Below are 225,654 nucleotides of genomic sequence, written 5' to 3'. Positions count from 1 at the left end.
TAGGTGCGCAGCTTGGCGTAGTCGGCCTCCGAGGGGAACATGAGCGAGCTGTCCACCATGTCCTCCAGGGCCTTCTTGTCCTCGCCCTTGGCCGTCGTGGCCTTCTCGCGCAGGAGGTCCTGCACGGCCGGGACCGGGGTGACGAACTGGATGAACTCATCCAGTTCGGCGGCCACCGCGGGCTGGTACAGGTAGTCCATGAGGGTGAGCGCGTCCACGGGGTTGGCCGCGCCCTTGGGGATGAGCATGTTGTCGGTCCAGATCGTGCCGCCCTCCGCCGGCACCACGAACTTGACCGGCTCGCCGGCGAGCTGCCGCTGGAAGATGTCGCCCGACCAGGCCATGGTCAGCCAGACGTCGCCCTTGGAGACCGCGTCGATGTAGCTCTGGTCGTAATATTTCCGGACGATTCCCGCGTCGCGCTGCTGCTTGAGCTTCTCCCCGGCCTTCTTCCAGTCGGCCTCGGTCGACTTCTCCGGATCGACGCCCAGCGCGAACATCCCGAAGTTGCCGATCTCCTGCGCGTCGGCCATCATCCCGACCCGGCCCTTGTACTTGGGGTCGAACAGGGCCTCGATGCTGGTGATGTCGTCCTTGACGTACTTGGTGTTGTACGCGATGCCGGTCACGCCCGAGGAGTAGGGCATCGTGTACTGGTTGCCCGGGTCGTAGGCGCGTTCCTTGTACTTGTCACCGGCGTTGGCCAGGAAGTTCGGCATCCGGCTGTGGTCGAGCGGCACGATGTAGCCGAGCTCGACCATGTGCTGGAGCTGCACGCCGTTGGTCATCACGATGATGTCGTAGCCGAGCGACTGGCCGGCGCGGAGCACGGGGTCGGCCTTGCCGAAGAACTCCGCGTTCTCCTGGATGACCTCCTTGTACTCCACGGAGATCCCGGTCGTCTGGGTGAACTTCTTCAGCGGGGCCTGGTCCTCGGGCATGTACTCGGGCCAGTTGGCGAAGACGAGCTTGCCGTGCTTGCTCTGCTTGGACCAGTAGTCCTGGACGGCGTCGGCCTTCGGAGGGGCGGCCTTCTGGCCCTGCACGCCACAGGCGGCGAGCGCGAGGCCGGCGGCGGACAGGCCGGTGACACGGAAGAAGTCGCGGCGGGTGCGGGGCTGGGTCATGCCCCTCAGGAGGGCGGGGGTGATCTGGCGGGGGTTCATGGGGTGCTATCAACTTCCAATCACATAAGAGTGCTGCGCCTCCCACGACAGCCACACGGAGTCGCCCCGCTCCGCGGTCGCCGTCGCGTCGTGCGCGTTCTGCTCGAAAACGGTCATCTCGGCCCCGTCGGCGAGCTGCACCGCGTAGCTGTTGGAGGTGCCCAGGTAGACCATCTCCGTGACGGTCCCGGGGACGGCGCTCAGCCCGGGTCCCGGCTCGTCCGCGCAGATCGTGATCTTCTCGGGGCGGACGGTCACCGTCACGTCGCCCTCGTGGCCCGGCACCAGCACCCGGCCGCCGCCGATCGCCAGCACCCCGCCGGTCACCGTCCCGGTGATCAGGTTGGAGGTGCCGATGAACCCCGCCACGAACGCGGTGGCCGGCCGTTCGTAGATCTCCCGCGGGCTCGCCAGCTGCTCGACCAGCCCGTCGTTCATCACGGCGATCCTGTCGCTCATGGTCAGAGCCTCGTTCTGGTCGTGCGTCACGTACACGAACGTGATGCCGACCTCGCGCTGGATGCGCTTGAGCTCGATCTGCATGGCCTGGCGCAGCTTGAGGTCGAGCGCGCCGAGGGGCTCGTCGAGCAGCAGCGCCCGCGGCCGGTTGACCAGCGCGCGGGCCAGCGCCACGCGCTGCTGCTGGCCGCCGGACATCTCGCGCGGCCGGCGCTTCTCCCGGCCGGTCAGGTCGACGATCTCCAGCATCTCGCCGACCCGCCGCCGGATCTCCTCCGGCGGCGTCTTGCGCTGCTTCAGGCCGAACGCCACGTTGTCCCACACGCTCATGTGCGGGAACAGGGCGTAGGACTGGAAGACCATGTTGACGTCGCGCTTGTTCGGCGGGACGTCGGTGACGTCCTTGCCGTGCAGCCTCACGAGCCCCTTGGTGGGCTCCTCGAAGCCGGCGATCATCCTCATGGTCGTGGTCTTGCCGCATCCGGACGGGCCGAGGAGGGAGAAGAACTCCCCCTCGGCGATGTCCAGCGACACACCCTTGACCGCCTGGACGACCTCGCCGTGCGAGAGGTACTCCTTGACGACGTCCTCAAGCTGAATCGCGGATAGCTCGGTCATGTCCAGGGCTCGTCCTTATTCGCCGATGTAGTGCATGACGTGCTTGACCCTGGTGTAGTCGTGCAGACCGAACACCGACAGGTCCTTGCCGTACCCGGAGTGCTTGAAGCCGCCGTGCGGCATCTCCGAGACGAACGGGATGTGCGTGTTGACCCAGACCACGCCGAAGTCGAGGCGGTTCGACATGCGCATGGCGCGGCCGTGGTCGGAGGTCCACACCGAGCTGGACAGGCCGTACTTGACGTCGTTGGCCTTGGCCAGCGCGTCGGCCTCGTCGGTGAACGTCTGGACGGTGATGACGGGGCCGAAGACCTCGTTCTGCACCATCTCGTCGTCCTGACGCAGGCCGTCCACGACGGTCGGGGCGAAGAAATAGCCCTTGTCGCCGACGCGGTTGCCGCCGGTGAGCACCTTGGCGTGGCCGGGGACCCGGTCGATGAAGCCCTGGACCCTGGCGAGCTGGTTCTCGTTGTTGAGCGGGCCGTAGAGCGCTTCCTCGTTGCCCAGGTCGCCGGTCACGGTCGCGGCGGCGGCCTCGGTCAGCGCGGCCACGAACTCGTCGTGCACGCTCTCCTGGACGAGCACGCGGCAGGCCGCGGTGCAGTCCTGGCCGGCGTTGTAGAGACCGGCGGCGGCGATGTCGGCGGCGGCCTTGGCGAGGTCCTTGACGTCCTCGAAGACCACGACCGGCGCCTTGCCGCCGAGCTCCAGGTGCACCCGCTTGAGGTCGTCGGCGGCGCTCTTGGCGACCGCCATGCCCGCGCCGACGGAGCCGGTGATCGCCACCATGGCGGCGGTCGGGTGGCCCACGACGAGCGCGCCGGTCTCGCGGTCGCCGGTGACGACGTTGAAGACGCCGGGCGGCAGCACCGAGCCGACGATCTCGGCCAGCTTGAGCGTGGAGGCCGGGGTGGTGTCCGACGGCTTGAGGACGATCGTGTTCCCGGCGGCCAGCGCCGGGGCGATCTTCCACACGGCCATCATCATCGGGTAGTTCCAGGGGGTGACCTGGCCGACGACGCCGATGGGCTCGTGCCTGATGACGCTGGTGTGCTCGGCGAGGAACTCCCCGGCCGTGGGCCCCTCCAGGGTGCGCGCGGCGCCGGCGAAGAAGCGGAAGTGGTCGGCCGCTACCGGTGTCTCGTCCTCGGCCATGCGGGCGCGGGGCTTGCCGGTGTTGAGGCACTCGGCCTCGTTGATCTCGTCGGCCCGGGCGTCGATCGCGTCGGCGACCTTGAGCAGCAGGTTCGCCCGCTCCCCGGGGGTGGTCCGACCCCACGACTCGAACGCGGCGGCCGCCGCGGCGTAGGCCGCGTCGACGTCCTCGACGCCGGAGATCGGGGCCTGAAGGTAGGCCTCGCCCGTGCAAGGGTCGATGATGTCGGAGAACCGGCCGCTCTGGGCGTCCACGAACTCACCGTTGATGAAGTTCTGCAGACGGGTGGTCAATGCACGACCTCCTCGTTGAGGTGGCTGAGATGCCGCGACTCTTACAGAGCAGATGCATCTGGACAAGGGATTTCGTGGTGAAGATATCAAATTGCTACGAATTCGCTTGACACACCGCCAAGAACTGACAACATGTCGCACCAGGACGGCAATCGAGCGGGAACGCCCCCGTAACGCCGGACCGCTAGGAGGATTCCTCTGACATGACGACGCCGCCCCGCGTACGACGAAACAACGCCAGTTCCGGGCCCGTCGTGCTCGACGATCTCTCCAAGCAGATCATCGAGCAGCTCCAGTCAGACGGGCGCATGCCCTACGCGGCGATCGGCAAGGCCGTCGGGCTCTCCGAGGCCGCGGTCCGCCAGCGCGTCCAGCGGTTGCAGGACGCCGGGGTGATGCAGATCGTCGCGGTCACCGACCCCCTCACCCTCGGCTTCCCCCGCCAGGCGATGATCGGGGTCAACTGCGAGGGCGACCTGGAGTCGGTGGCCGACGAGCTGTCGGCCATCGAGGAGATCGACTACGTGGTGCTCACGGCGGGCTCCTTCGATGTGATCGTCGAGGTGGTCTGCGAGGGCGACGGGCATCTGCTGGAGATCCTCAGCAAGATCCGCGCCATCCCCGCCGTCCGGGCCACGGAGTCGTTCGTGTACCTGAAGCTGCGCAAGCAGTCGTACTCCTGGGGCACGCGCTAACCGATCCGCGCCACGGCCCGCACGGGCGCGCCGTCGGCGCCGTCCAGCCGCAGCGGCATCATCCAGACCTCGATCGGCCGCCCCCTGGCCTGGGCGTCCAGCAGCCGGTCGAGGCCGGTGAGGTTCTCGGCGATCACGGCGTGCGCCCCGCACAGGACGCGGTGGGCAGGGAAGTCGTCGGCCGGCGTCGGATCGACGCTCAGCGCGTCGATGCCGACCGTGCGCACGCCCCGCTCGACCAGCAGCGTGGCGGCCTCCTCGGTGAGGAAGGGATGGGCCTGGTAGGACTCGCCGCCCCAGTGGGCCGACCAGCCGGTCGCGACCAGCACGATCGGCGCGTCGCCGCCGGACGGCCAGGCCGGGCCGTCGAGCAGCCCGGCCCCGATCGGCGACCGGGGCGCGAGCCCCCGGGCGTCGGCCACCACGGCCGGCCCGGCGAAGCGGGACAGCGGCAGGTCGCCGAGCGCCGGCAGCGCGTCGTCGATGTGGAAGGGGGCGTCGACGTGGGTGCCCGACTGCGAGCCGAGGTGCAGGCCCAGCACGTTGACGCCGTCGCGGGCGACGGTGAGCGCGGGGGCGACCGAGACCTCGGGATCGCCCGGGTAGACCGGCATCCCGGTCTCGACGGGCACCGACAGGTCGACGAGTTCCATCACGCCATCGATTCTGCCGCGTCCACGATGGGCAGGATCGGCGTGTCGGCCGAGCGCACCAGGCGCGGGCCCTGCGGGCCGTACACCTCGCGCGGTTCGGGGAAGAGCGCGAGCAGCGTCAGGTAGAGCACGGCCGCGACCGCGAGGCCCAGCGGCAGCGAGACGTCCACGCCGCCGGCCAGGTCGCCCAGCGGCCCGACGAACTGGCCCGGCAGGTTCACGAACATCAGCGCCACGGCGGCCGCGAGCAGCCACGCGGTGAGGCCGCGCCAGTTCCAGCCGTGGGTGAACCAGTACCGCCCGCCGCGCTGCCGCCGGTTGAAGACCTGCAAAGCGTCGGGGTCGTACCAGCCCCTGCGGGTCACGTAGCCGAGCATCATGATCACCATCCAGGGCGCGGTGCAGGTGATGATCAGCGTGGCGAACGTGGAGATGCTGGCCGTCAGGTTCGCCGCGAAGCGCCCGACGAAGATGAACACGATCGACAGGGTGCCGATGAAGACGGTCGCCTGCACCCGGGAGAAGCGCGGGAACACGCTGGAGAAGTCGAGCCCGGTCCCGTACAGGGAGGTGGTACCGGTGGACATGCCGCCGATCAGCGCGATCAGGCAGACCGGGACGAAGTACCAGGCCGGCGAGATCGCCAGCAGCCCGCCCACGTAGTTGGGCGCGGCCGGGTCGACGTACTCGGCGGCCTGGGCGGCGATGATCGAGGCGGTGGCCAGCCCGAAGAAGAACGGCAGGATGGTGGCGAGCTGCGACAGGAAGGCCGCCGCCATCACGCGGGAGCGCGGGGTCGAGGCCGGGATGTAGCGGGACCAGTCGCCCAGGAAGGCGCCGAAGGACACGGGGTTCGACAACACGATCAGCGCCGCGCCGATGAACGACGGCCAGAACAGCGGGTCGCCGGCCGCCAGCGTCCCGGGGTAGGACGGGTCGAAGTCCCCGGCGAAGGCGAACAGCCCGAGCACGAACAGCAACGACGCCGCCGCGACCGCGATCTTGTTGACGAACAGCATGAAGCGGAAGCCGTACACGCAGACCACGAGGACGAGCAGCGCGAAGACGGCGTAGGCCACCCCGTAGGACAGGTCGGTGTCAGGCAGGCCGACGAGCCGGTGCGCGCCGCCCACCAGCGCGTCGCCCGACGACCACACCGAGATCGAGAAGAACGCGATGGCGGTCAGCAGCGACAGGAACGAGCCGACCACCCGGCCGTGCACGCCCAGGTGGGCCGAGGAGGAGACGGCGTTGTTGGTGCCGTTGAGCGGCCCGAACAGCGACAGCGGGGCCAGGATCAGCGCCCCGACCACCAGGCCGAGCACGGTGGCCGCGAGCCCCTGCCAGAACGACAGGCCGAACAGGATGGGGAAGGCGCCCAGCACGCAGGTGGCGAACGTGTTCGCGCCCCCGAAGGCGACCCGGAACAGGTCGAACGGCCCGGCGGTGCGGTCGGCGTCGGGGATGCGCTCGACGCCGTAGGTCTCGATCTCGGTGATGCTCATGTCTTCTCCTGCATCGCCAGCAGGCTGACGAGGTCGTAGGCCACGTGGGAGGCGGCGACCGAGGTGATCTCGGCGTGGTCGTAGGCGGGGGCCACCTCGACCACGTCGGCCCCGATCAGGCGGCAGCCGGCCAGACCGCGGAGGATCTCCAGCAGCTCCCGGCTGGTGAGCCCGCCGGCCTCCGGCGTGCCGGTGCCGGGGGCGTGGGCGGGGTCGAGCACGTCGATGTCGACGGAGACGTAGAGCGGGCGGTCGCCGACGCGCTGCCGAAGCACGTCGATGACCTCGTCCAGGCCGCGGCGGAGCACGTCGGCGGCGGTCAGGATGCCGAAGCCGAGCCGCCGGTCGTCCTCCAGGTCCTTCTTGCCGTACAGCGGGCCCCGGATGCCGACGTGGCTGAGCGCCTCGGTGTCGAGGATGCCCTCCTCGACCGCCCGGCGGAAGGGGGTGCCGTGGGTGTACTCGGCGCCGAAGTAGGTGTCCCAGGTGTCGAGGTGCGCGTCGAAGTGCAGCAGCGCCACGGGGCCGTGCTTCCTGGCCGCCGAGCGCAGCAGCGGCAGCGCGATCGTGTGGTCGCCGCCGATGGTGACCAGCCGGGCGTCCAGCTCGTCGGCCGCGGCCTCGATGGTCTCGACGGCCTCGCCGATGTCGAACGGGTTCGCCGCGATGTCACCGGCGTCGGCGACCTGGACGCGCTCGAACGGCGAGACGTCCAGCCCCGGATGGTAGGGCCGCAGCAACCGGCTGGCCTCCCGTACGGCGGCGGGGCCGAACCGGGCGCCCGGACGGTAGGACACGCCCGCGTCGAAGGGCACGCCCACGACGGCCACGTCCGCCCGCTCGACCTGGTCGAGCCGGGGCAGCCGGGCGAAGGTGGCGGGCCCGGCGAAACGCGGGACCCGAGAGGAGTCGACGGGACCGATGTGCATGTTCGTCAGTGTTCGTCACGCTTCTGACCTGCGGCAATTGTTACTCCCACAAAGTAATACGGTGTGTGTTGTGGCTGACCACAAGCTGACGGTCGAAGACCTTCTCCGCTCCCCCGCTCTCCAGCTCCGCGTGCTCGCCGGCGAGGCCGGGCTGTCCCGCTCGGTCTCGTGGGCGCACGTCAGCGAGCTGGCCGACCCGACGCCCTGGCTGCTCGGCGCCGAGGTCATCATGACGACCGGTCTCGGCCTGCCGCGCTCGGCCGCCCGGCAGCGCGCCTACCTCGAACGGCTCGACGACGCGGGGGTCTCGGCGCTCGCCCTGTCGGCCCAGTTGCACGTCCCGCCGCTGCACCGGGCGTTCTTCGAGGCCGCCGAGGAGCGCGGCATGCCGGTGCTGGAGGTGCCGCTCGCGGTGCCGTTCATCGCCGTCTCGCAGGAGGTGGCGGCGGCGCTGCAGGAGGACGCCAGCCACCGGCTGGGCGCCCAGCTCCAGGTGTTCGGCGCGCTGCGCTGGCTGGCCGCCGAAGACCTCGACACCGTCACCCTGTTCAAACGCCTGGAACGGCTGTCCGGCTACGACGTCTACCTGTGCACCCCGCAGGGCCGGCCGCTGCTGCCCGGCGTGCCGGTGCCCTCGCTCGACGTCCTGCCCGCCGAGCCCGACGCGCCGCCCACGATCCCGGGCGGCTTCGCGCTGCCGGTGCCGGCGCCCGGCGGCCCCGCCGGGTTCCTGGTGGCCTTCGAGCGGGAGGGCGCGCGGCCCGCCGGGCTGGCCGTGGTCCAGCACATCGCCACCGTGGCCGCCCTCCAGGTCGCCATGGCCAGGCACGAGCGCGAGACCCTGCGCAGAGAGGGCGCCGAGACGCTGGCCGAGCTGCTCCAGGACGTGCTCGACCCGCCCGCGGCCCGGCGCCGGCTGGCCAGGATGGGCCTGCCCCTGGAGACCGGGTCGGTGCTGCTCGTCGTGCGGCACGCGCCCGACGACGCGCTGCGCCGGGCGGTGGGCGAGCTGCCGCACCTGCTGTTGCGCCGCGGCGACGACCACTACCTGCTGGGGCCGCCCGAGCTGGGGCCGGCGGTGGCCGCCGTGCCCGGGGTCAGCGCGGGCGTGAGCCGGCCGTTCCCGCCGGGCGAGTCGTTGCGGGTCGCCCAGCGCGAGGCCGTGTGGGCGGCCGCGCACGCCGCCGAGTCGGGCAAGGCGCTGGTCCACTACGGCGACGACACCACCGGCCGCTGGCTGCCCGACGACCCCTCGACGCTGTCGGCCCTGGTCGGCCACGTGCTGGGCGAGGTGCTGGCCTACGACGAGGCCCACGACTCGCGGCTGCTGCTGTCGGTGCGCACGTGGATGGAGCGCAACCGCCACGTCGAGGACGCGGCGGCGGCGCTGCACGTCCACCCCAACACGCTGGCCTACCGGCTGCGCCGGTTCGCCGCGCTGAGCGGGCGCGACCTGTCGTCCAGCGCGGCGTTCGCGGAGGTCTGGCTGGCCGTGCGCGCGGCCCGCCAGCTCGGCCTCTGCTAGGGCTGCGGGGTCAGCGGAGCTGGACGGTGGCGATCTCCCACGGCCTCAGCGGCAGCCTGAGCGTGCCGTCCGCCGTCTCCAGCGGCTCGCCGGGGCCGCCGGTCAGGCCGGCCCGCCGGGCCCGGGTGAAGGCGCCCCGCACCACGGCCTCGGTGCCGGACGCGGTGAGCGCCACCAGGCGCAGCTCCTGCCAGTCGTCGCGGCGGCGCAGCGAGCTCATCGTCACGCCCTGACCGGACACCGACAACCCGTGCGCCGCCGGCGGCTGGGTCAGCTCCCGATCGCCGCTGCCCGGCACCACCAGCAGCTCGTGCCGGTACAGCTCCGCCTGCGGCGGCACGTCCCGCCAGTCCAGGTACGGCATCAGCGCCAGCGACACGGTGTGCGGCCCGCGTGACTGCGCGGCGGGGGTGGGCAGTTGCGGACCGGCGGGCTCGGGGCGCAGCCTGTTGTGGTTGCGCGACAGGTAGCCGACCGAGCGCAGCAGCGTGAGCGCCAGCTCGTACCCGTCGTCCAGCAGCTCGTACTCGGTGACGTGCTCCAGCAGCGCGGCGACGCCGCCGGCGGCCACCCAGCCGGAGGCGGGGAAGGTGGGCAGCGGGGTCTCGCCACAGCCGCCCTCGGCTTCGAGCTCCCGCCGCACGATCGCGAACTGCCCCTCGGCCAGCGAATGGTCGGCCCGCCTCGGCAGCGGCACGTGGAACCGCACCCGGTGGTCCGCGCACCGGTTGTCGAACGACACCCGCAGCCGGACGAACGGCTCGCCCGCCCGCAGCTCGACCCGCATGGTGACCACGACGTCCTCGGTCGCGCCGGTACGCGCGGGCGGCGGCAGCTCCGGCGTGTTCGGGACGGGCTCGCCCGCCGCCGGCCACAGGTAGACCCGGGTGATCTCCGCGGCGGCGACGAGCGGGCCGCCTTCGATGATCTCCGTGTCGATCGAGATGGGCTCGGACACGACCAGGTCGTCGGCGGGGGGCGCGTGGTTGTAGGTGTCGCCGGAGTCGCCGCCGTCCTCGATGCGGCCCACGCCGGTGATCGTCCGGCCGTCCTCGCCGAACAGGCCGAGGGTGCCGTCGGGCTCGATCTCGACCCGCAGCAGCCCGTTGTCCAGCACCGTGGAGCTGGCCTTGATGGGCAGGACGCCTGTGTCGGAGGAGAGCCAGCAGTCCTGGTGGTGGCCGTTGTTGCGGACCTCCGCCCGCGGAGCGGGGTACGTGGGCTCGGGCGGGCCGGGGCGCAGGCTCGTGTGGCCGAGCGCGGGCACCTCGACGAAGGCGGCGACCGTGGACCGGGGCTCGGCCTCGACCCGGACCCAGGTCACGCCGTCGAGCGCGCGGCGCAGCTCGGCCTGGTCGAACGGCCCGCGCGGCTCCCTGCCCACGGTGATGAGGAGGATGTCGTCGAACACCTGCCAGTCGATGATGTGCTGGCCGTACAGCTCGGTGCCGTGCACGAAGCCGAGCACGGTGAGGGGGTCGATGCGCTCGTCCAGCAGCAGCACGGGCGCGCAGTCCAGGGGCTGGGTGGGCACCGGCGCGCCGGAGGGATCCACCAGGGGCCCGCTGCCGCCGGCCACGTCGGCGATCACCACGCCGCTGCGCACGGCCGGCGTCGGGTTGACGACGAGCACGCCGTCGGCCGGCACCGCCGCCGCCAGCCGCGTGGTCACCATGTCGCGGACGGCCTGCCCGAGCTGCTCGGCCTCGGCGATGCGGGCGGCGACCTGCTGGGCGGTCTCGTCCACGCCGCAGCCGGTGACCGAGTCATGGCCGCCGGCCTCCACCAGCCGCCGCCAGGCCATGTCGAGGAACCGGCCGGGCCACGGGCCGCCCCAGAGCGTGGCCAGGGGCTCGGCGTAGCGCTCGACCATGCGCTCGGCCCGGCCCATGGCCTGCTTGACGGCGACGCGGGCGGAGATGACGCCGGGCAGGAGGTTGGCACGGGCGTGCGAGCGCAGCTCGCCGACGACCTGCGGCAGCCCCGCGGTATCACCCGAAAATTTCTCGATATATCCAGACAAGGTGTCCATGCGGGCGCCGACGGCCGCCACCATCTCCGGCAACCCGCGCACGGGGGCCGAGTGGTCGGCGCCGTACATGGCCAGCAGCTCGCCCTGGGGACCGTGCCAGGCGCGCATGGCGGCGACGAACTCCGCCGCCCGCTCCTCCAGCCCCTTGACGTCGGAGAACAGATGGGCGCCGTTGCCGTAGCCGCCCTCGGGCAGGTACTGGGTGCGGATCGCGGTGCCGTCGGGGGCCACCCAGGCGAAGGCGTCGGTCGTCACCGACGACGGCACCCCGCGGTAGACGCAGGCGTGCTCAAGCCCGGCCTGCCGCAGGATCTGCGGCATCTGGGCGGTGTGACCGAACATGTCCGGCAGGTAGCCCACCCGCATCGCGCCGCCGAGCGCGTCCGCGCCGGCCAGGCCGAGTTCGAGGTTGCGCACGATGTTCTCGCCCGAGCACAGGAACTCGTCGAGCAGGATCTGCCACGGCCCCACCGCCAGCCGCCCGGACTCGACGAGCGCCGCGACGCGGTGCCGGTTCTCCGGGCGCACCTCCAGGTAGTCGTCCACGCAGGCGAGCTGGCCGTCGAGGGTGAAGTGGTAGGCGGGCTCGCGTTCCATGGTGTCGAGCACCTCGTCGAGGAGGTCCACCAGCCGCAGCCTGAAGCGCTGGAAGGGCTCGTACCACTCCCTGTCCCAATGCGTGTGCGGTACGACCACTATGTCCATGCCGCCGCCTCCCCTCCGATGGGCAGCCGATGCTGGACGGCGTAGCGGGCGGCGATCCGCTGAGCCGTCACGATGTCCTCCAGTGCGCCGGCCGCGTCGGTGAGCGGCGGGCTGCCATCGTTCACATAAGCATGGAAGGCCGTCAGTTGTACCTCGAACGCCTCGGTCACCTGGCGGTGTTCGGCGCGGGTCTCGGCCCCGGAGACCACGGTGAGGGTGGTGGGCGCGTTCATCAGGTAGGGCGTGGGGAAGACCAGCTCCAGCGTGCCCCCGTCGTGGTGGATCGCGACGGTCTCGCGGTAGGCGGGGTAGCCGTCCAGGTAGTGCCAGCGGATGTGGAACCGGCCCGCCACGGGCAGCGGCCCGGAGATCTCCACGGAACCGGGCGCCGGCCCCCAGCTGTCCACGTACGTGATCTCCCGCGGCGCTCCGGTGAAGCGCCGCAGCAGCGACAGGTCGTGGCAGATCGAGCCCAGGGAGACCGCGTACACGTTGCGCAGCGACTCCGGGGCGGCCTGGCCCAGCGCCCGGGAGACGAGCGCGTCCTCGGCCTCGCGCAACGAGCCGAGCACGCCGGGATCGACGTCGCCGGACCGCGCCAGATTCGCGAACGCGAGCTGCGACTCCCCGCTGGGATGCAGCACGGTCACCTCGACCGACCGGACGGCCGCCGGGCCGCCCAGCTCCTCCAGCAGCGCGACGGCCCGCCGCACGGCCGGGTCGTACTGCTTCATGTAGCCGACCATCAGCCGCCCCTCGGGCAGCGCGGCCACCTCCGCCCTGGTCAGCGCGAGCGGCTTCTCGCACAGCACGGCGTACCCGGCGGCCAGCGCCCGGCGCACGGTCTCGCCGTGGGAGCCCGAGGCCAGCACCACCACGGCCTCGAAACCGCCGTCGGCCAGCATCTTCGCCAGGGAGGTGTAGCGCCGGGGCGCGCCCAGCCGGTCGCCGACGACGTCGGCCAGCGTGCGCGACAGGTCGCAGACGGCGCTCACCTCGAACAGGTCCCGCCGCCTGGACAGCAGCGGCACGTAGACCGCCTGGGTGACGGCCCCGCACCCGACCAGCGCGATCCTCACAGGCCCAGCTCCCTCAGCCGCTCGCGGTTGGCGGCCTGGTCGGCGATGTTCCGCCCGACCGGGCGGCGGCCCGGCATCGTGTCCTGCTCGACCACGATCCAGCCCTCGTAGCCGATGGCGTCGAGCGCCGCCACGACCGCGGGCAGGTCGAGCTCGCCGTCGCCCAGGCGGGTGAAGCCGCCCCTGGCCATCAGCTCGCGCAGGTCGGCGCCGTCGTCCAGGGCGGCGGCCAGGATCCTGGTGTCGCCGTCCTTGACGTGCACGTGCCCGACGCGGCCGGCCCACGCGCGCAGCGCCGCGACCGGGTCCCCGCCGGCCAGCAGCAGGTGACCGGTGTCCAGGCAGAGCTGGACGTCGGTCAGCTCCAGGAGGCGCTCGACGTCGTCGGGGGTCTCGACGTAGGTGCCGAGGTGGTGGTGGAAGGCGGGTTCCAGGCCGCGTTCGCGGCAGCGGTCGGCGGCCTCCTGGACGCGGGCGGCGTACCCGGGCCAGTCGGCGGCGGGCAGCCCGGGGACGCTGCCGCCGGGCCTGGCGAACCTCTCGGGCGAGCCCGAGCAGGCCAGCGTGGGCCGGGGCGCGAGGAGGGCGGGCACCTGCGGCGCGGCGGCGAACACGTCGAGCGCGGCCTCCAGCGCGGGCAGCCCCCGCCGGTACGCCTCGGCGTCGCCGTAACGCAGGTCGACCCAGCCGCCGGCGAGCAGCAGGCCGTGCGCCGACAGCCGGGCGGCCAGGTCGGCGCCGGTGCCGAGGTAGCCGATGGGCCCGGAGTCGATGCCCGCGTAACCGGCCTCGGCCAGCGCGCGGACCATCTCGTCGGGGCCCAGGGGCGGCGGCGCGTCGCTGAGCTCGAACACGCCGAAGCTCACCGGCGCGTTCGCGACTCTCCTCACTCGCATAGGGCGATCACCTCGTTCTCGTAGGTCTCCAGGCGGTGGCGTCCCTCGGCCGCGGGAAGCAGCGCCCGCTCGCCGCGCACGACCTGGCGGGCGCCGCCGGGGCGGACCAGCACCAGGCCGTCGGCGTCGAGCGCGAGCAGCTCGTCGCCCAGCCGGAGCAGCAGCGGCGCGTCCGGCCCCGCCGAGACCGCGGTGCGCCCGGCGCGCACGCCGTCGAGCACCGCGCCCGGCTCCTCGGCCAGCACCCACGTGGTCGGCGCGCCCGGCAGGCCGTCGCTGCCGTGCCGGTGGAAGTCGCTGCCGCCGATCGCCACCACGTCGTCGCGCCAGGCGTCGGCCCAGGCCAGCGGCGCGCCCCAGCGGCGGTCCCACCACCCGGAGCTCCACACCTCGGCCACCCTCGGGCGTTCACCGACCGGCAGCAGCCAGGCGCAGTCGCCGCCCAGCGGGTGGTTGATCGAGATCAGGCCGCCGGCGCGCCCGGCGTGCTCGGTCCAGGAGCCCGCGGGCCGCCGGAAGTCCACCCAGCCGACCTCGCCGAACACGTTGGCGTGGCCGCGGTCGGTGGTGACCTCCTGGCCGGGGATGAGCGTGACGCCGCGGTCGGTCGCGCGCAGCCAGGGGTGGTGGCTGACGGTGTTGTGGTCGGTGACCGCCAGGAAGTCCAGGCCCCGGCCGCGGGCCAGCTCGGCCAGCTCGGCCACGGTGAGCGCGCCGTCGCTGTGGACGGTGTGCGCGTGGAAGTCGCCGGCGAACCAGCGCAGCCCGCCGACGTCGGGCACGTCCCGGCGCGGCGGCCGCTCGCCGGGCGGCGGCTCGGAGGTGACCGGCTCCGGCGGGGCCGTGCGGGCGGCCGAGATCTCCAGGGTGAAGTCGAGGCCCTGCGGCGGCACGCGGTGGAGCCCGAGCCACACGTGCCAGGTGCCGGGCTCGGGGACGCCGGGCAGGTAGCCGGGGGTGGCCCAGTCGCGGGCGATCGTGAACTCCGAGCGCGCCCCTCCCGACCAGCCGCGGAAGCCGCCGGGCGAGCCGCAGCCGAGGTCGAGCACGCCCTGCGACCGGTCGTAGTCGAGCCGCACGGTGACGGACTCCGACCCGGCGGGCACCTCGAAGGGGACCTCGCGCAACGACCGCTCCAGCCGGTCGTCGAGGCTCCAGTGGCCTTTCACGCCGGTCCGCCCTTGCCTGAGGCGGGGCGGAAGGAGAGCTTGGTGGTGTGCTGTTCGTGATGGACGCCGTTGGGGACGAACATGAGCGAACCTCCTCACCGCCCGACACTACAGAAGTGAGGTGACGGGGGCCCGTCCTGAAGGATCATCAACAACATAGCGGACATCCTTATGTCATGACAATATGCCATAGTGTCGAGGTAGGGTGCGTCCTCTGGAGGTGCGTTGTACGACCTGATCACGATCGGCCGCTGCGGCGTCGACGTCTATCCGCTGCAGACCGGCGTCGGGCTGGCCGACGTCGAGACCTTCGGCAAGTTCCTCGGCGGCAGCCCGACCAACGTCGCCGTCGCGGCGGCACGTCACGGGCTGCGCTCGGCGGTGATCACCGCGGTGGGCGCCGACCCCTTCGGCGCGTACGTACGGCGGGCCATCCGCGACTTCGGCGTGGACGACGCCTACGTGAGCGTCATCGACGGCCCGGCCACCCCGGTCACGTTCTGCGAGATCTTCCCGCCCGACCACTTCCCCATCTGGTTCTACCGCGGCGAGCACCCGCCCGACCTGCGCCTCACCCCCGGCCACCTCGACCTCGACGCCATCCGCGCGACCGGTCTGTTCTGGTTCTCCCTCACCGGCCTGAGCAAGGAGCCGAGCCGCGCGGCGCACGCCGCCGCCCTGTCGGCCCGCACCTCCGGCTGGACCGTGTTCGATCTCGACCACCGTCCGGCGCTGTGGGAGTCACGTGCGGCCGCCCGCGCGGCGGCGCGCGAGGCGCTGCCGCACGCGAACGTGGCCGTCGGCAACCTGGACGAGGTGGAGACCGCCGTGGGCGTGCGCGAGCCGGAGGCGGCGGCGCAGGCGCTGCTCGACGCCGGGGTCGAGGTGGCGATCGTCAAGATGGGCCCGGCGGGGGTGCTCGCCCGCACCGCCACCGAGACCGTCGTGGCCGAGCCGGTCGAGGTGAAGGTGGTCAACGGCATCGGGGCCGGCGACGCGTTCGGCGGCGCCGTCTGCCTCGGGCTGCTGCGCAGCTGGCCGCTGGAGCGCACGATCCGCTTCGCGGGCGCCGCCGGCGCGTTCGTGGCCGCCCGGCTGGCCTGCGCCGACGCCATGCCCACCACCGACGAGGTGCACGAGCTGCTGAACGAGGTGCCCACGTGAGCGACCTCACGCTGCCCAGGACCGCCCGCTACGAGTGGCTCACGCGGATCCGCGCGACCCGCCCCGAGGAGATCGCCGCGGCCGCCGCGCGCCGGCAGCGCCGCCGGATGCCGGGGCCGGACGAGCGGCTGCTGATCATCGCCGCCGACCATCCGGCCAGGGGAGCCTTGTCCGTACGCGACCGCCCACTGGCCATGGGCAGCCGCCACGACCTGCTCGACCGCCTCCAGGCGGCCCTGGCCCGGCCCGGCGTGGACGGCATCCTCGCCTCCCCCGACGTCCTGGAGGACCTGCTGCTGCTCGGCGCGCTGGAGGGCAAGCTGGCCTTCGGCTCGATGAACCGGGGCGGCCTGCAGGGCTCGGTGTTCGAGCTGGACGACCGGTTCACCGGCTTCGACCCCGAGGCCATCGACACGATGCGCCTCGACGGCGGCAAGATGTTGTGCCGCATCGACCCCGGCGACCACGCGACGGCCGCCACCCTGGAGTCGTGCGCGCACGCGGTGACCGGGCTGGCCCGCAGGCGGCTGGTGGCCATGGTGGAGCCGTTCTGGGCGGCGCGCTCGGAGTCCGGCGTGCTGCGCAACGACCTGTCCCCCGACGCCGTGATCCGCTCGATCAGCGTCGCCCAGGCGCTCGGCGCCACCTCGGCCCACACCTGGCTGAAGATCCCCGTGGTGGCCGAGATGGACCGGGTGATGGCCGCGACCACGCTGCCCACCCTGCTCCTCGGCGGCGACCCGCCCGACATCGGCACGGCCTACGCCGACTGGCACCGCGCGCTGGCCCTGCCCGGCGTGCTCGGCCTGGTCGTCGGCCGCGCCCTGCTCTACCCATCCGACGACGACGTGGCGACGGCGGTGGACGGCGCCGCCGCCCTGGTACGAGAGGCACACGCATGACCTACCTGCCCTACGGCAAGGCCGCCAACGGCCCCTGGTCGGTGGAGATCACCCCCTCGCTGGCCGGCTGGACCTACTCCGGGCTGCGCGTGGCGGATTTGACCGGCACGCCGCTGTCGTTCGGCACCGGAGAGGAGGAGATGATCGTCCTTCCGCTGTCGGGGTCGTGCACGGTCGAGGTCGGCGGTGAGACGTTCGTGCTGGCCGGGCGCGGGTCGGTGTTCGACGGGCCGAGCGACTTCGCGTACCTGCCGATCGGCGTGCAGGTCACGTTGAGGGGCGGCGGACGCGTCGCGCTGCCGTCGGCCCGCGCGACCCGGTCGCTGCCGCCGCGGCACGTGCCCGCCTCCCGGGTGCCGGTGGAGATCAGGGGCGCGGGGCAGGCCAGCCGGCAGGTGAACAACTTCTGCGCCCCCGGCGTCTTCGACTGCGACAAGCTCATGGCCGTCGAGGTGCTGACCCCGGGCGGCAACTGGTCGTCCTACCCGCCGCACAAGCACGACACCCCCAACCCGGGCGAGGCCGTGCTGGAGGAGGTCTACTACTTCGAGGTCGCCGGCGACGGGCCCGGCTACCAGCGCGTCTACTCCTCCGAGCGGGGGCAGGTCGACACGCTGGCCGAGGTCTCCTCCGGCGACGTCGTCCTGGTGCCCTACGGCTACCACGGGCCGTCCATGGCCGCCCCGGGCTACGACCTGTACTACCTCAACGTGCTGGCGGGGCCGGCGGAGGAGCGTTCGATGGCGTTCTGCGACGATCCCCGTCACGCCTGGATCCGCTCGTCCTGGTCGGGCCAGGACGTCGACCCGAGACTGCCGTTCGGAGGGCACGCATGACCCGGTTGACCGTCGCGCAGGCCGTCGTGCGCTTCCTGGCCGCCCAGTGGAGCGAGCGCGACGGCGAGGAACGCCGCTTCTTCGGCGGCTGCTTCGGCATCTTCGGCCACGGCAACGTCGCCGGGCTCGGCCAGGCCCTGGCCACCGCGGGCGACGACCTGCCCTACTACCTGGCCCGCAACGAGCAGGCCATGGTGCACACGGCCGCCGCCTACGCCCGCGCCGCCGACCGGCTGGCCACGCTGGCCTGCACGACGTCGATCGGCCCCGGCGCGACCAACATGATCACCGGCGCGGCCGGCGCGACGATCAACCGGCTGCCCGTGCTGCTGCTGCCCGGCGACGTCTTCTCCACCCGGGCCGCCAACCCGGTGCTCCAGGAGCTGGAGGACCCGCGTTCGTACGACATCTCGGTCAACGACTGCTTCAAGCCGGTCTCGCGGTACTGGGACCGGATCAACCGGCCGGAACAGCTCCCGTCCGCGCTGACGGCGGCCATGCGGGTGCTCACCGACCCGGTCGAGACCGGCGCGGTGACGCTGGCGCTGCCGCAGGACGTGCAGGCCGAGGCGTACGACTGGCCCGAGGAGCTGTTCGCCCGCCGGGTGTGGCACGTGCCGCGCCCGCGCCCCGAACGCGCCGCGCTGGCCAGGGCGGCGCAGGTGATCGAGTCGGCGGCCCGCCCGCTGATCGTCTCGGGCGGCGGGACGATCTACAGCCGGGCCACCGCCGAACTGGCCGCCTTCGCCGAGGCGCATGGCATCCCGGTCGCCGAGACCCAGGCCGGCAAGGGGTCGCTGCCGCACGGCCATCCGCTGGCGGTGGGCGCGGTGGGCGCGACCGGCACCACCGCCGCCAACACGCTGGCCCGCGAGGCCGACGTGATCATCGGGATCGGCACCCGCTACAGCGACTTCACCACGGCGTCGAGGTCGCTCTTCGCCGCGGACGCCAGGTTCGTCAACGTCAACGTCGCCGCCTTCGACGCCGCCAAGCTGTCGGGGCTGCACCTGGTCGCCGACGCCCGCGAATGCCTGACCGACCTGATGGCCGCCGTCGCCGGCCGGCGCTCCGACGACGCCTGGACGGCCAAAGCCGCCGCGCTCTCCCGGGACTGGGACGCGCAGGTGGACCGGGCGTACGCGCTCGACGGCTCCCCGCTGTCGCAGGCGGCGATCATCGGCGCCGTGAACGCGGCCGCGGGCCCGGACGGCGTCGTGGTGTGCGCGGCCGGTTCCATGCCGGGCGACCTGCACAAGCTGTGGCGGCCGAGCGGCCCCGGCGGCTACCACGTCGAGTACGGCAACTCCTGCATGGGCTACGAGATCGCGGGCGGCGTCGGCGTCAAGCTGGCCGCGCCGGAGCGCGAGGTGTTCGTCCTGGTGGGCGACGGGTCGTACCTGATGATGGCGCAGGAGCTGGTCACCGCGGTCGCCGAGGGCGTCAAGCTGGTCGTCGTCCTGGTGGACAACTCGGGCTTCGCCTCCATCGGGCGGCTGTCGGAGAGCGTGGGCGCGCGCCGCCTGGGCACGTCCTACCGCTCCCGCACGGGGGGCCCGCTGCCGGTCGACCTGGCCGCCAACGCCGCCAGCCTGGGCGCGGCCGTGCTGCGTCCGGAGTCGCTCGCCGACCTGCGCAAGGCCCTGGAGGAGGCGCGCTCGTCCGGCGAGACGACCGTCGTGCACGTGCGCACCGACCCCATGGCCGACGACGTCCCCTCCTCGCAGGCGTGGTGGGACGTGCCCGTGGCCGAGGTGGGCGCGCCGGCCGAGCGGGCGGCGTACGAGGAGGCCAAGCGGTCGCAGCGCGCGCACCTGAGCCCGCCGTCCTGACCAGGGTCGCCCTCGATCGCCTGAGCCCGCCGTGCTGACCAAGGTCGCCCTCGATCGCCTGAGCCCGCCGTCCTGACCAGGGTTGCCCTCGATCACCGCCGGGAAGGCCACTGACCAGGCACGATCGGGGGTTGGGCATGAGGCCGTGGCGGGTGCTGGGGTGGATCGCGATCATCGCGGTCGCCTTCTTCTGCCTCTATCACCTGCGCACGGTCGTCATGTCCGTGATCATCGGCGTCTTCCTCACGGCGCTGCTGCACCCGCCTTCCCGCTGGCTCACCTCCCGCGGGCTCGGCCCGGCGCTGGCCACCACGATCGTCTTCGTCGGCGGCCTGCTGCTGGCCGGCGCGCTGATCGCGCTGCTGGTGCCGCCCACGGTGGACAGCCTGAGCGAGATGCGCACCAGCCTGGGCAAGGCGCTCGGCGACCTGCACGGCCTGGCCGCCCGGTTCGGGCTCGACGACCAGCGGCTGCTCGCCCAGGCCAGGGACTACGTCTCCAAGCAGGGCAGACAGATCACCAGCGGCGCCATCGCCGGGGTCAGGACGGCCGGCGAGATCGTCGTCGGCGCGGTGCTCGCGGTCATCCTGTCGGTGTACTTCGTGCACGGCGGCGAGCGGCTGTTCGCCTGGATCGTCGATCTGATGCCCGACGCGGCGAGAACGCGCTGCCACGACACCGGCGTGCTGATCTTCGGGGTGATCGGGCGCTACATCCGCGGCGTGGCGATCGTGGGCGTGGTCGACGGCTTCTTCATCGGGCTCGCCCTGTGGATCCTCGGCGTGCCGATCGCGCTGCCGCTGGCCGTGCTGACGTTCGTGGGGGCGTTCCTGCCGGTGGTGGGGGCGTTCATGGCCGGGCTGCTGGCGGCGGTGGTGGCGCTCGTGGCCAAGGGGTGGCTGGTGGCGCTGATCGTGGTCGCGGTGACGGTGGCGGTGCAGCAGCTCGAAGGGCACGTGCTGGCGCCGCAGGTCTACGGCAAGGCGCTCGACCTGCCGGGAGCGGTCATCCTGATCGCGATCACGGTGGGCAGCGTGATCGCGGGCATCACCGGGGCGTTCCTGGCCGCGCCGGTGACCTCGGTGCTCGTCGCGCTGCTGCGGCGGCCGCGCCCGCACCTGATCACTCCCGGGCCGAGCTGACTGCCTCCAGCTGCTCGCGCGACCACTGGATGCGGCCTTCCCGCAGGTCGGCGATGACGGCGCGGAGCCAGCGGGCCTCGGCCGCCGTCACCTCGCGCAGGTACTCGGACTCCAGCATCGTGATGCGCGGCAGATCCTGCTCGGCCGACAGGCTCGACTCCAGCTCGGCCAGCGTCTGCTCCACGGCCGCCGCCCGCCGCTCCAGCGCGTCGGCCAGCACGCCGGGCGGGAGCAGCATCGCGTTGGACAGCGCGGCGGGGAACTGCGGGAACTCCTGTTTGGGACGGCTGAGCATGTCGTCGAGCCACACGTCGAGCCGCTCGCGCCCGGCGTCGGTGAGCTCGTAGACCGTGCGCTCCGGGTACTGCTGGTCGCGGCCGGTCTCCCTGACCCTGAGCAGCCCGGCCTCTCCCAGCCGCTCGATCGTGCGGTAGAGCCCGGCCCGCTGGCCGACGTTGACGACCTGGTCCTTGCCCCACTGCTTGAGCAGGCGCTGCATGCCGTACGCGTGCAGAGGCCGGGACCGTAGCAGGGCCAGCACGGTGAGGGCGAGCGGCGAGCCGCGGTCGAGAGCCATGGCCCTCATCGTAGCCGCACGGCAACTAGTTGACTTGAGACTAGTTGCAATGCAACTATTTCCCCATGACCACAGCAGACCGCCCTGAGGGCGTCATGACCGAGATTCCCGTGCTGATCATCGGCGGCGGCTACGCCGGGCTCACCTCCGCCCTGTTCCTGTCGCACCACGGGGTGCCCTGCGTGCTCGTCGACCGCCACCCCGGCGTGTCGCTCCTGGGCAGGGCGCGCGGCATCACCCCGCGCACGATGGAGATCTACCGGCCGCTCGGCCTGGAGCAGGCCGTCAAGGAGGCCGGGCGGCCCTTCGACGAGGAAGGGGGCGTAGCCCGCTGCGAGACGCTGGCCGGCGAATGGCAGTGGCTCTTCGAGGGCGGCTCCTCCCGGGCGCTGCCCGAGCTGACCGCGGGCGAGTACGGCATGGCCGACCAGAGCACGGTCGAGCCGATCCTCGCCGAGGCCGCCCGCGCCCGGGGCGCCGACCTGCGCTTCGACACCATATGCAGGTCGATCGAGCCCGACGCGGACGGCGTCACGGTGGTGACCGAGGACGCCCGCACCGGCGAGCGCCAGACCCTGCGCGCCCGCTACCTGATCGCCGCCGACGGCTACCGCGGCACGATCAGGGAGCGGCTGGGCATCGCCCGCGAAGGGCTCGGCGTCCTGCGCGCCTACCAGTCCTTCGTCTTCAGGGCCGACCTGTCGGAGCTGGTCACCAAGCGGGCGCTGTTCTGGATCCTCGGCGCGCCCGGCGGGACGGCCTCGGGCGCGATGGTCTCCCACGCGCTGCCGGGCCATTGGGGCATGGCCCTGACGTACGACCCCGCCGCCGAGTCGCCGGACGACTTCACCGACGAGCGGCTGATCGCCTCGGCCAAGGAGCTGATCGGCCGCGACCTGCCCGTGGAGATCGTCAGCAGGGCCGCATGGGAGGAGGCGGTGGGCGTCGCCACGCGCTACCGCGAGGGACGGGTCTTCCTGGTCGGCGACGCGGCGCACGTCTGGCCGCCGGCCGGCGGGCTGGGCGCCAACTCGGCCGTCCAGGACACCCACAACCTGGCCTGGAAGCTGGCCGCCGTGCTGGCCGGCCGGGCCTCCGACGCGCTGCTCGACACCTACGAGGCCGAGCGCCGCCCGGTGGCCCTGGAGCTGGCCGACCTGACCGTACGCAGCCAGGCGGCCAGGTTCGGCCCCAACCCCGAGGACGACCCGCTGGACCACGTCGCGGCGATCCTGGGACAGCGTTACCGCTCGTCGGCCGTGGTCGGCGCCACCCACGAGACGGTGCTCGGCGACCCGGCGGCCCAGGGCGCCCGTCCCGGCACCCGCGCCCCGCACCTCTGGCTCGACCGGGACGGCGAGCGCATCGGCGTCCACGACCTGTTCCACGACGCCTTCGTCCTGCTGTGCGGCCCCGGCGGCGCGGACTGGGCGCGGGCCGCCGGGCCCGGCGTGCGGGTGCACCGGGTGGGCGGTGACGTGCTCGACGTCGAGAACGCCTGGGCCGAACGCTACGGCGACGCCACCGCCGTCCTGGTCCGCCCCGACGGCTACGTGGCCTGGCGGGCCGAAGGACCGGCGGTCGAGGGCGAGGTCGGCCGGGCGCTCGACCAGGTGCTCGGAAGGGTCATCATGTGACCTATGCGATGGATCACGTTCGACTGTTTCGGCACCCTCGTCGACTGGCGGCACGGCATCGGCACCAGCCTTGAGCTGATCGCGCCCGGCAGGGGGGACGAGTTGCTGACGGCGTACCTGCGGCACGAGAGCGCGGTCGAGGCCGAGACGCCACGGGCCCGCTACCGGGACGTCATGGCCGAGGCGCTGCGCCGCGCCTGCGCCGAGACCGCAGTCCCGCTGAACGACGACGACGCCTCGGTGCTGGCCGCCACACTGCCCTACTGGCCGGTGTACGCCGAGGTCGGGGCCGAGCTGTCGGCCCTGCGCGCGGCGGGCCGGCGGCTGGCGCTGCTGACCAACTGCGACCGCGACCTGATCGCCCAGACGCTGCGGCGGCTGCCCGTGCCGTTCGACGCGGTGGTGACCGCCGAGGACGCCGGGGCCTACAAGCCGGACGAGGCGCACTTCGAGCACTTCAGCAGGGCCTACGAGCCGGCCGAGTGGGTGCACGTGGCGCAGAGCCACTTCCACGACATGATCCCGGCCGAGCGGCTGGGCGTGCGCCGGGTGTGGATCAACCGGCACGGCGAGCGGCCCGCCGGGCCCGAGGTCGTCCGGGTGGTACTGCCCGACCTCCGCGGCCTGCTCGCGGCCGTCGAACGGGCCTGACGGCGGCGCCGGGGCCGCACCGCGGCGGGCCTAGCGGGGTTTCTCCAGGATCTCGGCGACGCCTTCGAGGAAGGAGTCGACGTCGGCGATCAGGTAGCCGGCGCGCAGCAGCACGGTCGAGAAGCGGGCCTCGCGCACCTCCTGGGCGGTCACCGCGAACTCGGTCGTGCCGCGCAGGGTGGCCACGATGCGGTCGAGGAAGGCGTCGACCTCGTCCTCGTTGTAGCCGGTGCCCATGCGGCCGGGGCGGAAGGCCACCCGTTCGACGCGGGCCGCCTGGGTCTCGAACCACTCCTCGCGCAGCAGCTCCCCGGTGGGCTCGGCCATGGCCAGCCGTACCGGGCGCTTGGCCTGGGTCTCCAGGGCCACGACGAACGCCTCCAGCGCGAAGTCCACCGCGGTCTCGTGGTAGCCGCCGCGTTTGGCGCGGAAGGTCGCGGTGCGGACCTCGTCGGCGGTGACGGGCTCGACCGTGTGCGGCCCTCTGCCCAGGGTCGACTCGATGCGCGCGATCAGGGCGTCGACTTCCACGGGGTCATAGCCTGAACGCATACCCATGACGCGCGGAAAGCGGTTCAAGCCGACTCCTCCTGAGGTGTGCCGGGGGCTTCTCCATTGTGAGGCCCTTCATCACGGTGAGGCCCGTTATAGCGGTGAGGTCCTTTATCACGGCCCTGCGCCCTGACATATACCGTTACAGCACCATGCGACTGTTACAGGTCTCTTTTCGCTACCGAAGACGTCAGCCCTTCGTCCTCGAAGAGGCCGACGCGCAGCTCGCACCGGGCGACGCGATCGAGCTGACCGGGGCCAACGGGGCGGGGAAGTCCACGCTGCTGCGGCTCCTCGCGGGGCTCGCGCGGCCGACGCGGGGCCACATCACCGACCGTCCCGGCGTCGTGGGCTTCGCCCCCGACCGCTTCCCGACGGCCCAGCCGTTCACGGTGACGTCCTACCTGACGCACATGGCGTCCGTACGGGGCGGCGCCCGGTGGCGGCCCTGGGCCGAACGCCTGAACATGGGCCACCTTCTCAGCCTGCCGCTCGGCGAGCTGTCCAAGGGCAGCGCGCACAAGGTCGGCCTGGTCCAGGCCCTGATGTCCGACCCCGGCCTGCTGATCCTGGACGAGCCCTTCGCCGGCCTGGACGCCGACGCCCGCGAGACGCTGCCCGCCATCGTCACCGAGGTCGCCGGGCGCGGGGGCATCGTCGTCGCCAGCGACCACCAGGGCGGTTTGCGCGGCCTCCCCGGGCTGCGCTCATGGTCGCTCGTGGACGGCCACCTCAAAGAGGCCACCCCCACAGCTTCTGTGACCGTCGCGGCCCCGGTGACCGCCGCGGCCCCGACCCCCGCCGCCGCTGTGGCTCAGGCCGCCCCGGCGGCCTCTGTGGCCCCCGCGACTCACGCTCCGGAACGCCCGCTGACCACCGTGGCGGTCACCCTGCCCGCCGACGAGCTCCCGCTCTTCCTGACCAGGATGCGCGACCAGGGCTACCGAACCTCCGCCCTCGACCACCCCCACACCCCCGAGGAGCCCGGATGATCGCCCTGGCCGTCTTCCGGTTGGCCGCCTATGTGCGGTCGCATCGCGTGCATCAGGCGCTTCTGCTCACCCTCGCCATGCTCGCGATCGTCTACGGCAGCCGCGCGCCCAAGGGCACGGAGGCCGCCGTGCTGGCCGACGGCGCCGTCCTGATCATCCCCATCCTCGCCTGGGCCACGCGGAGCCTTCTGGACACCGAGCCCGACCGGCAGCGCGAGCTGTCGGCGGTCACCGCGGGCGGGCGCGGCAAGGAGGTGGCCGCGGGGCTCGTGGCGAGCCTGGTCGCCTGCGCCGCGCTGGCCGCCGTCAGCCTCGCGTGGGCCGTCCTGCTCGGCCTGAGCGAGCGCCCCGGCCGGGACGTGCTCGGCGCGGCCCTCGTCCTGCACGCGCTGGCCGTGCTCGCCGGGACGGCGCTCGGCGCGCTCACCAGCCGGGCCGTGCTGCGCTCCCCCGCGGTCTCGATCATGTCGCTGGTGCTCGGCTACCTGGTGATGCTGCTGCTCAGCGCGTCCCCCGCGTACTGGCTGACGGTTCCGCTGGTGGTCTGGATGCGTACGGCCGGCGCCGGCGAGCTGCTCGACCAGCTGCCCCAACTGTCCGCGATCTCCCTGGTGTGGTGCCTGGCGGGACTCGCCCTGTATGCCTGGAGGCGCCGTAGGGTAGGTTAGTAAGCGTTCACTCACCCCTGAGGAGGCAACGGTGAAGGTGATCTGCCTGGGTGACAGCATCACCCGCGGACAGGTGAGCGTCGACTATGTGGCCATGCTGCGCGACCGGCTGCCCGGCGAGACGGTGATCAACGCGGGCGTCAACTACGAGCCGTCGTCCGAGCTGCTCAAGCGTCTCGACGACGTCGTACGGCAGGATCCGGACGTGGTCACCGTGCTCATCGGCACCAACGACGCCAACGCCACGTTGAGCGAGAAACGGGCCAGGGCCCTGCGCAAGCGCTGGAAGCTCGCCGAGACCCCCACGCCCGCCGCGTACGCCGCCAACCTGACGGCCATCGCCGCCCGCCTGCAGAACGAGACCATGGCCCGCGTGGCGCTGCTGTCCCCGCCGGTCATCGGCGAGGACCTGGACTCGGTCCCGGTGCGCCGCACCCAGGAGTTCGCCGAGATCGTCAGGACGGTCGCCGCCGAGCAGGGCGTGACCTACCTGCCGCTCAACGAGCGCATGACCGCCGACCTGGAGGGCACCTCGCCCCGCACCCACTACCGTCCCGAGAGCAACCAGGCGCAGACCGCCGCGATGCAGCACTTCCTGCTCGGCCGCAGCCTGGACGCCATCTCCAGCAGCCGCGGCCTGCGGCTCACCACCGACACCGTGCACCTCAACAGCCGGGGCGCGGCCATGATCGCGAACCTGATCGAGACCTTCGCCGCCCGCTCGACCGCCACAAGATAGGCCGGCCGCCCTGCTCGGCGGCCACCGGTCGGGGCCGGTCGCTTGCTCGAAGAGGGCCGGCTGCTACCCGCTCGGGCCGGGGCCGGTTACTCGGCCGCGGCGAGCTGACCGCAGGCGCCGTCGATCTCGCGGCCCCGGGTGTCGCGCACGGTCACCGGCACCCCGTGGAACTCCAGCCGGCGCACGAACGCCCGCTCGTCCTCCGGCCGGGAGGCCGTCCACTTGGAGCCGGGCGTGGGGTTGAGCGGGATCAGGTTGACGTGCACGAGCTTGTTCCTGACCAGCTTGCCGAGCAGGTCGGCCCGCCACTCCTGGTCGTTGACGTCCTTGATCAGGGCGTACTCGATGGAGATGCGGCGCTTGGTCTTGGCCGCGTACGACCAGGCCGCGTCGAGGACCTCGGCCACCTTCCAGCGCGTGTTGATCGGAACGAGCGTGTCGCGCAGCTCGTCGTCGGGCGCGTGCAGCGACAGCGCGAGCGTGACCGGCAGCCCCTCGTCGGCGAGCTTGCCGATGGCGGGCACCAGCCCCACGGTGGAGACCGTGACCCCGCGCGCGGAGATGCCGAGACCGTGCGGCGCGGGCTCGACCATGCGGCGCACGGCGCCGATCACCTGCTTGTAGTTGGCCAGCGGCTCGCCCATGCCCATGAAGACGATGTTGCTCACCCGGCCGGGACCGCCCGGCACCTCGCCCGCCGCCAGCGCACGGGCGCCGGAGACCACCTGCTCGACGATCTCGGCGGTGGACATGTTCCGGGTCAGGCCCGCCTGTCCGGTGGCGCAGAACGGGCAGTTCATGCCACAACCGGCCTGCGACGACACGCACATCGTGACCCTCTCGGGATAGCGCATGAGCACCGACTCGACCAGCGCGCCGTCGAACAGCCGCCACAGGGTCTTGCGGGTCGTGCCGCCGTCGGTGGTCAGCTCCTTGACCGGCGTGAGCAGCGTCGGCAGCAGCGCCGACAGCTTGTCGCGGGCCGCCGCGGACAGATCGGTCATCTCGGCGACGTCGGCGGTGTGGCGCTCGAAGTAGTGGCGCGAGAGCTGGTCGGCGCGGAACGCCTTCTCCCCCAGCTCGGTGACCGCGGCCCGGCGCTCGGCCATGGACAGGTCCGCCAGGTGCCGCGCGGGCTTGGCCCGTCGCGGTGCGACGAAGGTGAGCTGGCCTGGCTGCTGGGACACGTTCCTGCCTTTGCTTGGGGGACTTCCGGGACTCTGCTTGGGACTTCCGGGATTTCTCACCGGCCAGGTTAGTGAACGCCGGCCGCGGAGGAGGCATTCCTGATCACGGTACGGCTCGCGTCAGGGTCACCGCCCGATCTACAGTCATCTCGTATGGCGATTTTCCGGTCGGCATCTGGCGAGGGTGGCACCGAGGTCGTCCTCGCCGCCGGTAACCCCTACGGCAGCCGCACGCTCGTGGTCGAGCGGGACGAGGACTCCTCGGTAGCTTACCTGTGCTCGCCGGAGGGCGCCGTCCACGGAGCGGTCTGGCTGGCCAACCACCGGCCGGCCCCGGCCGTGGTCGACCTGGCCCGGATCAACTCCGGCCTGCCCCCGCTGATGCCGAGGGGCAACACGACGCACCCCGAGGGGCGCAGGCCGCTCGGCCAGTTGTCCGCCCTGTGGTTCGAGGAGGGCGACGGCGTCGCCCTCTACGAGGACGACGACCTGCTCGCGGTCATCCCCGGCTGGGCCGACATGAGCAGGGGCATGCCCGGCTACGCCCGTGACGCCGTGGGCGAGTCGCCGTTCGCGTGGGCGCTGTCGGAGGCGCTGGAGGGGCTGCGGCCGCGTATCTCCAATGCCACGTCCTACTGGCGCTGGCGGCACGGCGAGGGGTCGTGGCCGTCGTTCCAGCAGTTCGTCATGGGCCATCTGGACCGGGTGCTCGGCCCGGCCGGCCGCTACTGGGACGCCAGCGGCGAGCGCCTGCCGACCGTCGGCATCACCGAACGGCCGCCCTACGCGGGCCGCGAGCCGACCGTGCTGTCCACGGTGGGGATGAGCTGCCAGCGCATGCCGACGGTCGAGCAGTGGATCGACCGCCCCGACGCCTACGCCCGGATCGAGCTGGCCGTGGCCACCCACGACGACCCCAGGGACGCGGCGCTGCTGCTGGTGTGGCTGGCCCAGTATCCGTGGCACTCGGTGACCTGGCTCGGCCACGGGCACACGGCCAAGTGGTACCACGAGCCCTCGACGTTCCCGCTGGGGCCGCAGTACTCGGGGGTGCTCATGCGGGCCGACCCACCCGACATGCCTGACATGTCGGGGTTCGCGTTCGGCGGGGAGGCCGTACGGTGGTTGTGGCTCACGCCCGTCACGACGGAGGCGTTAGAGGAACAGCGTCAGTAGCAACCAGACCGGCACCAGCGTGGTCACCAGCGAGTCGAGGCGGTCCATCAGGCCGCCGTGCCCCGGCAGGATCGTGCCGAGGTCCTTGATGCCGAGGTCCCGCTTGATCATCGACTCGATGAGGTCGCCCACGGTCGCCAGCAGCGCCGCCAGCGCCCCGATCAGCGCGCCCAGCCAGAGCGGGCCGTCCAGCAGCCAGGTCACCAGCCAGCCGCCGACCAGCGTGCAGGCGATCACCGACCCGGCGAAACCCTCCCAGGTCTTCTTCGGGCTGATGACCGTCATCTTGTGCCTGCCGAACAGCACACCCGCGACGTATCCGCCGATGTCGCTGGCCACGGTCACCGCGATGAAGATCAGCACCCGGTCGCGGCCGTCGTGCGGCGCCAGCAGCAACGCCGCGAACGCCGCCAGCATCGCCGGGTAGAACAACGTGAACACCGAGGCGGTGCCGTCGCGCACGTAGCCGTCGGTGCCGTCGCTGAACATCCGCCAGACCAGCAGCACGAACGCGAACACCGCGAACGTCCCCAGCAGCCAGAACGGCCCGCCCCAGTACGCCCCGGCCTGCATCGCCACCAGCCCCGCGAGCACGGGCACGGCCGGGACCTTGATCCCGCGCGTGGCGAACGCCTTGGTCAGCTCCAGCACGCCCACGCCGACGCACACCACGATCACCAGGAGGAAGAGCTCCTTGATCGTGTAGAGGGTACCGAGGACCAGCGCACCCAGCCCCACACCCACCGCGATCGCGGCCGGCAGGTTCCTTCCGGTACGGCTGCCGCCGTCCGGGCCGGTGCCGGCCGTACGTTCTTCCACAGACACTCTCCATAGCCACGGCCCCCGCCTTCCGGCGAGGGCCGCGAGGCGTGCCGCTCAGACTTCGAGCAGCTCGGCTTCCTTGTGCTTGAGCAGCTCGTCGATCTTGGCGACGTGCTTCTGGGTGAGGTCGTCGAGTTCCTTCTCCGCGCGACGGACCTCGTCCTCGCCCGCCTCGCCGTCCTTGATCATCTTGTCGAGGGCCTCCTTGGCCGTACGACGGATGTTCCGGATCGACACCTTGGCGTGCTCGCCCTTGTTCTTGGCGACCTTGATGTACTCCTTGCGGCGCTCCTCGGACAGCTCCGGGAAGGTCACGCGGATCACGTCGCCGGTGTTGGTCGGGTTGACGCCGAGGTCGGAGTCGCGGATGGCCTTCTCGATCGCGCCCATCGCGCTCTTGTCGAAGGGCTGGATGATGACCATGCGCGCCTCGGGCAGGTGGAACGAGGCCAACTGCTGCACCGGAGTCGGAGTGCCGTAGTACTCCGCATTGATCTTGTTGAACATCGCGGGGGTGACCCGGCCGGTCCGGATGGTCGCGAAGTCTTCCTTCGCGACCGAGACGGCCTTGTCCATCTTTTCCTCGGCTTCGAGGAGGGTTTCGTCGATCACAGCGGCTCCCTGTCTACTAGCTGGCGGTGTCGGGCTAGCTCCCTCATTTGCCTGCGGGACTCACCAGCGTGCCGATTTTCTCACCGCGTACCGCTCGCAGGATGTTGCCCTCGCCCATCAGGTCGAAGACCACGATCGGCAGATCGTTGTCCTTGCACAGGCTGATCGCGGTCGCGTCCATGACCGCGAGGTCGCGCAGCAGCACCTCGCCGTAGTCAAGATGGTCGAACCGGACCGCGTCGGGGTTCTTGCGCGGGTCGGAGTCGTAGATCCCGTCGACCTGCGTGCCCTTGAGCAGCGCCTCGGCGCCGATCTCCAGGGCCCGCTGCGACGCCGCGGTGTCGGTGGAGAAGTACGGCGAGCCGAGACCCGCCCCGAAGATGACCACGCGGCCCTTCTCCAGGTGCCTGATCGCGCGGCGCGGCAGGAAGGGCTCGGCGACCTGCTGCATGGTGATGGCGGTCTGGACGCGGGTCTCGACGCCGCGCCGCTCCAGGAAGTCCTGGAGCGCCAGACAGTTGATCACCGTGCCGAGCATGCCCATGTAGTCGGCCCTGGCGCGGTCGATGCCGCCCTGGGACAGGGTGGCGCCGCGGAACATGTTCCCCCCGCCGACCACGACCGCGACCTGCACGCCCTCGCGCACGGCCTCGGTGATCGAGTCGGCCAGGTGGTCGACGACGCCCGGGTCGATGCCCAGCGGGTCGTCTCCGGCGAACGCCTCGCCTGACAGCTTCAACATCACCCGCTTCCACCTCAGTGGACCCTGCGGGCTGGGTGATGAGGAAGCCGCCGTCCGTGTGGATTCGTGGGCTGACTCCCGGTGGTCCTGCACGGCGGCGGCCTCCTTCATTGGGTGGAACTCTGGGCTGGCAGTTCGCTCAAGCCTAAGCCTGGCCGACCTTGAATCGGACGAAGGCGAGCACCTCGACGCCGTTCTCCTCGGCGTACTTGCCCACGCTCTTCTTGTTGTCCTTCACGAAGGCCTGCTGGACCAGGGTGAAGTCCTTGTACCAGCCGTTGACGCGACCCTCGACGATCTTGCCGATGGCGGCCTCGGGCTTGCCCTCCTCGCGGGTCATCTCCTCGAAGAGCTTGCGCTCCTTCTCGACGACCTCGGCGGGGACGGACTCGGCCTTGAGGTACTGCGGGGCCATCGCCGCGGCGTGCTGGGCGATGTCCTTGGCGACCTCGGCGTTCGGCTTGTCGAGCTGCACGAGCACGCCGACCGCCGGCGGCAGCGCCGGGTCCGTCTTGTGCATGTACGAGCCGATGTAGCCGCCCTCAAGCACGGCGAAGCGGCGGATCTCGATCTTCTCACCGAGCGCGGCGTTGGCCTCGTCCAGGTGCTCCTTGACGGTCTTGCCGTCGAAGGAGGAGTCGAGCAGCGTCGCCACGTCGGCGGGCTTGCTCGCCAGGATGTGGGCGACCACACCGGCGGCCAGCTCCTGGAAGCGCTCGCCCTTGGCCACGAAGTCGGTCTCGCAGTTGAGCTCGAGAAGAGCGGCGGAGGAGTCGCTGTCCTGCTGGAGCGCGACGAGGCCGTTGGAGGCCGTACGGGCCTCGCGCTTGCCCACGTCCTTGGCGCCCTTGAGGCGCAGGAGCTCGATGGCGCGGTCGAAGTCGCCTTCGGACTCCTCAAGCGCCTTCTTGCAGTCCATCATGCCGGCAGCGGTGATCTCGCGAAGCCGCTTGACGTCGGCCATGTTCACGGAAGCCATTGCTCTTATTCCTTGTGGGATTTCGTCGTCGTCGTGGATCGGAGTGGACGCCCTGGGCGCCCGCCCCTGGTCGGTGCGGCAGGCGCGCGCCGCACCAGGGCCTTGTCGTGCGCGGGTCGTGCGTTCTGCCTCGGTCGTGCGCGGTCTTGCCCGGGTCTTGCACGGTCTCAAGCGGTGGCGCCGGGTCGTGCCGGCTGGGCTTCCGCCCGGCCCTTTTGGCCTTCACCTGACTGGCCCGGCTTTCGCCTGGCCCGTCCGGCTGCCTCCGGAACCTTCGCTCGTACCTGGGCTTGGTCTGGGCTCGGGCCTCGTCCGGCCGGGGCGCGGACTCCGCTCGGGCCCGGGCTTTCGCCCAGGTCTCCGCTCAGCAGGACGGGCTCCGCCGGTGGAGCTCCGCTCCGCCTCGCTCGGCATACTGCCCAGCCAGGCTCGGCTTATCGCTCCGGCCCGATGGTCATCCACCTCGGCTCATCGCCTCGGCTTCCGACGCCCGGCCCCGACTTACCGCCCGAACCTGATCGCCACCCTGCCTAGGCTCTCGCCTCAGCCAGATCGCCACCCTGCCTTGACTTATCGCCTCGGCAGGGTGCCGTCCTGTCCGGCTTGCCGTCCCGGCTCGGCCGTTTGCCCAGTCGAGACGCGTACCTTGCCCTACCAAGCCTCAGCCCGCACAGGACCTCGGCCTTGCCCTTCACAACCTCGGCCCGCGCAGGACCTCGGTTCCGCTCACCCTCTATCGGCCGGCTGCCCGCCCCGCACCGCGGTCGATGACGACCTGCGGCGCGGAGCCGGCGCCTGTACCGTGCCCGGCCTCACGAACCGGGCGCGGCGGCCGTGTCTCAGGCCTGCGGCTCGGACTCGGGGGTCGCGTCGGCAGCCGGAGCGGCCTCGGCGGCGGGCGCCTCCTCGGCCGGAGCCTCGGCAGCGGGGGCCTCGGCAGCGGGGGCCTCCTCGGCGGCGGCCTCCGGAGCAGCCTCAGGGGCGCCCTCGGCGGCCTGACCCTGGCCCTGCTCGATGAGCTCGCGCTCCCACTCGGCCAGCGGCTCGGCGGCGGCCGGCTTCTCGTCACCGCGGGCGGCGCCGGAGCGAGCCATCAGACCGGCGGCGACACCGTCGGCGACGACCCTGGTGAGCAGGCCGACGGCGCGGATGGCGTCGTCGTTGCCCGGGATCGGGTAGTCGACCTCGTCGGGGTCGCAGTTGGTGTCGAGGATCGCGACGACCGGGATGCCAAGCTTCTTGGCCTCGCTGATCGCGATGTGCTCCTTCTTCGTGTCCACGACCCACACCGCGCTGGGCACGCGGCCCATGTCACGGATGCCGCCGAGCGTGCGCTCGAGCTTGTCCTTCTCGCGACGGCGCATGAGGAGCTCCTTCTTGGTGAGCCCCGAGCCGGCGACGTTGTCGAAGTCGAGCTCCTCGAGCTCCTTCAGACGCTGAAGCCTCTTGTGCACGGTGGAGAAGTTGGTGAGCATGCCGCCCAGCCAGCGCTGGTTCACGTACGGCATGCCGACCCGCGCGGCCTGCTCGGAGATGGCCTCCTGAGCCTGCTTCTTGGTGCCGATGAACAGGATCGTGCCGCCGTGGGCGACGGTCTCCTTGACGAAGTCGTAGGCACGGTCGATGTACGACAGCGACTTCTGCAGGTCGATGATGTAGATGCCGTTGCGCTCGGTGAAGATGAAGCGCTTCATCTTCGGGTTCCACCGGCGGGTCTGGTGGCCGAAGTGAACGCCGCTCTCGAGCAGCTGTCGCATGGTGACGACGGGGGCCATGTGATGGTCCTCCAGGTCTGGGCGCCCTGCGGATGGGCGCAGTTCTCGGTTGTGCCGCGGCAGCGCGTTGTCTACCGCCCTGATGCCCCAAAACCGCTCCAGCCGGGCCGGGGCCCGGACCGAGGGTGCGGTCCGCAACGGGGCATGCGAAGTCGGCCTGTTGCCACAGGCCATCGAAAAGTCTACCTCCCACACCGCCCCAGGCTGACCGTCGGAGGTCAAACCGACATACCGGGTACGGCTCACCCCACATCGTGGTCCTCCGTGGGCAACCCGGGCGACGTCCTGGGGGCGACCGGGAAGAGGTTGATCTGCGCCTCCGCGATCCTGGCGCCGCTCGGCGCGTCCTCCTGGCTGCGCTGGTGGGCGATGTACGGCTCCAGGAGCTTCTCGATCTCCACGCTCAGCCGTCCCAGCTCGCTCGCGTCGACCCTGATCCGGGTGCGGCTGAAGCGCGTCGCGTCGCGCCATTCGTCAGTGTCGTGCTCGGTCCTGGCCAGGGCCCGGTCGGCCTCGTCGCCGGCCTCCTTGCGGAACGCCTTGATCAACAGGGTTTTGGCGTCTCGGACCTCCGGCTGGTCGTCCGGAAGCACTCCCACGCTGAACGGCTTGTGCGTCGATCTCCACAGCCGTTCGCGTCCGTCACCTCTGGGCGGGGCGTCCTCGACGAAGCCGTACTTGGCCAGCATGCGCAGGTGATAGCTGGCGGCGCTGGGCGTGATCCCCGCGATCTCGGCCACCTCGGTCGCGGTGGCGCTGTCCTGCACGCCGAGCCGGTTGAGGATCAACAGCCTCGCCGGGTGAGCCAGCGCCCGCATCATCTTGGGATCGCTGAGCCCCTCCATGTCCTGCGTCATGTGCCAAAGGTACCCGGCGGGAGATGTGAAGCATTCCCTTTACAACTCTGAAGGGATCCCTTCATACTTATGAAGTCTTCCTTTCACATCTCTCCCCACCCGTCCGACCGGCCCCCCTTCAGCTCCCCCCGAACTCGCCACCGGAGACCCCAGCATGGACACGACGCCCCCACTCCCCCTCCGCAAACAGCGCGACTACCGCCTGCTGTGGAGCGCCCGCACGATCTCGATCACCGGCTCGGAGGTCTCCAAGCTGGCCGTCCCGCTGACCGCCATCACGCTGCTGACCGCCTCACCCGCCGAGATGGGGCTGCTGACCGCCGCCGCGCCGCTGCCCGCCCTGCTGTTCGGCCTCCAGTCGGGCGCCATCGCCGACCGTCTCACCCGGCACCGCCCGCTGATGATCGCCTGCGAACTCGTCTCCTGCGCCGCCGCCGCCACCGTCCCGCTGGCCTGGCTGCTCGGCGTCCTCACCGTGCCCTGGCTGATCATCGTGGCCCTGGTCATCGGTACGGCCGGCGTCATCTTCAAATCCGCCAACTTCCCCTACATAGCCGCGGTCGTGGACCCGTCGCAGCGCACCGAGGCCATGGCGGGCTTCCATGCCTCGTACTCGGTGGCCTCCGTGAGCGGCCCCGGCCTGGCCGGCATCCTGGTCCAGACGCTCACCGCGCCGTTCGCCGTACTGGCCGAGGCGCTGTCGTTCCTCGCCTCCGCCATCCTGCTCCGCTCGATCCGCACCCCGGAGCACAACGAGCCCACCCGCTCGTCCAGCATGTGGCACGACATCGTCGAGGGCCTGCGAACCAGCCTCACCCACCCCACGCTCCGAGCCGTCCTGGGCGCCGGCGTGACGATCAACTTCTTCGCCATGGCGTACATCGCCGTCTACATGCTCTACATGGTCAACACGCTCGACATCCCCAAGGGAATGATCGGCTTCCTCACGGCGCTGAGCGGCGCGGGCGGTCTCCTGGGCGCCTGGCTCACCTCCCGCCTGTCCAAGCGCTACGGCGAGAACCGCATCCTGCTCGTCTCGGTCCTGTTCTTCCCGCTGGACATCCTCGCCGTCGGCCTCCTGACCGGCCCCCTCTGGGTCAAGCTCACCGTCCTCGGCCTGACGGGCGTCATGACCGGCGTCATCGTGGTCGCCTTCGCCACCTGCATGGGCGTGATCACTCTCCGCGACGCCCCCGCCGCCCTCCGAGGCCGCGTGAACGCCACCATGACCTTCGCCGTACAGGGCGTCCTGGCCGTCGGCGGCCTGGTGGGCGGCGTACTGGCCGAGTTCATGGGCCTGCGCCCGGTCATCCTTCTCAGCGCGGCGGGCATCGCCCTGAGCAGCCTCTGGATTTGGCTCTCCCCCCTACGTCCCAACCGCCCTCAGAGCTCCCACACCCCACCCGCGCCCCCTCACAACCCCAGCCCCCAGACACTGAAGAACCTGATCGAATCCAAGCGCCACTCAGTCATCTAGCCACCTCCACTCCCCCAGATCCCCCACTTCGCCCGTACGGACCCCACTACGTCTCGCTCCCGCCGCCGCTGCTCCCTCTCCGCCCCTTGCCATCTCGCCAACCGCACGTACACCCACGGCGCCTGCACCGGTCGTACGGCACACAGCCAGAGCCCTCGCCCTCACGGCCTACAACGCCCCTCCCACGGTCAGTGCCTTCACCTCCCGGCGTCGGCGGTTACCGTCACTGAGGGCGGCCCGTTGCCTGGGCACAGCCTTTCTCCAGCTCTTGGCGCAACTTTGGATCGATCGCCACACCAGCCGCATGGTGGTGACGCAATGGTGTGACCCATGCTGACCAGGCAGAGACCGACCTGCCCTGCGCCAGCGCACTTCATCAACGTCCTGAAGCCACCTTGAGCCGTCACCGCCGGAAGCGGCCATCAATGGCCGCCCAGGAGCGCCGCGGCACTCGGCCCTCAAGCTCCGCCGAACAGCGACCTGAAGCCGGGACGGGACGGGCCTAATACGGCAGGTAGTAGCTGAGCAGATCCGCGGTGAGCGGCGGGAAGAGCGCCTGGAACAGCTCTTCCTCTCCGGTGTAGACGTCGGGCCGGATGCGGGTCAGCCTCTCGATCCCGTGCGGGCCGAACAACAGGGCGGGCAGGTGGTCGGGTGCCACTCCGACGCCCTTCACGGATCCAGGTCTCTGCATCGGGCCGCCTGTGACGACCTCGCCGAGGCCATCGGCGCCGACGGGGATCCGGTAATGGGCGCCGAAGGTGGAGATGACGATGTCATCGCCGGTGCGGTCCGTCCCCTCTGCGGTGAGGCGCTGCCAGAGCAGCGGCCGGAGCCGGTCGAGCAACACCGCGACGTCCGGAATGCGCACGTAGTACTGCTCCGCCTGCTTCCGCGGTTCGTGGTCGAGGAACTCCTGCCAGGCGGTGGCAGTCACGGATCCGGCCCGACGGACGACCTTCAGCTCACTCGCGGGGAACTGGGCGACGACGGCACTGAGCAGGTCGCGGGCCGCGGCCTCGTTGGCGGCGGCAGCCTCGGCCAGCAGCACCTCGTCGTCGTCGGGAGGCGTGGTGCGTCCAGTGGCGATGACGGTGCCGGCGCGCTCCAGGACCCAGGAGGTGCTCGCCTGGTGGTCCAGCAACCATCGCCAGCATGCCGCCGAGTGCGGCATGGCCACGTCGAACCGGTCCTGAGCCATGTCCTGCAGAGCTGCCATGGCGGGAATGTCGGCGGGCCGGGCGACGCGGAGTGCGGGCGTGCCCTCACCGGCCGGGAGCGTGTGCACGGTCAGCGCCGACGGTATGTCGATGGCGTACTCGTAGCCGAACAGCCGGTAGAAGTACGGGATCCCGATCATCACCTGAACGACGTGACCACGGGCGGCGGAGCGGTCGTGAGCCCATCGCATGAGCGCCCGTACGAGTCCGCGTCCTTCGTATTCGCGGTCGGTGGCGACCAGTTCGGCCTGGCCGGCGGGTAGGCGGATGCCGCCGACGCGCACTTCCTCGTCAAGGAGCGTCGCGGTGGACACGACCCGTTCTCCATCCACGACCACGGCGCAGGCGGACCAGCCGACCTCCGGGTCCGAGACGACCAGCCGGTGGTCGAGGGCGTCGGCCGAGTCGCCACGTTCGGTGAGCAGCGCGCTGATCTGGTCGAGGTCCGCCGGCCGTGCCTGCCGCAGAACGAGGCCGTCGGCCAGCGGGACGGGTGCGGGGGACGCTGCGGTCGGGCTCACGGTGGGACTCTTGCATCGCCCGGATGACCTCGCCCATTGGATTTCCACTCGGGCGGGCGGGCGGCGGGCTCGGCACAGGGCAGGTTGTCCACAGGAGGCTCCCCACCGCTTCCTGTATCCACAGAATCCCGCTCGCCTCGACCGCCACGGGCCGCTCCCGGCAAGACTCCCCGCCATGCCCCCTCGCCCACCCCTCCCCGCCCTGTCCCCTCGCTCAGCACCCCTCCCCGCCCTGTCCCCTTGCTCAGCACCGCCACCGCCGAGACCACGCACGCAGAACGTGGGCCGCCGTGCCGTGATCTCCCTGGTCGTGCTCACAACAGCGATCACGCTCACGACCATCGCCACCCCGGCTCCGCTGGCGAAGGCCGCCCCACCCGCCTGGCGCTGGCCACTCGACGGCAGCCCCCGCGTCCTGCGCCGCTTCGCCCCGCCCTTGGCTCCTTGGCTTGCCGGACACCGCGGCATCGACCTGGCCGCCTCCGCCGACACCCCCGTCCTGGCCGCGGGCTCAGGCACCGTCCGCTACGCAGGCCCAGTAGGCGGAAGGGGAGTCGTCACCATCGACCACCCAGGCGGCCTCCGAACGACGTACCTGCCGATCAGCGCATCGGTGAAGCAGGGTGAGCCGATCACGATGGGCAGCCGTCTGGGAGTCGTACAAGCCGAACACGGCCATTGCCAGGAGTCATGCCTGCACTGGGGCCTGATCCAAAGCGCCCGCTACCTGGACCCTCTTCTCCTCCTGGGCCACGCCCCCATCCGCCTCCTCCCCATCTGGCCCAAGGCCGCCCCACCGCAGACCACCCCACCCCTGCTCCCTCCAGCCCCCAAAACACCCTCCGAAGCACCCTTTATCTATCCCTCCAAGCCTTCCGAAGCGCCCGATGCCGTCCCCGTCGAGCCCTCCGACGCACCCCTTGCCGTCCCCCTTGAGCACTCCGAAGCCCCGCTTGACGTCTCATCCAACCCCTCGAAGGCGTTCGCAGGCAGCACCTCAACCCCACCCGCCCTCCCCCTGCTCACCAAGGTGTCCGCCGCTTTCCACCGCCCGAACCCGCCCCTGCTTCCGCACCTGAACCCGCCTGCTCCGCTCGCACGGAGCCTGCTCCCCAATGCCCCCGTGCCTCCTCCGCCCCTGCTCCTCGTCCCTCTCCCCCCGTCCCTGCTCACAGTTCTCGCACACCGCGACTCATCCGCGAACCAACACAACGCGCTCCCAGCCCCCTACTCCACCGTCCCGCAGGCACTTGGCCTCACCGCAGAGCCGACCCCCGAGACCCCGCTCATCACCCCTGCGGTCACCTCCTCACGCCCGGAGATGCGTTCCAGCGACCTCCCCCGCCGCAACCAATCAGCCAGAACTCCCGAGCAGCGGCATGACTCAACTCACGCCTCTTCCAGATCCCTTGCAACCGTCCTCCGCCTCCTGACACATGCGGCATCGCTGCCAGCAGCCCCAGCGATCGGACTGGGCACCCTCCTCGGCGCCGCCCTCCTGATCACGGCCCTACGCCGCCGCCGACGCCCCCACAAGAAGCACCACGGCTCAAGAAGCGGCCAACACCGCAAACCCCCAACAGAAGGGCTCCACAGACGCCCCACCCCACCCTCACGACGCTCCTCCTGACCCCCTCAAAGACTCACTCTTCAAGCCCTAAACCCGACACCTGCCAAGAACCTCCAAGCTCACAACGAGACCCCCACAACGGCCACCCGCATCAATCCAGAAATGCCTTCAAGGCAACCAAGATGCCCATCCATTCACCGCCGCTGGATGAACACGACCGTCAAATCTCATCGGGAAACGCGTGCGCCCTTGATCCGGACCAAACCCCAACTAATAAGAGCGCCTTGTTCGCCCTCCGGCCTCGCGGCCCAGCCGCCGTCCGCCGCCTCCGTAGCCATCGGCCGTAGCCATCGGCCGTCGCCATTCCCCCACCGCCGTCCGGCCACCGCCGTCCGCCCACCACCCACCGCCGACGCCCGACACCGACACCGACACCGACACCGACACCGACACCGACCAACCGTCTCTGAACTCTCCGCCCTTCGCGCTTCTTGCTCTTCGCGCCCTCTGCTCCTCTGCGCCCCTCACCGCCGAACCAGGCACCGAAGTACGGTGCACCAGGACCGCACTGCCAAGTTGCGGCCTACGTCGAGCGCACGGCACCTGCGCCGTGCGTGGTTGTGGTTGGTTGCCTGTAGCGGCACAGGCCACCAACGCCATGTGAATGGCGACCACTCATTTCTTGGCCGCCGTAGGTCAGCCCAGTCGCCACATGGCCGCCGCTCCCCTGTAGCAAGACGCTTCTATGCGCCGTAGGGGGAGCTCGTCAGCAGGGGACCGAACAAACCCGGGACTCACTTGGGCGAGGGCTGGCCCCACGCCGGAGCCCGTACCCCAGGGGGGCGGCGTTCACCCGGACGGTGACTAGACCCGCGCCGGAACCTGCGCCCCAGTGGGCGGCGTTCACCCGGACGGTAGCTAGACCCACGCCGGAGCCCTCCCTGGGGCGGGGACTCATCCAAGCGGCGGCTAGACCGACCCGCGCTGAAGCCCCCGCCCCCTGCTGGGGTGAGAGACTCCCAGGCTGTGGCTGGCCCCTGATGGGAGACCATGCCCGCGAATACTCCAACGCCGGAGTGGTTTCTTCCTCTACCGTCCGCGCCGCGTTCGTACGAGTCCTTCGTTCCCCGTTCCTCCTCGGAGGGGGCCAGGTACAGACGCGTCCTGCTGTGGGATGACGGCGCGTGATCTGGAACGTCCAGCAAGCCGGCGCCAGCCAGGAGTATCAGGTCCTCAACCAAGGCGCTGCACGTGACCCACACCTCCGCACCCACACCTCCGCGCGCTCGACTCCTGCGCGCCTATCCGGTAGAGCAACCGTCGTTAGATGGTCGCCACCGGTCTTTCGCTCCACCCCGTGAATCCAGCACTGCCTGCGCGGCAGGAACATGCTCCTCGCGTCATTGCCTCTCGCCCCTTCGCATCCCTCGCGCATTGACGGCACTGCCGTGTCGTCGCGCCGTCGGGTTCTCTGGCCGACGTCGCTACAGGTCTTGGGTCGTGGCGTCGGTGTGGGAACTGCGCAGCACGCCCGAACGCGTCGTGCTGCGCCGCCTGGCGGCGGGCTCGGCCGGGCCCGATGCCTGCGTGGACGCTTGGTTCGACGTCTCATGGCCCTTGCCGCTCAGCCGGGGAGCGAGGGGTGGGTGAGAGAGGCAATGGCGTGCCGGTGTCTGTGTCAGGCGCGGGGGTGGGCTTGGCGATATGCGGTGCGGAGGCGGTCGATCGAGACGTGGGTGTAGATCTGGGTTGTGTTGAGGGAGGCGTGACCGAGTAGTTCCTGGACGCTACGCAGGTCTGCGCCCCCTTCGAGCAGGTGGGTTGCGGCGGTGTGCCGCAGTCCGTGTGGGCCCATGTCGGGGGCGCCCTCGGTCTGGGCCAGCCGCGCGTGCACCACCCGTCGTACGGTGCCGGCGTCGATCCGGCCACCACGGACACCGAGGAAGAGGGCCGGCCCGGAGCGTTCCCGAACCCAGATGGGACGCCCGTTGATGCACCATCGGTCCAGAGCTCGAAGCGCTGGCAGCCCGAACGGCACGGAACGCTCCTTTCGTCCCTTGCCCAGGACCCTGATGACATGCCGGTCCCGGTCCACGTCATCGACGTCGAGCGCGCAGAGCTCACCCACCCGCACACCCGTGGCGTAGAGGAGTTCCAGGAGCGCCTGGTCTCGAAGGTCTTTGGGATCGCCGGTGGACTGGGGCGCGCTCAGGACGGTCTGGGCCTGCTCCTGGTCGAGCACGGCAGGCAAGGGACGGGGCGCCTTTGCGCTGCCCAACAACAGGCCGGGGTCGGCGGCCAGCCAACCCCGGCGGTGACAGTACGCGGTGAAGGTACGGACGCAGGCCGTTCTGCGGGCCAGCGTGGCTCTTGCCTTGCCTGCGCTGTGCTGGTCGGCCAGCCAGCCTCTCAGCTCGCTGATGTCCAGGCCGTCAAGCCGTCCATGGAGGTGGTCGAGGAGGGCGGTGATGTCGGAGAGATAAGCGCGCACTGTATGTGGGGAAAGGTCTCGCTCGAACCGCAAATACCTCTCGAACTCAGCAAGCACTTCGTCGGCATTCACGTCACGGTTCAAACCGGAGTTCAGGCCACGATCCAGGTCCGCGTTCACGTGGGGGTTCGGGTCCGCGTTCACATCGGGGTTCAGGCCGGCGTTCACGTCGGGGTTCAGGTCGGGATTTGGGGCGCGGTTCAGGCTGTCGTTCAGGTCGTTGTTCAAGGCTTCACCTATTGTCCGCACGAACATTCGCCACTTGTGTACTGCTGTGCCGCCCGATGCCTCGGGCTCGCCATGGGAGCGGTGTGCAGCTCAACCGCCCGAGCGTCCGTCCGAGCGGCCGAGCACGGCACGGCACGGCGCGGACGTCGGCTGCGGCTTGGTTGCGCATCGCATTGCCCACATGTCAGTCATTTTCGATCGCCTACATGCCCTCTTCCTTCACCATCTCACCCGATGCACTCGCCCCTTGGTTCATGGTGGCTGTCACATCGGCGGTGCTGCATGCCCCTACGTCGCAAAGGTTGGTCAGGTAAAGGGTGCGAGTTCGTCGGGGTGGGGCGGGGGTGGGGTGTCGTCTTCTGCAGGTGGCGGAGGGTCTGTGGCTGGGGCTTCGTTGGCCGGGGGTGGGGTCAGGGCCATGGTTTCGGGGGCTTTCGGGTAGCTGGATGTGGTTTTGCGGAGGCGCCAGCCGCCGCCCGCTCGTTCTATGTATCCGGCTGCGGCCAAACCGCCCAGGGCGCTCAGTGTGATGTCCATGCTGACGCCTGCTGAGACCGCTATCGAGGCTGGACCGGCGCCGCCGCGGGTGGGGATGGCGTCCAGGACTCTCTTGGTGGATTCGCTGAGACCGTCGCGGGGGACGATGGGCGTTCGGGTCTGCGGGGCCAGGTCGTCGCCCATGACGCCGACTAGTTCGATCATTTCCTCCGGAGTGGTGACACAGACCGCCTTGCGTTCGCGCAGGAGTTTGTGGCAGCCGGCCGACAACGCGGACGTGGTGGGCCCGGGCACTGCCCCCAGGTGACGGTTGAGAGTGAGCGCGTGGCCGGCGGTGTTCAGGGCACCGCTGCGGAGGGCTGCCTCCACGACGGCCGTGCCTCTGGTCAGGGCGGCGATGAGGCGGTTCCTGATCAGGAACCGGGCGCGGGTGGGATGGACGCCGGGCGGGCATTCGCTCATCACGACGCCCTGCTCGCGGACCTGGGCGAAGAGCTCCTGATGGCCGCTCGGGTAGCAGATGTCCACTCCGCAGGCGAGAACGACCACCGTGGGTGAGCCGGCCAGCAGGGCGCCCTTGTGGGCCGCGCCGTCCACCCCGTAGGCGCCGCCGGAGACGACGGACCAGCCCGCTTCGCTGAGGCCGATGCCGAAGTCGGCCGCGATGTGCAGGCCGTACTGGGTGGCGGCTCGGGCTCCTACGACGGCCACGGACTGCAGGCAGGCGAAGCGGAGATCGGCCGTGCCGTGCAACCAGAGGCCCAGGGGGCGGCTCGGGCCGAGATGGTCCAGTTGCGTGGGCCATTCGGGGTCGCCTGGGACGATCAGCCTGGCCCCGTACTTCTCGCCGGCCTCCAGATCGGCGGCGGGCTTCGACGCAGCCAGGCGGAGGAACCAGGCGTTCAGCCGACCCGACAGGTCACACGGACGTTCCTGCCGGGACTCCTGGGCGGTGAAGGCCGGTGGAAGTGCGCGCTCGCGGATCGCCTCCACCGCTCCGGAGGCACCGAGGTGCGCCACCAGGCGGCCCATGGCCGTGTCGCCCACGTCGGCGGCTCGCATGAGGGCCGCACGTGCCTCATGCTCTGGACTAATCACGGGGACCTCCTGGTGATCTTCATGGGCGGGTTCGTGTGCAGGCGGACGGCCGGGGTCACGGTTGTACTCCGAGCCAGAAGCCGAGGGCTGCGGTGGTCTCGTCTTCATCTGGGCGGTCCTTGCCGGCGAGGTCGGCGAGGGTCCAGGCGACGCGCAGCGTGCGGTCGAGGCCGCGGGCGGTGAGGGAGCCCGAGTCGAGGCAGGAGGTCATGGGCTTCATCGCCGCATCGGACGGACGCAAGTCGGAGTGGAGGACGGATGAGGGGATCTCGGCGTTCGTCCGCCAGGGGGTGCGGGCCAGGCGTTTGACGGCGCGCTCGCGGGCCAGCAGGACGCGTTCGGCCACTGTTTCGCTGGATTCGACGAAGTGGCGGTCGGCCAGGAGCTCGCGTCTGGACGAACGGGCGACCGTGACCTTCATGTCGATGCGGTCGAGGAGGGGCCCGGACAGCCGGCCCAGATATCGACGTCTTGTGGTGAGCGAGCAGCGGCAGGTCGCGCCGGCCTGGTCGTCGGCCTGGGCGCAGGGGCACGGGTTGGCGGCAAGCACCAGCATGAACCGGGCGGGGAACGTCACCGACGCCGCGGATCTGGACACCGTGACGCGCCCCGACTCCAGCGGTTGCCGCAACGAGTCGAGGACGTGACGAGGGAACTCGGGGGCCTCGTCCATGAACAGCAGGCCCCTGTGCGCGAGGGAGACCGCTCCCGGACGGACGACCGTGCTGCCACCACCGATGATGGCGGCCGCCGTCGCCGTGTGGTGGGGGCTGACGAACGGCGGACGGTTGATCATGGGACTGTCGGGCGGCAGCAACCCCGCGACGGAGTGGATGGCCGTGACCTCCAGGGCGTGGTCGAGCTCCAGGTCCGGCAGGAGGGTGGGAAGGCGTTCGGCCAGCAGGGTCTTGCCGGTGCCGGGCGGGCCCACCATCCACAGGTTGTGGCCGCCTGCGGCGCACACCTCCAACGCTCGGCGGGCCACGGGCTGGCCGACGACGTCCGCCAGGTCGACGGCGGGCTGGGCCACGGGCTTGGGCGTGTCGACGCGGCCAGCGACCTCGGGTTCGGGTGGCTTGTCGCCTTTGCGTAGCCACTCGACCAGCTGGCGCAGGTGAGCCACCGGGACCACGTTCACGTCGGGGACCAGGCCCGCTTCCCCCGAATTCTCCGACGGGACGATGATCGTGGCGTCTTCGTGCGCCGCAGCGGCGCCGAGGATGGACGGGAGCACTCCGCGCACGGGCCTGATGCGGCCGTCGAGGCCGAGCTCGCCCAGGAAGAAGGGCTCGGCGATGCGCTCCGCCGGGACGACTCCTGCGGCTCCCAGGATGGCCATGGCGATGGCGAGGTCGAACTGGGATCCGCGCTTGGGGAGGCTGGCGGGGAAGAGGCTGACGGTGATGCGGGCGTCCGGCCAGGGGTAACTGCTGTTGACCACAGCGGATCGCACCCGGTCGCGGGCCTCGCTGAGCGCCGTGTCGGGCAGACCGATGAGGTGAATGCCGGCCAGGCCGTTGCCCACGTCGGCCTCGACCTCGACGCTGCGGCCGCTCACACCGACCAGCGCGACGCTGCGGGTGCGGGCCACGGCCATCTAGATCGCCCCCCGTATGTGGCGCAGGGCGAAGTTGCCCGCGAAGCGCTCAAGGGCGATCACGTCTATGCGTACGGCTTCGAAGGACCGGGACTGCGCCGACAGCCATTTGGCGGCCAGCATGCGGAGCCGCGCCAGTTTGGTGTGGTTCACGGATTCCAGGGCTGTGCCATGGGATCTGCTCGATCTGGTCTTGACCTCGACGACCACCAGGACCTGACCGTCCAGGGCGATGATGTCGATCTCGCCGCGACGGCAGCGCCAGTTGCGTTCGAGGATCGTCATTCCCTTGGCTTCGAGGTAGATCGCGGCCAGGTGCTCGCCTTCTTTGCCGAGCTCGTCTTTCGGGGCCATGGGGGGCGTCCCTTCGTCCGTCGTCGGTGCTGTGTTCGGTCACCGACCTTGGCGGATGGCGGGGAGATCAGACGGAGGCGAACGGGATTCTGGGGATAGCGGGGAGAGCTGGGCGGCGGCTTGTGGATAACTCCACGCAACCGAGGCTCGTTGCCGGGCCATCGAGGGGCGTCATCTGTGCATCCATGCCGGGATGACGGAACAGGTCAGAGCGTTGTGTGATCAGGAGCGGTGTGACCGTCCTGCCCGAGGCGGCTCGCCCATGGCACGACAGTCGGCCACTGCACAGCGCAGGGGCGGCGGAGGCGCACCATGAGCCCTATGGCCTTACGGCCCTCCGCGGCCCCTGAAGCGATGCGGACGGCTGGCGGCGACGGTGTAGGTAGGACGCGGTACCCATCCCACGAGGCGGCACATGCCGGGCAGCACGTAGGAGGAGGCGGGTGAGCACTGGCAGAGGGCGGCAGCGCGTGGCCGGGAGGCGGGTGAGCACTGGCAGAGGGCGGCAGCGTGTAGCGGGAGGCGGGCAGACGCCCGCATCGTGGGCCAGATGGCGCTCATCTTGAGCCGGCTGCCAACGCTCATCGCAGGCCAGGCGTCGCTACCCTGAGCTGGCTGATGCTTCCGCCTGCCCGGCGACCCTCACCTTGCGCTCGGCGACGACCATCGCAAGCCGGATGACGCCCCAGCACGCGCTGATGGCATCCAGCGTGTGCCCGCAGCGCTCAGCGTGTGCCCGCAGCGCTCAGCGTGTGCCCGCAGCGCTCAGCGTGTCCCGGCAGGGAGCCCAACGTGTCCCGACAGGGCCCAGCAAGCACCCGGCGGGCGCCACAGCGCGGAGCAGGTCACCAGCATGCAGGATGCGGTACTCAGCATGCTTGCAGGCATGCGTCGTGCAAGGCATCGATCCGATGAGGTCAGCGTTGGTCAACCAGTAACGAGACTTCCTGGGACCAATAGCCGCCAGAGCGATGAGTGCCCCGATGAGGCGTGGCAGCAGCAGCGTCACGCGCAACACCAGAACCCTGGAACTCCCGGAGCGAGCACAAGCTCAACCGAGCCGACACGCCGCCGGACGCACCAGCAACACCCGCCGCCCCACCGGCCCCCGCCTCGACGGCGCCCCTTCGACCTACCCCGAGAACCCTTCCTTGGGCATCTCCAGGTCGGCCTTGGCCAGCTCTTCCACGTTCACATCCTTGAACGTGACCACCCGCACGTTCTTCACGAACCGCGCCGGCCGGTACATGTCCCACACCCAGGCGTCCTGCATCTTCACATCGAAGAAGACGTCGCCGTTCTCCGCCGTACGGACGTCGAGGTCGACCGAGTTGGTCAGGTAGAACCGACGCTCAGTCTCCACGACGTATGTGAACAAACCGACGACATCACGGTATTCGCGGTAAAGCTGCAGCTCCATCTCGGTTTCGTATTTTTCGAGATCCTCTGCGCTCATCGCGGTCCTCCTGTCGTACCGGTCCCCCGGTTCGCCTGCTCAGGCAACCCCGGCCCCCATCTCATTTTCACCCATCCCCCTGGCCACCGTGACGAAGGAGTAACGGTGTTCGGGGCACGGGCCATGTCTCTCCAGTGCCAAACGGTGTCCTGGCGTGACATACCCCTTGTGCTCGGCAAAACCGTACTGAGGGAACCTTCGATCCAGCTCGACCATGAGGCGGTCCCTCGTCACCTTGGCCACGATCGACGCGGCCGCCACGCAGGCGGCCACCTGATCCCCCTTCCACACCGCCAGGGACGGCGCGGGCATTCCGGGCACCGGGAAGCCGTCCGTGAGGATGTACTCCGGATCACATGGCAACTGCGCCACAGCCCGCCGCATTCCGGAGATGTTGCTCCTGTGCAGCCCCCGGGCGTCGATCTCGGCGGCCGGGATCACCACGACGCCCACGTGGGCGGTGGCGACGACGCGGTCGTACAGGCGCTCGCGCACCGGCGGGGACAGCACCTTGGAGTCACCGAGACCGTCGATCTCCCTGCGCAGGGCGACGGCCGCGACGACCAGCGGCCCGGCGCAGGCGCCGCGGCCCGCCTCGTCGACGCCCGCGATCGGGGTCAGCCCACGGCGGGCCAGCGCCCGCTCGTAGGCGTAGAGTCCGGAATCGCGCCGGACGACGCTCGGTCGAGGGCGGAACGCAACTGTCATGACACTCGAAGCGTACGCCCCATTCGCCGCAAACCGCGACCGAAAGCCCCTTACTTGACCTTGTCGAAAGTCTCGGGCGTGGAGAACAGGTAGCCGCGCGACAGCGGCCAGTAGCGGACGACCGCCTTGCCGATCACGTCGTCGACGGAGATGAAGCCGCCGCCGGGCTCGTCCATGTGGGCCCGCGAATCCGCCGAGGCGGTGCGGTGGTCGCCCATCAGCCACAGTTTGCCGGTCGGGACGGTGACGCTGAACTTGTCGCCGCCGCCGAAGTCGCCAGGGTAGAGGTAGGACTCCTCGTCGAGCGGCGTGCCGTTGACGCTGATGCGGTGCTTGGAGTCGCAGCACACCACCTTGTCGCCGCCGACGCCGATGACCCGCTTGATGGTGTCCTCGCCGGTGCGCCAGCCCTTGAAGACCACGATGTCGCCGCGCTCGGGATCGCCCGCCAGCTTGTTGACGAAGACCCGGTCGTTGATGAGCAGGGTGTTCTCCATCGACTCCGACGGGATGTAGAACGACCCGATCACGAACGCCTGGAGCAACAACGCGATGCCCACGCCGAGCACCAGCAGCAGGACGGTCTCCCGGAAGCCGCCCTTTTTCTTCTCTTTGGCCACGCCCTCCGCCTTCTTGGTGACGGCCATCAGCGCTTCCTCCCCAACCGGCGCCGACGAACCAGGACCAAGGGTACGGCCAGCCCGAACCCGGCCACCAGCGGTACGGCCCCTCCGAGTGCCTGGAGCGCGGGCTGCGCGAAGGTGTCGGGTATGGACAACACGCCCGCCCGGTTGAACGGCCAGACGATCACGAAGGCCCGGCCGATGACCTGACCTTCGGGGATCGAGCCGCCGCCCTGGTCGCCGGTGTGCGAGCGGGAGTCGAGCGAGACGGAACGGTGGTCGCCCATCACCCACAGCCGCCCAGGCGGCACGGTGATGTCGAAGAACCGGTCGGACGGCACATTGCCCGGATAGAGGTAGCTCTCCTCGTCGATGGCCGTGCCGTTGACCGTGATGCGCCCCTTGGAGTCGCAGCACTTGACGTGGTCGCCGCCCACGCCGATGACCCGCTTGATGTAGTCCTTCTCGCCGGGGACGACGCCGAAGGCCGTGCCGACCCAGCGGAAGAAGCCCGCGATCGGGTTGGACGGCTCCTCGACCTCGAACTCGCCGTCCCAGGAGTCGACGCCGGAGAAGACGACCACGTCGCCGCGCTCGATGTCACGGGTGTGGTAGACGAGCTTGTTGACCAGGACCCTGTCGTTCTTGAGCAGGGTGTTCTCCATGGACTCCGACGGAATGTAGAAGGCCTGGATCACGAACGTCTTGATGATCAGGGCCAGCACGAGGGCCACAACGACAAGTACGGGGAGTTCTTTCCAGAACGACCCCTTCTTCTCCTTGTCGCCCTTTGCCGGCTTCTGAGTCTCTTCGGCGACCACGTCCACCTCGTCCTCGACAGGGCGGCGCGAAGCGCCGTACTCCTGGTCTTCGCTTGTCATCGCTGACGAGCCTAGATGATGGAACGGCTCGACAAGCCTCGACCGACGTTACACCCACGCACGAGTCGCTCCACATAAAGGAAATGGCCCCGCAAAGCCGAAAGGCCCGTGCGGTGCACGGGCCTTTCGGAAAAGATTGGGGTTACTTGGCGGGCGTGGCCTCACGCTTCTCGCGGATACGGGCGGCCTTGCCGCGCAGGTCGCGCATGTAGTAAAGCTTGGCGCGACGCACGTCACCGCGGGTCACGAGCACGATCTTCTCGATGACCGGGCTGTGCACCGGGAAGGTGCGCTCGACGCCGACGCCGTAGCTGACCTTGCGGACCGTGAAGGTCTCGCGGGCGCCGCTGCCCTGCCGGCGCAGCACGAAACCCTTGAAGACCTGGATACGGGAGCGGTTGCCTTCGACGACTCGTACGTGGACCTCGAGCGTGTCACCGGGGCGGAACGCCGGGACGTCGCTCCGAAGGGTCGCCTTCTCGAGCTCCTGGATCTTCGTGTGCATGAGAGCTGTCCTCAAGTCCTCGCGAGCACGCGGAGGTCCACCCGGCCGGAGCTCGCGGCGGACACGCTTGCTGATTTGATGAACCCGGGACCGTTACCCGGGCATGACGGACCAACCGTGTGATGGTCGGCAGCGATTCAGTTTGCCACATCTTCCGGCCGGACGCGAAACGAGAGCTCGTCGAGCAGCTTTTTGTCGTGCTTGTCGAGCGTCTCGGGATCGAGCGCCGCGGCCAGTTCCGGCCGGTTACGCACCGTACGCCGAAGCGCCTCGTCCCGTCGCCATCGGGCGACTTTTCCGTGATGTCCGGACAGCAGCACCGAGGGAACCTCGTGCCCGCGCCAGACCGGCGGCTTGGTGTAGACCGGGCCTTCCACCAGGTTCTGCATCGAACCGGGCGCGAAGGAGTCGTCCACGGCCGACTGGGCGTTGCCCAGCACGCCGGGCAGCAGCCTGCCGACGGCCTCGACCATCACCAGCACCGCGACCTCGCCGCCGGCCAGCACGTAGTCGCCGATGCTGACCTCGTCGACCCGCAGCCGGGCGCCGTACTCGGCCATGACGCGCGAGTCGATGCCCTCGTAGCGCCCGCAGGCGAACAGCAGCCACGGCTCGGCGGCCAGCTCCTGGGCCATCTCCTGGGTGAACGGCCGCCCGCTCGGCGTCGGCACGATGACCCGCGGCGCGCCGTCGCCGATCACCGAGTCGATGGCCTCGCCCCAGACCTCGGGCTTCATCACCATGCCGGGACCGCCGCCGTACGGCGTGTCGTCGACCGTCCTGTGCACGTCGTGCGCCCAGTCGCGGAGCTGGTGGACGCGTACGTCGAGGGTGCCGCGCTCGCGCGCCTTGCCGATCAGCGAGACGTCGAGCGGGGCGAAGTACTCGGGGAAGATGGAGATGATGTCGAGGCGCATCACAGCAGGCCCTCTGGCGGGTCGACGACCAGGCGCCCGCCCGTCAGATCGACCTCGGGCACCAGGGCCTTCACGAACGGGATGAGCGCGTCGTCCTGCCCGCGCCGGCGTACGACCAGCAGGTCCTGGCCGTGGTGCAGCACGTCGGTGACCTCGCCGACGGGCTCGCCGGACACGGTCTCCACAGCCAGCCCGACGAGCTGGTGGTCGTGGAACTCGTCCGGGTCGTCCGACGACTCCACGTCGGCGGAGTCGATGACCAGCATGGTGCCCCGGAGCTCCTCGGCGGCGTCGCGGCCGTGAACCCCCTCGAACGCGATCAGCAGCACGCCCTTGTGCCAGCGGCGGCTCTCGACCACGAGCGGCCCCGCGCTCGCCGGGTCGGTCGCGACTGCCACGCCCTCGGCGAAGCGCAGCTCGGGATCGTCGGTGCGCACCTCCACGGTGACCTCGCCGCGTACACCGTGCGGACGGCCTATCCGGCCGACGACCAGCTGCACGTAAATCCACCTTCTCCTAACGCAAGCGCCCCCATCAGCCCTTTCGGGACCGATGAGGGCGCGAATTCCTGACGCTAACGGACTGCTTCGTCCAGGTCGAGCAGATCGACCCGTACGTACTTCCCGTCGGCCAGGGCGTTCACAACGGTGCGCAGCGCCTTGGCGGTGCGCCCGCCGCGTCCGATGACCTTGCCCAGGTCCTCGGGGTGCACCCGGACCTCCAGGACGCGCCCGCTGCGAATGCGGCGAGCACGGACCCGGACATCGTCGGGATGTTCGACGATGCCCTTAACGAGGTGCTCGAGAGCCTCCTCGAGCACGTCAGCCCTCGCCCTCGGTCGGGGTCTCGGCGGCGGGGGCGGCCTCAGCCTCTTCCTTCTTCTTGGCACGCTTGGGCGCCGTGGTGGCGGCCGTGCCGGTGTCGCCACCGGACAGCGCCTCCTTGGCCGCGGCCTCGTAGAGGGCGTGACGGTCGGGCGCGGGCTCGGCGACCAGCAGCGGCGCCGGGGCGGCCTCGCCCTTGAACTTCTGCCAGTCACCGGTGAGCTTGAGCAGCTTGAGCACCGGCTCGGTCGGCTGCGCGCCGACACCCAGCCAGTAGGCCGCACGCTCGGCGTTGACCTCGATGCGCGAAGGGTTTTCCTTCGGGTGGTACAGGCCGATCTCCTCGATCGCCCGGCCGTCACGCTTGGTGCGGCTGTCGGCGACGACGATTCGGTACTGAGCGTTGCGGATCATGCCGAGCCGCTTGAGCTTGATCTTGACTGCCACTGGTGTGGTCTCTCCTGCATTCGAGCGTGGGTGAACGGCACCTCATCGAGTGGGGCACGATGAGAGGACGTTCCAGGGACAGGCGTGGCCGGCAGGAGATGAGAGGGCACCCACCTGGTCACGATGTTCCAACATGTCATTCTGCCAGACCGCGGACAGTGCCTTCGACCTGTCCCGGCAGGCCGCGGCAAAGGCTAGGCAAGGGCCGCGTGTCACCTCGCCCGACTTGATCAACTTCCCTGCGGAATGGGTGGGTGACGACCACGACCAATCCGCTGTTCACGCGCGCGCGGCTGCTCACCGCCGGCACGTCCGTCCTGCTCACCGGCGCCTTGTTCGGGCTTACGGCCACCGCAGCGGCGGGCGAGTTCGCCAACGCCAACGGTATCGGCCTGACCATCACCGAGATCCCGGAACTGGGCCAGCCGGGCTTCTCCGGCACCTGGGGCACGGCGTCCGTCGGGCCCGACCCCGGCACCGACACCGGCGACTGGAGCGACCCCGACGGGGTCACCGACTTCGTCAGCCTGGCCAACGAGCAGATCCAGGCCGACGGCCTCGACGCGCCGGACGTCTGGGAGGCCAGCGCCCAACTGGTCGTCAACACCCTTCAACTCAACCCGGACGCGTCCGAGCCGCTGCTGGTCACGGGCAACGTGGAGACGCACGCGCGGTGCACGCCGCCGGCTCCGGCGATGGCGTCCGTGCAGGCGGCGCCGGGGACCATCACAGTGCTCGGCGTGCCCGTGGACCAGGGGACCACGGAGGTGCCCGCGACGGGCGCGCAGCTCGGGTACCCCGGCGTGTACGACGGGATCCTGACGGTGGTCAGGACCGACAACGCCACGACGAACGACGCGACCTCCGCCGAGGCGGACATGACGATCTCGATCTCGGCCAGCCTGCGTGACGCCGAGGGGAACGTCGTCTACGAAGGGCCGCTCACGGAGGTCACCATCGGCCGGGTGGAGGTCAACTGCGTCCCCAACCAGCCCACCCCGACACCCACGATAACCCCCACGGTGACCCCGACACCCACGCCCACCGTCACTCCTACGCCCACCGTGACACCCACCCCCACGGTCACCCCCACGGTCACCCCCACGGTCACCCCCACGGTCACCCCCACGGTGACGCCCACACCCACCGTGACGCACACACCCACCGTGACACCGACGCCTCCGGTCACGCCGACGCCGAACCCGACGCCCACCGTGACACCGACACCCACGGTGACGCCCACACCGACCGTGACACCCACACCCACGGTCACGCCGACGCCCACCGTGACGCCGACGCCGAACCCGACGCCCACTGTGACGCCGACGCCCACGCCGAGCCCAACGCCCACGCATGACTGCACTCACAAGCCGCACAAGACTCACAAGCCGTACGAGAAGAGCCACTGGCCCCCTTGCGAGTGGCCGTACAACCCGCATGAGCCGCACCACCACGGCGGCCCCGGCGGTCATCAATGGCCCGGCGACCACGGCGGCGACTTCGGCCCAGCGCACGAAGACGCCTGGGTGACCCAGAGGTCCCCGCTCACCGGCCTGCCGATGTGGATGCCCGTAACGGCCGCCTCAGGATGGCTCCTCATGGACCCCGCTCTGCAGTGGATGCTCCTCTGCCGTTAGAGCAGGCCGAACGGCCTCACGTCCGCGCGCCCGGTGACCGACCACGGTCCCGGGCGCGCACCCGTTCGGGCGAGCGCGAACACACCGGCGAACAGCGACACAGCCCCGACGCGCAAACCACCGTCATGAAGGCGGCGCGAGTAGGGGTAGTACGAGAAGAATCGGCGCGAAAGGGGCGCCGGGGCGAGAAAGACCGGCGCCAAAACCCGCCAGCACAGGACCGACGGCGCAAGGGCCACCAGCACAGGGGCCGCCACCGCAAGGGACGCCAGCACAGGGACCGCCAGCACAGAGGCCGCCACCGCAAGGGGCGCGGACGTAAGGGGCCGCCGCCGCAAGGGACGCAGGTGTAAGGGCGCGCCTGGATGCCCAGAGCTTCCGGTGCGGGGCGAGGCCCGCCATGGCACGCGTAAGAGACACGGCTCCGAGTCGGGCGCCAGACAGGCACGGCGAACAGACAGACGCGCCGGTCGGCCAGCCCAGGGTCGTGGTCAGGGACAGGCGCCCGCCCGGCAAGGATGCGCGCGACAGATGGCCACGCAATAGACAGCTACACGCCAGACAACACGTGAAAAGGACCTGCCCGACAAGCAGTCGCGGGAGGCGGACGCGGCAGGCCCAAGCAGACGCGCAGGCCGGGCAAACCCGCAGGACCGGTAAAGGTGCAGGCCCGGCAAAAGTGCAGGTCGGACAGACGTGCAGGCCGGGCAGGGGCGGGCGGAACGGGGGCCCGCCCCGGTCGGCGCGGCTACTGCCCGGGCAGCTTCAGCTTCGACGGGTCGAAGCCCGGCGGCAGTTCGAGCCCCGGCGGCAGCTTGCCGCCCAGGTTCCCCAGCACTCCCCCGGCCTTGGGCGCGCCGCCCTCGCCGTCGGGCGACGGGGACGCCGACTTCTCCAGGCCCGCCTTGCGCGGGTCGCCGCTGACGCGCCGCCCCTTCTTGGCCTTCTTCTGGGCCTTGGACGCCTTCCCGCGCCCCCCGGGCATGCCCGGCAGCCCCATGCCCCCGGCCACCCGCTTCATCATCTTCTGCGCCTCGAAGAAGCGCGTGACGAGGTTGCTCACGGCGCTGACCGTGACGCCGGAGCCGGCGGCGATGCGGGCGCGGCGGGAGCCGTTGATGATCTTCGGGTCCTGCCGCTCGCCGGGCGTCATCGAGCGGATGATGGCGGCGATGCGGTCGAGGTCGCGGTCGTCGATGGAGTTGAGCTGGTCGCGCATCTGCCCCATGCCGGGCATCATGCCGAGCAGGTTCTTGATGGGGCCCATCTTCTGGACCATCATCATCTGCTCGAGGAAGTCGTCGAGCGTGAAGTTCTCGCCCGAGGTGAGCTTGCCCGCCATCTTGGCGGCCTGCTCCTCGTCGAACGTCTTCTGCGCCTGCTCGATCAGGGTGAGGATGTCACCCATGTCGAGGATGCGGGAGGCCATCCGGTCGGGGTGGAAGGCGTCGAAGTCTTCCAGCTTCTCGCCGGTGGAGGCGAACATGATCGGGCGGCCGGTGATGTGCCGCACCGACAGCGCGGCGCCGCCGCGGGCGTCGCCGTCGAGCTTGGTCAGCACGACGCCGTCGAAGCCGACGCCGTCCATGAACGCCTGGGCCGTGGTGACGGCGTCCTGGCCGATCATGGCGTCGACCACGAACAGGACCTCGTCGGGGCGGACCGCGTCGCGGATGTCGGCGGCCTGCTTCATCATCTCCTGGTCGATGCCCAGGCGACCGGCGGTGTCGATGATGACGATGTCGTGGTTGAGCCGCCGGGCCTCGTCGATCGAGCGGCGGGCGACGTCGACCGGGTCGCCGACGCCGCTGCCCGGCTCGGGCGCGAAGACGGCGACCTGGGCGCGCTCGCCCACGACCTGGAGCTGCTGCACGGCGTTGGGCCGCTGGAGGTCGGCGGCGACCAGCAGGGGCGCGTGGCCCTGATCGCGCAGCCACCGGGCCAGCTTGCCGGCCAGGGTGGTCTTGCCGGCGCCCTGGAGACCCGCGAGCATGACGACGGTCGGCGCGGTCTTGGCGAAGCGGAGCCTGCGGGTCTCGCCGCCGAGGATCTCGATCAGCTCGTCATTGACGATCTTGACGACCTGCTGCGCCGGGTTGAGCGCCTGGGAGACCTCGGCACCGCGGGCGCGCTCCTTGACCTGGGCGACGAACGCCTTGACCACCGGGAGCGCGACATCGGCCTCGAGCAGGGCGATGCGGATCTCGCGGGTGGTGGCGTCGATGTCGGCGTCGGACAGCCGACCCTTGGATCGGAGGGAGGAGAAGACCGATGTCAGCCGGTCGGAAAGCGTCTCGAACACGTGGTTGGCCAGTCCTCGAAGCGAATGTACGTCTAAGACTTCAGCCTATCCGCTCTCTTAGCCGCTCCAGCCTGGCACGGCCATCCGGACGGTCAACGCGTGCTCGACGAGGTTGATCAGAGCGCTTTTGACCGAGTCCTTCTGGCGGGCGTCGAGACGCACCAGCGGGATGTGGGGGGCCAGCGTGAGGGCGTCGCGGACCTCGGCGTCGCTGTGGGCGTACGTGCCGTCCCAGCCGTTGATCCCCACGATGAAGGGGAGTTGCGCCTCCTCGAAATAGTCGATCGCGGGGAAGCTGTCGGCCAGGCGGCGGGTGTCGACCAGGACGACGGCGCCGATGGCGCCGCGCACGAGGTCGTCCCACATGAACCAGAACCGGTGCTGTCCGGGCGTGCCGAACAGGTACAGGATCAGGTCGCGGTCGAGCGAGACGCGGCCGAAGTCCATCGCGACGGTCGTGGTCGACTTCAGCGGCGTCATGCCCAGGTCGTCGATGCCCGCGGAGGCGTCCGTCATGACGGCCTCCGTCGTGAGCGGCATGATCTCCGAGACCGCGCCGACGAACGTCGTCTTGCCCACGCCGAAGCCGCCGGCCACCACGATCTTCGTCGAGGTCAGACCGGGGCTAGAGCCTGCGAAGTCCACTGAGCACCCTTTCCAGCAGGTTGACGTCCGGCCTACCTGCATCCAGCTGCGGCTGATGCACCCGTACCAGGCCCTCGGCCGCCATGTCAGCGATCAGAACACGCACCACACCGAGCGGGATCCGCAGCAGCGCCGACACCTCGGCGACCGACCGGACCTGACGGCAGAGCTGGCTGATCGCCTTGTACTCGGGGGTGATGTGGGAGAACTCCCGGTGTTCGGCCGTAGCCGACGAGACCAGGGCCTCCATGGCCAGCTTGACCTTGGGCGCGGTACGGCCGCCCGTCACCGCGTACGGGCGCACCGGCGAGGCCGGGTCCGAGCTGACCGGCGGCTGGGGCTCCCAACCACCGCTGTTCCAGGAATCCGTCACCTACATCACCTGGTCTGGCTGGCGCGCAGCTCCGCGCGCACCGCCGGGGTCAGCACCTGACCGGCGCGATCCACCATCAAGGTCATCTGGTACGCCACCAGCCCCATGTCACAGTCGGGAGCCGCCAGGACCGCCAGGCACGAGCCGTCGCTGATCGACATGATCAGCATCAGCCCGCGCTGCATCTCCACGATCGTCTGGTTGACCGCACCACCCTCGAAGACCCTGGCCGCGCCCTGCGTGAGACTCACCAGTCCCGACGCGATGGCGGCCAGCTGGTCGGCCCGGTCAGCCGGAAAACCCGACGAAGCCGCGAGCGGCAACCCGTCGGATGACACGACCACCGCGTGCGCGACCCCCGGGACGGTACTGACGAAGTCGGTGATCAACCAGTCGACTCCGCGCGCCGAGTGGCTCAGGTCATTCACGCGCCCTCCTCCCTACTGTCGTTCCTCGGGCCGGATTGGTATGTCCTGCCCTCGCTGATGTCGTCACGCGCTGCTCGGAAGCCCTGCTGGAAGCTCGACAACCTGCTGCGCACCCGGTCGGGCGAGACCGAGGGCATGGGAGCCACGCCCTTGGGCGCGGACGCCGTGTCCGCCGATCCGGGCACGAGGTTGGCCTTGGGCACCCGCTTGGGCAGCCCGGCCGCCGTCGAGCCGTCGCGTACGGGCTCCACCACGGACGCCGCCGCGTTCCAGCCGGCGTCGGCCTTGGCCGAGCCCCAGGTGGCGCTCGGCTCGCCCTGGTCGAACCAGGCCGACTCCACCGCGGCGAATATCGGCAGGTATTCGTCCCCGCCGGAGGCGGGCTTGACGACGGGGATCGGGCCGGTCGCCGCCGACTCGGTCTCGGGGTAGTCGTACTTGGACGCGGGCGACGTCTCCTGCGGCGGAGCCGACCAGGCGCGGGGCTCCTCGGGGGGCAGGCCGCGCTGCGGCGGCGCGTGCTCCCCGGTGACCGGCCCGCGCGAGGACACCCAGACGTCGGACGACGAGTCCGGCAGCCAGTCGGAGCCGGTGTTCGTCGACTCCGTCGAGGGCCACTGCGGCATCGCGGACGGCATGGACGACGACATCGAGGACGGCAGCGAGTTCGGCATCGACGGCCACGACCCGCCGGCCGGCTCGGACGGGTACGACGGGTAGGACGGGTGCCCGGGGGCGAGCCCGAAGCCCGAGGCGCTGGGCCACTGCTGGGCCCCGGCGGCGGGCTGGGAGGCGGCGAAGGCGTCCTCGCGGGCGGTCGTGGCGGCGGTGTTGCCGCCCGCGCCGGCGACCGCGGCGGGCTGCGCGCCGAGCAGCGTCTCGGGGATGAGGACCATGGCGGTCAGGCCGCCGGAGCCGTGCGGGCGCAGCTGCACCCTGATGCCGTGCCGGTGGGCCAGCCTGGCGACCACGAACAGGCCCATGCGGCGGGAGACCGACACGTCCACGGTGGGGGCGTCGGTCAGGCGCTCGTTGGCCTGGACCAGTTCCTCGCCGGTCATGCCGATGCCGGAGTCGCTGATGGAGAGCATGATCCCGCCGCCGTCGATCCTGCTGCCGGAGACGGGGACGCGGGTCTCGCGCGGGGAGAACGACAGCGCGTTCTCGATGAGCTCGGCCAGCAGGTGGATGACGTCGTTGACGGCCTGGCCGGCGATGGAGACGCCCTCGGGCACCTCCAGGACGACGCGCTCGTAGTTCTCGACCTCCGACAGGGAGGCGCGGGCGACGTCGACCAGCTTGACCGGCTGGCTCCAGCGCCGCGGCGGGTCCTGACCGGCCAGCACCAGCAGGTTCTCGCTGTTGCGCCGCATACGCGTGGCCAGGTGGTCCAGCTTGAACAGGTTGCCGAGCCGCTGCTCGTCCTGCTCACCCTGCTCCAGACCGTCGATCAGGGTGATCTGCCGCTCCACCAGCGTCTGACTGCGGCGCGAGAGGTTCACGAACATCGCGTTGACGTTCGAGCGCAGCCTGGACTCCTCGCCGGCCAGCCGGACCGCCTCGCGGTGGACCTCGTCGAAGGCGCGGGCGACTTCACCGATCTCGTCCTTGGAGTTGACCTCGATCGGCGGGACCTGGAGCTGTTCCGGGCTGACGTCGGTGTTACGCAGCTGCCGGACCAGGTCGGGCAGCGTCTGGCCGGCGATCTTCAGGGCGTCCGAGCGCAGGCGGCGCAGCGGGCGTACCAGCGAGCCGGCCATCAGGGCGGTGATCGCGAGGACCAGGACGAGCAGGCCCACCACGATGCCGATGTTGATCGCGGCGAGCTGCCGGTCGCTGCTGGCGATGTCGGCGCTTCGGGTGGCGATCTGCTCCGACAGCGACTTCTGCACGGTGTGCAGGCGCTCGACGGTCTCGGTGATGGACTGGAACCACTGGTCGGTGTCGTCCCTGGTCGAGGTGTCGAGCCGGCGCAGTGACTGGTTGGCGTTGTGCAGCAGCACCGCGCGGCTGGCGTAGAACTCGGCGCGGCCGATCTTCAGGCTGGCGACGGTGTTGTCGTAGAACTGGCGCTGCGCGGGCGTGGCGACGGCGCGGAAGGAGTCCCGCTCACTGTTGCGGCGGGAGCGGGCGTCGAGGAAGGCGTTGTACTCCGGCTCCTCGAACGAGCCTCTGATCAGGGCGCTGGTCAGCAGGCCGCGCTGCTTGGAGGCCTCCTCCTCGGCGCGGGCGACGGCGCGCAGGGCCGCGCTGGTGGCGATGATCTCCTCGTCCGTGGAGCCCTGGCCGAGCTCGTCGTAGAGCTGCAGCAGCTCGGCGATGACCTCGGAGTACTTCTCGCTGGTGGGCAGCGGGCCGAGCTTGGTCTCGGCGACGGCCTTGCGCATCGTGGGGATCTGGCCGAGCCGGATCCGAATGTGGTCGAGGGACTTCCTGCCGAGGTCGGACAGCGACGTTTCGGACTTCTTCCCCGCCTCAAGGGTGCCGGCGATGCGCTTGTCGACGATCTCGTGCTGGCTCTGCAACCGCTGCTCGTCGGAGGCTCCGCGGTTGGTGGCGACGTGGCGGGTGGCCAGGTCGCGTTCGAGCCCGAGGTCGCGGGAGAGCTCGCCGAGCTGTGCGACCAGGGTCCCCACGCTGCTGATGTCCTGGTACTGCTGGGCGCTGTTGATCGACGTCGTGACCCGCAGGGCGCCGAGGACGACGGCGACGAGCGTGGGAATGGCGATGAGGGCGATGAGGCGGGTACGCACGCGCCAGTTGCGCAGGGCGAACGGGCTGCCCGCCTTGGGCGGGTGGGCCTGCCGCACCTCGCCGTCCGCGGCCTTTTCCGGGGCGTCCGGAGCCCGGCCACGACCGGATCCGGTCGTTGTTGTCCTCACTGGTGGCAACCTCTCGCCATGGCCTGCTTCAGGGGGAATCAGCGGCTTCGTCACGCGGACGAGTGATCGCAGGCAAGTTCGAGGCCCAATTTGAGCACAAACCTCATACTTAGGCCAACGTTTCGGTGGTTTTCAACCGTTCCACATCGCACTCCCTTCACGTCGCATACCAGCGCACACGGAGCGCAACCACCGTCCCAATACGGACATATCACCACTAACATACTTAATCTTCAGATTTACATCTATAGCGCCGATTTGTCATATTTTCGCGATAAACCAACATATACGCGGCATAGCGCTGTAGATCCGAAGTCGGCTCCGGTACGCTTCACGCCCGGCATCCCGTGCCGATCTCCGGAACTTCCCCCTGGTAGGAGAACCCCCCATGACACGCACTATGCGCGGTCACGCCATTGTCGTCGGCGTGGCTCTGGCGCTCACCCTTGCCGGCTGCGGCGGAGGCAGCGGCGAGACCGCGAAGAGCTCGGCCAACAGCAAGGGCCTGGAGAAGACCACCATCAAGGTCGGCGCCCTCCCCGTGCCCGACGTTGTGTCGGTCTATCTTGCCAACGAAAAGGGCTTCTTCAAGGAAGAGGGACTGACCGTCGAGCCGGTCACCATCACCGGTGGCGCGGCGGCGCTGCCGCAGATCGAGAGCGGCGCGCTCGACATCTCGCAGACCAACTACGTCTCGACCTTCCTCGCGGTGAGCAAGGGCAAGAAGATCAAGCTGGTCGCGGACATGTACCAGGCCGCGCCGAACACGTTCAACATCATGGTGCCCAAGGACTCCCCCATCAAGACGGTGGCGGACCTGAAGGACAAGACGATCTACGTCAACAACCTCAGGAACATCGCCACCCTGGCCGTGGAGACGCAGCTCAAGGTCGCCGGCCTGACCGAGTCCGACGTCAAGTTCGTGGAGAAGCCGTTCCCGGAGCAGGGCAACGCGATCAACTCCGCGCAGGCGGACGCGGGCTGGATGACCGAGCCCTTCATCACCGCCAACCAGAGCGCCTTCGGCTTCCGCAAGCTCGCCGACACCATGACCGGCCAGACGGAGGACTTCCCCATCGCCGGCTGGATGGCCACCGAGGACTGGGTGCAGAAGTACCCGAAGACGCTGGCCGCCTTCCAGCGGGCCATCGCCAAGGCGCAGCAGCTCGCCTCCAGTGACCGCAAGGTCATCGAGGAGACGCTGCCGAAGTACACCAAGATCGACGCCAAGACGGCCTCGGTGATCACGCTCGGCACGTACCCGAGCGAGCTGAACGAGAACCGGCTGCAGAAGGTCGCCGACCTGATGCTGGAGTACAAGTACCTCACCAGCCCGGTCGACGTGAAGTCGGTCATCGCCGCCCCTGCAAGCTGATGAACACCGCGCGTCTGCTCCGCGGCGCCGCCGGCGCCGCGGGGTTCCTCATCGCCGGTGAGCTGGTCATCCGCTTCGCGCTGAGCGACGGCGTGATCTTCCCGGCGCCCTCCGTCATCCTGTACGAAGCCGTGCGCCTGCTCGCCGACCCGGTGTTCACGGAGGGCCTGGTCACCACCCTCACCAACTGGGCGCTCGGCCTGCTCGCCGCCATCGTCGTGGCCGTGCCGCTGGGCGTGCTGCTGGGGGCGGTGCCGCCGGTGGAGCGGGCGATCCGGCCGCTGCTGGAGTTCATGCGCCCGATCCCCTCGGTGGCGATCATCCCGCTGGCGATCCTGCTGATCCCGGTGGACGGCCTGATGAAGGTCTCGGTCATCGTGTACGCGTCCATGTGGCCGATCCTGATCAACACCCTGTACGGCATGCAGGACGTGGACCCGCTGGCCAAGGAGTCGCTGCGCAGCTTCGGCTTCGGCCGCCTGGCCGTGCTGGCCCGGGTCAGCCTGCCGAGCGCCGCCCCCTTCGTCGCGACCGGCATCAGGATCGCGGCCGGCATCGCGCTCGTGCTCGCGGTCAGCGCCGAGCTGCTGGCCGGCGGCACGGCCGGGATCGGCGTCTACACGATTCAGGCGGGCAGCGGCAACCGGATGGACCTGATCATGGCGGCGACGTTCTGGGCCGGGGCGTTCGGGGTGTTCGCGAACCTCGTCCTGCTGGCCGGCGAGCGGCGGCTGTTCCGCTGGCACCGCGTCCGGATGGGAGCGTCGGAGTCGTGAGGCGGCTGTCCAGGCTGTGGGTGGTGCCGGTCGTGCTGGTCGTCTGGGAGGTGCTCGGGCGGCTCATCGACGACAGCGACTTCCCGCCGCCGCTCACCATCGTCACCAGCATGTACCAGATGTGGTTCTCCGGGCCCGCCTCCCACCTGTTCCTCACCGAAGACGCGATCGGCAACATCCTGCCCAGCCTCGGCCGCATGTTCAGCGGCTGGATCCTGGCCTCGCTGCTCGGGGTGCTGCTCGGCGTGGCGCTCGGCCGTTCCAAGGCGGCCACCGACTACGTGGACGCGCTGTTCGAGTTCGGCCGGGCGATCCCGCCGCCGCTGCTGCTGCCGCTGTTCGTCGCGCTGTTCGCGCGCACCGAGTACGCGCAGCTCGGCATGCAGCTCGCCACGATCGTGTTCGGCGTGATCTGGCCGGTGCTGCTCAACACGATCGAGGGCGTCCGGGCCGTGGACCGCACCTACACCGAGACCGCCACCGTGTTCGGCCTGTCCAAGGCACAGCGCCTGCGCGTCGTCGTGCTCCCCGCCGCCTCGCCGAAGATCTTCGCCGGGCTGCGGCTGAGCCTGTCCCTGGCGCTGATCCTCATGGTGATCTCCGAGCTGTTCGGCAGCACGGACGGCATCGGCTACCAGCTCCTGCAGGCCCAGCGCAGCTTCGACGGGCCCGGCGTGTGGGCCGCGATCGCCCTGCTCGGCATCCTCGGCTACCTGGTGAACTCGCTGTTCGTGCTGGCCGAGCGCCGCCTGCTGGTGTGGCACCGGCAGGCCAACCGCAACGTCTGACTTCTGGAAGGACCCCATGCCCCACTCGGATGACCTCCTTTGGGGGGCCGTGGCCGACATCTCGCGCTTCGCCGCTCTGCTGACCATGGCGGAGCTCGGCCTGGCCGACCATCTCGCCCACGGTCCGCTCACCACCGCCGACCTGGCCGCCCGCTGCGAGGCCGACGCCCCCCGGCTGCGCCGCGTGCTGCGCGAGCTGGCCGGGATGGGCGTGGTCCGCGGCGCCGGGCCGGACACGTTCGACCTGACCGAGCGCGGCACGGCGCTGCGCTCGGACGTGCCCGACTCGGTGCGCTCGTCGATCAGGATGCTCGGCGAGGAGGGCTTCTGGCACGCCATGGGCAACCTGCCCGCGACCGTCCGCGACGGCGGCTCGGCCTTCGCCGCCCGCTACGGCCACCTGTACGACTACCTGGCGGCCAACCCCGGAGCGGGCAAGCTGTTCGACGACTACATGACCGCCCGCGCGATCCCCTTCACCGAGGGCCTGGCCAAGCGGTACGACTTCCCGGCCACCGCGACCATGGTGGACGTGGCCGGCGGCAAGGGCCACATCCTGGCCACGGTGCTGCACGCCAACCCGGACATGCGCGGCATCCTGTTCGACCTGGAGCACGTGGCCGACCGGGCCAGGGAGCTGCTGGCCGCCGAGGGGCTGGGCGAGCGGAGCGAGGTCGTCACCGGCGACTTCTTCACCGAGGTCCCGGCGGGCGGCGACGTCTACCTGCTGGCCAGCGTCCTGCACAACTGGGACGACGAGGACGCGGTCACGATCCTGCGCAACGTCCGCCGGGCGATGAACCCCGGCGGCCGCGTCCTGGTGCTGGAGGTGGTGCTGCCCGACGACGAGGCGCCGCACCTGGGCAAGGACATCGACATGCGGATGCTGGCGATCTTCGACGGCGGCGCCGAGCGCAGCCGGGAGCAGTACACGGCACTGCTCGACCGGGCGGACCTGCGCCTGGCCGAGGTCGTCGAGCTGGGCTCGGGAGCCAGCCTCATCGAGGCCCGGCCCCGCTGAGCGCGAGGGGCGGCGGCGGGCCGGATCAGCTGCCGCCGCTCCAGCCCGGCACCGCCATCCTGATCGACAGGGCGTGCTCGACCAGGTGGATCAGCGCGCTCTTGACGGCGTCCTTGGAGCGCGCGTCCAGCCGGACGAGCGGGATGTGGGGGGCCAGCGTGAGGGCGTCGCGGACCTCGGCGTCGCTGTGCGGGTACTGGCCGTCCCAGCCGTTGACGCCCACCACGAACGGCAACTGCGCCTCCTCGAAGTAGTCGATCGCGGGGAAGCTGTCGGCCAGCCGGCGGGTGTCCACCAGCACGACCGCGCCGATCGCGCCGCGCACCAGGTCGTCCCACATGAACCAGAACCGGTGCTGGCCCGGCGTGCCGAACAGATAGAGGATCAGGTCGCGGTCGAGCGAGACGCGGCCGAAGTCCATCGCGACGGTCGTGGTCGACTTCAGGGGCGTCATGCCCAGGTCGTCGATCCCCGCGGAGGCGTCGGTCATCACCGCCTCGGTGGTCAACGGCATGATCTCCGAGACCGCGCCGACGAACGTCGTCTTGCCCACCCCGAAACCGCCGGCCACCACGATCTTCGTTGAAGTCAAGCCGGGGCTAGAGCCTGCGAAGTCCACTGAGCACCCTTTCGAGCAGATTAACGTCCGGCCTGCCGGCGTCCAGCTGTGGCTGATGCACGCGGACCAGGCCCTCGGCCGCCATGTCGGCGATCAGAACACGCACCACGCCCAGCGGGATCCGCAGCAGCGCCGACACCTCGGCCACGGACCTGACCTGCCTGCACAGCTGGCTGATCGCCTGGTACTCCGGCGTGATGTGCGAGAACTCCCGGTGCTCGGCCGTCGCCGACGACACCAGGGCCTCCATCGCCAGTTTGACCCTGGGCGCCGTCCGCCCACCCGTCACCGCGTACGGGCGGACGGGCGAGGCGGGGTCGGGGTGCAGCTGCGACTGGGGCTGTGGCTTGGGCGGAGGCGCCCAGCCGCCGCTGTTCCATCTCTGGTCCGTCACCTACATCACCTGGTCTGGCTGGCGCGCAACTCGGCCCGCACAGCCGGGGTCAGCACCTGACCGGCGCGATCCACCATCAGAGTCATCTGGTACGCCACCAGCCCCATGTCACAGTCCGGAGCCGCCAGCACCGCCAGGCACGAGCCGTCGCTGATCGACATGATCAGCATCAGCCCGCGCTGCATCTCCACGATCGTCTGGTTGACCGCACCACCCTCGAACACCCTGGCCGCACCCTGCGTCAGGCTCACCAGCCCCGACGCGATGGCGGCCAGCTGGTCGGCCCGGTCAGCCGGAAAACCCGACGAGGCCGCAAGCGGCAACCCGTCGGACGAGACGACCACCGCATGTGCCACACCGGGGACCGTGCTGACGAAGTCGGTGATCAACCAGTCGACTCCGCGCGCCGCGTGGCTCAGGTCGTTCATGCGCCCTCCTCTCTTTCACTGTTGTGGGCTTCACCGTTGTAGGAGCCGCGAGGGCCCGGCTGGAACGCCTTGCCCCCGGTGATGTCGTCGCGGGCCGCCCGGAATCCCTGCTGGAAGCTGGACAACCTGTTCCGCACCCGGTCCGGCGAGACCGAGGGCATCGGGGACACGCCCTTGGGCGATGCGGAGGTGTCGGCCGAGCCGGGCACCAGGTTCGCCTTGGGCACCCGTTTGGGCAGGCCGGCCGCGGTCGTGCCGTCGCGGGCCGGCTCGGCCGCCGCCTCGGCGGCGCTCCAGCCGGCGTCGGCCTTCGTCGAGCCCCAGCCGCCCTCGTCGCGTCCGAACCAGGCCGACTCGACGGCGGCGAAGATCGGCAGGTAGTCGTCCCCGGCGGAGGCGGGCGGCACGGGCGGGATCGGGCCGGTGGCCGCCGACTCGGTCTCGGGGAAGTCGGGCCGCGGGCGCTGGAAGCCGTCCTGCTTCCAGGGGGGCGGCGGCTCGGCCGGGGGACGCTTGGGCAGCCCGCGATCGCCGTTGTTGCGCGGCGGCGACCAGATGTCGTGGCTGTCGAAGCCGCCGCCGTGCGGGTCGGAGGGCCAGCCGTCGGACGACGGCCACTGCGGCCAGTTGCCCCCCGCCTCCGGGTTCGACGGGTACGACGGGTGCGCGGGGCCCATCTGGTAGGTGGGCCGCGGCCAGTCCTGTCCGGCGGCCGGGGGCGCCTGCGGCCAGTCGGCCGCCGGTGTGAGCGGCGCCTGCGGCCAGTCGGCTCCCGGCGCGGGCGGCGCGGGCGGCCAGTCGGCCCCGGCGGCGGAGGCGGCCGCGGGCCAGTCGGCCTCGGGCGGAGCCGAGATCGGCGGCCAGTCGGTGGCCGGGGGCGCCGCGTGCGGCCCCACGTACGGCTCGCTCCCGGACGTGCTCTCGGCCGCCGCCGGCTGCATGCCCGCGAACCCGGGCGGCTGCGTGCCGAGCATGTTCTCCGGGACGAGCACCATGGCGGTCAGCCCGCCCGAGCTGTGCGGACGGAGCTGCACCCTGATCCCGTGCCGATGGGCGAGCCGGGCGACCACGAACAGGCCCATCCGCCGCGAGACCGACACGTCGACGCTGGGCGAGTCGGTGAGGCGGTCGTTGGCCTGGGCCAGCTCCTCGGGGGTCATGCCGATGCCGGAGTCGGTGATCGACAACATCACGCCGCCGCCGTCGATCCTGCTGCCCGACACCGCCACCCGGGTCTCGCGCGGCGAGAACGACAGCGCGTTCTCCACCAGCTCGGCCAGCAGGTGGATGACGTCGTTGACGGCCTGGCCGGCCACCGACACGCCGTCGGGCACCTGGAGCACGACGCGCTCGTAGCTCTCGACCTCCGACAGGGAGGCGCGGGCCACGTCGACCAGCTTGACCGGCTGGCTCCAGCGCCGCGGCGGGTCCTGACCGGCCAGCACCAGCAGGTTCTCGCTGTTGCGCCGCATACGCGTGGCCAGGTGGTCCAGCTTGAACAGGTTGCCGAGCCGCTGCTCGTCCTGCTCACCCTGCTCCAGACCGTCGATCAGGGTGATCTGCCGCTCCACCAGCGTCTGACTGCGGCGCGAGAGGTTCACGAACATCGCGTTGACGTTCGAGCGCAGCCGCGCCTCCTCGCCGGCCAGCCGGACCGCCTCGCGGTGGACCTCGTCGAAGGCGCGCGCCACCTCGCCGATCTCGTCGTGGGTGTCCACCCCGATCGGCGGGACGGGCCCGACCTTGCCGTCACCCGCCTCGCGGAGCGCCCGCACGGTCTCCGGCAGGCGTTTGCCGGCGATGTCCAGGGCCTCTCGACGCAGCCTGCGCAGCGGCCTGATGAGCGAGCGGGCGATGAAGGTGATGATGATCAGCACCACGATCAGCAGGATCATGATGAGCACGCCGGAGATCAGCGCCGACCGGTTGGCCGCCTCCTCCAGGGCGCGGGCCCGCAGGATGACCGAGGAGGCCAGCGACTTCTCCACGCTGCGCAGGGCGTCGATCTTGCCCGTGCTGACGTCGAACCAGGTGCCGACGTCCTTGTCCGGCCGTACGCCGATGCTCAGGGGCTTGGCCTCGACGGACTGGGCCATGGCCCGCAGGCGGAACAGGTCGGTCTGGTCGACGTCCCTGCCCACCACGGTGTCGCGGTAGAGCTCCAGCTGGTCGATGCTGGCGAGGGTGGCGAAGAGGGTCTCCTCGCTCTCCTCCCGCGCCTTGGCGTCGGAGAGCGCGTCGAGCTCGCCGCTGTCGAAGCTCTTCTTGTCCAGGGCGCTGGCCAGGATGCCGCGCTGCTTGGACGCCTGCTCCTTCGCGCGCGCGATGGCCGCCATGGAGCTGGCGCTGTGGGAGATGTCGTCGTCCACCGCGACCTGTCCCACCTGGTCGTGGAACTGCAGGAGGGTGGCGATGATCTGGGAGTACTTCTGGATCATCGGCAGCGGCTGGATCTTGCCCTTGACGGCGGTGTCGCGCAGGGTCTGGATCTCCTCCAGGCGGCGCAGCACCGGGCGTACGGAGTCGGCGTGGGTGTCGGTGAGGGCGCCGGCCCGCACCTTGGCCTCGTCGATGAGGTTGTCGACCCCGCTGTAGGTGGTGCGGAGCTGGGCCGCGCGGCTCTCCGGACGGCCTTGGGCGATGTAGAGAGCGGTCTCGTCCCGTTCGAAGGCCAGTTCGTGCGTGACGGCGCCGAGCTGCTCGCTGAGCTCGGCCACCTCTCTGAGTGTCTGGTAGGTGTCGGCGTCCCTGAGGGAGGTGATCACGTTCAGCCCGCCCAGGCCCACCGCGACAGCCGTGGGTACGACGATCAACGCCACGAGGCGCGATCGTACGTGCCAATTGCCCAATCCGAACCTGTTAGAAGCAGGTTTGGGCAGCCGTCGCTTCTGGTGCCCGTGCGGCTCGCGGTCAGCGGAAGCTTCAGCGCTCTGCGTTCTCACTTGCCTCGCAACCTCTCGCCCCGGAGGGGAATTCTCGAAGACCATGCAGGTAAATGCACGTGGGGCAATATGTACAATCGAGATGAGGGCCATTTGAGCACAGGTACCGGTCAGGACCAACCACCTATAGTGCCCTTCTGAGGCTTGTATCCCGGATTGTCCAAAAATTGTGACAAAATTGGTAGACCGCCGTTTACCTGCAAAAACGGGCAGCCGAAACGTGTTCCGCAAGCCCCCTTCCGCCCGCGGAACGATCCAGGTCAGCTAGTCCCACCAGTAACAGACGCCTCGGTCGCCACCCTCTTTCCCAAAACGGACAAAGACATCTCACGCCTCTATTTACGATAGAGCGGCAAACGGACATTGCAACCACAAGAGTCATTTTCTTGATAATGACTGCCAATGTGGTGCTACGGTCGATTCCTGCTTGTTCGTCAGGCACTCAGCCCCGGGGGCAGTTCAGCCACCCGGTCCCCCCGGCTCCACGTCTTGAAGGGAGTCCCTGACATGAGGCTTGGCCGCTCCGCCAAGGCCGCCATCATCGGGTTCGCTGTGACTTTAGGCGCCGTAGCGTGCAGCACCGGCGGCTCAACCACCGCCAGCGCACCACCCTCCGCCTCCGCGAACGGCGGCGGCGGCGCCTTGGAGAAGACGAAGCTCAAGATCGCCACCCTGCCCGCCATCGACAGTGCCGCCATCTACGTCGCCATCGACCAGAAGCTCTTCGAGCAGGAGGGTCTCGACGTCACCCCGCAGGTCGTCCAGGCCGCCCCCGAGGCGATCCCCATGCTGGTCAACGGCGAGATCGACGCCATGTTCGGCAACTACGTGTCGATGTTCCAGGCGCACGACAAGGGGGCGATCAAGATCCACGTGCTCGCCGAGGGCTCGCGGGCCGCCCCCGACTCGCTCAGCATCATGGCGCTGCCCAACTCCCCCATCAAGACGCCGAAGGACCTCGCGGGCAAGACGATCAACGTCAACGTCCTGCACAACTTCCAGGAGCTCGCGCTCACCCAGGTGCTCAAGGCCAACAACATCGACCCCGGCACGATCAAGTACGTCCCCGTGACGTTCCAGAACATCATGGCCTCGTGGAAGAGCGGCCAGATCGACGCCGCCTACCTGGGTGAGCCGCAGGTCACCGCGGCGACCTCGTCGATGGGCGCGCGCAAGATCCTCGACCCGGCCTCCGGGCCGGCGGCGGAGTTCCCGATCTCGGGATACATCAGCACCCAGGACTGGTACGACAAGAACCCGAGGACGGCGGCGGCCTTCCAGCGGGCCATCCACAACGCGGCCAAGCTGATGGAGAACAACCGTGAGGTGGTGGCCAAGGTGCTGCCGAACTTCACGCAGATCGACGCGTCCACGGCGGCGACGGTCACCTTCCCCTACTTCTCCAGCTCCGACAACCCGGTGCGGCTGCAGCGGGTGGCCGACTGGATGTGGGAGGCCAAGTGGCTGGGCAAGGAGATCGACGTCAAGACGTTGATGTCGCCGACGACGTCGGGGTGAGCAGCACCGCGACGGGCGTCGTCCGCCGTCCGGCCGGCGCCGCCACCCGGTGGTCGCGCCGGGCGGCGGGGGCGGCCGGCTTCGCCGTCCTCGTCGAGCTGCTGAGCCGGTCGGGGCTGGTGGACGCCGAGGTGCTGCCGCCGGCCACGCGGATCGTCGGGCGTGGCCTGGCGCTGCTCGCCGATCCGGCCTTCCTGACCCACGCCCGCACCAGCCTGCTGGCCTGGGCCTTCGGGCTCGGCCTCGCGGTGCTGGTGGCGGTGCCGCTCGGCCTGCTGCTCGGCAGCGTGCCGGTGATCGACGCCGCGACCCGCTCGGTGGTGGAGTTCCTGCGGCCGATCCCGTCGGTGGCGCTGATCCCGCTGGTCGCCCTCGTGATCGGCACCGGCCTGCAGCTCCGCGTCACGCTCGTGCTCTACGCCGCCATGTGGCCCATCCTCTACAACACCATGTACGGCCTGCGCGGCGTCGACCCCGTCGCCAAGGAGACCCTGCGCTCCTACGGCTTCGGCCCGCTGTCGGTGCTGCTGCGCGTCAGTCTGCCGTCGGCCGCGCCGTTCATCACCACGGGCGTGCGGCTGGCGGCGTCCGTGGCGCTCATCCTGACCGTCAGCACCGAGATCGTGGCCGGGCGCGGGGAGGGCATCGGCGTGTTCATCTTCTTCGCCGGGATCGCGGTCCCGGCCAGGATGACCGACATCCTGGCCGGGGTGTTCTGGGTGGGACTGTTCGGCGTGCTGGTCAACGCGCTGCTGGTGGCGGCCGAGCAGCGCGCCTTCCGCTGGCACCACGCCCGGCTGACGGAGGGGTCGTGACCGGGGCCCGGCGCGGACCGTCGGCGCGCGACCGCACGCGCGGCACGGCGTTCCGGGTGGCCGTGCTGGCCGTGCTGATCCTGGCCTGGGAGGCGGGCACGCGGCTGGCGGGCAGCTCGTTCTTCCCGCCGCCGACGACGATCGTGGCCCGGATGCACCAGATGTGGTTCTCCGGCCCGCCCGGCAGCCTGTTCCTGACCGGCGCGGCGATGGACGACGTCCTGCCGAGCCTGGGCCGGATGGCCGCCGGGTTCGCGGGCGGGGCGGCGGCCGGGGTGCTGCTCGGGCTGGCGTTCGGGCTGTCGGCGCGGGTCTACGACTATCTCGACGGCGTGCTGCAGTTCCTGCGCGCGATCCCGCCGCCCGCGCTGGTCACCGTGTTCCTGGTGGTGTTCGGCTTCGGGCTGCGCATGCAGCTGGCGTTCATCATGTTCAGCGTCGTGTGGCCGGTGCTGCTCAACACCGCCGACGGCGCGCGGGCGGTCGATCCGCTGCACCTGGACACCGGGCGGGTGTTCCGGCTGTCGGGGACCGAACGCCTGCTGCGGGTCGTCCTGCCGTCGGCGCTGCCGAAGATGTTCGCCGGGCTGCGGCTGTCGTTGTCGTTGTCGCTGATCGTCATGGTCTTCGCCGAGCTGCTGCCGGGGGCCTCCAACGGCATCGGGTTCCAGCTCACCACCGCGTACTCGACGTTCGACCTGCCCGCGATGTGGGCCGGGATCGTGCTGCTCGGCGTGCTGGGCTACCTGCTCAACGAGCTGTTCCTGGTGGCCGAGCGGCGGGTGCTGGCCTGGCATCTCGGCGCGCAGCGACTCACGGAGCAGTGAACGTGCGGGCGGCTCACGGAGCGGTGAACGTGCCGGCGGCGACCGGGCGGCTGCGCGGCGGCTCGTAGGCGCCCGAGTCGATGCCCCACGACGCGACGGCCAGCGGCATGATCTCCACCCATACGGGCTCGTACCCGGGTTTCAGCCGCTCGCCGCCCTTGGCGTGGACCCGCCCGACCCCCTGGACGAGGACGCCGCGCGGCCCGTCCTCGGTGAAGTCGTCCACGACGAGCGACACCTCGGGGTTGTCCCTGACGTCCCGGCGGTACCGCCGGGGACGCACGCCGCCGGGCAGCAGGCGGGAGCCGACCGCGATCATGCCGCGGTCCGGCTGGAGATGGATCCGCACGGGCACGACGTGCGGCGTTCCCCCGGCTCCCGCCGTGGCGAGCCGGGCCAGGTCCTGCTCAAGCAGGTAGGCGAACTCCCCGTCACTGAATCCGCGCATCACACACCTCACACCCAGATAGGAACGAGGTTAATGGGATAACTCTGGTCTTCGGCCTGCAAAGGGCGAGAAACTTATCGTCATGTTCCCCGTCAGGGACACGTGGGACCGGATCGAGACCACTGGGGGCGACGTGAGGACGATGGTCGTGGGCGCCGGGATCGGCGGGCTCACCACCGCGCTCAGCCTGGCGGCGGCCGGGCTGGAGTGCGTGGTCGTGGAGGCGGCCGCCACGCTGAGGCCGCTCGGCGTCGGGATCAACCTGCAACCGCACGCCGTACGGGAGCTGACCGAGCTGGGGCTGGCCGGCGAGCTGGCCGCGCTGGGCGTGGAGACGACCTTCATGACCTTCGCCGACCGGCACGGCAACGTGATTCTGGCGCTGCCGCGCGGGCGCTCGGCCGGCTACCGCTGGCCGCAGTACAGCATCCACCGGGGCGAGCTGCAGATGGCGCTGCTGGCCGCGGTCGAGGAACGGGCCGTCCCGGTGCGGACGGGCGTCCGCCTGGAGGGCTTCGAGCAGGACGGCGAGCAGGTCCTCGTCCGGCTCCGGCAGGGCGGCGAGCTCGTGGAGGAACGGGTGGACGTGCTCGTCGGCGCGGACGGCGTGCAGTCCACGGTGCGGGCGCTGCTGCACCCGTCGGACGACCCGCTGCTGTGGTCCGGCATCAGGATGTGGCGCGGGGTGGCCGAGGCCGACCGCGTCCTGGACGGCGCCACCGTGCTGGTGGGCGGCTCCAACCGGGCCGGGAAGTTCGTCACCTACCACATCTCGGCCCGCGACCCCCGGCTGGTCAACTGGGTGGCCGAGGTCAAGGTGGCCGAGCCCGGCGTCGCCGCGGAGGCCGACTGGTCGCGCGCGGGCCGGCTGGAGGAGGTGGCCGCGCACTTCGCCGACTGGCGGTACCGGCCGGTCGACGTCCAGGGGTTGCTCGCGGCCTCCCCGCGCATCCTGGAGTACCCGATGGTGGACCGGGACCCGCTGCCCGTCTGGGGAGAGGGCCGGGTGACGCTGCTGGGGGACGCCGCGCACCCGATGTACCCGATCGGCTCGAACGGCGGCTCGCAGGCGGTGCTCGACGCGCGGGTGCTGGCCCGGTGCCTGGCGACGTCCGGGGACCCGGTCACGGCGCTCAAGGCGTACGAGGAGGAACGGCGTCCGCCCACGTCGGCGCTGGTGATGGCGCATCGGGCGCTGCCCATCGAGGATACGATCGGCCTGGTGACCGAGCGCGCGCCCGACGGGTTCGCCGACATCGCCGACGTGCTGACGGAGGCCGAGCTGGCCGCCATGGCCGGGGCGCAGCGGCGCATCTCCGACGCCGACGTCCGGGCGCTCAACGAGCGGGAGTCGTGGAGCGTACGCATCCCATGACAGCCGCGAAGACTCAAGGGTAAGATCCGACACCGTAGAGCCATACCGACATTTCCGGCTTCCCGAGTCGGTCCTCCGCTCGCGGCCTCGCCCCCTAGGACATCCATGCTCGAGATAGAGAACCTCTCCCACGTGTACGGCGGCGGTGGCCCCAACGCTCACCACGCCATCGAAGGGCTCAACCTGAGCGTCGCCGCGGGCGAGCTGCTGTGCATCGTCGGGCCGTCGGGAGCCGGGAAGTCGACCCTGCTGCGCTCCATCGCCGGGCTGATCAGGCCGACCGGCGGCGAGGTCAGGGTCGAGGGCGAGCTGGTGCGGCAGACCCCCGACAACCTGGCGGTGGTCTTCCAGGACTACAGCCGCTCGCTGTTCCCGTGGATGTCGGTGGCCGACAACGTGGCCCTGCCGCTGCGCCGCCGGGGCATGGACAAGCAGCAGCGTCGCGAGGCCGCCCAGGAGGCGCTGGAGTCGGTCGGGCTCCAGGGCGCCGAGAAGAAGTACCCGTTCCAGCTCTCCGGCGGCATGCAGCAGCGGGTGGCGATCGCGCGGGCGCTGGCCTACCGACCCTCGCTCATGCTCATGGACGAGCCGTTCGGCTCGGTCGACGCCCAGACCCGCGAAGACCTGGAAGACCTCGTGCTGAAGGTGCGCGGCCACCACCAGATGACGATCGTGCTCATCACCCACGACATCGACGAGAGCGTCTACGTCGGCGACCGCGTCGTGGTGTTGTCGAAGGCCCCCGCGCACGTGGTCGGCGACCTCAAGGTCGATCTGCCCGAGCCGCGCGACCAGATCACCACCCGCGAGCACCCCGACTTCGTGCACCTCCGCGCCGAGGTCGGCCGCCTGGTGCGCGGCCACGCCACCACCGTCTGACGCGCGGTCGGGCGCCCGGCCTCAGCCGGGCGCCCGGGGCGCGTCGGGCTATACCGGCGTGTGGGAGTGGCGCGTGAGCGCGTGCTCCACCAGCGTGATCAGGGTGGATTTCACCGCGTCGCGCTGGCGGGCGTCGAGGCGGACGATCGGGATGTGCCCGCCGACGGACAGCGCCTCGCGGATCTCGTCCTCCGCGTGGGCGAACTGGCCGTCCCAGCCGTTGATGCCGATGACGAAGGGCAGCTTGGCCTCTTCGAAGTAGTCGATGGCGGGGAAGCTGTCCGCCAGACGGCGCGTGTCCACCAGGACGACGGCGCCGATCGCGCCGCGCACGAGGTCGTCCCACATGAACCAGAACCGGTGCTGTCCGGGGGTGCCGAACAGGTAGAGGATCAGGTCGCGATCCAGCGACACACGTCCGAAGTCCATCGCCACGGTCGTGGTCGTCTTGTTCGGCGTGAGCGAGACGTCGTCGACGTGGGCCGAGGCGTCCGTCATGACCGCTTCCGTGGTGAGCGGCAGGATCTCCGAGACCGCTCCCACGAACGTCGTCTTCCCCACGCCGAAGCCCCCGGCCACGACGATTTTCGTCGAGGTCAGACCGGGGCTAGAGCCTGCGAAGTCCACTGAGCACCCTTTCGAGCAAGTTGAGGTCCGGCTTTCCCGCGTCCAGCGCAGGCTGGTGCACGCGGATCAGGCCCTCCGACGCCATGTCGGCGATCAGCACCCGGACCACACCAAGGGGCTGGCGTAAAAGGGCGGAGATCTCGGCAACCGACCGGACGTTCCGGGTCAGCTGAATGATCGCCTGATACTCCGGACTCAGTAGGGAAATGTCTTGGTATTCCGACGTCACGGAGGACACCAAAGCCTCCATGGCGAACTTCATCCGCGGCGCGGTGCGCCCCCCGGTCACGGCATAGGGCCGTACCAGGGAACTCGGCTTCTGCGGACGAGGGGCCGCCGGATGCGGCGGAGTGCTATCACCAGCCCAACCCTGACCTGACACCATGATCTCCTGTCACCGCCCGCTAGCGGGGGCGGGCCGCTTGCAGCTCAGCGCGTACGGCCGGGGTGAGCACCTGACCGGCGCGCTCGACCAGCAGCGTCATCTGGTACGCCACGAGGCCCATGTCACAGTCGGGAGCCGCGAGGACGGCCAGACAGGACCCGTCGCTGATGGACATGATCATCAACAGCCCGCGCTGCATCTCGATGACGGTCTGGGTGACCATGCCGCCCTCGAAGACCCGCGCGGCGCCCTGCGTCAAACTGATCACGCCCGAGGCGACCGCGGCGAGCTGGTCGGCCCGGTCCTTGGGGAAACCCTCCGAGAAGGCCAGCGGCAGGCCGTCGGACGACACCACGACGGTGTGCGCGACGCCCGGCACGTTGTTCACGAAGTCGGTGATCAGCCAGCTGATGCCACGCGCTCCCTGGCTCATCTCTCTCATTTGTCCTCCTCATTCTCTTCTCCGCGGGTGAACGCGCGGCCTTGCCGCACTCCCTGCTGGAAGCTGGAGAGCCTGCTGCGCAACCGCTCGGGCGAGATCTGCGGCGGCGGTGACGTGGGCTGCGGCTCGGCGAGACTGGCCGTACCGGGCACGAGGTTGGCCTTGGGCACCCGGCGCGGCAGCCCCGAGGACGTCGTGCCGGCCTGGGCGGGCTGCGCGGCGGCCTGGGCCGCCTGGAAACCGGAGTCGGCGGGCGAGGACCACGACGCGCCGGCGCCCGACTGGCCGGGCCTGCGCTGCGGGAGCCCGGACCGGCCCACCGCCGGGGCGGCGGGCGGCGCGGCCACCGGAGGGTCGGCGGGCACGGCCGGATGCACGGCGGTGATCTCGGGCTCCTGCTCCTGCTCCTGCTGGCGCAGCTGCTCGGGGTCGGGCCTGCGGAACCAGTCCGAGCCGACGGACGAGAAGATCGGCAGGAACTCCTCGCTCTGCTCCTCCAGGGGCGAGGAGCGCACCACGGGAAGCGGGCCGGTCAGGTCCTGGGAGGAGTAGTCGCCCTGGCCGAACGGGCCGTAGGCGCCCGGACGGCTCTGCTCGTACTGGTCGGCGGGCTTGGGCTCCTCCGCGCCGAACCCCGGCAGGTCGCCGAACGCCGCCCGGTAGGGCTCCTCGCCGAACGCCGAGGGGCGCGGCGGGTCGACCGACTCGAACAGGGACCGCCGCGGCGGCTCCTCGTTGAAGGCCGACTGGCCGAGCGAGGTGTCGCCGAAGGACGGCGAGCCGAAGGAGGACCAGCGGGGCTCCTCCGTCCCGCTCTGCGGCGGCTCGGTCGCGAAGGACGGCCAGCGGGGCTCGTCGTCCTGCAGCGGCGGCGGCTGCTCGGCGAAGGAGGGCCAGCGCTGCTCGCCCCACGGGGACTGGGCCTGCGGCTGCGGCTGCGGCTGGGCCGCGGGCGGCTCGTCGGCGAAGAACGGCTTGGGCTCGTCACCGAAGAAGGGCTTGGGCTCATCCCCGAAGGACGGCTTCGGCTCATCGCTGAAGAACGGCTTGGGCTCGTCGGCGAAGAACGGCTTGGGCTCGTCACCGAAGGACGGCTTGGGCTCCTCGGAGAACGACGGCCAGCGCGGCTCGTCCCGGCCCGGCTCCTCGCCGAAGGATCCCCAGCGGGTCTCCTCCTGGGCCGACTCGTCGGCGAAGGACGGCCAGTTGCCGGTGCCCGGGGCGGGCAGCGAGCCCGGCCACTGCGTGTCCAGCACCCGGTCGGCCGCGTCGGACGCGGAGACGGGGGCGCCGTTCTGGCTCGCCTCGGCGGGCGCGGCGGCGACGCCGAACTGGCTCGGGTCGAACGTGGTGAACGCCTCGTACTGGCTGCCGGGCTGCTGCGGCATGCCGGCGCCGCCGCTGATGAGCATGTCGGGCATCATCACCAGCGCGCTCAGGCCGCCGGTCTCCCGCATGCTGAGCTGGACGCGGATGCCGTGGCGCAGGGCCAGGCGGCCGACCACGAACAGGCCCATGCGGCGGGAGACGCCGACGTCCACGACGGGCGGGTTGGCCAGGCGCCAGTTGGCCTCGGCGAGCTCCTCGGGGCTCATGCCGATGCCCAGGTCGTTGATGGAGATCATGACGCCGCCGTCGGCGGCCACGCTGGAGACCTCGACCTTGCTCTCGCGCGGCGAGAAGGAGATCGCGTTCTCGATGAGCTCGGCGAGCAGGTGGACGGCGTCGGTGACGGCCGGGCCGACGATCAGCGTGCCGGACGGGATCTTGATCTGGACCCGCTCGTAGTTCTCGACCTCCGACAGCGAGGCGCGGGCGATGTCGACCAGCGGCACCGGCTCGCTCCACTTGCGCGCGGCCTCCTGGCCGGCGAGGACCAGGAGGTTCTCGCTGTTGCGGCGCATGCGGGTGGCCAGGTGGTCGAGGCGGAAGAGGTTGGCGAGCCGCTGCTCGTCCTCCTCGCCCTGCTCCAGGCCCTCGATGAGCTGCAGCTGCCGTTCGACCAGCGTCTGGCTGCGGCGGGAGAGGTTGACGAACATGGCGTTGACGTTGGCGCGCAGCTTGGCCTCGTCGCCGGCCAGCCGGAGCGCCTCGCGGTGGACCTCGTCGAAGGCCCGCGCCACTTCACCGATCTCGTCACGGGTGTTGACGCCGACCGAGGGCACTTCGGGCATCTGCGCGCCGTCGCCGGACTCGCGCAGGATGCGGACGGTCTCGGGCAGCCGGGTGGTGGCCACCTGGAGCGCCTCGGCGCGCAGCCGGCGCAGCGGGCGGACCAGCGAACCGGCCACCCGGGTGGTGATGATCAGGACCAGCAGCAGCAGGACGAGGATGGTCGCGCCGCTGATGATGGCGTTGCGCTGCTCGGTGTCGCTCAGCTCGCGGGCCCTGGTCACGATCTTGGTGGCCAGGGAGTCCTCGACCTTGCGCATGGTGTTGCCGGCCAGCGTGGTGCTGTCGTACCAGCGGCTCAGGTCGCGGGCGGAGGTGACGTCGAGGTCGCGGATCCGGTTGTACTCGCGGACCTGGGCCAGGGCGCGCTGCCGCATGGCGTCGGCGCGGTCGATGTCCGGCCCGCGCATGCTCTTCTGGTAGGCGCGCAGGTCCGCCGGGTCGGCCTCCCGCTCGAAGGCGGTCAGCTCGGCCTGCTGGCGGCTCCACGAGCCGAGGAACTCCGACAGGTCGTCGTAGTCCAGCTCACGCTCGATGAGCGCGATCATGAGAATGGCCTGCTGCCTGGAGACTTCTTCCTTGACCCGCTGCAGCGAGCCGAGGGCGGCCACGTCACCCTGGAGGTCGTCGTCGTTCACGCCGTCGCCCAGGTCGCCCTGGATCGCGGAGAAGACGCCGATCATGGTGGTGTACGTGGTGATCGCGGCTCGCGGGGGCGTGCCCTCGGCCACCATCGACGTGCGGAGGCTGTCGAGGCCGGTGAGCCACCGGCGCATGTTCTCCACACCGTCGCGGATACGGGCCGAGTGCGCGGCGTCGATGGCGTTGGCCGAGGCCAGCACCTTCTTCTTGGCCGCGTCGACGGCCGCGCGCTGGGTCTTGAGCTGGACGAACCGCCCCGCCTTCGACTGGTCGGTCACGTACCACGCGGTGAGCGTGCGCTCCTTGGCCAGCTCGTGGTTGAGCCCGCCGATGCGCTGCACCAGCTCGGCGACCTGGGTCAGCCGGCGGTACTCGGAGCTCGTCCCGATGGCGTTGGCGAGCTGCACGCCCGCGAGGAGCACGCCCACGATGGTGGGGATGAGGATCAGCGCGATCAACCTCGAGCGCACACGCCAGTTCCCCAGCCGGAACCTTCCGCCTGTGTACTCCCCGGACCTCGTGTGCCTGGGGTTTTCCGTCCTCACTGACTCTCGCTACCTCTCGCCGGTACGTGCTCGAAAGAAATCAGACACGCGTGTGGCGCATGGGATTCTGTCCGGCTGGGTAATTGGAACACAGTCCGTACCAGACGGCCAACCGCACATTTCCCACTAAATGCACCCAAAGCGACACTTTGGGCGTCATATCGCCGTACACGTTTTCAGGCGGGCCGGAACGAATCCCGCTCCACGGGCGCCGCGTGCTTGACCATGAGGTGACGCGTCACCGAATACTCCTGCACCGCCTCCTGGCTCATGTCCTTGCCGAACCCGCTGCCCTTCACGCCGCCGTGCGGCGCCTCGCTGGCGATCGGCAGATGATCGTTCACCCAGGTCACGCCCACGTCGAGCCGATGGGACACGCGCATCGCCCGCGCGACGTCGCGCGACCACACCGACGAGGCCAGCCCGTAGGGGGTGTCGTTGGCCAGCCGGACGGCCTCGTCCTCGCCGTCGAACGGCAGCGCCACAAGGACCGGTCCGAAAAGTTCACCTTGGACGATCTCGCTGTCCTGTGCGACATCGGTCACAAGCGTCGGCGGGTAGAAGAACCCGGGCCCCTCGACGGGCGCGCCGCCGTGCACGACCCGTCCGCCCGACCGGGCGACGAAGCCGTGCACGCGCTCGCGGTGGGCGGCCGAGATGAGCGGGCCGATGTCCGTCGCCGGGTCCCAGGGGTCGCCCACGGTGATCTCGGCGAGGGTCGCCCGGATGGCCTCGACGGCGTCGTCGTAGATCTCCCGGGCGACGTAGACGCGGGTGGCCGCGGTGCAGTCCTGGCCGGTGTTGTACGTGGCGCCCATGGCCACGCCGCGGGCCATCTCGGCCAGGTCGGCGTCCTGGAAGACCAGGGCGGGCGCCTTGCCGCCGAGTTCGAGGTGCACCCGCTTGAGCGTGGCCGCCGCGCCGGTCATGACCGCCCGGCCGGTGCCGGTCGAGCCGGTGACGCTGACCATGTCCACGCCCGGGTCGGTGACCAGCGCCTGGCCGACCTCGGCGTCGCCGGTGACCGCCTGGACGAGCCCTTCGGGCGCGCCCGCCTTGGCGAACAGCTCGGCCAGGCGCAGCGTCGTGCGCGGCGTCTGCGGCGCCGGCTTGATGACCACGGCGTTCCCGGCGGCCACGGCCGGGCCGACCTTCCACACCGCCATGACGAACGGGAAGTTCCACGGCGCGATCGACCCCACCACCCCGACCGGACGGCGCAGCAGCACCGAGGTGTAACCGGCGCTGAACACCCCGGCCCCCGACCCTTCGAGCGAACGGGCGGCGCCGGCGAAGAAGCGCAGGTTGTCGACGGCGAAGGGCAGCTCGCCGTCCCTGAAGACGGCCGCCGGCTTGCCGGTCTCCTCCACCTCCAGCCGGGTCAGCTCCTCGGCGTCGGCCTCCACCAGGTCGGCCAGGCGCAGCAGCAGCCGCTGGCGCTCGGCGGGGGTGGTCTGGGCCCACTCCTCGAACGCGCCCCGGGCGGTCCGGACGGCCGCGGCCACGTCGGCCACCGGGGTGTCCGGGATCTCGGCGCACGGGAGGCCGGTGGCGGGGTTGATCAGTTCACGCATGGAAAGTCCTCGAAATCCCTACTGGCCGAGCTGTTCGATCAGGTCGGCGGCCTTGCGCAGGCCGTCGCGGCGGCGGATCTCCTCGCCCGCCGCGGCGAGCCTCGCGCGCATCTCGGTGTCGCCGAGCAGGCGCTCCACCGCGCCGGTCAGCTCCTCGTCGGTGAAGGTGTAGGTGGAGAGCCGGACACCGTAGCCCAGCTCGTCCACCCGCTGGGCGTTGTCGTACTGGTCCCAGAACAGCGGCAGCACGATCATCGGCTTGCCGAAGTGCGCCGCCTCGGTGGTGGTGTTGTTGCCGCCGTGCGTGATGACCAGGTCGCACAGGGGGATGATCTTCGTCTGCGGCAGGAACTCGGCGCCGTACATGTTGTCGGCGAGCTTGATCTCCTCGTGCAGCGGGCCCTTGGAGACGATGTACTGGTGCCGCGTGCCGGCCAGGATGTCGATCACGCGCTGCATCAGCTCGACGTCGGAGGAGCCGAGCGAGCCGAGCGAGAAGTAGATCAGCGAGCCGTCGTTGCGCTGGAAGGGCAGCGTGAAGTCCTCGTCGGTCTCGCGCACCGAGGAGTCGAGCCGGTGCCAGCTCGGGCCGAGCGGGCGGGCGTCGGTGTAGTCGAGGATCTCGGGGAAGACGTAGAGGTTCAGGTCGCCCTCGTGGATGAAGTCCAGGTCGGGCAGCGGGGCGGTGCCCTGCTCGACGCACCACTCGTTGAAGGCGGTCCAGATCTCGCGGTGAGTGCGGTCGTACTCGGCGCGGAAGGCGTCCCAGCCGGAGCGGTCGTCCGCGGGCAGGCCGGAGAAGACCGGCGCGACGTTCTCGCCGCGCACCTCCAGCGGGTTGCAGGAGACGATCCGGACGAACTTCTTGCCCGCCGTGAGCAGCGCCGGGAACGTGATCACGTTGTCCTCGACGATCACGTCCGGGTTCACCCGCTCGATGATGGCCTTGAGCTGCGGCTCGCAGTACTTGGCGCCGTCGATGAGGGAGTCCCAGATGGGCTTGATGACGGTGTCGAGCTGCTCCAGCGTGCTCTTGCGGTACTCCGGCGCGGTCTCGCGGATGAAGTCCTTCCAGAACTGGCCGGCGTCCTGCTCCTCGGCGTTCTCGGGCGGCGGGGCCAGGTCGACGAGGTCCTCCTCGAAGCCGAGCGCTTCGAGCTTGCCCTTCCAGGACGACTCCGCGGCGAAGACGACGCGGTGCCCGCGACGGCGGAGAATGTCGCCGACGCCGATGCAGTTGTTCGTGGGGCCGTACGCGCTCTCTGGCATGAACAGGATGGTGAGGGACATCGTGAACTCCGGGGGAACTCGTCAAATTGAAGAGGAATTCAAATACTCATCTAGCGTGAAGCGCAAGTTAAGTGCACTATGGTCACGGCCGATCTGAATGGTGACCAAACGCACGGGGGGTGGTGGTCGTGGCCCAGCGCAAAAGCCGTAGTGACCGGCGCATCGACTTGATCGAGGCCGCGCGCCGAGCCATCATCCGCCACGGCATCGACGGAGTACAGCTCTCGCACGTCGCCGAGGAGGCCGGTCTGACCTCCGGCGCCGTGCTCTACCACTACCCCGACCTGGGCGAACTTCTGGTCGAGGCGCAGCACGCGGGCATGGAGCGGTTCTACGAGCTGCGCATGCGCCGCCTGGCCGACTTCACCGACCCGGTCGAGAAGCTGGTCGTCACGATCCGGTCGGGGTTGCCGACCGGGCCGCTCGACCCCGACGTCCGCCTGCTCAACGAGCTGGGCGGCGCCGCGGGCCGCAACCGGGTCTACGGCGTGCTGCTCACCTCGCTGTACGACCGCCAGGTGTCGATGTACCAGGCGATCCTGGACACCGGGGCCGCGCTCGGGGTCTTCCGGCTGACGGCCGACTCCGTGACCGTCGCGCGCAACCTGGTGGCCCTGGAGGACGCCTACGGCTACCGCATCACCGCCAGGCATCCGCTGATCGGCCCCGACGAGGCGGCCGAGCTGATCCTGTCGTACGCGCGGGCGGCGACGGGCAACGACCTGGCTCATTGATCGACCGCCATGATGACGGCGTCCTGGGCCTCCCAGCGCACCTTCACCTTGGCGCCGGGCTGCACCGTGCTCGCCCCCTGCACCGCGGCGAGCACGGGCTTGGCCCGTCCCGGCACGTCCACGGAGATGTGCGAGACGCCGCCGTAGAAGCTCACGTCCAGGACGCTGCCCTTCAGGCCCCGCGCCGCGTTCTCGTCGGCCAGCTCGATCTTCTCGGGCCGCACCGCGAGCAGCGCCTTGGAGTCGGCGGCCAGATCTTCGAGCGGCGTGCCGGCCAGCATGCCGAACTCCTCGCTCTTGATCCCGTCCAGACCGGTGCAGACGCCCTCGAACAGGTTGTTCGCCCCGACGAAGTCGGCCACGAACGGCGAGCGCGGGCGCTCGTACAGGGCCACGGGAGCGTCCACCTGGCGCACGGTGCCGCTGTCGAAGACCGCGATGCGGTCGGCCAGCGACATGGCCTCCTCCTGGTCGTGCGTGACGACCACGAAGGTGATGCCGACCTCGCTCTGCAGCCGCTTGAGCTCCAGCTGCATGTCCGCGCGGACCTTCTTGTCCAGGGCCGACAGCGGCTCGTCGAGCAGCAGCAGCCGCGGCCGCTTGACGATGGAACGGGCCAGCGCGACCCGCTGCCGCTGGCCGCCGGACAGCTGCGCGGGCTTGCGCGAGGCGTGCGCCGACAGGCCCACGGTCTCCAGCACCTCGCCGACCCGCTGCTTGATCTCCTGCCGGGGCAGCTTCTCCCGCTCCAGGCCGTAGGCCACGTTCTTGGCCACGGTCATGTGCGGGAACAGCGCGTACGACTGGAACATGAGGCTGATCGGCCGCCGGTTGGGCTGCTTGGACAGCAGGTCCTCGCCGTCGAGCGTGACCGTGCCGGCGTCCGGCGTCTCGAAGCCGGCGATGATGCGCAGCAGGGTGGTCTTGCCGCAGCCGGAGGGCCCGAGCAGGGCGAAGAACTCGCCCTGCTCGATCTCCAGCGAGACGCCGTCGAGCGCGGTGACGTCACCGAACCTGCGGGTGACCCCGTCAATCCTGAGCACGTGATTTCCCGATCTTGGTCATCCGCTGCCCGGCGATCACCGCCGTGAAGCTCACGAGGAGCAGGATCGCGGCCAGCGCGTTGATCTTCGGGGTCACCCCGAAACGAACCATTGAGTAGATGACGATCGGCAGCGTCGGCTCGGCGTTGCCGATCGTGAAGAAGGCGATCACGAACTCGTCCAGCGACAGCGTGAACGCCAGCAGCGCCCCGGCGACGATCCCGGGCACCAGCTGCGGCAGCGTGACCTTCATGAACGTGACCACCGGCCCGGCCCCAAGGTCGCGCGAGGCCTCCTCCAGCGAGGTGTCGGCGTTGGTGAGCCGGGTGCGCACCACCGCCGCGACGAACGCCATCGAGAACACGGCGTGCGCGATGGTCACCGTGGGCAGGCCCAGCGCGAACTGGGCGTCCCACTGGGCCAGGAAGGTGTTGATCAGGGCGTACAGGACCAGCAGCCCGATCCCGAGCACCAGGTCGGGCAGCACGGCCGGCATGAGCGAGATCGCGTCGAGCAGCTTCGACCTGGTGTACCGGGCCAGGCCGACGGCCAGCAGCGTGCCGAGCACGGTGGCGATCGCCGTCGAGCCCAGGGCGACGATCAGGGTGTTGACCAGGCCCTCTCTGATCTTCTCGTCGGCGGCCAGCTCGCCGTACCACTTGAGGCTGAAGCCCTCGTAGGTGTAGGCCGACTTGCCGGAGTTGAACGACATGACGACCAGGACGATGATCGGCACGTACAGGAAGGCGTAGGTCGCCCAGAACGGCACGTACAGCAGCTTGGGTCTACGCACGGCGGGCCGCCCACGCCTGCACGAGCAGCAGCAGGATCAGCACCGCGATCAGCGCCAGCACCAGCGCCGAGCCGAACGGCCAGTCGCGCGCGACCAGGAACTGGTTGCGGATCAGGTTCCCCACCATGATGGACTTGTTGCCGCCGAGCATCTCGGGGATGACGAAGTTGCCGAAGCTCGGCACGAACACGAACATCGCCCCGGTCAGCGCGCCGGGCAGGGTGAGCGGCAGCGTCACCTTCCGGAACGTGGTGAACGCCGAGGCCCCGAGGTTCGCCGACGCCTCGCGCAACTGCGGGTCGAGCTTCTCGATCGAGGAGTACAACGGCAGCACCATGAGCGGCAGGTACGAGTAGAGCAGCCCGGTGACGATCGCGCCCTGGGTGTACAGCAGCTCCATCTCCTTGCCCAGCAGGGAGCTGAGCAGCCCCTGACTGCTGAGCATGATGATCCACGCGTAGACGCGGATGATGAAGTTCGTCCAGAAGGGCAGCACGACCGCCACCAGGGCGATCGTCTTCCACTTCGACGGGAGCTGGGCGATCAGGTACGCCGTCGGGTAGCCGAGCAGCAACGCGATCAGCGTGGCGATCGTCGCCATCTTCAGCGAGTCGCCGACGACGTTCAGGTAGAGGGAGTCGAACAGGCGCTGGAAGTTCTCCAGCGTGAACTCGTAGACGATGCCCCCGAAGCGCCCCCGCTGGAAGACGGTGTAGCTGAGCACCAGCGCCAGCGGCACGAGGAGGAGCACGACCAGGTACGTCAGACCTGGCGAAAGGAAAACGAACGCGCCCAGCCGGCGACCCCGCTTACGGGACACCGGCCGGGCCTTGACCTCGGATCTCACTGCACCAACGACTATCCGGCCGTGACTTCCTGCGACAGGCGGCTGAACTTGGTCGACGCCTGTCCCAGGTCGATGATCGACTCACCGTTGAGCAGTTCCGCCGGCTTGATGTCCAGCAGCGAGCCCTTGGGGATGGTCACCTTGTCCATGGCGGCCTTGTTGGGGACCTTGTAGTTGATGTTCTCGGCCGCCCAGCGGTGGATCTCCGGGTCGAGGATCATGTTGATGAAGGCGTGGGCCGCCTCCTTGTTCTTGGAGGACTTCATGATCACCATGGTGTCCACCCAGAGGTCGCTGCCCTCCTTCGGCACCACGAACTTGATGTTCTGCTTCTCGTCCGTGGTCGGGCACCAGCCGTCCCACGCCTCGACCATGATGGCCTCGCCGGACTTCAGCCGGTCGCCGAAGGTGGTGTCGTCGTAGCGCAGCAGGTGCGGCTTCTGCGAGACCAGGAGCTCCTTGGCCTTGGCGATCTCCTCGTCCTTCTCGGTGTTGACCGAGTAGCCGAGCGCCTTGAGCGCGGGCAGGACCAGCCAGCGCTCGGTGGTCATCATGGTGACCTTCTTCTCGGCCCAGGAGGCGGGCTTGAGGATGTCGTTCCAGCTCGTCGGCGGCGTCTTCACCAGGTCGCTGCGGTAGCAGATGCCGGTGGTGCCCCAGGTGTAGGGCACCGAGTACTTGTTGCCCTTGTCGTAGGAGAGCTGCGTGGCCTCGGGGTAGAGATTGGCCAGGTTGGGGATCAGCTCGGCGTGGATGGGCTCCAGCAGGCCCTGGGCGTTGAGCGCCTGGGCGTACTGGCCGGACACGAAGGCCACGTCGATGCCGCTGTCGCCGGAGGCGGTCAGCTTGGCCATCGCCAGCTCGTTCGTGTCGTGGTTGGTGATCCCCATCTCCTTGACCTTGAGCTGCTGCTTGACCTTCTCGGGCAGCTCCTCCGGGGTGTAGCCGGGCCAGACGGTCACCTGGAGCGACTGCTTGGTCAGGTCGGCGTTGGGCTGGAGCTGTTCGGCCTTGGCCGCGGTCGTGCCGTCTGAGCTGCTCGACGACCCACCGCCGCACGCCGCGACGGCTAGCGCGAGGCCGGCCACCGCCACGGCGGCCGGAAGACGACGGGTGAACCGGTTACGGGACACGGCCGCTACTCCTTCTGGTGCTGAGGATTGAGGGGTCGCGCGACCTTACTGGACACGGCAGACCAGAGCAGGAGTGTTGCAGCAGAAATCAACATGAGCAAGACTTTTCCCGACATTGCTACCAGGAAGTTTGATCAGAGTGTTGAATCGAGATTCAATAACGGAGTCGCCTCATCCCGGTCCGTGAGGGACCTCTCACCTCGCGTACGGACCGCCTTTGGGCCGCGCTCTTCGCGCCATCTCTCCCAGCCGTAATCTATCGGCTCGGGAGCGTGCGATCCCTGGCGGGTGCTCAGCGAACGGGCGAACGATCGGGATCCGCCCAGAGCGGGTTATCGGTCGCGGTGACACCGCGCGGACCCCGCTCGCGCACGGAGACAGGGGCGGCCCGGAGCGAGCACCGGGAACGGGACCGTACCCTCCTGACCGGCGCGGGCGCTTTTCCCCTAATGCGCGGACGAGCTCCGAAGAGGGCGAAGTTGCAGCGGATATCAACATGAGCGAGACTTCCTTCCACACGTCGATCGGGAACGATGGTCAATCTGTTGAACTGGGATTCAATTGCGCCCCGGCTCGCCGCCCTCGCGGCGGAGCCCGTCTCCGACCGGGATCACGGTCTGTCCGCGAGCCTGCTGCGGGCGCTGGCGCACGACCCGCCGCCCCCGTTCGCCGTCCGCCGGTTCCATGACCTTCCCGTCCTTTCGGAGACGGCCGCCGAGCGCGGCTTCGGGCCGCACGTCGACCAGACCAACCACTCGGTCGTGGTGGACGAGCGGATGGTCGTGAAGTGGCTGGCCCCGCCGGTCCCGCTGCCCCACCCGACGCCCGAGATCTTCGCCCACCTCGTCGAGGTCGGCTTCACCGGCACCGCGCCCCCGTACCTGGCGCTGACCCGCGCGTCGGACGCCGGCGAGGAGCTGCTCGCGCTGGTGACCGGCTACCTGCCCGAGGCGCGCGACGGCTGGGAGTGGTGCGTGGACGAGGCCGAGTCCGGCGGCACGCGCTTCGCCGGCGAGCTCGGCCGGCTGGCCGCCGACCTGCACGTCGCGCTGTCCACCCTGCCCGGCGGCTCGTCCGCGCGGCAGGCGGACCCGGCGGCGCGGGCCGCGGACGCGCTGGCCGAGGCGCTCGCCCTCACCGGCGGCGCCGACGGCGCGTGGCTGGCCACGCGGGCCGGCGCCCTGGCCGGCGAGCTGGAGCCGCTGCGCGCGGGCTTCGCGGGCCCGGTGATCAGGATCCACGGCGACCTGCACGTGGGCCAGATCCTGCGGTGGCGCGACGGCTACGCCGTGATCGACTTCGACGGCAACCCGACCGTGGCCGACACCGGCGTGCGCCAGCCGGCCGCCAGGGACGTCGCCCAGCTCACCACCAGCCTGGAGCACGTGGCCCAGGTCGCCGTCAAGCGCCGGGGCACCCCGCCCGCCCACGCCGCGGCCTGGGCGGCGCGGGCCCGGGCCGGCCTGCTGGACGCCTACCGCGACCGCCTGTCCGGCCTCGGCTGCTCCGACCTGCTGGACGAGACCCTGATCCGCCCGTTCGAGGTCGAGCAGGAGTGCCGTGAGCTGATCTACGCCGCCCGCCACCTGCCCCGCTGGCGCTACGCCCCCATGGGCGTGCTGCGCACCTGGTACCCCGAGGAGAACCTGCCGTGAATCCCGAGCTCTACCTGGCCGACCTGGAGGCCAAGCCCGCCGCCCTGGCCGCCCTCGCCGACGGGCTGCGCGCGGCCGATCCCTTCGCCGGGCTGCCCGAGGGCGTGCGCCGGGTGCTGTTCCTCGGCATGGGCAGCTCCCGGTACGCCGCCGGCGTGGCGGCCCTGCGCCTGCGCGCGGCCGGCGTGGACGCCTACGCCGACTACGCCTCGGCCGCGGCGACCTACCCGGCCGGGCCGGACACGCTGGTCGTGCCGATCTCGGCCACCGGCGGCAGCCGCGAGACCCTCGACGCCCTCGCCCGCTACGCCGGGGGCCCGTCGTACGTGGCCGCGATCACGAACGTGCCCGGCTCGCCCGTCACCGAGGCGGCCGACCTGGTCGTCCCCATGGACGCGGGCGAGGAGCGCGGCGGCGTGGCCTGCCGGACGTTCCAGCACACGCTGGCCCTGCTGCTGGCGCTCGAAGCCCGGCTCACCGGGACGGGCGGCGATCTGCCCGCGCTGCTCACCCGGGCCGCCGAGGCCACCCGCGACCTCCTGGACCGCCGGGACGAATGGCTCCCGCTGACCATGGAGCTCCTGGACGGGCCCGACGGCGTCTACACGATCGCCCCCGCCGAGCGGCTGTCGTCGGCCGAGCAGTCGGCGCTGATGTTCCGCGAGGGCCCGCGCCGCGCGGCCGACGCCTGCGAGGCGGGCGACTGGTCGCACGTCGACGTCTACCTCACCAAGACCCTCGACTACCGGGCGCTGCTCTTCCCCGGCTCCCGTTACGACGAGCAGGCCATGGACTGGGTGCGTGAGCGCGGCTCCACGGTGATCTCCGTGGGCGGCGAGGTGAAGGACGCCGCGGCGGCGATCCGCTACGCGCACGACGACGACCCCGGCGTGGCGCTGCTCACCGAGACGCTGGTGGCCGAGCTGGTGGCCGCGTACTGGTGGAACGCTCAGTAGGGACGGGCGCCGATCACGTGCTCGACCAGGGTGATCAGGGTGTTCTTGACCGACTGGCGGGCCCGCGCGTCCGTGCGCACGATGGGCACCTGCGGTGAGAGCGTGAGCGCCTCGCGCACCTCGCTCTCCACGTGCGGGAAGCGACCGTCCCAGCCGTTCAGGCCGACGACGAACGGCAGCCCGGCCTCCTCGAAGTAGTCCACGGCGGGGAAGCTGTCGGCCAGGCGGCGGGTGTCCACCAGCACGACCGCGCCGATCGCGCCGCGGACCAGGTCGTCCCACATGAACCAGAACCGGTGCTGGCCGGGCGTGCCGAACAGGTAGAGGATCAGGTCGCGTTCGAGGGAGACGCGGCCGAAGTCCATCGCGACCGTGGTGGTGGACTTGCCCGGTGTGTGCGCGAGGTCGTCGATGCCGGCCGAGGCGTCCGTCAGCACGGCCTCGGTGGTGAGCGGCACGATCTCCGACACCGCGCCGACGAAGGTGGTCTTCCCCACGCCGAACCCGCCCGCCACGACGATCTTCGTCGAGGTGAGCGCTGGGCTAGAGCCGGCGAAGTCCACTCAGGACCCTCTCCAGCAGCCTGCGGTCCGGCAGCCCGGCCTCCAGCTGCGGCTGGTAGACCTTGACCAGCCCGTCCGCCTCCATGTCGGCGACCAGCACCCGCGCCACGCCGAGCGGCACGGCCAGCAGCGCGGAGATCTCGGCCACCGAGCGCACCTGGCGGCACAGCTCGCTGATCGCGCGGTACTCGCGGGTGTAGGTCATGCCGAGCCGGGATGAGGTCGCCGACGAGACCAGCGCCTCCATGGCCAGGCCGGTGCGCGGCGCCGTCCTGCCGCCGGTGACGGCGTACATGCGCACCAGCGAGCTGCGCTGGGGCTCCGGCTCCCCGTCATGCCACGATGCCAACGTCCACTCCCATCACCAGGGGCGCGCGGATGACAACTCCGCCCGTACGGCAGGGGTCAGCACCTGCCCCGTGCGTTCGACCAGAATCGTCATCTGGTACGCCACCAGGCCCATGTCACAGTCGGGCGCGGCCAGCACCGCCAGGCACGACCCGTCGCTGATCGACATCACCAGCAGCAGCCCGCGTTCCATCTCCACCAGGGTCTGCGTCACGCCGCCGCCCTCGAACACCCGCGCCGACCCCTGCGTCAGGCTGACCAGCCCGGCCGCGATGGCGGCGAGCTGGTCGGCGCGGTCCTTGGGGAAGCCGCGGGAGAAGGCCATCGGCAGGCCGTCGGCGGAGACGACCACGGCGTGGGCCACGCCGGGCACCTCCTCGACGAACGCGCTCACCAGCCAGTTGATGTCCCTGGCCCCCTGGCTCAGTTCCTTCATCAGTCCTCCTCTAGCTCGGCTCGGCCCTTGCGCACGCCCTGCTGGTAGCTGGCCAGCCGGCTGCGCAGCCGGTCGGGGGACGGCGGAGGAACCGGCACGGGCGGCGGCTGGGGAACCGCGGCACCCGGTACCAGATTCGCTCGCGGCGTGCGCTTGGGCAGGCCGGAGTTCGTGGTGCCGCCTTGGGCGGGCTCGGCGGTCGTGTTCGCCGCCTGCCAGCCCTGGTCGGCGGGCGACGACCAGGCCGGGTCCCGCCGGTCGGCGGTCGGCGCGGCCTTGCTGAACCAGCTGCTCTCCTCGACGGAGGCGAAGATCGGCAGGAACTCGTTCCCGGCCGCCGGCTCGGCCCGCTCGGGCCCCGTGGCGAACGACGGGTACGACGCCCCGGACGCCGGCGGCTCCGGCTGCTCGACCGACTGCGAGGAGGACGAGGTGAACCACGACGACTCGGACGCCGACGGCATGGGGTCGAACGACGGGTGCCCGTAGGCGGGCATCGGGGCCGTGGGCGGCGCGTACGACTCGGCGCCCTGGAAGGACTCGGCGCTCTGGAACGGGTCGGCACTCTGGAAGGGCTCGGCGCTCTGGAACGGCTCGGCGCTACGGAACGGGTCGGCGCTGCGGAAAGGCTCAGCGCTGCGGAAAGGCTCGGCGCTCTGGAACGGGTCGGCAGTCTGGAAGGGCTCGGCGCGTCCCTGGTCCGGGCGGACCATGGCGGACATGGCCGGGGTGTGCGCGGCCGCGGCCATCGAGCCGTGCAGGTGCCCGGCCACCGTGCCGGGGACGGCGGCGAGCAGCATCTCCGGGATCAGCACCATCGCGGTCAGCCCGCCGATGTCCTGGCGGCGGAGCTGCACCTTGATGCTGTGCCGCAGCGCGAGCCGCCCGACCACGAACAGGCCCATCCGCCGCGACACGGACACGTCCACGACCGGCGGGTGGGCCAGCCGCCAGTTGGCCTCGGCCAGTTCCTCGGGGGTCATGCCGATGCCGTTGTCGGTCACCGAGACCATCAGCCCGCCGCCGTCGATGCGGCTGCTGGAGATGATCACCTTGGTGTCCTTGGAGGAGAACGAGACCGAGTTCTCGACCAGCTCGGCCAGCAGGTGCACCACGTCGGTGACGGCCTGCCCGGCGATGGCGACGTCCGACTGCGCCTGGACGCTGACCCGGTCGTAGCTCTCGACCTCGCCGAGCGCCGCGCGCACGATGTCCATGAGCTCGACCGGCTCGCTCCACTTGCGCGCGGCCTCCTGACCGGCCAGGACCAGCAGGTTCTCGCTGTTGCGGCGCATGCGGGTGGCCAGGTGGTCGAGCTTGAACAGGTCGCCGAGGCGCTCGTCGTCGCGCTCGCCGCGCTCCAGGCGCTCGATCAGGGTGAGCTGCCGTTCGACCAGGGTCTGGCTGCGCCGCGACAGGTTGACGAACATCGCGTTGACGTTGGAGCGCAGCCGCGCCTCGTCGCCCGCCAGCCGGACGGCCTCGCGGTGCACCTCGTCGAAGGCGCGGGCGACCTCGCCGACCTCGTCCTTGGAGAAGATGCCGATGGGCGGCACCTCGGCGTCGACCGCGCCGTCGCGCGACTCGCGCAGGTGCTGGACGAAGTCCGGCAGGCGGCGCCCGGCGATCTCCAGCGCCTCGCCGCGCAGCCTGCGCAGCGGCCGGACCAGCGACCTGGCCACTCCGGTGGTGATCAGCAGGACGGCGACCAGCAGCGCGAGCACCGCGCCCGCGATGACCAGCGCCCGCCGCTGCTCCTCGGCGCTGAGCGTGGCGCTGCGCGCCACGATCCCGGCGGCCTGGCGCTGCTCGACCTTGCGCATGGAGTCCACGACGACGTTGGAGGCGTCGAACCACTCCTTGGCGTCGTCGCGCTTGGCCAGGTCCAGCCCGCGCAGCGGCAGCGAGGCCGAGGCCCTGATGAGCACCAGCTCGCGCAGGAACAACATGCGGTCGGCGCTGCGGCCGTTGACGGTCTCGTCGAAGAAGCGGCGCTCGTCGGCGGTGGCCTCGGCGGCGAAGCCCCTGCGGTCGGCGGTCTCGGCGGACAGCTCGCCGAGGAAGCGCTTGAGCTGGTCCTGGCCGAAGGCGCCCTCGACGAGGACGGTGGTGAGCAGCGCCTGCTGGTAGGAGACGCTCTCCTTGGCCCTGGCCAGGCCGTCCAGCATGCGGGTCTGGCGGAACAGCTCGTCGTCGGAGCTGCCCTTGATCAGTTCGGTGTGGATGGAGAGGAGGTCGCCGATCACCGTCGTGTAGAGGTCGACGGCGGGGCCGGGCAGCAGGTCGGCGTCCATCGCCTGCTCGCGCAGCGAGGTCAGGTCGTCCAGGCGGGTGAGCATGTTCTCGATCTGGTCGGCGGTACGGCCCTCGACGTCGGCCAGGATCTGCTGGGCGGTGCCGCGTACCTCCCTGATGGCGACGTCCACCTGGTCCATCTGGGACCGGACGCCGCCGAGCCCGTTCACGGGCCGGTTCCTGGCGATGTACCAGGCGGTCTTGGCCCGCTCACCGGCGAGCTGGTGGGTCAGGTCGCCCACCTGCTCCGACAGCGCGGCTAATCGGTTCGTCCGGTCGTAGTCGGCGGCGGCGCCCGTCGAGGACAGCACCTGGACGCCGCCCAGCAGCACGGCGGCGGCGGTCGGCACCAGGATGAGGGCGACCAGGCGCGCACGTACGCGCCAATTGCGCAGGCGCCAGTTGCCTTCGACGGCCTGCCGCTCGCCCAGCTGTGTTGTCACCGAACGCACCTCGCCCGAATCGGCGTATTTGTCAGGGATGTGGCCCTTGGGAGAAATCAGCAAGTGCGGGTAATTGGAACACATCCTAAGCGGAGGTGGCCACCCGCACATATCGGTGCGAAATTCAACTTCTGTGTCCAGTGGGACGAAAGCTGGAGCCCCATCTCGCCGTCCGTCCAACCAGAAATAGCCCCCTATACATTCATATGTCCATCTATGGGCGTTTAGTGCGTTCCAAGCGCATAACACGGGAGGAGCAGCCAGGTCTCTCACAGGTCACAGCGTTGAGATTTGCGTTATTCACCGCATATGTTGAGCCCTCGGCAATCGAGGAGGCGAGGGTGCGGGATTCTCCCGACAGCGCGGCCATCAGCGTCGAAGGGCTTTGGAAGATCTTCGGATCCAGGGCGCAAAAGGTGCTGGACAGCGAGGACAGACACCTCGACCCCGCCGCTCTGCGAGAGAAGACCGGTTGCACCGCCGCCGTCCGCGACGTGAGCTTCGAGGTGCGCCCCGGCGAGGTCTTCGTTGTCATGGGCCTGTCGGGCAGCGGCAAGTCCACCCTCGTACGCTGCCTGACCAGGCTCGTCGAGCCCACCGCCGGCCGCATCAGCATCGGCGGCGAGGACGTCGGCCGCGCCTCCCCCGCCCGGCTGCGCGAGCTGCGCCGCCACCAGGTCAGCATGGTCTTCCAGCACTTCGGCCTGCTGCCGCACCGCAGGGTCATCGACAACGTCGCCTACGGCCTGGAGATCCAGGGCACCCCCAGGGCCGCCAGGCACGCGCGGGCCGCCGAGATCCTCACCCTCGTCGGCCTCGACGGGTACGCCGGCGCCTACCCCGACCAGCTCTCCGGCGGCATGCAGCAACGCGTCGGCCTGGCCCGCGCGCTGGCCGTCGATCCCCAGGTCATGCTGTTCGACGAGCCGTTCAGCGCGCTCGACCCGCTGATCCGGCGCGACATGCAGACCGAGGTGATCCGGCTCCACCGCGAGGTCGGCAAGACGATGGTGTTCATCACCCACGACCTGTCCGAGGCGCTCAAGCTGGGCGAGCGCATCGCCATCATGCGGGCCGGCTCGATCGTGCAGCTGGGCACGGCCGAGGAGCTGGTGGGCGCGCCGGCCGACGACTACGTGGCCGACTTCGTCCGCGACGTGCCGCGCAGCCACGTGCTGACGCTGCGCTGGATCTGCCGCGCCCCCGAGCCCGGGGAGCCGCTGGACGGCCCCCAGCTCCCCGCCACCACCCTGGTCAAGGACGCCATCGCCGCGGCCTCGGCCTCCTCCCGCCCGATCCGGGTGATGGACGGCGACGAGCTGACCGGCGTGGTGGACCGCGTGGACCTGCTGTCCTTCCTCGCCGGCGCGGACGCCGCGGTGAGGGCAGGCGCGTGAGCACCACCGCGGTCAGCGCCCCCACCAGGCTCAAGATCCCCAGATGGGCCGCTCCCGCCGGGGTCGCGGTCCTGTTCGCCGTGGCGTACCTGGTCTTCCGCGGCACCGGCACGCTGCCGCACGACAAGGAGGCGCCGCAGTTCCTGGCGGTCACCGAGCTGCGCGAATGGATCGACGACCACCGCAACGAGAGCCCGCTCTTCCTGTACTTCCTCAACTACATCCGGCTGTTCGTCGACGGCGTCTACACCTTCTTCCAGACCGTGCTCACCGCCCTGAACTGGCCGGGTCTCATCGGCGTCCTGGCCGCGCTGGCCTGGCTCGCGGGCGGCTGGCGCATCGCGCTGCTCGCGGCGGCGGGCGTGGGCGCGTTCGGGGTGCTCGGCCTGTGGCAGTCGAGCGTGGACACGCTGGCGCTGGTGGCGGCCTCGGTGCTGCTGTCGCTGGCGGTCGGCGTGCCGCTCGGCGTCTGGGCCGGGCTGTCGGCGCGGGTGCGGCGGGTGCTGACGCCGGTGCTGGACGTCATGCAGATCATGCCGACGTTCGCCTACCTGGCGCCGCTCGTGCTGTTCTTCCACATCGGCGCGCCGGCCGGGGCCATCGCGACGATGATCTACTCGATCCCGCCCGCGATCCGGATCACCGCGCTGGCCGTCGAGGGGGTCTCCGCCACGGCGGTCGAGGCGTCGGCGTCGCTCGGCGCGACCCGCCGTCAGACGTTGTTCAAGGTGCGGCTGCCGCTGGCCCGCCCGACGATGGCGCTGGCGGTGAACCAGACCATCATGATGGCGCTGTCGATGGTCGTGATCGCGAACCTGATCTCGGCCCCCGGCCTGGGCGGCGACATCATCCGCGGCCTGTCGCGGGCCCAGGTCGGCATCATGCTCCCGGCGGGCCTGGCCATCGTGGTCATGGCCGTCGTGCTCGACCGCATGCTCATGTCGGTGGCCCGCCGCGAGGCGCACGCGTCGCTCGGCCGGCCCGACCTGGCGGTCGCGGCGGCGCTGGCGGTCGCGGGCGTGGCGGCCGGGCTCGCGCTGCCCGCGGGCTGGCCCGACGGCCTGACGGTCTCCTTCGCCGGCGCGGTGAACGACGCCGTCCGCTGGGCGGAGACGACCTGGTACCCGGTCACGACGTTCGTCAAGGACCTGACCTCGGCCTTCCTGCTCAACCCGCTGGAGGGCCTGCTCACCTCCGCCCCCTGGTGGCTGGTCGCCCTCGCGGTGCTGGCCCTGGCCTGGCGGGTGAGCGGGGTACGCCCGGCGCTGACCGCGCTCGGCTGCCTGCTGGCGATCGCGCTGCTCGGCGTGTGGGAGCACGCCATGCAGACGATGACCACGGTCGCGGTGGCGGTGCTCGTCACCCTCGTCGTCGGCCTGCTGCTGGGGGTGGCCGCGGCCCGCTCGCCGCGCTGGTCGGCCGTCCAGCGCCCGCTGCTGGACGCCGCCCAGACCATGCCCGCGTTCGTCTACCTGCTGCCGGCGCTGGCCCTGTTCGAGACGACCCGGTTCACCGCGATCTTCGCCTCGGTGATCTACGCGGTGCCGCCCGTGGTGCGCCTGGTGGAGGACGGCATCAGAGGGGTGCCCGGCACGGTCGTCGAGGCGGCCGCGTCGGCCGGCTCGACCCCGGGCCAGCTGCTGTGGAAGGTGCAGCTGCCGATGGCGCGGCGGGCCATCCTGCTCGCCGCCAACCAGGGCATCGTGATGACGCTGGCCATGGTCGTCGTCGGCGGCCTGGTCGGGGCGGGCGCGCTCGGCTACGACGTGGTCGTCGGCTTCTCCCAGCGCACGGATTTCGGCATGGGCTTCGTGGCGGGCATCGCGACCGTCCTGCTCGGAGTCATGCTCGACCGCATCACGCAGGGCGCCGACAGGCGTCCTTCCCCCCGAAAGAGGAAGCGCACATGAAGATTCGCCTGCTCGCAGGCCTGCTCGTCGTCGGCCTCACCGCCGTGGGTTGCGGCGGTGGCGCCAAGGTGGAGACCTCCCCCAGCTCCGCCGCCCCGTCGGCCGCCGCCTCCGGCGCGGCGACGACCGGCACCGTCAAGATCGCGATCAACCCGTGGGTCGGTTACGAGGCCAGCGCGAACGTCGTCGCCTACCTGCTGAAGAACGAGCTCAAGTACGACGTGCAGCTGCCCGAGATCAAGGAGCAGGTCGCCTGGGAGGGCTTCGAGACGGGCGACGTGGACGTCATCATCGAGAACTGGGGCCATCCGGACCTGAAGAAGAAGTTCATCGACGAGAAGAAGGTCGCGCTCTCGGCGGGCTCCACCGGCAACAAGGGCGTCATCGGCTGGTACGTGCCCAAGTGGATGGCCGACAAGTACCCCGACATCACCGACTACAAGAACCTGAACAAGTACGCCGACCTGTTCAAGACGTCGGAGTCCGGCGGCAAGGGCCAGCTCCTCGACGGCGACCCGAGCTACGTCACCAACGACGAGGCCCTGGTCAAGAACCTCAAGCTGAACTACAAGGTGGTGACCGGCGGCAGCGAGGCGGCCCTGCTCAAGGCGGCCGAGCAGGCGCAGGCGCAGAAGAAGGCGCTGCTGTTCTACTTCTGGACGCCCCACTGGCTGTTCGACAAGGTCGCGCTGACCCGGGTGAACCTGCCCCCGTACACCGAGGGCTGCGACGCCGACGCCAAGAAGGTCGCCTGCGACTACGCCGAGCTGGACCTCGACAAGATCGTCAGCAAGAAGTTCGCCGACACCGGCGGCAAGGCGTACGAGCTGGTCAAGAACTTCAGCTGGACCAACGAGGACCAGAACGCGGTCGCCAACGACATGACCAACAACGGCCTGACCGGCGAGCAGGCCGCCAAGAAGTGGGTCGAGGCCAACACCGCCAAGTGGCAGGCCTGGCTCCCCAAGTGACCCCTCTTGACCGCGTCTGCGCCGGCCGCCCGCCGGCGGGGACGCGGTCGCGGAGACCTCTCATGCGAACCAAGAAGCTGGCCGGGCCGCTGCTCGCGGCCCTGCTCCTGACGTCCTGCTCCGGCGGCGCCCCCGAGACCGGGGTCGCCGCCAAGGGCACGGTCAACATCGACGTGCACGCCTGGGTCGGGTACGAGGCCCAGGCCGCCGTCCTGGCCTACCTGCTCGAACACGAGCTGGGTTACAAGGTCAACACGCGCAAGAACAACGAGAGCGATTCCTGGCGCGATTTCGAATCCGGCAAGGTCGACGTGATCGTCGAGAACTGGGGACACAACGACCTGAAGAAGGAGTACATCGAGCAGAAGAAGGTGGCGCTGTCGGCCGGGCTCACCGGCAACAAAGGCGTGATCGGTTGGTACGTCCCGGAGTGGATGACCAAGAAATATCCCGACATCACCGACTATCGGAACCTGAACAAGTACGCACACCTATTCCGGACCGCCAAAACCGGAAATTTGGGTCAGGTACTCGACGGGGACCCGACATTCGTCACCAACGACGAGGTTCTCATCAAGAACCTCGGCCTCGATTACAAGGTCGTCTACTCCGGCAGCGAGGACGCGCTGATCAAGGCCGCGCAGACGGCGGCGCGCACCCGCACGCCCCTGCTCATGTATTTCTACGAACCGCAATGGCTGTTCACCAAGGTCAAACTGGTCAAGGTCAACCTGCCCCCGTACGCGGTCGGCTGCGACGACGTGCCCGCCAGGGTCGCCTGCGACTACCCGCCGTACCTGCTGGACAAGATCGTCAGCAGGCGGTTCGCCGAGCGCGGCGGGAAGGCGTACGAGCTGGTGCGCAACTTCACCTGGACCAACGACAACCAGAACGCCGTGGCCGCCGAGATGATCAACGGCAAGAAGACCGCCGAGCAGGCCGCGCGGCAGTGGGTGGAGGAGAACAAGATCGTGTGGAAGGACTGGATCCCGCGTTGAGCTTCGACTTCGTCATCGTGGGCGGCGGCTCGGCCGGCTGCGCCCTGGCCAACCGGCTGAGCGCCGATCCGTCGGTGTCCGTGCTGGTGCTGGAGGCGGGCCGGCCGGACTACCTCTGGGACGTCTTCATCCACATGCCGGCCGCGCTGATGTTCCCCATCGGCAGCCGGTTCTACGACTGGAAGTACGAGTCCGAGCCAGAGCCGCACATGAACGACCGGCGCATCTACCACGCGCGCGGCAAGGTGCTGGGCGGCTCCAGCAGCATCAACGGGATGATCTTCCAGCGCGGCAACCCGCTGGACTACGAGCGCTGGGCCGCCGATCCCGGCATGGAGAACTGGGACTACGCCCACTGCCTGCCCTACTTCAGGCGCATGGAGAACTGCCTGGCCGACCCCGGCTCCCCCTTCCGGGGCGACGACGGCCCGCTGAAGCTGGAGCGCGGCCCGGCCCGCGGCCCGCTGTTCGAGGCGTTCTTCGAGGCCGTCCAGCAGGCCGGCCATCCGCTCACCGACGACGTGAACGGCTACCGCCAGGAGGGCTTCGCCGCCTTCGACCGCAACGTCCACCGGGGCCGCCGGCTCAGCGCGGCCCGCGCCTACCTGCATCCGGTGCGCCGCCGTCCCAACCTCACGGTCAGGACGCGGGCCCACGTGGAGAAGGTGCTCTTCGACGGGACGCGGGCGGTGGGCGTCCAGTGCGGCGGCGAGCGCATCGAGGCGCGCGAGGTCGTGCTGTGCGGCGGCGCGATCAACACCCCGCAGCTCCTCCAGCTGTCCGGGGTCGGGCCGAAGGCGCTCCTGGAGTCCGTGGGCGTCCGGGTGGTGCACGACCTGCCGGGCGTCGGCGAGAACCTCCAGGACCATCTGGAGGTCTACGTCCAGCACGCCTGCACGCAGCCGGTCTCGCAGCAGCCGTCGCTGGCGATGTGGCGGCGGCCGTTCATCGGCGCCGACTGGCTGTTCCTGCGGCGCGGCCCCGGCGCCACGAACCACTTCGAGGCGGGCGGGTTCATCCGCTCCAACGACGACGTCGCGTACCCGAACCTGATGTTCCACTTCCTGCCGATCGCCGTGCGCTACGACGGCTCGGCGCCGGCCGGCGGGCACGGCTACCAGGTGCACATCGGCCCGATGTACTCCGACGCCCGCGGCTCGGTGCGGATCCGGTCGGCCGACCCCCGCGCCAAGCCCGCGCTGCGCTTCAACTACCTCTCCACCGAGCAGGACCGCCGCGAGTGGGTGGAGGCGATCAGGCACGCCCGCGCCATCCTGTCCCAGCCCGCCTGGGCCGGCCTGGACGGCGGCGAGATCTCCCCCGGCCCGGCCGTCCGGACCGACGAGGAGATCCTGGCCTGGGTGGCCAAGGACGGCGAGACCGCCCTGCACCCGTCGTGCACCTGCAAGATGGGAGTGGACGACCTGGCCGTGGTCGACCCCGGCACCATGCGCGTGCACGGCCTGGACGGCCTGCGCGTCGTGGACGCCTCCGCCATGCCGTACGTCACCAACGGCAACATCTACGCCCCGGTCATGATGCTCGCCGAGAAGTCCGCCGACCTGATCCTCGGCAACACCCCCCTCGCCCCCGACACCACCGCCTTCCATCGCCACGCCTGACCCGGTCTAACGGTCCAGACGCTGGTACAGGCGGACGGACAGGACGAAGAAGACGACGGTGATCGCCGCCGGCCACAGCACCGCCATCGTCACGGCGTGCTGGGCCACCCACGAGTCGCCGCCCCAGCCCGGGTTGCCGAACAGCTGCCTGGCGGCGGCGACCGTGGAGGAGAGCGGGTTCCACTCCGAGATCGCCCCCAGCCAGCCGGGCATGGTGCCGGGCGCGACGAAGGCGTTGGACAGGAAGCCGATCGGGAACTCCAGCGTCTGGATCGCGACCACCGCGCCCGGCTCGCGGGTGAGCAGGCCGAGGTACATGCCCGCCCACAGCAGGGCGAAGCGCAGGAGCAGCAGCAGGCCGATCGCGCCCAGCGCGCCCCCGGCCGAGGCGGGCCGCCAGCCCACCGCCAGGCCGCACAGCAGCAGCCCGCCCAGGATCAGGACCGAGTTGAGCAGGTCGGCCACGGCCCGCCCGACCAGCACGGCCGAGGGCGCCATGGGCATCGACCGGAACCGGTCGGTGACGCCCTTGGAGACGTCGGAGGACACGGCGATCATGGTGGAGCTCAGGCCGAAGAGCATCGTCATGCCGTACATGCCGGGCATGAGGAAGGCGAAGTAGTCGGCCCCCGCGGGCACCTCGACCGCGCCGCCGAACAGGTAGCCGAAGGCCAGGGTGATCACCACGGGGAAGAACACCCCGAAGACCACCGTCATGGGCTGGTTGGCCCAGTGGATCAGGTCGCGGCGGGCGACGGTCCAGCCGTCGGCCAGCGCCCATCTGAGTGCGGTCATCGATCGCCTCCCGCGGTCGTCAGGTTCAGGAAGACCTCGTCGAGGGTCGGCCGGCGCAGCGCGACGTCGGCGGCCTCGATGCCGGCCGCCGCCAGCGCGGGCAGGACCCGGGTGAGCGCGCTCACGCGGTCGGCCACGGGGGCGCTGACGTGCCGGGTGTCCCGGTCGATCTCGGCGGGGCCCGCGGACGCCCCCGAGAGGATCGCTGCCGCCTCGTCGAGCCGCACCGGGTCGTTGATCACCACGTCGAGCCGGTCGCCGCCGAGCTTGGCCTTCAGCTCCTCCGGCGTGCCCTCGGCCGCCAGCCGGCCGGAGTCGATCACCGCGACGCGGTCCGCGAGCTGGTCGGCCTCCTCCAGGTACTGGGTGGTCAGCAGCACGGTCGTGCCGCCCGCGACCAGCTCGCGCACCGCGTTCCAGATCCCGGCGCGGCTGCGCGGGTCGAGACCGGTGGTGGGCTCGTCGAGGAAGAGCACGGGCGGCGCCAGGATCATGCTCGCGGCCAGGTCGAGCCGCCTGCGCAGGCCGCCGGACAGCTCCTTGGCCGGGCCGTCGTGCCCGGTCAGGCCGAAGCGCTCCAGCAGCTCGGCGGCCCGGGCGCGGGCGGCCGGCGCGCTCAGGTGGTAGAGGCGGCCGAACAGCTCCAGGTTCTGCCTTCCGGTCAGGATCTCGTCCACGGCCGTCTGCTGGCCGACCAGGCCGATGGCGGCGCGGACCCGGCGGGGCTCGGCCCTCACGTCGAACCCGGCCACCTCCGCCCGGCCGGCCGAGGGGCGAAGGAGCGTGGTGAGGATGCGGACGGCGGTGGTCTTCCCGGCGCCGTTGGGCCCGAGCAGGCCGTAGACGGTGCCGGCGGGCACGTCGAGATCGATGCCGTCGAGCGCCGTCTTCGAGCCGTAGGTCTTGCGCAGGCCCTGGGCGAGCACTGCGGACATGGCCACCTCCCTGTCGAATCGTACGGCGTACCGTACAGCATACGATCGACGCATGCAACCGTACGGTGTACCGTACGAGGGTGACTGTTGAGTACCCGGGCAAAGGCGACCCGGCCCGCAGCCTCGCGCTGCTGTGGCGGACGAGCGAACGGGCCAGCCGCAAGGGCAAGCCGGAGCTGAGCGTCGAGCGCATCGTCCGCGCCGCCATCGACGTGGCCGACGCCGAGGGGCTGGCGGCGCTGTCCATGCGCCGGGTGGCCGAGAAGCTGGGCGTGGGCACGATGTCGCTCTACACGTACGTGCCGGGCAAACCCGAGCTGCTCGACGTCATGCTCGACACCGTCTACGGCGAGACCGCCCGCCCCGAGGACGTGCCGGGCGGCTGGCGGGCCCGCCTGGAGCTGATCGCCCGCGAGAACTTCGCCCTCTACCTGCGTCACCCGTGGCTGCTCCAGGTGGCGGCCAGCCGCCCGGTCCTCGGCCCCAACGTCACCGCCAAGTACGACTACGAGCTGCGCGCCGTCGACGGCATCGGCCTGACCGACCTGGAGATGGACTCGGTGATCACGCTGGTCACCGGCTTCGTGCACGGCACCGCGAGAGGTGCGGTGGAGGCCGCCCAGGCCGAGAGCCAGACCGGCATGACGGACATGCAGTGGTGGGCCGCGCACGCGCCCTTCCTCAGCCGGATCTCCGATCCCGCCATGTTCCCCACGGCCTCGCGCGTCGGCCAGGCGGCCGGAGAGGCGCTGCAGGCCGCCTACAGCCCCGAGCACGCCTTCGAGTTCGGCCTCCAGCGCGTGCTCGACGGCGTCGAGGTGCTGGTCGACAGCCGGTCAGCGGGCTGACAACGCCTGCTCGTAGGCCAGCAGGGTACGCACGAACGTCTGCCGCTCCTGCGGCGTCAGCGGATCGAGGGCGGCCCGCCAGGCCGTGGCGCCGTAGCCGAGCCATTCGGTGATCGCCTCCTGGTGGGCCGGGGCGAGGCTGACGATCGTGCGACGCCGGTCTGCGTCGTCCTCGCGGCGCTCCAGCACGCCCTTCCTGCTCAGCTCGCCCACCATCAGGCTCACGGTGGCCGGCGCCACCTCCAGGCGCCCGGCCAGCTCGTTGACCGTGGTCGGGCCGTCGAACAGCAGGTAGGCCAGCAACGACAGGTGCCGGGGGGCCAGCGCCAACGACCGCAGCGCCTCGGGCACCTTGAGCCGCTTGGCCCGGCCCACCATGCGCGGCATCAGGAGCAGCAGCGTCCTGATGCCTTCGTCCACGCTCAAGCCGTCGGTTGACATCGCCAATACCTTGCTGTCTAAATTAGCTTTGTTCGCAAAGCTAATTTGTCGTCGTCTGAGCAAAGGATAGTGACATGGACGAGCGGGTGCGGGCCTTCGGGGACGAGCTGGTCAAGGTGCACGACTGGTTCAGGGGCGAGCTGGCGAAGCTGCGCGCGGGCGGAGCCGTCACCGACGACCTGCGGGCACACTGCCTGACCTTCTGCGACGCGCTGAGCTTCCACCACTCCGGCGAGGACCGGGTGGCGTTCCCCTACCTGGAGGGCACGCGTCCGGAGCTGAAGGAGGCGCTCGACCGGCTGCGCTGCGAGCACGAGGTGATCGCGGCGCTGGTCGAGGAGCTGCGCGCGGCGGGCGACCCGGCGGCGATCGACCGCGTCGCCGCCGAGCTGGAGAGCCACTTCGACTACGAGGAGCGGGCGCTGGTGCCCGTGCTCAACTCGCTGGAAAGCGTCCCGTGGGCGGTCGGCGGCTAGCGGACGGGGGCCGCGCGCAGCCGTACGACGTGCTCGACCAGCGAGATCAGCGTCGTCTTGACCGACTCGCGGTTGCGCGCGTCGGTGCGCACGATCGGCACGTGCGAGCCCAGCGCCAGCGCCTCGCGCACCTCGTCGTCGGTGTGCGGGAACTGCCCGTCCCAGCCGTTGATGCCCACCACGAACGGCAGCTTGGCCTCTTCGAAGTAGTCGATGGCGGGGAAGCTGTCGGCCAGGCGGCGGGTGTCGAGCAGCACGACCGCGCCGATGGCGCCGCGGACCAGGTCGTCCCACATGAACCAGAACCGGTGCTGTCCGGGCGTGCCGAACAGGTACAGGATCAGGTCGCGGTCGAGCGAGAGCCGGCCGAAGTCCATGGCGACGGTCGTGGTCTGCTTGTTCGGCGTCAACCCGAGGTCGTCGATGCCCGCGGACGCGTCGGTCATCACCGCTTCCGTGGTGAGCGGGAGGATCTCGGACACCGCCCCCACGAACGTCGTCTTGCCGACGCCGAACCCACCAGCGACGACGATCTTCGTCGAAGTGAGCCCGGGGCTAGAGCCTGCGAAGTCCACTGAGCACCCTTTCGAGCATGTTGAGGTCTGGCTGTCCCTGGCTGAGGCGTGGCTGGTGCAGGCGGACGAGACCTTCGTCTGACATGTCCGCCACTAGCACCCTCGCCACGCCCAGCGGGACGCGGAGCAGGGCCGAGATCTCGGCGACCGACCGGAACGTCCTGCAGAGCTGCATGATGGCCTCCTGCTCGGGGGTGAGCATGGCCATCTCGTCGTCCGGGATCGACATCGACGAGATCAGCGTCTCCATCGCGAGGTGATACCGCGGCTCGGAACGGCCGCCGGTCACCGCGTAAGGACGGAACAGGGGCTCGTCGTCCCCGGTCCCGTCACTGCCGTACACGGCCCTCTCCCATCAGTTCCATCACATCACCGGGTCCTGGCGGCCTGGAGTTCGGCGCGCAGGGCCGGCGTGAGCGCCTGTCCCGCTCTGTCTACCAGCAGCGTCATCTGGTACGCCACCAGCCCCATGTCACAATCAGGACCCGCCAGCACCGTCAGCACCGAGCCGTCGCTGATCGCCATGACCAGCAGCAGCCCGCGCTGCATCTCGACGACGGTCTGCGACACCGCGCCGCCCTCGAACACCCTGGACGCGCCCACCGTCAGGCTCAGCAGACCGGCGGAGACCGCCGCGAGCTGGTCGGCCCGGTCCGGCGGGAAACCCTCGGAGGCGGCCAGGCACAGGCCGTCCGCCGAGACGACCACGGCGTGCGCGACCCCCGGAGTGTTGCGCACGAAGTCGGTGATCAGCCAGTCGAAGCGGTTGGCTTCATGGCTCAGCGTTGTCACGCATCCTCCCCAGCGGGACGCTTACTCACTCTGTTCCTCCTGTCCACGTACTTCCTGGCGGCCCCGTCGCACACCCTTCTGGTAGCTGGCCATGCGGCTGCGCATCCGGTCGGCTGAGACCGGTGGCGCCGGCGGCGGCGACTGCTGAGCCTGCTGCTGAGCGGGCTGGCTGGCCGTGCCGGGGACCAGATTGGCCTTGGGGGTGCGCTTGGGGAGCCCCGCGGCGGTCACGCCGCCGAGGCTGGGCTCGCTGGCTTTGGCCGCCGCACGCCAACCGGCGTCCGCGGCCGTCTGCCACGCTTCCTCACCAGAGGGTACGGCTTGCGCGGGCCTCGCCTCACCGCCGTTCTCGCCGGACGAGGACGCCTCGGGCGCCGACTCCCCCGGCGGCCTGCGGAACCACGCGGACTCCACCGACGCGAAGATCGGCAGAAACTCCTCCTGCTCCGGCTCCATCGGCGAGACGTCCACCGAGGGCGCCGGATCGGGACGGCGTACGTCGTTCGTCCCGTAGTTCGTCGCGTACGGCGGCGGCGTCGGGAACGTCCCGCCGCTCGCCGGGTACGGCGGGAACGAGCCGGTGCCCGACGACAACGACGGGTAGGCCCCGGAGTCGAACGAGGACGGCTGCCGCCGGTAGGAACCGCCGTCGGTGTCGGCCGTGAAGCCGTTGACCGGACGGCCCGGGTCGGAGTTGAACGCCCCGAGCCCGTGCCTGGGCGCGGGCGGCGGCGGGTTGTCGAAGGACGGCGGCCCGGAGGGAGCGCTGTCGAAGGTCCCCGAGGGCGCCGGGGACGCCGGGGACGCCGACGGCCCGGTGCCGAACCTGGCCGGGTCGCCCGGAGCCGGCCTGGCCCCGTTCGCCTCGACCGAGTCGAAGCTGCCGAACGACCGGAACGAGCCGTTCGGCGCAGGCGGCGGCACGGTCCCGCCACCGAACGCGGGGCGCTGCGGCAGCGGCTGCTGCATGTTGTCGGCGATCAGCGTGGGCGGCAGCAGCACCATGGCGATCAACCCGGCGCCCTCGCCCTTGCGCAGTTGCACCCGGATGCCGTGGCGCAGCGCCAGCCGGCCGACCACGAACAGGCCCATGCGGCGGGAGACCGACACGTCCACGACGGGCGGCTCGGCCAGGCGGCGGTTGGCCTCGGCCAGCTCCTCCTCGGTCATGCTGATGCCGGAGTCGCTCACCGACAGCAGCGCGCCGCCGCCCTCGATGAGGCTGCTGGAGACCAGGACCTGGGAGTTGCTCGGGGAGAACTGGATCGCGTTCTCGACCAGCTCGGCCACCAGGTGGACGAGGTCGTTGGCGGCGCTGCCCTGCACGGACGTGGCCCGGTGGACCTTGACCTGGACCCGCTCGTAGCCCTCGACCTCCGACAGCGCGGCGCGCACGACGTCGACCAGCTTGGCCGGCTGGCTGCGCCGGCGGGTGGCCTCGTGGCCGGCGAGGACCAGCAGGTTCTCGGAGTTGCGGCGCATGCGGGTGGCCAGGTGGTCGAGCTTGAACAGGTCGGCCAGGCGGCCGCCGTCCTGCTCGCCCTTCTCCAGGCCGTCGATCAGCGAGATCTGCCGCTCGACCAGCGTCTGGGTGCGGCGCGAGAGGTTGACGAACATCGAGCTGATGTTGCTGCGGAGCTCGGCCTCCTCACCGGCCAGGCGCACGGCCTGGCGGTGGACCTGGTCGAAGGCCCGCGCGACCTCGCCGATCTCGTCCTGGCCCTCGACCTCGATCGGGCGGACCTCGGTGCTGGCCTCGCCCGAGACGCGCAGCTGGCGGACCACGTCCGGGAGCCGGAAACCGGCGATCTCCAGGGCCTCCGTGCGCAGCCGGCGCAGCGGGCCGACCATCGAACGGGCGATGGCCACGGTCAGCAGCAGCACGATCAGCAGCAGCGCCAGGATCAGCACACCGGCGATGATGGCGTTGCGGATCTCGGCCTCGCGCAGCTCCTGGCTGCGCAGGTTCACCTTGTCGGCGAGGTCCTTCTCGATCTCGTGCAGGACGCCGATCGCGACCTTGTTGTCGTTGAACCACTGCTCGCGGGCGTTGGACCGGGAGGAGATCAGGTTGTCGGCGATCCGCACGCCCGGGGCCCGGCCGCTGGCCAGGGTGACCGCGCGGGCCTTGGTGAGCTGGACGTTGACGTACTCGTTCTTGCCGGTCAGCAGCTTGGACAGCTGCAGGCCGATCTCGACGCCGGCCTCGGCGCCCACGGTGGCGATGTCGCTCTGCTCGCGGGCGTTGGAGGCGATGAACCGCTCGACCTCCTTGGCGTCGACGCGCTCGACGTTGTAGGAGTTCTTCAGCAGCTGCACGCGCTGGCGGGACATCTCCTCCTTGGCCTGCGCGAGCGCGCTCAGGGCGCGGAAGTGGCCGATGATCTGGGAGTCGTCCGACAGCAGCGCGAGCTCGTCGTGCAGCTTGAGCAGGGTGTCGGTCAGGAAGTCGTACCGGATGGTGTCGGCCTGGCCCTCGGCGCGGATCTTGGACAGCCGGTTGAGGTCGTACTTGGCCTGGCCGGCTGCCTTGACGACGCGTTCGCCGTAGGACTCGTCCATGGTGTCGAGGTCCGCGCGGACGCTGGTGACCAGCTTGTCGACCGCGGCCTTGTACTCGGCGAGTTCGCCGGCCTTCGACTTGCGCAACTTGGGATAGGCGCCGATCCAGCCCCCCGTGTCACGCTCCAGGCCGAGTGCCTGCACCAGGTCGCGGATCCGGCCGGACTGCTCGGCCGCGGTGGCCGTGCGGTCGTAGTCGCCGATGCTCTGGACCGAGCCGACCACACGTGCTCCCCCGAGCACGACGCCGGCGATGGTGGGCACGAGGATGAGCGCCGTCAGACGCCATCTCACGCGCCAGTTCCGCAGGCCGAGGCGAGGCAGCGACCGCTTCCCGCGGTCCCGCCTCGCGGCATGGCCGCTGTCGGAGTTCCCCGTGATCACTGCTTTCGCTACCCCTCAATCGTCCCGTTCAAACGACGGGTGTTCAAGCCGTCCACAAGGTATCCGCAGCATCCGACTTAACAGGCATTTCGGACACAATCGTTACATATGTGACCGACAGTTGTTCACTGTTGGTTATCGCAGTGCGGCCAGCACCTGATCGTGGACTTGAGCTCGCTGCGCGCTGTCGCTGAGGGGGCGACCGGCGCGGTCCACGACATAGAAGACGTCCACCGCCTCCGCGCCGAGAGTCTCCACGCGGGCGGCTCTCACGTCAAGACCGCACTCCCCGAACGCCCGTCCGATGCGCCACAGGAGCCCCGGCCTGTCATGGGCCCTGACTTCCACCACGGTGGCCGTCGCGGAGGCGTCGTCGACCAGTGTCACCCGAGGTGGAGCCACAGGTACCCGCGGCGGCCGCACGGACCTGGTCCGGCGGGCCAGCCGCTGCTCGATGTCAAGACGGCCGGCAAGGACGAGACGGAGGTCGGCCTCCAGGGTGGCGGGGTCGGGCGGCGAGCCGTACTCGGGCACGACGGCGAACTCGATCACCGCCGTGCCGCCCGCCGAGGCGGCCGACGCCGAGCGCACGACCATCCGGTGGGCGGCCAGCACCCCGGCGGCGCTCCACAACAGCCCGGCCCGGTCGGGCGCGACGACGGTGACCGCCCCGCCGTTGACGCGCACCGCGCCGCCGCCGTGCCGGGCCAGCGCCGCCTGCTCGGGCGGGATCGAGGGCGCCCTGGGCGGCGGCGAGCCCGACAACACGGACCTGACGCGGCGCACGAGGTCGGCGACCAGCCCGGCCTTCCAGGCGTTCCACGCGGCCGGCCCGGTCGCGTTGCCGTCGGCGACGGCCAGCGCGGCCAGCAGGTCGAGCACCTCGCGGGAGCCGACCGTGGCGGCGACCTTCTCGATCGTGACCGGGTCGTCGAGGTCCCGGCGGGTGGCGGTCTCGGGCAGCAGCAGGTGGTGGCGTACGACGGTGGCCAGCGTCTCGACGTCGCGGGCGGGCAGCCCCATGCGCCGGGCGATGTCGCGGACCACGACCTCGCCCGTCGCCGAATGGTCGCCCGGCCAGCCCTTGCCGATGTCGTGCAGGAGCGCCCCGATCAGCAGCAGGTCGGGACGGGAGACCTCGCGGGCGTGGCCGGCGGCGTTCGCGGCGGCCTCGATCAGGTGCCGGTCGACGGTGAAGCGGTGGATGGGGTTGCGCTGCGGACGGTGCCGTACGCGCTCCCAGTCAGGAAGCAGCTTGACAAGCACGCCCGCCTGGTCGAGCTCCTCCCACACCGGCACGGCGGCCCGTCCGGCGCCGAGGATCGACACCAGCGCGTCGCGCGCCTCCTCCGGCCACGGCACCGGCATCGGAGCCGACTGAGCAGCCAGGACGGACACCGTGGCGGGCGCCAGCGGCAGCCCCGAGCCGGCCGCCGCGGCGGCGGCCCGCAGCACCAGGACGGGGTCCTTGCGCGGGTCGGCGCCCCTGGCGAGCACCACCTCGCCGCCGTGCTCGACCACGCCGTCGGCCAGCGGGCGGCGCCCTCGCGGGACCGGCCCTGACAGCAGCCTGTCAACCGTGCGCCAGGTGGCGTCGAAGGCGTGGGAGACGGTCCGGCCCGCCTCTGCGAGCCGGCGCATGAGGGCCTCGGCGTCCAGCAGGCCGAGCAGCCCGGCCACCGCGTCCTGCTCCTGGAGCACCAGCCGGTCGGCGCCGCGCGCGGTGACGACGTGCAGCGCGTGCCGCACGTCGAGGATGAACTCGTGGGCCTCGCGCGCCCGCGGTCCCGGCGCCGAGGCGACCCACGCCGCCGCCACGGCCTGCATCGCCTGGACGTCGCGCAGCCCGCCGCGGCCGTCCTTGAGGTCGGGTTCGAGGAGGAAGGCCAGCTCGCCGCTGACCTGGGCCCGGCGGTCGGCCGACGCGCGCAGCTCGCCCAGCCTGCGCCGCGAGTCGGCCCGCCACTCGGCCAGCACCGCCTCCCTGGCCCTCCTGGTCAGCTCGGGGTCGCCGGCGACGTGCCTGGCCTGGATGAGGCCGAGCACGGCCTTGAGGTCCTGCCCGGCCACGGCCACGGCCTCCGCCACGGTCCGCACGGAGTGGTCGAGGCCGACGCCGGAGTCCCAGATCGGGTACCAGATGCGCTCGGCGATCCGCGCCACGTCGGCCCGCCCGTCGTGCAGCAGGACCAGGTCCAGGTCGCTGCCGGGGGCCGGCTCGCCGCGGCCGAGGCTGCCGACGGCGACCAGGGAGACCTGGTCGCCGTCGCTCGCCGTCCTGAAGAGGTCCTTGAGCCAGCGGTCGGTGTCCGCGGTCCGCTCCTTGCGGGCCGCGGCGTACGAGCGCGCCTCTCCTCTCACAGGGCCTCCGGCCCTCGCTCTCCGGTGCGTACGCGCACGGCCGTGTCGACGGGCACGGACCAGACCTTGCCGTCGCCGATCTTGCCGGTGTGCGCCGCCTTGACGATGACGTCGATGACGTCCTCGGCGTCGTCCTCCTCGGTCAGCACCTCCAGGCGCACCTTCGGCACCAGGTCCACCTGGTACTCGGCGCCGCGGTAGACCTCGGTGTGGCCGCGCTGGCGGCCGTAACCGCTGGCCTCGCTGACCGTCATGCCCTTGATGCCGAACTGCTCCAGCGCCGCCTTGACGTCGTCGAGCTTGAACGGCTTGATGATCGCGGTGATGAGCCTCATGCCTCCACCTTCTTGGGAGCCGGTGCCGGGGTGAGCGGACCGTTCGGGGTGGTCACGCCGGAGGCGTAGACCGTGCCGAGGTCGTACCCGGTCTCGGCGTGCGTGGTGACGTCGATGCCGGTGAGCTCGTCCTCGGCGGAGATGCGGAAGCCCATCGTCCTGTCGATGAGCTTGCCGACGATCCAGGTGGCGGCGAACGAGTAGCCGCCGATCGCGACCGGGCCGAGCACCTGCAGCCCGAGCTGGCCGAGGCCGCCGCCGTAGAACAGACCCTTGCTCTGCTGGTCAAGGAAGGGATAGGCGGCCAGGAAGCCGAGCGAGACGGCGCCGATGACGCCGCCGACCAGGTGCACGCCGACCACGTCGAGCGAGTCGTCGAAGCCCAGCCGGTACTTCAGGCCCACGGCGTAGGCGCAGACCGCCCCGGCGGCCAGGCCGATGACCATCGCGGCCCACGGGTCCACGAAGCCGCAGGCCGGCGTGATGGCGACCAGGCCGGCGACCGCGCCGGAGGCGACGCCGAGGCTGGTGGCGTGGCCGTCGCGCAGCTTCTCCACGACGAGCCAGGCCCCCGCGGCGACCGCCGTGGCGATCTGGGTGTTCATGAACGCCAGCCCGGCGGTGCCGTCCACGGCCAGCTCGGAGCCGGCGTTGAAGCCGAACCAGCCGAACCACAGCAGGCCCGCGCCGAGCAGGACCAGCGTCAGGTTGTGCGGCCGCATCGGCTCCTTGCGCCAGCCCTGGCGCTTGCCGATCACGAGGGCCAGGGCCAGCGCCGCGGCGCCGGCGTTGATGTGCACGACGGTTCCGCCGGCGAAGTCCTCGATGCCCATGGTGTTGAGCCAGCCGGTGCCCCACACCCAGTGGGCGACCGGGAAGTAGACCACGGTGGCCCAGATGACGCTGAACAGGATCCACGCGCCGAACTTCGCCCGGTCCGCGATCGCGCCGCTGATCAGGGCGACGGTGATGATGGCGAACGTCAGCTGGAAGGCCGAGAAGACCAGGCTCGGCATGCCGGTGCCGTCGTCCTTGGTGGCCGTCTCCACCAGGCTCTGCAGGCCCAGGGCGTCGAAACCGCCGACGACGTTGTTCAGCAGCGAGCTGCCGTTGTCGGTGAAGGCGAGCGAGTGCCCGAACAGCACCCAGGCCACGGTGACCGTGATGATGGCGCCGAAGGACATCATCATCATGTTCAGGACGCTCTTGGCCCTGGTCATGCCCCCGTAGAAGAACGCGAGACCCGGAGTCATCAGCAACACCAGCGCGGTGGCCGCGAGCATCCAGGCTGTGGTGCCGCTATCGATCTTCACGACGCGACCCTCCTTACATGTGACGTGTTGCCACAGCGTGTTCGGCCGGGGTTTCGTGGCTCGACCTGCAGTGTTTCGCGGCGGTGAATCTCACCGGCACGGTGTTTCGGGTAGGTTTCGGCCCCTTCACACGCGCCGATCCGGTCATGAGATACTTAGGATTGCCTAACCTAATAGATCAAGGAATCCCTCATGCGTCTCCGGCTTCTGGCCCTGCTCCCCGTCCTCGCCCTGGCCGCCTGCGGCACCTCGACCGGCACGGAGGACGCCGGCCCCACCCGGACCGTCAAGCACGCCATGGGCGAGACCAAGGTGCCGATGACCCCCAAGCGGGTCGTCGTGCTCGACACCGACAAGCTGGACACGATGGTCTCCCTCGGGATGGCCCCCGTCGGCGCGGCCCAGGCGGGCGAGAACCAGACCTGGCCGGAGTACCTCGGCTCGGCGCTGTCGGCCACCAAGCCGGTCGGCACGCTCCAGCAGCCCAACATCGAGGCCATCATGGCCCTCAAGCCGGACCTCATCCTCGGCTCGAAGTTCCGCCAGGCCGCCTTCTACGACAAGCTCAGCAAGATCGCGCCGACGGTGTTCACCGAGAAGGTGGGCGTCACCTGGAAGGAGAACTTCCTGCTGGACGCCGAGGCCCTGGGCAAGAAGGAGCAGGCGTCCGGGCTGCTGTCGGCCTACGAGCAGCGGGCCGAGGCGCTGGGCGGGAAGTTCGGCAAGCTGTCGGTGAGCATCGTGCGCTTCATGCCCACCGAGATCCGCATGTACGGCCCCGAGTCGTTCAGCGGCATCGTGGTCGGCGACGCGGGCGTCCAGCGGCCCGAGGCCCAGCGCCTGGCCGACCAGGACGACAAGCGCTTCGGCAAGCTGAGCCAGGAGAACATCGCCAAGGCCGACGGCGACGCCGTCTTCTACAGCGCCTACGGCGAGGCCGCCGCCAAGTCGCAGGCCACGGTGACCGGCGGCCCGCTGTGGCAGAACCTCGCCGCGGTGAAGGCCGGCCACGCCCACGACGTGGACGACGAGATCTGGATGACCGGCATCGGCGTCACCGCCGCCGGCAAGATCCTCGACGACCTGGAGAAGTACCTCAGCCCGCTGGCCTGACCCGGTCGCCCCGGACGATCCGGCCGGGCCGCAGCACCCGCGCGTAGACGCCCGCGCACGCCTGGAGCCCGGCCTCCAGCACCTGGATCCGGTTGTGCCGGGCCGGCACCCGCAGCGCCTCGGTGTCACGGCCGAGCGCGCCGTGGGCGAGCGTCGGCACCGCGCAGCGCGGGCTGGCCACGATGACCTGGAGCACGACCTCGTCCCCCACGTGCAGCTCGCGCCCCACCCAGTCGTTCTCCACGAAGCCCGCCGCGTCCGTCCTGATGATCAGGTTGGGCCGGTAGCGGAGGGCTTCGACGTGCCCGCGCGGGCTGAGCTCGCCGATGCGGTCGATCGTCGAGGTGGAGATCAGGTGCAGGGGCGCGAAGTCGAAGAAGGTGCCCGCCGGCGAGGCCCCGCCGAGCGTGCCTGCCGTGTACGGCACCTCCGCCTCGATGCCCTCGGCCAGCACCCGCTCGGGCACCGACCGCTCCAGCTCGGCCCCCTCCGGCGGCACGTCGGTCAGCCGCACCTCGCGGCCGAGCAGCTTCGACAGCTCCTCGTCCCCCGGCGCGCGGGCGCCTTCGACGGTCAGCAGGTCGCGCCAGAGCCGCGGGTTCTTGGCGCTGGCGATCTTGCCCGTGGCGACGTCGAGCACCGCCCGGGCCCGGTCGCCGGCCAGGCCGCGCTCGGTCACCTCGCTCTCGGCGACCTCCTCGCCCAGCATCGACTTCACCGGATAGCGGCGCAACGCCTCGACATGCATGATCGAGAGCTTAGGCCCGGCCCCAGAAGCGGCGCAGGTGGGGGACCAGCTCGGCGGCCCGCTCGTCGGGGAAGAACAGCCGCCCGCCGTCGATCTCGACGACCTCCCGCACGCCGGGGATCGTGTCGCGCAGCCAGCGGGCCCAGCTCACGTCGAAGAACACGTCGCCGGTGCCCCACACGACCAGCGTCGGCACGGTGAGCACGGTGAGCTGCGGCTCGATGGCGACCATGTCCGCGGCGTCGATCGAGGCCAGCAGGCGTTCGAAGGCGCGGCCGCCGTCCGGCTTGGCCAGGATCGGGCGCAGGTAGGCGTCCACCAGCGCGGCGGGGTCGTCGATGTGCTCGTAGCCGGCGCCCAGGGCGGTTCGGGCCAGCAGCTCGGGGTGGTCCAGCACGGCGGCCACCAGCCCGGCCAGCTCGCCCCTGGCGGCCAGCTCCACGGTGTCCTTGAACGCCTCCGGCGGGGTGTTGGTGTGCACGTCGCAGTTGGTGAGGGTGAGCGAGCGCAGGCGCCGGGGGTGGCGGACCGCGAAGACCTGGGCGACGGCGCCGCCGGTGTCGTTGGCCACGAGGTCCACCTCGTCCAGGCCGAGCCCGGCGCACAGCTCCTCCACGGCCTCGGCCAGCGCGGGGATGGACAGATCTTGGCGCGGCTCGCTGCCGCCGTGCGCGGGCAGGTCCAGGGCCACGCAGCGGCGCTCGTCGCGCAGCTCGGCGATGACGTTGCGCCACAGGTACGAGCTGGTGCCCACCCCGTGCACGAACAGGGTGACCGGGCCCCGGCCCACGTCCACGTAGTCGATGCCGTCCATGCCGGCTCCCTCTCGATTACAGACCGACTGTCGGTCTAGGAAATTACCGACCGTTGGTCGGTTTGTCTAGAGTGAGGGCATGAACCTCAAGGCGGAGCGCGGCGCGGCCACCCGCGACAAGGTCCTGGCCATCGCCACGCGGCTGTTCGCCGAACGGGGCTACGACGACACGTCGATCGAGGCCGTGCTCCAGGAGTCGGGGCTGAGCCGCGGGGCCCTCTACCACCACTACGCGGGCAAGGACGCGCTGTTCGAGGCGGTGCTGGAGGCCACGGAGTCGGCCATCGGCGTCAAGATCGCCAAGGCGGTGCGCGGCATCGCCGACCCGGCGGCGGCGCTCCTGGCGGGCGCGCTGGCCTGGGTCAGGCTGGCGGGCGATCCGGTGATCCGGCGCATCGTGCTCATCGACGCGCCCGCGGTGCTGGGCTGGGAGAGCTGGCGGGCGATGGAGGAGCGGTACTCCTTCGGCATGCTGAAGGCGGCCCTGCAGGCGACCGGCGCGGTCCCCGACGGCTTCGTCGACCTGCACGCCCACATGCTGCTGGCCGCCGTCAACGAGAGCGCCCTGCTGGTCGCCAGGGGCGGCGACACCGCGACGGCGGAGGCCGCCGTGGAGGAGTTCCTGCGCCGCGTCCTCAAGCCGTAGCAGGCGCTCAGGCACCGCGTCCTCAAGCCGTAGCAGGCGCTCAGGCGCTGCGGCACGGCCACGGAAACGGCGGCGCCGCCCGAAAGGCCGGGCGGCGGGGCCGAAACGCGGAGAAAGGTCAGGCGGCGGCGTTGGCCATGCGGCGCAGCCGGGCCAGGGCGTCGCGCTCGATGCGGCGGGCCCGGTCGCGGCCGATGCCGTAGCGCTCCCCCACCTCGGTCAGCGTGTGCTCGCGCCCGTCGAGCAGCCCGTAGCGCCAGCGCAGCATCTCGCTGGTGTCGCCCTCCAGGCCGGTGAGCCACTGGTCGAGCCGCTCGCGCTCAAGGATGTCGATGGCCTGCTGCTCGGGATCGGCCCACGTCTCGTCGGCGATCATGTCACCAAGCTCGGTCTCGTCCTCGTCACCCACGCCGAGCTGCAGCGACACCGGGTCGGACGCCCAGCGGCGCAGCTCGCGCACCCGCTCGATCGGCAGGTCGAGGATCTCGGCGAGGTCGCCGTCGGTCGGCTCGGCGTCGAACTCGGCCAGCATGTCGCGGCGCACCCGCATCAGCCGGGTCATCTGCTCGCCGGCGTGCGTCGGCAGCCGGACCGGACGGGCCTGCTCGTGGATGGCCCGTCCGACCGACTGCCTGATCCACCAGGTCGCGTAGGTGGAGAACTTGTACCCCCGGCGGTAGTCGAACTTCTCGACCGCTCGAACCAGGCCCAGGTTCCCCTCCTGGACCAGGTCGATGAGCGGCATCCCCCGGCCCGAGTACTTCCGGGCCACCGCCACCACCAGGCGCAGGTTGGCCTGGATGAACTCGTCCTTCGCGCGCTGGCCGGAGACGGCCAGGCGCTCCAGCTCCTCGTCCGCCGCGTCCCCGATGCGCGGCTCGGAGCCTCCGCTGTCAAGAAGCTGCTCGGCGAACAGGCCCGCCTCGATCCGTTTGGCGAGCTCCACCTCTTCCTCCGCCGTGAGCAGCGGGACCCGGCCGATCTCGGCCAGATACGTCCCCAGCAGGTCGCGGTCAGCGACGTGCTGCTCCTGCGTGCGACTCCCCGTAGGCCTTGCCATCCCCTGGCACCTCGTTCCGCAGCTGCGTCCTATATCCGGCCAACGTCCGGCCGGAAGCAAAGATTCCCTAAACAGCTACGCCAGAGGGAGGGTCTTGGACGTCCTCCTAAAGGAGGAGGCCGGCCTGAAACACCTGGTGGACAAGGGGAACACCGGGTCGGTACGCCAGATGGACATAGGAGGGGGCGTCGAGCACGACCAGGTCGGCGCGGGCTCCCTGACGCAGCCAACCTACGTCCGTGCGGCGCAGCGCGCGGGCCCCGCCGTACGTGGCCGCGCGCACCGCCTCCAGCGGCGTCATCCCCATCTCGCGCACCGCCAGCGCCACGCAGAACGGCATCGACGAGGTGAACGACGAGCCGGGGTTGCAGTCGGTGGCCAGCGCGACCGTGACGCCCGCGTCGATGAGCCGCCGCGCGTCGGGATAGGGCGAGCGGGTGGAGAACTCGGCCCCCGGCAGCAGCGTCGCCACCGTCCCGCTCGACGCGAGTGCGTCGACGTCGGCGGCCGACAGGTGGGTGCAGTGGTCGGCCGAGGCCGCGCCCAGCTCGCAGGCGATGCGCACGCCGGGCCCCTCGGTGAGCTGGTTGGCGTGCACCCGGGGCTGGAGCCCGGCCTTGATCCCGGCGTTCAGGATCTCCCTGGTCTGGTCGCCGTCGAACGCGCCGCGCTCGCAGAAGACGTCCACCCATTTGGCGTAGGGGGCGCAGGCGTCGAGCATCTCGCCCGTCACCAGCCGGACGTAGTCGTCGGCGTCGGCGCCCTCGGGGACGACGTGCGCGCCCAGGTAGGTCGTCTCGTCGGTGAGGGTGGTGGCGATCTCCAGCGAGCGGCGCTCGTGCTCGGCGGACAGGCCGTAGCCGCTCTTGATCTCCACGGTGGTGGTGCCCTGGGCGAGCATCTCCTCCACCAGGGCGCGGGCGTGCGTGGCCAGGTCGGCGTCGCTCGCCGCGCGGGTGGCGGCGACGGTCGTCCTGATGCCCCCGCCGGTGTACGGCTGCCCCGACATGCGGGCCTGGAACTCGGCCGTACGGTCGCCGGCGAACACCAGGTGGGCGTGGCTGTCCACGAACCCGGGCAGCACGGCCCGGCCGCCGGCGTGCAGGCGCTCGTCGGCGTCGGGCGCCTGGGCGGCGGGGCCGACCCAGGCCACCAGGCCGTCCTCGACGACCAGCGCCGCGTCGGTGATCTCCTCGCGCTCGGGGTCGCCGGTGTAGAGCAGCCCGATCCCGTCGATCAGCGTGGTGGTCATCGCACCTTTCCTATCGCCTCGGAGAGCATGTGCCCGACGTCGCCGAGCTCGTGGCGGCCCTGCGCGACCACCCTGCGGCCGCCGGAGACCACCGAGTGCACGTCGGAGGCCGTGGCCGCGAACACCACGGCCTCCAGGCCGCCGATGCCCGCCGTGCGCACCGAGTCGAGCCGGACCGACACCAGGTCGGCCCACGCCCCGGGGATGAGCCGGCCGGCGTCGGCGAAGCCGAGCGAGGTGTGCCCGGCGCCCGTGGCGGCGGTGAGCAGGTCGGCGGCGCTCCAGTGGCCGCGCCGCTCGCTGGTCAGCCGCTCGTCGAGCTCGACCGCGCGGGCCTCCTCGAACAGGTCGATCACGGCGTGGCCGTCGGAGCCGAGCGTGATCGGGGTGCCGCGGTCGGCCGCCGCCCTGGCCGGGCCGACGCCGTCGGCGAGGTCGCGCTCGGTGGTGGGGCACATGCAGATGTACGTGCCCGACTGGCCGAGCAGCTCCACGTCGGAATCGGTCAGATGGGTGGCGTGCACCGCGGTCGAACGCGGGCCCAGCACGCCGCGCTCGTGCAGGATCTGGACCGGCGTGGCGGCGTACGTCTCGGCGCAGGCCGCGTTCTCGGCGCGCTGCTCGGAGACGTGCGCGTGCAGCGGGGCGCCGTGCCGGTGGGAGAACTCGGCCACCACCGGCATCTGCTCGGGCGGCACCGCGCGCACGGAGTGGACGGCGGCCCCGATCTCCACGTCGTGCTGCCCCTCGTAGGCGGCGGCCAGCTCGTCGGCCCTGGCCGCCCAGCCGTCGGCGCTGCCGTCGCTGAAGCGCAACTGCGTGCCCGACAGCGGCACGCCGATGCCGCCGGACAGGTAGCAGGTGTCGAGCAGCGTGATGCGCAGCCCGGCCTCGCGCGCGGCCTGGACGAGCGCGTGGCTCATCACGTTCCTGTCCTCGTACGGGCGGCCGCCGGGGCCGTGGTGCAGGTAGTGGAACTCGCCCACGCAGGTCACCCCGGCCAGCGCCATCTCGGCGTAGACGGCCCTGGCGAGCTGGAAGTAGGTGTCGGGGTCGAGCTTGCCCGCGACCTCGTACATCTGGTCGCGCCAGGTCCAGAAGTCGCCCTTGCCGCGCTGGGTGGCGCCGCGCAGGGCCCGGTGGAAGGCGTGGGAATGGGCGTTGGCCAGGCCGGGGATGGTCAGGCCGGGCAGCCGCTCGGCCGAGCCGGGCTCACCCCCCCCGATCCGGGCGATCCGGGCGCCCTCGACCTCGATGAGGACGCCGTGGGCGACCCCGTCGGGCAACCAGGCCTGCTCGCACCAGTAGGTCAGCGACACAGATCCTCCAGCACGTCCGCGAGTGCCACCACTCCCGCATGGCAGTCTGCCTGGTCGGCGTGCTCCTCGGGGGAATGGGACACGCCGGTGGGGTTGCGTACGAACAACATCGCGCTCGGGACGCCCGCCGTGGCGAGGATTCCGGCGTCGTGGCCCGCTCCGGTCGGCAGGATCGGCGCGGGCGTGTCGCCGCCCGCCACGCGGGCCAGCCGGTCCCTCAGCGCCGCGCCGAAGGCGACCTCGGGGGTCCACGACTCCTCGCGCACGTCCGCGCCGGCCCCCGCGGACAGCTCCTCGACCAGGGCGCGGACCGCGGGCTCGGCCGGGCCTCGGGCGTCCAGCCAGGCCGTGACCAGGCCGGGGACGGCGTTGGCGTTGCCGGGCGAGACGCGGGTCTTGCCGACCGTGGCCACCACGTCGTGCCGCTCGGCCGCCTCGCGGGCGGCCAGCACCAGGCGGGCGAAGGGCAGCATCGGGTCGTCGCGGTCGGCCAGCCGGGTGGTGCCCGCGTGGTCGGCCCTGCCGTGGAAGTCGAACCGCCACCGACCGTGCGGCCAGATGGCGCTGGCCACGCCCACCGGGCGGCCCTCGTGCACCAGGCCGCGGCCCTGCTCGACGTGGAGCTCGACGAACGTGCCGACGGTGGCCAGGGTCTCGGCGTCGTGGCCCACGTCCGCCGGCTTGCGGCCGGCCCGCGTCATGACGTCGGCCAGCGTGTCGCCGTCGTCGTCGGTGAGCGCGAGCGCGCGTTCCGGCGTCAGCGCGCCGGTGAGCAGCCGGGAGCCCATGCACGGCACGCCGAACCTGGCGCCCTCCTCGTCGGTGAAGCAGGCGACGCCGATCGGCCGGCCCGGCGTGACCTGCCGTTCGCGCAGCAGGTCGAGGGCGGCGAAGGCGGACACCACGCCGAGCGGGCCGTCGTAGGCGCCGCCGTGGCGCACGGAGTCGAGGTGGCTGCCGGTGACCACGCCGGGCCGGCGCGACGGGTCGCCCCACCAGGCCCAGAGGTTGCCGTTGCGGTCTTCCCGCAGGTCGAGCCCGCGGCGCGCGGCCTCGCCCGCGAACCACCCGCGTAGCTCCATGTCGGCGGCCGACCAGGCGTCTCTCACGTATCCGCCGGAGCGGGGATCTCGTCCTATGTGCGCGAGTGGTTCAAGCATGGGTCCACTGTAGTGAATGGATCCATTCAGATGTCAGTTGGCCGGGCCCGCACTCGGTCTGATGGTCAGTTCGGTGAGGTGGGCGTCGGGTCCGGCGTTGATCGTGGCGAGCACGGCCCGCGCGACGCTCTCCGGGGTGAGGTACTTGTCCGGTTCGTACGCGCCGCCCTCCTGGGCGCGCACACCGCGCTGCATGTCGGTGGCCACCCGGCCCGGGTAGACGGTGGTGACCCGCAGCTCGGGCTCCTCCAGGCGCAGCGCGTCGGCGAAGGCGCGCAGGGCGAACTTGCTGGCCGCGTACGAGGCCCACTCGGGGTTGGCCCGCTGCCCCGCCCCGGAGTTCACGCAGACGACGTGCCCCCGGGCGCGGCGCAGCGCGGGCAGCAGCAGCCGGGTCAGCTCGGCGACCGCGACGACGTTGAGCTCCATGGTCGTGCGCCAGTTGCCGGCGGGCTGGTCGGCGATCCGGCCGAGCAGGGCGATCCCGGCGCTGTGCACGAGCACGTCGAGCCGCTCGACGCCGTCGACGTCGGCCTCGGTGAGCCGGGTCAGCTCGACGGGCCAGGGCCGGGCGTCCGGCAGCTCGGCCGCCAGCCTGGCGAGCGCGGACTCGTCCCTGCCGCCGAGGATGACGTGATGCGTGGGGCCCAGCGCCCGCGCCACGGCCTCGCCCACACCACGGGAGGCGCCGGTGACCAGCGCAGTCGGTCGTTCAGTCATGGGGCCGAGTTTATGACCTTGACGGCCATTCAAATTTGAGTACAAACTTGAGCACATGTCGGCGTCCACGCGCATCCTGATCCTCGGTTCCCTGCTCGACGGCCCCATGAACGGCTACGGCGTACGCCGCCGGCTGGAGATGATGGGCGCCGACACCTGGGCCAACGTCGCCTTCGGCTCGATCTACCACGGCCTGGGCAAGATGGCCGACGAGGGGCTGCTCGCGGTCGTCGAGGCCGGCAAGGGCGGCAAGGTCGTCTACGAGCTGACCGAGGCCGGCCGCTACGAGTTCCACCGGCTGCTCATGCACAGCTGGTCCGAGGTGAGACCCGTCGTCGACCCCTTCCAGGTCGCGCTGACGTTCATGCACCGGATGAAAAAGCAGGAGATTCTCGACGCCCTGCATGGCAGGATTCGGCAACTGCGACTGAACATCGAGACCATCGACCACGCGTACGGCACCAAGCAGCGCTACGGCGAGCCCCGCCACCTCGACGAGAACCTCCGCCTGACCCAAGCCATGCTCCAGGCCCAGCTCGACTGGGTCGAAGGCGCGATCGGCCGGGTCGAGAAGGACGAACTGCCCTGAGGAGAAAAATGATCATTGAGGCACGTGAGTTACGCAAGACGTTCACCACCAGGAGCCGCAAGGGCTCGCAGACCGTCGAGGCCGTGCGCGGCATCGACCTCGACGTCGAGAAGGGCGAGATCTTCGGCGTGCTCGGCCCCAACGGCGCCGGCAAGACCACGACGATCCGCATGCTGGCCACGCTGATCACGCCCGACTCCGGCACCGCCGTCGTCGCCGGCCACGACCTGCGCAAGGAGCCCGAGGCCGTGCGCCGCCGGCTCGGCTACGTCAGCCAGGCGGGCGGCGTGGAGGACACCACGAGCGCCCGCGCCCAGATCATGATGGCCGCGAAGATCCACGGCGTGGCCGACCCGAAGCAGGCCACGGCCGACGTGCTCGACCGCTTCGACCTCGCCGAGATGGCCGACCGGCCCGGCCGCACGCTCTCCGGCGGCCAGAAACGGCGGGTGGCCATCGCGCTGGGGCTGGTGCACGCCCCGCCGCTGCTCTTCCTCGACGAGCCCACCACCGGCCTCGACCCGCAGAACCGCGCCAATCTCTGGGACCGCATCAGGCAGCTCCGCGAGGCCGGCACGAGCGTGCTGCTCAGCACCCACTACCTCGACGAGGCCGACGCGCTCTGCGACCGGCTGGTGATCGTCGACCACGGGCGCATCGTGGCCGAGGGCACGCCCGGCGAGCTCAAGCGCGAGGTCTCCGGCGACGTCGTCACGCTGCGGCTGGCCGAGCCCGAGCGGGCCGCCGAGGCGCTGCGGCCCCTGGCCCGCGAGGTCCGCCTGGACGAGGACGCCCTGCGCGTCTACGTCGACGACGGCGAGCACACCCTGCCCGCGCTGCTGCGCGTCCTTGAGGAGCAGGGCATCGGCCTGCGCTCGATCGCGCTCGACCGCTCCACCCTCGACGACGTCTTCCTGGCCAAGACCGGCCGGTCCCTGCGCGACACCGGAGCCGCCGCATGATCCGCCACATCGCCCTGTTCACCGGCTACGAGCTGAAGAAGTCCTTCAGCAACCCCGTCTGGCCGCTGTTCGGCATCCTGCAGCCGGTGCTCTACCTGCTGATGTTCGCGCCGCTGCTCAAGGACCTGACGCCGGGCCGCAGCACGGTCGACGCCCTGCGCATGTTCACGCCCGCGTCGATGATGATGATCGCCGTGTTCGGCTCGCTGTTCTCCGGGTTCGGCCTGATCGCCGAGCTGCGCAACGGCTCGCTCGAACGGTACGCCGTCAGCCCCGCCTGGCGGCCGGCCATCGTGCTCGGGCGGGTGGCCAAGGACATGGTCGTGCTGGTGTGCCAGGCGGCCCTGGTGCTGGTCGTGGCCGTGGCCATGGGCGTGCGCATCGGCGGCGTCGAGCTGGTGCTGGTGCTGGCGCTCATGGCGGCCACCGGGCTGTTCGCCTCCGGGCTGTCGCAGGGGCTGGCGCTGACCGTGCGCGACGAGAACGGCATGTCGCAGACGCTCAACCTGTTCATGCTGCCGATCATGCTGCTGGCCGGGCTGTTCATCCCGATCGCGTTCGCGCCCGGCTGGATGCGGGCGATCGCGCCGGTCAACCCGCTCTACCACGCGGTCGAGGCCGGGCGGGCGCTGTTCGCCGGACGGCTGGACGACTCGTCGATCCCGATCGCCTTCGCGCTGTTCATCGTGCTCGCGGTGCTCACGACGCTCTGGTCGACGCGGTCGCTACGCAGGATCGCCGGGTAGGAACGTGCCGGCCTCGTCGGTCATCCGCTCGTACTCCTCCAGCCTGGCCCTGGTACGCAGCGGCGCGGCGTCGGCCATGGCCTCGACCAGGGCCATGGCCAGGGCCAGGGGGGCCGCGTGGGAGTCGAACACCAGGCGGTCCCCGACCGGGCCGTCGAGCACGACCTCGGCCGGGAAGTCCGCTTTGTCGGTGATGGCGGCGACGCGCAGGCCGAGCTTCCCGGCGTACTCCAGCGCCTGCACGACCTCGGCGGGATAACGCGGGAGCACCACCGCCACCACCCACTCCGCGCCCGCCCGCCGCGCCGCGTGCAGCCCCTCGACCAGCTCGGAGCCGCCGTGGGTGAGCAGGCGCACGTCGGGGTGGATGCGCCTGGCGTAGTAGGCGAAGGTGGTGGCCAGGCCGCAGGAGACCCGCAGGCCCAGCACCGGCAGCGGCTCGGTGGCGGCGAGCTGCTCGCCCAGCTCCTTGAGCGGGAGGGCGGCCAGCCGCTCGCGGACCGCGGCGAGGTTGCGGATCTCGCTGTCGATCGCGTTGCGCAGCAGGCTCTCCTGGGGCGCGACCACGCCGCCGCCGAGCACCAGCGGGCGCAGCGCCTGCCGCAGCTCGGGATAGCCGGCGAAGCCGAGCACCATGGCGAACCTGGTCACCGACGGCTGGCTGACCCCGGCCCGCTCGGCCAGCTCGACGCTGGACAGGAAGATCGCCTCGTCGAGGTGCTCGCCCAGGTAATGGGCGATCCTGCGCTGCACCGGCGACAACCTCCGGCCGTCGAGCAGCACGCCGAGCCCACCGTGATATCCGTCAGCCACGCCACCTCCAACACTCCTGCACCGGCATTCTCATCCCCCGCGCCGCGCGGGAGAGGGCGACGGCAGGATCAGGACTCGCGCATGGGGATGCGCACGCCACGGGCCTCGGCCACCTCGGCGGCCTCCTCGTACCCCGCGTCGACGTGGCGCATCACGCCCGTGCCGGGGTCGTTGGTCAGGACGCGGTTGAGCTTCTCCCCGGCCAGCGCGGTGCCGTCGGCGACCGTGACCTGCCCGGCGTGGATGGACCGGCCGATCCCCACGCCGCCGCCGTGGTGGATGGACACCCAGGCCGCGCCGGAGGCGGTGTTGAGCATGGCGTTGAGCAGCGGCCAGTCGGCGATGGCGTCCGAGCCGTCGGCCATGGCCTCGGTCTCCCGGTACGGCGAGGCCACCGATCCGCTGTCCAGGTGGTCGCGGCCGATCACGATCGGCGCCTGGAGCTCGCCGGAGGCCACCATGTCGTTGAACCGCTCGCCCGCGACGTTGCGCTCGCCGTAGCCGAGCCAGCAGATGCGCGCGGGCAGCCCCTGGAAGTGCACCTTCTCGCCGGCCTGCGCGATCCACCTGGCCAGCGGCTCGTTGTCGGGGAACAGCTCCAGGATCGCGCGGTCGGTCGCGGCGATGTCGGCCGGGTCGCCGCTCAGCGCGGCCCACCGGAACGGCCCCTTGCCCTCGCAGAACAGCGGCCTGATGTACGCCGGCACGAACCCGGGGAAGTCGAAGGCCCGCGTGTACCCGGCGAGCTGGGCCTCCCCGCGGATGGAGTTGCCGTAGTCGAACACCTCGGCGCCGGCGTCCTTGAAGCCGACCATGGCCTCGACGTGCCGGGCCATCGACGTGCGCGCCCGCTCGGTGAAGCCGGCCGGGTCCTTGTCGCGTTCGGCGCCCATGTCCTCGAAGGCGACGCCGACCGGCAGGTACATCAGCGGGTCGTGCGCGGAGGTCTGGTCGGTGACGATGTCGATCTCGGCGCCCCCGGCCAGCAGCTCGGGCAGGGCCTCGGCGGCGTTGGCCACGACGCCGATGGACAGCGGGCGGCGCGCGTCGCGGGCCTCGTAGGCCAGCCGCAGCGCCTCCTCCAGGGAGGCCGCCTGCACGTCGAGGTAGCGGTGCTCGATGCGGCGGGTGACCGAGCGGGGGTCGCAGTCGATGCAGATCGCGACGCCGCCGTTCATGGTGACGGCCAGCGGCTGGGCGCCGCCCATGCCGCCGAGGCCGGCCGTGAGGGTGATCGTGCCGGCCAGCGAGCCGCCGAACCGCTTCGCGGCGACCGCGGCGAACGTCTCGTACGTGCCCTGGAGGATGCCCTGGGTGCCGATGTAGATCCACGAACCGGCGGTCATCTGGCCGTACATGGTGAGGCCGGCCGCCTCCAGGCGGCGGAACTCCTCCCAGTTGGCCCAGTCGGGGACCAGGTTGGAGTTGGCGATGAGCACCCGGGGGGCCCATTCGTGGGTGCGGAAGACGCCCACCGGACGGCCCGACTGGACCAGCAGCGTCTCGTCGCCCTCCAGCGTGGTCAGGGTCCTGACCATGGCGTCGAAGGAGGGCCAGTCGCGGGCGGCCCGGCCGGAGCCGCCGTAGACGACCAGCTGCTCGGGGTGCTCGGCGACCTCGGGGTCCAGGTTGTTCTGGAGCATCCGGAGCGCCGCCTCCTGCGGCCACCCCTTCGCGGTGATCGTGGTGCCTCGCGGTGCGCGCACGCTGCGGCTCATGGTGACCCTCCTGAATGAACACATTCACCTTTGTCACCCGAAGACTACGGTGGACCGCGTCCAGCGGTCCACCGCAGGCAGCAGGCGAAGCCTGCGCCTACGGTCCCCGAAGCGTCCAGCGGTCCACTGTTTTTCCTCTAGCTCGTGAGGAACTGGGTGGCGGCGAGTTCGCGGTAGAGGTCGTCGTCCGCGACGAGTTCGGCGTGGGTGCCGACCGCCCGTACGCCGCCCGCCTCCATCACCACGATCCGGTCGGCGTTCGTCACGGTGGACAGCCGGTGGGCGATGACCAGCACGGTCGTCTCGGCCGCCACCTCGGCGATGACCTCGCGCAGCCGCAGCTCGTTGACCGCGTCGAGCTGGGACGTGGCCTCGTCGAGCAGCAGCAGCCTGGGCCTGCGCAGCAGGGCCCTGGCGATGGCGACGCGCTGCCGCTCGCCGCCGGACAGCAGCACGCCGCGGTGGCCCACCGCCGTGTCGAGCCCTTCGGGCAGCCGGGCGACCAGGTCGTCGAGCCGGGTGCGGGTGACGGCGCGGAGCAGCTCGTCCTCGGTGGCGTCCTGGGCGGCGAAGAGCAGGTTCTCGCGCAGCGTGCCGGCCAGGACGGGGGCGTCCTGCTCGACGTAGCCGAGCGCGGCCCGCAGCTCGCCGAGCGGCCAGTCGCGGATGTCCCGGCCGCCGATGGAGATCAGGCCGTCCTGGTGCTCGTAGAAGCGTTCGAGCAGGGCGAACACCGTGGACTTGCCCGCGCCCGACGGCCCGACCAGCGCCGTGAGCCCGCCCGCGGGCACCTCGAAGGTGACGCCGTCGTGCACGGCGGGACGGTCGTCGCCGTACCGGAAGACGACGTCCTGGAACCGCAGGCCCACCGGCGTGCCCGCGACCGGGACGGCGGTGCTGACCGGCTCGCCGGGCAGGTCCTCGATCTCCTTGATGCGCCGCATCGCGGCCAGCCCGTTCTGGAGCTGGACGGCGCCCTGGACGAGCTGCCCGATCGGCGGCACCAGGTAGAACAGGTAGAGCAGGAACGCGATCAGGGACGAGACCTCCAGCACGCCCGACGCCACCCGCGACCCGCCGACGGCCAGCACGCACAGGAAGGCGATCTGCACGGCCATCCAGGTCGCCACGCCGGCCAGCGACGTCCAGCCGGCCACCTGCAGCCCGCGGTCGCGGGCGCGCTCGGCCGCCTCCCCGACGACCGCGATCTCCCGCTCCTCCGCGCCGCTGGCCTTGACCGTCCGGTACGCCTGCAGCGCCCGGTCCAGCACGGCCCCCATCTCGCCGACGGCCTCCTGGGCCTGCGTCTGCGCCCGCTGGATGCGCGGCATGATGAGCGCGACCAGGCCGCCGATCACCACCACCACGAGCAGCGTGACCAGCAGCAGCACGCCGTCCATGGTGGCCATCATGACGATCGCGCCGATCAGCATGAAGACCGCGCTGACCGACTCCACGATCCCGTTGGTCAGCACCGCGCGCAGCAGCGTCGTGTCACTCGTCACCCGCGACATCAGGTCGCCGGGCTTGAGCCGGTCGACGTCGGCGACCCTGAGCCGGAGCATCCGGTCGACGAGCCTGCGCCGGGCGCCCAGCACGACGCCCTCGCCGGTGCGTTCCATCAGGTAGGTGCCCCCGGCCGAGACGACGGCTCCGACGAGCACCGCCACGGTCAGTCCTAACAGCGGCGCGGCCAGCGACTGGTCTTCTCCGAAGGCGTCCACGACGTACTTGGCCAGCAGGGGCATCGCCAGCCCCGCCACCGAGCCGATCAACCCGAGCAGACCGCCCGCGATCAGAACTTTCCGATGCGGCCTGAGGTAGGCCAGCAGCTCTTTGAGCACCCCAACTCCTCTCACGACATTTCTCGAAATTGCCCAACGAACGGCGCAACGCGATCCGCACCGCCACGCCAGGGTCAACTTAGATTGACGACCAAAGTATGTCAACTTTCGTTGACGCCTCCTCCTTGAGAAGGAGACGCACGGGCGATCGCCGCCCCCTGGCACCGGGATCGGCGGCGGCCCTATAGTCATGTCCATGAGTAGTCATGTTCTTGAGCGTCGCTGATGGCGTTGCGGCATGCCGTGCTGGCGGCGCTGCTCGACGGCGAGTACAGCGGCTACCAGCTCACCAAGATCTTCGACGTGGGCGTCTCCAACTTCTGGTACGCCGCCCCCCAGCAGCTCTACGCCGAGCTCACCAGGCTGGAGGCCGACGGCCTGGTCACCGGCCGGGAGGTGGTCCAGCGCGGCCGTCCGAACAAGCGCCTGTTCTCGGTCACCCCGGCCGGCCTGGACGAGCTGGCCGCCTTCGCCGCGGCCCCGGCCAAGCCGTTGCTGCTCCGCGACGACCTGGCCGTCAAGGTCCACGCGGCCGACCGGCTCGACCCGGCGCCGCTGATCGCCCAGCTCCTCGACCGCGCCGGGGAGGCCGCCGCCAAGCTCGCGTTCTTCGAGCAGACCCTGCTGCGCCTGCGCGGCGACCGCGACGAGGAGTCGTTCCTGCGCGAGGGCGAGCGGGTCGGCCCGTACCTGTCCTGCCTGGCGGGCTGCCGCCTGGAGCGGGAGATGCGCGACTGGTGCCTGAGCACCGCCCGGACGCTCGGCGAGCGCGCCGCCCGGACCTCGGAGGAGAACCCGTGACCTACACCCGTTACGTCGCGCTCGGCGACAGCCAGACCGAGGGCCTCGGCGACGGCGACGACGTCCTCGGCCACCGCGGCTGGGCCGACCGGCTCGCCGAGCACCTGGCCCGCGGCAATCCCGGCCTGCTCTACGCCAACCTCGCGGTGCGCGGCCGGGTGGCCGCCCAGATCCGCGCCGAGCAGCTGCCCGCCGCGCTGGAGCTCCGTCCCGACCTGGCCACGGTGATGGCGGGCATGAACGACGTCATCCGTCCCGGCTTCGACGCCGCCGCCGTCGCGGCCGACCTGGAGCACATGTTCGCGGCGCTGACCGGAGCGGGCGCGCGGGTGGTGACCGTGACCTTCCCCGACATCGGCCGGATCGCGCCGCTGGCCAGGCCGCTGCTGCCGCGCGTGCTCGACCTCAACGCCCGCGTGCGCGAGGCCGCCGCCCGGCACGGCGTGACGCTGGTGGACACCTTCCCCGACACGGCGGTGACCGACGCGCGGTTGTGGAGCCCCGACCGGCTGCACGCCAGCCCGGCCGGGCACGCCAGGTTCGCCGCGTCGGTGGCGTACGCGCTGGAGCTGCCCGGCAGCGACGACAGCTGGAACCTGCCGCTGCCCGTGCTGCCGCCGCCCGGCCGCCTGCGCACGGCGGCGGCCGAGGCCCGCTGGCTGGGCTCGTTCGCCGGGCCGTGGATCGCCCGGCGCCTGCGGGGCCGCTCGTCCGGCGACGGCCGGGTGTGCAAGCGCCCGGCGCTCGCGCCGGTGCTCCTGGGCCTGCCGGATCAGTCGACCTCGGGCAGGTCCGGGTCGTCGTAGTCGGCGTCGCCGTCGTCGGCCCTGCGCAGCTTGATGTCCTCGGCCCACTCCCGGGCGAAGGCGCGGATATCCACGATGTGCCGTTCGTCCAGGCCGTGGGCCTCGAAGCGTTCGTCGCTCATGAGCTCGACGAACTCCAGCCGCATGAGCAGCTCCTGCGGCGAGAAGTCGTCGAGGTGGACGGCGGCGAGGCGTTCGAGGTCGCGGAAGGAGAACACGTGCGCCGCCGAGGCCGCGTCCGCGACGTCGGCCGGCAGCCCCCTCTCGTGCAGGTCGCGCACCCGCAGCCCGATCACGTCCGCCGGGGCCGCCACCGGCAGGCCGTCGCACACCACCGGTGGCTCGCGCAGCGCCTCGCGGGTGAGGACGATCTCGGCGTCGCGCCCGATGGACGGGTCCGTGACGGTCAGGCGGGCCGCCCACGCGGCGCTCTCGGCGACCTGCGCGACCAGCCCGCCGGCGCGCAACGCGGCCACGACGTCGTCGGCGGCGGACGGCAGGGGCCCTTCCGCGGCGGTCACCAGGTCGAGGCCATCGACCAGGCGGTCGGTGAAGCCGTGGGCCCGCAGGGCGTGGCCGCCCGCCAGCAGCAGCCCGTGCCGCTCGCCGGCCGGGGACAGCGCCCGCAGCAGGCGCTCGGGGAACGGCGGTAAGCGCATCAGAGCGCGGCGGGGGGCGCGAGCGGTGTCATGGGTCAAGTATGCCGACGGCCGCGCCGGCTGGAGGGCAGGTCGTGCCGCCCCGACAGGAACTCCTGGAACGCGATCTTGGCCCTGATGACCGGCCGCCGCCAGCGTTCCTCACGGTGGACGGCGGTGGCCAGCTTGCGGGGCGAGCGTCCGCCGCGGAAGAACCAGCGGGCCCACGGCGAGCCGGGACGGGCCAGGCGCACGGCGCCCACCACGAGCAGCAAAGGCAGGAACAGCCCCGCCATCCCGGTCCAGATCTTGCCCTTGAGCAGCGTGATCACCGCCAGCGCGAGGTTGGCCACGACCAGCGCCGCCGGGTTGACCGGCGTGCCGTAGTCCCAGGTCAGGGGGCGCAGGCCGATGAGGAGCAGGCCGGTCACGGCGACGGCGATGAAGACCGCGTCCACCGAGGTGCGCCCCTCCTCCTCCCAGTAGACGTCGTGCAGGTGCAGGATCAGCGCGAACTCGTCCAGCACGAGGGCGGAGCCGACGCCGAACACGCAGGCGGCGACCACCTGCCCGGCCTGCGCGGCGCCGTTGACGATGAGCCCGGTCACGCCGCCGATGAGCATGAGCACGACGCCGAACACGACGTGGTGGATGTGCATCTCGCCCACGTTCACGTTGCGGAACCAGCCGACCTTGGCCCTGATCAGGCGGACGTTGATGCGGGTGGCGATGAACGCCACGATGAGCGTGACGAAGTAACAGAACAGCGGCAGCCGTCCCGTGGTGACGATGTTGCTCTGGAACCAGTTCCCCATGACCTTAGAAGTCGATGGTACGAGCCGGAACAGCCTTGTATGTCCGCTGCGGGAGGGCTCATGAGGCGGCTCTCGCCTGGAGGGCCCGTTCGTAGCCCTCGATGACGAGCTGCCGCCTGATGTTGTCGCGTACCTGGTCGAAAGGGGGCGCGCCGGGGGCCGCGGTGCGGGCGTACCGGTCGCGCAGGCGACGTTCGGACAGGTCGAGGGTGGCCGCGTGCAGCTTGCCGAGCGCCGAGTCCAGCTCGGCGGCCCGCACCTGCGCGTAGGTGTACTGGTCGTAGGAGGGCACGCCCGGGATCGGGCGGCCGGAGCGCGCGGCCTGCGCGCGGCGGGCGTTCTCGGCGGCCAGCTCGCGCTGGAACCCCTGCTCGCTGACGTCGGCGAGCAGGCCCGCCTCGCGGGCCCAGATCCGCCGCGCCTTGTCCAGCACGGCGGCCCGCACCGCCCGCTCCCTGAGCCGCCGCGCCGGGGTGACGCCGTCACGGGGACGGTCCCAGAAGCCAGGGCCGAGCCCCTGGGCGGCGAACTCGGAGATCACCTCGGCGCGCACGGTCTCGGCCGCCCTGAGCACCTCGGCCCCGCTCACCGGCTCCCCCTCGAACGTGACGACCGTGTCCCCGGGACGCATCCCGAGCACCTCCGCCACGCCCGCGGACGCCGCCCGCGCCGGAACCCCGCCCCCGGTCTCCTTCCCCGACACCGCGATGCCGACGACGAGCACCCCGGCCAGGGCGAGAGCCGCCCACAGGACCCGCCCGCGCGCCGGGAACCCCGGACGCGGGCCGGACGCCCGGCGCGGCCGGCCGGTGGCCGGGGTGCTCGTCACGGCGTCAGCTCGCGATCTTCATGTCGAAGACGTGGAACCCCGCGTTCGCCAGCGGGCTGCCCGCCGGGAAGGTCACCGTGGCGACCGTCCTGGACGCGTCGAGCGGCACCGCGTAGCCGAACACCGACACGCCCGACTCGCGCGTCTGCCCGGTGGCCGGGTTCTTGTAGCTGGTCTGCGTCATGTTGTGGTAGTCGGCGCGGGCCACGAGCACGCCACCGGCGGGCGCGGTCGCGTCCCACTGGTCGCCGAACCTGACGGTCTTGTCCTCGGTCGTCCCGTCGGTGTAGGTGACCTTGAACACGCCCTCGCGCGCCTTCAGGCCGCCGGCTCCGAGCAGGACCAGCCTGGCGCCCTGCCCCGGCAGCGCGACCGTCTGCCCGGCGGCCTTGACGTTGTCGGTCATGCCGTACGGGCGCGGGTGCCAGACGAAGTCGGCGCCGAGCACGTTCACGGTCCGGCCCGGCGTCAGGCCCGCCTTCTCCAGCGCCTGGCCGGAGTAGCTGCGGCCGCTGGTGGAGAAGCCGCCGACGTTGGGGTTGAGGTCGGAGCTGACCGCGACGTTGTTGTACGCCTCCTCGACCGAGCCCGCCACGACCGGCGCGGTGGCCGGTCCGTTGTAGGCCCCGCGCGAGACCGTGCCGGCGACCTGGTTGCCGAAGTAGTCGCGGTCGCCGAGACCGTCCACGACCGCGCCGGACGCGAGCGCGGGCGAGCCTTCGAGCAGCTTGTAGCCGTTCACGTCGGCGGCCCCGTCGGCGGTGCCGGGGGCGGCGAGTCCGGGGTCGGCGGTCACCGCGCGGGCGTCGGCCGCCGGCACGGCCACGCCGCCGTGGTAGACGTTGGAGTCGTAGCCGATGCCGGGGGCCGCGGGCAGCGTGCCGGACGGCGCGTAGAAGATGTTGTTGACGATCTTCGAGTTCCCGGTGGGCACGGCCACGTCGAGCTTCTGCGACGGGCAGAAGAACGTGTTGTTGTACAGCCACAGCGGGCTCGTGTTGTCGCCGGAGGCGTTGCCCGCGATGCGGCAGTCGTCCTGGGCGATGTTGAACCGCAGGATGGCGGTGGCCTTGTAGTTGGGGAACTCGGTGCAGCTCTGGCAGCCGAGGTAGAAGCCGCCGGCGTTGTCGTGCGAGTAGTTGTACTGGTAGACGCACGAGCCCTTGATGCCGCCGTCGCAGTCCCAGGCGGTGGAGTCGAAGATGGTGGGCCGCTGCCGGGTCACCTCGTTGAACTGAAATACCGGGTCAACAGAGTTGATCGGCCACATTCCAGCGAAATTTCCGTCTACGTAGGGGTATTTACCGGTGCCGCCCTCGTCGAACAGGTTCTGCTCCACCAGCGGCCGGTCCGAGGCGTGCACCACGATGCCGTCGCCGCCGACCGCGCGGATGGTGTTGCGGGCGATGAGCACGTTCCGGTGGTAGTCGGTGCCCTTGCGGCTGATCTTGATGCCGCCGCCGCCCGTGTCGTGCACGTAGTTGCCGGTGATCGTGATGCCGTCGAGGTAGCCGACCTTGCCCTCGGGCAGCGCCTGGATGCTGATGCCCGCCGAGTAGGCGAACCAGGAGCCGTTCGCCCCGGTCTTGTTGCCCCATCCGGCGACGTCGGAGATCTCCAGGTCCCGCAGGACCAGCCCGGCCTTCGGCTCGGGGGTGGTGGAGTTGTACTGCACGCCGGTCCGCTTGGCCGTGGTGGCCGCCGGGTTGGTGATGTGCAGCTTCTCCAGCGTCACGTGGCTGTTGTCCACCAGGTGGACGGCCCACTCGCCGCCGTCACCCTGGATGATCGGCTTGGGGCCCTCGCCGTAGGAGGTGAAGACGACGGGGTGCGCGGCCGTGCCGGAGCCGACCGGTTCGAGCCGGCCGGCGCAGACGGTCCCCGCCCTGAACTTGATCGTGTCCTTCTCGCGGAAGGTGATGGCGTTGACGGCGTCCAGGCTGTTCAGCGGCCCGGCGGCATTGCGCCCCGAGCCGCCGTCCGGCGCCTGACAGTCGACGAAGAAGTTCCGGGCGGCGGCCGCTTCCGCGGGGGTGGCGACCAGTCCGGCCGCCACGACCAGGGCCGCGACTAACTGAAGGCGCATGTTTCCTCTCCGGGGGTGTTTCAGGCGAACTCTGAGCAGTTCAGAGCAGTTCAGAGCGGTTCAGAGGGGGCTTCAGGCGGACCGGGACAGCGTGCCGGGCTCGACGCCGTGCTCGAAGGGCAGGCCCTGGGCGTGCCGGGCCAGCTCGTCGAGCGCGAGGTCGGCCATCCTGGCCAGCTCGCCGCCCAGCGAGCCGGCGACGTGCGGCGTGACGAGCACGTTCGGCAGGTCGTAGAGGGGCGAGTCGGCGGGCAGGAACTCCGGCTCGGTGTGGTCGAGCACCGCGTACAGCCGTCCGGAGGTCAGCTCGGCGATCAGCGCGTCCTGGTCGACCAGGGCGGCGCGGGCCGTGTTGATCAGCGTGGCGCCGTCGCGCATGGCGGCCAGCCGGCCCGCGTCGATCAGGTGGCGGGTCTCGGGCAGGTCGGGCGCGTGCAGGCTGACCACGTCGGAGCGGGCGACCAGCTCGTCCAGCCCGACCCGGCGCGCGCACAGGTCCTCCGCCAGGTACGGATCGCTGACCAGCACCTCGAAGTCGAACGGCCGCAGCAGCTCGATCACCCGCCGCCCGATCCTGGAGGCCCCGACGACGCCGACCACCCGCCGGTAGTTGCCGAAGCCGGGGAAGCGGGCGTCCCAGTCGTCGTTGGCCCGCCGCGCCCGGTAGGCGCGGGCGATGTCGATCACCCGCTTGTTCGCGAACAGGATCGCCGCGAGCGTGAACTCGGCCACCGGCTCGGCGTTGGCCGAGGCGGCCGAGGAGACCACGATGCCGCGCTCCCAGCAGGCGTCGGTGACGTGGTGCTTGACCGAGCCGGCCGCGTGCACGATCGCCCGCAGCCGGGGCGCGCGGGCCAGCACCTCGGCGGTCACCGGCGGGCAACCCCACGAGGTGAGCAGCACCTCGGCCTGCGACAGGTCGGCGCCGTCGAAGGCGGCGACCTCGGCCCGGACGTCGGCCACCCGGGCCAGCCGGGCGCGCACCTCGCCGGTGAGCATGCGCCCGGCGACCTCGGCGGCCATGGCGACGACCGTCACCGGCTTGTTCATGTTCTCCCCCGAGAGCTCGTTCACTTGACGCTGCCCGCCGTCATCCCGGCCTTCCAGAACCGCTGCAGGGACACGAACACCAGCAGCAGGGGCACCACGGACAGCAGCGACCCGGTGATCACGAGGCTGTGGAACTCGGGGAAGGCGTTGCCCTGCTTCTCCCAGCCGTACAGGCCGAGGCTGAGCGGGTAGAGCCGCTGGTCGCTCAGCATGACCAGGGGCAGGAAGAAGTTGTTCCAGATGGCGGTGAACTGGAACAGGAAGATCGTCACGTACGCGGGCAGCAGCATGGGCAGCGCCACGGACACGAACGTGCGCAGCTCGCCGGCCCCGTCGGACCTGGCCGCCTCCAGCACCTCGCCGGGCACGTACCCGGAGGAGAGCACCCGCGCCAGGTAGACGCCGAACGGATGGACCAGCACCGGCACGAACACCGACCAGAACGTGTTCACCACGCCGATCTTGGAGGCCAGCAGGTAGAGCGGCACGGCGGTGGCGGTGGTCGGCACCAGCACGCCGAGCAGCACCAGCCCGAACATCTTCTCCTTGGCGAACCAGGAGTACTTGTCGAAGGCGTAACCGCACATCACGGTGACGAACGAGCTGACCGCCGCGCCGACCCCGGCGTACAGGACGCTGTTGAGGTACCAGCGGAAGAAGACGCCGTCGCCCTCCTGCGCGACCGCCCTGATGTTCTCGAACAGGTTGAAGCCGGCGAAGGAGAAGCCGGGCGTCGAGTACAGGTCGGACAGCGACTTGGTGGAGGCGAACAGCAGCCACGTCAGCGGCAGCAGCGTGTAGAGCGCGGAGATGATCAGCAGCACGTTGACCGTGGCGCGGGACATCCACTTCACCGGCGGTTCCCCCACTTCGTGACGGCGTAGGACAGCACGGCGGCGAGCAGCGCGAGCAGGATGGAGGCCGCGCCGGCCTGGCCGTAGTCGTTGTTGCCGAACGCCTCGTTGTAGGCGTACATGTTGGGCGTCCAGGTGCTGACGACGCCGTCGCTGACGTTGTCGAGCACCATCGGCTCGGTGAACAGCTGCAGCGAGCCGATGATCGTGAACAGCACGGTGGTGACCACGGCGCCGCGGATCAGCGGCACCTTGACCTGGAGGGCGACGCGCAGCGGGCCCGCGCCGTCCATCCTGGCCGCCTCGACGACCTCGGCCGGGATGGCCTGGAGCGCCGCGAAGTAGATGATCATGTTGTAGCCCACCCACTCCCACAGCGCGATGTTGACCACCGAGCCGAGCACGTGGTCGCCGCCGAGGAAGTCGACGTCGCCGAGCAGGTCCACGATGGGGCTGATGCCGGGCAGGTACAGGTAGAGCCAGATCAGCCCGGCGATCACGCCCGGCACGATGTGCGGCATGAACAGCGCGAGCTGGAAGAACTTGCCCAGCCTGGCCAGCCCGGAGTCCAGCAGCAGCGCCAGCGTGAGCGCGCCGCCGATCATCAGCGGGATGTACAGCACGCAGTAGCCGAGGATGACCAGGAAACCGTCGGTGAAGGCGGAGTCCTTCAGCGTGTCCAGGTAGTTGCCGAGCCCGACGAACACGGTCTCCGCGCCGCCGAAGCCGAGCCCCGACGACTTCTCGCTGAACAGGCTGAGGTAGACCGCGTAGGCCAGCGGGGCCACGATCACGGCCGCGAACAGCGCGAAGAACGGCCCGACGAACAGCAGGATCGCCCCCCGCCGCCGCCACCCCTCGCCGCCGCGACCGCTTCCTAGGGGAGAAGTCACAAGCTGCCTTTCGGTGGGTCGCGGCGGAGCCGGCGCTCCGCCGCGCGCGTCGTGCTACTGCTGGGCGACGTTGAGGCCGCGGCTCTTGATCTCGCCGACGGTGGCCGTCTGAGCGGCGTCCAGCACGCCGGGGATGGTGGTGCCGCCGCTGGAGACCTTGCCGAGGGCGTCCTTGAAGGTGGTCAGCGTCTGGACCATGCTCGGACCCCACGTCCAGCCGGGCTGGACCGTCTTGTACGACTCCGCGAACAGCGCGTAGATGTCCTGGCCGCCGTAGAAGGAGGCGTCGAAGCTCTTGGCCGCGACCGGCACGAGGTCGGCGATGGCCGGGAAGCCGCTGGAGGTGCCCGAGGACAGGCGGGCGGTCCACGCCTCCTCCGAGCCGGTCAGCCACTTGACGACCTCGACGGCGGCCTTGGCGTTCTTCGACCCCTTGCTCACGCCGAACGTGGTGCCGCCGAGCATGCCGCTGGCCGGGGTGCCCCAGTTCGGGATCGGCGCGATGGCCCACTTGCCGGCCTGGCCGGCGTGGTTGCCCTTCATGACGCCCGCGCCCCAGTTGGCGCCGACGTAGCCCCAGAGGGTGTCGTCCTCGAAGGCGGCGTTCCACTCCTGGCTGAAGGACGGCTGGACCTTCAGCAGGTCGTCCTTGACCAGGCCCTGCCAGTACTCGGCGACCTTCTTGCTGGGCTCGTCGTTGATCGTCACCTTCCAGGCGTCGCCCTCGGTGCCGAACCACTTGCCGCCCGCCTGCCACGACAGCGCGGCCAGCACGCTCGGGTCGTCGGGGAAGAAGGTGGCGATGCGCGACTTGCCGTCGGCCTTCTTGACCTTCTCGGCGGCGGCGCGGAAGTCGTCCCAGGTCTTGGGGACCTCGATCTTGTTCTTCTCGAACAGGTCCTTGCGGTAGAAGAACACCTGCGGCGCGGCGTCCATGGGTAGCGCCCACGCCTTGCCGCCCAGCTCGACCAGGCCGAAGACCTCGGCCGGGTACTTGGACTTGACGTCGGCCACGTCGGCCGAGATGTCCTGGAGGGCGCCCTGGTTCACGAAGTCGGGCAGCTGCGGGTACTCCACGGACATGACGTCGGGGGCGTTGCCGGCCTTGACGGCGTTGGAGAACTTGGCGTAGCCGCCCGCGTTGCCCGAGGGGATCTCCTCGTACTTGATCTGGACGTCCTTGTGTGACTTGTTGAAGGCGTCCACGACCTGCTGGGTGCCCTTGGCCCAGCCCCAGAAGGTGACCTCGGCGGGCTTGCCCGCCTCGCCCGCGGGCTGCGCCGGCTCCGTGCTGCCGCACGCGGCGGCGAGCAGGCTCATACCGGCCAGCAGTCCGGCAATGCCGGCGCTCTTGCGTCCCATCGATGGCTCCTCATCGCTTTCGATCGATAAGGCATCATTCGCTCATACTCGATCGGTTGTCTAGAGAGAGGCCACAAATCGATCAATAACGAAATGGATGCGTAACGTCACGGACGTGGCGCGACCGTGGATTCCCGGACCCTCAGCTCGGGCAGCAGCGCCACGTGCTGGGCAGGGCGCCGCGGGCCCTCCTGGATCCGGCTCACCAGCAGGTCGACGGCACAGCGGCCGACCGCGGCCTTGGGGGGCGCGACGGCCGTGAGCGGGGGGTCGCTGAGCGCCGCCACCTCGTCATCGTAGGCGACCAGCGACACCTCTTCGGGAATGCGCACCCCGGCCGTCCGCAGGTGCTGGACCAGCAGCAACGTGTCCTCGTCGTTGTGCACCAGCATGGCGGTGACCCCGCCCCTGATCGCCGCGACCACGTCGGCCACCTGCTCGCGCGAGGGCCCCTCCTGTGCGACGTCGAGGTGGACGGGCTCGGCCAGCCCCAGGTCGCGGACGGCGGCGAGGAACCCGTGCCGCACCCGGGGGGCCGTCGGACTGTCCCGCGAGACCATCGCCAGGCGCCGGTGCCCGAGCTCGGCCAGGTGCCGCGTGCCGAGGAAGGCCCCGTGGGCGTGGTGGGAGGCCGCCGCGTCCAGCAGCGAGGCGGGCCCGCCCAGCTCGGCCCGCCGTTCGACGAGCACCGCCGGCACGCCCAGCTCGGCCAGCCAGTCCTCGTGCGAGGCGTCCGGCTGCCTGCTCGGGGTGAGCAGCAGGCCCTCGATGCCGCCGTCCACGAGCTGCCTGACCTGGGTGCGGTCCTCCTCGTCGTCGTAGCGCGAGACGCCGAGGACGAGCCGCGCGCCCAGCCGTTCGGCCTGCTCGCGGGCGCCCCTGATGACCGCGGGGTAGTAGTAGGTGGCCGAGGGCACCAGCATGCCGAGGGTCAGGGAGCGCTCCCTGGCCGGGGCGGGCACGGACTCGGGCCGGGTGATGCCGCCGTGCACGCGGTTGACCAGGCCCTGGCCGGCCAGGTGCTCGACGTCCCTGCGCAGGGTGACCATCGAGACGTTGAGCCGGTCGACCAGCTCGGCCAGGCGTACGGAACCGCGCTCGCGCACCTCGCGCAGGATCAGCTCATGACGTTGTTCGGCGAACACCGCGACTCCTTCTGACTCGACCCTACGATCCTAGCGGGAAGTGCTTTCGTTTTTGAACGGATGCTTTCGTTCGATCAGGATGCTAAGGTCCCGGCCGAGACCGGACGTCCCTTTGGAGTGCCGCATGTTCCCGCTTCCGCCGGAGGATCGAACGCTCAGCCCGTACACCGGCTGGACCCGCGCCCATTGGGAGGCGGTGGCCGACGGGCTGCTGGCCGCGGTGGAACCGTACCGCTCCGCGGACGGCGCCGTGATCACGTTGCCGGGACGCGAGAGCTGGTCGCGCTGCGACGGCCTGGAGGGGTACGCGCGCACCTTCCTGCTGGCCGCCTTCCGCGTGGCCGGCGGCGGCCCCGAGGAGCTGCTGGCCCCGTACGCGCGCGGCCTGGAGTCCGGCCCCGGCGTCTGGCAGCCGATCGAGGACCGCACCCAGCCCATGGTCGAGGCGGCCTCGATCGCCCTGTCGCTCTGGCTGACCCGCGAGCGCCTGTGGGACCGCCTGTCCCCCGCCACCCGTGAACGCGTCGCCGCCTACCTGGCCGGGGCCCTGCGCCACGAGCCGGTGGACAACAACTGGTGGCTGTTCCCCGCCGTGGTGGGCGGCTTCCTGTCGGCCGCCGGCCTGCTCGCCGAGGAGGCCGACGCGGCGGTGGAGCGCGGCCTGGCCCGCATCGAGCCCTGGTACGCCGGCGACGGCTGGTACGCCGACGGCGACAACCGCTCCTTCGACCACTACAACGGGTGGGCCATGCACCTCTACCCGGCCCTGCTGGCCCACCTGGCGGGCCAGGGCTCCCCCGGCCCCCGCCTGCGCCGCTTCCTGGAGAGCTACGCCCTCACCTTCGACCAGGACGGCCGCATGCTCTACCACGGCCGCTCCCTCACCTACCGCTTCGCCTCGGCGACCTCGCTCTTCGCCGGCGCCCTGCTGGAGGCCACCCCGCTCTCCCCCGGCCAGACCCGCCGCATCGCCTCCGGCGTCCTGCGCCGCTTCCTCGACGAGGGCGCGCTCTCCCCCGAGGGGCTGCTCACGCTGGGCTGGCACGGCCCCCACGAGCCCTCGCTGCAGTCCTACTCCGGCTCGGCGTCGCCGTACTGGGCGTCGAAGGCGTTCCTCGGGCTGCTGCTGCCGGCCGGCCATCCGGTGTGGACCGCGACCGAGGAGCCCGGACCCACCGGCCTGGCCGCGCTGCCCGGCCCAGGACTGGTCGTCCAGCACACCGGCGACGTCGCCCGCCTGCTCAACCACGGCAGCCAGCACCACCCCGGCGACCCCCTGTACGACCGCTACGCCTACTCCACCCGCACCGCGCCGACGACGGGCGTCCCCGACAACCACTTCGGCGTGGTCGGCCCGGACGGCACGGTCGCCGAGCGCGGCACGATCACCCCTCGGGGGACGGGCTCGGCGGGCGACCTGGCGTGGGCCGCGTCGGCGGGCGCCGGTGTGGAGAGCCTGAGCGTGATCAGGGGGGCCGTCGAGGTGCGCGTCCATCGGGTCGCGCCCGGCTCGGCGGTCCGGCAGAGCGGCTGGGCGCTCGTCGCGGCCGCCGACCCGGCCGACCAGGGCGACCAGGGCGACCAGGGCGACCAGGCCGGCGGGCCCGGCGTCCGGGTCGGGGTCCGGGACGGCGACGGGCTGGTCTCCGAGCTGGTCGCGATGCGCGGCTACAGCCGGGCCCACGTCGCCGACGACTCCGGGGGCAGCGCCTTCGGAGCCCCGGCGGCCGTGCCCGTGCTGGAGGGGGTGGCGGCGGACGGCTGGGCGGTCAGCGTGGCCGTCCTGGACGGCGACCCGGCCGGGACGCCGTCGGCGGCGGCCGACGACATCACGCTGACGGTGCCGTCGGCGGCGGTGACGGCTGACGAGATCACGCTGACCTGGCCCGACGGCACCCGCCACACCTTCCAGGTCCGCACCCCGGACACCGCCGCCTGACAGCCCCGGCCCAGGCTCAGGCCAGGAAGGCGCGCAGGAGGGCTGCCGTGCCCTCCAGGTGCTCGGCCATCGCCCGGCGCGCCGCGTCCGGGTCGCCGGCCAGGATGGCGTCCACGATGGCCCGGTGCTGGGCGGCCGCGTGCTCGATGTTCACCTGGAGCATCGGGATCGCGTTCAGCAGGTCGCTCACCCGGGAGCGGGCGTCGGCGCACGTCGCCGCGAGCAGCGTCGAGCCGGTCAGTTCGGCGATCGACAGGTGGAAGGCCGTGTCCAGGCGCCGGTAGTCCTCCAGGGGCGCCGCGTCCAGCTCGGCCAGCCGGCGCAGCAGCACCTCCCGCTGGGCGGGGGTGAGCTCGGCCGCGGCCAGCACCTGCGCCGCCCCGCACTCGACCGCCAGCCGGAACGTCAGCGCGTCCGACAGCTCCGCCATGCCCATGTCGGCCACCGCCTGCCGCAGGTCGCCCGCGTCGGGCCGCGGCGGGACATAGGTGACGAACGCGCCGCCGTACCGGCCGCGCCGCACGTCGAGGTAGCCCGCGTCCTGAAGGGCGCGGATGGCCTCGCGCAGGGTGACCCTGCTGATGCCCAGCCGCACGGCGAGCTCGCGCTCGGGCGGCAGCTTGTCGCCGTACGCCACCACGCCCAGTTTGATCGCCTGGAGCAGCCGTTCCACGGTCTCCTCGAAGGCGTTTCCCGCCTTCACCGGGCGCAGCACTGTCATCAAACGCGCCGAATCGTCCAAGGTGTCCTCAGGTCTTGACAAGCGATCCCGGCATGCACATCAATGGTCTGAGACTAGCCCAATCAACGGGAAAGCGCTTCAGAGCAGATCGGAGCGACCTAGGGTGAGCGAACCAGCGGGCAACGGATTCCTGTCCGTCGAGGAACTGCGGGGCGAGGTCGCCTCCGGCCGGATCGACACGGTGCTGCTCGCCGTCGCCGACATGCAGGGCAGGTTGCAGGGCAAACGGCTCTCCGCCCGCTACTTCCTGGACGAGGTGCTGCACCACGGCTCCGAGGGCTGCAACTACCTGCTCGCGGTCGACGTGGACATGAACACCGTCGCCGGCTACGACATGTCCTCCTGGGACCGGGGCTACGGCGACTTCGCGATGAAGCCCGACCTGTCCACCCTGCGCCGGGTCCCCTGGCAGGACGGCACCGCCCTGGTCATGGCCGACCTGGCCTGGGAGGAGGGCGGCGAGGTCACCGCCTCGCCGCGGCAGATCCTGCGCCGCCAGCTCGCCCGCCTGGCCGAGCGGGGCCTGGCCGCGTACGTGGGCACCGAGCTGGAGTTCGTCGTCTACGACGACAGTTACGAGGACGCCTGGCGGCGCGCCTACCGCGACCTGACCCCCGCCAACCTCTACAACGTCGACTACTCCCTCCTCGGCACCGCCCGCGTCGAGCCGCTGCTCCGGCGCATCAGGCGCGACATGGAGGGCGCCGGCATGTATGTCGAGTCGGCCAAGGGCGAGTGCAACCTCGGCCAGCACGAGATCGCCTTCCGCTACGACGAGGCCCTGCGCACCTGCGACAACCACTCGATCTACAAGAACGGCGCCAAGGAGATCGCCGCCCAGGAGGGCCGCTCGATCACCTTCATGGCCAAGCCGAACCAGCGCGAGGGCAACTCCTGCCACATCCACATCTCGCTGCGCGGCCTCGACGGCGGCCTGGCGATGGCGGGCGAGGGGCCGTACGGGCTCTCGCCGCTCGGCGCGCGGTTCATCGCCGGGCAGCTCGCCCGCCTGCGCGAGCTCACTTTGCTGTACGCGCCCAACGTCAACTCCTACAAGCGTTACGTGCCCGGCAGTTTCGCGCCCACCGCCGTCAAGTGGGGCGTGGACAACCGCACCTGCTCCCTGCGGCTGGTGGGCCACGGGCCGTCGCTGCGGGTGGAGAACCGGGTGCCGGGCGGGGACGTCAACCCCTACCTGGCGGTGTCGGCACTGATCGCGGCCGGGCTGGACGGCATCGACCGGGAGCTGCCGCTGGAGGACGCCTTCGGGGGCAACGCCTACGACTCCGGCGCCGAGACCGTGCCCCACACGCTGCGGGACGCGCTCGCCCTGTTCGAGGGGTCGAAGCTGGCCAGGGAGGCGTTCGGCGACGACGTGGTCGAGCACTACGCGAACAACGCGCGCGTGGAGCTGGCCGCCTTCGACGCGGCGGTGACGGACTGGGAGCTGTTCCGTGGTTTCGAGCGAATGTGACGGTAGGCATGAGGATCGTTAATCCGGCGACGGAAGAGGTCGTCGCCGAGGTCGAGATGGCCGACGCGGCCGAGGTCGACCGGGCGGTGGAGCGGGCCGCGAAGGCGTACCGGAGCTGGCGGGAGTTGGCTCCGGGCGACCGGGCGCGGCTGCTGCGCCGTTTCGCCGACCTGGTGGACGCCCACGGCGAGGAGCTGGCCCGGCTGGAGCTGGACAACGCCGGGCACCCGATCGGCAACGCGCGCTGGGCGGCCGGGGCCGTCCGCGACGTGCTGCACTTCTACGCCGCCGCCCCCGAGCGCAACCACGGCAAGCAGATCCCGGTGCCCGGCGGCGTGGACATCACGTTCCAGGAGCCGCTGGGCGTGGTGGGCGTCATCGTGCCGTGGAACTTCCCGATGCTGATCATGTCGTGGGGCGTCGCCCCGGCGCTGGCGGCGGGCAACACGGTGATCGTCAAGCCGGCGGAATGGACTCCGCTCACGGCGCTGCGGCTGGCCGAGCTGGCCCTGGCGGCGGGCCTCCCCGAGGGGGTGCTCCAGGTGCTGCCTGGGGCAGGGGAGGTCGCGGGGGCCCGGCTGGTCGAGCATCCCGGCGTGGCCAAGATCGTGTTCACCGGCTCGACGGAGGTGGGCAAGGAGATCGCCGCCAAGGCGGCGGCGCAGGTCAAGCGGGTGACGCTGGAGCTGGGCGGCAAGTCGGCGAACATCGTCTTCGCCGACTCCGATCTCGACAAGGCGGCGCGGACCGCTCCGTACGCGGTCTTCGACAACTCCGGCCAGGACTGCTGCGCCCGCTCGCGCATCCTCGTCCAGGCCGAGGTGTACGACGAGTTCCTGGAACGCCTGTCGGCGGCGGTGCGCGGCGTCAAGGTCGGCGACCCGCTCGACGAGTCCACCGAGATGGGCCCGCTGATCAGCGCCGAGCACCTGGACCGCGTCCGCGGCTTCGTCGAGGGCACGCCCTACCTCCAGGGCGACTGTCCTCAGGGCAAGGGCTTCTGGTTCCCGCCGACGGTGCTCACCTCCAAGGTCACCGATCGCGCCTTCACCGAGGAGATCTTCGGCCCGGTCGTGTCGGTGGTGCCGTTCACCGACGAGGCCGAGGCCGTGCGCATCGCCAACGACACCCCGTACGGGCTGAGCGGCTCCATCTGGACGCGCGACGTCGGGCGGGCGCTGCGGGTGGCCCGCGCGGTGGAGTCGGGCGCCCTGTCGGTGAACTCGCACTCCTCGGTGCGCTACTGGACCCCGTTCGGCGGCTTCAAGCAGTCCGGCCTCGGCCGTGAGCTCGGCCCCGACGCCTTGACGGCCTTCACCGAGACCAAGAACGTCTTCATTTCATGGGAGTGAACCTGACGCAGTGAGCGGAGTGAAGGGCTGAGGAACGAAGCCCTTCGCGAAGCGAATGAGGAAGGTGAACGACCAATCGGACAGGGAGTGACAGTGCAGCGATTGCAGGACCGGGTGGCCGTGATCACCGGCGCGGGCAGCGGCATCGGGCTGGCCACGGCGCGCAGGTTCGCGCAGGAGGGCGCGAAGGTCGTCTGCGTCGACATCGACGAGGAGGCAGGGGCCACGGCCGCGGGCGAGGTCGGTGGCCTCTTCGTCAAGGCCGACGTGACCAGCGAGGACGACGTCGTCCGGATGTTCGCCACGGCCCACGAGACCTACGGCAGCGTGGACGTCGCCTTCAACAACGCCGGCATCTCGCCGCCCGACGACGACTCGATCCTGGAGACCGGCCTGGACGCCTGGCGCCGCGTCCAGGAGGTGAACCTGACCAGCGTGTACCTGTGCTGCAAGCACGCCATCCCGTACATGCGGCGGCAGGGCAAGGGTTCGATCATCAACACCGCGTCGTTCGTGGCGGTGATGGGGTCGGCCACGTCGCAGATCTCGTACACGGCCTCCAAGGGCGGCGTGCTGGCGATGTCGCGCGAGCTGGGCGTGCAGTTCGCCCGCGAGGGCATCCGGGTCAACGCGCTGTGCCCGGGGCCGGTGAACACGCCGCTGCTGCAGGAGCTGTTCGCCAAGGACCCCGAGCGGGCCCAGCGGCGCCTGGTGCACATTCCGGTGGGCCGCTTCGCCGAGGCGTCGGAGATCGCCGCCGCCGTGGCGTTCCTGGCCAGCGACGACGCCTCCTTCATCACGGGGGCCGAGTTCCTGGTGGACGGCGGCATCTCCGGCGCGTACGTGACGCCGCTGTGACCCGTCCGGTCATCGGCGTCACGACGTACGTCGAGCCCGCCCGCTTCACCGTGTGGGACCTGCCCGTCGCGCTGCTGCCGTACATGTACGTCGAGAAGATCGTCCAGGCCGGCGGGCAGCCCGTGCTGCTGCCGCCGGCCGGCGATCCCGCCCAGGTCGTGGGCCGGCTCGACGGTCTCGTCCTGGCCGGCGGCGGCGACGTCGACCCGGCCAGGTACGGCCGGGCGGCGCACGAGCGCACCGGCTACGTCCGGGAGTTCCGGGACGAGGCCGAGTTCGCCCTCCTGGCGGCGGCCCTGGAGGCCGGGCTGCCGTTCCTGGGCATCTGCCGCGGCCTGCAGGTGCTCAACGTGCTGCTCGGCGGCACCCTGCACCAGCACCTGCCCGACGTGACCGGACACACCGGCCACTCCCCCGCGCCCGGCGAGTTCGGCCATCTGCCGGTCACGCCCGTCCCCGGCAGCCGCCTGGCGAAGGTGCTCGGCACGGACCCGGTGGCGGTCCCGCACTACCATCACCAGGCCATCGACCGGCTCGGCCGGGGCCTCACGGTCACCGCCACGGCCGGCGACGGGACGATCGAGGCGGTGGAGCTCGACTCCGGCGGGTTCGCGGTGGCGGTCCAGTGGCACCCGGAGGCGGGCGACGGACTGACGCTCTTCGAGGCGTTCACGGCGGCCTGCTGAGACCGTTACTGGAAAGCTTCTTTACCTTTTCTGCGCCCTGAAAACCCGCGAAATCCCAGCTCAAGGGGCCATACCACCGCGTTATAGGAAACTTGTTGGGTACCGGGTCGCGCCATCCCGGTGTCACCCTGTGTTCATCCCCAGCCGGCCGGGGCTCTTCCACTCCACACCCCCCTGAGGAGCCAGAGAGTGAACCCCAAACTCAGGTTGGGGGCTGCCGCAATGCTCGCGCTAGCCCTGACCACCAGCTCGCTGGTGGGCGCCACGAGCGCCACAGCCCAAGCGTCGCAGGTGGCCGATCCTCCCAGCCCCGACGAGCGCAGGAACGCGATCGCCACCGCACACAACGCGATCCTGGCCGACTCGGCGGCATTGCTGGCATCCGAGCAGGACACGTTCACGCTGACGTCGACCGTCGAAGGCGTCCGCGGCCTGCAGTACCTGACCTACGCCCGTAAGCACGCGGGCCTGCCCGTCTACGGCGGCGAAGTGGTCGTCGCCACGGACGCCTCCGGCGCGGTGGTCGACACGGTCGCCACCGGGCAGCGCACGAAGATCGGGATCGGCACGAGGGCGAAGGTCACCGCGGCCCAGGCCGCCGTGACGGCCAGGGCCAAGGTGGCCAGGGTCGAGACCGTCGCCACGCCCGTGCTGTCCGTGCACGCCACCACGACGACCCCGCGGCTGGCCTGGGAGGTGCTCGTCACCGGCGCCACCGCCGCCGGTCACGAGACCAAGCTCCACGTCTACGTGGACGCCCTGACCGGCAAGGTCATCGACGACTGGGACGAGGTGCGCGACGGCACCGGCAACAGCTACTACGTCGGCACCGTCACCATCGACACCAGCCCCTCGTACACGATGCGCGACCCCCGCAGGAGCGGCGTGGCGTGCGGCGGCCAGAACGGCTCGCCGTACACGAAGACCACCGACACCTGGGGCAACGGCTCGGGCACGAACCTGGAGACCGCCTGCGTCGACGCGCTCTACGCCGCGCAGCGGGAATGGGACATGCTGAGCGCCTGGCTCGGCCGCAACGGCATCAACGGCCAGGGCGGCGGCTACCCGGCCCGCGTCGGCCTGGCCGACGTCAACGCCTACTGGAACGGCCAGTACGGCTCCTTCGGCCACAACTCCGCCAACTCCCAGCAGCTCACGTCGATGGACGTGGTCGGCCACGAGTTCGGCCACGGCATCTTCCAGTTCACCAGCGGCGGCTCGGGCAGCGGCAACGAGACCGGCGGCATGAACGAGTCCACCGGCGACATCTTCGGCGCGCTCACCGAGGCGTACGCCAACAACCCGAACGACCCGCCGGACTACCTGGTCGGCGAGGAGGTCAACCTCTCCGGGGCCGGGCCGATCCGCAACATGTACAACCCGTCGGCCCTCAGCCACCCGAACTGCTACAGCGCCTCCATCCCCAACACCGAGGTGCACGCGGCGGCCGGCCCGCAGAACCACTGGTTCTACCTGGTGGCCGAGGGCACCAACCCCTCGGGCAAGCCCGCCAGCACCCGCTGCGACAACGGCGCCGCGATCACCGGCATCGGCATCCGCAAGGCCGGTGAGGTCTTCATGTCCGCGCTGAACATGAAGACCCAGCCGTGGACGCACGCCAAGGCCAGGGTCGCCACCCTCCAGGCCGCCAAGACCCTGTACCCGGGCAGCTGCACCGAGTTCAACGTGGTCAAGAACGCCTGGGACGGCGTCAGCGTACGGGCCCAGTCCGGCGAGCCGACCTGCACCCAGGGCAGCAACGACTTCTCGGTCAACCTGAACCCCGCCTCCGGCAGCGTGACTCCCGGCCAGAGCACCACGACCACGGTGAGCACCACCGTGACCGGCGGCTCGGCGCAGTCGATCACCCTACGGACCGGCACCCTGCCGGCCGGCGTGACCGCCTCGTTCAGCCCGGCCACCATCACCGCGGGGCAGAGCTCGACGCTGACTATCAACACCTCGGCGAGCAGCCCGCAGGGCAGCCACTCGATCGCCATCACGGCCGACGGCGCCGACGTGGACCGCCAGGCCACCTACAACCTGCAGATCGGGCAGAGCTCGCCGAACGACTACTCCTTCGGCGTGACGCCGTCGTCGGCCTCGGTGCAGGCCGGTCAGTCGGCCACCGCCACGGTCAGCACGCAGGTCACCGCCGGTCAGGCGCAGAGCATCGCCCTGGCGGCGAGCAACGTGCCCGCGGGCGTGACAGTCAGCTTCAACCCGTCCACGATCACCGCCGGGCAGTCGTCCACGGTGACGTTCGCGACCACGAGCGGCGTGACGCCCAGCACGTACACGATCAGCCTGAACGCCGACGGCGCGAGCGCCGACCACTCGGCCTCCTTCAGCCTGACGGTGGGCGGCGGCCAGGGCACCACGTGGCAGACGTACACGGCCTACACGGCCGGACAGACCGTCACCTACCAGGGCACCAGCTACCGCTGCCTCCAGGCGCACACCAGCCTGCCGGGCTGGGAGCCGCCCAACACCCCTGCCCTCTGGCAGCCGGTCTAAGTCGCACGACCTGGGCGGCCACGCCGGAGTGGCCGCCCAACCCCCTTGAGGAGCCACAGATCGTGAACGCCATGCTCAGGCTGGGCGCCGCGGCCACCGCCGCGTTGGCCCTGACCCTCACCACGCCGGCCGGACCGGCCGGCGCCGCCGCCGACCCCGCGCCCGACATCCCCGTCGCGAACGTGACGGCGCATCTGAGCCAGTTGCAGTCCATCGCCACGAGCAACGGCGGCAACCGCGCCTCGGGCAGGCCGGGCTTCACCGCCTCGATGAACTACATCAAGGGCAAGCTGGACGCGGCCGGCTTCACCACCCGCGTGCAGAACTTCAGCGGCGGCAGCAACCTGATCGCCGACTGGCCGGGCGGCCCGGCCAACCAGACCGTGATGCTCGGCGCCCACCTCGACAGCGTCGCGGCCGGCCCCGGGATCAACGACAACGGTTCCGGCTCGGCCGCGCTCCTGGAGAACGCCCTCACCCTGGCCGCCCGCAAGCCCACCCTCACCAAGCACGTGCGCTTCGGCTGGTGGGGCGCCGAAGAGGCGGGCATGGTCGGGTCCAGGTACTACGTGCAGAACGGCGGCGCGAGCGGCGTCGAGGTGTACCTGAACTTCGACATGATCGCCTCGACCAACGCCGGCTACTTCGTCTACGACGACGACGCGGCGATCCAGCGCACCTTCAACGACTACTTCGCCACCATCGGCCTGCAGACCGAGGGTGACAGGGAGGGCGACGGCCGCAGCGACCACGCCTCGTTCAAGAGCGCGGGCGTCCGGGTCGGCGGCCTGGCCACGGGGGCCGGGGCGGTCAAGAGCTCGGCCCAGGCCGCCAAGTGGGGCGGCTCGGCCGGGCAGGCGTTCGACCGCTGCTACCACAGCGCGTGCGACAGCTACCCGAGCGCCATCAACACCACGGCGCTCGACCGCAACTCCGACGCCATCGCGTACGCCATATGGAAGCTCGCCGTGGGCACCGGCACGCCCACGGAGAACGACTACTCGATCTCGGTGACCCCGTCGTCGGCATCGGTCCAGGCCGGTCAGTCGGCTACCGCGGCGGTCAGTACCCAGGTCACGTCCGGCCAGGCGCAGAGCGTCGCGCTCTCCGCCGGGAACGTGCCGAGCGGGGTCACCGTCTCCTTCAGCCCGTCCACGGTTCAGGCGGGCCAGTCGTCCACCGTCACGATCGCCACCGCCAGCGGCGTCGCGGCGGGGACGTACACCATAGGGATCAACGGCGACGGGACGACGGCGGACCACTCCGCGTCCTTCACCCTGACCGTCGGAGGGGACGGCCAGGGCACCACCTGGACGGCTTACAAGTCGTACACGGCCGGAGACGTCGTCACCTACCAGGGGGTCAGCTACCGCTGCCTCCAGGCGCACACCAGCCTGCCGGGCTGGGAGCCGCCGAACGTGCCCGCCCTCTGGGCGCGGGCCTGACCCTAGGACCTGATCTCCGGGTTCGATCCCGCGCGGGCCGGTCACCGCCGGCCCGCCCCGAGCTGCCGCGTGCGAGCTGACCTGCCATGACCGGCTCGCGCGCGGCCACCAACGCGGCCGCGACCCCGCCTCTCCGGGGCCGCGGCCGCTTTTCGCTGCGTGCGGGATGTCGCGGATGCCGCGGATGGCGGGGGGCGAAGCGCGACAACACCCCCATGACGGCACTAGGCTGACGGACATCACCGGCGAAACCGTGCGGGAGAGCACCCTGACAGCCGGTCAGGGTCCCTGAAGGAGCAAGCCCTCCCCGCGAACCTCTCAAGGCAAAGGACCGCGCGGCAGCCCTGTAAGGCGTTCTTACGGGGAGGTGACCTCTGGAAAGCAGGCCCTCGGGGCCTCGCCGAAGGTGAAAGTCCGGTAAAACTCGGGCGAAGCTCTCAGGCATCCATGACAGAGGGGGAGGATGCTGGCATCCAATCCTGTCCTGAGGTGCGACAAATGTCCCGACCTACGCCGCTACGAGACGTCCACGAGGCCCTAGGCGCCACGCTGACCGACTTCGCCGGCTGGCTCATGCCGCTCCGGTACGGCAGCGAGTCGGCGGAGCACAAAGCCGTCCGCGAGGCGGCCGGGCTGTTCGACCTCTCGCACATGGGCGAGATCTTCCTGACCGGTCCGCAGGCCGGAGAGGCCCTCGACTACGCGCTGGTCGGCCACCTGTCGGCGCTCGCGCCCGGCCGGGCCAGGTACACGATGATCGTGGACGAGCGCGGCGGGGTGCTCGACGACCTCATCGTCTACCGGCTGGCGGACGAGGAGTTCATGGTGGTGGCCAACGCCTCGAACTCCGACAAGGTCGCGGATGAGCTGAAAAATCGCACTAAGTCGTATGACGCGGCGGTCGATGACCGCTCCCAGCAGTACGCCCTCATCGCGATCCAGGGCCCGAAGGCCCAGGAGATCCTGGCCACGCTCACCGACGCCGACCTCGACGGTCTCAAGTACTACGCGGGCCTGCCCGGCGTGGTCGACGGCCGCCAGGCGCTCATCGCCCGTACCGGCTACACCGGCGAGGACGGCTTCGAGCTGTTCGTCGCCAACCAGGACGCCGTGCCGCTCTGGCGCGCCCTGGAGGCCGCGGGCGAGCCGCACGGGCTGCGCGCCGCCGGTCTGTCCAGCCGCGACACCCTCAGGCTGGAGGCCGGCATGCCGCTCTACGGCAACGAGCTGAGCTCCGACCTGACCCCGTTCGACGCGGGGCTGGGCAGAGTGGTGAAATTCGACAAGCCCGGTGACTTCGTCGGCAGGGCGGCACTGGAGGCGGTCAAGGACGACCAGCCCCGCCGCCGCCTCGTCGGCCTGGTCGCCCAGGGCCGCCGGGTGCCGCGTCACGGCTACCCGGTCACCCGCGACGGCGCCGTCGTCGGCGAGGTCACCAGCGGTGCGCCCTCCCAGACCCTGGGCAAGCCCATCGCGATGGCCTACGTGGACGCCGGGGCCGACACAGGTCTGGCCGTGGACATCCGGGGCAGCCATGAACCTATGGACCTGGTCGAGCTGCCCTTCTACAGGAGGAACAAGTGAGCAACATCCCTGACGACCTGAACTACACCAAGGAGCACGAGTGGGTGTCGGGCGTGGACGACGGCATCACCGTGACCGTCGGCATCACGGCCTTCGCCGCCGAGGCTCTTGGTGACGTCGTCTTCGTGCAGCTCCCCGAGGTCGGTTCGACCGTCGAGGCGGGTGACTCGGTCGGCGAGGTCGAGTCCACCAAGTCGGTGAGCGAGATCTACGCGCCCGTCGGCGGCGAGATCGTCGAGGTGAACTCGGCCGTGGCCGACGACCCGTCGCTGGCCAACAGCGACCCGTACGGCGACGGCTGGATGTTCCGCGTCCGCATGGAGGGCGACGCGGAGGACCTGCTGTCCGCCGAGGAGTACACGGCGCTCACCTCAGGCGAGTCCTGACACCAACGCCGGGGCCCGCCGCGGGCCCCGGCACTTCCTGAACTGAAGGGCGCCCATCAATGGCGATCAGCGTCTTCGACCTCTTCAAGATCGGCATCGGACCGTCCAGCTCCCACACGGGCGGCCCGATGGCCGCCGCGCACAAGTTCGCCCGCGGGCTGCACGACGACGGCCTGCTCCCCCGCGTGGCCCGCGTCGAGGTCATCCTGTACGGCTCGCTCGGCCTGACCGGCAAGGGCCACGGCAGCGACAAGGCGGTGCTGCTCGGCCTGTCCGGTGAGAAGCCGGAACTGGTCGACGTCGACTCCGTCGACGCCCGCCTGGCCGAGATGCGCGCCGCGGGCACGGTCAAGCTCTACGGCGAGCACGAGATCCCCTTCGTCGTGGGTCAGGACCTCGTCTTCGAGCGCAAGATCTCCCTGCCCGAGCACCCCAACGGCATGCGCTTCACCGCCCGCGACGAGCAGGGCGAGACCGTGCGCGAGAAGGTCTACTTCTCCGTCGGCGGCGGCTTCGTCGTGGACGAGAAGGCCACCGGCGCCGACCGCATCAAGCCCGACGACACCGTCCTGCCCTACCCGTTCGCCTCGGGCGAGGAGCTGCTCAAGCACTGCTCGAACACCGGCCTGTCGATCTCCGCCCTGATGCTGGAGAACGAGAAGGCGTTCGGGCGCACCGAGGAGGAGATCCGCGCGGGCATCCTCAACCTGTGGCGGGTGATGTCGGAGTGCGTGCGGCGCGGCATCGGCAAGGAGGGCGTGCTGCCCGGCGGCCTGAAGGTCAAGCGCCGGGCCAACCAGCTCCACCGGCGGCTGCAGGCCGAGTCGGCCGAGAAGGACCCGCTGCAGGCGATGGACTGGGTGGCGCTGTTCGCCCTGGCCGTCAACGAGGAGAACGCCGCCGGCGGCCGCATCGTCACCGCCCCCACCAACGGCGCCGCGGGCATCATCCCGGCCGTGCTGACGTACTACACCAAGTTCGTCCCGAGCGCCGACGACGACGGCGTGGTGCGCTTCCTGCTCACGGCGGCCGCGATCGGCGTGCTGTTCAAGGAGAACGCCTCGATCTCCGGCGCCGAGGTCGGCTGCCAGGGCGAGGTGGGCTCGGCCTGCTCGATGGCCTCGGCCGGGCTGACCGAGGTCATGGGCGGCACCCCCGAGCAGGTGGAGAACGCCGCCGAGATCGGCATCGAGCACAACCTCGGGCTGACCTGCGACCCGATCGGCGGCCTGGTGCAGATCCCGTGCATCGAGCGCAACGCGGTGGCCTCCAACAAGGCCATCACGGCCGCCAGGATCGCCCTGCGCGGCGACGGCCGCCACTACGTGGCGCTGGACAAGGCCATCAAGACCATGCGCGACACCGGCCGCGACATGCTCGACAAGTACAAGGAGACCTCCCGCGGCGGCCTGGCCGTCAACGTCATCGAGTGCTGATCCGCCTCCGAGTGGTACCGTGAAGTTGTACCACTCGGAGGAGGCGACCATGTCCATCACCGCCAGCGAGGCTCGCCGTCGTCTGTTCCCCCTCATCGAAGAGGTCAACAACGACCGCACCGCCGTGGAGATCGTGTCCAAGAGCGGCAGCGCCTACCTGGTGGCCGCAGAGGAGTACGAAGCCCTGCAGGAGACGGCCTACCTGCTACGTTCCCCGGCCAACGCCCGCCGGCTGATCGAGTCCTATCAGGAAGCGGTCCAAGGGCGTCATGAGCGGCACGAGCTGCTGGGCGACGAGGCTGCTCGGTGAAGGTGGCGTTCACCAGCCAGGGCTGGGAGGACCACGTCCACTGGCAGACGGCTGACCGGCAGGTGCTCAAGCGCATCAACCGGCTCGTCGAGGATGTCCTGCGCGATCCTTACGAGGGCATCGGCAAGCCCCAGTCCCTCAAGTACGCGTTGGCGGGCGCCTGGTCCCGGCGCATCACCGACGAGCATCGCCTGGTGTACCTGGTCGCACACGACGAGATCGTCGTCCTGCAGGCTCGTTACCACTACGAGTAGAGACGCGGCGGTCCGCCCGGACCCTCCGCGCAGGAGGGGCCGGGCGGGCCGGGGTTCAGGCGGATGAGCGGCAGATGACCGTGGTGGTGTGGCTGTCCACGCAGATCAGGCCGACCGCGGGGCTGAGCGCCTGGGCCAGCAGGCCGGGCAGGTGGTCCCCCACGCAGTGCATCTGGCCGTCTTCCCCGATCTTGCAGGGGATCAGCGGAAAGCCGTCGCCCGTCGCCGCGTGGGCGGCGGGCGCGGCGAGCGCGAGGGCGAGGGTTGCGGCGGCGAACGCGCCGATGATGCGGTGAATGACGACCTCCCGATGGGATTCGACGACGAAGGCGCCGAGTCGCGCCTTCTTCCTTCAGCTACGAGCAGCCGGTTGACTGGTCAGCGGCGCTCGGCCGGTTGGCGGCGGACGTGCACGCGGACGACCGCAGGCGTCTCGTCGTCGCGCACCTCACGGCGGATGCGGCCGACGATGTCCTGGTCGAGCTTGGTCACCACCGCGCCGACGTCCGCGTCGGAGGGGCAGGTCAGGGCGACGCGCAGGCCGTTGTCGGCGACCCGTACGGCCGCCCGGCCCAGGCCGTCCACGCCCTTGAGGCCCACGCACAGCATGGCCGTGCCGGTGCCGCTGGCCGCGCCCCGGCGGCCCCAGCCCAGGCTCAGCAGCAGCCAGCGCACGGCGAGCATGGCCAGGATCAGCATGGCGAAGGCCAGCAGCCACAACGTCCAGGGGTCGGCGGCCAGCGTGCGGGCGAACTCGGCGGGCAGCACCTTGGCGTTGCGCGGCAGGTCGAACAGCAGGCCCCGGCCGCGCAGCCAGCCGTAGCCGCCCACGGCGAGCAGGGCGAGGCCGACCAGGGCCAGGCCGACGCGGTTGCCCGTGTACTGCCGCATCACACGCCCTTCCTGCGCAGCCGGACGACGACCTCGCCGGTGCCGAGCGTGCCGACGCCGGCCAGCCGGTCGCCGACCGCCGTGCCGACCTGCCGGAGCATCGCGCCCGAGCTCTCCGGCCCGGTCACGACGGTGACCTCGATGGTGCGCCTGCGCAGCCGTACCCGGGCCCGCTCCACGCCGCTGACCTTCTGGGCGGCCGCGCGCAGGGTGCGCCGCAGCCCGGCGCGGGTGATGCCGATGACGATCAGCGGGTCGGACGTCTCGACCGGGACCGTCCTGGACCGTCCCGGCACGATCGCGAGCAGCAGCATCAGCAGCCCGGCCCCGGCGGTGAGCAGCGCGGCCGAGGAGACCTGCGGCCAGGTCCGCGCGCCGGCCAGCTCGACCGCCTCGTTCACCGGGACCCAGCCCAGCGGCTTGCCGAGCAGCGACGTCACCACCTCGGCGGTCGTCGCGCCGAGCACGGCGGCCAGGACGAGCGCGACGAGCGCGCCGGGCAGCGTGCGCGCCGGTCTGAGCGCCCGTCTCGCCCTGCGCAGCCCGGTGTGGTGCTGGGCGGTGATGGCTGCGGGCACCATCTGCTGAAGCGTGGTCATCACAACGACAGACGTACATGGGTGCGCGGGGGCCGCGACCGCGCCCTCGCCGCCCATTTGCCCGATCATTACGGCCGCACCAAGGAAAGTGAACCTCTCCCGCGCTCCAGAAAGGAATATGAACCCCACTCATATTCATTCGCCCGATATGCCGTTACCCTGCTGACATGGATGACCGCCGGCGCTACGACCGCGCCACCGCCGCGCTCGAACCGCCCTTCGCGATCGTCGACCTGGCGGCCATGCGGGCCAACGCGGCCGACCTGGTGCGCCGCGCCGCCGGCAAGCCGATCCGGGTGGCGAGCAAGTCCGTGCGCAGCCGCGCGGTCCTCGAACGCATCCTGGCCATGGACGGCTTCCGCGGCATCATGGCCTTCACCCTCCCCGAGGCCCTGTGGCTGGCCGGGCAGGGTTTCACCGACATCCTGGTCGCCTACCCCACGGCCGACCGGCACGCGCTCGCCGCCCTGGCCGCCGACCCACGGGCCGCCGCCGAGATCGCGATCACCGTCGACTCCCGCGAGCAGCTCGACTTCGTCGAGCAGGCCGTGTCGGACGTGCATCCGAGGGCCGAGCTGCGGCTCTCCCTCGACCTGGACGCCGGCTACGTCGCCCTCGGCGGCAAGTTCAGGGCCGGCGCGCTCCGCTCCCCCGTGCGCGAGCCCCACCAGGCCGCCGACCTGGCCACGGCCATCGCCAAGCGCCCGGGGCTGCGCCTGGTGGGGCTCATGGCCTACGAGGCGCAGATCGCCGGGGTGGGCGACGCCCCGCCGGGCAACGCCGCCTTCGCCCGCGTCGTCCGGGTCATGCAGGCCCGCTCGGCCCGCGAGCTGATCCTCCGCCGCGGCCGCGTCGTGAACGCCGTGCGTCAGGTCGCCGACCTGGAGTTCGTCAACGGCGGCGGCACGGGCTCGATCGAGACGACGGTCAGGGAGAAGGCGATCACGGAGGTCGCCGCCGGATCGGGCTTCTTCCACCCGCGGCTGTTCGACTTCTACCGGCGTTTCACCGGCCGTCCGGCGGCCCTGTTCGCGCTGCCGGTCGTCCGGCGGCCCGGACCGGACACGGTGACGGTGCTGGGCGGCGGCTACCTCGCCTCCGGCCCTCCCGGGCCGAGCCGGCTGCCGCAGCCGTACCTGCCCGCCGGCCTGCGGTACGCGCAGGACGAGGGCGCGGGCGAGGTGCAGACCCCGCTGCTGGGCCAGGCGGCCCAGGAGCTGCGGGTCGGGGACCGGGTGTGGTTCCGGCACGCCAAGGCGGGCGAGATGTGCGAGCGCTTCGACACCCTCCACCTCGTGGACGGCGACACCCTGGCCGAGTCGGTGCCGACGTACCGGGGCGAGGGCCGGACGTTCCTGTGACCCCGGCCCCGGCACGCGCGCTCAGCGCCGGCGGCGCCTGCGCCGGAACAGCACGATCGCGGCGCCGACGACCAGCACCGCGCCGACGCCGATGAGCACCGGCGCCAGGTTGGGCTGCTCGTCCTCCCACACCCCTTCGGGCTTGTCGCCGTAGTCGACCGGGCGGGCGGTCACCCCGAGGGCGTCCCCCACGGACGCCACGAAGTGGCCCGCCCGGCTCTTGACATCGGCGACCGTACGCTCGGCGACCCGCTTGGGGCTCACCCGGTCGGCGATGGCGTCGACCGTCTGCGCCAACTCCGCGCGCGTGCGCGCGATCCGCCGCTCCAACTCGTCGGGATCGGTGTCAGCCATGGCTCTCCTTTCGACCGTACGCGTGGTCGCGCCCGCTACGTTGTCCGTCGCGAGCTCCGTCCGTTCTGGTCGTGATCAGTCTGTCAGGTCGGCGTGCCGTACGGCACAGCGGCCGGGCCGGTAGGTTTGCCGGAGGAACTCAGGAGGGCCCATGACAGAGACCAAGCTCGCGCCCGGCGACGCCGCGCCCGAGTTCACGCTACCCACCGCCGACGGCGGCACCGTCTCCCTCGACAGCCTGCGCGGCAAGAGGGTGATCCTCTATTTCTACCCCGCCGCCATGACGCCCGGCTGCACCAAACAGGCCTGCGACTTCCGCGACAACCTCAGCCAGTTGACCGGCGAGGGTTTCGTCGTCCTCGGCGTGTCGAAGGACAAGCCGGAGAAGCTGGCCAAGTTCGTCGCCCGCGACGCCCTGACCTTCCCCTTGTTGTCGGACCCGGAGCTCGCCGTCCACCAGGCGTACGGCGCGTACGGCCCGAAGAAGCTCTACGGCAAGGAGATGATCGGCGTGATCCGCTCGACGTTCGTCATCGACGCCGACGGCAAGATCGAGCAGGCGCTCTACAACGTGAAGGCCACCGGCCACGTGGCCTCGCTCAAGAAGAAGCTCGGCCTGGCCTGACCCCGGCTCGCGGGCCCCGCCGACAGGGGGCCCGCGGTCGTCGCGGAAGGCTGCCCGGCCACGGCCGGAGCGCTAAGCTGTTCCCACCCCGCCTCGGCGGGATCGCGGGCGTGGCGAAATGGCATACGCGGCAGGTTTAGGTCCTGTTGGTGGAGACACTGTGGGGGTTCGAGTCCCCCCGCCCGCACACGCAGTGGCCGCGCGGGCCGCGCCGTCCGGGAGGCCGGGTCGCGCGGTGCTTCCTCTTCACCGCGCGACCCGCGTCTCGATCATGATCCGCCATCACGATCTCCCTTTACTCGCCCGCGAGGGGCGCTCCCAGGTACCACCATGCCTGGTCCCCCGTAAGACCCATGTAAGACCTGGGTCGTAGGCGGACTTCCCCCTCCAGGCGGACAAACCCGCGGCGTGGCTTACATATCGTGATGATGTGTTCGGCAGGGTACGGGCGTGGTCGAGGCGCCACGGCGGGCTGGTGAGCGTCCTGCGGGTCGCCCCCCTCGCCGTCTTCAGCTTGCTTCTGGCGATCCCCTACGCCTCGCTCACCCCGGCGGGGGGCAGCCGGTACCTGGGCGTGGCGGGCTACGTCGCGCTCTCGGTGCTGCTGATCGCGCCGCTGTTGTGGCGGCGCAGGCCGCTGGCGGCCTACGCGGTGATCTCGCTGGCCTCCTTCGGGCAGTGGCTGGCCCACGTCGACCCGCTGCCCGCCAACCTCGCGGTCATGGTGGCGCTGTGGACGGTCGCCTCCGAGTGCGCGTTCCGGTGGGCGCTGGCCGCCGGGCTGGTGGCCGAGCTGGGGATCTTCCTGGCGCTGGTGAACTGGTCCGTCGCCACCTTCGGCATGTTCTTCAGCGGCTCGATCTTCGTCGTCACCATCTGGCTGGCCGGCCTGTACGCCAACACCCGCCGGCGCTACCTCGAAGGGCTGGAGGAACGCGCCGAGCGGGCCGAGCGCGAACGCGACCAGCAGGCCAGGATGGCCGCGGCGGCCGAGCGCACGAGGATCGCCAGGGAGCTGCACGACGTGGTGGCGCACAATGTCAGCGTGATGGTGGTGCAGGCCGACGGCGCGGGCTTCGCCCTCGACAGCGACCCCGAGCAGGCCCGGCTGGCCGTACGGAACATCTCCAAGACCGGGCGGGCGGCCCTGGCCGAGATGCGCAGGATGGTCGGCGTGCTGCGCGAGAACGAGGACGACGGCACCGACTACACCCCGCAGCCCGGCCTGGGCCAGCTCGAAGAGCTGGTACGCGGCGCCGGCGTGCCCGCCAGCCTGCGGATCGGCGGCGTGCCCGGCGAGCTTCCCGAAGGGCAGCAGCTCGCCGTCTACCGCATCGTCCAGGAGGCGCTGACGAACGCGCTCAAGCATGGCGGCCCGCACGTCCAGGCGCGGGTCGAGATCGACTACGGCGGGCCGGAGCTCGTCGTCCGGGTGACCGACGACGGCCGGGGGGCCGCCGCGCCGCGCAGCCCGGACGGGCACGGCCTGATCGGCATGCGCGAACGCGTCGGCATGTACGGCGGCGCGGTCTCGGCCGGTCCCCTGACCGGTGGCGGCTTCGAGGTGCTGGCCCGCCTCCCGACGGCCAGGGCGGCGTGATGATCAGGGTGATGCTGGTCGACGACCAGGAGCTGCTGCGGGCCGGGTTCCGGATGGTGCTCGGCGCCCAGCCCGACATCGACGTGGTGGCCGAGGCCGCCGACGGCGTCACGGCCCTGGAGCTGCTGGACCGCGTCGAGGTGGACGTCGTGCTCATGGACGTCCGCATGCCGCGCATGGACGGCGTCGAGGCGACCAGGCGCATCGACGGGCCGAAGGTGCTGATCCTGACCACGTTCGACCTCGACGAGTACGCCCTGGCCGCGATCAAGGCGGGCGCGGCCGGGTTCCTGCTGAAGGACGTGCCGCCGGCCGACCTGGTCAACGCCATCAGGCAGGTGCACGCGGGCGACGCCGTGGTCTCGCCGCGCACGCTGCGCCGGATGCTGGACCGCTTCGCCGCCCAGTTGCCGGTGGAGGAGCTGCCGGCGGCGACCGAGCTGACCCCGCGCGAGCGGGAGGTGCTGCTCATGGTGGCCCGCGGCCTGTCGAACATGGAGATCGCGGGCCGCCTGGAGGTCGCCGAGGCCACCGTGAAGACGCATCTCGGCCGGGTGCTGGCCAAGCTGGGGCTGCGGGACCGGGCCCAGGTGGTCGTGTACGCCTATGAGGCAGGGCTCGTCGTGCCCTCGCATCGGCCGAAAGGCTGACGGGGGTCGTCTGAGGTTCTACACGAAGTCCCTCCTCAGGGCCCACAATTCCTGAAATTTCCACTCCTAACGTTGGTCGCGACCAGAAATTGCGACAAGGAGTGAAAGTGACCCTCACCGAGTCCTGGCGCGCGGCACCGCCCGCGGTGGTGGCCAAGGCCCTGACCAAGGTGTACGGCCAGGGCGACGCCCAGGTCCACGCCCTCCGCGGCGTGGACGTGGCCTTCGCCACCGGCGCCTTCACGGCGATCATGGGCCCGTCCGGCTCCGGGAAGTCGACGCTCATGCACTGCCTGGCCGGCCTGGACACCGCCACCTCGGGCACGGTGCACATCGGCGACGTCGAGCTGACCGGCCTGGCCGACCGGCAGCTCACGCTGCTGCGCCGGGAGCGGATCGGCTTCATCTTCCAGGCGTTCAACCTGCTGCCCACGCTGACCGCCGAGCAGAACATCAGGCTGCCCCTGGACATCGCCGCCCGGCAGGCGGACGAGGAGCTGTTCGCCCGGGTCATCGACACCGTCGGGCTGCGGAACCGGCTCGGGCACCGGCCGGCCGAGCTGTCCGGCGGCCAGCAGCAGCGCGTGGCCGTGGCCAGGGCGCTGATCAGCAAGCCGCAGGTGATCTTCGCCGACGAGCCCACGGGCAACCTGGACTCGCGCAGCGGCTCGGAGATCCTGTCCTTCCTGCGCACCTCGGTCCGCGAGCTCGGCCAGACCATCGTCATGGTCACCCACGACCCGGTCGCGGCGGCCTACGCCGACCGGGTGGTGTTCCTGCGCGACGGCGAGCTGGTCACCGAGATCACCTCGCCGTCGCCGCAGGCCGTCCTGGACACGCTCGTGAAGCTGGAGGGCTGAGGTGCTGAAGACGGCGCTGGCCGGGCTGCGCGCGCACAAGCTCAGGCTGCTGCTCACCTCGCTGGCGATCACGCTCGGGGTGGGCTTCATCGCGGGCACGTTCGTGCTGAACGACACCATCCAGGCGGGCTTCTCCCAGCGCGTCACCGCCGACGCCGACAAGGTGGACGTGGCCGTCCTGCCCAAGGAGCGCGACGACGTGCTGCCGGAGAAGGCCCTGGAACGGGTGCGCGTCCTGGCCGGCGTGACCGAGGCGCAGGGCCTGATCCGCGACCCCGCGCCGCTGCTCGGCAAGGACGGCAGGGCGGTCGGCAGCAGCCCGACCACGGCCCTGTCCATCGTCCCCGGCCCGCTGGACCGCACCGCGATCGTCGCGGGCACCGGCCCGGGCACCGACGACCAGGCGGCCGTGCTGGACAAGAACACCGCGAAGTCGCAGGGCCTGCGGCTCGGCGACACGATCACCGTGCTCGACCGCAAGCAGGCCCGCCACCAGTTCCGGCTGGTCGGCCTGCTCGACCCCGGGGTGGACCAGGAGCTGTCCTTCACCGGCGCGGTCGGCTTCACCGCGGCCACCGCGCAGCGCATGACCGGCGCCAAGGGCTACCGCGAGATCGACGTCGCCGGCTCGGCCCCCGGGCTGAAGCAGGCCGTGGCCGCGGCGCTCGGCGACGCGTACGAGGTCAAGTCCGGCGCGGAGCTGGCCGACGACCTGGCGGCCGCGGCCGGGTTGTCGATGCGCACGCTGACCATCGGCCTGCTGCTGTTCGGGGCGGTGGCGATGATGGTGGCGGCGCTGGTCATCTACAACACCTTCACCATCCTGGTCGCGCAGCGCACCCGGGAGATGGCGCTGCTGCGCTGCATCGGCGCGACCCGCGGGCAGGTGTTCGGCTCGATCGTGCTGGAGTCGGTCGCGGTCGGGCTGCTCGCCTCCGCGCTCGGCCTGCTGGCCGGTTACGGGCTGGCCATGCTCGCCCTGACGCTGCTGGCCGCGTTCGACGCCCCCATGCCCACGGACGCGGCGGTCGCGCTGACGCCGGCCACCGTCGGGATCGGCCTGGCCGTCGGCCTGGTGGTCACCCTGTTCGCGGCCCTGCTGCCCGCGCGGGCGGCCACCCGCGTGCCGCCGGTCGCGGCGCTGCGCGCCCAGCCGGAGGAGCAGGACTTCCGCACCGGCCTGCTGCGCTCGGTGTTCGCGGGGCTGTTCCTGCTGGCCGGGGCGGGCCTGACCGCGTACGGCGTGGCGGGGCTGCCGGCGGGCGAGACGAGCACGCTGTTCGTCGTGATGGCCGGCGGCGCGCTGGTCTTCCTGGCCGTGCTGATCCTCGGGCCGGTGCTGGTCGGGCCGCTGAGCGCGGTGGTGGGCTGGGTCCCGGCCAAGCTGTTCGGCGTGCCCGGACGCCTGGCCCTGGACAACTCGGCCCGCAACCCCCGGCGCGCCGCGACCACCACGGTCGCGCTCACCATCGGCGTCACGCTGATGACGCTGATCTCGGTGCTCAGCGCCTCCACCCGGCTGACCGTGTGGAACAAGCTCGACGAGCAGTTCCCGGTCGACTACATGCTGGCCGGCCAGGTGCAGGACAGCGGGGTGCCCAGGTCGGTGGCCGAGAAGCTGCGCGGCCGTCCCGAGCTGGCCTCGGTGCTGCAGATCCGCGAGACCCCGGGCAAGGTGGGCGACCGGCGCTTCGACATCGGCACCTACCACGGGACCGTCACCCCCGAGGTGCTGTCCGGCTCGATGGCGGGCCTGTCGGCCGGGCAGGTCGCGCTGCTCGACTACGCGGCCTCCGCCCTGGGCGTCAAGGTCGGCGACACGGTCACGGTGAAGACCGAGCTGGCCGGGTCCGTGCCGCTGAAGGTGGTCGCCGTCCTCGTCGGGACGAACTCCACCCTGCCGCCGCTCACCGTCGCCGAGCGGCCGTTCGACACCTACTACGACCGGGTGCCCGACTCCCGCGTGATGATCAACATCCGCGACGGCGTCGCCACCGACCAGGCCCGCCAGGTGGTCAAGGCCGCGATCGCGGCCCATCCCACCGTCCAGATGGCCAGCTCGACCGAGGTACGCGGGCAGTTCGACGAGACCCTGGACATGCTGCTCATGATCGTGACCGGGCTGCTCGGGCTGGCGATCCTGATCTCGCTGCTCGGCATCGCCAACACCCTGTCGTTGTCGGTGCACGAGCGCACCAGGGAGTCGGCGCTGCTGCGGGCGCTCGGGCTGACCCGGCCGCAGCTGCGGCGGATGCTCTCGGTCGAGGCGCTGCTGCTCGGCCTGATCGGGGCGCTGGTCGGCGTGGTGCTCGGCGGCGTGTTCGGCTGGGCCGCGGTACGGGCGATGTTGCCCGGTGCGGTGTTCTCCGCGCCGCTCGGGCAGATCGCGCTGTTCGTGGTGCTCTCGGGGCTGGCGGGCGTGCTGGCCGCCGTGGTGCCGGCCCGGCGGGCGGCCAGGGCCTCGATCGTCGGCTCGCTGGCTACGGGCTAATCCCTGATAAAAGCGAATAAAAGCGAAAAATCAGGATAGAGGGTACGCGCAGGGGCTGCGCGGCCTCATGGGACGGGTGTCGTGGGGGACGCCGAGGCCGCGCGGCCACATGCGTGCCGCCGGACCAGAAGCCAGGTCGGGCGCCGGGTCGGACGCCGGGTCGGACGCCCCATGGGGGCGCGGCCGCGTACGTGCCGCCAGGTCGGGCGCCCCATGGGGGCGGCGCCCGGCCCCGCGTGTGCCACGCGGTCAGCGCGGGGTGCGACCTGGCCAGAGCTCGGCGACGGTCTCGGGGTCCAGCAGCGGCCGCACCACGACCTCCCCGGACGCCTTGTCGATCACGATGCACGCCCCGCCGACCGTGTCCGGCAGGGTGGTGGGGTCGTCGGGGTCGAGCTCCCGGATCCAGGCGACGTAGCCGTCGTGGAAGCCGTACAGGCCCACCGACAGCGGCTCGTCCGGCGGACGCGTCCCGTTGACGTACTCCTCCGCCAGCGCCCTGGCCTGGTCCATGTTCATCGCGGCCGCCCCTGCCGGTCGAGGATCATGCAGAACACCCCCGTCACCGTCGCGTACGGCGGCTCGACCGACATGTACCCGCGCTGGGCGTCGATCCAGATCACCTCGCTGCCGGAGTTGACCGCGTTCCAGACGTGCGACCCGCCGCCCGGCCAGCGCACCACGATGACCGCGCTCGCGCCGTGCCCGGCCTCCAGCAGCCGCCGGGCGATCATGGGATAGGCGTGCCGCCCCTGGCCCGCGTACTGGAACCGCTGGCCGGTCCACCGCTCGATCCGGGCCGCACCGCCCTTCTCGCCGGTGAGCAGCGGACGGCCGATCCCGTCGTACTCGGGGAGCCTGGGGGCGGCGGTGGCGGGCTCGCCGTGCCAGGTGGACAGCACGGCCAGAGCGCAGTCGGCGGCGTTGGAGGCCCGGAACGGGTCGTCCGCCGGGCCGCCGCCGTTGATCAGCCGGACCCAGGTGCCGCGCGGGTCGGGGAACCGGGTGCCGGGCTCCAGTGCCTGCCTCAGCTCCCGTTCCACCTGCGGGTCGGGCTGTGCCAGCCCGCCGGGCAGCCCGTACGGCCGGCTGTCGGCCAGCCTCGGCGGCCGCCGCTCGCCCTCGAACCAGTCGACGGCGGCACGGTTCCTCGCCCGATCGATCCGGGCCTCCAGCGGATGCCGTCCGTCCGCGCCACAAGCCCCGTCCCTCTCCCCGAACTCCAGCCGCCGCATCCCGCTGACCGCCGCCCCGAACCCCCGCGTCACCGCTCCCCCGGGTCTCTCCGGCCCACCGGTCCCGCCCCCTGGGAACTCCCCCGGCTCCCGCGCGTCCGGCCCGGCCCCAGGCGGGCCGCCCTTGTCCGGACCGGCCGCACGCGGGCTTCCCATGTCCGGACCGGCCGCCTCCTCCGGGAGCTCCCGGGCGTCAGGCGCGTCAGGACGTCCCTCCCGATGTCCGGACGTGCCGGTCGGCGTCTCCCCGGCGTTCGGCACTTCTGTGGCGGTCTGGCTGTCGGTCGCCGCGCCGGCGTCGGCGTCGCAGCCGGTCGGCTCGGTGGAAGGCGGCGCCGGACCGTCCGGCACATCCGTCGGCGGCAGCCCGGGACGTGCGTCCTCCCGTTCGTCCGGGAGGGCGAGGCGGCTGAGGGTGTTCAGGCTGAACGTCAGGCCGTACGGCGTGCCGGCGCGGGCCGGGGCCGGGCGGGTGGCGAGACCGGTGAGCACGTCCAGGGCGGAGGCCACGCCAGGGGCGGGGGCTGCGGCGGGCTGGGGGGACGGGCGGGAAGGAGGAGGGGCCTGCGTACGGAGGCCGGGTGGCGGCGGCGGCTCCTCGCCGGGGGCGCTGGAGGCGGCGGGCGTTAAGGGGGCCGAGCCCTCACGGGAGGAGGGGACCTCGGTCGTGGCGGGCGCTTCGCCGGGCACGTCCTCGGCGGCACGTTCGTAGTCGAGCCACCGGACCCCCTCCCCCACCACCGGGTTGTACTGCCCCTCCGGAAGGACCCCTCGGACGCTCGACTTGCGTTCGCGGACCACGTCCTGCCTCCTGTCCTGCTTGGACGACCGATCGTAGGGCCGCCGTCGCGTCCGAGAGGGGGAAGTGGGGAAGATTATCCGTCAGGGGGAACGGCTTTACCTGCGCAAACGTCCGCGAATCAGGCCACCTGGACCGTCACGGCCGGCCACCCGCTGGCGCCGTCGGGCGCGGGCGGCGCCTGCCGTTCGGTCTGGGTGTGACCCGCCGCGTCCGTGGCCCGCGCCTCGATCGTGTGCTCCCCGGGGGTGGCGTCCCAGTCGAGCGCCCACTGCCGCCAGGTGTCGGGCCCCGGCACGGCGGCCAGCCGCGCCTGCCGCCACTCGCCGCGATCGACCCGCACCTCGACGGCGTCCACCCCGGTGTGCTGGGCCCACGCCACCCCGGCGATGGTCGTGCGCCCGGCCTTGAGCGAGGCGCCGTTCTTCGGGACGTCGATGCGCGACTCCGTCTTGATCGGCCCCTTGGCGGCCCAGCCGCGTGGCGTCCAGTACGCCTGGTCCTGGTCGAACCGGGTCACCTTCACGTCCACCACCCACTTGGTGGCCGACACGTACCCGTACAGGCCGGGCACCACCTGGCGGACGGGGAAACCGTGCTCGAACGGGAGCGCGTCGCCGTTCATGGCGATGGCGAAGAGGGCGTCGCGGCCGTCCATCACGACGTCCACGGGCGTGCCGCAGGTGAAGCCGTCGTCGGAGGTGGACAGCAGCATGTCGGCGCCCGGCTGGAGCCCGGCACGACGCAGCAGGTCGGCCATGCGCACGCCGAGCCAGCGGGCGTTGCCGACGTACGGGCCGCCCACCTCGTTGGAGACGCAGGTCAGGGTGATGTCGGCCTCGGTGAGCGGCAGGTTCAGCAGCTCGGCGTAGGTGATCTCGACCGGTCTGTCCACCATGCCGTGGATGCGAAGCCGCCAGGCGCGCGGGTCCACCTGGGGGACGACGAGCGCCGTATCAACCCTATAGAAGTCCTGATTTTTCGTGATGAAGGGTGACAGGCCGGGGATGCGGAAGTCCGTACCGGGGGGAAGGGGGCGGGCGGGCGTCGCGGGCCTGGGCAGCGCCAGGTTCACCCGCGTCGCGGCCAGCTCCCGCCGCCCGCCGAGCTGCCGGCCCAGCGCGGCCGACGCCCCCGCCACCACGATCCCGCCCGCCACCCCGGTGATCAGCCGCCGCCGGTCGAACCCGCGCTCCCCCGCCCCGGCCCGCATAACGGCAGGCCGCTCCACCGCCCCCTCGCCGCCGACCCCAGGCGCCGCCCCGCCACCGGCCTCAGCGCCCGCGACCGCGCCACCGATCTCGGGGCCCGCCGTGGCCGTGCCGCGACCACCGCCCGCGCGCCGCAGCAGCCACCCCAGCGCCAGCCCCCCGCACAGGACCCCGGCCACCGTGGGCAGCACGTCCACCGCCGCCGCCCCAGGACGGGTGAGCACCGCGGCCACCCCGACCACCCCGAACAGGGCCAGCCCCGCGTACCCGTACGCGAGCCGCCGCCGCGCCAGCACGCCGATGAGGGCCGCGATCCCGGCGAGCACCACGAGCACGCCCCCGATGAGGACGGTCTTGTCGTTCTCCCCGAACGTGTTGATCGCGAAATCCTTGACCGGCGCCGGCGTCAGGTCGACCGCGGCGTCCCCCACCGCCACCACCGGAAAGGTCTCAGGACCGGCGAGCCCGGCGACGAGCTGCGCGATCCCCAGCGCCAGCGCGCCCGCCGTGAGCCCCGCCAGGGCGCCGGCCCAGGCGGGCACCGTCTCGTTCTTCTGCACGGTACGACGTTACGTCGCCCGTGGTCAGCAGGTTCTTACGCGGTGGTTACGAGCCGACGATGTCGCGCACGATCGGCGCCAGCGCGCGGAAGGCGCGGCCCCGGTGGCTGATGGCGTCCTTCTCGTCAGGGGACAGCTCGGCGGTGGTGCGGTCGTGGCCGAGCGGGACCAGGATCGGGTCGTAGCCGAAGCCGTTGGTGCCCCGCGGGGTGGTGATCAGGTGGCCGGGCAGCGTGCCCTCCACCACCCGGTGCTCACCGGACGGCAGCGCGAGCGCGGCGGCGCAGGCGAAGTGCGCCGACAGCTTCTCGGCGGGCACGTCGGAGAGCTGGGCGAGCAGCAGGTCGAGGTTGGCCTGGTCGTCGCCGTGGCGGCCGGACCAGCGGGCCGAGAAGACGCCGGGCATGCCGTTGAGCACGTCGACGCAGAGCCCGGAGTCGTCGGCCACGGCCGGCAGCCCGGAGCCATTGGCGACGGCGTGCGCCTTGAGCAGCGCGTTCTCCTCGAAGGTGACGCCGGTCTCGGCGACCTCGCCGATCTCGGGGAACTCCTCCAGGCCGACGATCTCGAACCCGGCGAGGATGCGCCGCAGCTCCGCGATCTTGCCCGGGTTGCGGGTGGCGAGCACGATCTTCATGCGCTCAGCGCCTCCTGCTGGATCAGGGTGAGCTCCTCGCACCCGGCGGCGGCCAGGTCGAGCAGCTGGTCGAGGGCCGCGCGGTCGAAGGGCACGCCCTCGGCGGTGCCCTGCACCTCGACGAAGGCGCCCTCGCCGGTCATCACGACGTTCATGTCGGTCTCGGCGGCGACGTCTTCGGTGTAGCACAGGTCGAGCATGGGGACCGAGCCGACGACCCCGACGGAGACGGCCGCGACCGAGCCGATCAGCGGGTCTCCCGGGCACATCTTGCGCGCCTTCATCCAGGCGACGGCGTCGGCGAGCGCGACGTAGGCGCCGGTGATCGCGGCGGTCCTGGTGCCGCCGTCGGCCTGGAGAACGTCGCAGTCGAGTACAATGGAGTTTTCGCCCAGAGCCTTGTAATCGACGCACGCGCGAAGTGATCTTCCGATCAACCGGGAAATCTCGTGCGTGCGCCCGCCGATTTTGCCGCGGACCGATTCCCGATCATTACGGGTATTGGTCGCCCGCGGCAGCATCGCGTATTCGGCCGTGACCCAGCCCTGGCCGCTGCCCCTGCGCCAGCGCGGCACGCTGTCCTGCACCGAGGCCGCGCAGAGCACCCGCGTGCCGCCGAACTCGACGAGGACCGAACCCTCGGCATGCGCCAGCCACTGCCGGGTGATGGTGATGGGGCGTAGCTGGTCGGGGTTGCGGCCATCCTGTCGGGACATGCAGATCACCCTATCTCCGCGGCACGACACTCTTGACCAAATGTGTCCGACACATGGATCCTTACGCAATGACAACGGGGGTGTTGCGAAACCCTGACTTCCTCCGGTTCCTGACGTCGCACGTGGGGAACGAACTGGGAGCGAATATCTCGCGCGTGGCCCTCCCGCTGGTGGCGGTCGTCACGCTGCACGCGCAGCCGGCCCAGGTGGCTCTGCTGTCCGCGCTGCAGACCGCCGCGTTCCTCGTGCTCGGCCTGCCCGCGGGGGTGTGGGTCGACCGGATGCGCCGGCGCCGCGTGATGATGGTCACCGATTTGGCCAGGTTCGTGCTGCTGGCGAGCATTCCGCTGGCGGCGCAACTGGGCCTGCTGTCGATCGGGATGATGTTCGCGGTCGCCTTCCTGGCGGGTGCGGCGCAGGTGTTCAACGACGTCGCGGACCAGACGTACCTGCCCAGCCTGGTGAGCACGCGGCAGCTCAGCGACGGCAACTCCAAGCTGGAGGTGGTGCGCTCCGGCGGCTTCCTGGCCGGGCCGGGCATCGGCGGCCTGCTGGTGCAGCTCGTCGGCGCGCCGTTCACGATGTTCGCCACCGCGCTGGGCTCGCTGACGTCGGCGCTGTTCCTCAGCGCCATCAAGACCCCGGACAAGCCACCGGCCGCGAGCGAGCCCGAGCCGTTGCTGCGCGGCATCGGCGTGGGGCTGCGCTACGTGTGGCGCGACCGCCTGCTGCGCATGTTCGCCGCGTCCTCGGTGCTGACGAACCTGACGGTCGGCGCGGTGCTCGGCCTGTCGGTGTTGTTCCTGGCCGATGAGGTGGGGCTGGCGCCCGGTCTCATCGGCGTGCTGCTCATGTCCGGCGGGTTCGGCGGCGTGGCCGCGGGCCTGCTCGGCGCGCTGCTGGCCAGGAAGGTCGGCACGGCCAGGATCACCTGGCTCTCCCTCACCGTGCCGGCGCCCTTCGCCCTGCTGCTGCCGATGACCCAGGCCGACTGGCGGGTGGCGTTCTTCGCCGTCACCTCGATCGCGTTGTCGTGGAGCGCGGCGCTGAGCACGGTCGGCCAGATCACCTACCGGCAGACGACGGTCCCCGAGCAGCTGCTGGGCCGGGTCAACGCCTCGTTCCGGTCGTTGATGTGGAGCTCGGTCCCGCTGGGCGCGCTGCTCGGCGGGATCGTCGCCCAGCAGTTCGGCGTGCGGACGGCCTTATGGGTGTTCATGATCGGCCGGGTCGTGTCGTTCGCGCCGCTGCTGTTCTCGCCGCTGCCCCGATTACGCGACTTCGACGACGTTCAGGCCAGGTCGTAGACCGCGCCGCTGCGGGCCAGCTCGATCGGCCCGGCGTAGCCGCCCCTCGACGCGTCCTGCAGCACTCTCGCGTTGTCGTTCCACGGCACCAGATGGGTGAGCACCAGCTTGCCCGCGTTGGCCTTGGCCGCGTGCTCGGCCGCCTGACGGCCGGTCAGGTGCAGGTCGGGCGGCAGGTCGGGCCCCTCGACGAACGACGCCTCGCACAACATGAGGTCGGCCCCCGCGGCCAGCTTGACCAGCTCCGCCGACTCCCCGGTGTCCCCCGAGTACGCCATGCACACATCGTCGCTGGCCACCCGGAACCCGTACGCCTCGACCGGATGGTTCACCAGGCCGGCGGTGACGACGAACGGCCCCACCTCGAACGAGCCGGGCGACAGCGGCGTGAAGTCGAAGGCGGTCTCCAGGCCGGGCTCGTCCGGCATCCCGTACGCGGCCGCGAGCCGGGCCGGCGCCCCCTCGGGCGCGTAGACCGGCACGGGCGGGTACGGCGCGTCGGGCCCGTACGTGCGGGCCACGTGGTAGCCGCAGACGTCGAGGCAGTGGTCGGCGTGCAGATGGGACAGGCAGATGGCGTCCACGTCGTAGAGGCCGATGTGGCGCTGGAGCGCGCCGAGCGACCCGTTGCCGAGGTCGAGCAGCATCCTGAACCCCTCGGCCTCGACGAGATAGCAGGACGCGGGGCTGTCGGGGCCGGGGTAGCTGCCCGAGCATCCGACGATGGTCACCTTCATGTGGGCCTCCCGCTCAAGGTAGTACCCCCCACTGGCGCGACTTCGACCACGTCGATCTCCGGGCCCAGGAACCGCCTGCCGAGGCGGGCGAAGAGCTGGGAGTCGCCGGTGGCGCGGAAGCGGTGCCGGGGGGTGGCCTCGCCTCCCGCCGCCAGTCCGCGGTCGTGCAGGATCCGGTAGACGTCCTTGGCCGTCTCGTCGGCGCTGGAGACCAGCGTGACCCCGTCGCCGACGACGTAGGAGATCGCGCCGGTGAGCAGCGGGTAGTGGGTGCAGCCGAGGATGAGCGTGTCGCAGCAGGCCGCCCTGATCGGCTCCAGGTAGTCACGCAGGACGTCGATGAGCTCCTTGCTCATCGTCTCCCCGCGCTCGACGTACTCCACCAGCCGGGGCGCGGCCACGCCGGTGAGCTGCACGTCGGGGGCCGCGGTGAAGGCGTCGTGGTAGGCCAGCGACGTGATGGTGGCCTGGGTGGCGATCACGCCGACCCGGCCGGTGCGGGTGGCGCGCACCGCGCGCCTGGTGGCGGGCTGGATCACCTCGACGACCGGCACGTCGTAGCGTTCGCGGGCGTCGCGCAGCACGGCGGCGCTGGCGCTGTTGCACGCGATGACGAGCATCTTGACGTCCTGCTCGACGAGGTGGTCCATCACCTCAAGGGCGTAGGCGCGCAGCTCCGCGATGGGTTTCGGCCCGTACGGCTGGCGGGCCGTGTCGGCCACGTAGGTGATCGACTCGTGGGGGAGCTGGTCGATGATCGCGCGCGCGACCGTCAGGCCGCCCACCCCGCTGTCGAAGATCCCAATACTCTCGTCCGGCACGTTCTAGAGGGTAGGCGACCTGCTCGATCAACACCGCGTAAGAATGCTCACACCTGATGAAGGCGCGACTGTCGGGTTGCTCACATCAGCCCCGTCCGACCCTGGCGAGCTGGCGCGACTGGGCGACGAGCCGGCCCGCGGAGTCCCAGACCTCGACCTCCTCGTCGAACCAGCCGTCCGAAATGAGGCGGCCGCTCCCGATCAGGGTGAGCCAGCCGGGGGCGGGCAGGGCCCGCAGGTGCCAGGTGAGCTCGACGGTGGGCGCCCAGCCGCGGGCGCCGGCGGAGAACACCACGGGCGGCAGCGCGTCCACGGCCAGGGCCAGCACGTACGGGTCGGCGTCCTGCGGCTCGGCCATCCTGAAGTACGCCCGCGACTCCGGCCTGCCCGTCGGTTCGCCGGCCAGCCAGGCGATGGTGGGCGGATCGAAGCGCATGTCCATCTGGGCGTTGAGGGTCATGTTGTTCTCGGGCTTGGGGGCGGGCAGCTTGACGCACTCCTCGACGGACGGCATGACGACCGAGGGCGCGTCGGTGTAGACGGGGTCGGCGCCGGTCAGGGTGGCGGTGGTGATCAGGCTCTCGATCTGCGGCACGCCGTCCTGGACGAGCGTGGCCCTGGCGAAGGCGGCCGTGCGGCCCGACTTCAGCGGCTCGACCCGGACCTGGGCGGGCCCGGCGACCGGCGACTTGAGGAACTGCGAGGTGGTGCTCACCGGGTGCTCGAACGGCGAGGCGTCCACGGCGGCGCGCAGGACCACGGCCATCAGGTAGCCGCCGTTGAGCGGGCCGCCGATGGAGTATCCGGGGTCGAGGCACACGTCATAGGTGGTCTCGTCGACCCTGATCGCCTGTGTGGCCTCGTCGAACTTGGTCATCCCGCCCTGCCTTCACCGTACGGAACTATATTCTAGTAGTCCCCCACTTTACGCGGGGCTGCGGCGTTCGCACCACGCCGTTCCGACATCAGCGCGCCTACCTGCGGAAACACCACCCGGATGGGACAGTTCGATCATGGCAACTGTCACCGAACTCATCGGTCAGTCGGTGTGGGACTCCAACGGGATCTGGGTCGGCCACGTGGTCGACATCCGCGCCCACAAGCACAGGGGCGGCCTCCAGCAGAGCCAGACGGTCTACGGCCTGGTCGTCTCGGGACGGCGGGCACCCGTCCTGCTCGGGCTCACCCGCGACCGTCAGGGCCGCTCGCCCTGGCTGTCCAAGACGCTGGCGCGGACGGTGTACGCCGGGTGCACGTTCGTGCCCTGGGCCTGCGTGACGGACTGGACAGATGGCGAAGTCCACCTCGATGTGCTGAAAAAAGAGCTAAACCGGGCCTGATCCCGACTTCAGCACATTGCAAGCGGCCATCTAGCAACATCAGCTACCTTCTCTGTGGTCAAAAGTCCACATTGTGAGTTGAGTGATGTCTGCGAATAATCCCCCACCTGGCCAGGATCCTGAGCGCACGACGGCGTACCGAGGAGGCTGGGACCAGCCGCAGGAGCAGCAGCAGCCGTACCAGCCGCAGCAGCCGTACCAGCAGCCGTATGGTCAGCAGGCCCCGCAGCCGCGGCAGGGAGCTTCGTACGGGCAGCCGGCTTACAGCCCTCAATCCGCCTACGGCCAGCAGCCCGCCTACGGCGCCCCGTACGGCGGCCAGGCCCAGCAGGGCTGGCAACAGCAGCAACAGCAACAGCCGACCTGGCCGCCGCAGGACCAGCACGCCCAGCAACAGGGCTGGCCGCAGCAGGACCCCTACGCGCAGCAGCACCAGCAGCAGGGCTGGCAGCAGCAGGACCAGTACGGGCAGCAAGGTTGGCAGCAGCAGGGCCCCGAGGGCTTCGGCCCGCCCCAGCCGGCGAAGAAGGGCGGCCGCAAGGGCTGGCTGATCGCCGGCGCGGCCGCGCTCGCGGTGGTGCTGCTCGGCGGCGGCGCGGTGTGGGCCGTGGGCGCGATCGGCGGGGGCGGCACGCAGCCGGACGAGGTCCTGCCCGCCAACGCGATCGCCTACGCCCGCCTCGACCTCGACCCGGCCGCGAACCAGAAGCTGGCGCTGTTCCAGCTCGCCAGGAAGTTCACGGTCACCAAGGGCTCCTTCACCGGCGAGGACCCGCGTCAGGCCCTGTTCAACCTGGTCAACGACAGCGGCGAGAAGAAGGTGGACTTCGCCAAGGACGTGGACCCGTGGCTGGGCAGCAGGGTCGGCTTCGCCGCCGTGCCCTCCGGCAAGTCCGAGCCCGACTTCGCGGTGGCCGTGCAGGTCAAGGACCAGGCGCAGGCCAAGGCGGGCATCGCCAAGCTCATGGACGGCGACAAGTACGGCATCGCCTTCCGCGACGACTACGCGCTGCTGTCCTCGACCCAGGCGCTGGCCGACAAGTTCGCGAAGGGCGAGGCCACCCTCGCCGACAACAGCGAGTTCAACGACGACATGGGCGACGTCGGCGAGCAGGGCGTGTTGTCGTTCTGGGCGGACATGGGCGGGCTGGCCAAGCTCACCCCCATCCCCGCCGAGCAGGCCGCGAGCATCGAGCCCATCAAGGACGCCCGGTTCGCCGGCGCGCTGCGCTTCGACAGCGCCTACGTCGAGCTGGCCGGCCTGGTCAGGGGCGCCAAGGGCGTGACCTCGGACGACCTCCAGCCCGCCACCTTGGGCACGCTGCCCGCCGGCACCGCCGGGGCCCTGTCGGTCTCCGGCCTGGACCAGCTGATCACCAGCCAGTGGGCCCAGATCCAGAAGTCGGCCGCGGCCGGCGGCGGCGCCGAGGTGCAGCAGCTCCTCGACCAGGCCAAGACCAAGTTCGGCCTCGACCTGCCCGGCGACCTCGCCACGGTGCTCGGCAAGAACTTCACGGTCGCGGTGGACAGCCAGGGCCTGGACGGCGACCAGATCAAGGCGGGCGTCCGCGTGGTCACCGACCCGGCCAAGGCCCAGGCGGTCGTCGGCAAGATCGAGAAGGCGCTGGCGGCCAGTGGGCAGCCCGCTCCGCAGCTCGCCAAGGTGCCCGGTGACGGCGTCTTCACGGCGGCGACGAGCGAGGAGTACGCCAAGAAGCTGGCCGAGGAGGGCACGCTGGGCGACTCCGAGACGTTCCAGACCGCCATCCCCGACGCCGGCGAGGCCACCTTCGCGCTCTTCGTGGACCTCGACAAGGTCGAGCACCTGTACCTGCAGAGCATGGAGGGCGACGAGAAGGCCAACGTGCAGGTCCTGCGGGCCGTCGGGCTGAGCGGCAAGCAGAGCGCCACCGAGGCGGACTTCTCGCTGCGGGTCCTGTTCAACTGACCAGGCAAGAAGGGGGGCGGCCGTCCCGGCCGCCCCCCTTCTTCATGTCCTCAGGCCCAGAGCTGGCCTTCGAGGCGGTCTTCCGCCTCCTCCAGGGTGCCTTCGTAGGCGCCCGTGGACAGGTATTTCCAGCCGCCGTCGGCCACCACGAAGACGACGTCGGCCCGTTCGCCCGCCTTGACGGCCTTCCCGGCCACGCCCAGCGCGGCGTGCAGCGCGGCGCCGGTCGAGACGCCGGCGAAGATGCCCTCGGCGGCCAGCAGCTCGCGGGTGCGCCGCAGCGCGTCGGCCGAGCCGACGGAGAACCGGGTGGTCAGCACGGACTCGTCGTACAACTCGGGGATGAAGCCCTCGTCGACGTTGCGCAGGCCGTAGACCAGCTCGCCGTAGCGCGGCTCGGCGGCGACGATCTGCACGCCGGGCACCCGTTCCCGCAGGAAGCGGCCGACGCCCATGAGCGTGCCCGTCGTGCCGAGCCCGGCCACGAAGTGGGTGACCGTGGGCAGGTCGGCCAGGATCTCCGGGCCGGTGGTCTCGTAGTGGGAGCGCCAGTTGGCCGGGTTCCCGTACTGGTAGAGCATCACCCAGGACGGGTTCTCCGCGGCCAGGCCCTTGGCCACGCGGACGGCCTCGTTGGAGCCGCCCGCGGCGGGCGAGGAGATGATCTCCGCGCCCCACATGCGCAGGAGCTGACGGCGTTCCTCGGAGGTGTTCTCCGGCATCACGCAGATCAGCCGGTAGCCCTTCAGCTTGGCCGACATCGCGAGCGAGATGCCGGTGTTGCCGCTGGTGGGCTCCAGGATCGTGCAGCCGGGCGTGAGCAGGCCGTCCTTCTCGGCCTGCTCGATCATCCACAGCGCCGGTCGGTCCTTGATCGACCCGGTCGGGTTGCGGTCCTCAAGCTTGGCCCAGACGCGCACCTCGGGCGAGGGCGACAGCCGGGGCAGCCCGACGAGCGGCGTGCGCCCGACCGAGTCGATCAGCGAGTCGAACCGCATGTCACCCGCCGGCGACGGCGGGCAGCACGGTCACCGTGTCGCCGTCGGACACCGGGGTGCCGAGGCCGCCGAGGAAGCGCACGTCTTCGTCGTTGAGGTAGACGTTGACGAATCGGCGCAGGCTGCCCTGGTCGACCAGGCGGTCCTTGATGCCGGGGTGGCGCGACTCAAGGTTGCTGATCAGCTCGTCGAGGGTGGCGCCCTCGGCGTCGACGGCCTTGGCGCCGTCGGTGTAGGTGCGCAGGATGGTGGGAATGCGAACCTCGATGGCCATCGCGGTCATTCTCCTCTTATCTGGTCGTCGTCCCATCGGCGGCAACACCGATGGCTTGGTACGGATTCCAGATCAGCGACAGTCGTAGACGACGACGGCCGGGGTGTGCGCGAAGAGGTAGCTCTGCACCGGCCGGACCATCATGGGAGGAATCTTACCTCTTCCTCCTCGATCACTCCGTCGAGGATCCGGTAGGAGCGGAACTCGACCTCGTTCTCGTCCCTGGTGGAGACCAGGACGTAGTGGGCCTGCGGCTCGGAGGCGTAGGACACGTCGGTGCGCGACGGGTACGCCTCGGTGGCGGTGTGGGAGTGGTAGATCACGACGGGCTCCTCGTCGCGGTCGTCCATCTCCCGCCAGACGCGCAGTTGCTCCATGGAGTCGAACCGGTAGAAGGTGGGCGAACGCTCGGCGTTCTCCATCGGGACGAACCGCTCGGGCACGCCGTCGCGGCCCGCGATCACCCCGCACGCCTCGTCGGGATGGTCGGCCCGCGCGTGCGCGACGATCTTGTCCACCAGTTCCTGCGAGATCGTGAGCATGCCCGGAAGCTACCAGAGGGCGCGGACCAGGCTGTCTTGGAGGTAGGTCAGCCAGTCGTAGGTGACGTAGGCCGGGTAGCGGGGGTCGTCCTCGGACATCATGGCGATCTCGTCGTGGACCTCCTCGGTCACGTCGAGCTTGGTGCCGAGCGTCAGGCGCACGTCGTTGAGCGAGCGCAGCCACGCCTGGGCCTGCTCCGGCGTCAGCTCGGCGCCGCCCGGCCGCGCGGTGTCCAGGACGGTCTGGGCGTCGGCGCGCTTGCCGTCGCGCAGCGTGGCCTCGGTGTAGCGGCGGAACTCCGAGGCCTCCTGCTCGTCCTCGTAGGCCGAGGGGAACAGCCGGGCCAGCACCGGGTCGGTGGGCGCCTGGGCCGCCCCGATGCCGAGCGCCCGCTCCAGCGGATCGTCGCTGGTCTCACCCGGCGCGACCAGGCCGAGCAGCATCGAGACGAGCGAGCGCAACAGCGAGACCTCCGCGGCCTCGAACTGCGCGATGACCGAGCCGTTCCGCCCGGCCGAGAACCCCGAACTCACTGCCGCCGCCTCACTTGACCGAATCCGGCTGGACCGTCGCCCACAGGCCGTAGGAGTGAAGAATCTGCACATCGCGTTCCATCTCTTCGCGCGTGCCACTGGACACGACCGCCTTGCCCTTTTGGTGGACGTCCAGCATCAGTTTCTCCGCCTTCTCCTTGGTGTAGCCGAAGACGGTTTGGAAGACATAGGTCACGTAGGACATGAGGTTGACCGGGTCGTTCCAGACGATGGTCACCCATGGCAGATCGGGCCGGACGTCCGATGACGGACGCTCGACGGTGATTGGAGCGGTGCTACCCACATCCCCGAGTCTGCCCTATCTGGGTCGTAGTCTTCGAGTCGTGAGAATGACCATGAGCACTGCGTTGCTCACAGATCACTATGAGCTGACGATGCTCCAGGCGGCACTGCGCAGCGGCGCGGCGCACCGGCGCGCGGTCTTCGAGGTGTTCGCCAGACACCTGCCGGGCGGCCGCCGGTACGGGGTCGTGGCCGGCATCGGACGCGTCCTGGACGAGCTCGAACGCTTCCGTTTCGGTGACGAAGAACTCACCTTTCTCCGCGAGCAGGAGGTGGTCGACGAATCGACTCTGGCGTTTCTCGCCGATTACCGGTTTTCCGGGAACGTCTACGGCTACCGCGAGGGCGACCTGTACTTCCCCGCCTCCCCGATCATGATCGTCGAGGGCACCTTCGCCGAGGCCGTGCTGCTGGAGACGCTGACGCTGTCGATACTCAACCACGACTGCGCCATCGCCTCGGCGGCCTCCCGCATGACCAACGCCGCCGGCAAGCGCCCGCTCATCGAGATGGGCTCGCGCCGCACGCACGAGTACGCCGCCGTCGCCGCCGCCCGCGCCGCCTACATCGCCGGGTTCGCCTCCACCTCCAACCTCATGGCCGGCCACATGTACGGCGTCCCCACGGCGGGCACGGCCGCGCACGCGTTCACCCTGCTGCACGACTCCGAGCGGGACGCGTTCGAGGCCCAGATCGCCTCCCTCGGCGTGGGCACGACGCTGCTGGTGGACACCTACGACGTCGAGCAGGCGGTGCGCACGGCGGTCGAGCTGGCCGGCAACAAGCTGGGCGCGGTCCGCATCGACTCCGGCGATCTGGCCGCCGCCGCCCAGGAGGTGCGCGAGCTGCTCGACTCGCTCGGCGCCTTCGACACCCGCATCGTGGTCACCTCCGACCTCGACGAGTACGCCATCGCCGCGCTCGCCGCCGCCCCGGTGGACGGCTACGGCGTGGGCACCTCCCTGGTGACCGGGTCCGGCGTCCCCACGGCGGCCTTGGTGTACAAGCTGGTGGCGCGGGAGACCGGGGCGGGCCGGCTGGAGGCCGTGGCCAAGCGGTCGGTGGGCAAGCCGTCGCGCGGGGGGCGCAAGGAGGCGTACCGGCTGCTCGACGACGGCGGGCACGTCGAGACCGAGCTGATCACGACCGGCGGCGTCGTTCCAGAGGGCGGCATCCCCCTGCTGCACGAGCTGGTGCGCGACGGCGAGGTCGTCGGCCGGGAGCCCCTGTCCGCCGCCCGCGACCGCCACGCCGCTGCCGTCGCGCTGCTCCCCCAGGAGGCGCTGCACCTCGGGAGGGGGTACGCGGCGATCCCCACGGAGTTCGTCTGACGTATCGTGCTCTTATGGGCACCGCGTTGATCATCGTCGATGTGCAGAACGACTTCTGCGAGGGTGGCAGCCTGGCCGTGGCAGGCGGCTCGGAGGTGGCCGCCGCGATCACCCGCCATCTCGGCGAGCACGGCTACGACCACGTCGTGGCCACCCGTGATCACCACGTCGACCCCGGCACCCACTTCTCGGACACCCCCGACTACGTCACGTCCTGGCCCGCCCACTGCGTGGCCGGCACCCCCGGCGCCGACTTCCATCCCTCCTTCGACGTGTCGGAGGTGGAGGAGGTCTTCAGCAAGGGCGCCCACGCGGCGGCCTACAGCGGCTTCGAGGGCGCCTCCGGCGACGGCGCGCCGCTGGCCGACTGGCTGCGCGAGCGCGGGGTGACCGAGGTCGACGTGGTGGGCATCGCCACCGACCACTGCGTGCGGGCGACCGCGCTCGACGCGGCGGCCAACGGGCTGGCCGTGCGCGTGCTGCTCGACCTCACAGCGGGCGTCTCCCCGGCGACCACGCAGTCGGCCATGGCCCAGATGGAGGCCGCGGGCGTGACGCTGGAGGGCACGCCCAAGGCGGGCTGACCGGCCCCGCCCGGGGACGACCCGCGGTTGTGCCGCGACCGAGCCTGATCACGGACGGTACACAGTGCGCAACCCTGCGGTCATGTGATATTCAAGGATGACCTAACCTCTCCGCAGTCGAAGTAGTACGTAGAGTCATATCTCTTCATCCTGTGCGAGGTTTCTCATGCTTGCCATCTCCCTGGGCGTGGCCTGGCTGCTGCTCACCCCTCTCGCCCTCTGGGTGCTCGTCAAGGGCCGTCCGGGGGCGCGGGTGGGGGCGGTCGTGACGCTGGCGCTGCTGGAGGTCGCGACGGTCGCGATGGGCGACGTGCCCTCCGGCCGCGGCCCCGCCGTCGTGGCCCACGACATGCCGCCGGCGCCCGCGCTGCCCGCCTGCGACGAGCGCACCCCGATCCCCCAGTGGGCCAAGGTCGGGCGGCAGCTCGTGCTGTCGTGGTCGGCCGCGCCGCGCGAGTGCGCGACGGCCAAGGTGATCGCCCGTCCGGAGGGCCGCCGGCTGCTGGTGTGGGTGCACGAGGGGCCGCTGAACGGTGACCATCAGGGTGTGCGCACCCTTCCCGTCCGGGTCAAGGACGGCCGGGCCGCGCTGACCGTCCCGCTGCCGGGCGACGAGCGCTACATACCGGTGGACGGCCGCTCCGGGAAGAGGATCCCGGCCCCCGCCGGCCTCTAGAGCCTCCTAGAGGGTCGCCACGGCCAGCCGCAGGGCGTCGTCGAACCGGGTGAACACCTCGAACGCGTGCCGCAGCCCCGTGATCGACAACACTCGCGCCATCACCCCGTGCACCCCCGCGAGCAGCAGCCTGGTGCCCCTCGACTCGCACCGCTGCATGACCTCGACGAGCTCGTTCATGCCCATCGAGTCGCAGAAGGCGACCGCGCCGAGGTCGAGGATCAGGAACGGCTTGGCCGGCAGCTCCCACACGCGCTGCATGTGCTCGCGCAGGACCGGGATCGCGTAGACGTCGAGCTCGCCTTCGAGCCGGATGATGACGGCGTTTCGGGAGAGGCCGGAAGCGACGGTGAGCGTCGACCTGCCGGGGGCCTCAGACGACATGGGCAAGATCCTTCTGGTATCCCAAGACAGCCAAGAGGGTTGTTGCCGTTCTGGCCGGCCTTCTAACGGAAGGTCACTGCTCTGTGTCCAAATGTGCAGGGTCCCCTGCCGAACCCCCGCCGGACCCCTTCGCCGGTTCGCGGGGAACCGGCGAAGGGGGCGCGGCTAGCGCCGCTGGGTGGCCCAGCGGCGGATGGCGTCGATGCGCTCCTGGATCTGCTCGGCCGTGGCCTGCGCGATCGGCGGGCCGCCGCACGTGCGGCGCAGCTCGGCGTGGATGACGCCGTGGGGCTGGCCCGTGCGGTGGTTCCAGGCGCCGACCAGGCCGTTGAGCTCGCGCCGGAGCTCGGCGATCTGCTCGTGCGGGGCGAGCGTCTCCTTGGGCTGCTCGGCCGGGCTCTGCCTGCGCTTGGCGGCCTGCTGGTCGGACTGGCGCTTGCGGAGCAGGGTGGCCACCTGGTCGGGCTCCAGGAGGCCGGGCAGGCCGAGGAAGTCCTCCTCCTCGGCCGAGCCGATCTCCGCGCCGGTGCCGAACTCGCCGCCGTCGAAGAGCACCCGGTCGAAGGTGGCCGAGGTCTCCATCGTCTCGAACGGCAGCTCGTCGCCCAGGACGTCGGGGTTGTCCTTCTGCCGGTTGGCCTGCTCCAGCAGGCTGTCGTCGAGGCCGTCCTCCGGGGGCTTCCTGTTGAGCACGTGGTCGCGCTCGACCTCCATCTCGTTGGCCAGCCCCATGAGGGTGGGCACCGAGGGGAGGAAGACCGAGGCGGTCTCGCCGCGCTTGCGGGCGCGCACGAACCGGCCCACGGCCTGGGCGAAGAAGAGCGGGGTGGAGGTCGAGGTGGCGTAGACGCCCACGCACAGGCGCGGGATGTCGACCCCCTCGGAGACCATGCGGACGGCCACCAGCCACCGGTCGTGGGAGGCGGCGAACTGCTTGATCTTCTTGGACGCCCCCGGGTCGTCGGACAGGACCACGGTCGCGCCCTCGCCGGTGATGTTGCGCAGGTGGCGGGCGTAGGCGCGGGCGGTCTCGTGGTCGGTGGCGATCACCAGGCCGCCCGCGTCGGGCACGCCCCGGCGGATCTCGGTCAGGCGGCGGTCGGCGGCCTGCATGACCTGGCGGATCCAGTCGCCCTTGGGGTCGAGCGCGGCCCGCCACGCCTGGGACAGCTGGTCTTTGGTGAGCGGGGTGCCGAGCGTCGCGGCGATCTCGTCGCCCGCACGGGTGCGCCACTTCATCTCGCCGGAGTAGGCCAGGAAGATCACCGGACGGACGACGCCGTCGTCGAGCGCCGGGCCGTAGCCGTAGGAGAAGTCGGAGACGCTGCGCTTGACGCCCTCGGCGTCCTCCTCGTAGCCGACGAACGGGATCGGGTTGTCGTCGGACCTGAACGGCGTGCCGGTGAGCTGGAGCCGGCGGGTGGCGGGCTCGAACGCCTCGCGCACGCCGTCGCCCCACGACTTGGCGTCGCCCGCGTGGTGGATCTCGTCGAAGATGACCAGCGTCTTGCGGGCCTCGGTGCGCGCCCGGTGGAGCGCGGGGTGCATCGCGACCTGCGCGTAGGTCACCGCCACCCCGGTGTAGTCGCGCGAGGTCGTGCCCTGGCTGTTCTTGAACTCCGGGTCGATGCCGATGCCGACCCGGGCGGCGGCGTCGGCCCACTGGCGTTTGAGGTGCTCGGTGGGCGTGACGATGGTGACGGCCCTGATCACCCCGTTGGCCAGCAGCTCGCTGGCGATGCGCAGGGCGTAGGTCGTCTTGCCCGCGCCGGGGGTGGCCACGGTGAGGAAGTCACGCGGCTCGCGCCTGAAGTACAGGTCGAACGCCTGCTGCTGCCAGGCGCGCAGTTTGGGCGCGGTGCCCCACGCGGCGCGGTCTGGATAGGAAGGCGAAAGGTGGGACGCGGCGAAGGTGCTCACCGCATCACCTCTGGGGTTCGTGTGCTTCGCTCTCTCACAGTGACCCAAGAGTAATCGGGCTCACCGACAAGACGTGCCGTGCACCGAGGATTCTGGCCAAGGTCTTCCCTACGTGCTATGTGGCTTATCTGAAGCTCGTCATCACCGCGTCGAGCGCCTGTCTGCCGGTGGCCGCCTCGGGTTGGAGCAGGCCGACGAGCAGCACGGCGCGGCCCGCGCGAGTGAGAAGCATCACGCGCAGGAACGCGGGCCGGTTGACGACGTCCTGGTACTCGGCCCGCAGGGCCCGGGTGTGTCCCTGCGGGATGTCCCGGTCGTCGACGACCGTGACCTTGTCGCCCTTGAGCAGCAGCCTGGAGTACAGCTCGGCGGCCTCCCCCGCGGCCTTCTTGGCGTTCGGCACGGGCTCGGCGACCCGCCTGGCCATGACCAGCGCGCCGTTGCCGTCCCTGGCGATCGAGGTGAAGCCGGTGACGGGCGGGACCGTCCCGGCGCTCCAGCCGGGCGGCAGCCGCAGCGTCACGCCGGCCACGGCGTCGCTCAGCCGGTCGGGCCGCGGCGGCGGCGCGGTCAGCCGGGACGCCACCGCGCTCACCCCGGCGACCAGCCCCGCCACCGCCACCAGCGCGACCAGGACGCCGGCCAGACGCCGTCCGCGCCGCGGCGCCTGCTCCAGCGGGCCGGGGTCGGCGGGGGTGCCGTAGAGGCGGGCCGAGGGCGGCAGCGGCTCGGAGGGGTTGGCGTGGCGGCGGGCCGAGGGCGGCAGCGGCTCGGCCGGCGGGTCGAACGGGACGGTCCTGCGGATCCGCGGGTTCCACGCCGTCCGCTCGTACGGGTCGCGCCCCCGGCGCGGCGGCCAGGGGGCCTCCTCGTCGTCGCCGCCGTCGCCGTCGCCGTCGCCGTAGCCGTCGCCGCCGTCGCCGCCGTCGCTGTCGTCGGTGTCGGGGTCGTCCGGGAAGTCCGCGTCCTGGGGAGGAGTGCGGCGGTGCCGGGGCCCGGAAGCGGGGGGCCAGACCCGGTGATCATCCTCCATGACACCTCCTCGTCCCGTTGTCCTATCACTCCTCGGGACGAAGATCTGGCGATCCGTGATCGCTGTGGCGGGAGGGGCAGAATCACACGATCAGCGGGTGCGCGCGGCCAGGAACGTGGCGGCCAGCCCGATGAGCGCCATGAGGACCGAGATCACCACGAATCCGGTGGCGATCTGACCGGAGCCGTGCCCGATGAAGTTGATCACCGCGCCGCCCAGGCCCACGGTCAGGGCCGAGCCCAGCATGTCGGTGACCGACAGCGCGGCGGAGTTGGCGCCCTGCTCGCTGACCGGCGACTGCCTGAGCGCGGTGACGCTGACCGTGGTCATGCCGAGGCCCATGCCGAACCCGGCCGCGATCCAGGCCGGCACCGCGATCCAGCCGCTCACCGCGGGCAGCGCCGCGAACAGCGCGATCACGATCCCGGCCGTGACGCACACCGCCCCGAGCCTGATCCGCCGGTGCGGCTCGGCGGTCCGCCTGCTCTGCAGGAACGAGCCCGCCGACCAGCCGAGCGCGCCCGTGGTCAGCGCGATCCCGGCGGCCCTGGCGTCGAAGAGCTTGACCGACGTGAGCACCAGCGGGATGAAGGAGTTGACCCCGAAGAAGGCGGCCGAGAAGAACCCGCGCAGCAGCACGGTGGTGGGCAGCCCGCGCCCGAACCGCAGCGCGCCCGGCGGCAGCAGCCGGTGCAGGCCGTAGACGAGGAAGCCCAGCCCGCCGAGCGTGGCGGCCGCGCCGATCACCGGCTGCTTGTGCAGCTCGTCCACGCCCCACAGCAGCACGCCCGCGCCGCCGGCGGCGGACGTGGCGGCCAGCGTCATCGCCAGCGGCTGCGAACGCGGCCCGCGCGGGCTCTCGTCGGCCTCCCCCGGCGAGGCCATCCGGAGCGCCGGGACGAGCATCACCAGCGCGGGCACCACCAGCGGAATGATCCCGTAGAAGACGAAACGCCAGCCCCACTCCTTCGCGACGGCCCCCGCCACGGCGGGCCCGACCATCGAGGGCACGACCCAGGCGGCCGACAGCGCCGCGAAGACCTTGGGCCGCACGACCGCCGGGTAGACCCGGGCGATCATCACGTACAGCGCCACGATCGAGGAACCGGCGCCCAGCCCCTGGACGGCCCGCGCCACCAGGAACAGCTCCTTGGCGTCCGCCGCGCCGGCCAGCGCCATCCCGGCGACGAACAGCACCACCCCGACGAGGAACGGCAGCGGGTAGCCGCGCCGGTCCGACCAGAGCCCGGCGACCACGTTGGCGAACAGGCTGGCGATGAGGAAGGCCGAGAAGCTGATGCCGTAGAGGTTGAGCGCGTCGAGGTCGGCCGAGACCGCCGGCATGACGACGCCGACCGACATGCCCTCGAAGGCGATCAGCGTGACCACCAGAAGGATCCCCAAGGTGGCGGTGCGGTACTGGGGCCCGAGGATCGGGGGTGAGGTGTCGGGAGCGTCGATTGCCTTCGGTGCTGTCACCTGCACATCGTAATTGCCCCCAAACTACGCATCTGCGCTGCGTCGGTAGGCCGTCCACATCTCGTGCATGCGGTCGGCCTGACCTTGGGTGAACTCCGACATGCACCGGTCGTGGGTGTAGTCCATGTAGTTGCGCATCGGGTCGGAGCCGGCGTGGGCGCAGGTGTCCTTGCCCTCGGGGCAGCCCTCGGTCGCGCGGGCCTCGGGGGCGGTGTCGGCGATGCCGTCGCCCGGCTCGTCGCAGCCGTTCTCGAAGGTGTGGAACAGGCCGAGCCAGTGGCCGATCTCGTGGACGCCGGTGTAGCCCTTGTCGTAGTTGGTCATCGGGCCGCCGGGCAGGCTGCGCCAGTCGATCACGACGCCGTCGAGGGCGGGGGCGCCGGCGTACCAGTAGGGGTAGCTGGCGAAGCCCAGCATGAGCTCGCTGAGCTGGGCGATGTAGAGGTTGAGCGTCTGGGCGCCGCCCTGGTGCAGGCGGGTCTTCATGTCCTTCTCGCCGCCGACGGGGTCGGTGAACCAGCCGGCGTTCTCCTTGACGGAGACCGACTCCAGCTTGAAGCGCACGCCGGTGTCGACGCCTCCGTTGCGGCCGGCGTAGGCGGCGTTGAGCACGTCGATCTGGGCCTTGACCGCCTGCTCGGAGACCTTGCGGCGGCCGTCGGTGAGGACGACCACCCGGGTAGGCACGGTGATGTGCGCAGGCACGGCCACCCCGCGCAGCCGCACCTTCAACTCGGCCATGACCTTGGCGACGTCCTCGGGGAGCGGCGAGCGCGGGCCGGTCGCCTTCGACACGCCCGCAGTCGGGCGCGCGGTCGGACGCGCGGTCGGGCGCGCGGCCGGACGCGCAGTTGGGCGCGCAGTCGGACGCGTGCTCAGGCGCGCGGCCGACGATTGGCAGGGCGACGTCGGGGTGGCGTCGAGCGGGAGCGGCGGGGCGAGCCCGGCCGCCAGCAGGCATGCCAACGAGACGGCGGTCGCGCGCCGGGCCATGCAATCCCCCCGTGACGGTATGGGCTGGTCAGATTACCGACCGTAGCCTCACCCGAGGGGATTGGGCTTCAGCAACACTCACTGCTTCTTGTCGTCACCCCCGCCGCCCGACGGAAGACCTTCGTAGATCTCCTTGCACTCGGGGCAGACCGGGTATTTCTTCGGGTCCCGGCTGGGCACCCAGACCTTGCCGCACAGGGCGCGGATGGGTGTGCCCGTCACCATGCTCTCGGTGATCTTGTGCTTGTCCGCGTAGTGGGCGAAGCGCTCGTGGTCGCCGTCACCGTGAGAGGTGCGCGGCGTGGTCTCCTGCTCTGGGAGGATCTTCGTGCTCACCCCATCGAGTTTATGCCCGCCGGCGAGCGGTCCCGCGTACCGCGCCGGCGTGGCAGCGCGGCGAGCCCGGGGAGCCAGCCGAGGACGATTCCCCAGATCAGCCCCACGGCCAGGCCGCCGCCGAGATAGCCCAGATAGGCGCCGATCCCGGCCTGCGCGACCGTGGCGAGCAGGGCCGCGCGCAGCAGGTTCACCATGACCGCGGCGGCCAGGAACCTGCCCCAGGTGCGCCAGAAGCCGCCGCGCGTGGCCGCCAGCGCGCCGACCAGGGCGAGCGCCAGGACCGTGTCGGCGAGCGTGAGCAGCCACGTCGTCTCGCCGAGGGGGACGACGCGCAGGCCCGGCAGCGCGTACGGGGCCCCGACCGCGGACGGCACGGCCAGGTAGCCGACCCTCGTGACCAGGGCCGCGCCGAACAGACCGAACCCCAGGACGATCAAGAAGGCGACGATCGCCGGCAGGCTATTGCGAACAAGGCTCATGTTCGGCAGGCTAGCCGCGTCCATGATTCTGATGGAAGACCCCATTTCCCGGCATCCGCGGAGATCAGATGAAGCGTGCCAGGTTGCTCGCGACGACAGCCGTGCTCGTCCTGCTGGCCGGAGGCGCCGTCGCCGCCGCGACCAGGGACGCTCCCCCGTCCACGCCCCGCTATGTCACCGACGACCGGGGACGGGCGCTGATCCTGCACGGCTTCAACACGGCGAGCAGCGCCAAGGGCGCCCCCGACGCCCTGCCCGAGCTGGCCCCGGACGACATCGACCGCGAGTACCGGGACATGGGCACCAACTTCGTGCGGTTCCTCATCCAGTGGCGGGCCGTGGAGCCCTCCCCCGGCACCTATGACACGAAATATCTGGACAAGGTGGCTGAGCGGGTGCGGTGGTACTCCGACCGCGGCTACCAGGTCATGCTCGACATGCACCAGGACCTGTGGGGCAACGGCATCACCCCCACCGGCGTCGCCGGCAACGGCGCGCCCGGCTGGGCCACCCACACCGACGGCCTGCCGGTGGCCACCGACCACTTCACCTGGGAGATGTACTACCTGGAACCCGGCGTCATCCGGGCCTTCGACCACTTCTGGAACACCACCGGCGAGCACCCCGAGCTGATGGACCACTACGCCAAGGCGTGGGCGGCGGTCGCGGCCCGCTTCAAGGACGTGCCGGGCGTTCTCGGGTACGACCTGATGAACGAGCCGTGGGGCGGCTCGGTCCAGGGCGCGGCGTTCGAGACCGGCCCCCTGGCCACCCTCTACCGCAAGAGCATCGAGCGGATCAGGGCGGTCGACCAGGACAGCTGGATCTTCCTGGAGCCGCAGGCCGTGGGCGTCAACTGGGGGCTGCCGTCGTCGCTGCCGCGCTTCGACGACCCGCGCGGCGGACCGCCGCGCATCGCCTTCGCCCCGCACGTCTACCCGCTGCCGCTGGACCTCGGGGACGACTACGCCGCGGGCTCCAAGGAGTGGACCGACCGCACGCTGGGCTGGTGGCGCGACAACATCGCGCGGACGGCCGAGCGCATGGGGGCGCCGGTCCTGCTGGGCGAGTTCGGGCTGGACATGACCCGGCCCGGCGCGTCCGACCTGGTGCGGAAGGTCCAGGGGCTGAGCGACGAGGTGGGCACCGGCATGGCCTACTGGTCGCGGGACGCCGACGCCTGGGGGCCGTACGACGTGAAGGGGAAGGCCACCGCGTTGCCGGGCGCGTACGTCAGGGCGTACCCGAGGGCGATCGGCGGCGTCCCGGTCGGCGTGAGCTACGGCGAGAACCGCCTCCAGGTGGTCTTCGACGCCAACGAGACCGGCCCCACCGAGATCTACCTGCCCGAGCGCGGCTTCCCGAACGGCGCCCGGGTGGACGGCGGCACCGCCGCCTGGAACGCCGCCAGGCGCATCCTGACGGTCACCACCAAGACCTCGGGCCGCGTCGTCCTGACCGTCACCCCCGCATAAACCGGACCCGGACAACCGTCACCCCCGCACAACCGGACCCGGACAACCGTCACCCCCGCACAACCGGACCCGGACAGCGGAACGGCCCCCGCCACGCAGGCGGGGGCCGTTCCGGCGGGACGCGGTCAGCCCATGTGGACCGGCGCGCCCTCGCTCTTCCGGCCGGCCTTGACGAACAGCGTCAGCAGGGCCGTCAGCACCGCGACACCGGTGCTGACCAGGAAGGCGAGGTGCATGCCGTCCATGAACGAGTGGTGCACGGCGTCGGTGACCACCTGCGGCAGCCCGGGAGGCGCCGCGCCGAACGCGGCGGCCTTCTCCAGCAGCGGGAGCTGCGCGGGCGGGATCGCCTGCGCCGCCGGGCCGAGGTAGCCGGGCAGGGTGTCGGCGATCTCGCCGGCCATCACGGCGCCCAGGATCGCGGTGCCGAGCGCGCCGCCGACCTGCATGGCCGACTGCTGCACGCCGCCCGCGACACCGCTCAGCTCGACCGGCGCGTTGCCCACGATGATCTCGGTCGCGCCGACGAACACCGGCGAGAGACCGAAGGCCAGCAGCACGAACGGCAGGCCGCTCTCGATGAACGAGGCGTCGATGCTGAGACGCGACATGAGGAACATCGAGCACGCGGTGATCAGCAGACCGGCGGCCATCGTGATCTTCGGCCCCAGCTTGCCGATCGCCATGCCGGCCAGCGGCGAGGCCACGATCATGCCCGCGCTCATCGGCAACATCCGCAGACCCGCCTCCAGCGGGGTCAGGCCGTGCACGCCCTGGAAGAAGAAGCCCAGGAAGAACATCGCGCCGAACATGGCGAACGCGACCATCATCATCAGCAGGGTGCCGATCGAGATCGAGGCGTTCTTGAACAGCGACAGCGGCACCAGCGGCTGCTTGGCCCTGCTCTGCCAGAAGATGAACGCGGCGATGAGCACCACGAACGCGCCGATGAAGGTCAGCGTCGTCGAGTCGCCCCAGCCCCACTCGGGGGCCTTGATGATCGTCCAGACCAGCGAGAACATCGCGCCCGACAGCAGCAGCACGCCGAGCCAGTCGATCCTGGCGAACGTCTGGACGCGGTTCTCCTTGATCAGGAAAATGCCCATGATCAGCGCGACGATGCCCACCGGGGCGTTGATGAAGAAGACCGACTCCCAGCTCACCTTCTCCACCAGCACGCCGCCCACGATCGGGCCGGCGGCGCTGGACAGGCCGATGATCGCACCCCAGGCCCCCATGGCCTGGTTCAGCTTCTCACCGGGGAAGGCGCCACGCAGCAGGGCCAGGGCGGCCGGCTGGAGCAGGGCGCCGAAGAGGCCCTGCAGCACCCGCAGGCCGATCAGCGCCCCGACCGGCGACACGCCGGGAACGATGTCGGCCAGTTCCTGGCTGAGACCGATGCCGATCGAGGACAGAGCGAAGCCGGTCACGCCGATCAGGAAGACGCGCTTGTGCCCGAACAGGTCGCCGAGCTTGCCCGCCGTGATCAGGAACACGGCCAGCGCGAGCAGGTAACCGCTGGTCACCCACTGCAGGTCGGACAACGACGCCTTCAACTCCATCTGGATGACGGGGTTGGCGATGCCCACCACCGTGCCGTCCAGCATCACCATGATGACGCCGAGGCTGACCGCCAACAGCACCAGCCACGGGTTTCCGCCACCTGTCCCCGTCTTACCGAGGCCGGGCGACGACGGTTCGACGACCGCCTTCGCGTTAGCCATAAGGTCCCCCTCAGTCACATACCGCTCAACTGCGGCATAGGTCTCGTAAGCCTCAGGTAGGGTATGTCAGGCGATGACTTATGACAAACGATTTTAAAAAGACGCCGCATGACTTCTGGCACACTGTGACAGAAAGGTGGCGAAGGGGTGTCCGCTGTGGGTCTACGGGAACGCAAGAAGGAGAAGACGCGCCTCGCGCTCCTCGACGCGGCGCTCGACCTGTTCCTCGAACAAGGATACGAGTCCACCACGATCGAGCAGATAGCGGGGGTCGTCGAAGTCTCTCCCCGCACCTTCTTCCGCTACTTCACCAGCAAGGACCATCTCGTTCTGTGGTTCCACGACCACGGCGAGGAGATCCTGCTGGAGGAGTTCGCCGCTCGTCCCGCGGACGAGCCCCCGTTCACGTCGCTCATGCACGGCCTGCGGGCCATGGTGGACGACATGCAGGGGTCAACGCCGGAGGACACCGAGAGGTTCCTGAAGCTGCGGCAACTATTCGATAAATATCCACATCTGGTGGGACAGTCGGTGGCCCGGGGCGCCATGACGGAGACCCGGCTGGCCGAGGCCGTCGCCGCCCGCAGAGGGGTCGCCCCCGAGGACGATCAGCTGACGTACCTGATCGTGGCGTTCGCGATGTCCACCATGCGCATCGGCTTCGAGTGCCCCCGCAGGGAGACCACCATGCCGGAGATCGTCTCGCGCATCTCCGAGGCGGTCGCGCTGGCCGAGGCGTCGCTGCGGCCCGGCTGGGACACCCGCCCGGCGGCCTAGTTCATCGTGGGGTCGTCGGGGCAGGTCGCCACGAAGGCCAGCTCGCCCGGCTGGCGCCGCAGCACGTGCCGCCAGAGCGAGCCGGGGTCGCCGTGGAAGGTGTCGCCGTCCTCGGAGTCGACGACGTACCAGGCGCCTTCGGCGATCTCGCTCTCCAGCTGGCCGGAGGTCCAGCCGGCGTACCCGGCGAAGATCCGCATCTGCGCGATCTCGCCCTGGAGGATCTCGGGGGGCGCGTCGAGGTCGACCGTGCCCAGCCGGGAGACGGCCGGGGTGCCGGCGTGGAGCCTGCGCCAGCCGAGCGGCTCCTCCCCGCTCGGGACCGCCGCGAGGGCGAGGGCGCTGTCGGTCTGCACGGGACCGCCCTCGAACAGCACCGGCGGCCCGGTCACCAGCGGGTCCCAGACCGGCAGCACCTGCGTGACCGAGATGTCGCTGGGCCGGTTGAGCACCACGCCGAGCGTGCCGCCGTCGTGGTCGTGTTCCAGGATCAGCACGACGCTACGCCGGAAGTTGGGATCGTCAAGAAGCGGCGTCGCCACCAACAAACCGCCGACGTAGATCGCTTCCGCCATACCTCCATCATGAGGGGTGTGACGGGCTTCCGCTCCCCCGGCTCGGCCATGTTACTTTCTGTGCGCTTATGGGCACGATCTGTGGCAAAGATCACGCTTGCGGGGCTCGGGAGGAGCACATGCGCATCGGTACACGCCTCGTCCTGGCCGCCCTTCCCGTGGGCGCGGCCGTGCTGCTCCCGTCGTCCGCGCAGGCGTGGCCGCTGCCCGACCGGGGTGATCCGTTCACGATGACGACCGACCGGATCGCGTGCGGTTCGGGGTCCGTACGGGTCACGCTGCGCAACCAGACCCCCCAGCTCGCCCGGTTCGACCTGCGGGTGGACGCGCGGAGCGTGGCGACCGGCTCGATCCCGGCCCGCAAGCAGGTGGTCAGGACGGTCCGGATCGACCGGGGCACCACCCGCGAGATCGAGGCGTTCTCGGTCACCGACACCCATCCCGACACGCTGCTCGACTCCACCCGGGTGCGCAACGACTGCGCCTGGGGGCGGGAGCGCAGGCACGGCCGCCTGCCGTACACCGGGCCGCCGTCCGACCTGTGGGGCAAGCTGGCGACGGCGGCCGGGCTCGTGGTGATGGGCGGGATCATGTGGTGGTACGGCTCCGTCTGGCCCCGTTCGGTCCCCGACGGCCCCCTGTGACCCCGCCCGTGCCCCCGCCCGCGCGAGAGGCCCCGTCGTGCCGCGTCAGGCGTCCCGCGGGACGAACGCGCCCGCCCGCGCCGCGGCCAGCGTGCGCAGCGCCGCGTCCCGGGCGACCTCCAGGTCCACCGGCTCCTTGGTGACCAGCAGGCGGTAGTAGAGCGGCGCGGAGATCGCCCGGATCACCTCCATGCCGTCGGTGCCCTCGGGCAGCTCACCCCGTTTCACCGCGAGGTCGACGACCTTCGCCCACTCCTCGATGCGCCGCAGATAGAACGCGCGCAACGCCTGGACGGCCTGCGCGTCGGAGGTGCCCGCCGCGATCACCGCCTGGAACGTGGCCCCGAGCCGGTGGTCGGTGACCGCGCCCACGACGGCCCCGGCGTTGGCCAGCAGGTCGCCCTCGATGGATCCCGTGTCGGCGTGCGGTGACGACTGCTCGGCCAGCTCGGTCATCAGGTCCGTCACCAGCCCGGCCCTGCTGCCCCAGCGCCGGTAGACCGTGGTCTTGCCCACGCCGGCCCTGGCCGCCACCTGGTCCATGGTCAGCCCATGGAAACCGTGCTCGACCAGCTCGTCCTGAGTGGCCTCCAGCACGGCCGCGCGCACGCGCGCGGTGCGGCCCCCTGGCCGCACAGTCCCCGCCAAACGGGACTCTTGTTCCATTAATGCCCCTTTCGTGCTATCGTCGTGCCGCATCTTAACGGAACTCGCGTCCCATTAGGGGGATGGCATGACCGTGCTCGCCGATCGGCCCCGATCCGATCGCATGACGTCCGCGCAGCGGCTGGTTCTGGTGCTCCTGCTGGGGTCCCAGTTCATGCTCGCCGTGGACTTCTCCATTCTGAACGTGGCGCTGCCGGTGATCGGTTCAGGTCTCGGCTTCGCGCTGTCCGACCTCCAGTGGGTGGCCACGGCGTTCGCGTTGGCCGCCGCCGGGTTCACGTTGCTCTTCGGCAGGATCGCCGACCTGTTCGGGCGGCGCCGGCTGTTCCTGGCGGGCATGGTGCTGCTGGGGGTCTCCTCGCTGGCCGGCGGCCTGGCCGTCTCACCCGGCATGCTGCTGGTCGCCCGGGTCGCCCAGGGCCTGGCCACGGCCGTCGTCACGCCCGCCGGGCTCGCGCTGCTGACCACGTCGTTCCCCGAGGGGCCGCTGCGGGCCAGGGCGCTCGGCCTGAACGGCGCGCTGATGTCGGCCGGGTTCACCTCGGGCGCGATCCTGGGCGGGCTGCTGACCGAGTTGCTGAGCTGGCGGTGGGCGTTCTTCGTCAACGTGCCCGTCGCGCTGGCCGTGGTCGTCGCCGCGCCCGTGGTGCTGAAGGAGAGCCGTCCCGCCGAGCGGCCCGGGATGGACCTGCCCGGCGCGGTGAGCGTGACCGCCGGCCTGCTCGCGCTGGTCTTCGGCCTGACCAGGGCCGGCGAGCACGGCTTCGCCGACCTCCTCGGCCTGGGCGCGCTCGCCGCCGGCGCCGCCCTGCTCGTCGCCTTCTGGTACGTCGAGCGCCGGGCCGCCGCGCCCTGGTGCCCGTCTCGATCCTGGCCCGGCCCAACGTCACCTGGGGCAACCTGGCCGGGCTGATCGCCTTCGCCACGGAGACGTCCCTCGTCTTCCTGATGACCCTCTACCTGCAGAAGGTGCTCGGCTACTCGGCCCTGGCGACCGGGCTGGCGTTCGGGGTGCTGGGGCTCGGCACCGTGCTCGGCGGCGTGCTCGCGCCCCGGGTCCTCGGCCGGCTCGGCAGGGGGCGGGCGCTGGCGGCCGGGTTCGGGCTCCAGGCCGTCGCGACGGCGTCGCTGGCGCTGCTGGGCACCGGTCCCGGATGGATCTGGCTGCTGCTGGCGGCCACGTTCGCGGGCGGGATCGGGAACATGGTGGCGATCGTCGGGTTCATGGTGACGGCCACGTCCGGTCTGCCGGACTCCGAGCAGGGTCTGGCCACCGGCCTGGCGACGATGACGCAGCAGGTCGGCATCACCATGGGCATCCCGGTCATGAGCGCCGTGGCCACGGCCGCGATGGGCACCGTGCTCCAGGGGGTGATCGTGGCGGTGCTCGTCAACGCCGCACTCACGGTCGGCGGAGCACTGATTTCCCGCAAGCGTTCGGCAATGTCGAACTGATCTGCGCTAGGGTGGCCGCCGTGGGAGAGACGATTCAATCGGTGGAACGGGCGGCCGCGATCCTGCGGCTGCTCGCATCCGGCCCCCGCCAGCTCGGCGTGGCGGAGCTGGCCAGGGCGCTGGGCCTGCCCAAGGGCACGCTCCACGGCATCCTGCGCACGCTGGTCCGCGTCGGCTTCGTCGAGCAGGACACCGCGACCGGCAAGTACCGGCTCGGGGCCACCCTGCTCCACCTGGGCAGCAGCTACCTCGACGTCAACGAGCTGCGCACCCGCTCGATCAACTGGGCCGACGCCCTGGCCGGGCGGAGCAGGGAGAGCGCCTGGATCGGCACCCTGCACGAGGGGCACGTGCTGGTGATCCACCACGTGTTCCGCCCGGACGACAGCATGCAGACCCTCCAGGTCGGCACCTACCTGCCGACGCACGCCAGCGCGCTCGGCAAGGTGCTGCTCGCCTACGACCCGTACGGGGAGTCGCTCGCGGCCCCGCCGCTGCCGGCGTACACCGACCGGACGCTGGTCGACGCCGCCAAGCTGGAGGAGGACCTGGAGCAGGTCCGGGCCAGGGGGTGGGCGGCCGAGATGGAGGAGCTCACCGAGGGCGAGGTCGCCATCGCCGCCCCGATCAAGGACCCGCGCGGCCTCGTGGTGGGCGCCATCGGCATCCGCGGCGCGGTCGAACGGCTGACCTCCGACGGCGCCCTGACCATGGAGTACGTCTCCTACGTCCGCGACGCCGCCCGCGCGATCACCCGCGATCTGGCCAGATGACCGGTTGAACAACACCGGGGCAAACACGTAACATCGCTCACATCGTTCGACAATGTCGAACCCCGACTCCCAAGCGAGGAACCTCGTGCCTCGACCGCACTACATCGCAGCCATCGACCAGGGCACCACGTCCAGCCGGTGCATCGTCTTCGACCAGGCCGGCAACATCGTCACCGTCGCCCAGCGCGAGCACCGCCAGATCTTCCCCAAGCCGGGCTGGGTCGAGCACGACGCCGAGGAGATCTGGCAGTCGGTCCGGACCGTCATGGCCGAGGCCACCGAGGGGCTCGACATCGCCGCGCTGGGCATCACCAACCAGCGCGAGACCACCGTCCTGTGGGACCGGGAGACCGGGCGTCCCGTCTGCCCCGCGATCGTGTGGCAGGACACCAGGACCGACGCGCTCACCCGCGCGCTCGCCGAGCACGAGGGGCTGTTCAAGGAGAAGGCCGGCCTGCCGCTGACCACGTACTTCTCCGGGCCCAAGATCCGCTGGCTGCTCGACGCGTACGGGCTGCACGAGCGGGCCGAGCGCGGCGACGTGCTGTTCGGCACGATGGACAGCTGGCTGCTGTGGAACCTGACCGGCCGCCACCTGACCGACGTGACCAACGCCAGCCGCACGATGCTGATGAACATCCACACGCTGAGCTGGGACGACGACCTGCTCACCGCCCTCGGCGTGCCGCGCGCGATGCTGCCGGAGATCCGCCCGTCCGCCGAGGTCTACGGCCACACCGCGGCCGGCGTGCCGGTGGCCTCCGCGCTCGGCGACCAGCAGGCGGCGCTGTTCGGCCAGACCTGCTTCGAGCCCGGCGAGACCAAGAGCACCTACGGCTCGGGCAGCTTCCTGCTGATGAACACCGGCCAGGACCCCGTCGTCTCCCGGCACGGCCTGCTGACCACCGTCGGCTACCAGATCGGCGACGGCCCGGCCACGTACGCGCTGGAGGGCGCGATCGCCGTCACCGGCTCGCTGGTGCAGTGGCTGCGCGACAACCTGGGCCTGATCTCCAGCGCCGCCGAGATCGAGACGCTGGCCAAGACCGTCGACGACAACGGCGGCTGCTACTTCGTCCCGGCCTTCTCGGGGCTGTTCGCGCCCCACTGGCGCTCCGACGCGCGCGGCGTGATCGCCGGGCTGACCGGGTTCGTCACCAAGGGGCACATCGCGCGGGCCGTCCTGGAGGCCACCGCCTGGCAGACCCGCGAGGTCGTCGACGCAATGAACGCCGACTCCGGCCTCGACCTGACCACGCTGCGCGCCGACGGCGGCATGACGGCCGACAACCTGCTCATGCAGACGCTGGCCGACGTGCTGGCCGTTCCCGTGATCAGGCCGATGGTCGCCGAGACCACCGCGCTCGGCGCCGCGTACGCCGCCGGCCTGGCCACCGGCTACTGGCCCGACCTCGACAGCCTGCGCGCCAACTGGCACAAGGCGTCGGAGTGGCGGCCGGAGATCGACGAACAGGTCCGCGCGCGGGAGTACCGCAATTGGAAGAAGGCCGTGGCCCGCACCCTCGACTGGGTCGAACAGTAGGACTGGAGCACGTCATGAACATCGCCATCGGCGCCGACCGGGCCGAGATCCGGCACGAGCTCTCCCGCGCCACGTACGACCTGCTGGTGATCGGCGGCGGCATCCTCGGCACCTCCGTCACCTGGATGGCCGCGCAGGCCGGGCTGCGGGTGGCGATGGTCGAGGCGGGCGACTTCGCCGGGGCCACCTCCAGCGCGTCGTCCAAGCTGGTCCACGGCGGCCTGCGCTACCTGCAGACCGGCAACGTCAAGCTGGTCGCCGAGAACCACCGCGAACGCCGTGCCCTGGCCGCCGACATCGCGCCCCACCTGGTCAAACCGCTCAGCTTCCTGGTGCCGATCTACAAGGGCGGCCCGCACGGCGCGGCCAAGCTCGGCGCCGGCGTCTTCCTGTACTCCGCGCTGTCGGTGTTCGGCGACGGCATGGGCAAGGTCATCACGCCGCACCAGGCCATGACCCGCGTCCCCGCGCTGCGCAGCGAAGGTCTGCGCGCCGCCGCCGTCTACGGCGACCACCAGATGAACGACAGCCGCGTCGCCGTCATGACCGTGCGCGCGGCCGTCGACGCGGGGGCGGTCGTGCTCAACCACGCCGAGGTCGTCGGACTGCGCAAGTCGGGCGGCAACGCGACCGGCAACGTGACCGGGGCCGAGCTGCGCGACCGCCTCGACGGCACCGAGTTCGGGGTGGACGCCCGGCTCGTCCTCAACGCCACCGGCCCGTGGGTGGACCACCTGCGCCGGATGGAGGACCCGCACGCGGCGCCGAGCATCAGGCTCTCCAAGGGCGCCCACCTGGTCATGCGCCGCCACGACCCGTGGAAGGCCGCGCTCACCACGCCGATCGACAAGTACCGGGTCTCCTTCGCCATCCCGTGGGAGGACCACCTGCTGCTCGGCACCACCGACGAGGCCTACGAGGGCGACCCGGCCGACGTGCGCGCCACCGACGCCGACATCGCCCAGATCCTCGACGAGGCCGGTCACGCCGTACGCGACTGCCAGCTCCGCCGTGAGGACATCACCTACGCCTTCGCCGGGCTGCGCGTGCTGCCCGGCGGCCCCGGGCAGGTGTCGGCCGCCAAGCGGGAGACCGTGGTGACCAGGGGCGCGGGCGGCATGTTGTCGGTCGCGGGCGGCAAGTGGACCACCTACCGGCACATCGGCAGGCACGTCCTGGAGACCCTCTCCCGCCTGCCGGGCCGGCCGCTCGGCGACGACCTGGCCGACATCCTGCCCGCCGTGCCGCTGCCGGGCCTGGCCAGCCCGGACGCCGTCGCCATGCGCCTGTGGACCGAACGCGAGCCGGGCGCCCGCATGGACCCGCTGGTCGCCCGCAACCTGGCCACCCACTACGGCACGATCGCCTTCGACGTGGCCCGGCTCATCCGCGACGACCCCTCGCTCGGCGAGCGCATCCACCCCGACGGGCCCGACATCTGGGCCCAGGCCGTCTACGCCCGCGACCACGAGTGGGCGGCCACCGTCGACGACGTCGTTCGCCGCCGTACCACGCTCACCGTGCGCGGCCTCGACACGCCCGACGTCCGCACCCGCATCGAGCAGCTCCTCGCCTGACCGTCACCCGGGCGGCGGCGGCGCCCCGCCGCCGCGGCTGCGACGAACGTCACCGCAGTTCACAGGTTCGAAGCGGCCGGTACGGGGAATCCGAGATGGCGCATCCGCCGCCTCCCGACGAGGCGGCGGGCCGCCTACCGGCCGAACCCTCTTCTGCCGCCCCTACGGAGGTGACGTCATGTCCGCCAAGTCCCGGCTGCACATCGCGATGGTGGCTCCCCCGCGGTTCGAGAACCCGCCCCGCTCGTACGGCGGTGTCAAGGTCATGATGGACGACCTCGCGCGGTCCCTGCTCAGACTGGGCCACCAGGTCACCCTGATCGGCGCGGGCCGGTCGGGCACGTCCCCGCACGTCCTGGCCGCCTACACCGAGCCGCCTTCCCACCCGCTCGACGAACCCGCCCCTAGGGCGGCGGTCCCCGACGTCCGGCCGGCGGACCTGGACGTGGACGTCGTCCACGACCACTCCCCGGCCGGCTCGGTGACCGCCCTGAACCCCCGGATCCCGACGGTGACGACCGTGCACGGCCCGGCCTCGGGCGAGCAGGCCGAGCGCTACCGCCGGCTCGGCGACTCCGTCGGCCTGGTGTCCACCTCGACGTTCCAGCGTATGCAGGCCCCCGACCTCAACTGGCTGGGCACCGTGCACAACGGCGTGGACCTGAAGAGCTTCCCCTTCCGCGAGCGCAAGGAGGACTACGCGCTCTTCCTCGGCCGGTTCAGCCCCGGCAAGGGCGCCCACCTGGCCATCGACGCCGCCCGGCGGGCCGGCCGGCGCATCGTGCTCGCCGGCCGGTTGAACGAGCCGTCCGAGCACGAGTACTTCGACCGCCACATCCGCCCCCGGCTCGGCGACGACGCCGTCTACGTCGGCGAGGCCGACGGAGCGCGCAAGCGCGAGCTGCTGGCCGACGCCCACTGCCTGCTCTTCCCCAGCCGCCGGGAGGAGGCGTTCGGCATGGTCATGATCGAGGCCATGGCGAGCGGCACCCCGGTGGTCGCGCTGCGGGGCGGCGCCGTGGGCGAGGTCCTCGTCGACGGCATCACCGGTTACGTCTGCGACGACCCCGCCGACCTGGCCGAGGCGGTCGAGGCCGCGGGCGGCCTGAACCCGGCCGACTGCCGCATGCACGTCAAGCGCAACTTCGACGCGCTCGGCATGGCCATGGGCTACGAGAAGATCTACGAGCTGAGCATCCGCGACCGGCGTCCGGCGCCGTTCGCCGCCTGACCCGCGCGTCCCCGTGCGGCGGATCGCCGCCGCACGGGGTGTCGCCCCCGTCCCGGGGGAAGGGGGTAGGCATGCGCACTGCCATGAACGAGGCTCTGATCAGGCATTTCACCGACCTGCGTGACGGCGTCCACGGCGGCGTCACCGCGCGGGAGGACAAGGAACGCCTGTTCGCCACGGCGGTCGAGCTGCTCGACCCGGTGGCGCGGGCGACGCTGGACGAGTTCAACGCCGACCTGCTCCTCGGCACGGGGCAGGTGGTGGCCAGCGGGCTCACCAGGTCTCAGGAGGGCGGGCTCAACGCCATGTGGTCGCTCACGTGGCCGGAGCAGCGCGACAAGGACATCCTGCCGATCGCGCTCGTGGCCCACTACGGCGCCGATTTCCACCACCCGCACCTGCGCGGCAACACGGTCGGCGACTGGCCGCTGAACGTCTTCGACCACTCGGACGCGGCGGGCCAGCTCACCACCCTGCGCGCCATCGCCGCCGCCGACGCCCACAACCTCGTCTTCCAGGAAAGCTACCGCCTCATCCCCGCCGTCACCCGGTAGGCGGGAGCTTTTCCGTCTTCACGGCCCTTGCACGCTTTTCCGTCTTCACGGCTTCGCGTGGTCGAGCCACCCGCCGTACTCCGGCTGGTGGCCCTCCATGTCACGCCCGCTGACCCTTCACCGGCGCGCCGCCGTGACGGCTCGCTCTGTGGGCCGTCCGGGTGCGGGGCCGAGCCTGCCGGGTCGGCCCCTGCGCGTCACGCCTCGGTGAAGCCTCTTGCCCGGCCGCCGGCGCTCTCGCGGACCGCGGCGGCCACCGCCGTCGCCACGTCGGGGTGGAAGACGCTCGGCACGATGTAGTTGGGGCCCAGCTCCTCCGGGGTCACCACGGCCGCCAGCGCGCCCGCCGCGGCCAGCAGCATCTCCTGCGTCACCCCGCCGGCCTGCGCGTCGAGCAGGCCGCGGAACACGCCCGGGAAGGCCAGCACGTTGTTGATCTGGTTGGGGTAGTCGGAGCGGCCGGTCGCCACCACGGCGGCGTGCTCGCGCGCGTCGTCGGGCGAGACCTCGGGCTCGGGGTTGGCCAGCGCGAAGACCACGGAGTCCTTGGCCATCGTCGCGATGTCGTCGCCGGTCAGGATGCCGGGCGCGGACACGCCCACGAACACGTCGGCGTCCTTGACCGCGCCGCGCAGGTCGCCCGCGTAGCCGTCGGCGTTGGTGTGCTCGGCGATCCAGCGCAGCGAGTCGTCGAGGTCGTCGCGGCCCTTGTGCACGGCGCCCAGGTAGTCGCAGACCACCACGTTGCGGGCGCCGGCGGCCAGCAGCAGCCGCAGCACCGCGTTCCCGGCCGCGCCGGCGCCGGCCATCGTGATCCTGACGTTCTCGATGGACTTGTTCACCACGCGCAGCGCGTTGGTCAGCGCCGCCAGCACGCAGATCGCCGTGCCGTGCTGGTCGTCGTGGAAGACCGGGATGTCCAGCAGCTCGCGCAGCCGGCGCTCGACCTCGAAGCAGCGCGGCGCGCCGATGTCCTCCAGGTTGATGCCGCCGAACCCGGGCGCGATCAGCTGCACCGTGCGGACGATCTCGTCGACGTCCTGGGTGTCGAGGCAGATCGGCCAGGCGTCGATGCCCGCGAACCGCTTGAACAGGGCCGCCTTGCCCTCCATGACCGGCAGCGCGGCCTCCGGCCCGATGTTGCCCAGGCCCAGCACCGCCGACCCGTCGGTGACCACGGCCACCGAGTTGCGCTTGATCGTCAGGCGCCGCGCGTCCTCCTTGTTCCTGGCGATGGCCATCGACACGCGCGCCACGCCCGGGGTGTAGGCCATGGACAGCTCGTCGCGGTTGCGCAGCGGCACCTTCGACTTCATCTCGATCTTGCCGCCGAGGTGCATGAGGAACGTGCGGTCGGAGACCTTGTGGATGACGACGCCCTCGACCGCCTCCAGCTGGTCGACGATGGCCTGCGCGTGGTCGGTGTCACGCGCGGCGCAGGTGACGTCGATGCGGAGCTTCTCGTGGCCCGCGTTGGTGACGTCGAGGGCGGTCACCACGCCTCCGGCCGACTCTACGGCGTGGGTGAGCTGGCTCACGGCCTTGCCGCCTGCGGGCACCTCGAGACGCACGGTTATGGAGTACGACACACTCGGGACGGTCGCCACGTCAATCGCTCCTTCGGGACTGACCAAGAAGTCATCCAAGGATAGGGGGCATCAGGTCAACCCAGTGCCGTCGCTGCGGTGACGATGAGATCGACACACGCGGGGACGGGAATCGTCGTGCTGTCGAGCACAAGGTGATAGTGGCACGGATCACCCGGATCCGCCCGGTAGAAGTGGCGGACGTAGGCCGTCCTGGCCCGGTCGTTGTCCTCGACGACGGCCCGCGCCTCCCGCTCGCTCGTGCCGCTCAGCGTGGCCGTCTGGCGGACCCGGCGCTTCAGCGGCGCGTCGAGCCTGACGTGGAGGGCGCCGGGATGGTCGGCCAGCACCAGGGCGCCGGCGCGGCCCAGGAAGACGCCTCCCTGGGCCAGGGCCATCTCCTTCATCATGCGCTCGGTGCGCCGGACGAACTCCTCGGGCGGCAGCGGCATCGCGCCGGGCACGTACATGTCCACGCCGCCGAAGGTGACCGTGGGCAGCCGGATGGCGCCCGACAGCAGCCTGCCCAGGCCGTGCTCGGCGCGGTCGTCGTGGGCCAGCGCCTCCTCCAGCGTGCAGCCGAGCTCCTTGGCCACGGCGCTGGGGATTGCACGGTCGACGAAGGGCACGCCGAGCCGTTCGGCGACGGCCGGGCCGATGTGGCCGCCGGCCGTGCCGTAGGCCGCGGAGATCGTGACGACCCGCATACCCCCAGGTTAGAACAGGGCGCTCGCCAATGCTCTACGCGCTTTCGCCAAAGATGGGTCGTCTGACGGCAACGCGTCGAAAAGTCCGAGCAAGTGCTTTCTGGCCCGGTCGCGGTCGTCGCCCGACGTGCGCTTGACCACGGCCACCACACGCTCGAATGCCTCGTCGACCGCGCCGGAGAGCATCTCCAGGTCGGCGGCCAGCAGCTGCGCGTCGATGTCGGACGGGTCCTGGAGGCGCCGCTGCACGTCGGCCGGGTCGGCCGCGGAGGTGCGCTTGATCAGGCCGACGCCCGCCAGGCCCATCTTGGCGTCCTCGTCGCCCGGGACGCGGGCCAGCAGGCGCTGGTAGGCCGCCTCGGCCGCGTCGAGGTCGCCCGCGTCGATGGCCTGCTCGGCCGCCACCAGGTCGGGGTCGGCGGGCGGCCCGGCGGGCTCCTGCGGCCCCTCCTCGGCCGCCGGCGGCCGGGCGTCGGGGTTGGCCTGGTAGAACTGCTCGACCGCGCCCATCAGCTCGTCGAGCCAGCGGCGCACCTCCTGCTCGGGCAGCACCTGCTGGAAGCCGGTGACGGCCTGCCCCTGGAAGATGGCCAGCACGGTCGGCACGGCCTGCACCCGCAGCGCCTGCGCGATCTGGGGGCTGGCGTCGACGTTGACCTTGGCCAGCACGGCCCGGCCGCCCAGGTCGCCGATCACCTTCTCCAGCACCGGGCTGAGCTGGGCGCTGCCGGGCGCCCTCGGCGACCACAGGTCGAGCACCACCGGCACGGTCATCGACCGGTCGATGACGTCCGTCGTGAACGTCTCCTCGGTCACGTCGACGACCGAGGCCGAGGTGGCCCCCTGGGGACCGGCGGCCTCCCGCCGGGCCTGGGCCTCCAGTGCCTGTTTGCGCGCGCCCAGGTCCACAGCTCCGTAGAGCGACCCGGGCCTAGAGAAGTCCGCCATGCTCCTCATCTTGCCGCATGGACGGGCCCGCGAAGTCACCCGCCGCCACCCTCAGCGTGCGGAGCTGGTCGAAGATCTGGCGGAGTTCGTCCTCGGCGTACATCGTGAGGCCGAACTCGGCGGCCATCAGGTCGTCGGTGGCCCGGCGCACGACCTCCCTGCCCTTGCCGGTGATCTCGGCCAACACGCCGCGTCCGTCTCGGGGATTGGGCAGGCGGCAGACGAACCCGGACTTCTCCAGCCTGTCCACCGTGTTCGTGACGCTGGTGGGGTGGACCATGAGCCGTTCGCCGATCTTCCACAGCGGCAGCGAGCCGGTGTGGCTGAAGGTCAGCAGGACCAGGGCCTCGTAGCGGGCGAAGGTGAGGTCGTGGGGTTTCAGCAGCGAGTCGAGCTGCGACAGCAGGATCTGCTGCGCTCTCATGATCGAGGTGACCGCGGCCATCGCGGAGGAAGGCCCGAAGCGGGCACGCCAGCTCTCCGCGGCGCGGTCGATGGGATCGAACGGCAGATTGAGCGGCTTCGGCTGGGACACAGCGCTACGGTAGCGTGCCTCTCGTCCCGGTTTCGTCGGGCTACCTGGAGCGACAGGCTTCACCGCTTGACCAAGAATCCGACCGTCAATCATCACGCTCCGTTATGGTTCTCTCACGTAAGGTGACGCGGAAGCCAAGTCCATCTGCCGTGGGGACGGGTCTGGGCTGGCATTCTTCCGCTTTGCCGAGGGCACGGGGGGTGCTTGGTGAACATCAACGGGATACAGGGTGCGTGAGCACTCGGGCGTTACACGCGAGGAGCTGAAGCACAGCGCGGCCGTGACAGTGGCGGTGCTGCTCGCTCTCGGCCTGGTCGCGGCGTGGAACGTCCTGATACCCGGCGTCGACGCGTGGGAGAACATCCTGGCCGCGGTCATCGGCTCGCTGCGGATGACCGGGCCGGTGGCGGCCGCGTTCGCCGCGTGGGTGGCGTTGCGCAAGCGGCGCGCCCTGCGCGGGCGGTCGCTCACGACGTGGCGGGCGCTTAAGGCGCCGCTGGCGATCGTGGTGGTGGTGCTGGGCTCGTTCGGCGCGACGGTGCTGGTGCTGGCGGTCAAGACCGTGCTCACCGACCAGGCGGGGCGGCTCAGCCTGTCCGGCCTGGGCATGGGCATGGCGGGCCTGGCGCTCTACGCGGTGATCGGGTGGGTGGCCGGCTGGGTCGTGCCCAAGGCGCTCACACCGCCGATCACGGGGCTGGCCTGCTACGTCGCCTTCTCCTGGCTGGCCGACGACCGAGGGCTGGCCGACCGGCTGGTGCCGGGCACGGGCGAGCCGTACGACCTGTTCCAGGGGCTGGGCGGGGCGCCGTTCTTCGACCAGACGATCTGGCTGCTCGGCATCACCTGCGCGCTGCTGCTCGGCTGGGCGGCGCTGGTGACCAGGCAGGCCCTGGTGCTGGCGTGCGCGCTGCTGGCCGTGCTGGCGGCGGGCATGGGCGTGTCGCGGATGCTGGCCCACCCCAAGCCGGCCGCGGCCGAGGACATCGCCTACGCCTGCCAGGAGTGGCCGATCACGGTCTGCCTGCACCCCGGGATGCGGGCCGGGCAGACCGAGCTGGGCGCGGTGTTCACGCAGATCGCCTCGCGCCTGGCCGGCACGCCGGCCGCGTTCACACGGGTGGAGCAGCGGCCGCTGGACGAGCCGCTGAAGCCCTCCAACGGCCTGGCGCCGATCCACGTGCCCGACCTGTCGGCGGGGTTCGCCGAGGAGGCGGCCTACGAGTACATCGACGCGCTGGCCGCCCGCTGCCCCGGCACGCCGGCCGACGGCTACCGGGAGATCGTGATGGCCTGGCTGCGCGGCGAGCCGCTGCCCGGCGGCCCGCTGCCCGAGCACCAGTACGCCGCGTCCTGGTTCTCCGGTCTCGACGAGCACCAGCGCAGGGAGTGGCTGCGCATGTTCTACAGCGACTTCCAGGCGTGCCGCCTGTCCAGCACGCACTTCGGCGGCGGTCCGGCCCCCACCGCCGTCATCACGCCCCCCACCGGCGCCACGCCCGAGAGCAGCCACGTCTACCCGGTCTATCCCGACCCCGGCACGGCGGGCACCACCGGCTGAGGACGAAGATGTCACCCCGCGGCTGGCAATGATGATCGCCGAGCGGGTAGTCATGCCCCATGACGACTTCCCAGACGACGTCGCCGGACCTGGCTCCCCGGCGGCGGCGCAGGTGGCGATACGCGGCCGGGTTCCTCGTCCTGGCGGTCCTGCTCGTGGTGGGCGGCCGGCTGGCCTGGACCTGGCTCAACCCGTTCGGAGAGCAGACCGTCGACCGCAGCCAGCCGGTGCTGCTGCAGTCCATCAAGGACCTCAGCCGGTTCGAGGCGGCCACGGGCACCTTCCAGGTCGTCGTCGACCTGGAGAAGGACGCCAACTTCCTGCCCGACGCGGTCAAGGGCACCCGCACGCTGTTCGTGGGCGCGGGCGGCGTCGACGCCTACGTCGACTTCTCGGCCATGGGGGCGGGCGCGGTGACCGTGAACAAGGAGCGCACCGAGGCCACCGTCCGCCTCCCGCGCGCCCAGCTGGAGAAGCCCAACCTGGACAACAGCCGCTCGTACGTGTTCGCCCAGCAGCGCGGCCTGCTCGACCGCGTCCAGGACTTCCTGTCGGGCTCCCCGGGCGACCAGCGCGAGCTCTACCTGCTGGCGGAGAAGAAGATCACCGAGGCGGCCGTGGCCAGCGACCTGCGGGCGCGGGCCGACGCCAACACCAGAGCGATGCTCACCGGCATGCTCAAGTCGCTCGGGTTCGCCAAGGTGACCGTGAAGTTCACCGACGAGCCCTGACGCGCCTCCTTACCCTGCCCGCGGGCCGCTCCACCTCGGGTGGGGCGGTCCGTCCGCGTTCCCGCCTAGGTATGCCGAGGCGTCCTTAGTCCATGGGCGTGTCCGCCTAAGTACCTCCCTACCTGCCCGAACCCTGGCAGATAGGACATCCGCCCGATGTGGCGGGAGGGGCCTTAGGAGGAGTCTTAAGAGTGCAGGGAACAAGGAAACACGAACAGCAGGAGCATCGGATGAACGCCGAACTCGAGTACTCCGTCATGCAGCACCACGCCGCCGAACTCCGTCGGGCCGCCGCCGAGCAGCGGCGCGTACGGGAAGCGCTGAAGGGACAGCGTTCCGAGCGTCGCCACCGCTCGGTCTTCGCCAAGTTCCTGGCTTCATGACCGTCCACAAGCAGCCCGGCCGCAACCTCCCTCGCGGCCGGGCTGAGATGCCCCCTTAGGGGGGCGCGTCCGGCGCCGGATTCCTGGCCGGCCCGAGCGCAGCGTCAGCGACACCCCGGTCCCGTTCCTGGTCGGACCGGGGTTTCGCGCGTTCACGCCGTACGTCGCGGGGGCTCGTACGGCGTGGGCAGGACACTGACGGAAGATGTCAGGGATCGGCGCATACCGTCCGGGCATGGACAACAGCTTCGACTTCTTCGTCGGCACCTGGACCTCACGGCAGCGGCGGCTGCGCAAGGCGCTGGCCGGCAGCGACGAATGGTACGAGTTCACCGGCCGCACCAGGTGCTGGAGCGTCCTGGACGGCGCGGGCAACATCGACGAGGTCACCTTCCCCAGCGAGGGCTCGGCCGGGGTGACCCTGCGCCTGTACGACAAGGCGGCCGGCACCTGGTCGCTCTACTGGGCCGGCAGCGCCACCGGCATGTCCCTGCCGCCCGTCGTGGGCCGCTTCGACGACACCGGAGTCGGCCTGTTCACCTGCGACGACGTGTACGACGGCAGGCCGATCAAGGTCGCCTACGTCTGGTCGGACATCACCGCCGAGTCGTGCCGATGGGAGCAGCGCTTCTCCCCCGACGGCGGGACGACCTGGGAGACCAACTGGACGGCCGACTTCACCCGCGCCTCCTGAATCCTTTTCGGGGGTCGGCGCCTCTCATGTCCGTACAACGGAACGAGACAATGGGAGACCATCATGGTGATCGCCATCGCGGCCGGCGCTGCGGCCGTACTGATCTGCACGTGCGTCGTCGTACTGCGGCGAAGGAGCAAGGAACGTGGCTGACCCGCAGCGCCTCGGCACGGCCGCCGCGCCCGGCGCCCCGGCGCCGGCCGGCGGCGGGCGCGCCTGGTCGGACGAGCAGCTGATCAACGCGGCCCGGGCCGGCGACGCCGACTCGATCGCCGCGCTGGTGTCGGGCGCCCACCCGCACGTGCGGCGCTTCGCCCACACGCTGTGCGCCACGCCGGAGGACGCCGAGGACGCCGCCCAGGAGGCGCTGATCGTCCTGTACCGCAAGATCGGCACCCTGCGCGCGTCCGGAGCGCTGGCCTCGTGGATGTTCCGGATCATCCGCAACGAGTGCATCAGGCGGGCCCGCCTGATGCTGCGTCCTGAACCGCCCGCGCCCTCCTCGGCCGCCGCGCAGTCGGCCGAGGAGGAGATGTTCGAACGGCTGGAGGCCGCGCGGGTGGCCGAGGCCATCGCGGCACTCCCCGCCGACCAGCGGCGGGTGCTCATCATGCGGGACGTCCAGGGACTTAGCGGCCGCATGGTCGCCGACGCCCTCGGGCTGAGCGTCCCGGCGATGAAGTCCCGCCTGCACCGCGCCCGTGCGACCGTGCACGGCCTGCTGTCCCAAGGAGCCCTCCATGACTGAGCCCACCGCGGGGACGTCACTGCCCCGCCACCTGGCCCGCGGCGCGCTGGGCTTCGGCGCGCTGATCGCCTCGATCGCGCTGATCCCGTGGACCGGGCCGGTCAGCCTGGTGCTCGCCGTCCCCGGCGCGATCGCCCTGCGCGGGTGCCCGGCGTGCTGGGTGATGGCGCTGGTGCAGCTCGTCTCGATGGGACGCATGCAGCGCCAGTGCACCGACGGCGTGTGCGAGCTGGTCCCGGCGGGCGGGCGGCACACGGGCAAGGGCGCGGCTCATTGACCGCGCCCTGACCGGCGACCGCCCACAGGGGGCAGGAGACAGGCCCACCCGACGACAGCGACCGGGTGGGCCTGGACGGGTCAGGGCACGCGGATGATCAGCGCGTCGCCCTGCCCGCCGCCGCCGCACAGGCCGGCCGCCCCGAGGCCGCCGCCCCGCCGCTTCAGCTCGTACGCCAGCGTCAGCACGATCCGCGCCCCCGAGGCCCCGATCGGGTGCCCGAGCGCGATGCCGCCGCCGTTGACGTTCACCTTGTCCAGCGGCACGCCGAGCTCCTTGGCCGACTGCAGGACCACGCTCGCGAACGCCTCGTTGATCTCGATCAGGTCGAGGTCGTCGGCGGTCAGCCCCTGCTTGGACAGCGCGTGCTTGATGGCGTTGGCCGGCTGCGACTGCAGGGACGCGTCGGGCCCGGCGACGTTGCCGTGCCGGCCGATCTCCGCCAGCCACGGCAGCCCGAGCTCCTCGGCCTTGGCCTTCGACATGACCACCACGGCGCAGGCGCCGTCGGAGATCTGCGAGGCCGACCCGGCCGTGATGGTGCCGTCGGCGGCGAAGGCCGGGCGCAGCTTGGCCAGCGTCTCGGCGGTGGTGTCGCCGCGGATGCCCTCGTCCTCGCGGACGATCACCGGCTCGCCGCGGCGCTGCGGGATCTCGACCGGGACGATCTCCTCCTCGAAGACGCCGTTCTTGGTGGCGGCGGCGGCGAGCTGGTGGGAGCGGGCCGACAGGGCGTCCTGCTCGTCGCGGGCGATGCCGAGCCGGGCGTTGTGCCGTTCGGTCGACTCGCCCATCGCGCACTGGTCGAAGGCGCAGAACAGGCCGTCGTGGGCCATGGAGTCGACCACCTCGGAGCCGCCGTACTTGACGCCCTTGCGCAGCCCCGGCAGCAGGTGGGGGGCGTTGGTCATGGACTCCATGCCGCCCGCGACCACGATGTCGAACTCGCCGGCGCGGATGAGCTGGTCGGCCAGGGCGATGGCGTCGAGGCCCGACAGGCAGACCTTGTTGACGGTCAGCGAGGGCACGGTCATCGGGATGCCGGCCTTGACGGCGGCCTGGCGGGAGGGGATCTGGCCCGCGCCCGCCTGGAGCACCTGACCCATGATCACGTACTCGACGGCCTCGGGGGCCACTCCGGCACGTTCCAGGGCGGCCTTGATGGCGATGCCACCCAGCTCCACGCCGGACAGCCCGGACAGGGCGCCGAGCAACTTGCCGATGGGGGTACGAGCTCCGGCGACGATGACGGAACTGGACATTGGCGGCGGCCTCCTGTGCTCACGAGGGGTTCTTTGACACCATACCCACGAGTAGGAGCTCGCCCGCTATGGAGGTAGGCCACACAATGTTCATGCGCATCGACCACATCGGGATCGCCTGCCACGACCTGGAGGAGAAGATCGCGTTCTTCTCGGAGACGTTCGAGCTGACCGTCGTGGCCCGCGAGGTCAACGAGGCGCAGGGCGTCAAGGAGGCGATGCTGCACATCGCCGACGGCGAGGGCGGGGGCTCCTACATCCAGCTGCTGGAACCGCTTTCCGACGACTCGCCCGTGGGGAAATTCCTCGCCAAACGGGGCGAAGGTGTCCACCATGTGGCATTTGGGGTTTCCGACGTCGCCGAGGCCATGACTAAGATCAACGAGAAGGGCGTGAGGGTGCTGGACGAACGTCCGCGGCACGGTTCGATGGGGTCGCAGATCGCGTTCCTGCACCCCAAAGATGTGGGAGGAATGCTCACCGAGTTGGTCCAAGCGGCCTCGCGCTAGCAAACGGAAATTTCGTACATAAGTAACTAGTCACGCAGAAAGCTGGACGGGGCCCGAAGGTGGCACCAGCGGAGTACGCTGGCTTCCCACCGGACAGGGAGCCTGCCGCGAGGCACAGGCTCCTGGCTCGGCTGCCCCGAACCCCCCGTCCGGCCCGTGTAGCCGTCTCGACAACCCAGGATCGAGCCTCCATGCAGTCCGACATCGACGCCCAGCTCAACAACTTCTTCGAGGACGCCCCGGCACGCGAGTTCGACGTCGTGCTCAGGGGCTACGACCGGCACCAGGTGCACGACCACCTCAAGCAGCTCGACCTGGAGCTACGCCAGTCCAGGGAGCAGGTCACCAACCTGCAGCGCGATCTGTCCGACTCCCAGCGCCAGCTGCAGGAGCAGGAGCGTCCGACGTACTCCGGTCTCGGCGCCCGCATCGAGCAGTTGCTGCGCCTGGCCGAGGAGCAGGCCACCGAGCTCGTGCAGGCCGCCCGGACCGAGGCCAACGAGATCAAGGCCGCCGCCAAGGTCGAGGCCGCCGACCTGCGGGCCGCCGCCGAGGCCGAGGCGGCCGAGAAGCGGGCCCAGGCCACGCGGGAGAGCGACGACATGCGCTCCACCGCCGAGCGGGACGCCGAGGAGATCCGCTCCACCGCCCGCCGCGAGGCCGACGAGCTGACCAACACCACCGAGCGCGAGGCCGCCAAGCTGCGGGCCACCGCCGACCACGAGGTGGCCGAGAAGCGGGCCGACGCCGAGCGCGAGATCGCCAAGCTGCGCACCACCACCGAGCGCGAGGTGGCGCAGCTGCGCGCCTCGACCAAGCGCGAGCGCGACGAGGTGCTGACCACCGCCAAGCGGCAGGCCGACGAGATGCGCGCGCAGGCTCAGCGGGTGCTGGAGGAGTCGGAGGCCAAGCGGGCCCAGGACGAGGCGGAGTTCGAGATCCAGCTCGCCTCCCGCCGGGAGGAGGCCGAGCGCCAGGAGGCCGAGCGCCACGCCACCGCCCAGGCCAACACGCAGAAGATGGTCGCCGAGGCCGAGCAGCGGGCCGCCACGGCCGAGTCGCGCGCCACGAAGGCCACCCAGCAGGCCGAGCAGACGCGCCGCGAGGCCGACCTGCACGCCAAGCAGCTCGTCGCCAACGCCCGCAAGAGCGCCGAGACGATCATGTCGGAGGCCAAGACCAGCGCCGAGACGATCGTCACCGAGGCGAAGAACGACGCCGAGCGCACCCGCACCACGATGCAGCGTCAGGTCGACGAGCTGACCAGGCAGCGCGACAGCATCACCAGCCACCTGGCCCAGCTGCGCCAGCTGCTCGGCGGCGCCGCCCTGCCGGGCCTGGAGCCGGAGCCCGCGGTCGCCGCGGCCCCGGCCAAGCCGGCCATCGCCGCGCCGGCCGCCGAGCCGGTCGCGCCGCCCACGACGCCCGCTCCCAAGGTCGAGGCCAAGAGCGAGGACGACGCGGAGTGGTGGCAGGAGTGACGGCGGGCTAGACGGGAGACCGCACACGGGGGCAGCGAACGGCTGGAGAGAGAGCCTGGTGACCTTGGGTCGCTAGGCTCTCTTTCTGTTTCCCGACACCTCCCGTCCCCCTAGGAGCCCCCCGTGTCCGCAGAAGCCGAGCCCAGGACCGCCGAGGAGGCCGAGGCGCCCCGGGAGCCCGGTCCCGCCGAGGAGCAGGGGCCCGCCGAGGAGCCGGCGCCGTACGGGCTGCCGGGCAAGCCGTTCGCCCGCGGGCCGTTCCTGTTCGGGCTGGTGGGCGGGCTGGGCGTGCTGACCGCCATCGCGCTCGCGCAGATGATCGAGAAGTCGCTCAGCACGATCATCCTCATCGTCGTGGCGATGTTCCTGGCCGTGGGCCTCAACCCGGCGGTCGAGGCGTTGCAGCGGCGCGGCCTGGGCAGGCGGCCGGCGATCTCGATCGTGTTCACCGGGGTGGTCGTGGCGTTCGCGCTGTTCGGCCTGGCCGTGGTGCCGCCGGTCAGCCAGCAGTTGTCGGAGTTCATCGCGGCCGTGCCCGGCTACATCACCGACCTGAGCAACCATCCGACGGTCCGCCAGATCGAGGCCGAGTACCACGTGCTGGCGCAGGTGCGCCAGTTCGTGACCAGCACGCTCGGGCCCGCGCTGGCCAGCGGCATCATGGGCGCGGGTCTGGTGGTGCTCAACGGCGTGTTCACCACCGTGACGCTGCTGGTGCTCATGCTGTACTTCCTCGGCTCGCTGCACACGATCAAGGAGTACCTGCTCAAGCTCGTCCCGGCCTCGCGCCGGCCGCGTACGACGGCCATCACCGAGCAGATCCTCACCGGCATCGGCGGCTACGTCGCGGGCAACGTGCTCATCTCGGTCATCGCGGGCGTGCTGACCTGGATCTTCCTGTCGATCGCCGGGGTGCAGTACGCGCTCGCGCTCGCCCTCGTCGTGGCCCTGACCGACCTGATCCCGCTGGTGGGCGCCACGATCGGCGCGGTGCTGGTCACCGGGGTCGCGCTGCTGCAGTCGCTGCCCGCCGGCATCGCCTGCGCCATCTTCTTCGTGGTCTACCAGCAGATCGAGAACTACTTCATCTACCCCAGGGTGATGAAGCGCTCGGTGGACGTGACGCCCGCCGTGACGGTGATCGCCGCGCTGTTCGGCGGCGCCCTGCTCGGCATCGTCGGAGCGTTGCTGGCGATCCCGGTGGCCGCCGCCATCGCGCTGATCATCCGGGAGATCGTGCTGCCCCGCCAAGCTCGGTCCTGAGGAACTCGGCCACCGTCGCGTTGAACGCCTCCGGCTGCTCGACCGCGCTCAGGTGACCGGCCTTGGGGATGACCTCCAGCCTGCCCTCGGGCGCGGCCCGTGCCATGGCCTCGGCGTCGGCGGGCGGTGACAGCTCGTCCTCCTCCCCCACGACGATCAGCAGGGGCACCTTCAGCTCGCCCAGCGTGCCGAAGGAGTCGGGACGCGCGGCCATGGCCCGTTGCGCCCAGGCCACGGCCCCCGGCGGGGCCGACTGCACCAGACCCTTGACCCGGCCGAACACCATGGCCCTGCGTTCCTTGGTCGTGGGCCCGATGAGCGCCGGCAGCACCTCGCTGACCAGCACCTCGCTCCCCTCGTCCAGCACGGCGCGGGCGATGCGTTCCCGGTTGTCCCTGGCGGCGGGCGGGTCGGTGCCGGCCTTGGTGTCGGCCAGGACCACGCCCAGCACCCGGTCGGGATGCCGGCGGCAGAACGCCATGGTCACGTAGCCGCCCATCGACAACCCGCCGACCACCGCCCGGTCGATGCCCTCGTCGTCGAGCAGCCGGGCGACGTCGTCGGCCATCAGATCGAGGGAGGGCTCGTCGTCGCCCAGCCTGGAGCCGCCGAACCCGCGCAGGTCGGGGGTGATGACCCGGCAGACCGTCGACAGCCCTTCGCGCTGGGCCAGCCACATCGCCGACGACAGCGGGAACGCGTGAAGCAGCACAACCGGGAGTCCGCTCCCGGCCGATCTCGTGTAGAGCTGCACGGACCACACGGTAGCCGGGTTCACGGAGACATTCACTTATTGACCTATGCCGGTATACCGGGATAAGCCCGACCGCTTCCGGACGTTGCCCTGCGGCGGTCCCAGCACGCACAATCCAGGCGAGGTGATAGCGATGGCCGGAATTCGTCCCGCCCTCCCCGACGCCACCAACAACGCCTTCCTGCAGGAGGCGCTGAACGAGGTCAACGCCCACCGGGCCAAGCACCACGCGCCCCCGCTCACGATGGACCCGCTGCTGGTCGGGTACGCCAGGTCCAGGGCCGCCTCGCGCTCCGAGCACGAGGGCCTGAGCGCCGGGCACGACGGGCTGCGCGCGGGCACCGGCGAGAGCCTCTTCTGGCACCCCGGTGACGCCACCGCCGGGGACGCGGTCGCCGCCTGGCACGACCGGGCGGCCGGTGACGGCCGGGCGGAGGCCACCGGCGACTTCGGCCGGCTCGTCCGGGCGGGCACCACCAGGATGGGCGCCGGCCGCGTGGCGGGCAACTGCGGCCGGTCGTTCGAGACGTACGTCGTCTTCGTGTTCGAGCCGCCGGGCGAGCCCGGGGCCGTCTGAGGCCCCCGGCGCACGAGGGCTCAGCCGATCGCGGTGGCCCCGCCGTCGACGAACAGCACCTGCCCGGTCATGTACGCCGACGCCTCCCCGGCCAGGAACACGGCCGGCTGGGCCATCTCCTCCGGCGTGCCCCAGCGCCGCATGGGCACGCCAGCGACCGTGGCCGCGGCGGCGGCCTCGTCCTGCCACAGGTTGCGGTTGAGGTCGGTGGCCGTCCAGCCGGGGCACAGGGCGTTGACCCGGACGCCCGCCGGCGCCCACTCGGCCGCGAGCGTCTTGGTCAGGGCCACCAGCCCGGCCTTGGCGGCGGCGTACGGGGCGAGCAGCGGAGCGCCGCGCGCCGCCACCGAGGCCACGTTGATCACCGAGCCGGAGCCGCGGCCCAGCAGGTGGGGCGCGACGGCGTGGCAGACGGCCATGGCGGAGTCGAGGTTGAGCCGCATCAGCTTGTCCCAGCCGGACAGGCGCAGGTCCTTGAACTCGACCAGGAAGTTCGAGCCGCCGGCGTTGTTGACGACGACGTCGAGGTGCCCGAGCCCGTCGATCGAGGCGGCGACGGCCGCGGCGGCCGCCTCGCGGTCGGTGAGGTCGGCCGGGATCACGACGGCCCGCCTGCCGAGCGCCTGGACCTCCTTGGCCACCTCGGCGAGGGGCTCGGCCGACCTGCTGACCAGGGCGACGTCGGCGCCCGCCGCGGCGTAGGCGAGCGCGATGGCCCGCCCGATGCCCTTCGACGCCCCGGTGACCAGAGCCGTCCTGCCGGACAGGTCGAACGCGCCCACACTGCCTCCTCGCTCGGAACCGAACAAGATTCTACAAATCTTGCCCGGCCCGCGCCATGCCCGTACGGCCCCAAATCACGACAGGACGGGCGCCGCTGGCGCGGCCGGAGCCTGCGGCGCGGCGGGCAGCCTCGCCCCTCGCGGCAGCAGCGACTCGCACGCCCTGACCGCCACCCCGTACGTCGCCGACAGCGCGTCCACCCGCTCGCCGTCGACGCTGAGGTTGATCAGCCCGTCCTCGGAGACGGTGACCCCGGGAAAGTCCGGCAGCCCGTGCGCGCGCACGCAGGCGGTGAACGCCTTCCCGCCGTCGCCCGGCCCGCTCTCCCCGTACGACGCCGCCGCCCCGCCCGCCACGGCGGCGAAGACCAGGGCGGCCAGGGCCACCCGCCTGATGGTCGAACCCTTCATGATGACTCCTCCGTTTCGTCCGACGCTCCCAGCGAACCCCGCCCCCGGTTACCGCCCGGGAACGACGGCGGTTACCCCGCTGTAACCCCGCTCTGGGCATGCTGGGCGGACCATGAGGGTGCTGATCGTCGAAGACCACGAGGAGCTCGCCCACACCGTCGCCGCCGGCCTTCGCCGCGAGGGCATGGCCGTCGACGTGGCGCTGGACGGGCCCGCCGGGCTGGAACGCACGTCCGTCAACGACTACGACGTGGTCGTGCTCGACCGCGACCTGCCCGGCCTGCACGGCGACGACGTGTGCCGCAGCCTGGCCGCCGGCGGCCATCCGGCGCGCGTGCTGATGCTCACCGCCGCCGGGACCATCGACGACCGGGTGAGCGGGCTGGGCATCGGGGCCGACGACTACCTGCCCAAGCCGTTCGCGTTCGCCGAGCTGGTGGCCAGGATCCGGGCGCTGGCCAGGCGGGCGCGTCCGGCGCTGCCCGCGGTGCTGGTCCACGGCGGGTTGCGGCTCGACCCGGCCACGCGGGTGGCCACCCGCGACGGGCGCCGGCTGCCGCTCAGCCCGAAGGAGTTCGCGGTGCTGGAGCTGCTGCTGTCGGCGGGCGGCGCGGTCGTCTCGGCCGAGCAGCTGCTCGAACGCGGCTGGGACGAGTTCGCCGACCCGTTCACCCAGACCGTGAAGGTCACGGTCAGCCGGTTGCGCCGCAAGCTCGGCGACCCGCCGCTGATCGAGACCGTGCCGCAGGCCGGGTACCGGATGGCCGGCCCCGCGCGGGCAGCGGACCCGGACGGAGGTGTCCCGGCGTGCGGCGGACCGTACGGCTGCGGCTGACGCTGCTCTACAGCGGCCTGTTCCTGGCCGCCGGGCTGCTGCTGGTCGCCCTGATCTACCTGCTGGTCGCGCACTCGCCGTTCCCGGCCGCGCCGGTCGCGCCCGTCCTGCCCGGCGGGCCCGGCCAGGTGGTGCCGCAGCCGCGGGTGGACGTGGCGTACCTGGCCGAGCAGCAGGCGGCCGGGCTGCGCAGGCTGCTGGTCAACTCGGTGATCGCCCTGGTGGTCATGGCGTTCGCGTCGGTGCTGCTGGGCCGGTTGACGGCCGGGCGGGTGCTGCGCCCGTTGCGGGACATGACGGCGACCGTCCGGCGCATCACGGCCGACCGGCTCGACCGGCGGCTGGCCGCCTCCGGCCCGGACGACGAGCTGAAGGAGCTGGCCGACACCTTCGACGACCTGCTCGACCGGCTGGAGGCCGCCTTCACCGCGCAACGCCGCTTCGTGGCCAACGCCTCACACGAGCTGCGCACCCCGCTGACCCTGCAACGCGCCATGGCCGAGGTCGCGCTGGCCGACCCGGACGCCGGCGCCGCCGAGCTGCGCCACGTCCTCGACCGCCTGCTGGCGGCCGGTCGGCACCAGGAACGGCTCATCGAGGCGCTGCTCGTCCTGGCCAGGAGCCAGCAGGGGCTGGACCACCGGGAGCCGCTGGACCTCGCCGCCGTCGCCGGGCAGGCGCTCGACCGGCGGCCGGAATCACCGCTGCGCGTCGAGGCGGCCCTGCGGCCCGCGCCCGCCTCCGGTGACCGCGCCCTGCTCGAACGCCTGGCCGTGAACCTGCTGGACAACGCCACACGGCACAACGTGCCGGACGGCTGGATCACGGTGGCCACCGGCGTGCGGGCGGGCCTGGCCACGCTCAGCGTCGCCAACAGCGGCCCGGTGATCCCGCCCGACCGGGTCGCGACGCTGCTCCAGCCGTTCCAGCGGCTGGCGGGCGGCCGCCGGGCGGTCGGCGACGGGCTGGGACTCGGCCTGTCGATCGTCGCCGCCGTCGTCCAGGCCCATCACGGCACGCTGGAGGTCGTCGCGCGGCCGCAGGGCGGGCTGGAGGTGACCGTCAGATGTCCGTCGGCAGCGGGTACGCCTCCGGATTGACCCGCCGGACGATCTCGTTCAGCACGATCCGGACATAGGGCTCGCCCACCCACAGGTGCTTGGCGCCGTCGACCCCGATGACCTCGGCCTGCGGCACCCTGGCGAAACGCCGCCGGGCCTCCTCCGGACGCAGGTAGTCGTCGAACTCGGGCACCATCGCCACCAGCGGCCGGCCGAACCGGGCCCAGGCGTCGAGGTCGTCGTCGGTGGCCCTGTGGAGCGGCGGCGAGAGCAGGATCGCCCCCTCGACCAGGGGGTCGTGGGCCCACTTCAGGGTCAGTTCGGTGCCGAAGGACCAGCCCACCACCCACACCCGCGGCAGGTCGTTGAACTCGGCGTGCTCCAGCGCCGCCGCCACGTCGAACCGCTCGCCCTCGCCGCCGTCGAACGCGCCCCCGGAGGTGCCGCGCTCGGAGCTGGTGCCGCGCGTGTTGAAGCGCAGCACGGCGAGGTCGGCGAGCGCGGGCAGCCGGTTGGCGGCCTTCTTGTAGACGTGGCTGTCCATGAACCCGCCGTGGGTGGGCAACGGGTGCAGGGTCACCAGGGTCGCCACGGGCGGCCGGTCGAGGGGCTGAGCCAGCTCGCCGACCAGGGTCAGGCCATCGGCCGTCTGCAGTTCGATCGGCTCACGCCTGGCGGGCAGCACGGTGGCCGCGCGAATCTCCACGGGGGTCCTCCTAGTAGCGGCTGCGGCCGGGGCCGCGGTCGAGTCTCTTGCGCCAGCAGGCCGGATGCCAGTGGCGGCGCTCCTCGTCGCCGCCCGGCCAGTCGGGCCAGGCGACCAGGTGCGGCCTGCCGCCCAGGATCTCCTGGTCGCAGCCGGGGCAGCGGTAGGTCTTGGTCGAGGACGCGCCCGTGAGCATGCGCACCTTCCAGTCGCCGTCCGGCCATTGCTCCACCTTGTCGTTGCCGGTGGGAAGGCCGAGAGGGCGGGTGTCGTCCCTCCGGCGGGCGCGGCGGGGGCTCATGAACGGGGGAACTCGCTCACACCGGCCGTGACGAGCTGGTCGAGCAGGGGGGCGGGGGCGAAGGCGGGCTCGCGGTACTCGGCGTACAGGGCCCTGAGGCCGTCGCGGACCCTGGCCAGGCCGAGGTAGGCCAGCATCTCGAACGGGCCGGCCGGGTAGCCGCAGCCCAGCCGCATGGCGGCGTCGATGTCGGCGATGGAGGCGTAGCCGGCGTCGTACATGCGGACGGCGTCGTTGAGGTAGGGGAACAGCAGCGCGTCGGCCACGAACCCGGCCCGGTCCTTGCACGAGACGGGCACCAGACCGGCGACCCGCATCAGGTCGCGCGCCGCCTTGGCGGCCCCCGGCGAGGTGAGCGCGGTGCCGGCCAGCTCGGCCACCTTGTCGCCGACGACGTGCACGCCGACCATCCTGGTGGGGTCGGACAGGCGCACGGCGTGCTCGATCACCGGCCGGTCGGTGCAGCGCAGCACGGTGTCGGGCGCGTCGGACGGCCCGAACCCGGAGGCCCGCAACCGCTCACCGAGCCCGTGGACGTCGGGCCCGTCGATGCCGAACGTGATGACCGTGGACTTCTCCGGCTCCTTGGGCGGCTCCTGCGGCCCGTAGAAGCCGTGGCCGCTCTTGCGGCCGAGCCGCCCGGCGGTGACCAGCTCGCGCAGCAGCGGCGAGGGCGCGTGCCGGCGGTCGCGCGTCTCGTCGAACAGCACCTCCATCACCTCGTACGCGGTGTCGAGCCCGATCAGGTCGAGCAGCGCGAACGGCCCCATCGGCAGCCCCACGCCCAGCCGCATCGCGTCGTCGATGCCGTCGCGCGTGGCGATGCCCAGCTCCAGCAGGACGGCGGCGTGGTTCAGATAGGGCAGCAGCAGCCGGTTGACCACGAACCCGGCCCGGTCGCCCGCAGGTACGGCGGTCTTGCCTAGCCGCCGGGCCAGCTCGCAGATCTCGGAGACCACGCCGGGCGCGGTCACCACCGTGCCCACCACCTCGACCAGCCGCATCACCGGCGCCGGGTTGAAGAAGTGCATGCCGACCACGCGCCCGGGCCGGCCCGTGGCGGCGGCGACGGCGGTGACCGGCAGCGAGGAGGTGTTGGTGGCCAGCACCGTCCCGGGCTTGCAGATCCGGTCGAGGTCCTGGAACAGCGAGATCTTCAGGTCGAGCACCTCGGGGATCGCCTCGATCACCAGGTCGGCCTCGCGCAGGTCCTCGCGCGAGGTGGTCAGCGTGACGCGCCCCAGGATCTCGGCCCGCTGCCCGTCCGTCAGCTTGCCCCGGTCGGCCGCCCTGGCCGTGGAGCGCTCGACGTGCCCGCGCCCTCTGGCCAGCGCCTCGACGTCGGCCTCGACGCCGATCACCCGGAGCCCGGCACGCGCGAAGACCTCGGCGATCCCGGCGCCCATCGTGCCGAGCCCGACAACTCCCACCGTTTCAAACGCCATGCGACCAGTTTTCCAGAGCCGCTAAGGTGGACCGTCATGCGGCTGGTCATCGCGCGGTGCAGCGTGGATTACATCGGACGGCTCACGGCGCATCTGCCGATGGCGCCGAGGCTCGTCCTCATCAAGGCGGACGGGAGCGTCAGCATCCACGCCGACGACCGCGCCTTCAAACCGCTCAACTGGATGAACCCTCCGTGCAAGCTCAAGGAGGACGGCGAGACCTGGACGGTCACCCACGGCAAGACCGGCGAGAAGCTGGTCCTGACCATGGCGGAGATCATCCACGACTCCAGCCACGAGCTGGGCGTCGACCCCGGCCTGATCAAGGACGGCGTGGAGGCCCACCTCCAGGAGCTGCTGGCCGAGCACATCACGACCCTGGGCGAGGGCTACTCGCTGATCCGCCGCGAGTACATGACGGCCATCGGGCCGGTCGACATCCTGTGCCGCGACGCGCTGGGCGCGACGGTGGCCATCGAGATCAAGCGGCGCGGCGAGATCGACGGCGTCGAGCAGCTCACCCGCTACCTGGAGCTGCTCAACCGCGATCCGCTGCTCGCGCCGGTGCGCGGGGTGTTCGCGGCGCAGGAGATCAAGCCGCAGGCGCGCGTGCTGGCCGCCGACCGGGGCATCGACTGCGTCACCCTCGACTACGCCGCCCTGCGCGGCATCGAGCCGGAGAACCCGACCCTCTTCTAGCCCTCCCGGCCTCGTAGCGGGCCGGGACTTCCCATGATCTGACATTCCTGTGTTGACACGTCTTTCATGGACGTTCTAGTTTCGACCTATCGAGATTGGAGTGTTCATGGACGTTCCCGCGTATCTCAGCGGCGACCTGGCGCCCGTCCCCGACGAGATCGAGGCGCACGACCTGGAGGTCACGGGCGCGCTGCCCGCCGAGCTGACCGGGCGCTACTTCCGCAACGGGCCCAACCCGCGGCCGGGCGAGGATCCCGGCCACTGGTTCGCCGGGCACGGCATGCTGCACGGCGTCCGGCTGCGGGACGGGCGGGCCGAGTGGTACCGCAACCGGTGGGTGCGGACCAGCAAGTTCACCGACGACGCGCCGTTCGTCTCCGACACCGGCGTCGATCTCGCCGCCGTGACCGCCAACACGCACGTCGTCCGGCACGCCGGGCGCATCCTGGCGCTCGTGGAGAACGGCCTGCCGCACGAGGTGACGCCCGAGCTGGCCACCGTGGGCCCGTGCGACTTCGGCGGACGGCTGACCACCGCGATGACCGCCCACCCCAAGCACGACCCGCTCACCGGCGAGCTGCACTTCTTCGGCTACGGGTACTTCCCGCCGTTCCTCACCTACCACCGGCTCTCGGCCGCCGGCGAGCTGGTGGAGAGCAGGGAGATCGAGGTGCCGGGGCCGACGATGATGCACGACTTCGCCGTCACCGAGCACCACCTGCTCTGGCTGGACCTGCCGGTGGTGTTCGACCTGAACCGCCGCGGCATGCCGTACGCGTGGGAGGACGACTACGGCGCCAGGATCGGCGTCACCCCCCGGACGGGCGGCCCGACCCGCTGGTTCGACGTCGACCCCTGCTACGTCTTCCACGTCGGCAACGCCTGGGAGGACGAGCGGGGGCGCGTCGTCCTGAACGCCGCCCGCTACTCCCCCGGCGCGTGGTCGGCCGTCTGGAAGCAGATCGGCGGCGCCGCCGACCCGGCCCGGCACGCGGGCGCCGCCGGCGCGGCCGCCCTGCACCGCTGGACCCTCGACCCGGCCACCGGCACGGCCACGGAGGAGGCGCTGGACGACCGCGGCGTGGAGTTCCCCACGTTCAACGAGGACCTGCTCGGCCGGCCCAGCCGCCACCTGTACACGGTGGGCGCCGATGCCGTCGTCAAGTACGACCTGCGCGACGGTTCCGCCCAGGTCAGGAAGACCGGCGGCGCCACCGGCGAGGCGGTGTTCGTGCCGGCCGCGGGGGCCGCGGGCGAGGACGAGGGGTGGCTGCTGTCGATCGTCACCTCCGGGGAGTCGTCCGAGCTGCTGGTGCTGGACGCGAGCGACCTGTCCGGCGTCGCGTCGGTGCGGCTGCCCAGGCGGGTGCCGGCGGGCTTCCACGGCTCGTGGTTCGCGGAGGGCTGACCGGTGGAGATCAGGCAGTCCGACGACTTCGACGCCGCCGGCGACGCGCTGGCCAGGGCCTTCCACGACGATCCGGTGGTCGGCTGGCTGCTGCCCGGCGGTCGCGGCGCGGCGGGGATGTTCACCACGATCGCCCGTCACATGCACGCGTTCACCGATACGGCGCTCAGCGGGGGCGGCGCCGTGGCGGGGGTCGCGCTGTGGGACCCGCCGGGCCACCGGCCCGACGCGGAGGCGGGCGTGCCCGGCCTGGTGGCGGCCATGGGCGACCGGGTGCGCCAGGGCCTGCTGCTGGAGGAGGAGTTCGCCCGGCACAAGCCGGAAGGCCCCTACTGGTACCTGGCCCAGCTCGGCACCGTGCCCGAGCTTCAGGGCACCGGCGTGGGCGGCGCGCTGCTGCGCGCGGGCCTGGCCAGGTGCGGCGGCCTGCCCGTCTACCTGGAGAGCAGCAAGGAGTCGAACGTGCCCTTCTACGAGCGGTTCGGGTTCGCGGTCACCGAGCGGTTCACGCTGCCGGACGGGCCGCCGGTGTGGGGGATGCTGCGCCCGCCCCGGAGCTAGTAAGCGACGGCTTACCGGTTTATCGTGACGCCATGACCACGCTGACGTTCGACTCACTGAACCCGGCTACCGGCGAGGTCGTCGGCAGTCACCCCAAGAACGACGCCCAGGCCGTGCGCGAGGCCGTGACCAGGGCCGAGACGGCCGCGGAGTGGTGGGCGGCCCTGCCCGCGGGCGAGCGCAGACGCCGCCTGCTCGACTACAAGGCGGTCCTCACGCGGCGCCTGCGGGAACTGGCCGCGCTGGTGCACGAGGAGACCGGCAAGCCGGTGGGCGACGCCACGCTGGAGATCGTGCTGGCCGTCACGCACCTCGACTGGGCGGCCCGCAACGCCGCCAAGGTGCTGGGCCGCCGCCGCGTGGCGACCGGCATGCTGGGGCTCAACCTGGCCGCCACCCTGGAATACCTGCCGCTCGGCGTGGTCGGCGTGATCGGCCCGTGGAACTACCCGGTGTTCACCCCCATGGGGTCCATCGCGTACGCGCTGGCCGCCGGCAACGCGGTCGTGTTCAAGCCCAGCGAGCTCACCCCGGGCGTGGGCGTGCGGCTGGCGGAGCTGTTCGCCGAGTCGGTGCCCGAGCAGCCGGTGTTGCAGACGGTGACCGGGCTCGGCGAGACCGGCGCGGCGCTGGCCGCCGACCCCCGGGTGCGGAAGGTGGCCTTCACCGGCTCGACCGCCACCGCCAAGCGGGTCATGGCGGCGTGCGCGGAGAACCTCACGCCCCTCGTGGCCGAGTGCGGCGGCAAGGACGCCTTCATCGTGGACGCCGACGCCGACCTGCCCGCCGCGGCCGACGCCTGCCTGTGGGGCGCGATGTCGAACGCGGGCCAGACCTGCGCGGGCGTCGAGCGGGTCTACGTGGTGGACGCGGTGTACGAGCCGTTCATGCGGGAGCTGTCGCAGCGGGCCGCCGAGGTCAAGGCCGGCCAGGACTACGGCCCGATCACCATGCCCGCCCAGATCGACATCATCCGGCGGCACATCGACGACGCCACCAAGTCCGGAAAAGTGGTGACCGGCGGCCCAGGCTCGGTCCGGGCGCCGTTCGTCGACCCGGTCATCGTGGCGGACGTGCCCGAGGACTCCCCGGCCGTGCGCGAGGAGACGTTCGGGCCGACGATCACCGTCCGGCGCACCCGCGACGCGCAGGAGGCGCTGGAACTGGCCAACGCCTCGGCGTACGGGCTGGCGGGCACGATCTTCTCGCGGGACGCCCGCCGGGCGACGCGGCTCGCGCGGGCGATGCGTACCGGGATGACCGCCGTCAACTCGGTCATCTCCTTCGCCGGGGTGCCCGCGCTGCCGTTCGGCGGGGTCGGCGACTCGGGGTTCGGCCGCATCCACGGAGCCGACGGCCTACGCGAGTTCACCAGGCCGAAGGCGGTCTCCCGCCAGCGCTTCGCCCTGCCCGGCATGAACCTGACCTCCTTCAGGAGGGGCCCCGACGAGCTTGAGCGACTGATCAGGCTTGTCACGTTCTTGCACGGACGACGTAAAAGATAATCATCGCGCTCTTTCCCAAATCCGATCATCCGTCCATAATTGTGTGCTCTGGGGGCCACGATCATGTTGGACGGGTGGAATGTGAACCGGTCTTACCGGGGAATGTCGGCTGAGCAAAGGCTGGCGGACAGACGCGAGCGGCTGATGACGGCCGCCTACACGCTATACGCGAAACCAGGTTTCGCGGCGACGACCATCGAAAGATTGTGCTCGGAGGCGCGGATCTCCAACCGCGCCTTCTACGAATGTTTCGGCGGCCGCGAGGAGTTGCTCCAGGCGCTGCACGAGCGGTGCGTGGAGGAAAGCCTCGCGGTTGTGGCCAAAGCGTTACAGGAGGCGCCGGGCACGCTTGACGGAAGAGTCAAGGCGGGGATTCGCGCCTATATCGAGTTCGCCGCCGCCGACTGGCGGCGGGCCCGCATCATGCACCTGGAGGTGCGCAGGTCGGGTGACGTCCTGACAGCCTCGCGTCAGCGGGCGGTGGACTCCTTCGCCCGGCTCGTGGAGGAGGCGTCGGCGGATTTCCCGCAGGCCCGCTCGCTGAAACGGCGCCTGGTGGCACTTGGCGTAATTGGCGCGCTGCAAGAGCTGCTGATCGAATGGATACTGGCCGACCAGCAGCCGGCCATCGACGATCTGGTCGAGGTGGCGGTGCACATCTTCATCCGCAGCCTCAGTCCGTCGTGACCCGCCGATTACCCGCAGTGATGGGGTCACAGAATAATCACTTTCACAGTTCTTTCCGAGTGCCCACGCCCGTGATAGCGGGCCAGCCGAAATCTACATTCCCTCTATATTCGGCTCGTGAAAGGGCACGGGCGACGGCTGATCGGCGCCCGGCCCCGATATGTGACCTCAGGCCACCGCGGCCGCGGGAACCTCGACGAGCAGGACCCGATTCAGCCGGGTCACCGCCAGGATCCGCATGATCCGCGGGGGCACCCCCCGAAGAACGAGGCGGCGTTGCACGCTGATCGCGCGCCGATGCGCTCCGACCAGCACCCCGAGCCCGGTGGCGTCGATCATCTCCAGCTTGGAGAGGTCGAGGATGAGGTCGCCCTCGCCGGCGTCGAGCGCGGCGTGCAGCCGCTCACGCACGCCGGCCGACGTGCCGGCGTCGAGCCGGGCACCGATCCGCACCGTCTGGCCTCGTGGATTGCGCCGGACGCGCATGCCACCTCCTCAATCACGCACACGGCGTGGTCGCCGGGATCGAAACCCCCGCTCTCCTCCCCTACCCATCTATCGGGAGTGACACGACAGCCGTCAGCAGGAACTGTCCGTCGCCGGTGGGACGGGCCGTCATGCGCCCGCCCACGGCGGCCACCCGCTCGCCCATGCCGGTCAGCCCGCTGCCCAGGTCGTCGGCCTGCCTGCGGGCCACGCCGTCGTTGCGCACCGCCAGTTCCGCCTCCTGGTCGGTGAAGCGCAGGGTGATGTCGCAGAAGGTCGCGGCGCTGTGCTTCAGCACGTTCGTGACCGCCTCACGCACCGCGTAGGCGAACACCGGCGCGACGCCGTGGGGCAGCTCGCGGTGCGGCAGGCGCACCTCGCAGCGGACGCCGGCCGCTTCGAGCACTCCCTTCACGCTATTCAGCTCAGCGGTCAAGTCAAGTTCGCGGTAGCCGCGCACGGCCTGGCGCAGCTCGCGCAGGGCCTTGCGGGTCAGCGTGTTCACCTCCGCCATCTCGTCCCTGGCGGCCCTGCCGTCGGCGTCGGCCAGGCGTACGGCCAGCTCGGTCTTGACGGCGATGGCGGACAGCTGGTGGCCGACGAGGTCGTGCAGGTCCCTGGCGAAGCGCAGCCGCTCCTCGGCCAGCGCCAGCCGGGTGTGCGCCTCGCGGCCGTCGTGGGCCTGCACGGCCAGCGACCAGATCCAGGCCCACATCCTGTTGGTGCAGGGCAGCGCCGTGGCCCACACGACGTCGAGGGCGGTGATGACGAGCAACGAGACGAGGAAGGAGTCACCGCTCAGCGCCAGCAGGCCCGTCCCGCCCAGCACGGACAATGCGCCGAGCCCGACGCAGGCCGCGCACGTCGCCGCGCCCAGCGCCAGCGCCCGGCGCGCGGGCAGCCCGATCACCACCACGGACAGCCAGACCATGGGCACGAACCCCCAGCCCATCGGGTCGGCCCCGCCGAGCACCGCCGCCAGGAACGCCAGAGCGCCGGTCCACACGACCTCCCTCGTGGGATACCGGCGCTCCATGACCGCGGCGACGACGCGTACGTAGAGCCAGGTGAAGGCGAGCGCCGCGATCGTCGCGAGCAGCAGGCGCGGCCAGCCGGCCGCCCCCGAGCCGAGG

General features: G+C 71.2%; 218 protein-coding genes, 1 tRNA gene, 1 pseudogene and 2 riboswitches (2 of these 222 running past the window's edge). Of the genes and pseudogenes, 94 read left to right on the top strand and 126 right to left on the bottom strand.

Going from position 1 to position 225,654, the window contains the following annotated elements:
- The 3 genes in view from AB0C33_RS05335 to AB0C33_RS05325 are tightly spaced (at most 48 nt apart) and all read right to left on the bottom strand, a layout consistent with a single transcriptional unit that may run on beyond the window.
- Positions 1–1,127: the 5' portion of a spermidine/putrescine ABC transporter substrate-binding protein gene (locus AB0C33_RS05335; RefSeq protein ID WP_358283815.1), read on the bottom strand. The gene continues 67 nt to the left of window position 1, outside the view; the window shows 1,127 of its 1,194 coding nt (coding positions 1–1,127); it begins with the start codon at positions 1,125–1,127; its stop codon lies off the left edge, out of view.
- 48 nt (positions 1,128–1,175) lie between these two features.
- Positions 1,176–2,243 carry an ABC transporter ATP-binding protein gene (locus tag AB0C33_RS05330; RefSeq protein ID WP_358283813.1) on the bottom strand — a complete coding sequence of 356 codons (1,068 nt, stop codon included), beginning with the start codon at positions 2,241–2,243 and terminating at the stop codon, positions 1,176–1,178.
- A 15-nt stretch (positions 2,244–2,258) separates the two neighbouring features.
- Positions 2,259–3,692: a gamma-aminobutyraldehyde dehydrogenase gene (locus AB0C33_RS05325; protein ID WP_358283811.1), complete on the bottom strand. Its 1,434-nt coding sequence runs from the start codon at positions 3,690–3,692 to the stop codon at positions 2,259–2,261.
- Positions 3,693–3,895: 203 nt separating this feature from the next.
- Between AB0C33_RS05325 and AB0C33_RS05320 the strand changes: the two genes are divergently transcribed.
- A complete protein-coding gene (locus AB0C33_RS05320; RefSeq protein ID WP_352322709.1) occupies positions 3,896–4,387 on the top strand; it encodes an Lrp/AsnC family transcriptional regulator in 492 nt (163 codons plus the stop codon).
- On the opposite strand, the gene AB0C33_RS05315 is transcribed toward AB0C33_RS05320, so the two are convergent.
- From AB0C33_RS05315 to speB, 3 genes are read right to left on the bottom strand one after another with little or no spacing between them, the layout of a single operon-like run.
- Positions 4,384–5,040, bottom strand: coding sequence for a cyclase family protein (locus AB0C33_RS05315; protein ID WP_358283926.1), 657 nt, complete (start codon positions 5,038–5,040; stop codon positions 4,384–4,386). The two genes, AB0C33_RS05320 and AB0C33_RS05315, sit on opposite strands and share 4 nt — an antisense overlap.
- Positions 5,040–6,545, bottom strand: a complete 1,506-nt coding sequence (locus AB0C33_RS05310; protein ID WP_358283809.1) for a cytosine permease — start codon at positions 6,543–6,545, stop codon at positions 5,040–5,042. Before AB0C33_RS05310 ends, AB0C33_RS05315 begins: the two co-directional genes overlap by 1 nt.
- Positions 6,542–7,474, bottom strand: a complete 933-nt coding sequence (speB, locus tag AB0C33_RS05305; protein WP_358283807.1) for an agmatinase — start codon at positions 7,472–7,474, stop codon at positions 6,542–6,544. The genes AB0C33_RS05310 and speB overlap by 4 nt, the downstream gene beginning before the upstream one ends.
- 70 nt (positions 7,475–7,544) lie before the next feature.
- On the opposite strand from speB, the gene AB0C33_RS05300 reads away from it, so the two are divergent.
- Positions 7,545–8,999, top strand: coding sequence for a PucR family transcriptional regulator (locus AB0C33_RS05300; RefSeq protein ID WP_358283805.1), 1,455 nt, complete (start codon positions 7,545–7,547; stop codon positions 8,997–8,999).
- A 10-nt stretch (positions 9,000–9,009) separates the two neighbouring features.
- Here the strand turns inward: AB0C33_RS05300 and AB0C33_RS05295 are convergent, their stop codons facing one another.
- The 4 genes from AB0C33_RS05295 to AB0C33_RS05280 are packed head-to-tail and all read right to left on the bottom strand — an operon-like array spanning position 9,010 to position 14,880.
- The gene (locus AB0C33_RS05295; protein WP_358283803.1) at positions 9,010–11,736 is read right to left on the bottom strand and encodes an alpha-mannosidase; all 2,727 of its coding nucleotides are present in this window, start codon (positions 11,734–11,736) and stop codon (positions 9,010–9,012) included.
- Positions 11,727–12,815: a Gfo/Idh/MocA family oxidoreductase gene (locus AB0C33_RS05290; protein ID WP_358283800.1), complete on the bottom strand. Its 1,089-nt coding sequence runs from the start codon at positions 12,813–12,815 to the stop codon at positions 11,727–11,729. The genes AB0C33_RS05295 and AB0C33_RS05290 overlap by 10 nt, the downstream gene beginning before the upstream one ends.
- Positions 12,812–13,711, bottom strand: a complete 900-nt coding sequence (locus tag AB0C33_RS05285) for a TIM barrel protein (protein ID WP_358283798.1) — start codon at positions 13,709–13,711, stop codon at positions 12,812–12,814. The genes AB0C33_RS05290 and AB0C33_RS05285 overlap by 4 nt, the downstream gene beginning before the upstream one ends.
- Positions 13,702–14,880 (bottom strand): CehA/McbA family metallohydrolase, encoded by a 1,179-nt coding sequence (locus AB0C33_RS05280; RefSeq protein ID WP_358283796.1) that lies wholly within the window; start codon positions 14,878–14,880, stop codon positions 13,702–13,704. The genes AB0C33_RS05285 and AB0C33_RS05280 overlap by 10 nt, the downstream gene beginning before the upstream one ends.
- A gap of 225 nt (positions 14,881–15,105) precedes the next feature.
- Between AB0C33_RS05280 and iolC the strand changes: the two genes are divergently transcribed.
- From iolC to AB0C33_RS05255, 5 genes are all read left to right on the top strand, one after another.
- Positions 15,106–16,044: a 5-dehydro-2-deoxygluconokinase gene (gene iolC, locus AB0C33_RS05275; protein ID WP_358283795.1), complete on the top strand. Its 939-nt coding sequence runs from the start codon at positions 15,106–15,108 to the stop codon at positions 16,042–16,044.
- Positions 16,041–16,946, top strand: a complete 906-nt coding sequence (locus AB0C33_RS05270) for a deoxyribose-phosphate aldolase (protein WP_358283793.1) — start codon at positions 16,041–16,043, stop codon at positions 16,944–16,946. The genes iolC and AB0C33_RS05270 overlap by 4 nt, the downstream gene beginning before the upstream one ends.
- On the top strand, positions 16,943–17,782 hold the full coding sequence (gene iolB / locus AB0C33_RS05265) for a 5-deoxy-glucuronate isomerase (RefSeq protein ID WP_358283791.1): 840 nt from the start codon (positions 16,943–16,945) through the stop codon (positions 17,780–17,782). The genes AB0C33_RS05270 and iolB overlap by 4 nt, the downstream gene beginning before the upstream one ends.
- A complete protein-coding gene (gene iolD, locus AB0C33_RS05260; protein WP_358283790.1) occupies positions 17,779–19,614 on the top strand; it encodes a 3D-(3,5/4)-trihydroxycyclohexane-1,2-dione acylhydrolase (decyclizing) in 1,836 nt (611 codons plus the stop codon). The genes iolB and iolD overlap by 4 nt, the downstream gene beginning before the upstream one ends.
- Positions 19,615–19,751: 137 nt before the next feature.
- Positions 19,752–20,756: an AI-2E family transporter gene (locus AB0C33_RS05255; RefSeq protein WP_358283788.1), complete on the top strand. Its 1,005-nt coding sequence runs from the start codon at positions 19,752–19,754 to the stop codon at positions 20,754–20,756.
- On the opposite strand, the gene AB0C33_RS05250 is transcribed toward AB0C33_RS05255, so the two are convergent.
- Positions 20,737–21,333 carry a PadR family transcriptional regulator gene (locus tag AB0C33_RS05250; RefSeq protein WP_358283787.1) on the bottom strand — a complete coding sequence of 199 codons (597 nt, stop codon included), beginning with the start codon at positions 21,331–21,333 and terminating at the stop codon, positions 20,737–20,739. The genes AB0C33_RS05255 and AB0C33_RS05250 overlap by 20 nt on opposite strands.
- A 65-nt stretch (positions 21,334–21,398) precedes the next feature.
- Between AB0C33_RS05250 and AB0C33_RS05245 the strand changes: the two genes are divergently transcribed.
- Positions 21,399–22,970 carry an FAD-dependent monooxygenase gene (locus AB0C33_RS05245; RefSeq protein ID WP_358283785.1) on the top strand — a complete coding sequence of 524 codons (1,572 nt, stop codon included), beginning with the start codon at positions 21,399–21,401 and terminating at the stop codon, positions 22,968–22,970.
- 3 nt (positions 22,971–22,973) lie between these two features.
- Positions 22,974–23,621 carry an HAD-IA family hydrolase gene (locus tag AB0C33_RS05240; RefSeq protein WP_358283783.1) on the top strand — a complete coding sequence of 216 codons (648 nt, stop codon included), beginning with the start codon at positions 22,974–22,976 and terminating at the stop codon, positions 23,619–23,621.
- Positions 23,622–23,651: 30 nt separating this feature from the next.
- On the opposite strand, the gene AB0C33_RS05235 is transcribed toward AB0C33_RS05240, so the two are convergent.
- On the bottom strand, positions 23,652–24,152 hold the full coding sequence (locus AB0C33_RS05235; RefSeq protein ID WP_358283780.1) for a DivIVA domain-containing protein: 501 nt from the start codon (positions 24,150–24,152) through the stop codon (positions 23,652–23,654).
- A 173-nt stretch (positions 24,153–24,325) separates the two neighbouring features.
- On the opposite strand from AB0C33_RS05235, the gene AB0C33_RS05230 reads away from it, so the two are divergent.
- The 3 genes from AB0C33_RS05230 to AB0C33_RS05220 are packed head-to-tail and all read left to right on the top strand — an operon-like array spanning position 24,326 to position 26,572.
- Positions 24,326–25,165 carry an ATP-binding cassette domain-containing protein gene (locus tag AB0C33_RS05230; RefSeq protein ID WP_358283778.1) on the top strand — a complete coding sequence of 280 codons (840 nt, stop codon included), beginning with the start codon at positions 24,326–24,328 and terminating at the stop codon, positions 25,163–25,165.
- Positions 25,162–25,833, top strand: coding sequence for a hypothetical protein (locus AB0C33_RS05225; RefSeq protein WP_358283776.1), 672 nt, complete (start codon positions 25,162–25,164; stop codon positions 25,831–25,833). The genes AB0C33_RS05230 and AB0C33_RS05225 overlap by 4 nt, the downstream gene beginning before the upstream one ends.
- A gap of 31 nt (positions 25,834–25,864) precedes the next feature.
- The gene (locus tag AB0C33_RS05220; RefSeq protein ID WP_358283773.1) at positions 25,865–26,572 is read left to right on the top strand and encodes an SGNH/GDSL hydrolase family protein; all 708 of its coding nucleotides are present in this window, start codon (positions 25,865–25,867) and stop codon (positions 26,570–26,572) included.
- A gap of 86 nt (positions 26,573–26,658) precedes the next feature.
- Here AB0C33_RS05220 and rlmN read toward each other — a convergent pair whose 3' ends face one another.
- The gene (gene rlmN / locus AB0C33_RS05215; RefSeq protein ID WP_352350343.1) at positions 26,659–27,759 is read right to left on the bottom strand and encodes a 23S rRNA (adenine(2503)-C(2))-methyltransferase RlmN; all 1,101 of its coding nucleotides are present in this window, start codon (positions 27,757–27,759) and stop codon (positions 26,659–26,661) included.
- 153 nt (positions 27,760–27,912) lie between these two features.
- On the opposite strand from rlmN, the gene AB0C33_RS05210 reads away from it, so the two are divergent.
- Positions 27,913–28,935, top strand: coding sequence for a suppressor of fused domain protein (locus tag AB0C33_RS05210; RefSeq protein WP_358283771.1), 1,023 nt, complete (start codon positions 27,913–27,915; stop codon positions 28,933–28,935).
- Here AB0C33_RS05210 and AB0C33_RS05205 read toward each other — a convergent pair.
- The 6 genes from AB0C33_RS05205 to AB0C33_RS05180 form a co-directional block, all read right to left on the bottom strand.
- On the bottom strand, positions 28,915–29,754 hold the full coding sequence (locus AB0C33_RS05205) for a phosphatidate cytidylyltransferase (protein ID WP_352323802.1): 840 nt from the start codon (positions 29,752–29,754) through the stop codon (positions 28,915–28,917). The two genes, AB0C33_RS05210 and AB0C33_RS05205, sit on opposite strands and share 21 nt — an antisense overlap.
- A 57-nt stretch (positions 29,755–29,811) precedes the next feature.
- Positions 29,812–30,369 carry a ribosome recycling factor gene (gene frr / locus AB0C33_RS05200; RefSeq protein WP_352350337.1) on the bottom strand — a complete coding sequence of 186 codons (558 nt, stop codon included), beginning with the start codon at positions 30,367–30,369 and terminating at the stop codon, positions 29,812–29,814.
- A 43-nt stretch (positions 30,370–30,412) separates the two neighbouring features.
- Positions 30,413–31,111, bottom strand: coding sequence for a UMP kinase (pyrH, locus tag AB0C33_RS05195; protein WP_221762026.1), 699 nt, complete (start codon positions 31,109–31,111; stop codon positions 30,413–30,415).
- A 145-nt stretch (positions 31,112–31,256) separates the two neighbouring features.
- A complete protein-coding gene (gene tsf / locus AB0C33_RS05190; RefSeq protein WP_352323799.1) occupies positions 31,257–32,090 on the bottom strand; it encodes a translation elongation factor Ts in 834 nt (277 codons plus the stop codon).
- 839 nt (positions 32,091–32,929) lie between these two features.
- Positions 32,930–33,865, bottom strand: coding sequence for a 30S ribosomal protein S2 (gene rpsB / locus AB0C33_RS05185; protein ID WP_358283769.1), 936 nt, complete (start codon positions 33,863–33,865; stop codon positions 32,930–32,932).
- Positions 33,866–34,107: 242 nt separating this feature from the next.
- Positions 34,108–34,722 (bottom strand): winged helix-turn-helix domain-containing protein, encoded by a 615-nt coding sequence (locus AB0C33_RS05180; protein WP_358283767.1) that lies wholly within the window; start codon positions 34,720–34,722, stop codon positions 34,108–34,110.
- Between the two features lie 154 nt (positions 34,723–34,876).
- Here AB0C33_RS05180 and AB0C33_RS05175 point away from each other — a divergent pair, with 154 nt between their 5' ends.
- The gene (locus tag AB0C33_RS05175; RefSeq protein WP_358283765.1) at positions 34,877–36,199 is read left to right on the top strand and encodes an MFS transporter; all 1,323 of its coding nucleotides are present in this window, start codon (positions 34,877–34,879) and stop codon (positions 36,197–36,199) included.
- A 502-nt stretch (positions 36,200–36,701) separates the two neighbouring features.
- Here AB0C33_RS05175 and AB0C33_RS05170 read toward each other — a convergent pair.
- A complete protein-coding gene (locus AB0C33_RS05170) occupies positions 36,702–37,940 on the bottom strand; it encodes a GNAT family N-acetyltransferase (protein WP_358283763.1) in 1,239 nt (412 codons plus the stop codon).
- Between the two features lie 175 nt (positions 37,941–38,115).
- On the opposite strand from AB0C33_RS05170, the gene AB0C33_RS05165 reads away from it, so the two are divergent.
- A complete protein-coding gene (locus AB0C33_RS05165) occupies positions 38,116–39,570 on the top strand; it encodes a M23 family metallopeptidase (protein ID WP_358283760.1) in 1,455 nt (484 codons plus the stop codon).
- Positions 39,571–41,188: 1,618 nt separating this feature from the next.
- Here AB0C33_RS05165 and AB0C33_RS05160 read toward each other — a convergent pair.
- The 13 genes from AB0C33_RS05160 to rpsP all read right to left on the bottom strand — a co-directional run bounded on the left by AB0C33_RS05160 (position 41,189) and on the right by rpsP (position 52,137).
- Positions 41,189–42,073: a tyrosine recombinase XerC gene (locus AB0C33_RS05160; RefSeq protein ID WP_358283924.1), complete on the bottom strand. Its 885-nt coding sequence runs from the start codon at positions 42,071–42,073 to the stop codon at positions 41,189–41,191.
- A gap of 462 nt (positions 42,074–42,535) precedes the next feature.
- On the bottom strand, positions 42,536–43,789 hold the full coding sequence (gene dprA, locus AB0C33_RS05155; RefSeq protein ID WP_358283758.1) for a DNA-processing protein DprA: 1,254 nt from the start codon (positions 43,787–43,789) through the stop codon (positions 42,536–42,538).
- Between the two features lie 91 nt (positions 43,790–43,880).
- Positions 43,881–45,422: a YifB family Mg chelatase-like AAA ATPase gene (locus tag AB0C33_RS05150; RefSeq protein ID WP_358283756.1), complete on the bottom strand. Its 1,542-nt coding sequence runs from the start codon at positions 45,420–45,422 to the stop codon at positions 43,881–43,883.
- Entirely contained in the window at positions 45,423–45,776 is a 354-nt protein-coding gene (locus AB0C33_RS05145) for a YraN family protein (protein ID WP_352350319.1), read from the bottom strand. It abuts the gene before it with no gap.
- Positions 45,777–46,908: 1,132 nt separating this feature from the next.
- Entirely contained in the window at positions 46,909–47,232 is a 324-nt protein-coding gene (locus AB0C33_RS05140) for a DUF2469 domain-containing protein (protein ID WP_026215037.1), read from the bottom strand.
- Between the two features lie 39 nt (positions 47,233–47,271).
- Positions 47,272–47,940, bottom strand: coding sequence for a ribonuclease HII (locus AB0C33_RS05135; RefSeq protein ID WP_358283754.1), 669 nt, complete (start codon positions 47,938–47,940; stop codon positions 47,272–47,274).
- A 50-nt stretch (positions 47,941–47,990) separates the two neighbouring features.
- A complete protein-coding gene (gene lepB, locus AB0C33_RS05130) occupies positions 47,991–48,587 on the bottom strand; it encodes a signal peptidase I (RefSeq protein WP_358283752.1) in 597 nt (198 codons plus the stop codon).
- The gene (lepB, locus tag AB0C33_RS05125; protein WP_358283749.1) at positions 48,587–49,444 is read right to left on the bottom strand and encodes a signal peptidase I; all 858 of its coding nucleotides are present in this window, start codon (positions 49,442–49,444) and stop codon (positions 48,587–48,589) included. Before lepB (AB0C33_RS05125) ends, lepB (AB0C33_RS05130) begins: the two co-directional genes overlap by 1 nt.
- A 142-nt stretch (positions 49,445–49,586) precedes the next feature.
- Positions 49,587–49,949 carry a 50S ribosomal protein L19 gene (gene rplS, locus AB0C33_RS05120; protein WP_357707128.1) on the bottom strand — a complete coding sequence of 121 codons (363 nt, stop codon included), beginning with the start codon at positions 49,947–49,949 and terminating at the stop codon, positions 49,587–49,589.
- 137 nt (positions 49,950–50,086) lie between these two features.
- Positions 50,087–50,866, bottom strand: coding sequence for a tRNA (guanosine(37)-N1)-methyltransferase TrmD (gene trmD, locus AB0C33_RS05115; protein WP_358283746.1), 780 nt, complete (start codon positions 50,864–50,866; stop codon positions 50,087–50,089).
- The gene (gene rimM, locus AB0C33_RS05110) at positions 50,866–51,366 is read right to left on the bottom strand and encodes a ribosome maturation factor RimM (protein ID WP_358283744.1); all 501 of its coding nucleotides are present in this window, start codon (positions 51,364–51,366) and stop codon (positions 50,866–50,868) included. Before rimM ends, trmD begins: the two co-directional genes overlap by 1 nt.
- Before the next feature lie 74 nt (positions 51,367–51,440).
- Positions 51,441–51,686 (bottom strand): RNA-binding protein, encoded by a 246-nt coding sequence (locus AB0C33_RS05105; RefSeq protein WP_020546537.1) that lies wholly within the window; start codon positions 51,684–51,686, stop codon positions 51,441–51,443.
- 1 nt (position 51,687) lies between these two features.
- The gene (gene rpsP, locus AB0C33_RS05100; protein ID WP_352329496.1) at positions 51,688–52,137 is read right to left on the bottom strand and encodes a 30S ribosomal protein S16; all 450 of its coding nucleotides are present in this window, start codon (positions 52,135–52,137) and stop codon (positions 51,688–51,690) included.
- Positions 52,138–52,391: 254 nt separating this feature from the next.
- On the opposite strand from rpsP, the gene AB0C33_RS05095 reads away from it, so the two are divergent.
- On the top strand, positions 52,392–53,774 hold the full coding sequence (locus tag AB0C33_RS05095) for a hypothetical protein (protein WP_358283742.1): 1,383 nt from the start codon (positions 52,392–52,394) through the stop codon (positions 53,772–53,774).
- A gap of 748 nt (positions 53,775–54,522) precedes the next feature.
- On the opposite strand, the gene ffh is transcribed toward AB0C33_RS05095, so the two are convergent.
- From ffh to AB0C33_RS05070, 5 genes are read right to left on the bottom strand one after another with little or no spacing between them, the layout of a single operon-like run.
- The gene (gene ffh / locus AB0C33_RS05090; RefSeq protein ID WP_358283740.1) at positions 54,523–56,076 is read right to left on the bottom strand and encodes a signal recognition particle protein; all 1,554 of its coding nucleotides are present in this window, start codon (positions 56,074–56,076) and stop codon (positions 54,523–54,525) included.
- A 57-nt stretch (positions 56,077–56,133) separates the two neighbouring features.
- The gene (locus AB0C33_RS05085) at positions 56,134–56,694 is read right to left on the bottom strand and encodes an ATP/GTP-binding protein (protein WP_352350493.1); all 561 of its coding nucleotides are present in this window, start codon (positions 56,692–56,694) and stop codon (positions 56,134–56,136) included.
- 7 nt (positions 56,695–56,701) lie between these two features.
- Positions 56,702–57,094: a DUF742 domain-containing protein gene (locus AB0C33_RS05080; protein WP_352350303.1), complete on the bottom strand. Its 393-nt coding sequence runs from the start codon at positions 57,092–57,094 to the stop codon at positions 56,702–56,704.
- A gap of 5 nt (positions 57,095–57,099) precedes the next feature.
- Positions 57,100–57,522, bottom strand: a complete 423-nt coding sequence (locus AB0C33_RS05075) for a roadblock/LC7 domain-containing protein (protein ID WP_352350301.1) — start codon at positions 57,520–57,522, stop codon at positions 57,100–57,102.
- Positions 57,519–60,404 carry a nitrate- and nitrite sensing domain-containing protein gene (locus AB0C33_RS05070; protein WP_358283737.1) on the bottom strand — a complete coding sequence of 962 codons (2,886 nt, stop codon included), beginning with the start codon at positions 60,402–60,404 and terminating at the stop codon, positions 57,519–57,521. The genes AB0C33_RS05075 and AB0C33_RS05070 overlap by 4 nt, the downstream gene beginning before the upstream one ends.
- Before the next feature lie 388 nt (positions 60,405–60,792).
- Here AB0C33_RS05070 and AB0C33_RS05065 point away from each other — a divergent pair, with 388 nt between their 5' ends.
- The 4 genes from AB0C33_RS05065 to AB0C33_RS05050 are packed head-to-tail and all read left to right on the top strand — an operon-like array spanning position 60,793 to position 64,364.
- Complete coding sequence (locus tag AB0C33_RS05065) at positions 60,793–61,779, top strand: ABC transporter substrate-binding protein (RefSeq protein ID WP_358283734.1); 987 nt, start codon at positions 60,793–60,795, stop codon at positions 61,777–61,779.
- Entirely contained in the window at positions 61,779–62,555 is a 777-nt protein-coding gene (locus AB0C33_RS05060) for an ABC transporter permease (protein ID WP_358283732.1), read from the top strand. Before AB0C33_RS05065 ends, AB0C33_RS05060 begins: the two co-directional genes overlap by 1 nt.
- The gene (locus AB0C33_RS05055; RefSeq protein WP_358283729.1) at positions 62,552–63,343 is read left to right on the top strand and encodes an ABC transporter permease subunit; all 792 of its coding nucleotides are present in this window, start codon (positions 62,552–62,554) and stop codon (positions 63,341–63,343) included. The genes AB0C33_RS05060 and AB0C33_RS05055 overlap by 4 nt, the downstream gene beginning before the upstream one ends.
- Positions 63,344–63,359: 16 nt before the next feature.
- A complete protein-coding gene (locus AB0C33_RS05050; RefSeq protein WP_358283726.1) occupies positions 63,360–64,364 on the top strand; it encodes a methyltransferase in 1,005 nt (334 codons plus the stop codon).
- A 25-nt stretch (positions 64,365–64,389) separates the two neighbouring features.
- On the opposite strand, the gene AB0C33_RS05045 is transcribed toward AB0C33_RS05050, so the two are convergent.
- From AB0C33_RS05045 to AB0C33_RS05030, 4 genes are all read right to left on the bottom strand, one after another.
- Positions 64,390–64,956, bottom strand: a complete 567-nt coding sequence (locus AB0C33_RS05045; RefSeq protein WP_358283723.1) for an ATP/GTP-binding protein — start codon at positions 64,954–64,956, stop codon at positions 64,390–64,392.
- Positions 64,957–64,963: 7 nt separating this feature from the next.
- The gene (locus AB0C33_RS05040; protein ID WP_352350491.1) at positions 64,964–65,311 is read right to left on the bottom strand and encodes a DUF742 domain-containing protein; all 348 of its coding nucleotides are present in this window, start codon (positions 65,309–65,311) and stop codon (positions 64,964–64,966) included.
- A 71-nt stretch (positions 65,312–65,382) separates the two neighbouring features.
- Positions 65,383–65,805: a roadblock/LC7 domain-containing protein gene (locus AB0C33_RS05035; protein WP_020546542.1), complete on the bottom strand. Its 423-nt coding sequence runs from the start codon at positions 65,803–65,805 to the stop codon at positions 65,383–65,385.
- Positions 65,802–68,624, bottom strand: coding sequence for a nitrate- and nitrite sensing domain-containing protein (locus AB0C33_RS05030; RefSeq protein WP_358283721.1), 2,823 nt, complete (start codon positions 68,622–68,624; stop codon positions 65,802–65,804). Before AB0C33_RS05030 ends, AB0C33_RS05035 begins: the two co-directional genes overlap by 4 nt.
- Positions 68,625–69,389: 765 nt before the next feature.
- Here AB0C33_RS05030 and AB0C33_RS05025 point away from each other — a divergent pair.
- From AB0C33_RS05025 to AB0C33_RS05015, 3 genes are read left to right on the top strand one after another with little or no spacing between them, the layout of a single operon-like run.
- A complete protein-coding gene (locus AB0C33_RS05025) occupies positions 69,390–70,265 on the top strand; it encodes an ABC transporter substrate-binding protein (protein ID WP_358283719.1) in 876 nt (291 codons plus the stop codon).
- Entirely contained in the window at positions 70,262–71,080 is an 819-nt protein-coding gene (locus tag AB0C33_RS05020; protein WP_358283717.1) for an ABC transporter permease subunit, read from the top strand. Before AB0C33_RS05025 ends, AB0C33_RS05020 begins: the two co-directional genes overlap by 4 nt.
- Positions 71,077–71,907 (top strand): ABC transporter permease subunit, encoded by an 831-nt coding sequence (locus AB0C33_RS05015; RefSeq protein ID WP_358283714.1) that lies wholly within the window; start codon positions 71,077–71,079, stop codon positions 71,905–71,907. Before AB0C33_RS05020 ends, AB0C33_RS05015 begins: the two co-directional genes overlap by 4 nt.
- A gap of 13 nt (positions 71,908–71,920) precedes the next feature.
- Here the strand turns inward: AB0C33_RS05015 and AB0C33_RS05010 are convergent, their stop codons facing one another.
- Positions 71,921–72,355 carry a pyridoxamine 5'-phosphate oxidase family protein gene (locus AB0C33_RS05010; protein ID WP_358283711.1) on the bottom strand — a complete coding sequence of 145 codons (435 nt, stop codon included), beginning with the start codon at positions 72,353–72,355 and terminating at the stop codon, positions 71,921–71,923.
- 82 nt (positions 72,356–72,437) lie between these two features.
- On the opposite strand from AB0C33_RS05010, the gene AB0C33_RS05005 reads away from it, so the two are divergent.
- Both AB0C33_RS05005 and AB0C33_RS05000 read left to right on the top strand, forming a co-directional pair.
- Complete coding sequence (locus AB0C33_RS05005; protein ID WP_358283709.1) at positions 72,438–73,730, top strand: flavin-dependent oxidoreductase; 1,293 nt, start codon at positions 72,438–72,440, stop codon at positions 73,728–73,730.
- Positions 73,731–73,835: 105 nt separating this feature from the next.
- Positions 73,836–74,609 (top strand): ABC transporter ATP-binding protein, encoded by a 774-nt coding sequence (locus AB0C33_RS05000; protein ID WP_358283706.1) that lies wholly within the window; start codon positions 73,836–73,838, stop codon positions 74,607–74,609.
- A 48-nt stretch (positions 74,610–74,657) separates the two neighbouring features.
- Here the strand turns inward: AB0C33_RS05000 and AB0C33_RS04995 are convergent, their stop codons facing one another.
- The 6 genes from AB0C33_RS04995 to AB0C33_RS04970 all read right to left on the bottom strand — a co-directional run bounded on the left by AB0C33_RS04995 (position 74,658) and on the right by AB0C33_RS04970 (position 82,265).
- Positions 74,658–75,209 (bottom strand): ATP/GTP-binding protein, encoded by a 552-nt coding sequence (locus AB0C33_RS04995; RefSeq protein ID WP_352350489.1) that lies wholly within the window; start codon positions 75,207–75,209, stop codon positions 74,658–74,660.
- Between the two features lie 7 nt (positions 75,210–75,216).
- Positions 75,217–75,621: a DUF742 domain-containing protein gene (locus AB0C33_RS04990; RefSeq protein ID WP_055507219.1), complete on the bottom strand. Its 405-nt coding sequence runs from the start codon at positions 75,619–75,621 to the stop codon at positions 75,217–75,219.
- Positions 75,622–75,640: 19 nt separating this feature from the next.
- Positions 75,641–76,054 (bottom strand): roadblock/LC7 domain-containing protein, encoded by a 414-nt coding sequence (locus AB0C33_RS04985; protein WP_201760494.1) that lies wholly within the window; start codon positions 76,052–76,054, stop codon positions 75,641–75,643.
- A 5-nt stretch (positions 76,055–76,059) separates the two neighbouring features.
- Entirely contained in the window at positions 76,060–79,347 is a 3,288-nt protein-coding gene (locus AB0C33_RS04980; protein WP_358283704.1) for a nitrate- and nitrite sensing domain-containing protein, read from the bottom strand.
- A 251-nt stretch (positions 79,348–79,598) separates the two neighbouring features.
- On the bottom strand, positions 79,599–80,996 hold the full coding sequence (locus AB0C33_RS04975) for an aminobutyraldehyde dehydrogenase (RefSeq protein WP_358283702.1): 1,398 nt from the start codon (positions 80,994–80,996) through the stop codon (positions 79,599–79,601).
- Between the two features lie 18 nt (positions 80,997–81,014).
- A complete protein-coding gene (locus tag AB0C33_RS04970) occupies positions 81,015–82,265 on the bottom strand; it encodes a glycosyltransferase (protein ID WP_358283701.1) in 1,251 nt (416 codons plus the stop codon).
- A 149-nt stretch (positions 82,266–82,414) separates the two neighbouring features.
- Between AB0C33_RS04970 and AB0C33_RS04965 the strand changes: the two genes are divergently transcribed.
- Positions 82,415–83,020: a TetR family transcriptional regulator gene (locus AB0C33_RS04965; RefSeq protein WP_352350268.1), complete on the top strand. Its 606-nt coding sequence runs from the start codon at positions 82,415–82,417 to the stop codon at positions 83,018–83,020.
- On the opposite strand, the gene AB0C33_RS04960 is transcribed toward AB0C33_RS04965, so the two are convergent.
- The 4 genes from AB0C33_RS04960 to AB0C33_RS04945 form a co-directional block, all read right to left on the bottom strand.
- On the bottom strand, positions 83,014–84,063 hold the full coding sequence (locus AB0C33_RS04960; RefSeq protein WP_358283697.1) for an ABC transporter ATP-binding protein: 1,050 nt from the start codon (positions 84,061–84,063) through the stop codon (positions 83,014–83,016). The two genes, AB0C33_RS04965 and AB0C33_RS04960, sit on opposite strands and share 7 nt — an antisense overlap.
- The gene (locus tag AB0C33_RS04955; protein WP_358283695.1) at positions 84,050–84,856 is read right to left on the bottom strand and encodes an ABC transporter permease; all 807 of its coding nucleotides are present in this window, start codon (positions 84,854–84,856) and stop codon (positions 84,050–84,052) included. Before AB0C33_RS04955 ends, AB0C33_RS04960 begins: the two co-directional genes overlap by 14 nt.
- The gene (locus AB0C33_RS04950; RefSeq protein WP_352350262.1) at positions 84,849–85,607 is read right to left on the bottom strand and encodes an ABC transporter permease; all 759 of its coding nucleotides are present in this window, start codon (positions 85,605–85,607) and stop codon (positions 84,849–84,851) included. The genes AB0C33_RS04955 and AB0C33_RS04950 overlap by 8 nt, the downstream gene beginning before the upstream one ends.
- A gap of 107 nt (positions 85,608–85,714) precedes the next feature.
- Entirely contained in the window at positions 85,715–86,836 is a 1,122-nt protein-coding gene (locus tag AB0C33_RS04945; protein WP_357971184.1) for a spermidine/putrescine ABC transporter substrate-binding protein, read from the bottom strand.
- A 545-nt stretch (positions 86,837–87,381) separates the two neighbouring features.
- On the opposite strand from AB0C33_RS04945, the gene AB0C33_RS04940 reads away from it, so the two are divergent.
- Both AB0C33_RS04940 and AB0C33_RS04935 read left to right on the top strand, forming a co-directional pair.
- Entirely contained in the window at positions 87,382–88,491 is a 1,110-nt protein-coding gene (locus tag AB0C33_RS04940) for a hypothetical protein (protein ID WP_358283691.1), read from the top strand.
- On the top strand, positions 88,488–89,447 hold the full coding sequence (locus AB0C33_RS04935; RefSeq protein WP_358283688.1) for an SIS domain-containing protein: 960 nt from the start codon (positions 88,488–88,490) through the stop codon (positions 89,445–89,447). Before AB0C33_RS04940 ends, AB0C33_RS04935 begins: the two co-directional genes overlap by 4 nt.
- Here the strand turns inward: AB0C33_RS04935 and AB0C33_RS04930 are convergent.
- The 4 genes from AB0C33_RS04930 to AB0C33_RS04915 form a co-directional block, all read right to left on the bottom strand.
- On the bottom strand, positions 89,441–90,010 hold the full coding sequence (locus tag AB0C33_RS04930; protein ID WP_358283685.1) for an ATP/GTP-binding protein: 570 nt from the start codon (positions 90,008–90,010) through the stop codon (positions 89,441–89,443). The two genes, AB0C33_RS04935 and AB0C33_RS04930, sit on opposite strands and share 7 nt — an antisense overlap.
- Positions 89,991–90,305, bottom strand: a complete 315-nt coding sequence (locus AB0C33_RS04925) for a DUF742 domain-containing protein (protein ID WP_358283922.1) — start codon at positions 90,303–90,305, stop codon at positions 89,991–89,993. Before AB0C33_RS04925 ends, AB0C33_RS04930 begins: the two co-directional genes overlap by 20 nt.
- A 66-nt stretch (positions 90,306–90,371) precedes the next feature.
- Entirely contained in the window at positions 90,372–90,794 is a 423-nt protein-coding gene (locus AB0C33_RS04920) for a roadblock/LC7 domain-containing protein (RefSeq protein WP_352321436.1), read from the bottom strand.
- The gene (locus AB0C33_RS04915) at positions 90,794–93,532 is read right to left on the bottom strand and encodes a nitrate- and nitrite sensing domain-containing protein (protein WP_358283683.1); all 2,739 of its coding nucleotides are present in this window, start codon (positions 93,530–93,532) and stop codon (positions 90,794–90,796) included. The genes AB0C33_RS04920 and AB0C33_RS04915 overlap by 1 nt, the downstream gene beginning before the upstream one ends.
- Positions 93,533–93,873: 341 nt before the next feature.
- Between AB0C33_RS04915 and AB0C33_RS04910 the strand changes: the two genes are divergently transcribed.
- The 5 genes from AB0C33_RS04910 (at position 93,874) to betA (ending at position 100,430) form a co-directional block, all read left to right on the top strand.
- Positions 93,874–94,929 carry a glycine betaine/L-proline ABC transporter ATP-binding protein gene (locus AB0C33_RS04910; protein ID WP_358283681.1) on the top strand — a complete coding sequence of 352 codons (1,056 nt, stop codon included), beginning with the start codon at positions 93,874–93,876 and terminating at the stop codon, positions 94,927–94,929.
- Positions 94,926–96,839, top strand: coding sequence for an ABC transporter permease subunit (locus AB0C33_RS04905; protein WP_358283678.1), 1,914 nt, complete (start codon positions 94,926–94,928; stop codon positions 96,837–96,839). The genes AB0C33_RS04910 and AB0C33_RS04905 overlap by 4 nt, the downstream gene beginning before the upstream one ends.
- Entirely contained in the window at positions 96,836–97,810 is a 975-nt protein-coding gene (locus AB0C33_RS04900; protein WP_358283675.1) for an ABC transporter substrate-binding protein, read from the top strand. Before AB0C33_RS04905 ends, AB0C33_RS04900 begins: the two co-directional genes overlap by 4 nt.
- 62 nt (positions 97,811–97,872) lie before the next feature.
- Positions 97,873–98,808 (top strand): ABC transporter substrate-binding protein, encoded by a 936-nt coding sequence (locus AB0C33_RS04895; protein ID WP_358283672.1) that lies wholly within the window; start codon positions 97,873–97,875, stop codon positions 98,806–98,808.
- Positions 98,784–100,430: a choline dehydrogenase gene (gene betA / locus AB0C33_RS04890; RefSeq protein WP_358283669.1), complete on the top strand. Its 1,647-nt coding sequence runs from the start codon at positions 98,784–98,786 to the stop codon at positions 100,428–100,430. The genes AB0C33_RS04895 and betA overlap by 25 nt, the downstream gene beginning before the upstream one ends.
- Before the next feature lie 6 nt (positions 100,431–100,436).
- Here the strand turns inward: betA and AB0C33_RS04885 are convergent, their stop codons facing one another.
- Complete coding sequence (locus AB0C33_RS04885; protein ID WP_358283666.1) at positions 100,437–101,225, bottom strand: ABC transporter permease; 789 nt, start codon at positions 101,223–101,225, stop codon at positions 100,437–100,439.
- Positions 101,222–102,160 carry an ATP-binding cassette domain-containing protein gene (locus AB0C33_RS04880; protein WP_358283663.1) on the bottom strand — a complete coding sequence of 313 codons (939 nt, stop codon included), beginning with the start codon at positions 102,158–102,160 and terminating at the stop codon, positions 101,222–101,224. The genes AB0C33_RS04885 and AB0C33_RS04880 overlap by 4 nt, the downstream gene beginning before the upstream one ends.
- Positions 102,161–102,240: 80 nt before the next feature.
- On the opposite strand from AB0C33_RS04880, the gene AB0C33_RS04875 reads away from it, so the two are divergent.
- Complete coding sequence (locus AB0C33_RS04875; protein ID WP_352350236.1) at positions 102,241–103,008, top strand: TetR/AcrR family transcriptional regulator; 768 nt, start codon at positions 102,241–102,243, stop codon at positions 103,006–103,008.
- Here the strand turns inward: AB0C33_RS04875 and AB0C33_RS04870 are convergent.
- Positions 102,997–103,449, bottom strand: coding sequence for a MarR family winged helix-turn-helix transcriptional regulator (locus AB0C33_RS04870; protein ID WP_358283660.1), 453 nt, complete (start codon positions 103,447–103,449; stop codon positions 102,997–102,999). The genes AB0C33_RS04875 and AB0C33_RS04870 overlap by 12 nt on opposite strands.
- A gap of 74 nt (positions 103,450–103,523) precedes the next feature.
- Here AB0C33_RS04870 and AB0C33_RS04865 point away from each other — a divergent pair, with 74 nt between their 5' ends.
- Positions 103,524–103,925 (top strand): hemerythrin domain-containing protein, encoded by a 402-nt coding sequence (locus AB0C33_RS04865; protein ID WP_358283657.1) that lies wholly within the window; start codon positions 103,524–103,526, stop codon positions 103,923–103,925.
- On the opposite strand, the gene AB0C33_RS04860 is transcribed toward AB0C33_RS04865, so the two are convergent.
- The 7 genes from AB0C33_RS04860 to AB0C33_RS04830 form a co-directional block, all read right to left on the bottom strand.
- On the bottom strand, positions 103,922–104,500 hold the full coding sequence (locus AB0C33_RS04860) for an ATP/GTP-binding protein (protein ID WP_352321413.1): 579 nt from the start codon (positions 104,498–104,500) through the stop codon (positions 103,922–103,924). The genes AB0C33_RS04865 and AB0C33_RS04860 overlap by 4 nt on opposite strands.
- Positions 104,481–104,843, bottom strand: coding sequence for a DUF742 domain-containing protein (locus AB0C33_RS04855; RefSeq protein ID WP_125631446.1), 363 nt, complete (start codon positions 104,841–104,843; stop codon positions 104,481–104,483). The genes AB0C33_RS04860 and AB0C33_RS04855 overlap by 20 nt, the downstream gene beginning before the upstream one ends.
- Before the next feature lie 26 nt (positions 104,844–104,869).
- Positions 104,870–105,292, bottom strand: coding sequence for a roadblock/LC7 domain-containing protein (locus AB0C33_RS04850; protein WP_357971168.1), 423 nt, complete (start codon positions 105,290–105,292; stop codon positions 104,870–104,872).
- 21 nt (positions 105,293–105,313) lie between these two features.
- A complete protein-coding gene (locus AB0C33_RS04845; protein ID WP_358283654.1) occupies positions 105,314–108,148 on the bottom strand; it encodes a nitrate- and nitrite sensing domain-containing protein in 2,835 nt (944 codons plus the stop codon).
- Between the two features lie 225 nt (positions 108,149–108,373).
- Positions 108,374–110,599 (bottom strand): [protein-PII] uridylyltransferase, encoded by a 2,226-nt coding sequence (locus AB0C33_RS04840; protein WP_358283651.1) that lies wholly within the window; start codon positions 110,597–110,599, stop codon positions 108,374–108,376.
- Entirely contained in the window at positions 110,596–110,934 is a 339-nt protein-coding gene (locus AB0C33_RS04835; RefSeq protein WP_352321406.1) for a P-II family nitrogen regulator, read from the bottom strand. Before AB0C33_RS04835 ends, AB0C33_RS04840 begins: the two co-directional genes overlap by 4 nt.
- Entirely contained in the window at positions 110,931–112,247 is a 1,317-nt protein-coding gene (locus tag AB0C33_RS04830) for an ammonium transporter (protein WP_358283648.1), read from the bottom strand. Before AB0C33_RS04830 ends, AB0C33_RS04835 begins: the two co-directional genes overlap by 4 nt.
- 192 nt (positions 112,248–112,439) lie before the next feature.
- Here AB0C33_RS04830 and AB0C33_RS04825 point away from each other — a divergent pair, with 192 nt between their 5' ends.
- The gene (locus AB0C33_RS04825; RefSeq protein WP_358283645.1) at positions 112,440–113,360 is read left to right on the top strand and encodes an iron-siderophore ABC transporter substrate-binding protein; all 921 of its coding nucleotides are present in this window, start codon (positions 112,440–112,442) and stop codon (positions 113,358–113,360) included.
- On the opposite strand, the gene AB0C33_RS04820 is transcribed toward AB0C33_RS04825, so the two are convergent.
- Positions 113,344–114,108, bottom strand: a complete 765-nt coding sequence (locus AB0C33_RS04820; protein ID WP_358283642.1) for an MOSC domain-containing protein — start codon at positions 114,106–114,108, stop codon at positions 113,344–113,346. The genes AB0C33_RS04825 and AB0C33_RS04820 overlap by 17 nt on opposite strands.
- Before the next feature lie 10 nt (positions 114,109–114,118).
- Positions 114,119–114,922 (bottom strand): alpha/beta hydrolase, encoded by an 804-nt coding sequence (locus tag AB0C33_RS04815; protein ID WP_358283639.1) that lies wholly within the window; start codon positions 114,920–114,922, stop codon positions 114,119–114,121.
- 79 nt (positions 114,923–115,001) lie between these two features.
- Here AB0C33_RS04815 and AB0C33_RS04810 point away from each other — a divergent pair, with 79 nt between their 5' ends.
- On the top strand, positions 115,002–115,568 hold the full coding sequence (locus AB0C33_RS04810; protein ID WP_358283636.1) for a helix-turn-helix domain-containing protein: 567 nt from the start codon (positions 115,002–115,004) through the stop codon (positions 115,566–115,568).
- A 118-nt stretch (positions 115,569–115,686) separates the two neighbouring features.
- Here the strand turns inward: AB0C33_RS04810 and AB0C33_RS04805 are convergent, their stop codons facing one another.
- The 5 genes from AB0C33_RS04805 to AB0C33_RS04785 form a co-directional block, all read right to left on the bottom strand.
- Positions 115,687–116,628: a sigma-70 family RNA polymerase sigma factor gene (locus tag AB0C33_RS04805; protein ID WP_358283634.1), complete on the bottom strand. Its 942-nt coding sequence runs from the start codon at positions 116,626–116,628 to the stop codon at positions 115,687–115,689.
- A 106-nt stretch (positions 116,629–116,734) separates the two neighbouring features.
- Positions 116,735–117,880, bottom strand: a complete 1,146-nt coding sequence (gene hutI, locus AB0C33_RS04800) for an imidazolonepropionase (RefSeq protein WP_358283632.1) — start codon at positions 117,878–117,880, stop codon at positions 116,735–116,737.
- Positions 117,877–119,199, bottom strand: coding sequence for a formimidoylglutamate deiminase (locus AB0C33_RS04795; RefSeq protein WP_358283630.1), 1,323 nt, complete (start codon positions 119,197–119,199; stop codon positions 117,877–117,879). The genes hutI and AB0C33_RS04795 overlap by 4 nt, the downstream gene beginning before the upstream one ends.
- Positions 119,190–120,359, bottom strand: coding sequence for an allantoate amidohydrolase (locus AB0C33_RS04790; protein ID WP_358283627.1), 1,170 nt, complete (start codon positions 120,357–120,359; stop codon positions 119,190–119,192). Before AB0C33_RS04790 ends, AB0C33_RS04795 begins: the two co-directional genes overlap by 10 nt.
- 33 nt (positions 120,360–120,392) lie before the next feature.
- The gene (locus AB0C33_RS04785; RefSeq protein WP_358283625.1) at positions 120,393–121,079 is read right to left on the bottom strand and encodes an SDR family oxidoreductase; all 687 of its coding nucleotides are present in this window, start codon (positions 121,077–121,079) and stop codon (positions 120,393–120,395) included.
- A 55-nt stretch (positions 121,080–121,134) separates the two neighbouring features.
- Here AB0C33_RS04785 and AB0C33_RS04780 point away from each other — a divergent pair, with 55 nt between their 5' ends.
- The 3 genes from AB0C33_RS04780 to AB0C33_RS04770 are packed head-to-tail and all read left to right on the top strand — an operon-like array spanning position 121,135 to position 123,376.
- Positions 121,135–121,668, top strand: a complete 534-nt coding sequence (locus AB0C33_RS04780) for a PadR family transcriptional regulator (RefSeq protein ID WP_352326833.1) — start codon at positions 121,135–121,137, stop codon at positions 121,666–121,668.
- 8 nt (positions 121,669–121,676) lie between these two features.
- Positions 121,677–122,630, top strand: coding sequence for an ATP-binding cassette domain-containing protein (locus AB0C33_RS04775; RefSeq protein ID WP_358283623.1), 954 nt, complete (start codon positions 121,677–121,679; stop codon positions 122,628–122,630).
- Entirely contained in the window at positions 122,627–123,376 is a 750-nt protein-coding gene (locus tag AB0C33_RS04770; RefSeq protein ID WP_358283621.1) for an ABC transporter permease, read from the top strand. The genes AB0C33_RS04775 and AB0C33_RS04770 overlap by 4 nt, the downstream gene beginning before the upstream one ends.
- Here the strand turns inward: AB0C33_RS04770 and AB0C33_RS04765 are convergent.
- The 3 genes from AB0C33_RS04765 to AB0C33_RS04755 all read right to left on the bottom strand — a co-directional run bounded on the left by AB0C33_RS04765 (position 123,356) and on the right by AB0C33_RS04755 (position 127,751).
- Positions 123,356–124,189 carry a MurR/RpiR family transcriptional regulator gene (locus AB0C33_RS04765; protein ID WP_358283619.1) on the bottom strand — a complete coding sequence of 278 codons (834 nt, stop codon included), beginning with the start codon at positions 124,187–124,189 and terminating at the stop codon, positions 123,356–123,358. The two genes, AB0C33_RS04770 and AB0C33_RS04765, sit on opposite strands and share 21 nt — an antisense overlap.
- A gap of 68 nt (positions 124,190–124,257) precedes the next feature.
- Complete coding sequence (hutU, locus tag AB0C33_RS04760; RefSeq protein ID WP_358283617.1) at positions 124,258–125,907, bottom strand: urocanate hydratase; 1,650 nt, start codon at positions 125,905–125,907, stop codon at positions 124,258–124,260.
- Positions 125,908–126,044: 137 nt separating this feature from the next.
- On the bottom strand, positions 126,045–127,751 hold the full coding sequence (locus tag AB0C33_RS04755; RefSeq protein ID WP_358283615.1) for an ABC transporter ATP-binding protein: 1,707 nt from the start codon (positions 127,749–127,751) through the stop codon (positions 126,045–126,047).
- A gap of 225 nt (positions 127,752–127,976) precedes the next feature.
- On the opposite strand from AB0C33_RS04755, the gene AB0C33_RS04750 reads away from it, so the two are divergent.
- Both AB0C33_RS04750 and AB0C33_RS04745 read left to right on the top strand, forming a co-directional pair.
- Entirely contained in the window at positions 127,977–128,552 is a 576-nt protein-coding gene (locus AB0C33_RS04750; RefSeq protein ID WP_358283613.1) for a PadR family transcriptional regulator, read from the top strand.
- A complete protein-coding gene (locus AB0C33_RS04745) occupies positions 128,549–129,358 on the top strand; it encodes an SGNH/GDSL hydrolase family protein (protein WP_358283610.1) in 810 nt (269 codons plus the stop codon). Before AB0C33_RS04750 ends, AB0C33_RS04745 begins: the two co-directional genes overlap by 4 nt.
- Here AB0C33_RS04745 and AB0C33_RS04740 read toward each other — a convergent pair.
- The 9 genes from AB0C33_RS04740 to AB0C33_RS04700 all read right to left on the bottom strand — a co-directional run bounded on the left by AB0C33_RS04740 (position 129,325) and on the right by AB0C33_RS04700 (position 139,030).
- Positions 129,325–130,017 (bottom strand): hypothetical protein, encoded by a 693-nt coding sequence (locus AB0C33_RS04740; protein ID WP_358283608.1) that lies wholly within the window; start codon positions 130,015–130,017, stop codon positions 129,325–129,327. The two genes, AB0C33_RS04745 and AB0C33_RS04740, sit on opposite strands and share 34 nt — an antisense overlap.
- A 35-nt stretch (positions 130,018–130,052) precedes the next feature.
- Entirely contained in the window at positions 130,053–130,811 is a 759-nt protein-coding gene (locus tag AB0C33_RS04735) for a hypothetical protein (RefSeq protein WP_358283605.1), read from the bottom strand.
- Between the two features lie 58 nt (positions 130,812–130,869).
- Positions 130,870–131,640, bottom strand: a complete 771-nt coding sequence (locus AB0C33_RS04730; RefSeq protein ID WP_358283603.1) for a hypothetical protein — start codon at positions 131,638–131,640, stop codon at positions 130,870–130,872.
- A gap of 4 nt (positions 131,641–131,644) precedes the next feature.
- Positions 131,645–133,726, bottom strand: a complete 2,082-nt coding sequence (locus AB0C33_RS04725; RefSeq protein WP_358283600.1) for a right-handed parallel beta-helix repeat-containing protein — start codon at positions 133,724–133,726, stop codon at positions 131,645–131,647.
- A 72-nt stretch (positions 133,727–133,798) separates the two neighbouring features.
- Positions 133,799–134,800, bottom strand: a complete 1,002-nt coding sequence (locus AB0C33_RS04720) for a hydroxyacid dehydrogenase (protein ID WP_358283599.1) — start codon at positions 134,798–134,800, stop codon at positions 133,799–133,801.
- Positions 134,797–135,621: a carbohydrate ABC transporter permease gene (locus AB0C33_RS04715; protein WP_352324996.1), complete on the bottom strand. Its 825-nt coding sequence runs from the start codon at positions 135,619–135,621 to the stop codon at positions 134,797–134,799. The genes AB0C33_RS04720 and AB0C33_RS04715 overlap by 4 nt, the downstream gene beginning before the upstream one ends.
- A 5-nt stretch (positions 135,622–135,626) precedes the next feature.
- Positions 135,627–136,523, bottom strand: a complete 897-nt coding sequence (locus AB0C33_RS04710) for a sugar ABC transporter permease (RefSeq protein WP_358283596.1) — start codon at positions 136,521–136,523, stop codon at positions 135,627–135,629.
- 54 nt (positions 136,524–136,577) lie between these two features.
- A complete protein-coding gene (locus AB0C33_RS04705) occupies positions 136,578–137,885 on the bottom strand; it encodes an extracellular solute-binding protein (RefSeq protein ID WP_352350182.1) in 1,308 nt (435 codons plus the stop codon).
- A gap of 107 nt (positions 137,886–137,992) precedes the next feature.
- Positions 137,993–139,030, bottom strand: a complete 1,038-nt coding sequence (locus AB0C33_RS04700) for a substrate-binding domain-containing protein (protein ID WP_358283593.1) — start codon at positions 139,028–139,030, stop codon at positions 137,993–137,995.
- 124 nt (positions 139,031–139,154) lie between these two features.
- Here AB0C33_RS04700 and AB0C33_RS04695 point away from each other — a divergent pair, with 124 nt between their 5' ends.
- Entirely contained in the window at positions 139,155–140,969 is a 1,815-nt protein-coding gene (locus AB0C33_RS04695) for a DUF2264 domain-containing protein (protein ID WP_358283590.1), read from the top strand.
- A gap of 16 nt (positions 140,970–140,985) precedes the next feature.
- Here AB0C33_RS04695 and AB0C33_RS04690 read toward each other — a convergent pair whose 3' ends face one another.
- Positions 140,986–141,690 carry an FCD domain-containing protein gene (locus AB0C33_RS04690; protein WP_358283588.1) on the bottom strand — a complete coding sequence of 235 codons (705 nt, stop codon included), beginning with the start codon at positions 141,688–141,690 and terminating at the stop codon, positions 140,986–140,988.
- 124 nt (positions 141,691–141,814) lie between these two features.
- Between AB0C33_RS04690 and AB0C33_RS04685 the strand changes: the two genes are divergently transcribed.
- The 11 genes from AB0C33_RS04685 to AB0C33_RS04635 all read left to right on the top strand — a co-directional run bounded on the left by AB0C33_RS04685 (position 141,815) and on the right by AB0C33_RS04635 (position 154,013).
- The gene (locus tag AB0C33_RS04685) at positions 141,815–143,185 is read left to right on the top strand and encodes a glutamine synthetase family protein (RefSeq protein WP_358283585.1); all 1,371 of its coding nucleotides are present in this window, start codon (positions 141,815–141,817) and stop codon (positions 143,183–143,185) included.
- An 8-nt stretch (positions 143,186–143,193) separates the two neighbouring features.
- Positions 143,194–144,537, top strand: a complete 1,344-nt coding sequence (locus tag AB0C33_RS04680; RefSeq protein WP_358283583.1) for an aldehyde dehydrogenase family protein — start codon at positions 143,194–143,196, stop codon at positions 144,535–144,537.
- A 93-nt stretch (positions 144,538–144,630) separates the two neighbouring features.
- Positions 144,631–145,395, top strand: a complete 765-nt coding sequence (locus AB0C33_RS04675) for a 3-oxoacyl-ACP reductase (protein WP_358283580.1) — start codon at positions 144,631–144,633, stop codon at positions 145,393–145,395.
- Positions 145,392–146,081, top strand: a complete 690-nt coding sequence (locus AB0C33_RS04670) for a gamma-glutamyl-gamma-aminobutyrate hydrolase family protein (protein WP_358283577.1) — start codon at positions 145,392–145,394, stop codon at positions 146,079–146,081. Before AB0C33_RS04675 ends, AB0C33_RS04670 begins: the two co-directional genes overlap by 4 nt.
- A gap of 222 nt (positions 146,082–146,303) precedes the next feature.
- Positions 146,304–148,598, top strand: a complete 2,295-nt coding sequence (locus AB0C33_RS04665) for a M4 family metallopeptidase (protein WP_358283575.1) — start codon at positions 146,304–146,306, stop codon at positions 148,596–148,598.
- A 71-nt stretch (positions 148,599–148,669) separates the two neighbouring features.
- Entirely contained in the window at positions 148,670–150,043 is a 1,374-nt protein-coding gene (locus AB0C33_RS04660) for a M28 family peptidase (protein ID WP_358283920.1), read from the top strand.
- Between the two features lie 246 nt (positions 150,044–150,289).
- A riboswitch (glycine riboswitch) is annotated at positions 150,290–150,387 on the top strand.
- A gap of 20 nt (positions 150,388–150,407) precedes the next feature.
- Positions 150,408–150,507: riboswitch (glycine riboswitch) on the top strand.
- A 34-nt stretch (positions 150,508–150,541) separates the two neighbouring features.
- A complete protein-coding gene (gene gcvT, locus AB0C33_RS04655) occupies positions 150,542–151,627 on the top strand; it encodes a glycine cleavage system aminomethyltransferase GcvT (RefSeq protein ID WP_358283572.1) in 1,086 nt (361 codons plus the stop codon).
- Positions 151,624–152,013, top strand: a complete 390-nt coding sequence (gene gcvH, locus AB0C33_RS04650; RefSeq protein ID WP_352324995.1) for a glycine cleavage system protein GcvH — start codon at positions 151,624–151,626, stop codon at positions 152,011–152,013. The genes gcvT and gcvH overlap by 4 nt, the downstream gene beginning before the upstream one ends.
- A 59-nt stretch (positions 152,014–152,072) precedes the next feature.
- Complete coding sequence (locus tag AB0C33_RS04645; RefSeq protein ID WP_358283570.1) at positions 152,073–153,449, top strand: L-serine ammonia-lyase; 1,377 nt, start codon at positions 152,073–152,075, stop codon at positions 153,447–153,449.
- Positions 153,450–153,498: 49 nt separating this feature from the next.
- Entirely contained in the window at positions 153,499–153,759 is a 261-nt protein-coding gene (locus tag AB0C33_RS04640; protein ID WP_352329707.1) for a type II toxin-antitoxin system prevent-host-death family antitoxin, read from the top strand.
- The gene (locus AB0C33_RS04635) at positions 153,756–154,013 is read left to right on the top strand and encodes a Txe/YoeB family addiction module toxin (protein ID WP_358283567.1); all 258 of its coding nucleotides are present in this window, start codon (positions 153,756–153,758) and stop codon (positions 154,011–154,013) included. The genes AB0C33_RS04640 and AB0C33_RS04635 overlap by 4 nt, the downstream gene beginning before the upstream one ends.
- Before the next feature lie 378 nt (positions 154,014–154,391).
- Here the strand turns inward: AB0C33_RS04635 and AB0C33_RS04630 are convergent, their stop codons facing one another.
- Together AB0C33_RS04630 and AB0C33_RS04625 are read right to left on the bottom strand one after the other, a co-directional pair.
- A complete protein-coding gene (locus AB0C33_RS04630; RefSeq protein ID WP_358283565.1) occupies positions 154,392–154,904 on the bottom strand; it encodes a hypothetical protein in 513 nt (170 codons plus the stop codon).
- Positions 154,904–155,485, bottom strand: a complete 582-nt coding sequence (locus AB0C33_RS04625; RefSeq protein WP_358283563.1) for a DUF6286 domain-containing protein — start codon at positions 155,483–155,485, stop codon at positions 154,904–154,906. The genes AB0C33_RS04630 and AB0C33_RS04625 overlap by 1 nt, the downstream gene beginning before the upstream one ends.
- A gap of 185 nt (positions 155,486–155,670) precedes the next feature.
- Here AB0C33_RS04625 and AB0C33_RS04620 point away from each other — a divergent pair, with 185 nt between their 5' ends.
- Positions 155,671–156,864: an amino acid deaminase/aldolase gene (locus AB0C33_RS04620; RefSeq protein WP_358283561.1), complete on the top strand. Its 1,194-nt coding sequence runs from the start codon at positions 155,671–155,673 to the stop codon at positions 156,862–156,864.
- A gap of 21 nt (positions 156,865–156,885) precedes the next feature.
- Here AB0C33_RS04620 and AB0C33_RS04615 read toward each other — a convergent pair whose 3' ends face one another.
- Positions 156,886–157,218, bottom strand: coding sequence for a DUF3618 domain-containing protein (locus AB0C33_RS04615; RefSeq protein WP_189648887.1), 333 nt, complete (start codon positions 157,216–157,218; stop codon positions 156,886–156,888).
- Positions 157,219–157,369: 151 nt separating this feature from the next.
- On the opposite strand from AB0C33_RS04615, the gene bcp reads away from it, so the two are divergent.
- The 6 genes from bcp (at position 157,370) to AB0C33_RS04585 (ending at position 163,444) form a co-directional block, all read left to right on the top strand.
- Entirely contained in the window at positions 157,370–157,843 is a 474-nt protein-coding gene (bcp, locus tag AB0C33_RS04610; protein WP_352350148.1) for a thioredoxin-dependent thiol peroxidase, read from the top strand.
- A gap of 104 nt (positions 157,844–157,947) precedes the next feature.
- Positions 157,948–158,030 (top strand) — tRNA-Leu (locus tag AB0C33_RS04605).
- Between the two features lie 243 nt (positions 158,031–158,273).
- Positions 158,274–159,443 carry a histidine kinase gene (locus tag AB0C33_RS04600; RefSeq protein ID WP_358283558.1) on the top strand — a complete coding sequence of 390 codons (1,170 nt, stop codon included), beginning with the start codon at positions 158,274–158,276 and terminating at the stop codon, positions 159,441–159,443.
- Positions 159,443–160,093 carry a response regulator transcription factor gene (locus AB0C33_RS04595; protein WP_358283557.1) on the top strand — a complete coding sequence of 217 codons (651 nt, stop codon included), beginning with the start codon at positions 159,443–159,445 and terminating at the stop codon, positions 160,091–160,093. The genes AB0C33_RS04600 and AB0C33_RS04595 overlap by 1 nt, the downstream gene beginning before the upstream one ends.
- A 107-nt stretch (positions 160,094–160,200) precedes the next feature.
- Entirely contained in the window at positions 160,201–160,953 is a 753-nt protein-coding gene (locus AB0C33_RS04590; RefSeq protein ID WP_352326179.1) for an ABC transporter ATP-binding protein, read from the top strand.
- 1 nt (position 160,954) lies between these two features.
- A complete protein-coding gene (locus tag AB0C33_RS04585; RefSeq protein WP_358283554.1) occupies positions 160,955–163,444 on the top strand; it encodes an FtsX-like permease family protein in 2,490 nt (829 codons plus the stop codon).
- A gap of 249 nt (positions 163,445–163,693) precedes the next feature.
- On the opposite strand, the gene AB0C33_RS04580 is transcribed toward AB0C33_RS04585, so the two are convergent.
- From AB0C33_RS04580 to rph, 5 genes are all read right to left on the bottom strand, one after another.
- Positions 163,694–163,963 (bottom strand): hypothetical protein, encoded by a 270-nt coding sequence (locus AB0C33_RS04580; RefSeq protein WP_357971121.1) that lies wholly within the window; start codon positions 163,961–163,963, stop codon positions 163,694–163,696.
- Positions 163,960–165,480: a toxin glutamine deamidase domain-containing protein gene (locus AB0C33_RS04575; protein ID WP_358283551.1), complete on the bottom strand. Its 1,521-nt coding sequence runs from the start codon at positions 165,478–165,480 to the stop codon at positions 163,960–163,962. Before AB0C33_RS04575 ends, AB0C33_RS04580 begins: the two co-directional genes overlap by 4 nt.
- Positions 165,481–165,599: 119 nt before the next feature.
- Entirely contained in the window at positions 165,600–167,249 is a 1,650-nt protein-coding gene (locus AB0C33_RS04570; protein ID WP_358283550.1) for a molybdopterin-dependent oxidoreductase, read from the bottom strand.
- A gap of 46 nt (positions 167,250–167,295) precedes the next feature.
- Entirely contained in the window at positions 167,296–167,886 is a 591-nt protein-coding gene (rdgB, locus tag AB0C33_RS04565) for an RdgB/HAM1 family non-canonical purine NTP pyrophosphatase (protein ID WP_358283548.1), read from the bottom strand.
- Positions 167,883–168,602 (bottom strand): ribonuclease PH, encoded by a 720-nt coding sequence (gene rph, locus AB0C33_RS04560; RefSeq protein WP_358283918.1) that lies wholly within the window; start codon positions 168,600–168,602, stop codon positions 167,883–167,885. The genes rdgB and rph overlap by 4 nt, the downstream gene beginning before the upstream one ends.
- Before the next feature lie 53 nt (positions 168,603–168,655).
- Between rph and AB0C33_RS04555 the strand changes: the two genes are divergently transcribed.
- Entirely contained in the window at positions 168,656–169,909 is a 1,254-nt protein-coding gene (locus AB0C33_RS04555; RefSeq protein WP_358283546.1) for an MFS transporter, read from the top strand.
- Here the strand turns inward: AB0C33_RS04555 and AB0C33_RS04550 are convergent.
- The 3 genes from AB0C33_RS04550 to AB0C33_RS04540 form a co-directional block, all read right to left on the bottom strand.
- A complete protein-coding gene (locus AB0C33_RS04550) occupies positions 169,894–170,646 on the bottom strand; it encodes an MBL fold metallo-hydrolase (RefSeq protein WP_357971117.1) in 753 nt (250 codons plus the stop codon). The two genes, AB0C33_RS04555 and AB0C33_RS04550, sit on opposite strands and share 16 nt — an antisense overlap.
- On the bottom strand, positions 170,643–171,467 hold the full coding sequence (gene murI, locus AB0C33_RS04545; protein WP_358283544.1) for a glutamate racemase: 825 nt from the start codon (positions 171,465–171,467) through the stop codon (positions 170,643–170,645). Before murI ends, AB0C33_RS04550 begins: the two co-directional genes overlap by 4 nt.
- Positions 171,468–171,552: 85 nt before the next feature.
- On the bottom strand, positions 171,553–172,344 hold the full coding sequence (locus AB0C33_RS04540; RefSeq protein ID WP_358283542.1) for a thioesterase family protein: 792 nt from the start codon (positions 172,342–172,344) through the stop codon (positions 171,553–171,555).
- A 136-nt stretch (positions 172,345–172,480) separates the two neighbouring features.
- On the opposite strand from AB0C33_RS04540, the gene AB0C33_RS04535 reads away from it, so the two are divergent.
- Both AB0C33_RS04535 and AB0C33_RS04530 read left to right on the top strand, forming a co-directional pair.
- Positions 172,481–172,807, top strand: a complete 327-nt coding sequence (locus AB0C33_RS04535; protein ID WP_352350122.1) for a hypothetical protein — start codon at positions 172,481–172,483, stop codon at positions 172,805–172,807.
- A gap of 85 nt (positions 172,808–172,892) precedes the next feature.
- On the top strand, positions 172,893–174,755 hold the full coding sequence (locus AB0C33_RS04530) for a DUF3352 domain-containing protein (protein WP_358283540.1): 1,863 nt from the start codon (positions 172,893–172,895) through the stop codon (positions 174,753–174,755).
- A 50-nt stretch (positions 174,756–174,805) separates the two neighbouring features.
- Here AB0C33_RS04530 and AB0C33_RS04525 read toward each other — a convergent pair whose 3' ends face one another.
- The 5 genes from AB0C33_RS04525 to clpS form a co-directional block, all read right to left on the bottom strand.
- On the bottom strand, positions 174,806–175,753 hold the full coding sequence (locus AB0C33_RS04525; RefSeq protein WP_358283538.1) for a cysteine synthase: 948 nt from the start codon (positions 175,751–175,753) through the stop codon (positions 174,806–174,808).
- Position 175,754: 1 nt separating this feature from the next.
- Positions 175,755–176,027 carry a MoaD/ThiS family protein gene (locus AB0C33_RS04520; RefSeq protein ID WP_352350116.1) on the bottom strand — a complete coding sequence of 91 codons (273 nt, stop codon included), beginning with the start codon at positions 176,025–176,027 and terminating at the stop codon, positions 175,755–175,757.
- A 140-nt stretch (positions 176,028–176,167) separates the two neighbouring features.
- Positions 176,168–176,569, bottom strand: a complete 402-nt coding sequence (locus tag AB0C33_RS04515) for a M67 family metallopeptidase (RefSeq protein ID WP_352327704.1) — start codon at positions 176,567–176,569, stop codon at positions 176,168–176,170.
- A gap of 9 nt (positions 176,570–176,578) precedes the next feature.
- A complete protein-coding gene (locus AB0C33_RS04510; protein ID WP_352350114.1) occupies positions 176,579–177,103 on the bottom strand; it encodes a DUF2017 domain-containing protein in 525 nt (174 codons plus the stop codon).
- Positions 177,104–177,113: 10 nt separating this feature from the next.
- Complete coding sequence (gene clpS, locus AB0C33_RS04505; RefSeq protein ID WP_352350112.1) at positions 177,114–177,407, bottom strand: ATP-dependent Clp protease adapter ClpS; 294 nt, start codon at positions 177,405–177,407, stop codon at positions 177,114–177,116.
- A 46-nt stretch (positions 177,408–177,453) separates the two neighbouring features.
- Between clpS and AB0C33_RS04500 the strand changes: the two genes are divergently transcribed.
- The 3 genes from AB0C33_RS04500 to AB0C33_RS04490 all read left to right on the top strand — a co-directional run bounded on the left by AB0C33_RS04500 (position 177,454) and on the right by AB0C33_RS04490 (position 179,997).
- The gene (locus AB0C33_RS04500) at positions 177,454–178,737 is read left to right on the top strand and encodes a nicotinate phosphoribosyltransferase (RefSeq protein ID WP_358283535.1); all 1,284 of its coding nucleotides are present in this window, start codon (positions 177,454–177,456) and stop codon (positions 178,735–178,737) included.
- A 14-nt stretch (positions 178,738–178,751) separates the two neighbouring features.
- Positions 178,752–179,321: a nicotinamidase gene (locus AB0C33_RS04495; protein WP_352327700.1), complete on the top strand. Its 570-nt coding sequence runs from the start codon at positions 178,752–178,754 to the stop codon at positions 179,319–179,321.
- A gap of 166 nt (positions 179,322–179,487) precedes the next feature.
- Positions 179,488–179,997, top strand: coding sequence for a hypothetical protein (locus tag AB0C33_RS04490; protein ID WP_358283533.1), 510 nt, complete (start codon positions 179,488–179,490; stop codon positions 179,995–179,997).
- A 6-nt stretch (positions 179,998–180,003) separates the two neighbouring features.
- On the opposite strand, the gene AB0C33_RS04485 is transcribed toward AB0C33_RS04490, so the two are convergent.
- From AB0C33_RS04485 to AB0C33_RS04455, 7 genes are all read right to left on the bottom strand, one after another.
- Entirely contained in the window at positions 180,004–180,381 is a 378-nt protein-coding gene (locus tag AB0C33_RS04485; protein ID WP_358283531.1) for an STAS domain-containing protein, read from the bottom strand.
- A 165-nt stretch (positions 180,382–180,546) separates the two neighbouring features.
- Positions 180,547–182,301: a DEAD/DEAH box helicase gene (locus AB0C33_RS04480; RefSeq protein ID WP_358283529.1), complete on the bottom strand. Its 1,755-nt coding sequence runs from the start codon at positions 182,299–182,301 to the stop codon at positions 180,547–180,549.
- 124 nt (positions 182,302–182,425) lie between these two features.
- Positions 182,426–183,334, bottom strand: a complete 909-nt coding sequence (locus tag AB0C33_RS04475) for a hypothetical protein (protein ID WP_358283527.1) — start codon at positions 183,332–183,334, stop codon at positions 182,426–182,428.
- Between the two features lie 90 nt (positions 183,335–183,424).
- On the bottom strand, positions 183,425–184,813 hold the full coding sequence (locus AB0C33_RS04470) for an MFS transporter (RefSeq protein ID WP_358283525.1): 1,389 nt from the start codon (positions 184,811–184,813) through the stop codon (positions 183,425–183,427).
- A gap of 24 nt (positions 184,814–184,837) precedes the next feature.
- Entirely contained in the window at positions 184,838–185,608 is a 771-nt protein-coding gene (locus tag AB0C33_RS04465) for a zinc metalloprotease (protein ID WP_358283523.1), read from the bottom strand.
- 276 nt (positions 185,609–185,884) lie between these two features.
- On the bottom strand, positions 185,885–186,142 hold the full coding sequence (locus AB0C33_RS04460; protein WP_358283521.1) for a DUF3039 domain-containing protein: 258 nt from the start codon (positions 186,140–186,142) through the stop codon (positions 185,885–185,887).
- The gene (locus AB0C33_RS04455; RefSeq protein ID WP_358283519.1) at positions 186,139–186,624 is read right to left on the bottom strand and encodes a hypothetical protein; all 486 of its coding nucleotides are present in this window, start codon (positions 186,622–186,624) and stop codon (positions 186,139–186,141) included. The genes AB0C33_RS04460 and AB0C33_RS04455 overlap by 4 nt, the downstream gene beginning before the upstream one ends.
- 68 nt (positions 186,625–186,692) lie before the next feature.
- Between AB0C33_RS04455 and AB0C33_RS04450 the strand changes: the two genes are divergently transcribed.
- Entirely contained in the window at positions 186,693–188,099 is a 1,407-nt protein-coding gene (locus AB0C33_RS04450) for a cellulase family glycosylhydrolase (RefSeq protein WP_358283517.1), read from the top strand.
- Positions 188,100–188,224: 125 nt separating this feature from the next.
- Here AB0C33_RS04450 and AB0C33_RS04445 read toward each other — a convergent pair whose 3' ends face one another.
- Entirely contained in the window at positions 188,225–189,823 is a 1,599-nt protein-coding gene (locus AB0C33_RS04445) for an MFS transporter (RefSeq protein WP_352350086.1), read from the bottom strand.
- Positions 189,824–189,970: 147 nt separating this feature from the next.
- Between AB0C33_RS04445 and AB0C33_RS04440 the strand changes: the two genes are divergently transcribed.
- On the top strand, positions 189,971–190,600 hold the full coding sequence (locus tag AB0C33_RS04440; RefSeq protein WP_358283515.1) for a TetR family transcriptional regulator: 630 nt from the start codon (positions 189,971–189,973) through the stop codon (positions 190,598–190,600).
- Here the strand turns inward: AB0C33_RS04440 and AB0C33_RS04435 are convergent.
- Entirely contained in the window at positions 190,597–191,175 is a 579-nt protein-coding gene (locus AB0C33_RS04435) for a YqgE/AlgH family protein (RefSeq protein ID WP_358283513.1), read from the bottom strand. The genes AB0C33_RS04440 and AB0C33_RS04435 overlap by 4 nt on opposite strands.
- 119 nt (positions 191,176–191,294) lie before the next feature.
- On the opposite strand from AB0C33_RS04435, the gene AB0C33_RS04430 reads away from it, so the two are divergent.
- Positions 191,295–191,819: a hypothetical protein gene (locus AB0C33_RS04430; protein ID WP_358283512.1), complete on the top strand. Its 525-nt coding sequence runs from the start codon at positions 191,295–191,297 to the stop codon at positions 191,817–191,819.
- A 45-nt stretch (positions 191,820–191,864) separates the two neighbouring features.
- Here AB0C33_RS04430 and AB0C33_RS04425 read toward each other — a convergent pair whose 3' ends face one another.
- Complete coding sequence (locus tag AB0C33_RS04425; RefSeq protein ID WP_358283510.1) at positions 191,865–192,485, bottom strand: TetR/AcrR family transcriptional regulator; 621 nt, start codon at positions 192,483–192,485, stop codon at positions 191,865–191,867.
- Between the two features lie 103 nt (positions 192,486–192,588).
- Here AB0C33_RS04425 and AB0C33_RS04420 point away from each other — a divergent pair, with 103 nt between their 5' ends.
- The 7 genes from AB0C33_RS04420 (at position 192,589) to AB0C33_RS04390 (ending at position 199,618) form a co-directional block, all read left to right on the top strand.
- A complete protein-coding gene (locus tag AB0C33_RS04420) occupies positions 192,589–193,398 on the top strand; it encodes an MFS transporter (protein WP_358283508.1) in 810 nt (269 codons plus the stop codon).
- On the top strand, positions 193,341–193,940 hold the full coding sequence (locus AB0C33_RS04415) for an MFS transporter (RefSeq protein WP_358283506.1): 600 nt from the start codon (positions 193,341–193,343) through the stop codon (positions 193,938–193,940). Before AB0C33_RS04420 ends, AB0C33_RS04415 begins: the two co-directional genes overlap by 58 nt.
- 20 nt (positions 193,941–193,960) lie before the next feature.
- A complete protein-coding gene (locus AB0C33_RS04410) occupies positions 193,961–194,713 on the top strand; it encodes an IclR family transcriptional regulator (protein ID WP_358283504.1) in 753 nt (250 codons plus the stop codon).
- Positions 194,714–194,765: 52 nt separating this feature from the next.
- Positions 194,766–196,256: a glycerol kinase GlpK gene (glpK, locus tag AB0C33_RS04405; RefSeq protein ID WP_358283502.1), complete on the top strand. Its 1,491-nt coding sequence runs from the start codon at positions 194,766–194,768 to the stop codon at positions 196,254–196,256.
- Positions 196,257–196,270: 14 nt separating this feature from the next.
- Positions 196,271–197,833, top strand: coding sequence for a glycerol-3-phosphate dehydrogenase/oxidase (locus AB0C33_RS04400; RefSeq protein WP_358283500.1), 1,563 nt, complete (start codon positions 196,271–196,273; stop codon positions 197,831–197,833).
- Positions 197,834–198,011: 178 nt separating this feature from the next.
- The gene (locus tag AB0C33_RS04395; protein WP_358283499.1) at positions 198,012–199,064 is read left to right on the top strand and encodes a glycosyltransferase family 4 protein; all 1,053 of its coding nucleotides are present in this window, start codon (positions 198,012–198,014) and stop codon (positions 199,062–199,064) included.
- A 71-nt stretch (positions 199,065–199,135) separates the two neighbouring features.
- On the top strand, positions 199,136–199,618 hold the full coding sequence (locus AB0C33_RS04390) for a hypothetical protein (protein WP_358283498.1): 483 nt from the start codon (positions 199,136–199,138) through the stop codon (positions 199,616–199,618).
- Positions 199,619–199,815: 197 nt separating this feature from the next.
- Here the strand turns inward: AB0C33_RS04390 and AB0C33_RS04385 are convergent, their stop codons facing one another.
- The 4 genes from AB0C33_RS04385 to AB0C33_RS04370 are packed head-to-tail and all read right to left on the bottom strand — an operon-like array spanning position 199,816 to position 203,394.
- Positions 199,816–201,225, bottom strand: coding sequence for an NAD-dependent malic enzyme (locus AB0C33_RS04385; RefSeq protein ID WP_352326154.1), 1,410 nt, complete (start codon positions 201,223–201,225; stop codon positions 199,816–199,818).
- 56 nt (positions 201,226–201,281) lie between these two features.
- On the bottom strand, positions 201,282–201,911 hold the full coding sequence (locus AB0C33_RS04380) for a cytidylate kinase-like family protein (RefSeq protein ID WP_358283496.1): 630 nt from the start codon (positions 201,909–201,911) through the stop codon (positions 201,282–201,284).
- A 9-nt stretch (positions 201,912–201,920) separates the two neighbouring features.
- A complete protein-coding gene (locus AB0C33_RS04375) occupies positions 201,921–202,859 on the bottom strand; it encodes a tetratricopeptide repeat protein (protein WP_358283494.1) in 939 nt (312 codons plus the stop codon).
- Positions 202,843–203,394 (bottom strand): MarR family transcriptional regulator, encoded by a 552-nt coding sequence (locus AB0C33_RS04370; protein WP_358283492.1) that lies wholly within the window; start codon positions 203,392–203,394, stop codon positions 202,843–202,845. The genes AB0C33_RS04375 and AB0C33_RS04370 overlap by 17 nt, the downstream gene beginning before the upstream one ends.
- Before the next feature lie 229 nt (positions 203,395–203,623).
- Between AB0C33_RS04370 and AB0C33_RS04365 the strand changes: the two genes are divergently transcribed.
- From AB0C33_RS04365 to AB0C33_RS04340, 6 genes are all read left to right on the top strand, one after another.
- On the top strand, positions 203,624–204,955 hold the full coding sequence (locus tag AB0C33_RS04365; protein ID WP_358283491.1) for a hypothetical protein: 1,332 nt from the start codon (positions 203,624–203,626) through the stop codon (positions 204,953–204,955).
- Positions 204,956–205,014: 59 nt separating this feature from the next.
- Positions 205,015–205,686, top strand: a complete 672-nt coding sequence (locus AB0C33_RS04360) for a DUF4230 domain-containing protein (RefSeq protein WP_358283489.1) — start codon at positions 205,015–205,017, stop codon at positions 205,684–205,686.
- Positions 205,687–205,916: 230 nt separating this feature from the next.
- A complete protein-coding gene (locus AB0C33_RS04355; RefSeq protein WP_352324303.1) occupies positions 205,917–206,069 on the top strand; it encodes a hypothetical protein in 153 nt (50 codons plus the stop codon).
- A 235-nt stretch (positions 206,070–206,304) separates the two neighbouring features.
- Entirely contained in the window at positions 206,305–206,763 is a 459-nt protein-coding gene (locus AB0C33_RS04350; protein ID WP_358283488.1) for a hypothetical protein, read from the top strand.
- A gap of 145 nt (positions 206,764–206,908) precedes the next feature.
- Positions 206,909–207,511, top strand: coding sequence for a sigma-70 family RNA polymerase sigma factor (locus AB0C33_RS04345; RefSeq protein WP_358283487.1), 603 nt, complete (start codon positions 206,909–206,911; stop codon positions 207,509–207,511).
- Entirely contained in the window at positions 207,504–207,788 is a 285-nt protein-coding gene (locus AB0C33_RS04340; RefSeq protein ID WP_358283485.1) for a hypothetical protein, read from the top strand. Before AB0C33_RS04345 ends, AB0C33_RS04340 begins: the two co-directional genes overlap by 8 nt.
- 80 nt (positions 207,789–207,868) lie before the next feature.
- Here the strand turns inward: AB0C33_RS04340 and AB0C33_RS04335 are convergent, their stop codons facing one another.
- On the bottom strand, positions 207,869–209,050 hold the full coding sequence (locus AB0C33_RS04335) for an acetyl-CoA C-acetyltransferase (protein ID WP_358283483.1): 1,182 nt from the start codon (positions 209,048–209,050) through the stop codon (positions 207,869–207,871).
- Positions 209,051–209,136: 86 nt separating this feature from the next.
- On the opposite strand from AB0C33_RS04335, the gene mce reads away from it, so the two are divergent.
- The 3 genes from mce (at position 209,137) to AB0C33_RS04320 (ending at position 212,303) form a co-directional block, all read left to right on the top strand.
- Positions 209,137–209,559 (top strand): methylmalonyl-CoA epimerase, encoded by a 423-nt coding sequence (mce, locus tag AB0C33_RS04330; protein WP_352350044.1) that lies wholly within the window; start codon positions 209,137–209,139, stop codon positions 209,557–209,559.
- Between the two features lie 191 nt (positions 209,560–209,750).
- Complete coding sequence (locus tag AB0C33_RS04325; RefSeq protein ID WP_352350042.1) at positions 209,751–211,040, top strand: DivIVA domain-containing protein; 1,290 nt, start codon at positions 209,751–209,753, stop codon at positions 211,038–211,040.
- Positions 211,041–211,163: 123 nt separating this feature from the next.
- Positions 211,164–212,303: an AI-2E family transporter gene (locus tag AB0C33_RS04320; RefSeq protein ID WP_358283481.1), complete on the top strand. Its 1,140-nt coding sequence runs from the start codon at positions 211,164–211,166 to the stop codon at positions 212,301–212,303.
- Here the strand turns inward: AB0C33_RS04320 and AB0C33_RS04315 are convergent.
- Positions 212,263–213,015 carry an alpha/beta fold hydrolase gene (locus AB0C33_RS04315; protein WP_358283479.1) on the bottom strand — a complete coding sequence of 251 codons (753 nt, stop codon included), beginning with the start codon at positions 213,013–213,015 and terminating at the stop codon, positions 212,263–212,265. The genes AB0C33_RS04320 and AB0C33_RS04315 overlap by 41 nt on opposite strands.
- 175 nt (positions 213,016–213,190) lie before the next feature.
- Between AB0C33_RS04315 and AB0C33_RS04310 the strand changes: the two genes are divergently transcribed.
- The gene (locus AB0C33_RS04310; protein WP_358283477.1) at positions 213,191–213,634 is read left to right on the top strand and encodes a CAP domain-containing protein; all 444 of its coding nucleotides are present in this window, start codon (positions 213,191–213,193) and stop codon (positions 213,632–213,634) included.
- A gap of 20 nt (positions 213,635–213,654) precedes the next feature.
- Here the strand turns inward: AB0C33_RS04310 and AB0C33_RS04305 are convergent, their stop codons facing one another.
- Entirely contained in the window at positions 213,655–214,416 is a 762-nt protein-coding gene (locus tag AB0C33_RS04305) for an SDR family NAD(P)-dependent oxidoreductase (protein WP_358283475.1), read from the bottom strand.
- A 75-nt stretch (positions 214,417–214,491) separates the two neighbouring features.
- A complete protein-coding gene (locus AB0C33_RS04300) occupies positions 214,492–214,827 on the bottom strand; it encodes a hypothetical protein (protein ID WP_358283473.1) in 336 nt (111 codons plus the stop codon).
- A 112-nt stretch (positions 214,828–214,939) separates the two neighbouring features.
- Here AB0C33_RS04300 and AB0C33_RS04295 point away from each other — a divergent pair.
- Positions 214,940–215,590, top strand: a pseudogene (locus AB0C33_RS04295) (response regulator transcription factor); the annotation flags it as partial.
- Between the two features lie 44 nt (positions 215,591–215,634).
- Positions 215,635–216,762, top strand: coding sequence for an ATP-binding protein (locus AB0C33_RS04290; protein WP_358283471.1), 1,128 nt, complete (start codon positions 215,635–215,637; stop codon positions 216,760–216,762).
- Here AB0C33_RS04290 and AB0C33_RS04285 read toward each other — a convergent pair.
- The 3 genes from AB0C33_RS04285 to AB0C33_RS04275 are packed head-to-tail and all read right to left on the bottom strand — an operon-like array spanning position 216,725 to position 219,175.
- Positions 216,725–217,429, bottom strand: coding sequence for an alpha/beta fold hydrolase (locus AB0C33_RS04285; RefSeq protein ID WP_358283469.1), 705 nt, complete (start codon positions 217,427–217,429; stop codon positions 216,725–216,727). The genes AB0C33_RS04290 and AB0C33_RS04285 overlap by 38 nt on opposite strands.
- 10 nt (positions 217,430–217,439) lie before the next feature.
- Complete coding sequence (locus AB0C33_RS04280) at positions 217,440–217,730, bottom strand: ATP/GTP-binding protein (protein ID WP_358283467.1); 291 nt, start codon at positions 217,728–217,730, stop codon at positions 217,440–217,442.
- On the bottom strand, positions 217,727–219,175 hold the full coding sequence (locus AB0C33_RS04275) for a 3-hydroxybutyryl-CoA dehydrogenase (RefSeq protein WP_358283465.1): 1,449 nt from the start codon (positions 219,173–219,175) through the stop codon (positions 217,727–217,729). The genes AB0C33_RS04280 and AB0C33_RS04275 overlap by 4 nt, the downstream gene beginning before the upstream one ends.
- 36 nt (positions 219,176–219,211) lie before the next feature.
- On the opposite strand from AB0C33_RS04275, the gene nucS reads away from it, so the two are divergent.
- The 5 genes from nucS (at position 219,212) to AB0C33_RS04250 (ending at position 224,035) form a co-directional block, all read left to right on the top strand.
- Positions 219,212–219,874 carry an endonuclease NucS gene (gene nucS / locus AB0C33_RS04270; protein ID WP_358283463.1) on the top strand — a complete coding sequence of 221 codons (663 nt, stop codon included), beginning with the start codon at positions 219,212–219,214 and terminating at the stop codon, positions 219,872–219,874.
- 106 nt (positions 219,875–219,980) lie between these two features.
- Positions 219,981–221,282 carry a carotenoid oxygenase family protein gene (locus AB0C33_RS04265; RefSeq protein ID WP_358283461.1) on the top strand — a complete coding sequence of 434 codons (1,302 nt, stop codon included), beginning with the start codon at positions 219,981–219,983 and terminating at the stop codon, positions 221,280–221,282.
- Positions 221,283–221,285: 3 nt separating this feature from the next.
- Entirely contained in the window at positions 221,286–221,843 is a 558-nt protein-coding gene (locus AB0C33_RS04260) for a GNAT family N-acetyltransferase (RefSeq protein ID WP_358283459.1), read from the top strand.
- 32 nt (positions 221,844–221,875) lie between these two features.
- Positions 221,876–223,348, top strand: a complete 1,473-nt coding sequence (locus AB0C33_RS04255; RefSeq protein ID WP_358283457.1) for an aldehyde dehydrogenase family protein — start codon at positions 221,876–221,878, stop codon at positions 223,346–223,348.
- A 144-nt stretch (positions 223,349–223,492) separates the two neighbouring features.
- Entirely contained in the window at positions 223,493–224,035 is a 543-nt protein-coding gene (locus AB0C33_RS04250) for a TetR/AcrR family transcriptional regulator (RefSeq protein ID WP_358283455.1), read from the top strand.
- Between the two features lie 168 nt (positions 224,036–224,203).
- On the opposite strand, the gene AB0C33_RS04245 is transcribed toward AB0C33_RS04250, so the two are convergent.
- Positions 224,204–224,521, bottom strand: coding sequence for an STAS domain-containing protein (locus AB0C33_RS04245; RefSeq protein ID WP_352350014.1), 318 nt, complete (start codon positions 224,519–224,521; stop codon positions 224,204–224,206).
- Positions 224,522–224,582: 61 nt separating this feature from the next.
- Positions 224,583–225,654 carry the 3' portion of a histidine kinase gene (locus AB0C33_RS04240; RefSeq protein WP_358283453.1) on the bottom strand. 98 nt of this gene lie beyond the right edge of the window, so the window shows 1,072 of its 1,170 coding nt (coding positions 99–1,170); its start codon lies off the right edge, out of view; its stop codon occupies positions 224,583–224,585.

The sequence above is a fragment of the Nonomuraea sp. NPDC048881 genome, from assembly GCF_040649795.1.
Lineage (GTDB): Bacteria > Actinomycetota > Actinomycetes > Streptosporangiales > Streptosporangiaceae > Nonomuraea.
This window is presented reverse-complemented; position numbering and strand designations above follow the sequence as displayed.

Coding starts and splice junctions, on each gene's coding strand:
- AB0C33_RS05330 (WP_358283813.1), bottom strand. CDS start 2,243: ATGACCGAGCTATCCGCGATTCAGCTTGAGGACGTCGTCAAGGAGTAC.
- AB0C33_RS05320 (WP_352322709.1), top strand. CDS start 3,896: ATGACGACGCCGCCCCGCGTACGACGAAACAACGCCAGTTCCGGGCCC.
- AB0C33_RS05315 (WP_358283926.1), bottom strand. CDS start 5,040: ATGGAACTCGTCGACCTGTCGGTGCCCGTCGAGACCGGGATGCCGGTC.
- AB0C33_RS05310 (WP_358283809.1), bottom strand. CDS start 6,545: ATGAGCATCACCGAGATCGAGACCTACGGCGTCGAGCGCATCCCCGAC.
- speB (WP_358283807.1), bottom strand. CDS start 7,474: ATGCACATCGGTCCCGTCGACTCCTCTCGGGTCCCGCGTTTCGCCGGG.
- AB0C33_RS05295 (WP_358283803.1), bottom strand. CDS start 11,736: ATGGACATAGTGGTCGTACCGCACACGCATTGGGACAGGGAGTGGTAC.
- AB0C33_RS05285 (WP_358283798.1), bottom strand. CDS start 13,711: ATGCGAGTGAGGAGAGTCGCGAACGCGCCGGTGAGCTTCGGCGTGTTC.
- iolB (WP_358283791.1), top strand. CDS start 16,943: ATGACCTACCTGCCCTACGGCAAGGCCGCCAACGGCCCCTGGTCGGTG.
- iolD (WP_358283790.1), top strand. CDS start 17,779: ATGACCCGGTTGACCGTCGCGCAGGCCGTCGTGCGCTTCCTGGCCGCC.
- AB0C33_RS05255 (WP_358283788.1), top strand. CDS start 19,752: ATGAGGCCGTGGCGGGTGCTGGGGTGGATCGCGATCATCGCGGTCGCC.
- AB0C33_RS05250 (WP_358283787.1), bottom strand. CDS start 21,333: ATGGCTCTCGACCGCGGCTCGCCGCTCGCCCTCACCGTGCTGGCCCTG.
- AB0C33_RS05245 (WP_358283785.1), top strand. CDS start 21,399: ATGACCACAGCAGACCGCCCTGAGGGCGTCATGACCGAGATTCCCGTG.
- AB0C33_RS05240 (WP_358283783.1), top strand. CDS start 22,974: ATGCGATGGATCACGTTCGACTGTTTCGGCACCCTCGTCGACTGGCGG.
- AB0C33_RS05230 (WP_358283778.1), top strand. CDS start 24,326: ATGCGACTGTTACAGGTCTCTTTTCGCTACCGAAGACGTCAGCCCTTC.
- AB0C33_RS05225 (WP_358283776.1), top strand. CDS start 25,162: ATGATCGCCCTGGCCGTCTTCCGGTTGGCCGCCTATGTGCGGTCGCAT.
- AB0C33_RS05210 (WP_358283771.1), top strand. CDS start 27,913: ATGGCGATTTTCCGGTCGGCATCTGGCGAGGGTGGCACCGAGGTCGTC.
- pyrH (WP_221762026.1), bottom strand. CDS start 31,111: ATGTTGAAGCTGTCAGGCGAGGCGTTCGCCGGAGACGACCCGCTGGGC.
- tsf (WP_352323799.1), bottom strand. CDS start 32,090: ATGGCTTCCGTGAACATGGCCGACGTCAAGCGGCTTCGCGAGATCACC.
- rpsB (WP_358283769.1), bottom strand. CDS start 33,865: ATGGCCCCCGTCGTCACCATGCGACAGCTGCTCGAGAGCGGCGTTCAC.
- AB0C33_RS05180 (WP_358283767.1), bottom strand. CDS start 34,722: ATGACGCAGGACATGGAGGGGCTCAGCGATCCCAAGATGATGCGGGCG.
- AB0C33_RS05175 (WP_358283765.1), top strand. CDS start 34,877: ATGGACACGACGCCCCCACTCCCCCTCCGCAAACAGCGCGACTACCGC.
- AB0C33_RS05165 (WP_358283760.1), top strand. CDS start 38,116: ATGCCCCCTCGCCCACCCCTCCCCGCCCTGTCCCCTCGCTCAGCACCC.
- dprA (WP_358283758.1), bottom strand. CDS start 43,789: ATGCGAGCCGCCGACGTGGGCGACACGGCCATGGGCCGCCTGGTGGCG.
- AB0C33_RS05150 (WP_358283756.1), bottom strand. CDS start 45,422: ATGGCCGTGGCCCGCACCCGCAGCGTCGCGCTGGTCGGTGTGAGCGGC.
- AB0C33_RS05145 (WP_352350319.1), bottom strand. CDS start 45,776: ATGGCCCCGAAAGACGAGCTCGGCAAAGAAGGCGAGCACCTGGCCGCG.
- AB0C33_RS05140 (WP_026215037.1), bottom strand. CDS start 47,232: ATGAGCGCAGAGGATCTCGAAAAATACGAAACCGAGATGGAGCTGCAG.
- AB0C33_RS05135 (WP_358283754.1), bottom strand. CDS start 47,940: ATGACAGTTGCGTTCCGCCCTCGACCGAGCGTCGTCCGGCGCGATTCC.
- lepB (WP_358283752.1), bottom strand. CDS start 48,587: ATGGCCGTCACCAAGAAGGCGGAGGGCGTGGCCAAAGAGAAGAAAAAG.
- lepB (WP_358283749.1), bottom strand. CDS start 49,444: ATGACAAGCGAAGACCAGGAGTACGGCGCTTCGCGCCGCCCTGTCGAG.
- rplS (WP_357707128.1), bottom strand. CDS start 49,949: ATGCACACGAAGATCCAGGAGCTCGAGAAGGCGACCCTTCGGAGCGAC.
- trmD (WP_358283746.1), bottom strand. CDS start 50,866: ATGCGCCTCGACATCATCTCCATCTTCCCCGAGTACTTCGCCCCGCTC.
- AB0C33_RS05065 (WP_358283734.1), top strand. CDS start 60,793: ATGACACGCACTATGCGCGGTCACGCCATTGTCGTCGGCGTGGCTCTG.
- AB0C33_RS05060 (WP_358283732.1), top strand. CDS start 61,779: ATGAACACCGCGCGTCTGCTCCGCGGCGCCGCCGGCGCCGCGGGGTTC.
- AB0C33_RS05050 (WP_358283726.1), top strand. CDS start 63,360: ATGCCCCACTCGGATGACCTCCTTTGGGGGGCCGTGGCCGACATCTCG.
- AB0C33_RS05035 (WP_020546542.1), bottom strand. CDS start 65,805: ATGAACGACCTGAGCCACGCGGCGCGCGGAGTCGACTGGTTGATCACC.
- AB0C33_RS05010 (WP_358283711.1), bottom strand. CDS start 72,355: ATGCGCGGATTCAGTGACGGGGAGTTCGCCTACCTGCTTGAGCAGGAC.
- AB0C33_RS05005 (WP_358283709.1), top strand. CDS start 72,438: ATGTTCCCCGTCAGGGACACGTGGGACCGGATCGAGACCACTGGGGGC.
- AB0C33_RS05000 (WP_358283706.1), top strand. CDS start 73,836: ATGCTCGAGATAGAGAACCTCTCCCACGTGTACGGCGGCGGTGGCCCC.
- AB0C33_RS04990 (WP_055507219.1), bottom strand. CDS start 75,621: ATGGTGTCAGGTCAGGGTTGGGCTGGTGATAGCACTCCGCCGCATCCG.
- AB0C33_RS04985 (WP_201760494.1), bottom strand. CDS start 76,054: ATGAGCCAGGGAGCGCGTGGCATCAGCTGGCTGATCACCGACTTCGTG.
- AB0C33_RS04975 (WP_358283702.1), bottom strand. CDS start 80,996: ATGCGTGAACTGATCAACCCCGCCACCGGCCTCCCGTGCGCCGAGATC.
- AB0C33_RS04970 (WP_358283701.1), bottom strand. CDS start 82,265: ATGCCAGAGAGCGCGTACGGCCCCACGAACAACTGCATCGGCGTCGGC.
- AB0C33_RS04925 (WP_358283922.1), bottom strand. CDS start 90,305: ATGTACGCCGTCACCGGCGGCAGGACGGCGCCGCGCACCGGCCTGGCC.
- AB0C33_RS04920 (WP_352321436.1), bottom strand. CDS start 90,794: ATGAAGGAACTGAGCCAGGGGGCCAGGGACATCAACTGGCTGGTGAGC.
- AB0C33_RS04900 (WP_358283675.1), top strand. CDS start 96,836: ATGAAGATTCGCCTGCTCGCAGGCCTGCTCGTCGTCGGCCTCACCGCC.
- AB0C33_RS04895 (WP_358283672.1), top strand. CDS start 97,873: ATGCGAACCAAGAAGCTGGCCGGGCCGCTGCTCGCGGCCCTGCTCCTG.
- AB0C33_RS04885 (WP_358283666.1), bottom strand. CDS start 101,225: ATGACCGCACTCAGATGGGCGCTGGCCGACGGCTGGACCGTCGCCCGC.
- AB0C33_RS04880 (WP_358283663.1), bottom strand. CDS start 102,160: ATGTCCGCAGTGCTCGCCCAGGGCCTGCGCAAGACCTACGGCTCGAAG.
- AB0C33_RS04870 (WP_358283660.1), bottom strand. CDS start 103,449: ATGTCAACCGACGGCTTGAGCGTGGACGAAGGCATCAGGACGCTGCTG.
- AB0C33_RS04865 (WP_358283657.1), top strand. CDS start 103,524: ATGGACGAGCGGGTGCGGGCCTTCGGGGACGAGCTGGTCAAGGTGCAC.
- AB0C33_RS04835 (WP_352321406.1), bottom strand. CDS start 110,934: ATGAGGCTCATCACCGCGATCATCAAGCCGTTCAAGCTCGACGACGTC.
- AB0C33_RS04825 (WP_358283645.1), top strand. CDS start 112,440: ATGCGTCTCCGGCTTCTGGCCCTGCTCCCCGTCCTCGCCCTGGCCGCC.
- AB0C33_RS04820 (WP_358283642.1), bottom strand. CDS start 114,108: ATGCATGTCGAGGCGTTGCGCCGCTATCCGGTGAAGTCGATGCTGGGC.
- AB0C33_RS04815 (WP_358283639.1), bottom strand. CDS start 114,922: ATGGACGGCATCGACTACGTGGACGTGGGCCGGGGCCCGGTCACCCTG.
- AB0C33_RS04810 (WP_358283636.1), top strand. CDS start 115,002: ATGAACCTCAAGGCGGAGCGCGGCGCGGCCACCCGCGACAAGGTCCTG.
- AB0C33_RS04805 (WP_358283634.1), bottom strand. CDS start 116,628: ATGGCAAGGCCTACGGGGAGTCGCACGCAGGAGCAGCACGTCGCTGAC.
- hutI (WP_358283632.1), bottom strand. CDS start 117,880: ATGACCACCACGCTGATCGACGGGATCGGGCTGCTCTACACCGGCGAC.
- AB0C33_RS04790 (WP_358283627.1), bottom strand. CDS start 120,359: ATGCTTGAACCACTCGCGCACATAGGACGAGATCCCCGCTCCGGCGGA.
- AB0C33_RS04785 (WP_358283625.1), bottom strand. CDS start 121,079: ATGACTGAACGACCGACTGCGCTGGTCACCGGCGCCTCCCGTGGTGTG.
- AB0C33_RS04780 (WP_352326833.1), top strand. CDS start 121,135: ATGTCGGCGTCCACGCGCATCCTGATCCTCGGTTCCCTGCTCGACGGC.
- AB0C33_RS04775 (WP_358283623.1), top strand. CDS start 121,677: ATGATCATTGAGGCACGTGAGTTACGCAAGACGTTCACCACCAGGAGC.
- AB0C33_RS04770 (WP_358283621.1), top strand. CDS start 122,627: ATGATCCGCCACATCGCCCTGTTCACCGGCTACGAGCTGAAGAAGTCC.
- hutU (WP_358283617.1), bottom strand. CDS start 125,907: ATGAGCCGCAGCGTGCGCGCACCGCGAGGCACCACGATCACCGCGAAG.
- AB0C33_RS04750 (WP_358283613.1), top strand. CDS start 127,977: ATGGCGTTGCGGCATGCCGTGCTGGCGGCGCTGCTCGACGGCGAGTAC.
- AB0C33_RS04740 (WP_358283608.1), bottom strand. CDS start 130,017: ATGCGCTTACCGCCGTTCCCCGAGCGCCTGCTGCGGGCGCTGTCCCCG.
- AB0C33_RS04735 (WP_358283605.1), bottom strand. CDS start 130,811: ATGGGGAACTGGTTCCAGAGCAACATCGTCACCACGGGACGGCTGCCG.
- AB0C33_RS04725 (WP_358283600.1), bottom strand. CDS start 133,726: ATGCGCCTTCAGTTAGTCGCGGCCCTGGTCGTGGCGGCCGGACTGGTC.
- AB0C33_RS04715 (WP_352324996.1), bottom strand. CDS start 135,621: ATGTCCCGCGCCACGGTCAACGTGCTGCTGATCATCTCCGCGCTCTAC.
- AB0C33_RS04705 (WP_352350182.1), bottom strand. CDS start 137,885: ATGGGACGCAAGAGCGCCGGCATTGCCGGACTGCTGGCCGGTATGAGC.
- AB0C33_RS04695 (WP_358283590.1), top strand. CDS start 139,155: ATGTTCCCGCTTCCGCCGGAGGATCGAACGCTCAGCCCGTACACCGGC.
- AB0C33_RS04690 (WP_358283588.1), bottom strand. CDS start 141,690: ATGACAGTGCTGCGCCCGGTGAAGGCGGGAAACGCCTTCGAGGAGACC.
- AB0C33_RS04680 (WP_358283583.1), top strand. CDS start 143,194: ATGAGGATCGTTAATCCGGCGACGGAAGAGGTCGTCGCCGAGGTCGAG.
- AB0C33_RS04665 (WP_358283575.1), top strand. CDS start 146,304: ATGCTCGCGCTAGCCCTGACCACCAGCTCGCTGGTGGGCGCCACGAGC.
- AB0C33_RS04660 (WP_358283920.1), top strand. CDS start 148,670: ATGCTCAGGCTGGGCGCCGCGGCCACCGCCGCGTTGGCCCTGACCCTC.
- gcvT (WP_358283572.1), top strand. CDS start 150,542: ATGTCCCGACCTACGCCGCTACGAGACGTCCACGAGGCCCTAGGCGCC.
- AB0C33_RS04645 (WP_358283570.1), top strand. CDS start 152,073: ATGGCGATCAGCGTCTTCGACCTCTTCAAGATCGGCATCGGACCGTCC.
- AB0C33_RS04640 (WP_352329707.1), top strand. CDS start 153,499: ATGTCCATCACCGCCAGCGAGGCTCGCCGTCGTCTGTTCCCCCTCATC.
- AB0C33_RS04630 (WP_358283565.1), bottom strand. CDS start 154,904: ATGCGGCAGTACACGGGCAACCGCGTCGGCCTGGCCCTGGTCGGCCTC.
- AB0C33_RS04625 (WP_358283563.1), bottom strand. CDS start 155,485: ATGGTGCCCGCAGCCATCACCGCCCAGCACCACACCGGGCTGCGCAGG.
- AB0C33_RS04620 (WP_358283561.1), top strand. CDS start 155,671: ATGGATGACCGCCGGCGCTACGACCGCGCCACCGCCGCGCTCGAACCG.
- AB0C33_RS04615 (WP_189648887.1), bottom strand. CDS start 157,218: ATGGCTGACACCGATCCCGACGAGTTGGAGCGGCGGATCGCGCGCACG.
- bcp (WP_352350148.1), top strand. CDS start 157,370: ATGACAGAGACCAAGCTCGCGCCCGGCGACGCCGCGCCCGAGTTCACG.
- AB0C33_RS04595 (WP_358283557.1), top strand. CDS start 159,443: ATGATCAGGGTGATGCTGGTCGACGACCAGGAGCTGCTGCGGGCCGGG.
- AB0C33_RS04580 (WP_357971121.1), bottom strand. CDS start 163,963: ATGAACATGGACCAGGCCAGGGCGCTGGCGGAGGAGTACGTCAACGGG.
- rdgB (WP_358283548.1), bottom strand. CDS start 167,886: ATGAAGATCGTGCTCGCCACCCGCAACCCGGGCAAGATCGCGGAGCTG.
- rph (WP_358283918.1), bottom strand. CDS start 168,602: ATGTCCCGACAGGATGGCCGCAACCCCGACCAGCTACGCCCCATCACC.
- AB0C33_RS04555 (WP_358283546.1), top strand. CDS start 168,656: ATGGATCCTTACGCAATGACAACGGGGGTGTTGCGAAACCCTGACTTC.
- AB0C33_RS04550 (WP_357971117.1), bottom strand. CDS start 170,646: ATGAAGGTGACCATCGTCGGATGCTCGGGCAGCTACCCCGGCCCCGAC.
- AB0C33_RS04540 (WP_358283542.1), bottom strand. CDS start 172,344: ATGACCAAGTTCGACGAGGCCACACAGGCGATCAGGGTCGACGAGACC.
- AB0C33_RS04535 (WP_352350122.1), top strand. CDS start 172,481: ATGGCAACTGTCACCGAACTCATCGGTCAGTCGGTGTGGGACTCCAAC.
- AB0C33_RS04530 (WP_358283540.1), top strand. CDS start 172,893: ATGTCTGCGAATAATCCCCCACCTGGCCAGGATCCTGAGCGCACGACG.
- AB0C33_RS04525 (WP_358283538.1), bottom strand. CDS start 175,753: ATGCGGTTCGACTCGCTGATCGACTCGGTCGGGCGCACGCCGCTCGTC.
- AB0C33_RS04520 (WP_352350116.1), bottom strand. CDS start 176,027: ATGGCCATCGAGGTTCGCATTCCCACCATCCTGCGCACCTACACCGAC.
- AB0C33_RS04515 (WP_352327704.1), bottom strand. CDS start 176,569: ATGCTCACGATCTCGCAGGAACTGGTGGACAAGATCGTCGCGCACGCG.
- AB0C33_RS04500 (WP_358283535.1), top strand. CDS start 177,454: ATGACCATGAGCACTGCGTTGCTCACAGATCACTATGAGCTGACGATG.
- AB0C33_RS04495 (WP_352327700.1), top strand. CDS start 178,752: ATGGGCACCGCGTTGATCATCGTCGATGTGCAGAACGACTTCTGCGAG.
- AB0C33_RS04490 (WP_358283533.1), top strand. CDS start 179,488: ATGCTTGCCATCTCCCTGGGCGTGGCCTGGCTGCTGCTCACCCCTCTC.
- AB0C33_RS04485 (WP_358283531.1), bottom strand. CDS start 180,381: ATGTCGTCTGAGGCCCCCGGCAGGTCGACGCTCACCGTCGCTTCCGGC.
- AB0C33_RS04475 (WP_358283527.1), bottom strand. CDS start 183,334: ATGGAGGATGATCACCGGGTCTGGCCCCCCGCTTCCGGGCCCCGGCAC.
- AB0C33_RS04455 (WP_358283519.1), bottom strand. CDS start 186,624: ATGAGCCTTGTTCGCAATAGCCTGCCGGCGATCGTCGCCTTCTTGATC.
- AB0C33_RS04450 (WP_358283517.1), top strand. CDS start 186,693: ATGAAGCGTGCCAGGTTGCTCGCGACGACAGCCGTGCTCGTCCTGCTG.
- AB0C33_RS04445 (WP_352350086.1), bottom strand. CDS start 189,823: ATGGCTAACGCGAAGGCGGTCGTCGAACCGTCGTCGCCCGGCCTCGGT.
- AB0C33_RS04435 (WP_358283513.1), bottom strand. CDS start 191,175: ATGGCGGAAGCGATCTACGTCGGCGGTTTGTTGGTGGCGACGCCGCTT.
- AB0C33_RS04430 (WP_358283512.1), top strand. CDS start 191,295: ATGCGCATCGGTACACGCCTCGTCCTGGCCGCCCTTCCCGTGGGCGCG.
- AB0C33_RS04425 (WP_358283510.1), bottom strand. CDS start 192,485: ATGGAACAAGAGTCCCGTTTGGCGGGGACTGTGCGGCCAGGGGGCCGC.
- AB0C33_RS04420 (WP_358283508.1), top strand. CDS start 192,589: ATGACGTCCGCGCAGCGGCTGGTTCTGGTGCTCCTGCTGGGGTCCCAG.
- glpK (WP_358283502.1), top strand. CDS start 194,766: ATGTCGAACCCCGACTCCCAAGCGAGGAACCTCGTGCCTCGACCGCAC.
- AB0C33_RS04400 (WP_358283500.1), top strand. CDS start 196,271: ATGAACATCGCCATCGGCGCCGACCGGGCCGAGATCCGGCACGAGCTC.
- AB0C33_RS04395 (WP_358283499.1), top strand. CDS start 198,012: ATGTCCGCCAAGTCCCGGCTGCACATCGCGATGGTGGCTCCCCCGCGG.
- AB0C33_RS04390 (WP_358283498.1), top strand. CDS start 199,136: ATGCGCACTGCCATGAACGAGGCTCTGATCAGGCATTTCACCGACCTG.
- AB0C33_RS04380 (WP_358283496.1), bottom strand. CDS start 201,911: ATGCGGGTCGTCACGATCTCCGCGGCCTACGGCACGGCCGGCGGCCAC.
- AB0C33_RS04375 (WP_358283494.1), bottom strand. CDS start 202,859: ATGGCGGACTTCTCTAGGCCCGGGTCGCTCTACGGAGCTGTGGACCTG.
- AB0C33_RS04360 (WP_358283489.1), top strand. CDS start 205,015: ATGACGACTTCCCAGACGACGTCGCCGGACCTGGCTCCCCGGCGGCGG.
- AB0C33_RS04355 (WP_352324303.1), top strand. CDS start 205,917: ATGAACGCCGAACTCGAGTACTCCGTCATGCAGCACCACGCCGCCGAA.
- AB0C33_RS04350 (WP_358283488.1), top strand. CDS start 206,305: ATGGACAACAGCTTCGACTTCTTCGTCGGCACCTGGACCTCACGGCAG.
- AB0C33_RS04340 (WP_358283485.1), top strand. CDS start 207,504: ATGACTGAGCCCACCGCGGGGACGTCACTGCCCCGCCACCTGGCCCGC.
- AB0C33_RS04335 (WP_358283483.1), bottom strand. CDS start 209,050: ATGTCCAGTTCCGTCATCGTCGCCGGAGCTCGTACCCCCATCGGCAAG.
- mce (WP_352350044.1), top strand. CDS start 209,137: ATGTTCATGCGCATCGACCACATCGGGATCGCCTGCCACGACCTGGAG.
- AB0C33_RS04325 (WP_352350042.1), top strand. CDS start 209,751: ATGCAGTCCGACATCGACGCCCAGCTCAACAACTTCTTCGAGGACGCC.
- AB0C33_RS04310 (WP_358283477.1), top strand. CDS start 213,191: ATGGCCGGAATTCGTCCCGCCCTCCCCGACGCCACCAACAACGCCTTC.
- AB0C33_RS04300 (WP_358283473.1), bottom strand. CDS start 214,827: ATGAAGGGTTCGACCATCAGGCGGGTGGCCCTGGCCGCCCTGGTCTTC.
- AB0C33_RS04280 (WP_358283467.1), bottom strand. CDS start 217,730: ATGAGCCCCCGCCGCGCCCGCCGGAGGGACGACACCCGCCCTCTCGGC.
- AB0C33_RS04275 (WP_358283465.1), bottom strand. CDS start 219,175: ATGGCGTTTGAAACGGTGGGAGTTGTCGGGCTCGGCACGATGGGCGCC.
- nucS (WP_358283463.1), top strand. CDS start 219,212: ATGCGGCTGGTCATCGCGCGGTGCAGCGTGGATTACATCGGACGGCTC.
- AB0C33_RS04265 (WP_358283461.1), top strand. CDS start 219,981: ATGGACGTTCCCGCGTATCTCAGCGGCGACCTGGCGCCCGTCCCCGAC.
- AB0C33_RS04255 (WP_358283457.1), top strand. CDS start 221,876: ATGACCACGCTGACGTTCGACTCACTGAACCCGGCTACCGGCGAGGTC.
- AB0C33_RS04250 (WP_358283455.1), top strand. CDS start 223,493: ATGACGGCCGCCTACACGCTATACGCGAAACCAGGTTTCGCGGCGACG.
- AB0C33_RS04245 (WP_352350014.1), bottom strand. CDS start 224,521: ATGCGCGTCCGGCGCAATCCACGAGGCCAGACGGTGCGGATCGGTGCC.